The organism is Ancylobacter mangrovi, assembly GCF_024752335.1.
GTDB classification, from domain to species: domain Bacteria; phylum Pseudomonadota; class Alphaproteobacteria; order Rhizobiales; family Xanthobacteraceae; genus Ancylobacter; species Ancylobacter mangrovi.
Genome location: NZ_JANTHY010000001.1, coordinates 885,884 through 1,112,372 on the forward strand (window position 1 = coordinate 885,884; position 226,489 = coordinate 1,112,372).

Consider the following 226,489-nt stretch of genomic DNA (forward strand, 5'->3'; position numbering starts at 1 on the left):
GCGACGCTGGTCGACTGCGTCGCCATCGGCAACGTCCACAACTTCGCCTCCGGCGCTTCCGCGGCCGAGCAGATGCGCTGCATCCGCCCGCTCTCGATCGACCCGGTAAGCACGCATTACCGCCAGCTCGCCGACTCGTCCCTCATGCTGATCGACCCGCGCATCTCGGGTGCCGGAACGCCCGTCTCGGGCACGGCGAGCATCGTCACGACGGCGGCGCTGACCTGAGGAGGTTGACCATGACGCAGCAGCAGAAGCAGCCGACGACCGAGAGCGCCCCTGGCGAGGACGGGTGGAGTGATCACCTGCCGTGCTCAACGGAGGAAGCTGAGGGGCACTGCTGCAACCTCAGCCTACCGAATGGTGTCACGGACGGATGGTCGGAGCATTCGCCCCCGGGGCAAGCGCCTATCGTCTTTTCATGTGTCTGGAGATAAGTTTTGCAAACTCTTCCGACTCCTCTCGTGAAATCTTAAATCCGATGACGCCCCCGAGCGTCTCGAACTTGAACAGCAGGTCGTATCCACTATGAGACGTGCTTGGCCTGACCGCACATTCAGTTATTGAGAATGTCAATGAACTGTTTCTATTCGTGAGTTTCATGTCTGCGGTATTTGGCCCTTCTTCTGCTGCTATGAAGGCCATATGCTGAAACATATTTACTAGCATACGGTTTTTAAGTTTGAAGGTTTTTGAACCTTCGCTGGTCCCGAACGTCATGGAAAATGTTTCATCGTCGTTCGGTGTCATTTCGACGATATCTAGAACTTCGGTGATCTGTTCGGCCATCTGAACGCCCCTCCATAGCATACTTCGTCGCCCTCAATTGTAGGGCTGAATTGCAGCGCAGCGCGACTCTCTATCCGCCTAGCCTGACCACCCGCCGCCCTCGCTGTACAGGCCGCCTCCGGGCGGCCTTTTGCTTTCCCACTCCCCGACAATCTGGAGACGATCATGACCGCGTCGAGCTTCGACGAGGCGCTCAAGCGCGTGCTCGTTCACGAAGGCGGCTACGCCAACAATCCCGCCGATCCCGGCGGGGCGACCATGAAGGGCATCACCCAGCGCGTCTATGACGGCTGGCGCCGCCGCAAGGGCGCGCCGGTGCGCAGCGTGCGCCGGATCGGCGACGACGAGGTCACCGCGATCTACCGCGCGCAGTACTGGGACGTGATCCGCGGCGACGAGCTGCCGCCCGGCGTCGATTATGTGGTCTTCGACGGCGCCGTGAACTCCGGTCCCGCGCAGTCGGTCAAGTGGCTGCAGCGCGCGCTCGGCGTCGGCGCCGACGGCATCGTCGGCACGGTCACGCTGGCGGCGCTGACCCGCTACCCCGACCATGACGCTCTGGTCGCCGACATCATCGCCCGCCGCCTCGCCATGCTGCGCGGCCTCAAGACGTGGCGCACCTTCGGCACGGGATGGACGCGCCGCCTCGACGACGTGCTGGCGCACGGGCAGGCGGCGGCCCGCGGCAGCGTCGCCCCGGCGCCGGTCGCCGGCGATGCCGGGGCGGCCCGGGCCAGTCTCGCCGATCTCGCCACGCCCGCGGCGCCGATCGGCGGCTCGGCCGGTGCCATCGTCGGCGGGGGCGGCGCGGCGGTCGCGATCGACCAGGCGAAGGACGCGCTGCATCCCCTCGTCGGCGCCGGCGGCTGGATCGACACCGTGTTCGCCGGCCTCGTGGTCGCCGGCGTCGCGGTAGCGGTCGGCGGCGTCGTCTATGGCATCTGGGCCTCGCGCCGCAACCGGAAGGTTGCCGCGCTGGTGAGCGGCGAGGCCCGCGCCGATCTCGGCGCGCTGGGCACGGTGCCGGCATGACGCTGCTCGGCGCCATCCTCGACTGGACGCCCTGGTGGGCATGGCTGGCGGCGGGGCTCGCCATCCTTGCCTCCACCTATCAGGTCTGGCGCCCCGTGTGGGCGCTGCTGCCGGCGCCGGTGAAGGGCGCGGTCGTTCTCATCCTCACTGGCGGGCTGGCCTATCAGGCCGGCCGCAACCGGGGCGCGGCCGGCGCCCTTGAACGCGCACAGCAGAAGGAGCAGGCCCGTGCCGACGACATCCGTGACAAAGGCGATGCGGCTCGCGCTGCTTCTGAGCGCCGCTCTGACGGCGGCGGCCTGCGCGACGACGACGGGTGGCGGCGCGACGGGTAGGGCCGTGTGCGACGCTCTCAGGCCCGTCACGTGGTCGCCTGACGACACCGACGCCACGATCCGGCAGGTGAAGGCGAATAACGCGGTTGGCCGCGACGTCTGCGGGTGGCGGTCATGACGGGCTCGGTGACCTGGGATGCCGTGTTCGGGCTGGGAACGATCCTCGGCGCGATCGTCGGCGTGTGGCTGCGGATCGAGCATCGCATCAAGGCCGAGGTCAAGCCGATGGCGACGCAGCAGGCGGCCCTGCATGCCGAGGTGCGCCTGCTCGACAAGCAGCTCGCCGAGCACAAGCTGTTCGCCGCCGAGCACTATGTGCGGCACGACAGCCTTGTGCAGATGCGCGAGGAGATCCTCAACCGCCTCGACAACATCAGCGGGCGTATCGACAAGGCATTCACGCCGCCGGCGCGCTCGAGGGGCGGGTGATGGATGCTTCGCCGATCGAGACGGGCGAGCGGATCGCCCGACACCAGCCGACCGGCATCGTCCTGGTCCGCCGTCGGCACAACCGCGTTCACGGCTCGGCCGACGAGTTGCTGGCGCTCGCCGCGCTGCTGATCCGGGCGGCGTATGAGGCGCCGAAGGGGTTGCACGACTAAGCGGGGAACGGAGAAAACCGTCATCTGGACGGATAACCGGCTGCCTCCTGGCGGGGCGCACATGCCTGACTTCGCCCCGCCCCTCCTTCGGGAGGGACGGGGCGAAGTCTTTTTTGCTCAGTCGTGGCCCAGACGAGTAAGCGGGGATCTATTGCGGCCCATCGGGTGAGGTGCCGTTTGATGTGGCTGGTCGAAGATCCTCCGAAGTAGCGCTTCTCTGGCGCCGTCCGGCGCGTCTAACGCTCCCGGACGGAGCACCGGCCGGCTCTCCTGCTCTTGGAGAATCTTCTCCATCTTCCTGCTGCGGTCGCTCGTCGCCACCTTCAGGTTCGGTTTCATCTCCGTCCTCCTCCTGGTCTGCCGATAGGCAGATCATTCTGCTGTCTTTAGTTGGCCATCTTGATGAAGGCCCCAACGCCTCTATGAGTTCCAACTCACGGCTGCTGGCGGTGCGAACATTCACGAACAGCGCCTCCGCCTCGGCCATATCGATAACGAACCCATGCGACGGGTATGTTTCGGCAAGCCGTCCTACCGCCCCATCCTTCATGTTCTCGGATACGGCGTCCAGACGCTTTCCGTAATCAGCCGCGATCCTCATTGATCGGCTTCGCGAACCCAAATCCTCCGGATCGATCCGAGCAAATATTGGGCCATAGAGCGAACTAAGCACATCGGAAGCCGATTTCGAGGCGGTCTGGAATGACACTACGCCACTACTCGACCTCATGATATCGCCAATGAGGCGGAGATAGGCCTTGATGGCGCGGCTTTCCATGGCCTGAAGCGCCGCAGAAATATTGAGGCCGGATTGGTATCCATTTAGCTTATCTTCTTTGGCAACCTGGACATCTAGAGGCCCAAGTTCTCCATAAGGACTAAAAATAAGCTCGTGGGCGCCGATCGCTATGAGGGTACCTGCGCTCTTGCAGAGTCCACCCAATATCAACTCGAAGCGATCGTATCGATCTTGAAGATACCTCGCCATTTTATAGGCGGCGTCAGGGTCGCCGCCGCTAGTAACTAAAATAAGGCGGCATATACTATTTCGTTTGTTCGCGTGGACGGCTTCTATAAATTCTAAATCGCCGCCGCGTTCGATGTCGCCATTATACAGAAAAATGTCGCAATTGTCACTTTTCGATATTTCAAGCGATATCGAAATTACTCGGTCTATATCAAAATTACTCATCGTTGCTTCGCCCCCAGCGGGTTGACGCGGCTTTCATCGCAATCTCTCGCCGACGTTCGGGGGATAGGGCCGCCGCTCGCGCTTTGCCCCCCTTTAGTCCTCCTCTGCGGCCAAGCGCCACGGCAGCAGCATCCCGTCCATCAGGAGTGAGGATGCGGTCGTCAGCGTTGTCCTCCGCCAGGCGATTGAGCGCGTCTGCCAAGTCAAACGCATTTTCGGTCACGGACTTTGATTTTCTCATCCTCGGCTCCTGCTTGGCGGCATTGCTAGCCCGGTCAAGCATGAATTGTCAATGAGGCGATGACGCGCTCAGCCTGGCCGAGTCGCCGCGACGATCCGCTCCATGCCGCTAAAGCCCGCGGTCACCCAAGTGCCTCCCTCCGCTGGCATCACCTCGACCGCGAATGAAATCCGCACCGCCTCCACCTGCTTGCGGATCGCCGCAACGTCGCCGGGGATGAAGGCGCTGAAGCCGGTCCAATGACGCGCGGTCGCCGGAAGATCGTCGGGCGAGGGGCGCCACGCTGAGCCATCCTTCACGATCTTCTGACGCTCAATCACAGCGGGCTCTCAGCATCTAGGGCTGCATGCCGTCCTGCTGCCCGATTCGGACGCGGGGATGAAGCCGGCCCGCGCATTGACTCCCAGCCGAAATGTTCCCTTCATGTTCTCATGACAGAAGGGTGTGAGCTTGTCGGCTTCCTATGCAACTGCGGGCGTCGGGCGACCTATGTGCGTGCGACCATGATGGCCATGTGGGCGAAGCCCGGCGAGACGATTCATGAGCTGCGATTGCGCCTGCGATGCCGCTGCTGCGGGGTCGCGGGGCCGCAAGGGCCGTATGTGTTCCGCGACCGCGACGGGCACAAGACTTGGGCAACGATCGACGGGTCGATCTGCGCGGCTTGGGAGAAGGAGAGGCCGGGCGACTGATGGCGACCTTCGCCGATGCAGGCTCTTAAGCGCCGATTTACGGTCGTTTCATTGGCGGTTTCATTGGCGCAAGACACGTCGGGAAGACATAGCAAAAGCTAAGCCATTGAAAATATTGGTGGGCCCGCCCGGACTCGAACCGGGAACCAGACCGTTATGAGCGGTCGGCTCTAACCATTGAGCTACAGGCCCGGCCATGCGCCGCCAGGCGCGGCGGAAACTAGCAAAAGCGCGATGCGACGCCAACCGGGGTTCCGCCGCCACGCTCCCTGCGGCAGGGTTGTCCACCCTTCCGCCGCTCGGGAAGACGTCGCCGCATTGCCGCCGCGATCACGCAGTGCTCTGCCGCTTCGTCACCCGACCCTCCGTTCGAGGAAAGTGGACCATGAAGTTTCTGCCCGCCTGCCTGATCGCCGCGACGCTGCTGGGGAGCCTTGCTCCCGTGGCCGCACAGGACCTGTCCCCCGCCGCCCGCCGGCCGACCCTCACCGTCACCGGCGAGGGCAAGGCGGCCGGAGCGCCGGACATGGCGACCTTCTCCAGCGCGGTGGTGAGCGAGGCCAAGACCGCGCGCGAGGCGCTCGACGCCAACAGCGCGTCGGTGTCGCAGATGATCGCCGCCATCAAGGCGGCGGGCGTCGAGAGCCGCGACATCGCGACCTCCGGCTTCTCGATCCAGCCGCAATACCGGGCGGTGAAGAAGGACGGCGACGAGGCGGCCCGCATCACCGGCTACGAGGTGCGCAACATGGTGACGGTGCGCCTGCGCGACCTGTCGAAGCTCGGCGACCTGCTCGACCAGGTGGTGACCTCCGGCGCGAACCAGATCACCGGCATCGCCTTCAGCATCGCCGACCCGACCGCGCTGGAGGACGCTGCCCGCGTCGGCGCGGTGAACGATGCTCGCCACCGCGCCGAGACGGTGGCCGCCGCCGCGGGCCTGCGGCTGGTGCGCATCGTCTCGCTCAACAGCGAGGGCGGGATGCCCCCCATGCCGCGTATGGCCGCGGCGCCGATGATGATGAAGGCGGATTCGGTGCCGGTCGAGGCCGGCGAGACCGAGATCCGCTCCAGCGTCACCATCGTTTATGAGATCGAGCCTCTGTGAGCGGCGCCTGCTCCTGCCGCGCCGGCATCAGCAGGGAGAGCGCGGCCGGCACGACCCGGTAGGTGAGGGGCATCGTCTCGCGCTCCAGCTCGCCGTCGGTCGACACCCAGGACCGGCTGCGATTGGGCCGTGCGAGCACGATCTCCCGCCCGACCAGGCTGGTGATGCCCGGATTGTCGCGCCACGTATCGGTGACCATGTCGGCACCGGCCTTGAGCCGCGCCAGCGCGCCGCGCTCCTCGGTGATGTGGACCTCGAGAACGCCCTCGTCGAGCCGGCCGCGATGCCAGCCGGGCCCGGAGAACCGGTTCACCGAGACGAGTACGGCGAGCGCGTCGAAGCGGCGGGTCTTCCCGTCCACCGTCACGTCGAGCTCGAACCGGCCCGAGCGCCGCAGCGCGTGGATGGCGGCGAGCGCCACCGCCAGGAAGCGCCAGAGCTTCAGCTTGCGCGCCATCTCCCGCGCGCGGGCCATCTGGCTGAAGAAGCCCATGCCGGAGATGGTGTGGAACAGCCGGTCGTTCAGCGTGGCGATGTCCACCGTGCCCGGCTCCGCCGCGCCGAGGACGGCCACCGCCTGTTCGAGATCGGTCGGCATGCCGATGTCGCGCGCCAGCAGGTTGAGCGTGCCGAGCGGGAGGATGCCGAGCGCCTTGCCCGTGCCGTGCAGGTGCCGCACCGCGAGGCTGACGCTGCCGTCGCCGCCGCCGACGATTACCGCGTCATGAGGGCCGCTGCCCGATTCCGTGATGGCGCGCAGGAAGTTCTTGCCGCGCAGAAGCTGCACCTCGACCTTGCGCCCGTCGCGGCCGAGCCCGCGCTCGACGAGCGCCCGGACCTCCTCGCCGTTGCGGTCGAGCAGGGTGCCGGCCTCGGCATTCAGAATGGCGATGACGTGGCGCATGCTGGGAGCGTCTGAGGAGGGTGGTTGAAGCGGGCGGTCGAGGAAAGCGGAGCGACGGGCATATCGGCGGTCCCGCCGTACCGGTGGCAGGCTCCGGCAAGGTCAGGGCATCGCTAGGGCTAGCATATTGCGCCGCCAAAGGCATTGGGGCACGTTCACCGCGGGGTTCCATCGCGGGCTCGCGGCGAGGGCGTGCTTATGGCGGATATGGGCGGAAAAGAGGGGATGGTGCGCCTGAGGGCCGGGATCCTGGTGCTGGCGGCGCTGGTCTTCATTTCATTGAGCGCGGGGCGCTGGACGGCGGCGCTGTTTTCCCTCGGCTGGATATGGGCGGCGCTCATCGGCGTGGTCGTCGCCGTGCTCATCGCCTTCATCGTGACGCGGCTGGATAGGGTCGCCTATTTCGGCATCGCGGCGCTCGTCACCCTGTTCGGCGCCTACACGGCGTATGATTTCGCGCGCGGGCCGGTGGACTGGTCGCAGGGGTGGGCGTTGCTTCTGGCGCTGGTGCCGGCGGTGATCCTGGCCGCGGCGTTCTGGGATTTCCGCCACCTCGTGGCCGAGATGCGTGCCTGGGCCAACAGCCGGAACTGATCTCGGGGATCGATGGTCGGAACGAAGAGGCGGCCGCCCGGAACCGGTCCGGGCGGCCGTGCTGTCGGTCAGCCGCCGACGAGCTCGCGGCAGAGGGCCACGATGCCCGAATCATAGGCGCGCGGCTCGGAGAGCACGCCCTGGCAGCGGGTCTTCTTCACGGCCATGCTCGAACTGCTGGTGCTCGAACGGTCGCGCGAGCGCGCCACGGCGCCGCCGCCGCTGGACGAACCGCCATTGCCGGCCGAGCTGCCGCCATTGCTGGCCGAGCCGCCGCTGCCGGAGCTGCCGGAGCCGCTGCCGCCCGGGTTCATGCCGACGTCGCCGCCGCCGGGGGTGCCGGTGCCGCCGTCGTCATCGCCCGGCGTGCCGCCGGACAGGGCACGGCCGATGCTCAGCCCGATGGAGGCGAGACCGGAGCTGCCGCCGACATCGACGTCGGCATCGGTCACGAGGCCGTTGCTGCCGCCGACCGTGGCGGTCGCGTTCACGTCGGCCACCTGACCGCGGCCGAGGACGGTCGCGTCACCCGTCGCGTTCACCCCGTTCGAGCCGAGCAGGCTGGCGCCGAACAGCGCGTCGGCGAGCGCCTTGGACGGCGATCGGCGATCGCCGACGGTCGCGCTGGCCTGCGCGTCGGCGCCTCTCGGGCCGAGTGCGCTGAGCGTGGCGTCGACGCCGACGCGACGCTGCGCGCTGCTGCCCACGACGGCGTTGGCATCCACGCCGTTCGGGCCGAGCGCCTGTGCATCCACCGAGGCGATGTTGCCCTCGGTGTTCCGCGTGACCAGCGGCTTCAGCCGGAACACGTTGAGGTCCAGGCCGAACAGGCTGGCGGTCGCCCCCCGCGAGGAGGTGCCGCTGCTCGAACTGTCGCCGGAGCTGGCGGTCTGGGCGCCGCTGGAGCGAGCGGAGCGGCCGGTGCTGCCGGTCGCGGAACTCGCGGTGGAGCTGCTACTCGCGGTGGAGCTGCTGCCGGTCGTGCCGGTGCTGTCCGCCGTTCCGCCCGTCACCGAGCTGGTGGTGCCGGAAATGGCGCTGCCGAGGCCCGATGTCAGGCCGGACACGGCATCGCCGACGGTCGATGTCGTGTTGGTCACGGCACCGCCGACGCGGCTCACCGTGTTGCCGACGCCGCCGACCACACCGCCATTGTCCGCGAGCGAGTTGCCCACGCTGGAAACGGTGCCTCCGACCGCATCACCGGCCGCTGAGACGGTCCGGTCCACGGCGCCGCCCACCCGGGACACCGCGCCTCCAAGGCCCCCGCCTCCACCGTCCTTGGACCCGGCTCCTCTGGCGTCCGCAGTAACCGGGTTCATGAGAAGACATGCGACTATTGCGCCGATACTCACACTGGCGGCGCCATATCGGCGCCCTGCTTTTTCAAAGTGCCTCATGTTCACGCTCCCTGTGAAATTCCAGACATCACGTCGCTAGCCGTCTACATGATGTCTTTATCCATAAGTCCGAAACCAACGTATTTGTTTCAATATCCATTGTATTCGTTGGTGAGCTGACAAACTTATTTTGGATTTTGTTATATTAGGTGTCAAATTTCCTCAGGGTCATCGGCTATTTAATGCATTATCCCAGCTTAATGGTCCTATAGAACCGTTTGAGCCACCTTATGGCACCTCCGATGCGTCGTACGCGATAAATCGGCGAGTGGTGCCGGGCGGCGGCATGGCCGGTAGCGGGGTCTGAAATCTCGAGCGCTCGCGCACCTGTGAACGCGATTTTTGCGGCTTCCGGGTCCGGTTGACCGCCGAGCCCCTCGGAAAGCGCGCTCGCATAGCGCCGCAGGTCGCCGGCCGTGCCGGTCGCACAGGCCCGCTCCAGCGCCCGGAGCGCGATTTTCCTCAGCTCGGCATGAGGGGCGTGGCGCAGTCCGTCGCCGACCTCGCGGCAGAATAGCGGCACGCCGGCCTCGACCGACCGCTCGAACCAGGGCCGCGCGAGGTCCAGCCGGCCGGTGCGCTCCAACAGGAGCCGGGCGTAGTCGAACTGGCCGCGATAATCGCCGCCCTCGGCGCCGCGCCGGTACCAGCGCAGCGCGGCCGCCGGCCGGGGCGGGCGGTCCCAGCCATGCTCCAGATAGCGCCCGACCAGGGTCGCCGACTTCACATGGCCGGCGCGCGCGGCGCGCGTGTACCAGTGCAGCGCTTCCCGGCGGTCGGCGGGCACGCCCTTTCCCTCCAGCAGCAGCCGGGCGAGGTTGAACTGCGCCCAGGGCTCGCCCTTGCCGGCGGCCTCGCGATAGTGCCGCGCCGCCTCGCTGGCGTCCGCTTCCACGCCCCAGCCGAGTTCGTGGCAGCGCCCGACCATGTTGCGGCCCTCGGCGCTGCCCGCCTCGGCGGCGATTCGAAACCAGCGCAGCCCCGCCTGCGGGTCGCGCGGCACGCCGTGGCCGTCCACCAGCATCTGCCCCCAGGCAAGCTGGGCGTTGATCAGCCCGTTGAGCGCCGCCGCGCGCACCCAGAGCGCGGCCTGCTCGGGCCCTTCACTGATGCGCGCGCGCAACACATCCGCGCCCATTCGTTCGAGTTCCGAATAGGAAATCCATCGGTCAGCCATGGGGGGATGCGTTCTCCGTGCGGAAAGCGGGCGCAGGTTCCGCGAGCCGGCAATCGAATTTTCGTTGAGTCACATAAGGTCTACGTTCGGAAACAAACAAGAGAGTGCGTACAGTTTTAGTTTTTAATAATTCGAAAGTGAGATTTCACATCGAAACCCAGCGAAACATTCTTGGAATATCTAAAAAACATAATGTTTGAAGCAGGTTGGATTCGAAGATAGGAGACCGAAAAATACAGCAATAAGGGGTTTGGCTAGATGAAGACCTTGAGAACGCTACGATCGCCGATGCCGAATGTTGCCGTGACCGCCGGTCTTGCCGTCACCATGTCGGCGATTCCGATGTTCGGCGCGGCGGCGCAGGAAGCCGCGGGCACCGCGACGGGTGCGGCGGTCGGCGAGGAGCTCTCCACCATCACGGTCGAGGGTGATGGCTCGCCGGTGAACACGCTCGAGGCGTCCACCGGGCTCTCGCGCCTGCCGGGCACGGTGCAGGACACGCCGCAGACGGTTCAGGTCATCACCCAGCAGACCATGCAGCAGCAGGGCGTCACCACGCTCGAGCAGGCGTTGCGCAACGTTCCCGGCGTCACCTCGGGCATCGGCGAAGGTGGCGGCGGCATGAACGGCGACCAGTTCCGCATCCGCGGTTTCCAGGCCAAGGGCGACATCTACGTCAACGGCCTGCGCGACTTCGGCGTCTATGTGCGCGACAGCTTCGCCTATGAGAATGTCGAGGTCTTCAAGGGCTCGACCTCGGAGAGCTTCGGCGTCGGCACCACGGGCGGCGCGATCAACTCCACGCTCAAGGCCGCTCATCTCGGCGACAAGTACGACGTCGAGGGCCAGTTCGGCACCGGCCCGCTCTATCGCGGCGTGTTCGACATCAACAAGCAGTTCGACGGCACGAGCGCCATCCGCATCGTCGGCATGGTGAACGAGCAGGATGTCGCCGACCGCAACAATGTCGAATCGAACCGCTACGGCGTCATGGCCGATGTCGGCTTCGGTCTGGGCACCGACCAGACGCTGCACGTCAACTACCTCTACCAGCACGGTGAGCGCACGCCCGATTACGGCGTGCCCGTCGTCACTCCGATGTTCGGCGACGTCGCGCGCTTCGGTGCCATGGGCCAGCCGGTGACGGAGTTCGGCATCCCGCGCGACACCTTCTACGGCAAAGTGACGGATCAGGATGTCACCGACGTCAACATGCTGACGGTCAACTTCCGGAAGGAGGTCAATGACTGGCTGACGGTCACCAACGACACCCGGTTCGGCTACTACACGCGCGATTTCGCGACGACGGTGCCGGGCTGTTCAACCGGCGGCAGTCGGGGAAGCACCCCGACGCCGGCGCAGTATTATGCGAGCTGCACCGGCCAGTTCTTTGCCGGCGGCAACCCGGACATCAGCTTTGGTGGCGGCAATCCCGGTTATTACCAGGAGAGCTACAGCGCCCAGAACATCACGACGATGATCGCGAACTTCCACACCGGCGCGCTGCGTCATGAAGTGGTTGCGGGCGTGGACGTCAACACGGTCAGCAGCGAGCGCACGCTGGTCTCGGTCGCGGGCGACAAGGGCACGTCGACGATCTGGGACCCGGTCTTCGATAACACGACCGGCTACTATCTCTATTCGAACCCTTACGGAAACAACGGCCAGCGGGATTCGACGGCCAACGATTTCGGCGCCTTCATCAGTGACCGCATCTGGTTCACGGATGCCATCTCGCTCCTCGCCGGCGCGCGGTACGACAGCTACTCTTCCGACTACTCCTACTGGAGCACCTCAAATGGTGGCGGATGGGTTCAGGCCGACACGCACACGACCTTCTGGAGCCCCAAGATCAGCCTGATCTGGGAGCCGACGAGCGAGCAGACCTATTATGTGAGCTGGGCCAAGTCCTTCACCCCGCAAGGCGCGTTCCCGACCAACGACATCACCGTCGTCAATGCGGACCAGCAGGATCTCGAGCCGGAAGACAACGAAACCTGGGAAGCAGGCTTCAAGGTGTCGTTCCTGGAAGGAAAGCTCGGCGTGACGGGCGCGATCTTCCGCACCGACAAGAGCAATGCCTTCTACACCGACCCGGTGACCGGCGACACGGTGGAGACCGGCGAGAACCAGCGCGTGCAGGGTGTCGAGCTCGGGCTGACGGGCAATATCACCGAAGCGTGGTCGATCCAGGCCTCCTACGCCTATTACGACAGCGAGATCATGACCTCGACGACGAACGAGTATGTCGGCAACGAGGTGCCCTTCGTCTCGCCAAACAACTTCACGCTCTGGACGACCTACAATCTCAGCAAGACCTGGCACCAGATTCCGGGCGATCTTCTGGTCGGCGCCGGCATCACCTATGCCGACGATTACTATACGAACACGGCCAACAGCGCGATCATCCCCGAGACCTTCTCGCTGGACGCGCTCATCTCCTACCAGAAGGACAATTACCGGGTCGCGCTCAACGCCTACAACCTGACCGACGAGTTGAACTACGCGGCGGGTTGGGGCAATCGCGCCATTCCCGCGTCGGGCCGCACCTTCACGCTCACGGTGGGTGCGACTTTCTGATCGAGCGGCCTGCCGTTTCCGATCGACCGTCTCAATTTGGGGGAAGGCAGGTGCAACGCCTGCTTTCCCCACTTTTTCGTTTGGGAAGTGCTCGATGCTGATCCAGATCCCCGACATCCTCACGCCCGACGAGGTGGCGCATTGCCGGCGCGTGCTCGAGGCCTCTCCCTGGGTCGATGGACGCGTCACCGCCGGCCAGCAGGCGGCGCGCTCGAAGCTCAACCTGCAGATCCCGGTGGAATCGCGCGAGGCGCAGGAGCTCGGCGACATCGTGCTGCGGGCGCTCGGCCGGAACCCGGTCTTCAATTCTGCGGCGATGCCCCTCAGGGTGCTGCCGCCCATGTTCAACCGCTACGACGTCGGCATGAAGTTCGGTGCCCATGTGGACGGCTCGATCCGCTCCATTCCCGGCACCGCGCAGCGCATGCGGGCGGACGTCTCCACTACCATCTTCCTCACCGACCCGGCGGAGTATGACGGCGGCGAGCTGGTGATCGAGGACGCCTACGGGCTTCAGGAGGTGAAGCTGCCGGCCGGCCACGCCGTCGTCTATCCGGCCACCAGCCTGCATTCGGTCAACGAGATCACCCGCGGCTCGCGCTGGGGCTCGTTCTTCTGGTCGCAGTCGATGATCCGCGACAATGGCCGGCGGGCGATCCTGTACGACCTCGACATGGCGATCATGGCGACGCGCACCAAGCTGCCGGACGATGATCCCGCCGTGCTGTCGCTGGCCAATGTCTACCACAACCTCGTGCGGCACTGGGCCGAGCTGTGAGGCATTGACGCGGGCCTGCCGGCGGTGGAGCTTCGTCCGTCTCCCGCCGGACCGCCATCATGCCCCCTTTGACCTCGCTGCTGCCGCCCGCCCTGCTGCCGATCGTGCTGCTCTTCGCCTCCAACGTCTTCATGACCTTCGCCTGGTACGGGCACCTCAAGCACAAGTCCGCGCCGCTGCTGATCGCCATTCTGGCGAGCTGGAGCATCGCGCTGTTCGAGTACTGCCTCGCCGTGCCGGCCAACCGCTACGGCTCGGCGATCTATTCGACGGCGCAGCTCAAGACGATGCAGGAGGTCATCACCCTCATCGTCTTCGCCGGTTTCTCGGTGCTGTGGCTGAAGGAGCCGCTGCACTGGAACCATCTCGTCGGCTTCGCCTTCATCGCCGCCGGCGCCTATTTCATCTTCCACCGCTGGTGAGGCGTCAGTCGGCGGGAGCGAGGCGCAGCAGGCGGCCCGGGTCCTCGTCGGTGAGCAGCCACAGCGCCCCGTCCGGGCCCTGTCGCACGTCGCGGATGCGGGCGCCGAAATCCGTGAGCAGGTCCTCCTCCTCGACCACGCGCTGGCGGTCCGGGTCGAGCCGCAGCCGCACCAGCTTCATGCCGGCGAGGGCGCCGGTGAACAGGTCGCCCTTCCACGCCGCGATCAGGTCGCCGGTATAGAAGGTGAGGCCGGAAGGGGCGATGGACGGGTCCCAGTACTTGACCGGCTGCTCCATTCCGTCCTTCCGCGTGCCTTCGCCGATGGTCGCCCCGTTGTAGTCGCGCCCATAGGTGATGATCGGCCAGCCATAGTTCTTGCCGGCCTCGGGATGGTTGAGCTCGTCGCCGCCGCGCGCGCCGTGCTCCACCGTCCATAGCCGCCCGGTCTGCGGATCGAGCGCGGCGCCCTGCACGTTGCGATGCCCGAAGCTCCAGATTTCCGGCCGCGCGCCCTGCAGCTTGACGAACGGGTTGTCGTCCGGCGCCTGCCCGTCGGTGCGGATGCGCACGATCTTGCCGAGATGGCTCGAGAGCCGCTGCGCCTGGTCGCGTTCCGAATAGCGCTCGCCCAGCGTGACGAACAGCGTGCCGTCGCGGGCGAAGACGAGGCGCGAGCCGTAATGCGAGCTGCCGCCGACGGAGGGCTGCTGGCGGAAGATCACCTCGACATTGTCGAGCCGCGCCCCGCCCGCGTCCTCCACCAGCTTGCCGCGCGCCACGCTGGTGCCGGAGGCGCCCTCGCGCGGCTCCGCATAGGAGAAATAGACCATCCGGCTCGAGTCGAAATCCGGCGCGAGCACGACGTCGAGCAGCCCGCCCTGGCCGCGCGCATAGACCGGCGGGAGGCCGGCGACGGGTTCGGAGACGGTGCCGCTGCGGCTGACGATCCGCAGCCGGCCGGCGCGCTCGGTCACCAGCATGCGCCCGTCCGGCAGGAAGGCGAGGGACCAGGGATGATCGAGGCCGCCGGCCACGGTCTCGACCGTCATCCGGCCGGCGGAGCTGTCGACGCTCACGCTCTCCTGCGCCGATAGCGGCGCGGCGCTGGCGAACAGGGCGAGGATGCCGGCGAGGAGGGGAAGCCCGGTGATCGTCCTCAAGGCAGCGCTCCGCAGAAGGTCGGGACGCGCATGGTTAGATCACGGTGCGGGCAAACGCCAATGCGCAGGGCCTGACAAGCCCGTGAAGCGGGCGGGGAGGGCGCGCGGGCGCGGGTCCTCAGCCCTCGCGCCGGCCGGAGGAGGAAGAGCGCGCCGGCTGCAGCGTGTTGCGCAGCATGAAGCTGGAAAGGCCGCACAGGCCGATGAAGCCGGTGAGCAGCACCGCGCCCATGGCGATGCGCCCGTCGCTCGCCATGGCGGGGTGGATTTCGAGCGCGACCGCGCGCTGCAGGCTGAACATGCAGAGCACGGCCACGATGGCGAGGGTCAGCGAGAGCACGACGCCGGCTTCCAGCAGCGCGCGGCGAAAGCGGCGGCCGGCGGTGCGGCTCGGCTCGGCAGGTCCGACTTGGTGACGCGGCATGGCGAAATCCCTTCCGTGGGGCGGTTCGTCTGTCTGACGGAAGGCAGGTTCGCAGCCGATCCCGGCCCGGCTTCGGCGCCACTTTGCGCGAGGCGGCGCCATTTCGGGGCGTTTTCGCGGCAATTGGTTAAATGCTGTTTACCTTCTCGGGTACCGTCTCCGGCCGCCACTCCATGGCGACATGGCCGGGGTCGGCGGCCACCCGCTGCAGCCAGCGCCGGACCGCGGGGAAGGGCTCGAGGTCGAACTCGCCTTCGCCCGCGACATGCGTGTGCGCGTAGAGCGCGATGTCGGCTATGGAGAGGGTGTCGTCGGCGAAGAAGGCGCGGCGCCCGAGATGGCGCTCCATCACCCCCAGCGCCGCGTAGCCTTCCTCGAGCCAGCGGTCGATGTCGTGGGTGCGAAGGTCCCGCCCACCGCGCACCAGCTTGAGCCAGAACCGGGCGGCGGCGATAGCCGGTTCGTGGCTGTGCTGCTCGAAGAACATCCAGCGCAGCACCTCGGCCCGCGCCAGCGGCCCGTCGGCGAGGAAGCGGGTGCCGCTGGCGAGATAGAACAGGATCGCGTTGGACTCGGCGAGGAAATGCCCGCCGGGCAGCTCCAGCAGCGGCACGCGCCCTTCCGGGTTGCGCATCAGGAATTCGGGCGTGCGGTTCTCGCCCCGGAGGATGTCGACGTCCACCAGCGTGAAGGGCACGCCGAGCTTCGCCAGCAGCAGCCGCACCTTGTAGCAGTTGCCGGAATTCTGCATGGAATGGAGCTTGAGCACGCGCGACGTCCCGTCATCCCCGAACGAAATCCGGCCAGGGCGTCAGAGTAACGCATCGTCCGGTCCGGGAGCAGGTGGGGAATCGCTTGCGGGCGCGCAAGGGCTCGACTAGTTGTCGCGCGCATCAAACTTAAGGAGACCGGCCATGAGCCTCATTTCCTCCGCCCTCAAGCGCATCAATCCCTCCCAGACCATCGCCATTTCCAACAAGGCGCGGGAGCTGAAAGCGTCGGGCCGGGACGTGATCGCGCTCGCGGCCGGCGAGCCGGACTTCGACACGCCCGAGAACGTCAAGGAAGCCGCGATCAAGGCGATCCGCGACAACCAGACCCGCTACACGGCGGTCGACGGCATTCCCGAGCTGAAGGCGGCGATCGTCGCCAAGTTCAAGCGCGAGAACGGCCTCGACTACAAGCCAAGCCAGGTGACGGTCGGCACCGGCGGCAAGCAGGTGCTGTTCAACGCGCTGGTGGCGACGCTCGACGTCGGCGACGAGGTGGTCATCCCCGCCCCGTACTGGGTCAGCTATCCCGACATCGTGCAGTTCGCCGGCGGCACCCCCGTGCCGGTCGAGACCAAGCTCGAGGACAACTTCAAGCTCCAGCCCGCCGATCTCGAGGCCGCGATCACGCCCAAGACCAAGTGGCTGATCTTCAACTCGCCCTCGAACCCGACCGGCGCCGCCTACAGCCGCGCCGAGATGAAGGCGCTCACCGACGTGCTGGTGCGCCATCCGCATGTGTGGGTGCTCACCGACGACATGTACGAGCACCTCGTCTATGACGACTTCGAGTTCGTCACCCCCGCGCAGGTGGAGCCCTCGCTCTACGAGCGCACGCTGACCATGAACGGGGTCTCCAAGGCCTATTGCATGACCGGCTGGCGCATCGGCTACGCGGCGGGGCCGGAGGTGCTGATCAAGGCCATCGGCACGCTGCAGTCGCAGTCGACCTCGAACCCGAACTCGATCGCCCAGTGGGCGGCCGTGGAGGCGCTGAACGGCCCGCAGGACTTCATCGCCGCCAACAACAAGGTGTTCAAGGAGCGGCGCGACCTTGCCGTCTCCATGCTCAACCAGGCGGCGGGGCTCACCTGCCCGAAGCCGGAAGGCGCGTTCTACGTCTACCCGTCCTGCGCCGGGCTGATCGGCAAGTCGACTGCCGCGGGCAAGCTGATCGAGAACGACGAGGTCTTCGCGACCGAGCTGCTCGAGGCCGAGGGCGTGGCGGTGGTGCATGGCTCGGCCTTCGGCCTCGGCCCCGCCTTCCGCATCTCCTACGCCACCGCGACCAAGGACGTGGAAGAGGCCTGCCTGCGAATCCAGCGCTTCTGCGGTTCGCTGCGCTGAGGTAATATCCTGGAGTCCGGCCGGAAACCCACCCCGGCCGGACATCGTTGCGCGCCTCCATCGCCGGTTCGTCCGAACCGGCCGCGCGTTCCCCAGGGAGTGTTATCCATGATCCGTTACGTTGCCTCGCGCGGGCTTCTGGCCGCCGCGCTTGTCGTTGGTGCCGGCGTGCTCGCCGCAGCTCCGGCCTCGGCCCAGACCAAGCGCGTCGAGGTCGGCACGCTGGCCTGCCAGGGCAGCAAGTCCGTGAGCTTCATCATCGGCTCCAAGCGTACCCTCGACTGCACCTTCAAGAGCCGCCGCGGCACCTCCTATCGCTATGAGGGCACGATCCGCCGCTGGGGCCTCGATGTCGGCGTGACCGGCCGCAACACGCTGCTGTGGACGGTGCTGGCGCCCTCGCGCGGCGTGCATTCGGGCGATCTCGATGGCGACTATGCCGGCGTGTCCGGCAGCGTGGCGCTCGGCGTCGGCGTCGGCGGCAACGTGCTGGTCGGCGGCTCGCGCGACACGATCGCCCTGCAGCCCTTCAGCGTCGAGGCCCAGACCGGCGTCAACGTCGCGGTCGGCGTCGGCAACCTGCGCCTGTCCTCGAAGTGAGCCTGACCTGATCGAAAAGGCGGCCGGTGGCGACGGGTTCGCGCGCCACCGGCCGCTTTTTTTGCGAATTGCACGCTTAGTTGAAGTCCGGACTGAAATAGTCGGCCCCGTCGCGGCGTATTCTCTTCGTCATCCTCGAGGAGAACGTCATGCATATCCGCCATCGGCCATCCTGGGAGCTGCCCGAAAGCGCGGCGACGCCGGAATCCGTCTATCTCTCCCGCCGCGCGCTGCTGGGCGCGGGCGCCGGCCTCATCGGGACGCTTGGCCTGCCGGGCGGGGCGCAGGCGGGGTTTCTGGACAGCCTCGGCCTGTCGGGCGGCGACAAGGCGCCGAAGGGCCCCGCGCCCGGCGATCCCGCCAACGACCCGACCAAGGATCTCTATCCGGCCCGGCACAACGACGCCTTCACCCTCGACCGGCCGGTCACGCCCGAGGACATCTCGGCCAACTACAACAATTTCTACGAGTTCGGCTCCGACCGCTCCTACTACCAGGTGGCCGACGTCTGCGCGCAGATGCCGCGCCGGCCCTGGACGGTGAAGATCGACGGGCTGGTCGAGAAGGAGCGCGAGGTCGGCATCGACGACCTCATTCGCGCCATGGCGCTGGAGGAGCGGCTCTACCGCCACCGCTGCGTCGAGGCGTGGTCGATGGCGGTGCCGTGGACCGGCTTCCCGGTGAAGGACTTCGTTTCCTGGGCGCGCCCGCTCTCCAGCGCGAAATACATGCGCATGGAAACCTTCCTCAATCCGGATGTGGCGGCCGGCCAGCGGCGCTTCACCTATCCGTGGCCCTATGTCGACGGCCTGACCATGGCCGAGGCGACCAACGACCTCGCCTTCTTCGTCACCGGCATCTATGGCAAGCCGGCGCCGAACCAGTTCGGCGCGCCGCTGCGCCTTGCCGTGCCGTGGAAGTACGGCTTCAAGTCGGTGAAGTCGATCGTGCGCATCTCCTTCGTGGAGGAGCGCCCTGTGGGGCTCTGGGAGCAGATCCAGGGCCGCGAATACGGCTTCTGGGCCAATGTGAACCCCGCCGTCCCGCATCCGCGCTGGAGCCAGGCGAGCGAGCGCGACATCGGCACCGGCGAGCGGCGCCCGACCGAGATCTACAACGGCTATGGCGAGCAGGTCGCCGGCCTCTATGCCGGGATCAAGGGCGAGAACCTGTTCATGTGACCGGCGCGCCGGGCGGGCGTCCGACGCCCGCCGTACCAGCCCTCTGGGCCTGCTCTATCGGCCGCCTGCGGCCCTTGCGCTGGCGGGCCTCCCGCGACATCCCACCGGACAAGAAAAAAGCCGGGCTCTTGCGAGCCCGGCTAAGTCTCGCCGCCGAGGCGGCGAACCTTCCAGAGGGGAACAGCCGAAGCATCGCCTCGGCGTCACGACCCATATGATCAACGAGAGGGCATCTTTCAATGAAAAATGCCCGCATGGCAGGCATGCGTTATTGCATTGACCGCTCGATAGTTTGATTTTGCCCCTTGTTTGAGCGTTTTGACGGTAGGTGAGTCTTGCCCCCTCCTGCGCTAGAATAGCGCCCAAGGGCCGTGAGAATGCCCGTTTCAGGAGGATCGCCATGCTGCTTCGCCCGCTCGCCGTGCCGCTGCTCGCCGCCGCCGCGCTGTCTCTCGCCATCCCCGCCCTGGAAGCCGCGCCGTCCGTGGAGGCCGCGCGATCCGTCATCGCCATTCCCGAGATCGGCTTCAGCGATTCGTCCGGCGAGGCGCGCAACCAGCAGGCCGAGCACGATGCCCGGCGCCAGGCGCTGACGAAGGGGCTGGTCACCGAACTCGGCGCCGAGGCGGATCTGGCGAGCCTGCCGCTCGCCTGCACCGAGCCGTGCCCGCTCGACGCCGAGGGCGTGGAGAAGCTGCGCGAGCGCGCCCGGGCCGAAGGCGCCGCGTTCCTGCTGGTGGGCAAGGTGCACAAGATGAGCACGCTGGTGATGTCGATGCGCTTCGCCGTGCTCGACACGACGAGCGGCAAGCTCGTGCTGGAGCGCCTGCTCAGCTTCCGCAGCGACAATGACGAGGGCTGGCGCCATGCCGGCGCCTATGTCGCGCGCGAGGTCGCCGACAGCTTCGCCGGCGAGGCGAAATAGCTCAGAAGTTCCAGCGCTGCGCCTTGGCGACGAGGAAGTCGCGGAACACCTGGATGCGCGCCACCGACCGCATTTCCTGCGGGTAGACGAAATAGGCTTCCAGGGTCGGCGTCGGCCGCTCCTGGAAGAGCTGCACCAGCGTGGCGGAATCCTCGAGCAGGTAGTCCGGCACGATGCCGATGCCCACGCCCCGCTCCACCGCCCGCTTGAGGCCGAGCACGTTGTTGACCGAGAGCGAGGGGACCCGTCCCGGCTCCTCCTCGTCGAGCCCGGCCCGCTCCAGCCAGTTCAGGCCCTGGAAATAGCTCGGGATCGGGCCGCCGAGCAGGATGATGCGGTGCTTCTCCAGCTCGTCGAGCGTGCGCGGGTGGCCGTTGCGCTTGAGGTACTCGGCCGAGGCGAAGGCGTGGAAGTGCACCGTGAACAGCTTGCGCTGGATCAGGTCCGGCTGCACCGGCTGGCGCAGGCGGATGGCGACGTCCGCCTCGCGCATGGCGAGGTCGAGCTCGTCGTCGGTCAGGATCAGCGTGATGCGGATGTCGGGATAGAGCTCGAGGAACTCGCCGATGCGCGCCGTCAGCCAGTGGGTGCCGAGGCCCATGGTGGTGGTCACGCGCAGCTCGCCGTTCGGCTTCTCGCGCGAGTCGGTCAGCTTGGCGCGGGCCGCCTCCAGCTTCATGAACACTTCGTGCGCGGTGCGGTAGAGCAGGTCGCCCTGTTCGGTCAGGATCAGGCCGCGCGCATGGCGGTGGAACAGCGGGATGTTGAGTTCCTGCTCCAGCGCCGAGACCTGCCGGCTAACCGCCGACTGGGAGAGGCCAAGCGCCTCGCCGGCATGGGTGAAGGAGCCGGCCTCCGCGGCGACGTGGAAGACCTTCAGCTTGTCCCAGTCCATGTCGCGGGCACGGTTGGCCTTGTTTTCCATGGCTCAGCTGCTCACTCGGCGGCTTCGGCGAGGGGCTCGTTGGCGGCGAGGAAGCGCTCGGCCTCCAGCGCCGCCATGCAGCCCATGCCGGCCGCGGTCACGGCCTGGCGGAAGACGTCGTCGGCGACGTCGCCGGCGGCGAACACGCCTTCCACCGAGGTCTGGGTGGAATGGGAGTCGGTCCAGACATAGCCCGAGGGCTTGAGCTTGAGCTGCCCCGCGACCAGATCGGTCGCCGGCGCGTGGCCGATGGCGACGAACACGCCGTCGGTCCTGTATTCGGTGAGGGCGCCGGTATCGACGTTCTTCAGCACGATGCCGGTGACCTTGGTCGGGCCTTCCTCGCCCTTCACCTCGTCCACCACCGCGTTCCAGATCACCTCGACCTTGGGATGGGCGAACAGGCGCTCCTGCAGGATACGCTCGGCGCGGAAGCCGTTGCGCCGGTGCACCACCGTGACCTTGGAGGCGAAGTTGGTGAGGAACAGCGCCTCTTCCACGGCGGTGTTGCCGCCGCCGATCACGAACACTTCCTTGCCGCGGTAGAAGAAGCCGTCGCAGGTCGCGCAGGCGGAGACGCCGAAGCCGCGATAGGCCTGCTCGGAGGGCAGATCGAGCCAGCGCGCCTGCGCGCCGGTGGCGAGGATCACCGTCTCGGCAATCCAGACCTGCCCGGAATCGGTCTCCAGCCGGAACGGGCGGGAGGAGAAGTCGGCCTTGGTGACGATGTCGTTGACGATGCGGGTGCCCATCTTCTCGGCCTGGACCTGCATCTGCTCCATCAGCCACGGACCCTGGATCGGGTCGGCGAAGCCCGGATAGTTCTCGACGTCGGTGGTGATGGTGAGCTGCCCGCCGGGCTGGATGCCCTGGATCAGCACCGGCTCGAGCATGGCGCGCGCCGCATAGACGGCGGCGGTGTAGCCCGCCGGGCCGGAGCCGATGATCACCACCTTGACGTGGTTGGGCGACGCACTCGAAATCAGGGCCGGCGACATTCGATTCACCTGTTGCGGACCAGAGGGATCACACCCGGCGGGCGGCAGGCCCACGGGACAAGACCCCGGCCAATTGGGCGACTCATGCGCGGTCCGCAAGTGCCGCAGAGGTCAGCCATGCGAAAATGTAAGAGCTGGCCCGCCGCTCTGCAAGTCGCGCAATGATTGGCCTTTAGTTTTCCAGAGGGAAGATTGCGCGCGGGCGCCGCGAAAGATAATTGCTCTGGCGGGCCGCTGCTCTATGGTCGCGGCCGGAATTGCGATTTCCGCCGACCCGACAGGAGCTGCCGGCTTGCCACGCCGTATCGACGCGATCGACCTGAGCATCCTGCGCGAGCTCCAGGGCGACGGCCGCATCACCAATGTGGAGCTGTCGCAGCGCGTCGGCATCTCCGCTCCGCCCTGCCTCAGGCGCGTGCGCGCGCTGGAGGAGGAAGGCATCATCAAGGGCTACCGTGCCCTGCTCGACGAGAAACAGCTCGGCTTCGAGCTCATGGCCTTCGCCATGGTGCATCTCGTCAGCCAGGCCGAGGCTGACCTCAACGCCTTCGCCGGGCAGGTCGAGCGCTGGCCGCTGGTACGCGCCTGCTGGATGCTCTCGGGCGAGACCGACTTCATCCTGCTCTGCGTCGCCCCGGACCTGCGGACGTTCCAGAGCTTCGTGCTGGAGCTGACCGGCGCGCCCAACGTGCGCAACGTCAAGACCGCCCTCACGCTCAAGCAGACCAAGGATGCCGCGGTGGTGCCGATGGAGGGGGAGCTTCCTTGATCGTCGCTACCGCGACCGATACCGCCTATGTGGAACTGACCGCCGTGCTGCTTGCCTCCCTGGCCGAACAGGCCGGGCCGGGCATCGATGCGGTCTATGTGTTCTGCGACGGTGTCAGCCCCGCCAACAAGGAGCGGCTGCGGCTCAGCTATGGCCGCGAGGGCCTCGCATTCATCGACCTCACCGACGCGATGGGCGCCTTCTCCGCCCGGCCGGTCAACCACCACCTCTCGCGCACCGCCTATGCGCGCATCCTGATGCCGCTGACGCTGGCCGACGCGACCGGCCGGCTGCTCTATATCGACTGCGACACGCTGGTGAACGGCTCGCTCGCCCCGCTGGACGAGATCGACATGCAGGGCCACGCGCTGGCGGCGGTCGACGACATCGCGATCCAGGTTCCCGAGCGCCACGCCAAGCGCAACCTCGACATCGGCATGCCGGCGGACATGCGCTATTTCAACAGCGGCGTGCTGCTGATCGACCTCGAGGAATGGCGCCGCCAGCGCGTGTCCGAGCGCGTCATCGAGTTCGTCGATGCCCATCCCGAACTGCCGATGATGGACCAGGACGCGCTGAACGGCACGCTGCGCGGCGACTGGCTGGCGCTCGACGAGCGCTGGAACATGCACCGCCGCCTCAAGAAGGGCCGCTATGTCGACGACCCGTCGATCTGGCAGGACGCGCGGATCATCCACTTCATCGGCCAGATCAAGCCGAATTATTCCGATTGCGGCCACCCGGCCCGCACGCTCTATTTCGAGCACCGTGCCCGCACGCCCTTCGCCAACGCCCCGGTGAAGACCAAGCTGGGCCGGAAGGTTGAGAAGCGGGTGCGCCGGCTGAAGCGTCTCTTCGGCCGGGTCAGACGGGCGTTCGGGAGCTAGCGCCGTGGAGTACAGCCTCGTCGACGAGTATGCGAAGCTCCATTCGCGCCATCGCTACGGGGCCACGGCCCGGCACGCGCTGGCCGACATGCTGCCCCACATCCTCGCGCTGAAGCCCGCCTCGCTGATCGATTTCGGCTGCGGGCAGAGCAATCTCGCCATGCTGATCGCCGCCAAGGCGGGCATCGGCACGTTCCACCGCTACGATCCCGCGATCCCCGAGCTTTCCGCCCTGCCGTCCGGGCGGGTCGAGCTCGCCGTGAATGTCGACGTGATGGAGCACATTCCCGACGAGGAGATCGACGCCGTGCTCGCCAGCATCGCGGCGGTGGCGACCCACGCGCTGTTCGTCATTGACACCGGCCCGGCCAAGATCCTGCTCTCGGACGGGCGCAACGCCCACGTCTCCCAGCACGACGCGACGTGGTGGCTGGCGCGGCTGAAGCCGCACTTTCCCGCCATCCGGGAAATGCCGATCCACCGCCGCAACCGCGTCGCCTTCAAGACCTGGGACGGGGAGGTCGGCGGCCTCGTCGGGCTCGGCGTGAGGGCGCGGGAAAGGGCGATATACCGCACGCAGAAGCTCGCCCGCTCGGCGCATCGCAAGCTGTTCGGCGCCGGCAATCGCGGGGCCTCGCGGTGAAGCTGCTGGTCCTGCGCGACAAGAAGCCTGGCCATTTCAACCAGGCGGAAGGCGTCGCGCTGGCGGTGGGCCGGCTCGGCGAGACCGAGGTCGCGCGGATCGACGTGCGCCCCTCCTGGTTCGCCCATGACGACGTGCGCAAGCTCATCATGCGCCGCTACGGACGCGACGCGCGCGCCTGGCTGCGCCGCATGTACCATATCGAGGCGGACGCGCTGGAGCGGCCGGACGTCATCATCGGTTCGGGGCGGCCGACCATCGCCGCCGGCATCCTGCTCAGCCGCGTCTTCGGCGGGCTGCCCTTCCTCTATTCGGGCGGCATCGGCGGCTACGACACGCGCGAGGTGAGCCTCATGGTCGTCGCCTCGCCGCGCGCGGCCGGCAATCCGCGCTGCGCCTGGGCGCTGATCCCCTCAACCATCGATCCCGACGCCTATGCGCCCCCGCGCCGTCTCGCCGCGCCGGCCGATCTGCGGGGCGCCGAGCTCGCTTTGCTGGTCGGCGGCACCGCCTACCGTAAGGAGTGGCCGCAGAACGAGTGGGAGGCGCTGATCCGGCTGGTGCGCGAGACGGCGCGCGACTTCGGCGTACGCTGGCGCGTCTCGACCTCGCGCCGCACGCCGGACGAGGTCGGGGTCATGTTCGCCGCGCTCGCCGCCGAGGGTGCGCTGGCCGAGTTCGTCGACTATCGCAGCGCCGGGCCGGGCTCGGTGCGGGCGCTGTTCGGCGCCGACGCGGTGGTCGTCACCGAGGATTCCATGAGCATGCTGGCCGAGGGGATCACCGCCAAGCGCCCGGTCATCGGCCTGCGCTCGGCCAAGGTCCATGACGGCTATGCGAGCGAGGCCATCGCCTCCTGGTGCACCGCGCGCTGGGGCGTCGCCGGACAGAGCCTCGCCATATTGCCGCTGGGAACCGTCACCGGCGAGCAGTTCGCGGCGACGCTCACGCGGCTGGAGCCGCCGCAGCAGGACCAGAGGGCGGAGCTGTCGAAGCTGATCGCGCCGGTGCTCGGCCTCGACGGCCGGTAGAGGGCGCGCGAAGCCGGGTCAGCCCTTTGCGGCCCAGACCGCCTCGTAGACCGCGTTGATCTTCTGCGCCTCGATCTCGATCGAATGCGTCATCTCGATATGGCGCCGCGCGGCCTCGGCTCTGGTCGCGCGCTCCGCCTCGTCGAGCGCCATGAAGGCGCGGACGGCCTGGGCCATGGCGTCGACGTCGCCGGGCGGCACGAGATTGCCGGTCTCGCCCTCGACCACCAGCTCGTCGAAGGCGCCGACCGTGGTCGCCACCACCGGCACGCCGCAGGCCATCGCCTCCAGCGGCGTCACGCCGAACCCCTCCCAGCGCTGGGGCGCGACATAGAGGTCGAGCGCGCCGTACCAGGCTGGCGTCTGCGAGGTCGCGACCTCGCCGGGAAACAGGATGCGGTCGGCGAGGCCGGCCTTCTCGACCTTGGCCTTCTGCTCGGCGAAGAAGTCCTTGTGCGCGGCCGTCGCCCGGCCGAGCACGACGCCGCCCCAGCCGGGATGGTCGGGCAGGGTGCGGATCAGCGCGTCGACGAACACGTCGGTGCCCTTCTGCGCGCGGATACGCCCGAAGCACCCGACCAGCTTCAGCGCCGGCAGGCCGAGCCCCGCCCGCACCGCCGCCTTGTCGGGGGGCGGGGCGAACTGGGCGATGTCTATGCCGTGATGGATCACGCTCGAGGGGCGCTCGAGATAGGACGCCGTCTTCTCCGAGGTGGAGATGACGCCGTCCATGCGCCCGATCAGGAACCGCGTCCAGCGCGTGTGCCAGCGCTGCGAGGCCGAGGTGAACACCAGCAGCAGCCGCATCCGCAGTACGTCGCGCAGCAGCACGCCCGCCAGCATCTCGACATTGCGCCGGGCGTGCCAGATGCGTGCGCGTCGCCGCGCCGGCGCGCGCCAGAAGCGCAGCAGGTCGGCATAGCCGATATGCGGCACCTCCCGCGCGAGGCCGGGGCCGAGCGCGGCGATGTGGACCTCGCGTGCCTGGAACGGCAGCACCCGCTCCAGTGTCGCCGTGACGCCGGAGAGGCGGCGCTTGAAGTTCGGCGCCACCACCTCCAGCCGCGCGACGTCGACGGCCGCGGGGCTCGTCGCCGCGGGCGTCTCCTCACGGGGCATGGAGAGGGCCGGCATGTCGCGGGAAAGGCGTCAGGCGAAGCGGACGTCGGCTATCTCGTAGGAGCGCGCGCCCTTCGGGGTGACGACCTCCACCGAGGTGCCGAGCTTCTTGCCGATCAGCGCGCGGGCCATGGGCGAGGAGATGGAGATGCGGCCGGCCTTGGCGTCGGCTTCCATGTCGCCGACGATCTGCCAGCTCTTCTCCTCTTCGGTGTCCTCGTCGATCAGCGTGACCGTGGCGCCGAACTTCACTGTGTCGCCGGACAACTTGGCGACGTCGATGATCTCGGCGCGCGACAGCTTGTCCTCGAGATCGGCGATGCGGCCCTCGTTCAGCGCCTGCTGTTCCTTGGCCGCGTGGTACTCGGCGTTCTCGGACAGGTCACCATGGGCGCGGGCTTCGGAGATCGCCGCGATGATACGCTGGCGATCGACCTGCTGGCGCTGCTTGAGCTCGCTCTCGAGGGCGGCGTGGCCGCCGGCGGTCATCGGAATCTTTTCCATAGGTCTTTTCTTGACCTCCCAAAATGCAAATGCAGCCCTGCGCGGCGACCTTCGACCCCCTTGGGCTGAAGGCGCATCCGCGACGGCCGGTCATGTAAGTCTGTCGCGGCCATCCAGCATCGCCGCGAGCGATGTCATTGAGGGCCGGAGCCGAAGTAATCCTGCAGGGCGCGCACTTCCAGATCGCCGCCAATATAGGCCTTGACCCCTCGCGCCGCTGCGATGGCACCTGATAGCGTGGTGTAATATGGCACTTTGTGCAAGAGGGCCGCACGGCGCAGTGATCGCGAATCCGCCAGCGCCTGCGCGCCCTCGGTCGTGTTGAACACGAGCTGCACGCCCCCGTTCTTGATCACGTCCACGATGTGCGGGCGGCCTTCCAGTACCTTGTTGATCTTGTCTGCGTGGATGCCGTTCTCGGCCAGGAAGCGCTGCGTGCCGGAGGTGGCGATGATCTTGAAGCCGAGCGCGACCAGCAGCCGCGCCGTCTCCAGGATGCGCGGCTTGTCGTCGTCGCGCAGCGAGATGAACACCGTTCCCGAGGTCGGCACCTTGGTGCCGCCGCCGAGCTGGCTCTTGGCGAAGGCCACCGGGAAGGACCCGTCGAGCCCCATCACCTCGCCGGTGGAGCGCATCTCCGGCCCCAGCACCGTGTCGACGCCGGGGAAGCGGGCGAAGGGGAACACCGCCTCCTTCACCGCGACGTGGCCGCCGGTGAAGGGCGTCAGCCCGAAGGAGGCGAGCGTCTCGCCGGCCATGATGCGCGAGGCGATCTTGGCGATCGGCTGGCCGATCACCTTGGCGACGAAGGGCACGGTGCGCGAGGCGCGCGGATTGACCTCCAGCACGTAGATCGTGCCGTCCTTGATGGCGTACTGCACGTTCATCAGGCCGCCGACCTGAAGCGCCAGCGCCAGCTTGCGGGTCTCGGCCTCGAGTTCGGCGATCATCTGCGGCGACAGCGAGTAGGGCGGCAGCGAGCAGGCCGAATCACCCGAATGGATGCCGGCCTCCTCGATGTGCTCCATGATGCCGCACACGAAGGTGTCCTTGCCGTCGGCGAGGCAGTCGACGTCGACCTCGATCGCGTCCGACAGGTAGCGGTCGAACAGCAGCGGGTTCTTGCCCAGCAGCGTGTTGATCTGGCCGGTCTTGTCGTTCGGGTAGCGCGCCTTGATGTCGTTCGGCACCAGCCCGGGCAGCGTGCCGAGCAGGTAGTCGCCGAGCTGGCTGTCCTCGCGGATGATCTGCATCGCCCGCCCGCCCAGCACGTAGGAGGGGCGCACCACCATCGGATAGCCGAGGTCAGCCGCCACCAGCCGGGCCTGCTCCACCGAATAGGCGATGCCGTTGGAAGGCTGGCGCAGCTTCAGCTTGTCGAGCAGCGTCTTGAAGCGGTCGCGGTCCTCGGCGAGATCGATCGCTTCCGGAGAGGTGCCGAGGATCGGGATGTCGGCTTCCTCGAGCGCGCGGGCGAGCTTGAGCGGCGTCTGGCCGCCGAACTGCACGATGGCGCCGTGCAGCACGCCGTTGGAGCGCTCGCGGTCGAGGATCTCGATCACGTCCTCCGCCGTCAGCGGCTCGAAATAGAGCCGGTCCGACGTGTCGTAGTCGGTCGAGACGGTCTCCGGGTTGCAGTTGACCATGATGGTCTCGTACCCGGCGTCCTTCAGCGCGAAGGCGGCGTGGCAGCAGCAATAGTCGAACTCGATGCCCTGGCCGATGCGGTTCGGGCCGCCGCCGAGAATGGCGACCTTCTTGGCGTTCGAGGGGCGCGCCTCGTCCACCATGTCGCCGGCGAACGGGGTCTCGTAGGTCGAGTACATGTAGGCGGTGGGCGAGGCGAACTCGGCGGCGCAGGTGTCGATGCGCTTGTAGACCGGGCGCACGTCGAGCCCGCGGCGGCGCGCGGAGACCTCGGCCTCGGTCAGCCGGGCGAGGCCGGCGAGGCGCGAATCCGAGAAGCCCATCGCCTTGAGGCGACGGAAGGCGCCCGCGGTGCGCGGCAGGCCGTGCGTGCGCACCTTGGCTTCCATGTCGACGATCTCGCGGATCTGCGCGAGGAACCACGGGTCGATCTTGCAGCCGGCGTGGATCGCCTCGTCGTCGAGGCCGAGCCGCATCGCCTGCGCGACCTTGAGCAGCCGGTCGGGCGTGGGCGTGCCGATGGCGGCGCGGATGGCGTTCTTGTCGTCGCCGAGGCCGAGGCCCTCGATCTCGATCTCGTCGAGCCCGGTAAGGCCGGTTTCCAGCGAGCGCAGCGCCTTCTGCAGGCTCTCCTGGAAGGTGCGCCCGATCGCCATCGCCTCGCCCACCGACTTCATCGAGGTGGTGAGCACCGGGTCGGCGCCGGGGAACTTCTCGAAAGCGAAGCGCGGGATCTTGGTGACGACGTAGTCGATGGTCGGCTCGAACGAGGCCGGGGTGGCGCCGCCGGTGATGTCGTTGGCGATCTCATCCAGCGTGTAGCCGACCGCGAGGCGCGCGGCGACCTTGGCGATCGGGAAGCCGGTCGCCTTCGAGGCCAGCGCGGAGGAGCGCGACACGCGCGGATTCATCTCGATCACGATCATGCGGCCCGTCTCCGGGTCGATCGCGAACTGCACGTTGGAGCCGCCGGTCTCCACGCCGATCTCGCGCAGCACGGCGAGCGAGGCGTCGCGCATGCGCTGATATTCCTTGTCGGTCAGCGTCAGCGCCGGGGCGACGGTGATCGAATCGCCGGTGTGGACGCCCATCGGGTCGATATTCTCGATCGAGCAGACGATGATGCAGTTGTCCGCCTTGTCGCGGACGACCTCCATCTCGTACTCCTTCCAGCCGAGCACGCTTTCCTCGACCAGCACCTCATTGGTGGGGGAGGCGTCGATGCCGCGCTCGATGATCTCGATATATTCGCTCTTGTTGTAGGCGATGCCGCCGCCCTGGCCGCCCATGGTGAAGGACGGGCGGATGATGGCCGGCAGGCCGATCTCATCCAGAGCTTCAAGAGCCTGCGGCAAGGTCTTGATCTGGCGCGAGCGCGGCGTGTCGAGGCCGATCTTGGTCATCGCGTCGCGGAACAGCTCGCGGTCCTCGGCCTTGTCGATCGCCTCCGCCGTGGCGCCGATCATCTCGACGTCGTACTCGTCGAGCACGCCCATCTTGCGCAGCGAGAGCGCGCAGTTGAGCGCGGTCTGCCCGCCCATGGTCGGCAGCAGGGCGAAGCCGCCGGGGATGGCATGGCGCTCCCGGGCGATGATCTTGGCGACGATCTCCGGCGTGATCGGCTCGATATAGGTGGCGTCCGCGAGGTCCGGGTCCGTCATGATGGTCGCCGGATTGGAGTTCACCAGCACCACGCGGTAGCCCTCGGCCTTGAGGGTCTTGCACGCCTGGGTGCCGGAATAGTCAAACTCGCAGGCCTGACCAATGACGATAGGTCCGGCGCCGACGATGAGGATGGTGGAGATATCTGTGCGTTTCGGCATCGGATCCCGTGCGGCTCGCGCATTTGTCCGGGCACACGAAAAAGGACGCGTCGGGCAACGCGTCCTTGGCCGAACCCGGATCGGACTTTCTTGGCGAGGCATTCCCCCGCGGATTGGGCGCTTCCCTTAAACCAGATTCTGGCGGGGGGGAAGGGCAGGCGGCGCGGGCGCGTCATGCGCCCCCGACGCGGAAGGCGGCTTCACGCCGCCTTCTTGTTTTTCGCGATCATCTCGACGAAGCGGTCGAACAGGTAGTGGCTGTCCTGCGGCCCCGGGCTGGCCTCGGGGTGGTACTGGACCGAGAACACCGGCCTGTCGGTGAGCTGGATGCCCGCATTCGAGCCGTCGAACAGCGAGACGTGGGTCTCCTCGGCGCTCGCCGGCAGGCTGTCGCGATCGACCGCGAAGCCGTGATTCATCGAGGTGATCTCGACCTTGCCGGTGGTCCTGTCCTTCACCGGATGGTTCGCGCCGTGGTGGCCCTGATGCATCTTCATCGTGCGCCCGCCGACCGCGAGGCCGATCATCTGGTGGCCGAGGCAGATGCCGAAGGTCGGCACGCCGGCCGCGATGATGTCGCGGATCACCGGCACGGCATATTCCCCGGTCGCGGCCGGGTCACCCGGACCGTTGGAGAGGAACACCCCGTCCGGCTTCAGCGCCATGATCTCGTCGGTCGTGGTGGTGGCGGGCACCACCGTCACCTTGCAGCCGGCGCGGGCCAGCAGGCGCAGGATGTTGCGCTTGATGCCGTAGTCCACGGCCACGACATGGTGCGCGGGCGCGCTCTGGTGGCCGTAGCCCTCGGGCCAGGTCCAGGGCGTCTCGTCCCAGGTGAAGCGCTGGGCGGAGGTGACCATTGGCACGAGGTCCATGCCGACGAGGCCGGGCCATTCGGCCGCCTCCTTCTTCAGCGCCTCGACGTCGAACACCCCGTCCGGCGCGTGGGCGATCACCGCATTGGGCATGCCGCCGTCGCGGATCAGCGCGGTCAGCGCGCGGGTGTCGACCCCGGAGATGGCGATGATGTTGCGCGCCTTCAGCCACTGGTCGAAATGGCGCGTCGCCCGGTAGTTCGAGGGGTCGGTGATCGCCGAGTGCAGCACCACGCCGCGCACGCCGGAGGCGCCGGCCATCGAGATGGTCTCGATGTCCTCCTCGTTGGTGCCGACATTCCCGATATGCGGGAAGGTGAAGGTAATGATCTGCCCGGCATAGGAGGGGTCGGTGAGCACCTCCTGGTAGCCGGTCATGGCGGTATTGAAACATACCTCGCCGACCGCGTGGCCCGTGGCGCCGAGGCCGAAGCCTTCGAGCACCGTGCCGTCCGCCAGCACCAGCAGTGCCGTCGGCACCGGCTCGGCCCAGGCGTCCTCGACCCACACTTCGTCGTCGGAGGGCTGTCCAGCGCTTCCGTTCATCGTGTCTTGTTCCCTGTCGTCGTGTGTCCTAATTAGTCGGTCGCCGCGCCGGACGCCAGCCTTGTGGTTGCGCATCTGTCCTTCGGCGGGCGGATGGCTGCGGGAACGCCATCCGCTGCGGACGGTGGCAGCGGTCGACGGTGCATGGGGCGTCGGGGCGGATCAACAATACGAACGCGGATGACGGTAGGGCGCGGAACAGCACCGCACGACCGGCCCGCGCATTTGAAGAGGCTGAGAAGTGCTGCGGGATGAAATCAACAGTTCCCTGAAAGAGGCCATGAAGGCCGGGGACAAGACGCGCCTTGGGACGCTCCGGCTGGTGAACGCGGCGATCAAGGACCGCGACATCGAGGCGCGCGGCCATGGCCGCGATCCGCTCGCCGACGACGAGGTGATGGCGCTGCTGACCAAGATGATCAAGCAGCGCGAGGAATCGGCGAAGGTCTATGAAGAGGCCGGCCGCGTCGACCTCGCCACCCAGGAGCGGGACGAGACGGCGGTCATCCAGACCTTCCTGCCCAAGCAGATGACCGAGGCCGAATCGCAGGCCGCCATCGCGGCGGTGATCCAGGAGATCGGCGCCCACGGGCTGAAGGACATGGGCCGCACCATGGCGGCGCTGAAGGAGCGCTACACCGGCGTGATGGACTTCGGCAAGGCGAGCGGCACGGTGAAGGCGCTGCTGACGGCCTGAACGGGCAGGTGATCCCCGCTAGCCGGTGCCGGCCCGCTCGCGGACGGCGTGCCGAGAGGGCGTTTTTGCCGAGAAGGCATGGAGGGAACATGAATCCGTCAGCGTCGTCCTCGCGCCTCGGTCTCGCCCCTCCATCGCCCGACATCCGCGACCTGCTGGCGCCGGGCGGCGTGCTGCGCGCCGGGATCAACCTCTCGAACTTCCTGCTGGTCACCGACCGCACGCCCGAAGGCGATCCGGTGGGCGTGTCGCCCGACATGGCACGGGCCTTCGCCGACTATCTCGGCGTCGGGCTCGCCCTGGTGCCCTATTCCTCGCCCGGCCTCATCGCCGACGCGGCCGGGAGCGACGAGTGGGATATCGCGCTGATCGGCGCCGAGCCGCAGCGCGCCGAGTTCATCAGCTTCGCGCCCGCCTATTGCGAGATCGAGGCGACCTATCTCGTCCCCGACGGCTCGCCCTTTTCCTCCGTCGACGAGGTGGACGCGGCGGGCGTGCGGATCGCCGTCACCCGGCGCACCGCCTACGGCCTCTGGCTGGAGCGCAACATCTCGCGCGCCATGCTGGTGCAGTTCGAATCCGGCAAGGAGACGCTGGCCGCCTTCGTCGGCGAGAAGCTCGACGCGCTGGCCGGGCTGCGGCCGGGCCTGCTGGGCGATGCCGCCGGCATCCCCGGCTCGCGGGTGCTGCCGGGCGGCTACACGGCGGTGCGCCAGGCCATCGGCACGCCGCGCGCGAAGCACGCCGCGCTTGAGACGATCAGCCATTTCGTCGAGGCGGCGAAGCGCAGCGGGCTGGTCGAGGAACTGATCGACCGGCGCGGCGTCCAGGGACGGCTGACGGTAGCGCCCGCCGCCTGAGGGCGCCTCGTGCGCAGGCCGGCCCGGTGGATACTGGGGATAGCGGATGATAGTGGACAGATGGTGCTCGGCGCGGGCGCCACTTAAGCGCCACCATGGATGCCTAATGGGCCGATGCGGCCCGGCTTTTGCCTGCTGATTCGGGCTGCCCGACGAAAGACCCGCTGCCGCCATGCGCTTCCCGCCCTCGTTCCTCGACGAGATCCGTGCCCGCCTCCCGGTGTCGGAGGTGGTGGGAAAGCGCGTCCAGCTGAAGAAGCAGGGCCGCGAATGGCGCGGCCTCTCGCCATTCAATCCCGAGAAGACGCCGTCCTTCTACGTCAACGACCAGAAGGGCTTCTATCACTGCTTCTCCTCCGGCAAGCATGGCGACCAGTTCGACTTCCTGATGGAAGTGGAGGGCCTGCCCTTCCCGGAAGCGGTGGAGCGCCTCGCCTCCATGGCCGGCCTGCCCATGCCGGTGCAGTCGCGTGAGGAAGAGGTCCGCGAGAGCCGCCGCAAGACGCTGCACGAGGTGATGGACCTCGCCGCCCGCTATTTCGAGGCGACGCTTCAGGGCCGCGCCGGCGCCAAGGGACGCGGCTATCTCGCCGATCGCGGCCTCGGCCCGGCGACGCAGGCGCGCTTCCGCCTCGGCTACGCGCTGCCCGAGCGCTTTGCGCTGAAGGAGGCGCTCGGCGCGCGCGGCGTGCCGGTGGAGGACATGGTCGAGGCCGGCCTGCTGATCGCCGCCGAGGACGTGCCCGTTCCCTATGACCGCTTCCGCGACCGGGTGATGTTCCCCATCACCGACCTCCGCGGGCGCGTGGTCGCCTTCGGCGGGCGGGCGCTGGAGAAGGACGTCCCGGCCAAGTACCTGAACTCGCCCGAGACCTCGCTCTTCCACAAGGGCTCGCTGCTCTACAACGGCTTCAACGCCCGCGCCGCCGCCCACAAGGGCGCGCCGGTGATCGCGGTGGAAGGCTATGTCGACGTGATCGCCCTCGTCGAGGCAGGCTTCGCCGGCGCGGTCGCCCCGCTCGGCACCGCGCTCACCGAGGAACAGCTCGCCCTGCTGTGGAAGATGGCGCCCGAGCCGGTGCTGCTGTTCGACGGCGACAAGGCGGGACGGCGCGCGGCCTATCGCGCGCTCGACCTCGCCCTGCCGCATCTCAAGCCCGGCATGAGCCTCACCTTCGGCACGCTGCCCGACGGGCAGGACCCGGACGATCTGGTGCGTGCCGGCGGGCGCGAGGCGGTCGATGCCGTGCTCGGCTCGGCCCGGCCGCTCGCCGAGGTGCTGTGGACGCGCGAGATGGAGAGCGCCAGCGTCGACACGCCCGAGCGGCGCGCCGCGCTCGAGGCGCGCATCGGCGAGATCGTGCGGGTGATCGCCGACGAGACCGTGCGCAAGCACTACCGCAGCGACCTGATGGAGCGCTTCCGCCGCCTGTTCCAGCCCGTGGTGGTGCAGGGCGGGAGCGGCCGGCGCGACGCCGCCCCGGCCGGGCGAGGCGCGGGGCGCGGGGCGGGACGGGGCAATTTCCCCGGCCGGCGGCCGCCCGCCGCGGTGGCGGGCGAGGCGATGCGCCGCTCCGCCCTGCTGCGCGGCGCGGCGGTGCAGATCCCGCGCAACGAGGCGCTGCTGCTGTTCGCGGCGATGAACCATCCCTGGCTGCTGGACCAGTTCGCCGAGGAACTCGCCGCCATGGCGTTCCTCAACAAGGAGATGGCGGAGCTGCGCCACGCCCTGCTCGACGCCCATATGGAGGGCGAGGCGGAGGACGCCGCGCACGTCGCCGCCCGGCTGGAGGCGGCGGGTCTCGCCCCGCTCGTCGCGCGCCTCGCCCAGCTCGCGGTGCCGCGGCACGACTGGCCCGCCTATGCGGACGCCGCGCGCAGCGACGTCGAGTTGTGGTGGCATCAGCGGCTGGGCTTGCACCGCCGAAGCCACGCCCTATCTAGAGACCTGAAGGAAGCCGAGAAACGCCTCGCGGAGGAGCCCACCGAAATGAACTGGGCACGGTTTCTCGATGTACAAAGACAGCTGGCGGCACTTGACGGCACCGAAGCTTTGGTAGAGGGGTTCGGCGCCGCGTCGGGACGACCGATGCGGTCGATGTAGGAATCCGGGTCGCCCGTCCGCACGCCTAGGGCGTCGCGGAGCGGAAGGCCCTATTTGCGTCGCGGTTCGCGTGTTGCGGGCGGGGCGGAGAATATGTCGAGGGGCGGGCGCCGGGGAGCGGCGTCCGTGGTCGCCGGAGCGGGACGCCGCTCGGCGCTTGAGGAGCACACGCATGGCGAAGCAGGCAGCGGAAGCGACGGAAGCCCCTGAGAAGGACGGTGACACCCCGGACAGCCCGTTGCTCGACCTTTCGGACGCTGCCGTCCGGAAGATGATCAAGCTCGCCAAGAAGCGGGGCTATGTCACCTATGACGAGCTGAACGAGGTCCTCCCCTCCAACGAGGTATCCTCGGACCAGATCGAGGATATTTACGCCATGCTCAACGAGATGGGCATCAACGTCGTCGAGGCCGAGGACGCCGACGCCGAGGGCGAGACCGAGGAAGGCGCGGCCGAGGCCGGCGAGGAGGAAGAAGAGTCGGGTGGCGAGCTTGCCGAGGCGGCCCCTCGCGCGGTCGTCCGCTCCGAGACCAAGTCCGAGCCGGGCGAGCGCACCGACGATCCGGTCCGCATGTATCTGCGCGAGATGGGCTCGGTCGAGCTGCTCTCGCGCGAGGGCGAGATCGCGATCGCCAAGCGCATCGAGGCCGGCCGCGAGGCGATGATCGCGGGCCTCTGCGAGAGCCCGCTGACCTTCCAGGCCATCATCATCTGGCGCGACGAGCTGGTGGAGGGTAAGGTCCTCCTGCGCGACATCATCGACCTCGAAGCGACCTATGCGGGTCCCGAGGCGAAGAATGGCCCGATCGTCGAGGGCGGCTCGATCGCGCCCGAGAACACCGAGGAGCGCGAGCCGACCATCGGCGAGACCATCGCCAATGACGATGACGACGACATGGAGAACTCCCTGTCGCTCGCCGCGATGGAGGCCGAGATCAAGCCGAAGGTTCTCGAGACCTTCGACCGCATCGCCGACTTCTACAAGAAGCTGCGCCGCCTGCAGGACCAGAACGTCGAGTCGAAGCTCAAGAACGAGAGCCTCTCGCCGGCGCAGGACCGCAAGTACAAGAAGCTCAAGGAAGACCTGATCCTCGACGTGAAGTCGCTGTCGCTCAACCAGGCGCGCATCGACAACCTCGTGGAGCAGCTCTACGACATCAACAAGCGCCTCGTTTCGCTCGAGGGTCGGCTGATGCGCCTCGCCGAGAGCTTCGGCGTCGCCCGCGAGGACTTCCTCAAGCAGTATCAGGGCTCCGAGCTCGATCCCAAGTGGATCAACCGGGTGAAGAACCTGACCTCGCGCGGCTGGAAGGGCTTCGTCGGCCAGGAGCTCGACGGCATCCGCGACCTGCGCTCGGAAATCCATGCCCTCGCCACCGAGACGGGGCTGGAGATCTCCGAGTTCCGCAAGATCGTGCAGATGGTGCAGAAGGGCGAGAAGGAAGCCCGCCAGGCGAAGAAGGAAATGGTGGAGGCGAATTTGCGCCTCGTCATCTCCATCGCCAAGAAGTACACGAACCGCGGCCTGCAGTTCCTGGACCTGATCCAGGAGGGCAACATCGGCCTGATGAAGGCGGTCGACAAGTTCGAGTACCGGCGCGGCTACAAGTTCTCGACCTATGCGACGTGGTGGATCCGCCAGGCGATCACCCGCTCGATCGCCGACCAGGCGCGCACCATCCGCATCCCGGTGCACATGATCGAGACGATCAACAAGATCGTGCGGACCTCGCGCCAGATGCTGCACGAGATCGGCCGCGAGCCGACCCCGGAGGAGCTGGCCGAGAAGCTCGGCATGCCGCTGGAGAAGGTGCGCAAGGTCCTGAAGATCGCCAAGGAGCCGATCAGCCTCGAGACGCCGATCGGCGACGAGGAAGACAGCCACCTCGGCGACTTCATCGAGGACAAGAACGCGATCCTGCCGATCGACGCGGCGATCCAGAGCAATCTGCGCGAGACCACGACGCGGGTCCTCGCCTCGCTCACGCCGCGCGAGGAGCGCGTGCTGCGCATGCGCTTCGGCATCGGCATGAACACCGACCACACGCTGGAGGAAGTGGGCCAGCAGTTCTCGGTGACGCGCGAGCGCATCCGGCAGATCGAAGCCAAGGCGCTGCGCAAGCTCAAGCACCCGAGCCGCTCGCGCAAGCTCCGGAGCTTCCTCGACAACTGAGGGAGCCGGCCGCAAAGGTCGGGCGCCATGGTGCGCGGAACGGCGAACAAGACGACCAAGAGGGCGGCGTCCCCCCGGAAAGCACGGGTGGCGCCGCCCTTGTCGTTCTGGAGCCGGGTGGAGCGGCCCTACACCACCCGCCGCGTCTTCTTCGGCCGCCTCGGCACGGCGGTCGCCATCTGGTTCGCCATCATGCTGTTCGGGCTCGGCATCGGCATCGCCGGCTATGCCGGGTTCGAGGGCATGGACCTCACCGATGCCTATCTCAACGCGGCGATGATCCTCTCCGGCATAGGTCCGATGGGCGAGCTGCACAGCGAAGCCGGCAAGATCTTTGCCGGCTCCTACGCCATCTTTTCCGGCCTCGTCATCGTGCTCGCCACCGGCGTCGTCCTGTCGCCGATCGTCCACCATGTGCTGCACGTCTTCCATGCGGATATGGACGACGACGGCCGGCCGGACGCCTCGAACTAAGCTCGATCACGCGGCTCAGAGGCCGCGCACCATCGCCACGAGCTGGTCGAACGCGGTGCTCCAGCCCTGATGGAAGCCCATGGCCTCGTGCCTCGCCTTGTCCTCGGCATCCTTGTGGACGGCGCGGGCCACGTAGAGTGTCCCGCCGTCCGTGGGCGTGATCTCGACCGAGGCGGTCATGAAGCCCGAGCCGAGCGGCCGGAAGCCGGGGCCGAGCGCGTCGGTGAAAAGCAGGTAGCTTCCCGGCACCAGCGCGAGCACGCAGCCGGTGCTGTCGTGCACCTCGCCTTCCGGTCCTTCCATGCGGGTGCGGAACCTGCCGCCCGGCCGCAGGTCGAGCTCGCAGGCCGTGGTGCGCCAGGGAGCGGGCGTGAACCACTTCATCAGCAGCTCGGGCTCCGTCCACGCGCGCCAGACGAGCTGCGGGGAGACGTCGACCTCCCGCCTCAATTCGAGATCGAGCGCGGGATCGAACAGGACATGCGGCTTGGCGGTCATCGGCGTTCCTCGTCGTTCTTAAGGGAGAGAAGCAGGCGGTCGAGCTGGTCGAGCCGCTGCGTCCAGAGCGCGCGCTGTGCGTCGAGCCACCCGCCGACCGCGGCGAGCGGTTCCGGGCGCAGCGCGCAGGTGCGCACGCGCCCCTTCTTGCTGGTCGCCACCAGCCCCCCTTCCTCCAGCACCTTGAGGTGCTGAAGGAAGCTCGGCATGGCCATGTCGAAAGGTCGGGCGAGCTCGCTCACCGTCGCCGGCCCGCGCGCCAGCGCTTCCACCACGGCCCGCCGGGTGGGATCGGCCAGGGCGCGGAACGCGTCGTCGAGAGGGGCGGGATTCAGGCTCATGACGTGACGCTACGGCACGCTAATAGTTAGGTCAATACCTAACTATTTGGCCGTGCCTCTACGACAGGGTTGGCGAGGGGGCGGCAACTGCCCATTGCCCTCCCTCCCGCGGTGCGGCATAAGTCTATATATTAGAATTGTTCTAATAAGGTGACCCATGTTCGCCAGCTTCGCCAATCGCCGGCGCTTCTCCGACCTGTCGGAGGCGGAGGTGCTCGCGCTCGCCATCTCCTCGGAAGAGGATGACGGGCGCATCTACGCCACCTATGCCGAGAAGCTGCGCCATGATTTCCCCGATACCGCCGCCACCTTCGACGAAATGGCGAAGGAGGAGGACGGCCATCGCGCCCGCCTCATCGACCAGTTCCAGCGGCGCTTCGGGCGGGTGATCCCGCTCATCCGCCGCGAGCACGTCGCCGGCTATTATTCGCGCCGGCCGGTGTGGCTGGTGGAGAATCTCGGCATCGATCGCATCCGCGAGGAGGCCGCGCGTATGGAGGACGATGCCGCCGCCTTCTATACGCGCGCCGCACAGGCGAGCACCGATCCCGCGACCCGCAAGCTGCTCGGCGACCTCGCCATGGAGGAGCGCAAGCACTACGACCTCGCCGAGCACATGGAGGCGGCGCATCGGACGAGCGATGCGCGGCAGGAGGAGGACGACCGCGCGCGGCGCCAGTTCGTGCTCACCTGGGTGCAGCCGGGCCTCGCCGGGCTGATGGACGGGTCGGTCTCCACGCTGGCGCCGATCTTCGCCACCGCCTTCGCCACGCAGAATTCATGGACGACCCTTCAGGTCGGCCTCGCGGCGGCGCTCGGCGCGGGCATCTCGATGGGCTTCACCGAAGCCGCGCATGATGATGGGGTGATCTCGGGCCGCGGCTCGCCGGTCAAGCGCGGCCTCGCCTCGGGGATCATGACGGCGGTCGGCGGCCTCGGCCACGCTCTGCCCTATCTGATCCCGGACTTCTGGACGGCGACGGGCATCGCCATCGTCGTCGTCTTCGCCGAATTGTGGGCGATCACCTGGATCCAGAACCGCTACATGGAAACGCCGTTCCTACGCGCGGCGGTGCAGGTGGTGATCGGCGGCCTGCTGGTGCTGGCCACCGGCATTCTGATCGGCGGCACCTAGCCTCGTCCGGCGTCCGCTCAGGCCGGGATCATTCGCCCGGAAGCGGGTGATTGTGCCGGCGCGTCCGCTTCGTGGAGGCGTCCACATAGGCGAGCGTCACCGCGAAGCCGCCAAAGGCGATCAGCGTAAAGATCAGGAAATAAAGGGTTTCGGTGGGCATGGCTTCCTCCATTGATGGACGAAGCCTAGGCCTGCCGGCACCTTCTTACCTTGCGATAGGTCAAGCCCCGCGCGGCGCGCTCAGGGTGTCGTCATCGCCTGGTCCACCAGCATGGCGAGGCCGACCAGCAGCAGGAAACCGAGGAAGAACAGCCCGAACAGGATCATCGAGATGCGCCGCGCCGCAGCGGAGATGTCGGTGAAGCCGATGGCCCCGGCGACGAGCGAGATGACGAGGAAGATGACGGCGTATTTGAACATGGCCTACCCCGCTGTGTTGCGCCGTCAACGGCACAGGCGCGTTCCGGTTCCCGGCCCTTGCGCCGCCCGGGGCGGGAAGGCTCAGGCGCCGTCCGAGCGGCCGTCCTGGGACTGGGGGAAGGGCTCCTCGCCGGGAGCGCCGGCAGCGGAAGCCGCGCCCGGCTGCGGGTCGGCGCCCGGCGCGGGGGCGGCCGGTTCCGGGTCGTCCATGCCGGCGGTCGGGTCCGGCTCGGCATCCGGCATCGGAACGGTGCCTGTCGGCGCCGAGGCGATGGTGTCGCTGACGAAGCGCTCCGCAGCCGGCCGGTGGCTCAGCCGCCACACCACGAACAGCAGCAGCAGCGTGTGCGCCGCGGCGGTGAAGTAGAACAGCGCGCCGGGCCCGTAATGCGCCATGCCGAAGGAGGCGACGGACGGGCCGAGCACCGAGCCGATGCCGTAGATGAGCAGGAGCCCGGCCGCCGTCTCAACGGATTCCGAGGGCGAGGTGCGGTCATAGGCGTGCGCGGCCGCCAGCGAATAGGCCGGCAGCGCCAGCGCGCCGAAGATGAGGCCGAGCACGCTGAGGCCGGAGAGGGTGAAGTGCAGGGCGCCGAGCGCGAGCCCGGCCAGCATCGCGCCGACCATGAGCGCGGCGAGGATGCGCCGGCGGTCCATGCGGTCGGACAGGTAGCCGACCGGCCACTGCGCGATGGCGCCGGCGACGACGACCGCGCTCATGAAGGTCGCTGCCCCGTCCGCGGTCAGACCGCGTCCGATGGCGAAGATCGGCCCGAGGCTCCACAGCGAGCCGTTGGTGAGGCCGATGATGAAGCAGCCCACCAGCGCCACCGGCGCGGCGCGGAACAGGTGGGGGATGCGGATCCGCGCGGTCTCGATCGGCGCGGGCTGCTTGCTGGTGGTCATCACCACCGGCAGCGTCGCCAGCGCGAACAGGATGGTGGCAATGGCGAAGAGCTGGAAGCCGCTGACCGGGAACAGCGTGATCATCATCTGGCCGGCGGTCAGCGCCGCATAGTCGACCATGACGTAGGAGCCCATGACGAAGCCGCGCGTCTGGTTGGTGGCGCGGTCGTTGAGCCAGCTCTCGATCACGAGGTAGAGCCCGGCGAAGCAGAAGCCGGTGACCGCGCGCAGGCCGAACCAGACATAGGGGTCGACCAGCAGCGGGTGCGCCAGCATCGTCGCCACCACCCCGGAGGTGAGCGCGGCGAAGGCGCGGATATGGCCCGAGCGCCGCACCAGATGCGGCACCAGCAGGCAGCCCAGCACGAAGCCCAGATAGTAGCTCGACCCCAATATGCCGAGATCGATGGCGCTGAAGCCCTCGAACGCGCCGCGCAGCGGAAGCAGTGTGTTCTGCAGGCCGCTGCCGGTGACAAGGAAGAACACGCCGAGCAGGAGCGCGGCGACAGGGCCGAGAGTCTGGGCCATGATGGAACCGGACGGGGCGCGAGGATGCGCGACGGGTGAGGTGGATGCGGCTCAGCGGATGCACGCACCCGCGCTGTGTCGGTAGCCCTGAAAACCGGCGATGTCGAGACGGGGAAGCTAATGAGTGACGGGCCAGTCAAACTGAAATCGAGCATGTTCAGTGCGGAGATCGCGCCGCTCGGCGCCGAGCTGGTGAGGCTCACCGACGCGGAGGGGCTCGATCTGCTCTGGAACGGCGATCCCGCCTTCTGGACCGGGCATGCGCCGCTGCTGTTTCCGATCGTCGGCCGGCTGCCCGGCGACCAGCTCGTGCACAAGGGCGTCGCCTATCCGATGTCGCAGCATGGCTTCGCCCGCCGCCGCCCGTTCGTGGTGGCGAGCCGGACCGACGATTCGGCGCGCTTCGTGCTGGAGCCGGACGAGGAGACCCGCAGGCAGTACCCGTTCGAGTTCCTGCTCACGGTCACCTACACGCTGGAGGAGGCGACCCTCACCATCGAGGCCGATGTCGCCAATCCCGGTGCCGAGCCGCTGCCGGCGAGCTTCGGCTTTCATCCCGCGTTCCGCTGGCCGCTGCCCTATATGGGCACCCGCGCCGAGCACCACCTCGTGTTCGAGAAGGCCGAGGTCGAGCCGATCCACCGTCCCGTGGGCGGGCTGCTCTCGACTGCCACCGAGCCGAACCCGGCGGTGGAAGCGGCCATGGAGCTGAACGACGCCATGTTCGAGCGCGACGCGCTCATCTTCCTGCATGTGCGCTCGCACCATGTCCGCTACGGCGTGCCGGGCGAGCCCGGGCTGGAGATCGCCTTTCCCGGCATGCCGCAGCTCGGCGTCTGGTCGAAGCCCGGCGCGCCGTTCCTGTGCATCGAGCCGTGGTCGGGCTATGCGAGCCCGCAGGAGGGGCCGACCGAGTTCACGCAGAAGCCCGGAATCTCGCTCATCCCGCCGGGCGGCTCGAAGAGCTTCGCCATGTCGGTCCGCTGGCTGTCGGATTCCGGCCGGTAGGCGCCCGCGGACGGCACGGCGGCTGGCGGGAGGGTTCTACTCTGTCGGCCCGCCGTGGCTGACGACGGTGTTGCGCCCGCCGCGCTTGGCGGCGTAGAGCGCGGTGTCGGCCTCGTTGACCAGCATGCGCAGGGCAAGTTCGTCGAGGCCGGCGCCGGACGGGTGCAGCCCGTCGGCGGAGCGGGTGGCGATGCCGATGCTCAGCGTCAGGACGCCGGTCAGCGGGTGGAGGATGGAGGCTTCGCTCACCGCCGCGCGGACGCGGTCGGCGACGAGGCGGGCGCCGGTCGTGCCGCTGCCGACGAGGATGGCGGCGAACTCCTCGCCGCCATAGCGCGCCATCGTGTCCTCCTGCCGCAGGGCGGCGGTGCCGAGCGCGGCCCCGATCCGTCGCAGCGCGTCGTCTCCGGCGCTGTGGCCGCTGCTGTCGTTGAGCGACTTGAAGTGGTCGATGTCCATCAGCATCACCGACAGCGTCTCGCCGGTGCGCTGGCAGCGCAGGCCCGCGCGTACCAGCTCCTCGTCGAAGGCGCGCCGGTTGGCAAGGCCGGTCAGCGCGTCGACGCGGTTCAGCCGCGTCAGCTCGCGGTTGAGGCGGCGCAGCTCCAGCTCGTCGACGGCGATCGCCGCGAGCGCCTCCAGCGGGGCGACGTCGAAGTCCGGCTCCAGCCCCTCGCGCCGGCGCATGATGCATAGCGAGCCGATGACGAGGTCGGGCGGCACGCGCAGCGGCACGCCGGCATAGAAGCGCAGCGGAAGCTGGGGCGCCACCGGATGGCCGGCGAAGCGCGGGTCGGTGCGCAGGTCGCCGACGACGAGCGGCTCCCCGGTCGCGACCATGACCTGGCACACCGAGCGGTTGCGTGTGATCGCGTTGCCGATGGCGCTCGACGTGACCGACTTCATCCACTGGTAGGAATCGTCGATGAAGCCCATGAAGGCGACGTCGGCATCATAGAAGCTCTGCGCCAGCCAGGTGAGCCGGTCGAACTCCTCCTCGCGCGGCGTGTCCATGATGTCGCACGCCGTAAGTGCCTGGAGCCGGGAGGCCTCGTTGGCCGGATGTATCGGGATCTGCCACATGGTGCTTCCGGTCGCGAGGATGCGGGGCTTCAGCGATGCGCCTGGTGCTCGGCAGTGAGCGGATCGGGCAGCGCCTCCTGGGACGAGGATAGCTCGGCAATGAAGCGCTCGCACCAGTGGTGGATGGTGTTGGTCTCGACGTTCTTCATGTTGGTGCGCCAGCGTTCGCGGCGCTCCTCCAGCGGCATGACGAGCGCGGTGTGCAGCGCCTCGCCCATGCCCTCGACGTCGTAGGGATTGACGATCAGCGCGCCGGTCATCTCGTCGACGGCGCCTGCGAAGCGCGAGAGCATCAGGACGCCCGGGTCCCGCGGATTCTGCGCGGCGACATATTCCTTGGCGACGAGGTTCATCCCGTCGCGCAGCGGCGTCACCACGCCGATCCGCGCCGTGCGGTAGATGGCGGCGAGGGTGGCGCGCTGGAACGGGCGGTTGAGATAGCGCAGCGGGACCCAGTCGAATTCGGCATATTCGCCGTTGATCGAACCCGCCAGCTCCTCCAGCTCCCGGCGCAGCGCGCGATATTCGGCCACCTCGCCCCGGCTCAGCGGGGCGATCTGCATCATGGTGACCTTGGAGCGGTGCTCGGGCCAGTTCTTCAACAGCTCGCCGAAGGCGGCGAACTTGTTCGGCAGGCCCTTGGAATAGTCGAGCCGGTCGACGCCGACCGCCAGCGCCTTGCCGGCGAGGCTGGCGCGCAGGCGCTTCATCTCGTCGCTGCCGACCGCGTCCTTGGCGTCCTGCACGAACGCCTCGGCGTCGATGCCGATCGGGTAGGCGGCGACCCGGAAGGTGCGCTCGCGCAGATTGACCACGCCGCCCGGCGCCAGCCAGCCGCGCGATTCCGACGAGATGTAGGTGAGCAGCGCGCGCACGTCGTTCTCGGTCTGCAGCCCGACGAGGTCGTAATGCGACAGGTCGCGCACCAGCGCGGCGTGCGAGGGCAGGGAGAGGAACACCGCCGTCGCCGGCCACGGTATATGGTGGAAATAGCCCACGCGCCCCTCGAAGCCGAGCTTGCGCAGCTCCGCCGCCAGCGGAATGAAGTGGTAGTCGTGGACCCAGATGATGTCGTCCGGCTTCAGCAGCGGCAGCAGCGCGCGCGCGAAATGCTCGTTGACCCGCCGGTAGCCTTCCCAGTCGGCGCGGCGGAAGGCCAGCAGGCCCAGCCGGTAGTGGCAGAGCGGCCAGAGCGTGCCGTTGGCATAGCCGGCATAGTGCGCGCGCTGGTCCTCCGGATCGAGGGTGAGCAGGCCGTAGGTGATGCGCCCGGAGCGGAAGATCTTCGGCTCGGGCGGGGCGCCGACCTCGGTCTCCCCGCTCCAGCCGAACCAGAGGCCGCCGCGCTTGCTGAGCGCTTCGCGCAGCGCGACCGCCAGCCCGCCGGCCTTGGCGGCCCGCTCCTTGGGTGATGCGACCCGGTTTGAAACGACTACGAGCCTCGCCAGAACGCTTCCTCCCACGTCTTCGACAGCCGCATCGCCGTGTCGATCAGGCCGACCATGGAGTAGGTCTGGGGGATGTTGCCCCACAGCTCCAGCGACTGGTTGTCGATGTCTTCCGACAGCAGACCAGCCTCGTTGCGCCGGGCAAGCAAGCTGGTGAACATCTCGCGCGCCTCGTCGCGATGGCCGATCAGGTCGAGCGCGCAGGCGTACCAGAACGAGCAGATGGTGAAGGAGCTCTCCGGCAGGCCGAAATCGTCCTCGTTGGCATAGCGCATCAGATAGCCGTTGCGCTTCAGGTCGCGGCCGATGGCCTCGACCGTGGCGACGTAGCGCGGGTCGTCCGGCCGCACGAAGCCGAGCTCGGCGAGCAGCAGCAGCGAGGCGTCGAGCTGGCCGTCGACATCGGCGTCGACGAAGCTGCCCTTCTCCTCGTTCCAGGCGAAGGCGAGCGTGCGCTTGCGGATCTCGTTGGCGTGGTCGGACCAGTAGGTGACCCGGTCGGGCAGGTCGAGCACGCGGGCGATGCGCGCCAGGCGGTCGCAGGCGGCCCAGCCCATCACCGCCGAGAAGGTGTGGACGCGCCGCCGCCCGCGCAGCTCCCACAGGCCGGCATCGGGCTCGAAGGCGAATTCCGCCGCGCGCGCGCCGACCCCTTCCAGCAGGTTGAACAGCGCCTTGTCGCCGCGCTTGGGCAGCCGGTCGTCGAAGAACATCTGCGCCGCCGCCAGCACGACATGGCCGTAGCCGTCGTTCTGCACCTGCTCGGCCGCCTGGTTGCCGACCCGCACCGGCCCCATGCCGCGGAAGCCGGGCAGGGCAGGGGCGAAGCGCTCCTCCAGATGCGTGCCGGGCACGATGGAATAGACCGGCGCGAGCCGCCCCGAGGGCTCGGAGGCGATCACCGTGGTGAGGTAGCGAATGTAGTCTTCCATGGTGCGCGTGGCGCCGAGCTGGTTGAGCGCGCGCACGGTGAAGTAGGAATCGCGCAGCCAGCAGTGGCGGTAGTCCCAGTTGCGTACCGTGTTCGGCGCTTCGGGGATCGAGGTGGTGAGGGCGGCGACGATGCCGCCGGTCTCCTCGAAGGCGCACAGCTTGAGCGAGATGGCGGCGCGCACCACCGCGTCCTGCCATTCGAACGGGATCGAGAGGTAGCGCACCCATTCCCACCAGTAGTCGCAGGTGCGCTCCTCGAAATTGTGCGCGGTGTCGGTCAGGCTGGAGGCGAACGGCTCGTCCGGCCCCAGCACGATGGTCGCCGTCTGGCTGAGGACGAAGGGGCGCTCCTCCATCACATAGACGATGGGCAGGTCGGTGGTGGCGCGCAGGGTGAAGTCGTCGCCGGCGAAGCGCATGTGGTTGGAGCCGCGCACCGCCTTCGGCCGCTGCTCGCCCCAGTGGAAGTGCGGCCGCAGGCGGATGGTGATGCGGCAGGTGCCGGAGATCGGTTGGATCCGACGCACCAGCGTGGCCGGCCGGTAGATGCGGTCATAGAGCTTGAAGCGCGGCGCGAAGTCGATGATGCGAAGCTTCGCCCCGTCCGCGTTCTCGAGAATGGTCTCGATGATCGCGGTGTTGCGCCGGTAGCTGCGCGAGCTCGCGACCTGCCCGTCGAGCAGCACGTCGAAGAAGCCGGCCTCCGGCTCCTCCCCGCCGAGCAGGGCGGAGAAGATCGGGTCGCCGTCGATCCGGGGCCAGCAGCACCAGCTCAGGCGCCCCTTTGTGTCGATCAGCGCTGCGATGGTCCCGTTGCCGATGGCGGCGAGATTGAGGTTCTGGCTCACGAGGGCACACGCTCCAGGGCTTGAGGGATGTCGCCGAGCCATTTGCGCACGTCCTCTGGCGTGGCGAGGCGGAAATCGGCTTGCGTGGTCGGGCGCGGTCCCACCGCGATGGCGAGGCCACCCACCGCACGAGCGGCGCGGAACCCGTCTTCGTCGGTGACGTCGTCGCCCAGGAAAACCGGCTTGCGGCCGGTGAAGATCGCGCTGCCCATCAGCGTGTCGACGGCGGTGCCCTTGTCGTGGCCGCTCTGGCGCAGCTCGACCACGAAGCGGCCCTTGAGGAACTCCACCTCGCCGCCGATGCGCGCGCTCGCTTCCACCACCTTGGCCATGATCTCGTCGCCGGATTCCGGCACGGCGCGGTAGTGCACGGCCAGCGACAGCGGCTTGTGCTCGATATAGACGCCCGGCCAGGCCGCCATCTCGCGCTCGAGCGTCTGCTCGAGCGGCTTGCGCCATTTCGGCGTCGGGATCGGCACCGAGGGCGCGTCCGGCGCGAGCCGTATCTCCGCGCCGTGCTGGCCGGCGGCGGGGAGGCGGGCCGGCGCGAGCCGGTGGTCCATCCAGTCGATGCTGCGGCCGGATACCAGCGCCACAGCGCCGCCGAGCGACGTCTGCAGCACGGTGAGCAGGTCCGGGAGATATTCGGGGATTTCGACCCCTTCGGGATGATCGGCGTGTTCGATCAGGGTGCCGTCAATGTCGAGAAATAGTGCCCAATCAGCTCTGGGGAGAGGTTGCATGCCTGTTCCTGGTGCTGTCCTTGCTCTCGCCATTGAAAGACTTAAAGGCGTTCTCTCGAACCGCTGAGGTAATATAGTAGCTTGTACCGTCTTGCTGATGATAATGCGGCTAGGCGGCGGGCGTTCCGCTACCGCTGTCGCTTTCCTTGAGGCCCGGCGTCCCGCGGGGAGGGCGTTCAGATCGCCGCCGACTGTGGCCCGGCACCGGGCTGCGCGGAAAGGTTGATGCCGCCGAAGCCCTGCGTCTTGGCGGCGTAGAGCGCCCGGTCCGCGCGCTCGATGAGATCGGTGCGGACCTCGGCGGTCGACAGCCCGGCGGGGACGCTCGACCGGCTCGCCCCGCCGATGCTGGCCGTCAGCCGGCCAGCCGGCGAGTTGGCGTGCTCGATCTCCAGCGACGAGATCGCCTGCTGCATCCGCATGGCGACGGTGATCGCCTCGGACGGGCCGGTGGCGGGAAGGATGGCGACGAACTCCTCGCCGCCGAAGCGTGCGACGCAGTCGCTCGGCCGGTGGAGCGCCCGCGCCATGGCCCGGGCCACCGCGCCCAGCACCTCGTCGCCGGCGAGATGGCCGTAGCGGTCGTTGTATCGCTTGAAATAGTCGACATCGATCATCAGCACAGAGAGCGGCGTGCCGTCGCGCCGGCTGCGGGCGATCTCGCGCGGCAGCAATTCCTCCAGCGCGTGCCGGTTCAGCAGGCCGGTGAGCGCGTCGGTGCTTGCCGTCTCCCGCAGCTTCGCGTTGACGTTGCTGAGCTGGTGGTTGGCGAGCTCCAGCCGCGCCTCGAGCGTCTTCTGGTCGGTGATGTCGGCGAAGGCGGCGCAGAGCGCCGAGGCGCGCCGGGGGATCCCGCGGGAGGGGCGGATCGGCTGCACCGCGACGAGAAAGGTCCGGCCCCTCATCCGCGTCTCGTGATCGCGCACCGGCTCGCCGGCGTCGAAGGCGCGGAAGTCCTGCATGATCTTCGCGTGGACGGCCGGCCCGAGCAGATCCGCCACACGCCGCCCCGCCATGTTCTCATGCGGCACGTCGACCAGCTCGGCGTAGCGATAGTTGGCCGCGAGGAGGCGGCCGTCCCTGCCGATGAGGCAGGCGGCGATGGGGAAGTTCAGGCAGATGTGCAGCAGGTCCTCGGGCGTGATCGACGGCATCGGAGCGGGCAGTCATGTCCTCTGGTGGATCCGATCGTGCGGACCCCGTGCGCGCTCCGCATTCGGCGGAGGTATAAAGACGCACCCCGCCCGCCACGTTGACATAGGGCAAGCCGACATGAGGAAAGTCGCGTGCGGCTCAATCGCGATCGCTCCAATTCCGAGCCGGCCGGCGCGACGGGCGTAGCGCGGGTGTCCATGGGGAGGCTTCGCGCGCTCCGGCCTTGCCGCTGCCGGGAGGGCGGTCTACATAGCGCCCGACCTCTCATCGGCAATCAAGGCCGGACTTGACGGCCCCAAGCGGAGCAGCCCCGGTCGGTTTTTTCCCGATCGCGGCCTCGGATGGCGGCCCGTTCTCGGCATCGCCCGAACGCGCAGGAACTGGATATGGCTTCCTATCAGTACGTCTATCACATGCACGGCATGACCAAGGCCTATCCCGGCGGCAAGAAGGTGCTGGAGAACATCCACCTCTCCTTCTACCCGGACGCCAAGATCGGCGTGCTCGGCCCCAACGGCTCGGGCAAGTCGACGCTGCTGAAGATCATGGCCGGCATGGACAAGGACTTCAGCGGCGAGGCCTGGGTCGCGGAAGGCGCGCGCGTCGGCTACCTGCCGCAGGAGCCGCAGCTCGACGCCTCCAAGTCGGTGCGCGAGAACGTCATGGAAGGCGTCGCCAAGCAGAAGGCGATCCTCGACCGCTACAACGAACTCGCCATGAACTACTCGGACGAGACGGCGGACGAGATGACCAGCCTCCAGGACGAGATCGAGGCGCAGGGCCTTTGGGACCTCGACAGCAAGGTCGACCAGGCGATGGACGCGCTGAACTGTCCGTCCGACGACGCCGACGTATCGAAGCTCTCGGGCGGCGAGCGCCGCCGCGTCGCGCTGTGCCGCCTGCTGCTGGAGCAGCCCGAGCTGCTGCTGCTCGACGAGCCCACCAACCATCTCGACGCCGAGACGGTGAACTGGCTGGAAGGGCACCTGCGGACCTATCCGGGCGCGATCCTGATCGTCACCCATGACCGCTACTTCCTCGACAACGTGACCGGCTGGATCCTCGAGCTCGACCGCGGCCGCGGCATTCCCTACGAGGGCAACTACTCGTCCTGGCTGTCGCAGAAGCAGAAGCGCATGCAGCAGGAGGGCCGCGAGGAGGAAGCGCGCCAGCGGGCGCTGGCCTCCGAGCAGGAATGGATCTCCGCCTCGCCCAAGGCGCGCCAGGCCAAGAACAAGGCCCGCATCCAGCGCTACGAGGATCTCGTGCGCAAGGCGTCCGAGAAGGCGCCCACCACCGCGCAGATCGTCATCCCGGTGGCCGAGCGGCTCGGCAACAACGTCATCGACTTCCAGGACCTGTCCAAGGCCTTCGGCGACCGGCTGCTGATCGACGACCTCACCTTCAAGCTGCCGCCCGGCGGTATCGTCGGCGTGATCGGGCCCAACGGCGCGGGCAAGACCACGCTGTTCCGCATGATCACCGGCACCGAGAAGCCCGATGCCGGTTCCATCACGGTCGGCGACAGCGTGCAGCTCGGCTATGTCGACCAGAGCCGCGACGCGCTCGACGACAAGAAGACCGTCTGGGAGGAAGTCTCGGGCGGCAACGACATCCTGTATCTGGGCAAGCGCGAGATCAATTCGCGCGCCTACTGCTCGGCCTTCAACTTCAAGGGCGGCGACCAGCAGAAGAAGGTCGGCATGCTCTCGGGCGGCGAGCGCAACCGCGTGCACCTTGCCCGTATCCTGCAGCAGGGCGCGAATGTCCTGCTTCTGGACGAGCCGACCAACGACCTCGACGTCGAGACGCTGCGCGCGCTGGAAGAGGCGCTGGAGGACTTCGCCGGCTGCGCGGTCATCATCTCGCATGACCGCTTCTTCCTCGACCGCATCGCCACCCACATCCTCGCCTTCGAGGGCGAGAGCCATGTGGAGTGGTTCGAGGGCAACTTCGCCGATTACGAGGAGGACAAGAAGCGCCGCCTCGGCACCGATTCCATCATCCCGCACCGCCTGAAGTACAAGAAGTTCACGCGCTGAGGGCAGGGGACATCCCGCTCCGGCGGGGTATGCCAAGGCAAGGCCGGCCGGAGCGATCCGCGCCGGCCTTTTTCGTGCCGGGGAGCCACCCCCCGGGGCGCCCGCCGCGCCCGCCGCGTCGCGCTCCCCTTTGGCAGGTCGCTTGGCAGAGGGGCCGTCTTGGCCCATGGTCGCGCCCGACCCGGGGAGGGACCTAATGCGCCGCACCACCGAAGACTGGAACCCGAACCTCTATCTCAAATTCGCCGACGAGCGCACCCGCCCCTCGCGCGATCTCCTCGCCCAGGTCCCCCTCGAGACCCTGCGCAACGTCGTCGATATCGGCTGCGGTCCGGGCAATTCCACCGAGTTGCTCGCCGGGCGCTGGCCGGATGCGGACGTGCTCGGCATCGACACCTCGCCCGCCATGGTGGAGCAGGCCGCCGAGCGCCTGCCGGTCGCCCGCTTCGAGGTCGCGGACGTCGCGAGCTGGACGCCGGAGCCGGGCACGGACCTCATTTTCGGCAACGCCGTGTTCCAGTGGGTGCCGGACCACCCCGCCGTGCTACGCCGCCTTCTGGACGCGCTGCCCGAGGGCGGCGTGCTCGCCGTGCAGATGCCGGACAATGTGAACGAGCCCTCGCACCGCCTGATGGCCGAGACCGCGGCGCACGGCCCGTGGGCCGAAAAGCTCGCCGGCGCGGCGCGCGACGTGCTGCCCTCGGTCGGCGAGTATTATGACCTGCTCAAGCCCGCCGCGCGGCAGGTCGAGATCTGGCACACCGACTACAACCACGCGATGGACGGCGCGCCCGCCATCGCCGAATGGTTCCGCTCGACGGCGCTGCGCCCCTTCCTCTCCCCGCTCGACGAGGAGGAGCGGGCCGCCTTCCTCGCCGCCTATGTCGAGCGTCTCGCCGAGGCCTATCCGGCGCGGGTGGACGGCAAGGTGCTGCTGCGCTTCCCCCGCCTGTTCATCCTCGCCGTGCGGTGAGGGGGCTCACCCCTCCATCGCCTGCCGCAGCGCGGCGAGGTCGATCTTCACCATGTCCATCATGGCCTTCATCACCCGGGCGTCAGCGGCGGGGTCCGAATGCGCCTTCTCGACCAGTTCGCTGCTGTTGACCTGCCAGGACAGGCCGAAGCGGTCCTTCAGCCAGCCGCAGGCCTGGTACTGGCCGCCGGCGCCGAGCCTGTCCCAGTAGAAGTCGATCTCCTCCTGCGAGGAACAGTCGATCAGGTAGGACGACGCCTCGCTCAGCTTGAACATCGGCCCGCCATTGATGGCGCCGAACTGCACCCCGTCGAGCTCGAACAGCACCACCAGCACGCTGCCGGTCTGCCCAGGCGTGTCCTCGGTGTGGTGACCGACGGTGATGATGCGCGAATTGGGGAAGATCGAGACGTAGAAATCCGCCGCCTCCTTGGCCGTGCCGTCGAACCACAGATAGGGGGTGATCTTCTGCTTCAATCCCATGTCGGGCCTCCTGCTGTCGGCCGGCCCCGATGCCGGCGCCTCCCGAGGACGTTCGCGGCGGCACCGATCCGACAGGACCGTGAAGGAATTTTGCCGGGACCCGCGTATCCGGGCCCCGCCTTTCGGGGCAGCGTTTCGGAGCCGGAGGCGTCTCGCTAAGGATCAGGCCGTACCCCAGAAATCCTTCAGCTCTGCAGCATCGGCGAGACCGCGCTCATGGCCGTTGGCGATGCAGGGCGAGATCCATTTCGGGTCCATGATGCTGTCGACATGGGTGACACCGGGCAGCAGCCCCGCCACCTTCAGCACCACCTGCGTGCCGCCGGCCTTGAGGTCGGCGATCTCCTGCTGCAGCGTGTTGGGCAGGCTGGAGGTGCGCAGTCCCACCCTCGAGGCCGAGGCGTCACCGTCGGTCAGCGAGATCACCAGCGCCTTCTTTACGCCGGCCACCACGTCGCAATGGGTGCTTGTCTGGCAGATGCCGCCATCCATGCACAGCCGGTTCTTGAGCCAGGTCGGCCCCATGGAGCCGGGCAGCGAGGAACTCGCGGCGCAGGCGTGGTTCACCTCGATCCCGGAATCCTGGGAGACGATGAGCCGCTCGCCGGTGTAACAGTCGTTCGCGGTGGTATGGAGTTTGGGCGAGGGCCAGTCTTCCTCGCCGATCAGGTGCTTCACCGAGTCGAAATAGCTGTCCGGCCCCGCCGCATTGCGCGCCGCCATCGCTCCGCGGCCGATGGCCTGGATGGTCGCCGGGTCGGCCTCGACCGCCGTGTTGGCGATATGACGGGCGCGAGGCTGGCTTTCATTGGGCGCCATGGTCGGGATCAGCTCGGCGAACGCCTTCGGGAACTTGCCGAAGAATTCCAGCTCCTCGCCGAACCGCCACAGATGCCCGCCCGTCAGCACCGCGCCGAGGAACGAGCCTGCGGAGGTGCCGACCACGATGTCGGCCAGCGCGAGGTCCACGCCCTTGTCGTGCAGCGCGCGGAAATAGCCGACCATCCACGAGGCGAGATAGACGCCGCCTCCGCCCAGCACGAGGCCGCGCTCCTTTCCCGTCCCGAGCGGCGGCGTATAGGGAATGGGATGAGCGAGGCCGTCGTCCCATGCCTCGCCGCTGGTCGCGACCGCAGGCGCAGGAGCGGGCATCGTGCCGTCTCCCACCGTCTGCGCCCGCGCAGCGAGCGGATGAAGCAAAGCACCGGCGGCGCCGGTAATGAGCAGATCACGGCGTTTGAGCATGACGGCGAGGCCCCCCACCTCGTTGACAGGTATCGGAATAGAGCCATCCCCGGCGCCCCGAGGCAACCCGTCGGCGGCTTTCCCGGCTCCGATGTCTTCCTTTGCGTCATCACGTAACAGCTATCGCGGAGGCTGGCGGCCGGGCTTCCGGTTCACAGGGCGGACCGATTCCGCTATCCCGGAGGCATGAAGATGCGGCGCACCCTTTTCGGTCTCGGCCTGCTCCTGGCGGCCGGTTCTCCCGCCTTCGCCGATGCCGGCTTCGACCGCTGGCTTGCAGCGCAATGGCCGGCCGCGCAGGCCATGGGCATCTCGCGCGCCACCTATGAGCGCGAGACGAAGGGGCTGGAGCCCGATTATTCGCTGCCCGACCTCGCCATCCCCGGCAAGCCGCAGCCGCCGGGCAAGCAGGCGGAGTTCGTGCAGACGCCGGCGGACTATCTCTCCGACAAGGCGATCGCCAGCTATGCCGCGCGCGGGCGCAAGCTCGCGGCGCGGTATCGCGGGCAGCTCGCGACGATCGAGAAGCGTTTCGGCGTGCCCCCCGAGATCCTGCTCGCCATCTGGGCGCGCGAGACCTCCTACGGCGCGGCCAAGCTGAACTATGACGCGCTGCGGGTGGTGGCGACGCAGGCCTATGTCGGCCGGCGCAAGGACGAGTTCTTCGCCGAGTTCCTCGCCGCGCTGAAGATCCTCGACGAGGGCCATGTCGGCCGGGCGCAGATGAAGAGCTCCTGGGCCGGCGCCATGGGCCTCACCCAGTTCATGCCCACCGGCTACCTGACCTATGGCGTCGACCTCGACGGCGACGGCACCGCCAATATCTGGACCTCGGTGCCCGAGGGGCTGGCCGCCACCGCCAACCTGCTGCGTCATGAGGGCTGGCAGGCCGGCAAGCGCTGGGCCTACGAGGTCAGCGTCCCGTCGGGCTTCGACTGCACGCTGGCCGAGCCCGACGCGGCGCGGCCGATCGGCGACTGGCTGAAGAGCGGCGTGAAGGTGATCGACGGGCGCCGCGTCCCGTCCTCGGCAATGCGCGACAAGGCCTCGATCATCATGCCGGCCGGGCCCTATGGCCCGGTGTTCCTCACGCCCGCCAACTATTTCGTGCTGAAGAGCTACAACTTCGCCGACCTCTACGTGCTCTATGTCGGCCACCTCGCCGACCGCATCGAGGACGACAAGCCGTTCGTGCGCGACTGGCAGGACATCAGCCTCGTGAAGACGCGCGACCTCGAATACATGCAGAAGGTGCTGGCCCGGAACGGGCTCTACACCGACAAGATCGACGGCAAGGCGGGCATGAAGACCCGCTCGGCGCTGGGCGCCTACCAGAAGGCCAACCGGCTCAAGCTGGACTGCTGGCCGGATGCCGATGTGCTGGAGCACATGCGCAAGGGGTAGGGACGCCGCGGTGCGTCACCGCGGCATGCGGCTGATCACCCTCAGGTCCTTGCCGACGCCGAGGTCGCGGGCGGAAAGCCAGAACACCTCGCCTTCGCTGTCCTCGGTGTCGAGCCAGAGGAAGGGCAGCGTCGGGTATTCCGCCTCGAGGATTTCCTTGCCCGTCCCGATCTCGCAGATCAGCCCGCCGCGCGGGGAGAGATAGGCCGGCGCTTCCTTCAGGATGCGGCGCACGATGTCGAGCCCGTCCGGCCCGCCGGCGAATGCGAGGCTCGGCTCGTGGCGGTATTCGGCCGGCAGCTCGGCCATCGCCTGCGCGTCCACATAGGGCGGGTTGGTGATGACGAGGTCGTAGAGCCGCCCGGTCAGCGGGGCGAACAGGTCGCCCTCGATCAGGCTGACGCGCTCGCCCATCTCGTGCATGGCGACGTTCTCCGCCGCGAGCGAGAGCGCTTCGGGCGAGATATCGACGGCCTCGACCTGCGCGTCGGGGAAGGTCATGGCCGCGAGGATGGCAAGGCAGCCCGAGCCGGTGCACAGATCCAGCACCCGGCCGATCGCGTCCGGGTCCTCGATCAGCGAGAAGCCCGCGCCGCCGAACAGCTCGCTCGCCATCAGCTCGCCGATGAAGGAGCGCGGCACGATGGCCCGTCGGTCGCTCCTGAACGGCACGCCGCGTATATAGGTCTTGCCGAGCAGATAGGCCGCCGGCTCGCGGCTCTCGCAGCGGCGCTCGATGAGGCCGGCGATGCGCGCGCGCTCCTCGCCCGTCAGCCGCGCGTCGAGCCACGGCGTGAGGTCGTCCACCGGCAGGTGCAGCGCCTCCAGCACCATGAAGGCGGCCTCGTCGAGCGCGTTGGTGGTACCGTGGCCGAAGGCAAGGTCCGCTGCGCTGAAGCGGCTGACCGCATAGCGCACGAAGTCCCGCACGGTTTTCAGTTCGTCCGCTGCCGCCATGTCGCATCTCCCCCTGAACGCCCGAGCGACAGCATGCCTCCGGCGCGATTGCAACCCCGTATCCTTCCCCCCTGTTCACGGCGCACCCACGGGGCGCTTGTGTTCAGGGCGACATGGATCGATAGGATGGAAAAGCGGCGCATAAAGGGGACGCGGATATGACCGGGCCGGCAAACGACGAAGTCACTCTCGTGATCGACCGTTCGGTGGCGGTCGTCCTTTTTGAGTTTCTCTCGCGCAACGTCGACGATGCGGATGGCGAGACGCTCGCCGACTTCGTCGAGGACGAGGCGGAGATTCCCGCGCTGTGGGCGCTGCTCGCCGGGCTCGAGAGCGTGCTCACCGAGCCGATGGCGGATGACTATGAGCGCCGGGTGATCGCCGCCCGCGAGGCGGTGATCCGCCGCTTCGGCGGCGCCTTCTCCGGCAAGGGCGACGCGTGAACCGGCTCGCGTGAGCGCCGGCCGATGAGGGTCGGCGACCCGCACGACACGCCGAAGAAAGGGGCTTCGCGCCATGGCGACATCCTCGGATCCGGCCCTGTGGCGGGCGGTCGACGCCTATATCGACAGCCATCTCGTGCCAGCCGACCGCGCGCTCGACGGTGCGCTGGCGGCGAGCGAGATCTCCGGCCTGCCGCCGATCAACGTCGCGCCCAACCAGGGCAAGCTGCTCATGCTGCTCGCGCGCATGATGGGCGCCCGGCGCATCCTCGAGATCGGCACGCTGGGCGGCTACTCGACCATCTGGCTGGCGCGCGCGCTGCCGAAGGACGGGCGTCTCGTCACGCTCGAATATGACCGCGCCCATGCCGAGGTGGCGCGCAGGAACCTCGACGATGCGGGTTTCGGCCGGCAGGTCGAGCTGCGCGTCGGGGCCGCGCTCGACAGCCTCGCCGAGCTGCAGGCCGAGCGCGTGGCGCCGTTCGACTTCGTCTTCATCGACGCCGACAAGCCGAACAACGTGAACTACCTCAACGCGGCGCTGCGCCTCGCGCGGGTGGGCACGGTGATCGTCGCCGACAATGTGGTGCGCGACGGCGCGGTCATCGACGCGGGCAATGACGATCCGCGGGTGAAGGGCGTGCGCGCGACCTTCGAATGGCTCGCCCGCGAGCCGCGCGTCGACGCGACCGCCCTGCAGACGGTCGGGGTCAAGGGTTATGACGGCTTCGCCCTGGCGCTGGTGACGTCCTGACGCATCAGGGCCTGACGTGTCAGGGCCGCGGGTCGGCCCCGAGCAGCGCGTTCGTCGCGGCGGGGTGCGACAGGGTGACGGGCACGGTCACGCCCGGCGAGACGTCGGCCGAGCGCTGCTGGGCGTCGATATTGGCGACCATCGCCTCGCCGAGGTCCTGGGCGAAGCAGTTGTAGCCCCAGTCGTTCATGTGGAACTTGTCCTTCCACAGGAAGGCGTCGAACGCCATGCCGGCGGTCTCGTGCCAGCCGCGCATCAGCGCGAAGCGGTGATAGACGTCCACCCCTTCCTCGCGGGCGATGTCATCGATCAGCTTCACCATCGGCCCGCTATCGGCGTCGCCGAGCACGCGCGGGGCATATTGCGGGTCGATCAGCACGAGGTCGGCGTCGATGGCCCGCACCCGGGCGATCGCCTCGTGCCACTGGGCGTCCGCATTGGCGAGGCCGTTGGCGCGGAACAGCGCGTTGACCCCGGCCTGCCACAGCACCAGCGTCGGCTTGAGCGGCGCGACGTCGCGGTCGAAGCGCTTCAGCATTTCCGGCAGGTCCTGCCCGTTGACGCCGCGGTTGAGCACCGCGATGTGCGCCTGCGGGAAGCGCTCGCGCAGCGTCGCCTGTAGCCGGCTCGGATAGCTCGCTTCAGGCGAGGTGGCCCCGGCACCGGCGGTGGACGAGGAGCCGAAGGCGACGATCACCACCGGCTCGCCGGCCCGCAGCCGGGCGGCGGTGCGGGCGAGCGGGGAGGCGAGCTTCATATGGGTGCCGACCGCCGGGCAGGCAATCGGCAGCGGGCCGGCGGCGCGCGCCGGCGTGCCCAGCAGCCCCAGGCCGAGCGCGAGGCCGGCGGCGAGGCGGATGACGGGAGCGGGATGTCGGGCGGGGGCGGGGAGGCGGGAGCGGCGCATGTGGTCGGTCCGTGCCTCCTTCCGTCGGGCTCAGCGGGCGCCGAGCGTTCGCATGCCGACGCCGTCGACGATCATGCCCACCATAAGCCGTCCGATGCAGCGATGCACGTCCTCGAACATCGAGGGCGAGGGGCGCGACAGGTCGAAGTCGAAAATGCCTTCCTCGTCCCAGAACTGCATGACGTCGTAGCGGTCGAAGAACGGCACGCGGGCGGTGCGCGTCGCCCAGCGCAGGGCGTTGTTGTAGGGCGCGACGTCGAAGGCGAAGGCGGTGCGCGGCGAATATTGCGGGCTGACGATCAGCACGTCCGCTCCCGCGGCGTGGGCGAGGGCGATGCCGGTCTCCACCGCCGTCGAGAATTCGGCGGTGTCGGCGCCGAGGATGGCGTCATAGGTGCCGGTCTGCCAGATCATCAGCGCGGGGCGCGTCTGCTCGAGCAGCTTGGGCAGGCCGGCGAGGATCGCCTGCGCGGTGGCGCGCGGCCGGTTCTGCGTGGTGAGCACGATGTTGCGGTCGGGATAGCGCTCGCGCAGCCGCTCCTCGATGAAGCTCGGGAAGCTGCGCGGCGTCACGTCCTTCTCGGCGCCCGGCTTGGACGCCTTCTTCTTCGGGGTCGCGCTGTTGAGGACCAGGATCGAGGTCGGCGGGCCGTCGGCAAGCGCTTTTTCCGCCAGCGCCTTTTCGGCGAGCGGCTTTTCGGAGAGAGATTTGCCGTCGAGGGAGGCACCGGCGGACGCCTTGTCGGCGACGAGCGACTTGTCCGCGCTCACGGCCTTGTCGGCGCCGGCGGGCAGCTTGCCGCTGAGAGCCTTGGCGAGACGCGGCAGGGCAAACCCGGCCTGGGTCAGCGCAGAGGGCGCCGCGCAAACCTTCTCCTTGGCCGCATACGCGACCGAGCCGCCCGTCAGGGTCAGGCTCAGCGCGAGAACTCCACCCAGCTTCCAGCGTTTCACAGTGAACCGCGCGTTCAGCGATGTCTCCGCGCGGCAATCTCGCGCTCGATGCGACCATACCACGACAGCATCGCGGAAAGAGAAATCATTAGAACGATGCCGATTCCGCTGAGCGCGAACTGCATGGCGAGCGTCCCGGTGACCTCGTTGAGCACGAAATGCGCCGCGAAGGACAGGAACACGCCGAAGCAGAAGATCTCCAGCGAGTGCTGGCCGCACAGGATCATCGGCCGCAGCCAGATCGAGCGCAGCGCCGGCAGGTCGACCGGCACCAGCTTCACCACCACCACGGCGAGGGCGAGGAAATGCAGCAGGCGCAGCGGCGCGAGGTCGGTCTTGCTGATCGGATAGATGATCTCGCCGACCGATTCCGGCACCAACCCTTCGAGCGGCGACCACCACCAGCTCACCACCACGAGCAGCGAGACCAGCAGATAGACCGTCGCCAGCGCCAGCACGACGCGCGAATGCACCAGCCCCGCGAGTCGGTCGCTGCCGCCGAGCCCGCACCAGCCACCGAAGGTGAACAGGAGCTGCCAGGCGAAGGGATTGAAGAACCACATCCGGTCGTCCGGATAGGCCGGCAGGTTGATGCCCCAGTGGCCCGCCGCCAGCCAGAGCAGGAACGAGGCGCCGAGCGTCAGGTCGGGCCGGCGCTTCAGCGCCCACAGCACGGCGGGGAAGGTGGCCAGCAGCACGATGTAGAGCGGCAGCACGTCCATATTGGCCGGGCGGAACTTCAGCATCAGCGCCTCGACCAGCGCCACGTTCGGCTCGGCGAGGAACTGCAGCGCGCCCATCTCCTCCGCATAGAGCGGGTTGGAGAAGCTGCCGACGACGTAGGAAATCTCGGCGAGGTAAATGACGAACAGCAGCAGGAAGGCGACGTAGAGCTGCCAGGCCCGCCGCAGGATGCGCGCCGAAGTGACGATCATGCCCGAGCGCTCCAGCTCGCGGCCATACACCATGGCGGCGGTGTAGCCGGAGATGAAGACGAAGATCTCGGTGGCGTCGGAGAAGCCGAAATTCCGGTTGGTGATCCAGTTTACCACGTTGTTCGGGATGTGGTTCAGGAAGATGAACCACAGCGCCAGCCCCCGGAACAGGTCGAGGCGCAGGTCCCGACCGCTCGCCCCGGAGGGCGAACGGCCAAAAGTCGACGGTGCCGCCGGCCGCAACCCTCCCGGAGAGGGTTCGGCCGGCTTTTCAAAAGGGATCGATCGGGGAACGACGCCCTGCCTCACGATGTCTCGCTCATCTCTTCAGGCCCAGCCCCAGCATCAGCACCGTAAATCCGTTGAAAAGAAGATCGACGCCGAGGAACAGGCCCAGAATCCACATGGAATTGATCGGCCACTGCACGGTGATCTCGATGCCGAGCAGGATGGCGATCACCGCCGAGAACAGGATCCAGCCCCAGCCGGGCGCCGGGCGCATCTGGAACGCGGCGATCAGGCGGAAGATGCCGCCCACGATCAGCGCCACGCCCAGCAGCAGCGTGAGCACGGTGGCGGCGAGGTCCGGCTGGGCGAAGGCGAGGGCGCCGGCGGCGAGATAGAGGATGCCGTCGAGCAGCCAGAACAGGAAGCCGCCCCAGCCCTTCACCGAGAAGGCGTGGAAGATCTGCGCGACGCCGCCGACCACCATCATCGCGCCGATATAGTAGACGGAGATGAGGGTGCCGAGCAGGAGCCCGTAGGAGCTGCCGAGCGCGATGACACCGGCGATGATCATGATGATGCCGAGGGCGACGAACCACCCCCATTTGGCGTGGAGTTCCTTCAGATGACTCGCGAAGGAGCCGGCCGGCGTCTGGGGGACGGAATCGCTGGGAGTGGACATCGGTGTCGACCTCAATCTGACTGGCGCCACGCCGGCCGAGCACAACGCTCTTTGCCTTGTCCAGGTTCCGGTGGAGCCGATGGAGACGAGGTACTTTAACGCCACCGCCGCCGCCGCACAGTCGCAATTGCCCCATGGGCAAAACTTCACCCGGGATAACGCCGCCATGTCCTATTCCACAGACCTGTTCGCCGAGCCGGACACCCTTCCCGCCCAACGGTTCCGGGCCCGTCTCGCGCGCACGCTGATCGCCGACGGCGAGGGCTTCGCGACGCGCGACGTGCCTCGCCTCCCGCTCACGCTCGAGGGCGTGCCGGGCGATCGCCATGCCGGCCATGCGCGGCCCGCTGATTCGCGCGTTCCCTGGTACCCGCGCGGGGCCCCGATCCGCAATGCACGCCAGCTCACACTGGTGGCGCCGGACGAGCTCGAGGCCATCGCGCACCGCCTCGGGGTTCCCGAGGTCCGGCCGGAATGGGTCGGCGCCAATCTGGTGGTGGAGGGAGTGGAGCGCCTGACATGGCTGCCGCCGGGCACGCGGCTTCATTTCCCCGGCGGGGCGGCGCTGGCTGTCGAGGGGGAGAATGCGCCGTGCCGCCATGCGGGGGCGGCGGTGGCGAGGGCCTGTCCCGGCGTGGCCGGGCTCGATCTGGCCTTCGTCAAGGCGGCCGCCGGGCTGCGCGGGCTGGTCGCCTGGGTGGAGCGGGCCGGCGAGATCGCCGCCGGCACCGATGTCGAGCTGCGCGTCCCCGCGCAGCGGCTCTGGAGACGCTGAGGCGCGCGGCCTCAGCGAAGCTCTACAGGGGTCAGCGAACCGCGACGCCCTGAGCGCTGGCCGTGGTGGCCTCGGCCGGGGCCTCGGCGGTCTTGGCCGGGGCGTTGCCCGGCAGGACCACGACCTTGGTGCCGACCTTCACCCGCTCATACAGGTCCTGAACGTCCTCGTTGAGCATGCGGATGCAGCCGGAGGACATGAACTTGCCGATGGTCGAGGGCTGGTTGGTGCCGTGGATGCGGTATTCCGTGGCGCCGAGATACATGGTGCGCGAGCCGAGCGGGTTGCCCGGGCCACCGGCCATGAAGCGCGGTAGGTAGGGCTGGCGCTCGATCATCTCCGGCGGCGGACGCCAGTCGGCCCATTCCTTCTTCGCCGAGATCTTCTGCGTGCCCGACCAGGTGAAGCCCTCGCGGCCGACACCGATGCCGTAGCGCTCGGCCTTGCCGCCGGGCAGCACGTAATAGAGGTAGGTGTTCGGCGTATCGATGACGATGGTGCCGGGCGCCTGCGTGGTCGCGTAATCCACCACCTGGCGCTTCAGATAGTCCGGCAGCGCCTTCGGCGGCCCTTCTTCGGGCTGGTCCTCGGGCGGCAGCATGGCGACGCTGGAACCGTTGGCGCCATAATTGTTGCTCACGTCCGCGGGCGGCACCGAGCCGGTGGTGGCGGGCTGGCCGTAGGCGGCCTGCTGCTGCGCCGTCGAATCCGTGCGCACGCTGAGCGACCCGCCATAGGGCGAGGCCATGCCCGCCGGCGGCTGGCCGGAATAGGCGCCCGGCGGATAGCCGGCCGGCTGCGTCGACGGATTGGCATAGGGCGCATTGGCGACCGTGCTGGGCGCGGCCGAGGGGGCGGCGACGGCAGCCGGCGGCTGTGAATAGGCGGCCTGTCCCTGCTGGAGCGGCTGCGGCGACTGGGCGCTGCCGGACGAGCCGTAGGGATCGAAAGCGGCCGGCACCTGCGCGTCCTCGACGGGCGCGGGATTGCCGGACGCGTCGTATCCTGGCTGCTCCTGCTGCACCGGGTAGTACTGGGCGCTGGCGGCTCCGACCGAACCGAGGACGGTGAGCGCGACGGCGGGAACGAGACTTAGGCGAACGACCATCATCTTGCCTTAGCTTCAAGCAGGAACGGTTGGCGCGAGTGCGTTTCCGCGAGGAGATGACGCAGGATCAAGGCAGGTTCAAGACCAGACTTGGACCTGATCGGGCATATGCCCCCGCGAATCTGCGTTCCGAGCGGTCGAGATGCATCAGTGCCACACTTCACTTAACGAAAGATTCACGCCGTTCGCAATGCCAGCCCACCACGGCCTCCGGATGGCAATCCGTCGAGGCGAAGTAGGGCTTGATATCGAGAAGCGGCGTCCCATCGAGGCAATCAAGTCCGATGACGCTCAGTCGGTTCCCTTCCATGCCGACAAGGCGCACCGCGCTCATGGCGATCGGGTTCGGACGGGCGGGGCTGCGCAGCGCGAAAGTGCCACGGCCACGGCCATATTGGCGGGGCACCTGGACCAGCAGGTCGCGCGGGGCGCGGTCCATCCAGTAGAGCAGCCACAGATGCGTCGTGCCCTCGAGCCCATCGAGTGCCGGAACGAGGTCGGGGTCGAGCTCGACCGTGCACAGCTCCTCACTCTCGCGCCCGTTCTTGGGGCAGCTCGCGCGGTCGGTCCAGGGCGTGCGCAGCCGGCCGATGAAGTAAAGCCCGGCGTCGGGCCGCTCGGGCAGGGCGCGGGTGATCTCGCCGGGGCGGACGCCGAACTCGGATGCGCCTTTGCCAGCCGCGGGCGTGTCCGTCGCACCCTCCGGGCGGTCGCCGCCGGCCGCGTCGCTGCCATGCTCCATGTTCGTCCTCGTCTTCCCCGCCACGATCTTCGCCGCCCGGCTTGCGCTGCGTCCGGAATAGACATAAAGATATCTTTATATCTCTCCTGGAGGCGGAATGTCGGTTTCCTCGCTCAGTTTCGCGCGTCTGCTCGACGGCCTCAAGGCGGCCGGCGAGGACACGCGGCTGCGCCTGCTCGCCCTGCTCGGCGAGGGGGAACTGACCGTGTCCGAGCTTACCGAGATCCTGGGCCAGTCGCAGCCCCGCATTTCCCGCCATCTCAAGCTCCTCGCGGAGGCCGGGCTGGTGGAGCGTTTCCGCGAGGCGAGCTGGGTGTTCTACCGCCGCGCCGTCGAGGCGCCGGGCGCGCCGCTGGCCGAGGCGCTGCTGGCGCTGATGGCGCCAGACGACGACATATTGCTGCGCGACCACGAGCGGCTGGAGGCGGTACGCGCCGCCCGCGCCGCCCATGCGCAGGACTATTTCCGCGCCCACGCCCATGAATGGGATGCCATCAGGCGCCTGCACGCGCCCGAGGTCGAGGTCGAGCAAGCTATCAAGGATTCGCTGCAAGGAGCTGACATTTCGTCGCTTCTTGACCTTGGGACAGGCACGGGGCGTATCCTCGAACTGTTCGCGCCGCGCATCGGGCGCGGGGTGGGCATAGACCTGTCCGCCGACATGCTCGCCGTCGCCCGCGCCAATCTGGAACGGGCGGGCGTGCGCAACGCTACCGTCCGGCAGGGCGACATCTACAATCTCGCTCTGCCGCGCGATGCCTTCGACGTGGTCATCATCCATCAGGTGCTGCACTTCCTCGAGGACGCGCCGCGCGCGCTCAAGGAGGCAGCCCGGGTGCTGAGGCCCGGCGGCCGGCTGCTGGTGGTCGATTTTGACCCGCACGAGCTGGAATTCCTGCGCGAGCAGCACGCCCATCGCCGGCTCGGCTTCGCGCCCGAGATCATGGACAGCTGGCTGGCCCAGGCCGGCCTCGTGCCGCAGTCGCACCGCTCGCTGGCCCCTCGGGCCGACGGAAAGCTCACCGTTTCCCTCTGGCTTGCCCGCGACCCGCGCGTCGCCACGGCGCAGGCCCAACAGAACAAGGAGGTCGCCTGATGTCGTCGGATATCGAGCGCCGCAGCCGCCGCGCCGGCGGACGGCCGATTTCGGTCTCGTTCGAGTTCTTCCCGCCCAAGACGCCGGAGATGGAGGCCACGCTGTGGAACTCCATCACCCGGCTCGAGCCGCTGGCGCCGAAATTCGTGTCCGTCACCTATGGCGCGGGCGGCTCCACCCGCGAGCGCACCCACGCGACGGTCGAGCGCATCGTCAAGGAGACCCGTCTCGCCCCGGCGGCGCATCTGACCTGCGTCTCCGCCTCGCGGGACGAGGTCGATGAGGTCGTGCGCGGCTACTGGGCGGCCGGCGTGCGGCACATCGTGGCGCTGCGCGGCGACCCGCCGGGCGGCGTCGGCCAGGCCTACGAGCCGCATCCGCAGGGCTATGCGAGCTCGGCCGAGCTCGTCGCCGGCGTGCGCCGCGTCGCCAATTTCGAGGTCTCGGTGTCGGCCTATCCGGAAAAGCACCCCGAGAGCGCGTCGTTCGAGACCGATCTCGACATCCTCGCCGCCAAGGTGGATGCCGGCGCCACCCGCGCCATCACCCAGTGCTTCTTCGATAACGACCTCTACTTCAGCTACCTCGACAAGGTGCGCGCGCGCGGCATCGACGTGCCGGTCGTGCCGGGCATCCTGCCGGTGACCAACTTCAAGCAGGCGGTGAACTTCGCCACCAAGACCGGCACCTACATGCCGTCCTGGCTGGCGGGGCGGTTCGAGGGGCTCGACAACGACCCCGAGACCCGCAAGCTCATCGCCGCGGCGGTGGCGGCCGAGCAGGTGTTCGACCTGCTTGATCGCGGCGTCACCGAATTCCATTTCTATACGCTCAACCGCGCCGACCTCGTCTACGCGATCTGCCACCTGCTGGGCCTGCGCCCGCCGCGGGAGGCGGGAGCCGGGCAGGCGGCGGCGTAAAACCTGCTGATGAAACCGGATGGTGGTCTGCTAAGCATCGCCGACGTGATGCGCGCAGGCGCCCCTCACCCCAACCCTTCCCCCGCTCGGGGGAGGGAGCAGAAAGTGCTCCGTCATGGCTGACGCACCGAACCCGACCGTCGATACCCTCGCTGCCCTGCGGGAGGCCGCCGGGCAGCGCATCCTCGTGCTCGACGGGGCGATGGGGACGATGATCCAACAGCTCAAGCTGGACGAGGCCGGCTATCGCGGCGAGCGCTTCGCGGGCTGGAACCGCGACCTCAAGGGCAATAACGACCTGCTGAACCTGACGCGGCCCGAGGCGGTGCGCGACATCCATCTCGCCTACTTCATGGCCGGCGCCGACATCGTCGAGACCAACACCTTCTCCGGCACCACAATCGCCATGGCCGATTACGGCATGGAGAGCCTCGTCTACGAGCTCAATTTCGAGGGCGCGCGCCTCGCCAAGGAGGCGGCGAAGCTGGCGGAGGCGAAGGACGGCCGCCGCCGCTTCGTCGCCGGCGCCATCGGCCCGACCAATCGCACCGCCTCGATCTCGCCGGACGTGAACGATCCCGGCTTCCGCGCGACCTCGTTCGACGAGCTGGCGATCGCCTATGGCGAGCAGGCCGCCGCGCTGGTCGACGGCGGCGCCGACCTGCTGCTGATCGAGACGATCTTCGACACGCTGAACGCCAAGGCGGCGATCTTCGCCGTCGAGCGGCTGTTCGCCGAGCGCGGCATCCGCGTGCCGGTGATGATCTCCGGCACCATCACAGACCTGTCGGGCCGCACGCTTTCGGGCCAGACGCCGGAGGCGTTCTGGAACTCGCTGAGCCATGCCAGGCCCTTCTCCATCGGCCTCAACTGCGCGCTCGGCGCCAAGGAGATGCGCGCCCATATCGACGAGCTGTCGCGCATCGCCGACACCTTCGTCTGCGCCTATCCCAATGCGGGCCTGCCCAACGAATTCGGCCTCTATGACGAGAGCCCGGAGGCGATGGCCAAGCTCGTCGGCGAGTTCGCCGCTTCGGGCCTCGTCAACATCGTCGGCGGCTGCTGCGGCACCACGCCGGACCATATCCGCGCGCTGGCGCAGGCCGTCGCGCCGCACGCGCCGCGGACTGTCCCTGAGATCGAGCCGCGCCTGCGCCTGTCCGGCCTCGAGCCGTTCGAGCTGACGCCGCAGATCCCGTTCGTGAATGTCGGCGAGCGCACCAACGTCACCGGCTCGGCGCGCTTCCGCAAGCTCATCACCAATGGCGACTATGCCGCCGCGCTGGCGGTCGCCCGCGACCAGGTGGAGAACGGCGCGCAGGTCATCGACATCAACATGGACGAGGGCCTGCTCGATTCCGAGAAGGCGATGGTGACCTTCCTCAACCTGCTCGCCGCCGAGCCGGACATCGCCCGCGTGCCGGTGATGGTCGACTCGTCGAAGTGGAGTGTGATCGAGGCCGGGCTGAAGTGCATTCAGGGCAAGGGCATCGTCAACTCGATCTCCATGAAGGAGGGCGAGGAGGCGTTCCGCCATCATGCCCGCCTCGTGCGTGCCTATGGCGCGGCGGTGGTGGTCATGGCCTTCGACGAGAAGGGCCAGGCCGACACCTATGAGCGCAAGGTCGAGATCTGCTCGCGCGCCTACCGAATCCTCGTCGATGAGGTCGGCTTCCCGCCCGAGGACATCATCTTTGACCCGAACATCTTCGCGGTCGCGACCGGCATCGAGGAGCACTCGGGCTACGGCGTCGCCTTCATCGACGCGACCCGCGCCATCCGCCAGCTTCTTCCCCACGCCCACATCTCTGGCGGCGTGTCGAACCTGTCCTTCTCGTTCCGCGGCAACGAGCCGGTGCGCGAGGCGATGCACGCCGTGTTCCTCTACCACGCCATCGCGGCGGGGATGGACATGGGCATCGTCAATGCCGGCCAGCTCGCGCCCTATAGCGAGATCGAGCCGGAGCTGCGCGAGGCCTGCGAGGACGTGGTGCTCAATCGCCGCGAGGACGCGACCGAGCGCCTGCTGGCGATCGCCGAGCGCTTCCGCGGCGGCGGGCGCGAGAAGAAGGAGGCCGACCTCACCTGGCGCACTCTGCCGGTCGAGAAGCGGCTGGAGCACGCGTTGATCAACGGCATCACCGAATTCGTCGAGGCCGACACCGAGGAGGCGCGCCAGAACGTCGAGCGCCCGCTCCACGTCATCGAGGGCCCCCTGATGGCCGGCATGAACGTGGTCGGCGACCTGTTCGGCGCCGGCAAGATGTTCCTACCGCAGGTGGTGAAGTCCGCCCGCGTGATGAAGCAGGCGGTGGCCTATCTCATGCCCTTCATGGAGCAGGAGAAGAAGGAGATGGGGCTGGAGGACGTTCCCGCCGCCGGCAAGATCCTGATGGCGACGGTGAAGGGCGACGTCCACGACATCGGCAAGAACATCGTCGGCGTCGTGCTCCAGTGCAACAATTACGAGGTGATCGACCTCGGCGTCATGGTGCCCACCGCCAAGATCCTCGAGACCGCGAGGGAGCGGAAGGTAGACGTGATCGGGCTCTCCGGCCTCATCACCCCCTCGCTCGACGAGATGGTGCATGTCGCCGCCGAGATGGAGCGCGAGGGCTTCGACCTGCCGCTGCTGATCGGCGGGGCGACGACCTCGCGCGTCCACACGGCGGTGAAGATTGCCCCGCAATATCTGAGCGGGCAGGCGGTCTACGTCACCGACGCCAGCCGCGCGGTGGGTGTGGTCTCGAGCCTTCTGAACGAGAACACCCGCGCCGGCTACGCGGCGAATGTGCGCGCCGAATACGCCAAGCTCGCCGAGGCCCATGCCCGCAGCGACCGCAACAAGGTTCGCGTGCGGCTGGAGGATGCGCGCGCCAACCGCCTCGCGCTCGACTTCGACGGCTACGAGGCGCCGGCGCCGGCCTTCCTCGGCACCCGCGTGTTCGAGACCTACGACCTCGGCGAGCTGGTGCCCTATATCGACTGGACGCCCTTCTTCCAGTCCTGGGAGCTGACGGGCCATTTCCCCGCCATCCTCGACGACGCGAAGGTGGGTCCCGCTGCCCGTGCGCTCTATGACGACGCGCGCCGTATGCTGGAGCGCATCGTCGCCGAGAAGTGGCTCACCGCGCGCGCCGTGGTCGGCTTCTGGCCGGCCAACACGGTCGGCGACGACATCGTGCTGTTCGAGGACGAGGCGCGCGACCGCGAGCTTGCCACGCTGCACACGCTGCGCCAGCAGATGGCCAAGCGCGAGGGCCGCACCAACCTGGCGCTGGCCGACTTCGTCGCGCCGAAGAGCACCGGCGTGCCGGACTATGTGGGCGGCTTCTGCGTCTCGACCGGCTTCGGCGAGCATGAGCGCTCGGAAGCTTTCAAGGCCGCGCATGACGACTATTCCGCCATCCTCCTGAAGGCGCTGGCGGACCGGCTGGCGGAGGCCTTCGCCGAACGGATGCACGAGCGCGTGCGCCGCGAGTTCTGGGCCTATGCGAAGGACGAGGCGCTCGACAACGAGGCGCTGATCAAGGAGGCCTATCAGGGCATCCGCCCGGCGCCCGGCTATCCGGCCCAGCCCGACCACACCGAGAAGGCGACGCTGTTCCGCCTGCTCGACGTGACGGCGACGATCGGGGTCGAATTGACCGAGAGCTTCGCCATGTGGCCGGGCGCGGCGGTGTCGGGGCTCTATTTCGCCCATCCCGACGCCTCCTATTTCGGCGTCGGCCGGATCGAGCGCGACCAGGTGGAGGACTACGCGGCCCGCAAGGGGATGAGCGTGGAAGAGGCCGAGCGCTGGCTGGCACCTGTGCTCAACTACGATCCGGTGGGCTATAAGTCTGTCGCGGCGGAGTGACGCCGCGCGGGGAGCAGGGCGGTGACGAGCCGGCACGGCACGAGGCGGCGGATCTGGCACTGGGTCCTGGCCGCGTTCCTGGTCTGGGCGGCGGCGGCCTATGTGATGCTGCCGCGGCTGTGGACGCATTACGAGGACCAGCCAGGCATCCGTCACCTGCCGATGGTGACCGAGACCAAGCAGGGCATTCCGGGCGACCCGATCGACGTCGGCCTGGTCGGCCGGCAGCAGGACGTGATCCAGGCCATGATCGCGGCCGGATGGCGCCCCGCCGATCCGGTGACGCTCAAGTCGAGCATCGACATCGTCGGCTCGGTGCTGCTCGACCGCCCGGATCCGCAGGCGCCGGTGAGCCCGCTCTTCTATGACGGGCGCAAGCAGGACCTCGCCTTCGAGAAGGAGGTCGGCCGCAGTGCCGACCGGCGCGACCATGTGCGGTTCTGGAAGGTGCTGGAGCGCGGCGAGGAGGGCGATCCGGTCTGGCTCGGCTCGGCGACCTATGATCGCGGCGTCGGGCTCAGCCACGACACCGGCGCGGTCACGCACCATATCGGCCCGGATGTCGACGCCGTGCGCGACCTGCTGATCGACGACCTGAAGGCCGCCGGCGTGGTGCGCGTCATCTATCAGGTGACCGGGCTCGGCCCGACCCTGTTCGGCCGCAACGGTGGCGGCGATCCCTATTACACCGATGGCGAGATCTGGTTCGCCCGCCTCATGCCCGATGGCGAGAAGAACCCGAAGCCCGCGACCATCATCGCGCCGCCGCCCTCCGTGGGCGCCAAGGACGCCATATGGAGCGCGGTCGCCGATCTTGTCGGCGTCCAGTGAGACGCCGAAAGGACGAGCGGGCCGGCGAAGCCGCCGTCACCCGCTCTCCCGTTCGCGTGACGCCGCAGCGTCGGCTCAGAACTTGTAGTTCACGCCGACCTTGATGGTCTGCAGCTTGGCGTCGATGTCCGTGCTGGACGAGCCGTCCCAGGTGATGTCGCCCAGGTCGGCGTAGAGATATTCGATCTTCGCCGTCCAGTTGTCGGTGAAGGCGTATTCGAGGCCGGCACCCACCGTCCAGCCCCACAGCGTGTCGCTGCTGGACGCGGAACCCGACAGACCCGGCTGGTAGACGCCGTTGATGTAGTTGCTCACATCCCCGGAGGCTTTGACGTTGCCCCAGGCGAGACCGCCGGTGACGTAGGGCAGGAAGCGGTCCATCGCGTAGCCGAGGCGGGCACGGATGGTGCCGAAGGCCTCGATCTTGGTCCGGACCGACCCGTAGCTCTCGGCGAGAACGCCGGGTGCGGTGGCGTAGGCGTAGTAGTTCAGCTTGTCGTCGAGCGAGCCGAAATCGAAATCGGCCTCGACGCCCAGCACGACGTTGTTGATGAACTGGTAGTTGTAGCCGAGCTGGAAGCCGCCGAACCAACCTTCCGGATCGACGCCACCCGTGTAGCTGTAACCGTCCCAGCCCCCGTAGTAATAATTGAAGTAACGGTCCCAGGGCGCGGAACCGTCACCCCACCCGTAACCGACGTTCGCGCCGAGATAGAAGCCGGTCCAGGTGAACACCGGAACGGCCACGATCGGCGGCGGAGCCTTGACGGGGTAGGACATATCGGCCGCGAAGGCCGGAACGGCAAGCGCAGCACCGGCCACGCTGCCTAGCAGAAGCGACTTGAGGCTCATCTGGCTCTCTCCCCCAAAGGAAAACGCCCAACTATTCGACGACAATCCTTAGTAAATTGTCGCTAGTCAAGGGAGGAGATGAAATTGGTATTACCTTACGTCTTTATCTGTATTCGTTGGGAACGTTACTGCGTCACGCAGCGGCAATCGCCCGCTCCAGAAACCGCGCGGCGCCAAGCGTCGCCTTGTCGCGACCGAAGCGGCCTACAACCTGGACGCCCATCGGCAGCCCGCTCGCCCCGGTGAGGCCGGCGACGTTCACGCAAGGAGCGCCGCTCAGCGTCCACAGCCTGTTGAACATCGGCGAGCCGGTGCTGGCGTGGCCCTCCGGCGCTTCGCCCGGAGCGGAGAAGGTGAGGAGCGCGTCATACCCGGCGAACAGGTCCGCCAGCGCGTGGCGCCCGCGCCGGGCGGTGCGGCGGGCGGCGTCGTAGGTCTCCGGCGCGATGGTCATCCCGTCGGCGAGATACGCGGCGAGCATGTCCGAGAGCTGCTCGCGATGCCGGTCCCATTCGTCCGCGAAGGCCAGCGCCGCCTCGTAGGACTGGATCACGCCCTGCGCCTCGTCGCTCGCCTCGATCTCCGGCGGCAGCTCGATCTCGGTGACGCGCGCGCCCGCCTTGCGCGCCGCCTCTGCGGCGGCCTTCAGCGCGGCGTGGGCGTCGGGCGAGGCCTGGTCGGCGCGCGCGGTCTTCGCCAGCGCGAAATGGGGCGCCTCGCTCTCCTCGTCCGGCTGAAGGTCGCGCCCCGTCATCGCCGCGGCCGCGAAGGCGACGTCGCCGACATGGGCGCCGAACAGGCCGATCGTGTCGAGCGACCAGGCGAACACCTTGAGGCCCAGCACCGGGATCAGCTTGAAGGACGGCTTGTAGCCGGTAACGCCGCAGAAGGATGCCGGGCGGATCACCGAGCCGGCGGTCTGGGTGCCGAGCGCGAGAGGCAGCATGCCCGCCGCGACCGCCGCCGCCGATCCCGCCGAGGAGCCGCCCGGCGTGTGGGCGTGCCGGCGCGGGTTGCGCGTGGCGGCCGGCTTCATGAAGGCGAATTCGGTGGTTGCCATCTTGCCCGCCATCACCGCGCCGGCCCGCAGCGCCATGCGCACGACCGCGGCGTCGGCGGCCGGCCGGTAGCCGGCATAGAGCGGCGAGCCGCGTTCGGTCGGCAGCGCGGCCGTGTCGAGCACGTCCTTGATGCCGATCGGCAGGCCAGCGAGCGGGCGCTCGGCGAGCCCCGCCTCGCGCGAGCGGGCGAGCATGCCGTCAAGGTCGAGCGTGGCGAAGGCGCGCACCTGCGGCTCCTGCGCGCGGATCGTTTCGGCGCAGCGTTCGGCGATGTCGGCGGGGGTGAGGCGCCCGGCGCGCACGGCGTGGGCGAGGGCGACGGCAGAGAGCATCTCGGTCATGGGCCTGCCTGTGGCACGGGCCGGGACGCCGGGCAAGGGGTGCCGGGCAGGGGCGTCCGGGCATGCGCGTCGGCGTCGAACCGGCCGGATGCGGCGCGGGCAGCCGGGACACATGCGTCAACATTATGCGTTTGCTCACCGATTTTCGTTTGAGCCCTTGCGTCGCGCACGATAAGCGCGGATCGTTCCAACCGGTCGGGGCGCGCGCATATGAACATCCTGTCGATACAGAGCTGGGTTGCCTATGGTCATGTCGGCAACGCTTCCGCCATGTTTCCGATGCAGCGGCTCGGCCATGAGGTGTGGGGCATCCACACCGTGCAGTTCTCGAACCACACCGGCTACGGCGCCTGGCGCGGCGAGGTGTTCGGCGGCGAGCTGATCCGCGAACTGGTCGGCGGCATGGAGGACCGGAACGTGCTGCCGCGCTGCGACGGCGTGCTCTCGGGCTACATGGGCGCGGCCGATATCGGCGACGCCATCCTCGACACGGTCGGGCGGGTGAAGGCGGCCAATGCCGCCGCGCATTACTGCTGCGACCCGGTGATCGGCGACGTCGGGCGCGGCATCTTCGTGCGGCCCGGAATCCCCGAATTCATGCGCGAGCGGGCGGTGCCGGCGGCGGACCTGATCACGCCGAACCAGTTCGAGCTCGACTATCTCGCCGGCCAGACCACGACCACGCTGGCCGATGCGCGGGCCGCCTGCGCGGCGGTGCACGCCACGGGGCCGCGCGTCATCATGGTGACCAGCCTGCACACGGAGGATACCCCGGCCGACGCGATCGACCTGATGGCGTCCGGGCCGGACGGGGCCTTCCGCGTGCGCACGCCCAAGCTCGACATCTCGGTCAACGGTGCGGGCGACGCCATCGCCGCGCTGTTCTTCGTGCACTGGAAGAGCACCCATTCCACCGCCGAGGCGCTCTCCAAGGCTGCCTCCTCGGCCTATGGCTTGCTTGCCCGCACCGCGGCCGCCGGCTCGCGGGAGATCCTGACCGTGGCGGCGCAGGACGAATTCGTGACGCCCTCGCGCGTCTTCACACCGGAGAAGCTTTGAGCGCCATGGCACGCCGTTTCGTCATTCTCGACGTCTTTACGGACCGGATCCTTTCGGGCAACCCGCTCGCCGTCGTGCTCGACGCGGACGGGCTGGACGGCAACCAAATGCAGGCCATCGCCCGCGAGTTCAACCTCTCCGAGACGGTGTTCGTGCTGAAGCCCGAGGAGGAGACGAGCCGCGCGCGGCTGCGCATCTTCACCGTCAATCACGAGCTCCCCTTCGCCGGCCATCCCACGGTCGGCACCTCGGTGCTGCTGGCGCTGCGCGACGAGGTGGAGACCAGCACCGATTTCGCGCTGGAGGAGAATGTCGGCGTCATTCCCTGCCATGTGAACGTGCGCGGCGAGCGCGCGGGCTCGGCCACCTTCACCGTGCCGCGGGTGCCGGAGATCGTGGATGTCGAGCCGATGAGCCGGGAGGCCTGCGCCCAGGCGCTCGGCCTCGACCTCGACGACATCGGCTTCGACGATTATCAACCGGTCGTCGCCTCGGCCGGCGTGCCCTTCGTGTGCATCCCGCTCGCCTCGCGCTCGGCGCTGGCCCGCATCAGCCCCAGCGCCGGCCGGCTGATCGGCACCTTCGGCGGCGAGGCGGACTCGGTCTACGTGTTCTGCCGCGACGAGGACGGGGAGGGCGACCTGCGCGCGCGCATGTTCGCCGCCAATATGGGCATCGACGAGGACCCGGCCACGGGCTCGGCGGCCGCCTCGCTGGCGGCGGTGCTGATGGCCGGCGAGAAGCCGGAGGACGGCTTCCACGCCTTCGACATCCTGCAGGGGGTGGAGATGGGCCGCCCCAGCCTGGTGCGGCTGGGGCTGGAGGTCGAGCAGGGCGAGCTGGTCGCGGTGACCATCGGCGGCGGCGCGGTCATCGTCTCCGAGGGCGTCATCCATGTCTGAGGGCCGCAGCGGGACCGCGGGCGGCGCGTGACGGACGCCTCCGCCATCGACATGATCGAGCTCGACCGTCTCGATCTCCACCTCGATTCCGGGCCCTGCGCCTATTCGCAGCGCCACCGGACGGCGATCGACGCCCATTTCGCGCGGCTGCTGCGCGAGCGCCCGGAACTGTGGAACGGGCGCGTGCTGCTCATGGGCGAGGGCGCCATCGCCGGCCGCACGCTGCGCGGGCACTGCGTCGAGACCGACTACGCGACGCTGCTCTGGCTGCTGCGCGAGGACGCCGTGCCCGATCTGCGCAACTGCTTCGCCGCCGCCGCGCTGCGCGGCTCGGATGGCGGCTTCGTGCTGGCGCGCCAGGCGCCATGGACCTTCAATGCCGGGCGCGTCTACTTCGCCACCGGCACGCCCGATCCCTCCGACGTCACGTCCGACGGGCGGGTAGACCTCGAAGCCGGCATGTGGCGCGAGCTCGCCGAGGAGACCGGCCTCAGGTCGGCCGATTTCGCGTCGGCAAGCGGCTGGGTCGCGCTGCGCGACGCGCGGCGCATCGTGCTGATGCGCGAGCTCGTCGCTCCGGTGAGCGCGGAGGTGCTGGCCGCCCGCATCCGCGGCTTCATCGCCCGCGAGGACCGGCCCGAAGTGGACGAGGTGGTCATCGCCCGCAGCGAGGCCGATCTCGGGCCGGCCATGCCCGATTTCATCATCCGCTACCTGCGCGCCGTCTGGGCCTAGCGCACCCCGCCGACACCCTTCCGGCATCCCGTCCGACACGCCGCCCGGCCTCCGGCGCGGCGCAACCGGCTTGACGTTGGGGACGATCCGAAAAAGGCTCGTGACTTTTCGGACTGAACAGTTCGAAATTGGCATGGCAATCGCATGGAATTCGGTCCAAGCGGTCCGCAATTCAGCGCGCCGCCGCCCCTTTGCTCGGGAGAAGTTAAGATGGTCGACACGTCCGAAAGCCTGCCGCTCTTCTCGTCAGGCCAGATTGACCGGCGGCGGCTGCTCGCGCTCGGCGCGGGGGCGCTCGCCTTCAGCACGTTCAGCGGTGCGGCTCTGGCCGCCAAGGAAAAGCCGATCAAGGTCGCCGCGATCTTCACGGTGCCGGTCGAGCAGCAGTGGGTCTCGCGCATCCACAAGGCGCTCAAGGCCGCCGAGGCGCGCGGCGACATCACCTACAAGTTCTCCGAGAACGTCGCCAACACCGACTACGAGCGCGTCATGCGCCAGTATTCGCAGGAAGGCGCCGACCTCGTCGTCGGCGAAGTCTTCGCGGTGGAGCGCCCGGCGCGCAAGGTTGCGGCGGACTATCCCGATACTGCCTATTTGATGGGCTCGTCCTTCGGTCCGACCAAGCCCAATTTCTCGGTGTTCGACAATTTCATCCACGAGCCGTCCTTTCTCACCGGCATGGTGGCCGGCAAGCTGACCAAGTCGAACATCATCGGCCTGGTTGGCGGCTACGCCATCCCGGAGGTCAACCGGCTGATGCAGGCCTTCATGGAAGGCGCGGTCTCGGTGAACCCGGACGTGAAGTTCCTCGTGACCTTCATCAACAGCTGGTACGACCCGCCCAAGGCCAAGGAGGCGGCCTTCGCCCAGATCGACAAGGGCGCGGACATTCTCTACGCCGAGCGCTTCGGCGTGTCGGACGCCGCCAAGGAGCGCGGCATCAAGGCGATCGGCAACGTCATCGACACCGCCGGCGACTATCCCGGCACGGTGGTCGCCTCCGCCCTGTGGCACATGGAGCCGACCGTCGACCGCGCCATCAAGGCGGTGATGGACGGCACCTTCACCGCCGAGGATTACGGCCCGTTCAGCTACATGGCCCAGGGCGGCGCCAGCCTCGCCACGCTCGACCCCAAGCTGGTGCCGCCGGAGGTGATCGACCTCGTCCTGCTCAAGGAAAAGGAGATCAAGGACGGCCTGTTCCGGGTCAACGTGAACGACGCCGAGCCCAAATCCACCATGTGAGGGCCGCGCCTCTCCCTTCGCGGGAGAGCGCGAGGACGGGGGGAGCGCGCTTCCCTCGTCCGGCCGCGGCGCGGCCGACCTCTCCCGGCCGGGACGAGGGTCCAGACAAGGCAACCGGTTGCGGCTCCAGCTCATGCATCCCGATCCCCGTCCCCTCGTGCTCTCGCTGACCGGCATCACCAAGCGCTTCGGTCCGCTGACGGCCAATGACCGCATCGACCTCGACGTGCGCGCGGGCGAGATCGTCGCGCTGCTCGGCGAGAACGGCGCCGGCAAGACCACGCTGATGAGCATCCTGTTCGGCCACTACGTCGCCGACGAGGGGACGGTGAACGTCGCCGGCGCGGACGGGCAGCTCGCGCCCCTGCCGGGCGGCTCGGCCGAGGCGGCGCTGGAGGCGGGCATCGGCATGGTGCACCAGCATTTCGCGCTGGCTGAGAACCTCACCGGCTTCGAGAACATCGTGCTCGGCACCCAGTCGCTGTGGAGCACACGGCTGAAGCGCCGCGAGGCGCGGGCGCGGGTGGAGCGCCTGATCGAGGAAAGCGGGCTCGCCGCCGACCTCGACGTGCCGGTGGCGCGGCTCTCGGTCGGCGAGCAGCAGCGCATCGAGATTCTGAAGGCGCTCTATCGCGAGGTGCGCGTGCTCATCCTCGACGAGCCGACCGCCGTGCTGACGCCGCAGGAGGCGGACGGGCTCGCCGCCACCGTGCGCCGGCTGGCGGGGAGGGGCCTCGCCGTCATCTTCATCAGCCACAAGCTGCACGAGGTGCTGGCCCTGTGCGAGCGCGTCGTGGTGCTGCGCGGCGGCGCCAAGGTGGCGGACCGGCCGACCGCCGGGGCCGACCGGGCGACGCTGGCCGAGCTGATGGTCGGCCGCGCCATCCCCGCGCGCGAGCGCCCGCCCACCACGCCTGGCGCGCCGGTGCTGGAGCTGCGTGCGGCGAGCGTCGGCAAACCCGGCCAGCGCGACCGGCTGGAGGCGGCCGATCTCGTGCTGCGCGCCGGCGAGATCGTCGGCATCGCCGGCGTGTCGGGCAACGGGCAGGGCGCGCTGGCCGCTCTCGTCGCCGGGCTCGCGGCCGCCCGCTCGGGCGAGGTGACGATCGCCGGCGCGCCGGCGGGCGAAGCCGATACCGCCGGCCGGATCGCCGCCGGGGTGGGGCGCATTCCAGAGGACCGCCATCGCGACGGCACCATCGGCGCGCTCAGCGTCGCCGAGAACTACGTGCTGGAGACCGTTTCCGAGGCCGGCAACCAGGCCTTCGGCTTCCTTCGCCGCGCCGGCATCCGGGCGCGCACGGGGGAGGCGATCAGGGCCTATGACATTCGCTGTCCCGGACCCGACGCGGCGATCCGCGCGCTGTCCGGCGGCAACATGCAGAAGGTGGTGCTGGCCCGGGTGCTGGAGCGCGCGCCGCGCCTCATCCTCGCCCATCAGCCCACGCGCGGCCTCGACATCGGCGCCACCACCGAGGTGCATCGGCGCCTGATCGCGGCGCGCGGGCGCGGGGCGGGGGTGCTTTTGATCTCCGAGGATCTCGACGAGCTGTTCGCCCTGTCCGACCGCATCGCCGTGGTCCATGCCGGGCACCTGTCTCCGGCCATGGTGGCGGAAGGGCTCGACGTGCGCACGGTCGGGCTGATGATGGCCGGCCACATGCCCGGGGAGGCCGCGTGATGGATCGCCCGACGCACAGCAGCAACCGCTCGGCCGGGCCGGGGAGGGGCGCGCGATGATCCGCTTCGTGCCGCGCGAGCGCACGCCGCTCTGGCTCACCATCGCCGTGCCGGTCGGCTCGGGCCTCGCTGCGCTGCTGCTCACCGCCCTCCCGCTGGCGCTCTCCGGTGCACCGATCCTCGACGCCTTCCGGCTGATGGCGCTCGGCGCGGCCGGCAGCGGCTTCGCGCTCGCCGAGACGCTGACCCGCGCCACGCCGCTGATCTTCACCGGGCTGGCCGCGGCGGTCGCGTTCCGCGCCAAACTTTGGAACATCGGAGCCGAGGGCCAGCTCTATGCCGGGGCGCTGGCGACGGTCGCGCTCGGCGCCGGGCTGATCGAGGCGCCGGCCTATGTGCTGCTGCCGCTGGTGCTGCTCGCCGGGGCGCTGGCGGGCGCCGCGCTGCTGCTCGTGCCGGTGCTGTTCAAGTCGCGCTTCGGCGCCGACGAGGTGGTGGTCACGCTGCTGATGAACTTCATCGTGCTGCTGTTCGTGCAGATGATGATCGAGGGCCCGATGAAGGACGAGATGGCTCTCGGCTGGCCGCAATCCGCCCCCGTGCTCGACGAGGCGACGCTGCCCAAGCTCTTCACCGGGCTCAGGCTCCATTGGGGCCTCGTCATCGCCGTCGCCGCCGCCGTGCTGCTGCACGTGCTGATCTCGCGCACGGTGTGGGGCTTCCGCATCCGCGCGGTGGGCGAGAACGCCCGCGCCGCCCGCTATGCGGGCCTGCCCGTGGGCCGCTCGCTGGCGCTGGTCAGCCTGCTGTCGGGCGGGCTCGCCGGCCTCGCCGGGGCGAGCGAGGTGGCGGGGCTGAAAGGCTACCTCACCTCCGACCTCTCGCCCGGCTTCGGCTATGCCGGCATCGTGGTGGCGACGCTGGCCAATCTCTCGCCGCTCGGCGTCGTCCCCTCGGCGATCTTCATCGCCGCCGTGTTCGTGGGCGCGGACAGCATGAGCCGGGCGATCGGCGTCTCCAACTACCTCGCCGACCTCGTCGTCGCCTTCGCGCTGCTGAGCGTGCTGATCGGCGGCCTGCTGACGCGTTTCCGCCTCGTCCTCGTCCGCCGGGAGGCCGCCTGATGCTCGACGCGCTGGACATCCTGCTGCAGGCCAATTTCTGGGCTGCGACCATCCGCATCGCCACCCCGCTGATCTTCGGCGTGCTCGGCGCGCTGCTGTGCGAGCGGGCGGGCGTGCTCAATCTCGGCATCGAGGGCATCTTCGTCGCCGGCGCCATGTCGGGCTGGCTGGCGGTCTATCTCGGCCTGCCGCTCTGGGGCGGCGTGCTGGTCGCCGCGCTGGTGGGCGCCGGCTTCGGCCTCGTCCATGGCGTGCTCACCGTGCCGCTCGGCCTGTCGCAGCACGTCACCGGCATCGGGGTGACGCTGCTCGCGACCTCGGCCGCCTATTTCGGCTATCGCGTCGCCTTCCCCAATGTCGGCACGCCGCCGCGCATCGAGCCCTTCCCCCCGCTCGACGTGCCGGTCATCGGCGATCTGCCCTTCATCGGCCCGATCGTGGGGCAGCAGACCGCCTTCACCGTGCTCGCCTTCGCCTGCGTCATCCTCGTCGCCTTCGTGCTGGCGCGCACGCCGCTCGGCCTCGCGCTGCGGGCGGTGGGCGACAATCCCGAGGCGGTGGAGGCGCAGGGACTTTCGGTGATCGGCCTGCGCATGGGCGCGGTGATGGCCGGCTCGGCGCTGATGGCGCTGGGCGGCGCCTTCCTCACCCTGTCCGCCTTCAATGCCTTCTATTTCGGCATGATCAACGGGCGCGGCTGGGTGTGCATCGCGCTGACCGTGTTCGCCTCCTGGCGGCCGGGCAAGGCGCTCGTCGGGGCGCTGCTGTTCGGCGCGCTCGACGCCTACCAGCTCCGCCTGCAGACCATCACCGGCGGGGCGGTGCCGAGCCAGATCTTCCTCATGCTGCCCTATATTTTCTCCATCGCCGCGCTAGTGCTGGTGGCCCGCCGCGCCGACTATCCGCGCGCTCTCATGAAGCCCTATTTCAAAGGTCAGCGATGAGCCTCGATCTCCTGATACGCAATGCCCGCCTGCCCGACGGCCGGATGGGCGTCGACATCGCCTGCGCGGACGGGCGCATCGTCGCGGTGGAAGCGGGCATCGAGACCGAGGCGGCCCGCGTGATCGACGCCGCCGGCCAGCTCGTCGCGCCGCCTTTCGTCGACGTGCATTTCCACATGGACGCGACGCTCTCGCTCGGCCTGCCGCGGATGAACCGCTCCGGCACGCTGCTGGAGGGCATCGCGCTGTGGGGCGAGCTGAAGCCGCTCCTCACCCATGAGGCGGTGATCGAGCGCGCGCTCGCCTATTGCGACCTCGCGGTGAGCCAGGGCCTGCTGGCCATCCGCTCCCATGTCGACATCTGCGACGACCGGCTGCTGGCGGTCGAGGCGCTGCTCGATGTCAGGGAGCGGGTGAAGGACTATATCGACCTCCAGCTCGTCGCCTTCCCGCAGGACGGCTACTACCGCTCGCCGGACGCCGCCCGCAATCTCGAGCGCGCGCTCGACATGGGCGTCGACGTCGTCGGCGGCATTCCCCATTTCGAGCGCACCATGGCGGACGGCGCCGCCTCGCTCAAAGCCCTGTGCGAGATCGCCGCCGCGCGCGGGCTGCGCGTCGACATCCATTGCGACGAGACCGACGACCCGATGTCGCGCCATATCGAGGCACTGAGCTACGAGACGCAGCGGCTCGGCCTTCAGGGCAGGGTGGCGGGCTCGCATCTCACCTCCATGCACTCCATGGACAATTACTACGTCTCCAAGCTGATCCCGCTGATGGCCGAGGCGGGCGTGCATGCCATCGCCAATCCGCTCATCAACATCACCCTGCAGGGGCGCCACGACACCTACCCGAAGCGGCGCGGCATGACCCGCGTGCCAGAGCTGCGGGCGGCGGGGATCAACGTCGCCTTCGGCCATGACTGCGTGATGGACCCCTGGTACTCGCTCGGCTCGGGCGACTTGCTGGAAGTGGCGCACATGGCGCTGCATGTCGGTCAGATGACCTCGCGTGAGGCGATGACCTGGTGCTTCGAGGCGGTGACGACCAACCCCGCCCGCATCATGGGGCTGGAAGGCTATGGCATCGCACCGGGCTGCAACGCCGACCTCGTCGTGCTGCAGGCTGCCGACCCGATCGAGGCGATCCGGCTCAAGGCGACGCGGCTGTTCGTCGTGCGCCGCGGGCGGGTGATCGCCGAAGGCACGCCGCGCGCCTCGGTGCTCGACCTGCCGGGCCGCCCGCAGGTGGTGGACCCCGCCACCTACGCGCCGCACGAGGCGGAATGAGGCGAGGCGGCGGTTGAATCGGTTTGTGAACGGGGCGCGGAATCCGGTTGCGCGCCCCCCGCGCCCAACCGATTGAAAAGACGGCGAATATTCGGCGCCGTTGAATCGGATCAGCAAGAAGGGCCGCGCTTAACGGCCGGCGCCGCGAAGCCGGCGGGGTGAATGAATCACCTTGTGCGGAACAGGCCGCAAGCGCCTGTTCCGACTCGTTTTTCCTACGTCAGCGCAGCAGGTCGACGTCGAGCTGCACGCAGTCGCCGCGATAGATGATGTCGGCGACATAGACCACGACGTCGTTCTCGTCCTCGACCACGAGATGCGCCTCCACGGTCGGGAAGCCGATGCCGGTGGCGAGCAGGTTGGCGACGCGCGGTTCCACCGTGCCGACGATGAAGCTCTGCTGCGCCCGCTTCACCTTGAGGCCGTCCAGCGTGGCGATGACGCTGATGGTCGGCTCTCGGTCGAAGCGCTCGGGCGCGAGCGCGTAGATGCGCTCGTCGAAATAGACCTTGGCGAAGGAATAGGGCTGGCCGCGCCGCGACTGCACGCTTTCGAGATAGCGGTAGTGCGGGGCCGGCGTGCCGTCCTCGGGGCGGATCGGCGGCGGGGGCGGGTTGGTCGTCACCGGCAGGAAGCGCGGCACGTTGGCGCCGATCGTGCCGGCCAGCGAGTGCCATTTCAGGTCTAGCTTGAGCCAGCGCTTCTCCTCGACCGAGCCGGAGACGAAGGTGCCCTTGCCCTGGATCCGGCGTACCAGCCCCTCGCTCTGCAGCACCTCGACCGCCTGCCGGACAGTGACGCGGGCGACCCGGAACTCCGCCTCGAGCTCCTGCAGCGTGGAGATCTTCTCGTTCGGCTTCCACACGCCGTCCTCGATCCGGCGGCGGATGACGCCGGCGATCTGCAGATAGCGCGGCACCGGGCTGCGGCGGTAGTCGGGATTGGCCAGAGCGGCCGCGGAATCCTTGAGCATCGGCAGTGTCGTTTCCCAGGGCGGCCTTGCATTGGCGCCGGAATCAGTCAGGTCGTCCTATCTTCAGTATCATGCAATCCTATCCGGCGCTCGGCGCCGTTACTCGCTTTCGAAGGCGGATACAACGCCGGAGATGAGATTCTCGCCGAACAGGGCCGCTTCATCGACGCGCGCACCCTCCCGTACCGGCGTGAGCGAGGCGAGCAGGCGGCCAATCTCGGTTTCGAGCCGGCGCCGCGCCTCCTCCGCTTCGGCGACCGACACCGCCGCGAAGCGCAGCTCGGCGCCCGGCAGCAGGCGCCCGGCGGCCGGCAGGTCGGCGGAGATGAGCGTGGCGATCTTGGCGTAGCCGCCGATGGTCTGGTGGTCCGCGAGCAGCACGATCGGCAGGCCCGAGCCCGGCACCTGGATCGAGCCGCCGGCAATGCCGTCCGAGACGATGTCGGCGCTCTCCCGGAAGGCGAGCGGCGCGCCCTCGAGCCGCATGCCCATGCGATCCGCCTCGCGCGAGACGCGGTAGGGCGTGCCGAGGAAGGTGGCTACGCCGTCCTCGGTGAAGGCGTCGGCCTGCGGGCCCAGCACCACCCGCAGCGGCCCTTCGGGGGGGAGCGCGGGCGGGCGCGGCAGTTCGAGCGGCGGCCCCGCCGCCGGCGCCGGGCCGAGCGGCAGCACGTCGCCCGGCGCGACGGGACGCCCCTCCAGCCCGCCGAAGCCGCCCTTCAGGTCGGTTGCGCGCGAGCCGAGCACCTGCGGCACGTCGATCCCGCCCGCGACCGCGAGCACCGCGCAGCCGCTGCCGCCCAGCGCGCCGATGCGCACCCGCGCGCCGGCCGGCACGTCGACCGCCCGCCAGGCGGAAAAGCGCTGCGTGTCGCCCTCGGCCGTGACCTCGATGGTCGCGCTCGCGCCGGCCAGCGCGAGGCGCGCCGGCCCGCCTTCCACGGTGAAGGCCGGCCCCGCCAGCCGGCACTCCAGCGCGGCCGCGTCCGCCGCGTTGCCGACCAGCGCATTGGCAAGCCGCAGCGCCACCATGTCGAGCGCGCCGCACACCGGCACGCCGAACGCCTGGAAGCCGATGCGGCCGCGGTCCTGCACCGTCATCTGCGGGCCGGGCTGGGTGACATGCAGGCGCGCGCTCATGCCGGCACCTCGCAGTCGGGCATATAGGCGCCGTCGGCAACCTGCCGGCGGACCTCCGCGTGGGTGTCCGCGTCCACCGGGACGAAGCGCACCCCGTCCCCGGGCGCTAAGAGCGTCGGCGGGCTGTGCGAGGGATCGAACAGGCGCACCGGCGTGTTGCCGAGCAGCCGCCAGCCGCCCGGCGAGGCGACGGGGTAGATGCCGGTCATGCGCTGGGCGATGGCGACCGAGCCCGGCGGCACCCGCACGCGCGGGGTTGAGAGGCGCGGCAGGTCGAGCTCGGGCAACAGGTCGCCCATATAGGCGAAGCCGGGCAGGAACCCCTGCACATAGACGCGGTAGACCTCGCCGGCATGGCGGGCCACCACCTCCTCTGGCGAGAGGCCGGTGACGCGGGCGACGTCGTCGAGATCGGGGCCGGCCTCCTCGCCATAGAGCACCGGGATCCGCCAGATGCGCGCCAGCGCGCCGTGCGTCGTCTCGCCGAGGTCGAGCGCGCCGACGATGTCCTGCAGCGCGGCGGCGCTGGTCAGGGTCGGGTCGTAATGCACCAGCAGCGAGCGGAAGGTCGGCACGGTCTCGACCAGCCCGGCCGGCGCCGCCTCGGCCAGCACGGCGGCGGCGCGGTGGACGCGGGCGTTGATCTCCGGCGCTATGCGCGCGCCGAACTCGACCGCGAAGGCGGTGTCGCCTACCGGCAGGAAGCGCGCCAGCGCGCCGATGCGCCCGTCCGCCCGCTCGTGCGGTTCGCCCATGCTTCCTCCCCGTGGCAACGCCCGTCGGCCGCCCCGGAACCGGCCGTTGCGGCAATCGTACTAATGTTAGTATGTTTGAGCTTGAATTCCATTATTATTTAATGTGTTAATATCGCACCCATTCAGCCAGAAGGAGAAGGCCCGTGGCAGTGCGCATGAACATCAACGCCGATATGGGCGAGGGCTACGGGCACTACAACATCGGCAATGACGACGCGATCCTGCACCTGGTGCAGAGCGTCAACGTCGCCTGCGGCCAGCATGGCGGCGATCCGGGCGTGATGCGCGAGGTCTGCCTGAAGTCGAAGGAGCGCGGCGTCTCGGTCGGCGCCCATCCCGGCTTCAACGACGTGTGGGGCTTCGGCCGCCGCCAGATCCGCATGAACCCGAACGACCTCGAATACCTCGTCGCCTACCAGCTCGGCGCGCTCGCCGGCATGGCGGCCTATGCGGGGATGAAGGTCACCCATGTGAAGCCGCACGGCGCGCTGAACAACATGTGCGCCATCGACAAGGACTACGCGCTCGCCATCGGCCGCGCGATCAAGACGGTCGACCCCTCGCTCTACTATCTCGCCCTGGCGGGCACGGAGATGGAGAAGGCGGCGCTGGACCTCGACCTGCCGCTGGCGCGCGAGGCCTTCATCGACCGTCTCTACGAGGATGACGGCAATCTGCGCCTGCGCACCAATGCCGACGCCATGATCCGCGACCCGAAGGTCGCCGCCGAGCGCACCGTGCGTATGGTGCTCGACGGCGAGATCATCTCGGTCAACGGCAAGAAGATGCCGACCAAGTTCGACTCGCTGTGCATCCATGGCGACGAGCCGACCGCCATCGCGGTGGCCGAGGCGTGCTGCAAGGCGCTGCGCGATGCCGGCGTCGAGCTGGTGACGCTTCCCGAGATGATGAAGGGCTGAGGCCGATGCGGCGGGATGAGGTGCCGGCCGGCAGGCGGCTCGAGGCCGCCGAGGCCATGGCGCTAGCCGATACGGCGCTGGCGGAGATGACGGCGGCGGGTCGGGACGACTTGCCCGCCCTCATGCGCGCGGCGGCGGCGCGGCGCGACGCGGCCTTCGGCGCCGCCGTCACCGTGTCGCGCAAGGTGTTCATCCCGCTCACCCAGCTCTGCCGCGACGTCTGCCACTACTGCACCTTCGCCCATCCGCCCCGCAAGGGACAGCGCGCCTTCCTGACGCCGGACGAGGTGCTCGACATCGCCCGCGCCGGCGCGCGGGTCGGCTGCGACGAGGCGCTGTTCACGCTCGGCGACAAGCCGGAGCTGCGCTACCGGGTGGTGCGCGAGGAGCTGGAGGCGCTGGGCTACGCTTCGACGCTCGACTACCTCGCCGCCATGGCCGGGCTGGTCATGAAGGAGACCGGCCTGCTGCCCCATCTCAATGCCGGGGTGATGAGCGAGGACGACCTGCGCCGGCTGCGCGCCGTCTCCGCCTCGCAGGGCATGATGATCGAGACCACCTCCGCGCGCCTTTCCGCGCGCGGCGGCCCGCATTTCGGCTCGCCCGACAAGGCGCCCGCGGCGCGGCTCGAGACGCTGGAGGCGGCGGGGCGTGCCGGCGTGCCCTTCACCACCGGCCTGCTGATCGGCATCGGCGAGACCCGCGCCGAGCGGATCGAGGCGCTGCTCGCCATCCGCGACAGCCATGAGCGCCACGGCCATGTGCAGGAAGTCATCATCCAGAACTTCCGCGCCAAGGCCGGGACCCGGATGGCGAACGCGCCGGAGCCGACGCTGGACGACCATCTGTGGACCGTCGCCGTCGCGCGGCTGATCCTCGGCACCGACATCTCGCTGCAGGCGCCGCCCAACCTCCAGCCGGACGGGCTGAAGGCGCTGATCGACGCCGGCATCAACGACTGGGGCGGCGTCTCGCCAGTGACGCCCGACCATGTGAATCCGGAGGCGCCCTGGCCCGCGCTCGCCGCGCTCGCCAACGCGACCGCCCGGGCCGGCAAGGTGCTGGCGCCCCGCCTCGCGGTCTACCCGGCCTATCTCGACGATGCGCCGCGCTGGCTCGACAAGGCGGTGGCGCCCCATGTTCTGCGGCGGGCGGATGCGGGCGGGCTCGCCCATGAGAGCGGCTGGCGGGTCGGCGCGGGCGAGGATTTCGACGACACGGTGGTCGAATGGCCGGTGAGCCCGGCGATCGCGGGCGAGGGCGGCCGGCTCGACCGGCTGTTCGACAAGGCGTTCGACGGGCACGAGCTGTCCGAGGCCGAGATCGTCCGCCTGTTCGAGGCGCGTGGCGACGAGGCCAGCCGCGTCTGTGCGGCGGCGGACGCGCTGCGGCGGGAGACGGTGGGCGAGACGGTGTCCTACGTCGTCACCCGCAACATCAACTACACCAATGTCTGCGCCTATCGCTGCGGCTTCTGCGCCTTCTCCAAGGGCCGGCAGAACGAGCACCTGCGCGGCAAGCCCTATGAGCTCGATCTCGGCGAGATCCAGCGCCGCGCGCTGGAGGCTTGGGAGCGCGGGGCGACCGAGGTGTGCATGCAGGGCGGCATCCATCCGGACTTCTCCGGCGAGACCTACCTCGCGATCATCCGCGCGGTGAAGGCGGCGGTGCCCGACATGCACGTCCATGCCTTCTCCGCGCTCGAGGTGCGGCACGGGGCGGCGACGCTGGGCCTTCCGGTGCCCGAGTTCCTGCTGCGGCTGAAGGAGGCGGGCCTCGGCACGCTGCCCGGTACGGCGGCGGAGATCCTCGACGACGAGGTGCGCGCCATCATTTGCCCGGACAAGCTGAACACGGCTGAATGGCTGGAGACGGTCGGCGCCGCGCACCGGGTCGGGCTGAAGACCACCTCGACGATCATGTTCGGCCATGTCGACCATTACCGGCACTGGGCGCGGCACCTGCTGCGCCTGCGCCACCTGCAGGCCGAGACCGGCGGCATCACCGAGCTGGTGCCGCTGCCCTTCCTGCACATGGAGGCGCCGCTCTACCTGAAGGGCGGCACGCGGCAGGGGCCGAGCCGGCGCGAGGCGCTGCTGATGCACGCCGTCGGGCGGCTGGCGCTCCATCCGCTGATCCCGAACGTGCAGGCGAGCTGGGTGAAGCTGGGGGAGGGCGGCATCGTCGCGGCGCTGCGCGCGGGCGCGAACGACATCGGCGGCACGCTGATGGACGAGTCGATCAGCCGCGCCGCGGGTGGTGCCCACGGGCAGGAATTCCCGCCCGACCGCATGGAGGCGGCGATCCGTGCCGCCGGCCGGCTCGCCCGCCAGCGGACCACGCTCTACGCCGAGGCGCCCTCGCGGCAGAAGCAGCGCTCTTACGCGGCGGCGGCGCTGAACCCGCGCGTGGAGCCGGCGGCCGGCAAGTTCGCCAGGGTCGGCAGCCTCGCCGCGCGGCGAGGCTGAAGCCGGGCACCGGCCGCCACCCGAGCGGCCGGCGGCCGGGCGGAGCAGCTCAGGCCAATGTCAGTAGACGTCCACCGGCACGACCATCGGGCCCCAGGCGCCGAAGTCGAAGGCGGCCTGCTGGTTGATCATCGCCGTCATCTGTTCCTGGCTGACGATCTGCTGCTGGAACACCATCTGCTGGTAGGACTGGAAGTTCGACTGGTTGCCGTAATAGATGCAGCCGCACACGGTCGGGTCGGCGTAGATGTACACCGGCTGCCCGTCCTTGTTCTGCACGATGAACTGGTGCGGGGGCAGCGACTTGAGCGAGGCCACCTTGGTCGGCGTGTCGGCCATGCGTACCTGGAAGCCCGCGGCGGACAGCATGTTTTCCTTGTTCTCGGTCTCGGTGACGCAACCCGCGACGGCGAAGCTGACGAGCGCCAGAGCGGCGATGGAAGGCAGTTTCACGGCTGTTCTCCTGAAGGGGCTTAGCTTCCCGGCGGTTCTACGGTAACGGCAGAGGCGCGGGAGTCGAGCCGTAAAGGCCCTCCGGGGCGCAACATCCGTCCGCACGGTAAACGGCAGCGGGATGCCGCAGGGTTTCCGCCCGCGCGCCCGGCGCGTCGCGGGAGCCGTTCCAGGAACGGAAAACGCCGGCCTTCCGGCCGGCGTCCTGATGTTTCGCGGTGGTCGCGCCGCTCACTTGCGCAGCAGCGGCAGCACCTCGTGGGCGAGCAGGTCGACCTGCTCCTTCTCGTAGCGCCACGGCACGAAGACGATCTTCTTCACGCCGGTCTCGATGTGCCTGGCGATCTGCTCGGCGCACTCGGCCGGGGTGCCGACGATGGCGCTGTCGAAGGTCGAGAGCGAGCCCTTGGACAGGTCCCACTCCGCGTTCAGCCACTCGTTCATCTTCGGCACGCCGACATCGCGCGGGCCGACATAGATCGGGAGCTGGTTGAGGCTGTAGAGCGAGGCCGGGTCGCGGCCCTCCTCCTCGGCATAGGCGGAGATCTTGGCCCAGGCCTCGTTGTAGCCTTCCGGCGTGTAGAAATAGGTGAGCCAGCCGTCGCCGCGCTTGGCGACGCGCTTCAGCACCACGTCGACATAGCCGCCGATCAGGATCGGCGGGTGCGGCTTCTGCACCGGCTTGGGGAACATCACCGCATTGCGCAGGTTCAGCTCGTCCCACTCGCCGGTGACGCTGTCCTCGGTCCAGAGCTTCTTCAGGATGTCGAGGTTGCGGTCCATGATCTTGCCGCGGCGCTCATAGGGAATGCCGACCGCGTCGAACTCGCGCTTGTACCAGCCGACCGCCGCGCCGAGCATGAGGCGCCCGTTCGAGATCAGGTCGATCGAGGAGAGCTGCTTGGCGAGCGTCACCGGGTTGCGAAGCGGCAGCACCAGTACGCCGGTGCCGATCTTGATGGTCTTGGTGCGGGCGGCGACCGCGGTGAGCAGCGACAGCGAGTCGATGATGGGGAAGTTCGGGTCGGTGCCGAGCAGGATGTGGTCCCAGACCCAGAGCGACTCGAAGCCGAGATCTTCCATCCGCACGCCGTAGTCGATCAGCGCTCCCGCGTCCGGCATTTCGGGAAAACGGGTGAAGTTGCGCATCGCCACGCCGTAGGCCGGGGCACTCATGATCGTCTCCGCTGCACGTTAAGGATGGCCGTTCAGGCCGTGTAGAGCTGCTCGGGGTCGAGCTCGCGCAGGATGGCGAGCTCCTCCGGGGTCGGGGGTTCGGTGGTCGTCACGTCCGCCGGCACCGGCAGCTCGAAGCCGGTATTCGCCTTGATGTCCGCCGCCGTGACGCCGGGGTGGAGCGCGACCACCATCATCTGCCGGGTCTCGGCATCGAAGCCGAGGATGCCGAGATCGGTCACCACGCGGAACATGCCGCCCGCCGGCAGGCCGGCCGCGGCGCGGGTCTGCCCGCCATTGATGAAGCCCGGGCTGGTGATGAAGTCGACCTTCTCCACGAAGCGGCGCTTCTCGTGCTTCATGGCGACGATCATGTCGGCGAGGCTGGCGATGTCGTTGCCCCCGCCGGTGCCCGGCAGGCGGATCTTCGGGTTGCGCGCGTCGCCGATGAAGGAGGAGTTGAGGTTGCCGTAGCGGTCGATCTGCGCCCCGCCCATGAAGCCGACATCGACATAGCCGCGCTGCAGCATCAGCAGCACCTCGGTGATCGACACCAGCATGTTGGCGCGCCGGGTGCAGCGCTGCTCATTGGTGGAGGGCGGCAGCTTGCCGGGCTCCACGAACGGGCCGATCACCCCGCCCTCGAACAGGATGGTCAGGCCCGGCGCGTGGGTCTTCTGCGCCAGGATGGCGGCGAGCAGGGGAATGCCGACGCCGGCGAACACGGTCTGGCCGTCCTTCAGCAGGCGCGCGCTCATCACGCCCAGCAGCTCCGACGCCGTGTAGTCCTGCGGGGCGAGGGTGCCGGCGAGGCTCATGCGTGTCGCTTCAATCGTCATAGATGCCACTCCCGCGGCGCTGGGCGTCCAGCAGCTCGGCCATGCCGATGCGGCTGAGGTAGTCGGCCCAGTCCTTCGGCTCGTGATAGAAACGCTCGAGATAGGCGCGCGCGCCCGCCTCCGGGTCGCGGGCGGTCATCTCGGCATACATGTCCATGTGGCTGTAGAACGGCTCGTAGAGCCCGTAGCACTCGTGCGGCGCGCAGCCGAACGGCACCTCGACCACCGCGTCGACGGTGAAGAAGCCGATCTTGGTCTGGTCCGGGTGCCGGCGGATCTGCTCGTTGGAGACCACGCGCTCGGTGGTGAGGATCACCCGGTTGGCGGCCATCGCGATGTCGATGTCCATGAAGGTCAGCCCGTCGAGCTGGGCGTTGCCATAGGCGTCGCAGCGCTGGACGTGGATGATGGCGACGTCCGGGTTGAGCGCGGGCACCGCCAGCAGCGTCTCGCCGGTGAAGGGGCATTCCATGGTCTTCGCCGCGGCGAAGGAGGCGTCGGCCGGCCCTTCGCCGTCGCCGCTCACCATGCCGAGCACGTCCGAGCCGAGCATGGAGCGCATCGGCAGGAAAGGCACGCCCATCGCGCCCGCGCGGTAACGCAGGCCCATCGCCATGTGGCTCCATTCCTCGAAGCGCGCGCGTTTGCTCTCGGTGTAGGCGCGCATCACCTTCGACACGCCCCACACGATGCCCTGGCTGAACCAGCTCGTGATGAGGTGGGTGGAGAGCCCAGACGCGTAGAAGATGTCGCCCTCGGTCGACATGATGGAGCGCGACACGGTGAGGTCGCGCTTGCTCGCCCGCACCAGCGCCCAGATCATCGCGAACGGGGTGCGCGAGGCGGTGCAGCCGCCGACGGCGAGATGGTCGCCGTCGCTCACCAGCTTCGCCGCCTCCTCGAGCGACATCACCTTCTCGCGCAGGCTGCGGTCGCGTTCGCGGGTACGCTGGCGGAGGTCCGAATAGGCCAAGGGGGTCACGCGCGTCTCCTCACGCCGCCTGCGCGATGCCGACATCGCGGTTCATGCGGACGATCAGTTCGTCGAAGATCGGCAGGCTGTCGCGCAGCCCGCGCCAGAACTCCTGGCGGCGGCGGCGGTCGAAGTCCTCGACCGAGACGCCCTGCTGCTCGACCCAGGTGTAGTAGCCGAGGTTGAACACGCGCTGGCGGTCGCGGTGGTCGAGCTCCAGCACGTGGTCCGCGCCCGCGCCGAGCAGGTGCTGGCCGAACGCCTCGCCGGCATCGACCTGGTCGTAGACATTGCCCTTGCGGCCGAGATGCTCGGCCCGCTCGCTCTCGTAGAGCGCCGCGCCGTCGGTGGCGACGGTCATGATGACGTCGTTCTCGTCGAGGTCGAGCCGGCGCGCGGTCTTGATCGCGGCCAGCACGTTGCCGATGCCGGACAGGCCGAGCTGGGCGAGGCCCTCGATGGTGGCGGCGTCGATGCCGCGCCGGCCGGCGAGGTAGCTGCGCCCGGCCTCGGAGCCGAACAGCAGCGCGAGGTCGTCCGTCGCCGCGTCCGACACGCCGGCGACGATGTCGGTGTTGGTGACGTTGTGGATCAGCGGGACGTGCTTGTCGCCGATGCCCTGGATGTTGTGCTCGCCGAAGCCGTTATAGAGCAGCGTGGGGCATTCCACCGGCTCCATGGCGACGATGCGCGTGCCATAGGCCTCCTTCAGCCGGTCGCCCGCGCCGAGCGTGCCGGCCGAGCCTGTGCCGGCGACGAAGGCGGCGAGCCGCAGCCCCGGGGCGGTCTCAGCGAGCGCCTCGAACAGCGTGCCGGCCGCCGCGCCGGTCATGGCGTAGTGGGCGAGGTAGTTCGGGAACTCGGAGAACTGGTTGAGGATGAAGTTGGCCTCGTCCTTCGCCATCTCGGCGCAGGCGTCGTAGATCTCCTTCACGTTGGACTCGGTGCCGGGCGTGCGCACGATGTCCGCCGGGTCGGTGACCCACTTCTCCAGCCAGTTGAAGCGCTCGGCGCTCATGCCGCCCGGCAGCACCGCCACGCCCCGGCAGCCGAGGATGCGCGAGATGGCGACGCCGCCGCGGCAGTAATTGCCGGTGGAGGGCCACACCGCGCGGTGGCGGGTCGGGTCGAACATGCCGGTCACGAGGCGCGGGGCGAGGCAGGCATAGGCCGCCAGCACCTTGTGGGCATGGATCATCGGGAAGTGGCGGCCCTGCATCACCACGATGCGCGCGGGAACGCCCGTGACCGAGCTCGGCAGCTCGATGAAGGAAGGAACCGTCTGCCCGCTCACCGTCATCGCGTTGTTGAACCAGTGCACGCCGAACAGGTTGCGCGGGTCCGGGGCGTCCTTGTCGGCCGCATCGGCCATCGCCCGCGTGCCGGCCGGAATGGTCTGCGGCGCGGCGAGCTGGGCGAAGGTCGGCAGCACGATGCCGCGCTCGCGCAGATGCGCGACGGTGCGCGCGTGGACGCCTTCGTCGGCGATGTGGGTGGGCAGGTCGAACGGATTCATGCAGGCAGCTTTCCGGGCAGCGGGCGGTGCGGGACGTGTCAGCGATTTTCTATGATACTAATGATAGAACCACTTGTGCAAATTCTTATTCATAAAAGAGGTCTTAAATCGACAGGTAGGCTTCGCTGACCGTGGGGTCCCGGGCGAGCTCGGCCGAGGCGCCGCCGCGCGCGACCCGCCCGTTCTCGATGATATAGGCCCGGTGCGAGAGGTCGAAGGCGGTCATCACGTCCTGCTCCACCAGCAGTATGGTCTGCCCGGCCTTGTTCAGCGCCGCCAGCGCCTCGCCCAGATGCTCCACCATGCGCGGCGACAGGCCGAGCGAGAGCTCATCGATCATCAGCAGGCGCGGGCGCGACATGATCCCGCGGCCGACCGCGCACATCTGCTGCTCGCCGCCGGAGAGCGTGGTCGCGTCCTGCCGCTGGCGCTCGCGCAGGATGGGAAACAGGTCGAACACCGTTTCGAGGTCGCGGGCGATCGCCTCCCGGTCCGCGCGCAGATAGGCGCCGAGCATGAGATTGTCGCGCACGGTGAGGCCGCGGAACAGGCGCCGGCCTTCCGGCACATGGGCGATGCCGGCCTTCAGCACCGCGTCCGGCTTGGCGCCGCCGATCTCGGCGCCCTCGAAGCGGATGGTGCCCGCATTCGGGCGCAGCAGGCCGGAGATGGTGCGCAGCAGCGTGCTCTTGCCCGCGCCGTTGGAGCCGACGAGCGCGACCACCTCGCCCGGATGCACCACCAGGTCCATGCCCCACAGCACCTGGATCTGGCCATAGCCGGCGGTGACGCCCTCGAGCGACAGCATCGGGTCAGCCATGGTGCATCTCCTTGAGCCGTGCCGCGAATTTCTGCCCGAGATAGGCCTCGATGACGCGCTCGTCGGCGACGATCTCGGCGCTCGGCCCGTCGGCGATGAGCTGGCCGTGATGGAGCACGAGCAGGCGCTTCGAGAGCGAGAGCACCACCTTCATCAGGTGCTCGATGATGAGCACCGTGACGCCGCGATCGGCGATCTGGCGGATCAGGTTCAGCGCGCCGTCGATCTCCGAGGAGTTGAGCCCGGCATTCACCTCGTCGAGCATCAGCACCTTGGGGTTCATGGCGAGGCTCTTGGCGAGCTCCAGCCGCTTGCGGGCGGCGAGGGCGAGATTGGCCGCCGGCCGGTCGGCGAAGCCGGCGAGGCCGACGAATTCCAGGCTCTCGCGCGCCTTGTCACGCGCGTCGGCCAGCGACTCCGCACCGCCGCCGAACAGCGCGCCGGCGGTGACGTTCTCCAGCACCGTCATGGCCGGGAAGGGCTGGACGATCTGGAAGGTGCGCGCCAGCCCGCGCCGCGCCGCCTCATAGGGCTTCTGGGTGCCGACGTCCTCGCTCTCGAACAGGACGCGCCCCGAGGAGCGGCGCAGATTGCCGGTGACGACATTCACCAGCGTGGTCTTGCCGGCCCCGTTCGGCCCGATGAGACCGACCACCTCGCCCTCGTCGAGCGCGAAGGAGACGTCGGTCAGCGCCTTGAGGCCGCCGAAGGTCTTGGAGACGCCTTCGAGGCGCAGGATCGGCTCGCGGCTCATGTGGCGCCTCCCGACGCGCGGCGCAGGCGCGCGCGCAGGCTCAGCAGGCCGCCGGGCAGGAAGAAGATCAGCAGCACGATGACGACGCCGAGGATGGCGCGGTTCCAGTCGATGAAGTTGGCCCAGAACACCTCCTCGAGCAGCACGAAGGCGGCTGCGCCGAGCGCCGGGCCGACCACCGTGCCGGCCCCGCCCAGGATCGCCATCACCGCGACCTTCACCGTCATCACGATCTGGAACGAGTCGGTCGGGTCGATATAGCCGGTCCAGGAGGCATAGGCGGCTCCGACCGTGGCGCAGAACACGGCGGAGAGCGTGTAGGCGGCGATCTTGTAGGCGGTGGTGTTGATGCCGACCATGGCGGCGGCATCCTCGTTTTGGTGGATGCAGCGCAGGCCGAAGCCGAGCCGCGAGCGGTCGACGATGATGGTCACGACGAGGCTCGCGGCGAGGATGCCCAGCATTACGAACAGGAACAGGCGCGTCACAGCGTCCGGGCTCGCATGGATCAGCGGCACGTTGAGCCCGTCGCCGCCGCCGGTGAGGTCGGACCAGGAGGAGACGATGAGCCGGCACAATTCGACGATGGCGATCGAACCGATGGCGAAGTAATGCCCGCGCAGGCGCAGGATGATACCGCCCAGCAGCACGGCGAAGGCGGCGACGCTGACGGTGGCGATCGCCCAGGCGACGCCCATCGGGATGCCGTTGCGCTGGCAGATCGTGCCGACATAGGCCCCGAGGCCGAAGAAGGCGGCGGTGGAGAAGGACGGATAGCCGGTGAAGCCGCCGATGAAGTTCCAGGAGGTGGCGAGCGCCCCGTACATCGCCACCGTCGCCGCGGTGCGCAGGATGTAGTTGTCGGCATAGAGCGGTGTGGTGCCGAGCAGGACGAGGCCGACCAGGATGGCGGCGTATTGCGCGAGCGGTTTCATTCGTAGCCCTTCACGCCCATGAGCCCGGTGGGGCGGGTCAGCAGCAGCACCAGCATCAGCACGAAGCCGGCGGTGATGGCGTTCTGCGGCCCGAACCAGAACCCCGCGAAGCTCTCCACAAGGCCGAGCACCAGCCCGCCCACCAGCGCGCCGGGCACCGAGCCCAGCCCGCCGACGACGCAGACCACGAAAGCCTTGCCGAGCCAGGTGCCGGAGACGTTGGTGGTGATCGGGAACACCAGCGCGAACACCACGCCGGCGGCGCCCGCCATCAGCGTGCCGATGCCGAAGGTGATGGCGTAGATGCGGTCGGTGCGGATGCCCATCAGCTCGGCGGCGGTGCGGTCCATGCGCACCGCGACGATGGCGCGCCCGATGTTGGAGCCGCGCATCACCGCGTAGAGCAGGAAGGTCAGCAGCAGCGCGAGCCCGGTGCCGAGCAGCCGGTCCACCGGCAGCACCACCGGGCCGAGGTTCACCGCGCCGAGGTCGAGCGTGATGCGCCGCGGCGTGGCGGTGAACCAGTAGGTCATGAGGTTGTAGAGGATCATGTCCAGCCCGAAGGTCAGCGTCAGCGTGGTCAGCACCGGCGCGCTGACGACGCGGTTGATCGCGCCGCGCTGCAGGACGAAGCCGAGGGCGAACATGAGCAGGGCGACCACGGGCAGCATCACGATGGGATGGATGCCGTAATAGTGCCAGGCGAAATAGGTGAGGTAGCCGCCGAGGATGATGAACGAGCCGTGCAGCATGTTGATCACGTTCAACACGCCCCAGACCAGCGAGAAGCCGACCGCCAGGCACGCATAGAGCGCGCCCAGCATCAGGCCGTTGGCGATGGTTTGCAGGTAGATGGCCATCGGGTCACTTGCGTTTCGGCTTCAGGGCTCGCCGGGTCCGGGCGTCGCCGGTCCCGGCGCATGACGGCCGGCTGCGGGGGGAGGGCGGACGGGCCTCTCCCTGAACAAGGCGGGCCGGATGCCGCATGCGGCACCCGGCGCCGTTTCACGAAGCGGAGTAGATGCTCACTTGGGCATCGCGATCATGTCGGCGTTCTTGATGTCCGCCGGGGCGAGCACCTTGATGGCCTCGTCCTGGACCTGGATGATCGGCAGCTCGCGCACGAGGTTCATGCCGTTCGGGCCGAACTTGATCGGGCCGTAGAAGGTCTGGATGTCGGTGGCGGCGATCGCGTCGCGCACCTTCGCCTTGTCGAGCGTGCCGGCCCGCTTCAGCGCGTCGGCGATCACCTCGCCGGCGGCGGCGCAGGAGCCGTGCACATAGTCCGGGTCGCCGCCGGTCTTGGCCTTGAAGTCGCTGTAGAAGTCGGCGGTGGTCGGCCACACGCCCTGGCCCTTGTAGCTCGTGGCGTAGTGCCACCAGCTCGACGAGGTCACGCCGTTGGCGAGCGGGCCGAGGCCCTCGGTGAACTCCTTGTAGGACGGGCCCGTGACCATGGTGACGATCGGCGCGGACACGCCGAGATCCTGCATCTGCTTGCGCGCGAGGATGAGGTCCTGCGTGTAGCCGGTGACGTAGATCCAGTCCGGCTTGGCGGCCTTGATCGAGGAGAGCGCGGCGGCGTGGTCCATGGTGCCGACCGGGTATAGCTCCTTGTAGACGACCTTCAGCCCGCCATCCTCGGCCGCCTTGGCGATGCCCTCGGCCATCGACTTGGGGAACACGTCGTCGCGCCCGAGCACGGCGATGGTCTTGGTGTCCGGGAACTTCTGCTTGAAGAACTTCACCATGGCGGTGGTCATGCCGCCATTGGGCGAGAGCGTGCCGAACAGGTGCGAGAAGCTCTGGTCGAAGACGGATTCGGAGGAGGCGACACAGGCGATGGTCGGGACCTGGTAGCGCTCGCCAACGCCCGCCACGATCTTGGTGTGGCCCGAGCCGAACGGAGCGAACAGGAACTGCACCTTGTCGTCGGTGATCAGCTTCTCGGCGAGCTGGGCGGCGCGCTGACCTTCCGACTGGTAGTCGTACTCGATCAGTTCAACCTTCATCTTCTTGTCGCCGACCTCAAGGCCGCCGGCGTCGTTGACCTTCTCGACCCACATCTTCCACACGATGTCCTGCTTCTTACCCTCGTCGGCCAGGCCGCCCGTGAGCGCGAGCGGTGCGCCGATCTTGATGGTGTCGGCGTCCTGGGCCCCGGCGGGGACCGAGGCAAAAATTCCCGTCGCGAGGCCGCCCGCCATCAAGGCGAGCCGCGCCGAGCGGAAGAAACCCTGTCTGGACATGTCAGTTTCCCCTGTTCTGGAACAGTTGTGACCGTTACCCCCGTAGGTTGAGGGGCTTCTTGGAAGGTGCGCCCGCCGTAACCTCGCCGAACGTCGTTTACTTGCGGCAGGTATGGTGTGCTATGTGACCATACCAATGCCCCCTTTTTGCTCAATACTGATTGAGACTTAGGGCTGAGTGAATTTTATGCACGAGACGCCTGACATACAAGCATTCATTCGGCTTTCCCTACGTCCGCGGGGGTCGAAGACGCCGCAAAGTCAGGTGGTGTCATGCTTGGCACGCGCGTTGCTGCATCCCGCGCCGCCCCGGCTCGGGCGGTATGTGGGGAAGGGCCCACAATTTCCGCTGCGTAAGAGCAGGTGGGCGGGAGCAGGGCTCGGCATCGGCTGCGCCGGCGGAAGATGCCGGCGAATGATCAGAAAGGATCGGGTGGAATCATGGATCTGACCGGCTCACAGCGCATCGAGGCGCCGCGCGACGAGGTCTGGCGCGCGCTGAACGATCCCGAGGTGCTGCGCCAGTGCATTCCCGGCTGCCAGGAACTCACCCAGGCCTCGCCGACCGAGTTCACCGCCAAGGTGGTGCTCAAGATCGGCCCGATGAAGGCGACCTTCGCCGGCGCGGTGACGCTGTCGGAGCTGGAGCCGCCCAGCGGCTGCGTCATCACCGGCGAGGGGCAGGGCGGCGTGGCCGGCTTCGCCAGGGGCGGGGCGAAGGTCTGGCTGGTCGAGGAGGAGGCGGCGACGATCCTCAACTACGAGGCGCAGGTCAAGGTGGGCGGCAAGATCGCCCAGCTCGGCGCGCGGCTGATCGACAGCACCGCCAAGAAGCTGGCCGGCGAGTTCTTCGGCGCCTTCGGCCGGGTGGTGGCCCCGCAGGCCGCGCCCGAGGCGGACGAAGCCGCCGCGCAATAGTAGAACGAGGCATTGGGCGACCGGGAGCAAGCCGATGCAGACCATCACACTCAACGTAAACGGCGCGCCGGTCACGGCGACCATCGACGTGCGCACGCTGCTGGTGCAGCTGCTGCGCGACGATCTGCGCCTCACCGGCACCCATGTGGGCTGCGACACCAGCCAGTGCGGCGCCTGCACCGTCCATCTTGACGGGCTGGCGGTGAAGGCGTGCTCGGTGCTCGCCGTGCAGGCCGACGGGGCCGAGGTCACGACGGTCGAGGGCGTCGGCGGCAGCGAGCATCTGCACCCGATGCAGGAGGCCTTCCGCGAGCATCACGGCCTGCAGTGCGGCTTCTGTACGCCGGGCATGATCATGGCCGGGATCGATATCGTGCGCCGCCACGGCGCCGATCTCGACGAGGCGACCGTGCGGGCCGAGCTCGAGGGCAATATCTGCCGCTGCACCGGCTACCACAACATCGTGCTCGCCATCATGGCGGGCGCGCAGGCGATGGCGGCCCTGCCCGCCGCGGCCGAGTGAGCACGAGGCGGAGCACCGATGTTTCCCTTCACCTATCACCGTCCCGCCGACCTCGACGCCGCGCGCGGCCTCGTCGCCGCCAATGAGGAGGCCAAGCTCCTCGCCGGCGGCCAGACCCTCATCGCCACGCTGAAGCAGCGCCTCGCCGGGCCGAGCGACCTCGTCGACCTCGCCGGCGTGCCGGGCCTTGCCGGCGTGTCGCGCGGGGGCGACGCGCTCGTGATCGGCGCGATGACGCGCCATGCGGACGTCGCCGCTTCGCCTCTGGTGCGCGAGGCGCTGCCGGCGCTGGCGGAGCTCGCCGAGCTGATCGGCGACCCGGCGGTGCGCAATCGCGGCACCATCGGCGGCTCGGTCGCCAATAACGACCCCTCGGCCGACTATCCGGCCGCCTGCCTCGGCCTCGCCGCCACCATCGTGACCGACCGGCGCCGGATCGCGGCGGGTGACTTCTTCCTCGGCCTGTTCGAGACCGCGCTCGAGCCGGACGAGATCATCCTGTCCGTCGCCTTCCCGGTCGGCGGTGCGGCGGCCTATGAGAAGTTCCCCAACCCGGCTTCGCGCTACGCCATGGCCGGCGCCTTCGTCTGGCGCGGGGAGGGTGCGGTCCGTGTCGCCATCACCGGCGCCGGGCAGGAGGGTGTGTTCCGATGGAGCGAGGCCGAGGCGGCGCTCGCCGGCGATTTCACCCCGCGCGCACTGGAGGGCCTCGCGCTCGACGGCGATGCGATGATCGCCGACATCCACGGCTCCGGTGCCTATCGCGCCCATCTCGCGGGCGTTATGACGAAGCGCGCCGTGGCGCGGATCGTCGGGCAGGGCTGAGGGAAACGGGCGTGGCAGTCACCATCTACGGCATCAGGAACTGCGACACGATGAAGAAGGCGCGGGCCTGGCTCGACGCGCACGGCGTCGTCTACGGCTTCCACGACTACAAGGCCGAAGGCATCGACCCCGCCCATCTGAACGCATGGGCCGGCAAGGTCGGCTGGGAGGTGCTGCTCAACCGGGCCGGCACCACCTTCCGCAAGCTCTCCGATGCGGAGAAGGCGGATATCGATCGGGCGAAGGCGTTCGCGCTGATGCAGGCGCAGCCCTCGCTGATCAAGCGGCCGGTGCTGGAGGCGAATGGCGCCGTGCTGGTCGGCTTCAAGCCGGAGATCTACGAGAAGCAGTTCGGCTGAGCCGGCCCTAGAGGCCGACGCCGCCCAGCGGCTCGGTCTCATGCCGGTTATCGAAGCCGGCGATCAGCGGGCGCGCCTTCGCGATGGTCGCCTGCACGGCGGGGAGCGCGAGCGAGGCCTTGTGACTTTCCGCGCTGTCCCAGACCTCGCTGATCCAGATGCCGTCCCCATGCGCGGGATCGCGGGCGATGACGTAGCTCCGGCAGCCCGGCATGTCGGAGATCTGGCCGAGCAGGATGTCGAGCAGTTCCTCGCGCCGGCCGGCGACGGCGACCATGCGGCCGATCAGACCATACATACGCTTTTCCTCCGCATTGACCGTTCCGCCCGGCGACCGATCGTGCTGCCGGGCACGCCATCCTACGCGATTGCATGGCCACGCCGACCGCGCCACCCCTTGATCCGGCGCGCCTTCCCTGCCACATCCCGCGCCATGAACGCCATCTCGACTTCCGCCGCCTCCAATTCGGCCGCTTCGCCCATCGCGCTCGAAGTCGCGCGCCGGCGCACCTTCGCGATCATCTCGCACCCGGACGCGGGCAAGACGACGCTGACCGAGAAGCTGCTGCTGTTCGGCGGCGCGATCCAGCTCGCCGGCCATGTGCGCGCCAAGCGCGACCGCCGCTCCACCCGCTCGGACTGGATGGCGATCGAGCGCGAGCGCGGCATCTCGGTCGCCACCTCGGTGATGACCTTCGAGTTCGAGGGGCACGTCTTCAACCTGCTGGATACGCCGGGCCATGAGGACTTCTCGGAGGACACCTACCGCACGCTGACCGCGGTCGACGCGGCGGTAATGGTGATCGACGCCGCCAAGGGCATCGAGTCCCGCACCCGCAAGCTGCTGGAAGTGTGCCGGCTGCGCGACATCCCGATCATCACCTTCATCAACAAGATGGACCGCGAGAGCCGCGACCCGTTCGAGATCCTCGACGAGATCGAGAAGACGCTGGCGCTCGACACCACGCCGATGACCTGGCCGGTGGGGCGCGGGCGCGACTTCGTCGGCACGGTGGACGTCGCGACCGGCGGCGTGCGCCTGCTCGACGGCGACGAGGGCAAGACCGGTCCGCTGCGCAAGATGTCGGCGGCCGAGATCGCCGCGCTGAACGTCACGCTCGACGCCGGCGCGCTCGATGACGAGCTCACGCTGGTGCGCGAGGGCTGCAACCCGTTCGACCTCGATTCCTTCCTCGAGGGCCATCTCACGCCGGTCTATTTCGGTTCGGCGCTGCGCAATTTCGGCGTCGGCGACCTGCTGGAAGGCCTCGGCCGCTTCGCCCCGCCGCCGCGCGCGCAGGACGCCGACAAGCGCCGGGTGGAGGCGGAGGAGGGCCGGATGACCGCCTTCGTCTTCAAGATCCAGGCGAACATGGACCCGAACCACCGCGACCGCATGGCGTTCGCGCGCCTGTGCTCGGGCAAGCTGACCCGCGGCATGAAGGCGAAGCTGGTGCGCACCGGCAAGCCGATGAGCCTCGCGACGCCGCAGTTCTTCTTCGCGCAGGACCGCCAGCTCGCCGAGGAGGCCTATGCCGGCGACGTGGTGGGCATCCCCAACCACGGAAACCTGCGCATCGGCGACACGCTCACAGAGGGCGAGGAGATCAACTTCGTCGGCGTGCCGAGCTTCGCGCCGGAAATCCTGCGCCGCGTGAAGCTCTCCGACGCCATGAAGGCGAAGAAGCTGAAGCAGGCGCTGCAGGAGATGGCGGAGGAGGGCGTGGTCCAGGTGTTCCGCCCGACCGACGGCTCGCCGGCGCTGGTCGGCGTGGTCGGCCCGCTGCAGCTCGACGTGCTGAAGAACCGCCTCGATGCCGAATACGGGCTCGATGTCGGCTTCGACACCTCCGAGTTCCAGCTCGCGCGCTGGGTCTCCTGCGAGGACGGGAAGAAGCTCGAGGAGTTCGCCGCCGCCAACCGTCTGTCGACCGCCGACGATCTCGACGGCGACCTGGTCTTCCTCAGCCCGTCGGCGTTCATGATCGGCTACACCGGCGACCGCTGGCCGGGCATCGTGTTCACCGACGTGAAGGACGTGAAGAAGGCGGCCTAGCCGCCGCCCTCGGTTCCCGCCGCCTCGGGTCAGCCGAGCTTGGAGCGGGTCTGGCTGGCGATCTGTGGCTCGGCGGACATCACGCAGTCGCGGCCGGCGTTCTTCGCCGCGTAGAGCGCCTTGTCGGCCGCGCTGAGCACGGTCTCGAACGCGGCGCCATGGGTCATGCCGAAGGCGATGCCCGCGCTCGCCGTGCCGCCCATCCCGTCGAGGCCGAGCTGGTTCACCAGAAGCTGAAAGCTCTCGCGCACGGCTTCGGCGGTGTGCAGCGAGCCCTCGGCCGTGGTCGCGGGCACCACGAGGGCGAACTCCTCGCCGCCGAGGCGCGCCGCCGCTCCGCCATCGGTGAGATGCATCTCCAGCGCCGCCGCGAACAGGGTGATGACGCGGTCGCCCACGGCATGACCGTGCCGGTCGTTGATGGCCTTGAAGCGGTCGATATCGAACACGATGACGGCGGTTTCGCGCGGCAGCGGACGCAGGCCGAACATGTCGAACAGGGCGCGGCGGTTGAGCAGCCCGGTGAGTGAATCGGTCATCGCGTCCTGGCGGTGGCGGCGCACCTGCCGCGCCTGGGTGAGCGCCAGCGTCAGCGCGCCGATGCCCGGCACGACCGCGATCAGCACGAGCAGCGACAGGTCCTCCGCCCAGTTGCCCGGTGCGCCGGGCAGCACGGTGCGCCCGTCCCGCAGGATGGCCAGCGCGCAGAGCAGGAAGCTCGCCGCGATCAGCCCGTAGAGTATGCACAGGCTGGTGATGATCACCGGTGCTTGCCGCCGGGCCTTCCAGTACTGCACGATCACCGCGAGCAGCAGGAAGGTGACCATCAGGTTGACTGGGACGAAGCCGAGCCCGGTATAGCCGGCCGCGAGCATCGGCAGGCCAATGACGTTGGCGGCGATCGCGTGCCTGGCCACCATCCAGCGCGGCAGCCGGTCGGTGCGGAACTGGTGGCCGGCGCCAACCAGCATGGCGAGTCCGCAGTAGATGATCGAAAAGGCGGACGTCGCGACGATCGGCTGGAGATTGGCGACGTAGAACCCGTAGAGCAGCAGGCCGAGCCCGCACATCGCCCCGCCCAGCGAGACGGTGAGCAGGAACGCGTCGCGCGGCGCCATCAGCCAGGCGAGGAACACCATGATAGAAAGGCAGGCGGCGGAGATGCCGACGGCGGCCAGAAGCGTGACGTAGTCGAGCAGCATCTCGAGGGCTCCGCGCATCTACGCTGCGAGGTCGCGGGTTGGAGTACGATAGGAACGCAGACGCAGGCGACAGCCCGAACTACCGGGTGATTACAATAGACGTGTTGTTGCGGCCATAGCTGTTGACGAGTGCGTACAGGGTCGCGGCATTTCCAGGACGCAGCCGGATGCACCCGTGCGAGGCCGGCCGGCCGAGGCGCCGCAGATCGTTCGTTCCGTGGATGGCGTAGCCGCCATGGAAGAAGATCGAGTATGGCATCGGCGAATTGTAGTATTTGCGCGAGAAGTAGCGCCGGTACATGCGCTGGGGACGGAAGGTGCCGACCGGCGTGCGATAGCCCCGGCGCGCGGTGGAGACGGACCACACATATTCGCGCCAGCCGTCGACCCACACCTCCATGCGTTGCGACGACAGGTCGATACGGGCGACCACGGCCTGCGCGAGCGCGGAAACCGGAAGCGCGGTCAAGACGAACAGAGCCAGCGCGGCGAACAGGCGCCTCATACCCCTTTACCCTCCGTTTCGCGAAATGTCGCACACGTGGAGGCGAAGAGGGAGCCCCTATGCAGCCTATGGTTTATGTCGCCGCGCTGTTTCCCTTCCTTCCGGGCCTACCTCCGGCCTGGAGAGGCCCAAAGGCGCCCGGCGCGTGGCCGAGAGGCGCATGGCGTGCTGATTGGAAACGATCTAGCGTCGCGCCGAATCCATCTGGGAGCGATGTCATGATCCTGATGCTGGCCGGCCTCGTGCTGTTCGTTGCCATCCACCTGTTCTCCGCCCGGCGGTCGCTGCGCGCGGCGGCGATCGGCCAGCTCGGCAAGGTGCCGTATCAGGCGATCCACGGCATCCTTGCCCTGGTCGGCGTCCTGATGATCGCCTACGGCTATGGCGAGTGGCGCGCGGCCGGGCCGGCGCAGCTCTACACGCCGCCGGTCGGGCTGCGGCACGTCGCGCTGCTGCTGATGCTGCTGGCCTCGATCGCCGCGGTGGCGCAGTTCGTGCCGAGCCGCCTCAAGGCGATGCTGAAATTCCCCTTCCTCGTCGCGGTGAAGACCTGGGCGCTGGCGCATCTTCTGGCCAATGGCGACGCGGCGACGGTGACGCTCGCGGTGGTGATCCTCGCCTGGGCGGTGATGATGCGGATCAGCGCCAAGCGGCGCGGCGACCCGCTGCCGGTCGCCCCCGCCGGCTGGACCGGGGACATCATTGCGGTCGTCGGCGGTGTCGTGCTTTATGCGGCCCTCGCATTCTGGTTCCACCCCCACATCGTCGGGGTGCCTGTCATGGGCTGAGCAAGCCCAAGAAGAATAAGAGGAAAACGTCCGCCATGTCCGTCCAGTCCGCTGTCCGCCGGCTCACCGCTCCGGATATCCGCGCGAGGAAGGGCGGCGAGCCGATCGTCTCGCTCACCGCCTACCACGCTCATACGGCGCGCCTCATTGACCCGCATGTGGACTTCATGCTGGTCGGCGATTCGCTGGGCAACGTCATGCACGGGCTGGAGACCACGATCCCCGTCACGGTCGAGATGATGATCCTTCAGGGGCAGGCGGTGATGCGCGGCTCGAAGCGCGCGCTGGTGGTGGTCGACCTGCCGTTCGGCTCCTATGAGGGCTCGCCGCAGCAGGCCTTCGCCACCGCCACGCGGGTGCTGAAGGAGACCGGCGCCGGCGCGATCAAGCTCGAGGGCGGCCGGCGCATGGCCGAGACGGTGCGCTTCCTGGCCGATCGCGGCGTGCCGGTGATGGGCCATGTCGGCCTGACGCCGCAGTCGATCAACACGCTCGGCTCGTTCCGCGCGCTCGGGCGCGACGACGAGAGCGCCGCGATCATCCTCGATGACGCCTGCGCGATCTCCGAGGCCGGGGCCTTCGCCATCGTGCTGGAGGCGATCTCCGAGCCGCTGGCCCGGCAGATCACGCAGGAAGTGGCGGCGCCGACCATCGGCATCGGCGGCTCGTCCGCCTGCGACGGGCAGATCCTGGTGCTCGAGGACATGCTCGGCCTGTCCGACCGGGTGCCGCGCTTCGTCAAGAAGTTCGCCAATATCGGCCCCGCGATCGGCGAGGCGGTGGAGGCCTATGCCAGCGAGGTGCGCGCCCGCAGCTTCCCGGCCGAGGAGCACACCTACGCGCCGAAGAAAGCATGACCACCGGGCATCGGAAGCCCTTCGCAGAGCGCCGGAAGGCGCGACGCGCAGGGTGGTAACCCGATTTGCCTTGTTGAAGCCGCATCGCTAGTTTACGCGGCCTTTTCCCAAGCTGGTCTGCCGTCCACGGCGCGGCCGCGCCGGCTTTCTCGATGCATTGCCCACGGACACGACATGGCTGACATCTTCCACGAGATCGACGAGGACATTCGTCGCGAACGGTTCAGCCGACTCTGGAACCGGTTCGGCATCTACATCATCGCCCTGGCGGTGCTGATCGTTCTCGGCGTCGCCGGCTGGCGCACCTATGAATGGTGGAAGCTCCAGCAGGAGGAGGCCGTGGGTGCCCGCTTCGAGGCTGCGCTCAAGCTCGGCACCGAGGGCAAGCATCAGGAGGCCGAGGCCGCCTTCACCGAGATCGAGAAGGACGGCACGGCTGGCTACCGCACGCTGGCGCGCTTCCGCGCCGCGACCGAGCTCGCCGCCACCGACCAGACTAAGGCGGTAGCGGATTTCGACGCCCTCGCATCCGATGAGGGCATCCCCTTCCTGATGCGCGACATGGCGCGCGTGCGGGCGGCGGCGCTGCTCGTCGACACCGCGCCGCTGTCGGAGATCCAGAGCCGGATGGGCACGCTCGACACGCCCGACGATTCCTTCCGCCATTCGGCGCGCGAGCTGATCGGCCTCGCCCAGTACAAGGCCGGCGACTACAAGGGCGCCGAGGCCACCTTCACCAAGATCCTCAACGATGCGCAGACCCCGCCGGGGCTGCACCAGCGGGCGGACCTGATGCGCACGCTCGCGGCCGCTTCGGCCGGTACCGCCGAGGCGCCGGCGGCCACCTCGACGCCGGCTGCCGCGCCGGCTCCGAGCGCCGCGGCGAGCGAAACGCCGGGCGCGCACGCGCCGGCCGTGCAGTAGGAGGCGGGTATGGTTTCGACTTCTTCCCGGCAGCTTCTGCGCCGGCTGCTGCTGGTCGCCCTCGTCGGCTGTACGGCGCTCACCGTCGCCGGCTGCGAATCGCTCGACAAGCTGAACCCCTTCGCCGAGAAGGAGAAGAAGCTGCCGGGCACGCGCGTCCCGGTGTTCCCGGAGGGCGTTCCCGGCGTCGATTACAACGCCGCCCCGCCGCAGCCGGCCAATTCCGCCTACGGACTTGCGCCCGATCCCAGCACGGCTCCGCCGGCAGGAGCGCAGGGCACGGCCCCCGCCGCTTCGCCGCCGCCCGAATAGCGCCACAGCGTTCCCGCCATGACGATGACCATCGCCATCGTCGGCCGGCCGAATGTCGGCAAGTCGACGCTCTTCAACCGGCTGGTCGGCAAGCGCCTCGCGCTGGTCGACGACCGGCCCGGTGTGACGCGCGACCGCCGCGAAGGCGACGGGCGACTCGGGCACCTGTCGTTCCGCGTCATCGACACCGCCGGGCTGGAGGAGGCCAAGGCGGAATCGCTCGAAGGGCGCATGCGGGCGCAGACCGAGACCGCGATCGCCGACGCCGACGTCATCCTGTTCATGATCGACGCCAAGTCCGGGGTCACGCCCACCGACCGCTCCTTCGCCGAGCTCACCCGCCGCTCGGGCAAGCCCACCATCCTGGTCGCGAACAAGAGCGAGGCGCGCGGCGCCGATGCGCTCGACGCCTTCGCGCTCGGCCTCGGTGACCCGGTGGAGCTTTCCGCGGAGCATGGCGACGGCATGGCCGACCTCGTGCGCGCGCTCGCCGAATTCGTGCCGGACGAGGACGAGGAGGAGGACGGCGAGGGTGAGGGCGGCCGGCGCATCCGCGTCGCCGTGCTCGGGCGCCCCAATGCCGGCAAGTCGACGCTGATCAACGCCCTGCTTGGCGAGGAGCGGCTGCTCACCGGCCCGGAGGCCGGCATCACCCGCGATTCGATCTCGGTCGACGTCGAGCGTCACGGCGTTGCGCTGCGTGTGTTCGACACCGCCGGCATGCGCAAGCGCGCCCGCATCGACGACAAGCTGGAGAAGCTCTCCGTCGCCGACGGCCTGCGCGCTGCGCGCTTCGCCGAGGTGGTGGTGGTGCTGATGGACGCCACCCACCCGTTCGAGGAGCAGGACCTGCGCATCGTCGACCTCGCCGAGCGCGAGGGCCGGGCGGTGGTGATCGCGCTGTCGAAGTCCGATCTCGTCCCGGACCGCGCCGGCTTCGCCAAGAAGATGCGCGAGGAGGCCGACCACTGGCTGCCGCAGGTGAAGGGCGCGCCGGTGGTTCTGGTCTCGGGCCTCACCGGCGACGGCCTCGACCGGCTGGTACGCGCGGTCGAGGCGGCGCACAAGGTGTGGAACCGGCGCGTGGCGACCAACCCGCTCAATCGCTGGCTCGGCGAGATGACGAGCGAGCATCCGCCACCGGCGGTGTCCGGGCGGCGCATCAAGCTGCGCTACATGACCCAGCCCAAGGCGCGCCCGCCGAGCTTCGTGCTGTTCTGCTCGCGCTCGGACGCGCTGCCGGAGAGCTATCTGCGCTATCTCGTCAACAATCTGCGCACCAGCTTCGACCTGCCCGGCGTGCCGATCCGGCTGACGCTGCGCGAGAAGGACAATCCCTACGCCGAGAAGGACTGAGGCGGCCCGCCCGGCGGGGCAGGGGATAAAGGGCGGGGCGAAGGCGCCCGCCGGGGCTCGAAACGGCGCCGCGCGGCTGGCATGCTGGCAGCCTCCCGATTCCTGGATTTTCCGGCATGTTGATCGGCATTCTCGGCGGCCTGCTGACGGGCGCGACCTGGGGGCTTTCCTTCGTCGCGCCGCGGGCGATTGCGCCGGTGTCGGCGTTCGATTTCTCCGTCGTCCGCTACCTGCTGTTCGGCCTCGTCAGCCTGCTGCTGATGGCCGCTCCGCGCTTTCGCCCCTCGGGCATGACCACCCGGCAGCTCGTCCTGGGCGGCGCGCTCGGGGCGTTCGGCTATTTCGGCTATTTCCTCGCCATCTCCTACGCCGTCCTGTTCGCCGGCGCGGTGCTGCCGCCGCTCATCACCGGCACCGCGCCGGTGCTGCTCGCGGTGGTCGCCAATCTGCGCGAGCGCACGGTGGCCTGGCGCTCGATCGCACTGCCGCTGGCGCTGATCGTCGCCGGGCTGGTGCTCGTCAACGCCCACGACCTTCGCGCGGCGGCGCCGGATGAGGCCGATGCGGTGCTCGCCGGCGCGGCGCTGTCGCTGCTGGCGCTGGGAATCTGGATCCTCTACGGACTCGCCAATGCCGCCGCGCTGCGTGCGGCAGCCGCGCCGGACGCGCTGCGCTGGACCGGCCTGCAGGGCCTCGGGGCCGGCGCGGCGGCGGTGGCGCTGATGCCCTTCGGGCTCGACGCCGGGCTGCTCGGCCACGACCGCGAGGTGACGACGCGCTTCCTCGCCTGGGCGCTCGGCATGGGCGTGGTCGCCTCCTGGCTCGGCACCTATGGCTGGGTCGTCGCCTCGCAACGCCTGCCGCTGGCCCTGTCGGCGCAGCTCATCGTCGCCGAGACGGTGTTCGGCCTCGGCTACGGGCTCGCCTTCGAGCAGCGCTGGCCGAGCGCGGCGGAGACGGCCGGCGCGGCGCTGCAGCTCGTCGGCGTGGTGGCGGCGGTGGCGATATTCAGCCGGCGCCGGCTCACGCCGGAACCGGGAATTCCTTGAGCGAGCGGGTGGGGAAGTCGTAGAGCCTGCCGGTCTCGTTGAAGCTCGGCAGGCAGAGCGGCAGGATCGCGCTCGCGAGCTCCTCCGGCGTGGGAAGCGTCTGCGGGTCCTCGCTCGGGAACGCCTTGGCCCGCATGCGGGTGCGGATCGGTCCCGGATTGACCAGATTGACCGCGAGCGGCGAAATGTTGGCGACCTCGGCTGCCCAGGTGCGGGCGAGGACCTCGACGCCGGCCTTGGTGACGGCATAGGTGCCCCAGAAGGCGCGCGCCTTGTGGGCGGCGCCCGAGGAGACCAGCACCGCGCGGCCGGCGGTCGAGAGCCGCAGCAGCGGATCGAGCGAGCGCACCAGGCGCCAGTTGGCGGTGAGGTTGACGGCGATGGCGTCGTCCCACTCCTTCGGCTCGACCTGCGCCAGCGGCGTCATCGGGCCGAGCACGCCGGCATTGCCGACGAACACGTCGAGCCGGCCGAAGCGCTCGAAGAGCGCGCCGCCGAGCCGGTCGATGCCCGGGCCGTCCTTCAGGTCGAGGGGGACCAGCGTCGCGGTGGAGCCGGCGGCGACGATAGCGTCGTCGAGCTCCTCCAGCGCTCCGGCGGTGCGCCCCACGGCGACCACATGGGCGCCCGCGCCGGCGAGTGCGAGGGCGATCGCCCGGCCGATGCCCCGGGTCGCGCCGGTGACGAGCGCGTAGCTTCCCTCGAGCGGGCGCGCGGCGCCCTCTGCTGCGGTATCGGTCATCGACGTTTCCCCGAGATTCAAGACGCGTCCGTCAGCACCACCGAAGGCGCGGAACGCGTGGCCGGGCCGTGGCAGACGGCCTCGATGTTGTTGCCTTCGGGATCGAGCACGAAGGCGGCGTAGTAACCCGGATGATAGCTGCGCAGGCCCGGCGCGCCATTGTCGCGCCCGCCCGCCGCCAGCGCCGCGGCGTAGAAGTGCTGGACGGTCTCGTGGTCCGGCGCCTGGAAGGCGATGTGGGCGCGCCCGGTCAGCGGCTCGCCCGGCGAGACAAAGAGTTCGTCGGCGTAGAAATAGCCTTCGCCGGCGACGAGAGGCACGCCGAGCACCTCGAGCACCGCGCCATAGAAGCGCCGGCTCGCCTCGAGGTCACGCACCACGAGCTGAATGTGGTCGATGAGGCGGCCGCGATGCCACTGGTTGAGCTCGACCATGCCGCCTCGTTCGTCCCTCTCCCGCGCCGCCTCAGCTCGCCTCGGCCAGCAGCGAGAGCTGGCGCGGCGCCACCTCGCCCACGCGGTCGGTGAGCGGGGTCGGATATTCGCCGGTGAAGCAATGGTCGGTGAACTGCGGGCGCATCGGGTCGCGGCCCTCGAAGCCCATCGCCTTGTAGATGCCGTCGATGGAGAGGAAGGCGAGGCTGTCGGCGCCAATATAGTGGCGCATGCCCTCGAGGTCGTGGGTGGCGGCGAGCAGCTTGTCGCGGTCCGGCGTGTCGATGCCGTAATAGTCCGGGTGGGTGATCGGCGGCGAGGAGATGCGGAAATGCACCTCGCGCGCCCCGGCCTCGCGCATCATGCGCACGATCTTCACCGAGGTGGTGCCGCGGACCAGGCTGTCGTCGATGAGCACGATGCTCTTGCCCTCGACGACCGAACGGTTGGCCGAGTGCTTCATGCGCACGCCCTGGTCGCGGATCGACTGGGTCGGCTGGATGAAGGTGCGCCCGACATAGTGGTTGCGGATGATGCCGAGCTCGTAGGGGATGCCGGCGGCCTGCGCGTAGCCGATGGCGGCGGGCACGCCGGAATCGGGCACCGGCACCACGACGTCGGCATTCGCGGGCGCCTCGCTCGCGAGCTGCACGCCCATGTTCTTGCGCACCTGGTAGACCGAGCGCCCGCCGACGACCGAATCCGGCCGGGCGAAATAGATGTACTCGAAGATGCAGGGGCGCGGCGTGACGGCGCCGAAGGGGCGCAGCGTCTCGACCTTGTCGGAGGAGAAGACGATCACCTCGCCGGGCTCGATGTCCCGCACGTGGCGCGCACCAATTATGTCGAGCGCGCAGGTCTCCGAGGTCAGGATCGGGTGCCCGTCGAGCTCGCCCAGCACCAGCGGACGGATGCCGAGCGGGTCGCGCGCGCCCACCAGCTTCTTGTTGGTGAGCCCGACGAAGGCGTAGGCGCCCTCGATCGCGCGCAGCGCGTCGATGAAGCGCTCGGTGAAGCGCGGGCGCTTGGAGCGCGCGACGAGGTGCAGCATCACCTCGGTGTCGGAGGTCGACTGGCAGATGGCGCCGTCGCGGATGAGCTGGCGGCGCAGCGACAGGCCGTTGGTGAGATTGCCGTTATGGGCGATGGCGAAGCCGCCGCCGTCGAGCTCGGCGAAGAGTGGCTGCACGTTGCGCAGGATGGTCTCGCCAGTGGTCGAATAGCGTACATGGCCGACCGCGATCTGGCCCGGCAGGCGCTTGATGGTCTCGGCGTCGGAGAAGGCGTCGCTGACCAGTCCGAGGCGGCGCTCGGAGTGAAAACGCTGGCCATCGTAAGTGGTTATGCCCGCCGCTTCCTGGCCGCGATGCTGGAGCGCATGCAGGCCCAGCGCGGTGATGGCGGCAGCATCGGGATGCCCGTAAATGCCGAATACGCCGCACTCCTCGCGCAGCGTATCCCCGTAATCATCGTAGAAATCGTCGGCTTCGCCCGATTTCGACACCGCGTGCCCGGCTATATGCGCCATCTCACCATCGCTCCGCTCTGCGCAGTTCAAGGCTGCGCCCGCTCTCTACGCTGGAATGCCATCCACGCGCCGCCGCGACGGCTTGTCCCGAAGGCGCGGAGAAATTATGGCGCCGGAGGTGTCGTCGAAGGCGCCGGCCCCGGATTGAAGGGCTCGGGCGGCGGCTCGCTCGGCTCCACGTCCCGTGAGTTCTTGATGTCGCGTATCAGCTTCTCGGGATCTTCCGGCAGAATGGAGATGAGCCAGTCACCCGCGTTTTGCAAGACCACACGCGACCGCGCGTCGCGAATCCAGCCCGGCTGGCCCTGTTCGTTCTGGACCAGCCAGTTGAAGAACAGGAAGGCCACAACCATTATGAGGAATCCGCGCGCCAGCCCGAAGATGAAGCCCAGCGTGCGATCCAGCGCGCCGATCCGGCTGTCGAGCACGAGATCGGAGATGCGCACGGTGATGAGCGACACGATCAGCAGCGTGATGAGGAACACCGCCGCCACCGTCGCCGCCATGGCGAAGGTGTCGTTGGCGATGTACTGCTTGGCGTAGGGCAGGGCCAGCGGATAGGCGTACAGCGTCACGCCTGCGGCGATGACCCACGACGCGATGGCGAAGACCTCGCGCACGAGACCACGCACCATCGCCAGCAGGCCGGAGATCACCATCACGGCGACAAGGATGATGTCGAGCAGCGTCAAGAGTTTCGCACCGTGATCGCGGCGTTCAAGAAAGGCGGCGAATCTTCGTTCCGTCGCACGCCGACGGGACCGCGCGACGTATAGCGCGGCGCGCGGATGGCGTCATCCCTCTTGCGCCACGCGCGGAGCCCGACGTGGCCCCCGTGCCGCAATCGTCGCCACGATATCCCCAAGTGAAGAGGCGGTTTCCACGTTCAGGCCGGTCTCGCCCGCCTCCGTGCCGGCGGACTTTCCCTGCGGCACCACCGCGCTGGCGAATCCGAGCTTGGCCGCTTCCTTCAGTCGCGCGCCGGTGTGGGACACCGGGCGCACGGCCCCGGTCAGGCTGACCTCGCCGAAATAGACCGCGTCCGAGGGCAGGGCGGAACCGCTGAGCGAGGACACCAGTGCGGCCGCGACCGCAAGATCGGCAGCTGGCTCGGAGATGCGGAAGCCGCCGGCGACGTTGAGATGCACGTCATGCGCGCCGAGCTTGATGCCGCAGCGCGCCTCCAGCACCGCCAGCACCATGGAAAGCCGGCTCGGGTCCCAGCCCACCACCGCGCGGCGCGGCGTGCCCAGGCTCGTGGGCACCACCAGCGCCTGGATCTCCACCAGCACCGGGCGCGTGCCCTCCATGCCGGCATAGACCGCGGTGCCGGGCGCGCCATGGTCGCGATTCGACAGGAACAGCTCGGAGGGATTCGCGACCTCGCGCAGGCCAAGGCCGGTCATCTCGAACACGCCGATCTCGTCGGTGGGGCCGAAGCGGTTCTTCTGCGCGCGCAGGATGCGGAAATGGTGGGCACCGTCGCCCTCGAAGGAGAGAACCGCGTCCACCATGTGCTCGACGACGCGCGGCCCGGCGATCTGCCCGTCCTTGGTGACGTGGCCGACGAGGACGACGCAGGCGCCCGAGCGCTTGGCGAAGCGGATCAGGATCTGGGCCGAGGAGCGCACCTGCGTGACGGTTCCCGGCGCGGATTCGACCGTGTCGGTCCACATGGTCTGGATCGAATCGATCACCACCAGCGCGGGGCGCCCGCCCTCGGACAGGGTGGCGACGATATCCTCGACATTAGTCTCGGCGGCGAGCTCCACCGGCGCGCCGGCAAGGCCGAGGCGTTCGGCGCGCAGACGCACCTGCGCCGACGCCTCCTCGCCCGAGACGTAGACGACGCGGTGCCCCTCGCGCGCCAGCGCGGCAGAGGCCTGGATCAGCAGGGTCGACTTGCCGATGCCCGGATCGCCGCCGATCAGCAGCACCGAGCCGGGCACGAGCCCGCCGCCCGCGACGCGGTCGGCCTCGTTGATGCCGATGCGGATGCGCGGCGCGTCCTCGCTCACGCCCGCAAGACTCTCCAGCGCGATCAGCCGGCCGCGCCGGCCGCCGCGCTGCGCGGAGGGGACGGAGGCGCCGCCGCTCTGCTCCTCGGCGATGCTGTTCCAGGCGCCGCAGGAATCGCAGCGGCCCTGCCAGCGCATGTGCACGGCGCCGCAGGATTGGCAGACGAAGGACGTTGTGCGTTTGGCCATCGGTTCATCCAGGACTCGGAACGCAGTCCTAGCGCCATTCCGGCCCCATGCGGAGGGGGTGACGATCGGCCCTTGCCGAAATTACGTGCGCGGATGCGACCGCATGGTTGGTAATAGATCGTGATTTACTTCCAAATTGGCGGTAAGTTTGTGTGGTCTTCGGCCGCCGAACGTTCGATCGCGTGTGGGTGGTGGAGTTGTCGATAGGCCAACTGGAAATCTATGCAACCTGTAGTCGCTCGAACAAATAACAGATTTTCTCTGTTGATGATCGCCCTGGTGCCGACGACTCTGGGCGCGGGGTGCATATTGCTTTGGTTCTGGCGTCGTTCATTTGTGTACAAGGTCGACGGCGACGGCATTTACTTATGGTCAGGCCGCTTCGTTCCGTGGACCGAGGTGCGCAGCGTCGTCACTCGCAAGGGCTATGCCAATATCGAACAGCCAGTGTTGCGTCTTGATGTCGTCCTCGAGCGCGGCCGCGGGCTGGTGCTGCCGAACTGGCTGGAGAACGGGACGCAGGTGATCGAGGCCGTGCGCGCGGGCATGCGCGATGCCATGCCGCCGGAGCGGAAAGTCCGGGTTCAGTACGTCCAGCGGCGGCAGTAGCGCCGGCCGAGCGAGGTGAGGATCTCGTAGTCGACCGTCTGCGAGTGGCGGGCCAGATCGCCGAGGGTGAGGCCGTCGCCCAGCAGCGTCGCCCAGTCTCCGGCCGCGACGTCGTCCTCGGGCACGTCGGTCACGTCCACCGCGAGCAGGTCCATCGAGATGCGTCCGACCAGCGGGCAGCGCCGGCCGGCGACCATGGCTTCCGCGCCGGATCGCAGGTCCGAGGCGCCGGCGAGGCGCGGAATGCCGTCGGCATAGCCGGCTGAGAGAATCGCGATGCGGCTCGGCCGACGCGCCGTGTGCGCCGCGCCATAGCCGATCGTCTGGCCTTCATGCACATGGCGGACCTGGACGATGCGCAGGTCGAGCCGGACCGTCGGGCGCAGGGGCGCGACGTCGGTGCGCGCCCGCCCGCCATAGACGGCGATTCCCGGCCGCACCAGGTCGAACCGGAAGGCCGGGCTGCTCATCGCCCCGGCCGAGTTCGCGAGCGAGGCCCGCACGTCCGGGAACAGCGCGGCGATGGCCTGGAAGTCCTCGAGCTGCTGGGCGGTGAGCGGATGGTCGGGCTCGTCGGCGCAGGCGAGGTGGCTCATGACGAGCGCCAGCGGGAAGCCGATTTCCTCGCGCCCCTCGGCGAGGTTGATCGCCTCGGCCGGGGAGACGCCGAGCCGGTTCATCCCGGTGTCGACATGCAGCGCTGCCGGCAGCAGTTCGTCCACCTCGGCGCAGAAGGCGCGCCAGCCCTCGATTTCCGGCAGGCTGCCGAGCACCGGCGTGAGCCGTGCTTCGCGGTAGATCTCCTGCGTGCCCGGGAACAGCCCGTTGAGCACGAAGATCTCGGCCTCCGGCAGAGCCGCGCGCAGCGTGCGCGCCTCGCCCAGCAGGGCGACGAAGAAGGTGCGCGCGCCCGCGTCCCAAAGGGCAGAAGCGGTTGGGACGAGGCCGGTGCCGTAGGCGTCGCCCTTCACCACCGCGGCGCACGCCGCCGGGGCGACGCGCTGGGCGATCTCGGCGAAATTGGCCCGCAGCGCCGCGAGGTCGATGGTCAGGAGGCCGCCCGCCTCGGCCTGCGATATGTCGTCGTCGCTCACGTCGGGACGCTCACTGATGCGGCATGCGATCGCCGAGGGCGAGCGAGGAGAAGCGGGTGAACTGGGCCTCGAAGGCCACCTTCACCGTGCCGGTCGGTCCGTGACGCTGCTTGCCGATGATGACCTCGGCGGTGCCCTGCGCCGCCTTCATCTCCGAATCCCACGTGAACCACTCCTCCGTGCCTTCCTTCGGCTCCTTGTTCTTGAGGTAATATTCCTCGCGGAAGACGAACATCACCACGTCCGCATCCTGCTCGATCGAACCGGATTCGCGCAGATCGGACAATTGCGGACGCTTGTCGTCGCGCGTCTCCACCTGACGCGAGAGCTGGGACAGCGCCATGATCGGCACGGCGAGCTCCTTCGCCAGCGCCTTGAGGCCGGTGGTGATCTCGGTGATCTCCTGCACGCGCCCTTCCGACGCCTTCTTGGACGAGCCGGACAGAAGCTGAAGGTAGTCGACGACCATGAAGTCCAGCCCGCGCTGGCGCTTCAGCCGGCGCGCGCGGGCGCGAAGCTGGGCGATCGAGATGCCGCCCGTGTCGTCGATATAGAGCGGGATGGTCTGCATCATCTGCGCGCCGGCGGCGAGCTTGTCGAACTCGCTCTCCGAGATGTCGCCGCGCCGGATCTTGTAGGAGGGGATCTCGGTCTGCTCGGCGAGGATACGGGTGGCGAGCTGCTCGGCCGACATTTCCAGCGAGAAGAAGCCGACCACGCCGCCGTCGAGGGCGCGGATATTGCCGTCGGGCAGCGTCTCCGAGCGGTAGGCGGCGGCGACGTTGTAGGCGATGTTGGTGGCGAGCGCGGTCTTGCCCATGCCGGGGCGGCCGGCGAGGATGATGAGGTCGGAGGGCTGGAGCCCGCCCATCATGTGGTCGAGGTCGTCGAGGCCGGAGGCGAGGCCGGACAGGTGCCCGTCGCGCTGGAAGGCACGGCTCGCCATGTCGACCGCTTCCTTCAGCGCGTCGTTGAAGCGCAGGAAGCCGCCGTCGTAGCGGCCGGTCTCGGCGAGCTCGTAGAGGCGCTTTTCCGCCTCCTCGATCTGGTCCTGAGGCGTGGCGTCGATCGCCGCGTCATAGGCCTCGTTGACGATCTCCTCGCCGATGGCGATCAGGTCGCGGCGCACCGACAGGTCGTAGATGGTGCGCCCGTAATCCTCGGCGTTGATGATCGTCGTCGCCTCGGCGGCGAGTCGGGCCAGATATTGCGGGCCGGTCAGCCCGGCGACGTCGAGCTCCGGCGGCAGGAAGGTCTTGAGCGTGACCGGCGTCGCCACCTTGCCGGCGCGGATCAGCGCCGAGGCGGTCTCGTAGATCGCGACATGGATCGGCTCGAACAGGTGGCGCGGCTCCAGGAAGTCGGAGACCCGGTAGAACGCCTCGTTGTTGACGAGGATGGCGCCCAGCAGCGCCTGCTCCGCCTCGATGTTGTGGGGCGGCGTGCGGTAGGCAACATCGGAGTCCGCCGGGGGGCGGGCGGGAGAATCGAGCATGACCAATCCGGGTGCGCTGGTGTCGGCGAACAGCTAACGCCACCACGGCGACCGAGTCCGCGGCGAATCACGAGCGCCCCATTTTGTCCTGTGGAGGGCCTGTGGAAAGCGGAATCGCGCTTGACGCGATTCCGCCGCGTCGGGCGCGTCCGGCGCGCCCGCTACTCGCCCGCCAGCCGCAGCCCGATGCGGTTGCGATTCTCCATCTTGCGCAGCGCCGCCTCGGCCTCGGGAATGTAGGTGCGCGTCAGCGGCACCAGGCCCTCGCGCTTGGCGAGCTGCACCTGGAAGATCATCATCCCCTGATGGCGGAACGCCATTTCCGAGGAGGCGAGATAGAACTCGAACATCCGCACGAAGCGCGCGTCGTACAGGCGCTCGATCTCCTCCTCATGGGCGAGGAAGCGCTCGCGCCACGCCTTCAGCGTCTCGGCATAGTGGAGGCGCAGAACCTCGATGTCGGTGACGAACAGGCCGGCGCGCTCGATCGCCGGCAGCACCTCCGACAGGGCGGGGATGTAGCCGCCCGGGAAGATGTACTTGGCGATCCACGGATTGGTGATGCCCGGCCCCTCGGAGCGGCCGATCGAATGGATCAGCGCCACGCCGTCGTCCTTCAGAAGCCCGGCGACCTTGGTGAAATACTCGTCGTAATGGCCGATCCCGACATGCTCGAACATGCCGACCGAGACGATGCGGTCGAACGGGCCCGGCGTGTCGCGGTAGTCCTGCAGCAGGAAACGGGCGCGCTCTGACAGGCCGCGCTCCTGCGCGCGGGCATTGGCGATGCCATGCTGCTCCTGAGAGAGCGTGACGCCGGTGACGTTCGCGCCGGCATTGTCGGCGAGGTAGAGGCCCATGCCGCCCCAGCCGCAGCCGATGTCGAGCACGTCGAGCTCCGGCCGGTCGAACAGCAGCTTGGCCGCGATGTGCCGCTTCTTGGCGAGCTGGGCGTCGTCGAGCGACTGGCCCTCATGCTCGAAATAGGCGCAGGAATATTGCCGGTCGGCGTCGAGGAAGAGGGAATAGAGCCGGCCGTCGAGGTCGTAATGGTGGGCGACGTTGCGCTGGGCCCGCTCACGCGGGTTGAACTGCGCCAGGCGCCGGCCCATGAAGCGCAGCTTCATCAGCGACTTGGCCGCGATGCTCGGCACTTGATAGCCGACTTGCGACATCAGCAGGGCGAGCAGTTCGGCGATGTCGCCCTGCTCGACGACCAGCCCGCCTTCCATATAGGCCTCGCCCAGCTCCATCTCGGGATCGAGCGCAAGGCGTCGTTGCCATTCCTTCGTTGTGAATCGCACCGCGAGCGGGGTGCCTGTCCCGTCGCCGAAGGTCAGTGCCTGACCGGATGCAAATGTGATGATGAGGGATCCACGACGCACAATGCGCGAGAGAACGCGCTGCAGCAAGCGCTCCATCGGCCGCCTCCAAGGTACCGGCGGTTCTGGTTCGGGAGAACCGCCTGCCCAAAGCCAGGGCATGTCTCAAGTGATGCAAAGGATTGCATCACAACATGAACTGCCTCGCAACATGGTGGACGTTGTAATCGCACGACAAAAAGCCCGGCTGCGGACAGCCGGGCTACGCAGTTTGGCCTATTACCTAAGGTAATACGCTCAGGCCTGTTCGGAATCGGCCTCGGCTTCGACTTCCGCCTCGCCCTCGGATTCGGCGGCGGGAGCTTCCTCGAAGGCTTCCTCCTCGTCGTCGTAGTCGTCGCGGTTAAGGGTCAAGTCTTCACCGCGCGACTGACGCTCGGCCTCCTCGGCGCTACGCGCGACATTGGCGCGAACGGCGACCTCGACTTCCGGATGCAGCGTCACCGGGATCTCGTGCAGGCCGATCGTCTTGATCGGGTGGTTGAGCATCACCTGATTACGGGCGACGGTGAAGCCGGCGGCGGTCAGCGCCTCGGCGATGTCGCGGGTCGACACCGAGCCGTAGAGCTGGCCGGTCTCGCCGGCCTGGCGCACCAGCACCACCTCGAGCCCGCCCAGCTTCTCGCCGACCTTCGACGCCTCGTTCTTGAGCTCGAGGTTGCGGGCCTCGAGCTGCGACTTCATCGATTCGAAGCGGGTCTTGTTTTCCTTGGTGGCGCGCAGCGCCTTGCCGGCCGGCAGCAGGAAATTGCGGGCATAGCCGTCGCGCACGCGGACCACTTCACCCATCTGGCCAAGCTTGGCCACGCGCTCAAGCAGAATCACTTCCATTGCAGTTCTCCGTTCAGTCGTTCGATCTTCGATTGTGTTAGCTGTCGTTCGCGGCCGGCGGCCCGCCCGTGCCGGTCCGGCGACGGAAGCGGCCGCGCAGGCCGAAGAGGGTCTCGGCGATGCCGAGCAGCGCCAGCACGCCGAACGGCCAGCCGAGCGCGAGCGCCGCGATCCAGACCGTGGCGATGACCAGCGAGCGCCCCGCCGCCCCGCGCGTGATCCAGTGGATGACGGCGAGGCCGATCAGGGCGAAGGCCATGATGAGCGTGGCGCCCAGCAGTTCGGCGAGCAGGCCGACGAAGCCGGACGACACCGCCGCGGCGACGAAGGCGCCGAGCAGCAGCACCACGGTGGCGAGCGGCACCTGGATGGCCGCGAGGTCCGGCCACGGGCGCATCAGCCGCCCCGAGACCCGCGCCGCATGGGCCGCCAGCCACAGATTGGCGAGTTGCGTCATCATGGTGACCACCGCTGCCGCCGGCGGCATCACCGTGACCAAGAGGTCGATCAGCCGCTCCGCGTCGGGGCTGGGGCCGTCCGCCGGCTGCTGCAGCATCGCCTCGAACAGCGTGCGCAGCGCCGCCTGGTAGCCCTCGACGTCGCCGGCCACCAGCGGGATCAGCGCGGCGACGGCGATGCAGCCGAGCACGGCCGACGCCAGCACGACACGCCCGATGGGAAACCATTCGAGCGGCCCGTCCGGCGTCTCCTGCTTCGCCATCAGCGCGAGATAGGCCAGCACATAGGCCGGCAGGCCGACGCCGGCGACATAGGCGAGCAGCAGCTCGAGGCCGAAGAACAGGCCGATCGCGACCGCCGCCGCCGAGGCGGCCACCAGCGCGGCGAGCTGCGACCAGCCGAGCCCGACGATGAGGACGGGCAGGGGAGCGAGGTAGAAGAGCGGCACAGCCAGGGCGCTGCCGGTCGCCACCGTCGCGACCAGGAGGGCGGACGCCGCACCGGCGCCGAGGGCTATGAGCCAGGTCATCATCATCGACGAGCTGTCCCGCTCCGAGCGGTTAGGGATGGATCGGGTCCATCCCAGCAGAGGCCGGCGGGACCATTCCCGCGGGCCTGTCGGCCGTCACGTCAAGGCAGAGGCGTCCCCGGCGCGGGCCGGGGACGAAGGCGTCACGCGATCAGCGGATCACGAAGGGCAGCAGGCCGAGGAAGCGCGCGCGCTTGATCGCCTGGGCCAGCTCGCGCTGCTTCTTGGCCGAGACGGCCGTGATGCGCGAGGGAACGATCTTGCCGCGCTCGGAAATGTAGCGCTGCAGCAGCCGCACGTCCTTGTAGTCGATCTTCGGCGCATTGGCGCCGGAGAACGGGCAGGTCTTGCGACGGCGGAAGAAGGGGCGACGCGCGCCCGAGGAAGCGGCCGAGCCGCCGGTGCCACCGAAAGCCATCACTCAGTCTCCACGTTGGCAGAGGTCTCTTCACGGTCGCGGCGCGGGCCACGATCCCCGCGATCGCCACGATCCCCACGGTCGCCGCGATCACCACGGTCGCCGCCGAAGCCGCGCCCGCCGCCGAAGCCGCGATCGCCACGGTCGTCGCGGTCACGCTTCTGCAGCATGACGGAGGGGCCGTCCTCGAGCGACTCGACGCGGATGGTGAGGAAGCGCAGCACGTCCTCGTCGATCCGCATCTGGCGCTCCATCTCGGCGACGGCGGCGGCCGGCGCGTCGATGTTGAGCAGCGAGAAGTGAGCCTTGCGGTTCTTGCGAATGCGGTAGGTAAGCGTCTTCACGCCCCAGTATTCGTTCTTCTGGACCGAACCGCCATTCGCCTCGATGACACCCTTGAACCGGGTGGTGAGTTCCTCGACCTGCTGCGCCGTCACGTCCTGGCGCGCGAGGAACACATGCTCGTAGAGAGCCATGTCTCGTGCCTTTCCTAAGATTGTCCGCACTATTGCGGCCGTCGTCCCGACGCCGAGCCCTTCGAGCCCCGGAAAGGCTCGAAACTTCTCGAAGGCGGGGACACGGGACGTCGGAAGCGCCTGCTTCCTGCCGCGCACAAGGCACGACCGTCCGTTCAGCCCCCGGCCGGGACCAACAGTGCGCGCGCTTATACGCGCAATCGCTGCAAAATCAAGCCGTGAGTGTCGTCGTCGCCTCGCACGGGGCGATGCAGACGCGGTTGCGTCCGGCCCGCTTGGCTTCATAAAGCGCGACGTCCGCGCGGTCGAGCAGGCTCGGCACGTCGTCGTCGGGGCGCAGTATCGTCACGCCGACGCTGATGGTGATGGCGATCGCGTATCCGTTGGATTCGACCACCGAGGTCTCCACCGCCAGCCGCAGCCGCTCGGCGAGGGCGTGCGCCTCCTCCATCGTCGTGCGCGGCGCGAGCACGGCAAACTCCTCGCCGCCGACGCGGAACGCGGTGTCGGAGGCGCGCTTGCGGGTGAGCAGCAGCTCGCCGATACGCTCCAGCACCTCGTCGCCGCGCAGGTGGCCGTAGGAATCGTTCACCCGCTTGAAGTGATCGATGTCGAGCGACATCAGGGCGAGCGGCTGGTGGCGCCGGCGCGAAATGCCGATCTGCTCCGCCAGCACCGTGTCGAACTGGCGCCGGTTGGGAAGCTGGGTGAGGGCGTCGGTCAGCGCCGCGGTCTCGAGCGCCGCCGAGCGGAGAATGTCGTGCGCCATGTCGAGCGACAGCCGCGCCATGGCGTAGATAAAGGCCGCGCCCAGCAGATGGACGGCGGCGTCGAGCGCCTCGACCTCGGTCACGGTCTGCGCGTTGAACTGGGCCACGAGCGCGTAGAACGCGACTGCGACGGCGCAGACGAGCACGCCCATGAGCAGCGTCCAGGCCTGTTTCAGCCAGCTGTGCCGGGCCAGCCGCGTCAGCGCGTAGAGATGGCGTATGGCGGCGATCGCGAGCATCGCAGCGAGCAGGCCGGCAAGGAGAACGAGACTGCGCATGCCTTAAGGGAACCTGCTGGCAATCGGGTGGAGAACCCTGACGGCAGGGCACCGCCTCGCCCGGTGCTGCTTGACATGGGGCGCCCGGCGGTGTTCCTGCGGCCGCCAATTCTTAACGAATGGATTTCGTTACGTCATGAGCAATGCTTTCGTTTTCCCGGGGCAGGGGAGTCAGGTGGTCGGCATGGGCCAGGCGCTCGCCGATGCCTTCCCCGTCGCGCGCGCGGTTTTCGCCGAAGTCGACGACGCCCTTGGAGAGAAGCTGTCCGCCATCATGTGGGACGGCCCGATCGAGACGCTGACGCTGACCGCGAACACGCAGCCGGCGCTGATGGCCGCGTCGCTCGCCGCGATCCGCGTGCTGGAGAGCGAGGCGGGCCTCGATCTCGCCCGCGACGCGGCGTTCGTCGCCGGCCATTCGCTCGGCGAGTATTCGGCCCTCGCGGCCGCCGGCAGCCTGTCGATCGCCGACACCGCCCGCCTGCTGCGCCTGCGCGGCACGGCGATGCAGACGGCGACCCCGGTGGGGGCGGGCGCGATGGCGGCCATTCTCGGCCTCGACTTCGACCAGGTTCGGGCGGTCGCCGCCGAGGCGGCCGAGGGCCAGGTCTGCGACATCGCCAATGACAACGCACCGGGCCAGGTGGTGGTGTCGGGCGATGCGGCGGCGGTGGAGCGCGCCTGCGTGATCGCCAAGCGCGAGGGCGCGGCACGGGCGATTCCGCTCACTGTTTCCGCCCCGTTCCATTCGAGCCTGATCGGCGCCGCCGCCGAGGCGATGCGCGAGGCGCTGGCGGGCGTCGAGATGCGCGCGCCGAAGGTGCCGCTGGTCGCCAACGTCACGGCGCGCCCGGTGAGCGACCCGGCCGAGATCAAGTCGCTGCTGGTGAAGCAGGTCACCGGCACGGTGCGTTGGCGCGAATCCGTGGCCTTCATGGCCGAGGCGGGCGTGACCCGGCTGGTCGAGGTCGGCACCGGCAAGGTGCTTTCGGGCCTGACCAAGCGCATCGCCCGCCAGGTGGCCTCGGTCAATGTCGGCACGCCGGCCGATGTCGCGTCCTTCGCGGTCGTCGAGGCCGTGGGTTGAGAGAATTCAGGAGAGAGCCGTGTTCGATCTGACAGGCAAGACCGCCCTCGTCACCGGAGCCACCGGCGGCATCGGCAAGGCGATCGCGGTGGCGCTGCACGCGCAGGGCGCCACGGTCGCCATCTCCGGCACCCGCCGCGAGGTGCTGGAGACGCTGGCGGGCGAGCTGGGCGAGCGGGTGCACGTGCTGCCCTGCAATCTCGCCGACAGCGGGCAGGTCGAGCAACTCGTGCCCCAGGTCGAGGAGGCCATGGGCGAGCTCGACATTCTGGTCAATAATGCCGGCATCACCCGCGACGCGCTGTTCGTGCGCATCAGCGACGAGGCGTGGGACGAGGTGATCGCCGTCAACCTGACGGCCGGGTTCCGGCTGATGCGGGCGGCGGCGCGCAACATGATGCGCCGGCGCGCCGGCCGCATCATCGGCATCACGTCGGTGGTGGGGGTGATGGGCAATGCCGGGCAGGGCAACTATGCCGCCGCCAAGGCCGGCATGATCGGCATGTCGAAGTCGCTCGCCCGCGAGGTCGCACCGCGCGGCGTGACCGTGAACTGCATCGCGCCGGGCTTCATCGCCACGCCGATGACCGACGTGCTGAACGACAAGCAGCGCGAGGCGATTCTCACTTCCGTGCCGGCTGCCCGGCTCGGCAGCCCCGAGGACATCGCCTCCGCCGCCGTGTATCTCGCGTCAAACGAAGCCGCCTATGTCACGGGGCAGACACTGCACGTGAATGGCGGTATGGCGATGATCTGATAAAAAGCCATGGAATCCGGTGTTTCCGGGCGTTCGCGAGGGGCGCTGGTTTTGCCGGATGAAGTGTGCTAACGACCGCCACGGCTCACAGGGGCGGGCGCCGCGGAACCACTGCGGAAGGCCCGGGCGCTTCCTGTAATCGGGGCAGAAAACAGGCCGCCAGACCGCGCCTAGGCGCGGGGGCCCATATGGAACAACGTAGCAACCTCCGGATACGGACGAGGGTGAACCGATGAGCGATATTGCCGAGCGCGTGAAGAAGATTGTGGCCGAACACCTCGGCGTCGAGCCGGAGAAGGTCACGGAGAACGCCAGCTTCATCGACGATCTCGGCGCGGACAGCCTCGACACCGTCGAGCTGGTCATGGCCTTCGAAGAGGCCTTCAACTGCGAGATTCCCGACGACGCCGCCGAGACCATTCTCACGGTCGGCGACGCGATCAAGTTCCTCGAAAAGAACGCCGCCTGAGGGCGCGTCGGTGCGCCGCGACAACCCGTTTGCCGCGGCGCCTTTCGATATGTGCTTTCCCGGAGACATCGTATGAGGCGTGTGGTCGTTACCGGCCTCGGCATGGTGACGCCGCTCGGTTGCGGCGTCGACGTCACCTGGCAGCGGCTTCTCGCCGGCCAGAGCGGCGCACGGCGTGTCGAGAACTTTGACGTTTCCGATCTGCCGGCCAAGATCGCCTGCCAGATCCCGCGCGGTGACGGCACCGACGGCACCTTCGATCCCGACCAGTGGATGGAGCCGAAGGAGCAGCGCAAGGTCGACGAATTCATCATCTACGCCATGGCCGCCTCGCGGCAGGCGCTGGACGACGCCGACTGGCATCCGGCCTCCTATGAGGACCAGTGCGCCACCGGCGTTCTCATCGGCTCGGGCATCGGCGGCCTGCAGGGCATCGCCGAGACCGCGCTGCTGCTGAGGGATCGTGGCCCGCGGCGCGTCTCCCCGTTCTTCATTCCCGGCCGGCTGATCAACCTCGCCGGCGGCTATGTCTCGATCGAGCATGGCCTGAAGGGACCGAATCACGCCGTCGTCACCGCCTGTTCGACCGGGGCTCACGCCATCGGCGACGCGGCACGCCTGATCGCCTTCGGCGATGCGGACGTGATGGTCGCCGGCGGCACCGAATCGCCGATCAACCGGGTGGCGCTGGCCGGCTTCGCCGCCTGTCGCGCACTGTCGACAGGCTTCAACGACACGCCCGAGAAGGCCTCGCGCCCCTATGACAGGGACCGCGACGGCTTCGTCATGGGCGAGGGCGCCGGCATCGTCGTGGTCGAGGCGCTCGACCATGCGCTGGCGCGCGGCGCCAAGATCTATGGCGAGATCATCGGCTACGGCATGTCGGGCGACGCCTACCACATCACCGCGCCATCCGAGGACGGCGACGGGGCGTTCCGCAGCATGACCGCGGCGCTGAAGCGGGCCGGCATCTCGGCTTCCGAGGTCGACTACATCAACGCCCACGGCACCTCGACCATGGCCGACGAGATCGAGCTCGGCGCCGTCCAGCGCCTGCTCGGCAACGCCGTCGGCCACGCCTCGATGTCCTCGACCAAGTCGGCGATCGGCCATCTGCTCGGCGCGGCCGGCTCGGTGGAGGCGATCTTCTCGCTGCTCGCGATTCGCGACCAGGTGGCGCCGCCGACCATCAATCTCGACAATCCTTCGGTCGAGACCCCGCTCGATCTGGTGCCGCACGCGCCGCGCGAGCGGAAGATCGACTACGCGCTGTCGAATTCGTTCGGCTTCGGCGGCACCAACGCGTCGCTGGTCTTCAAGCGCTACATGCACTGACAGCGGACGGAGGGCCGGGGCCGACCCGGCTCCGCCCGCCCTCCGGTTCCCGCTTTCGCCATATTTGACGCTAGGCTGCCACAGCGTTTGAGCGGCCCGCAAAGCCAGGCGAGGAAACCGATGAACGAGCAGACGCCCCCGGAGCCGACGCCCGCTCCTCCCCCGCCCCCTTCCGGCGCGACGCCCCCTCCCGCGTCGAGGCCCCCGGCGGCGAAACCCACACGTGCGCGCAAGACCAAGACGCCGAGCAAGGCCTCCAAGCGGGCCGGGCATCCGCTCGTCGTCGCCGGCAGCATGATCTTCACCCTGCTCATGGTGGCGATCATCATCGGCGGCAGCGCGCTGTGGATCGGCAAGGCCCGCTATGATGCACCCGGCCCGCTCGCCGAGGACAAGGCGGTGGTCGTTCCGGGCGAGTACGGCCTGATGGACATCGCCGAGCTGCTCGTGAAGCAGGGCGTCATTGCCGACAAATGGGTATTCGTCGGCGCGGCGCTCGGCACCCGCTCCTCGAGCCGGCTGAAGGCGGGCGAGTACGAGTTCGCCAAGGGCGCGACCACGCGGCAGGTCCTCAACGACATCGTTTCGGGCAAGGTGGTCGAATACAAGGTCACCGTTCCCGAGGGGCTGACCAGCGAGCAGATCGTCGAGCGCATCATGGAGGTGCCCGAACTGTCGGGCACGGTGCGCCAGATCCCGCGCGAGGGCAGCCTGCTGCCCGAGACCTACAAGATCACGCGCGGCATGACGCGCGAGGACTTCCTGCGTCGCATGGCGCGCGCCCAGCAGGCCGCGCTGAAGGAAATCTGGGCCAATCGCGACCCGGAAGTGCCGCTGCGCTCGCCGGACGAGCTGGTGATCCTCGCCTCCATCGTGGAGAAGGAGACCGGCGTCGCCAATGAGCGTCCCATGGTCGCTGCCGTGTTCGTGAACCGCCTCAACAAGAAGATGCGGCTGCAGTCCGACCCGACTATCATCTACGGGCTGGTGCGCGGCAAGGGGCGGCTCGACCGGCCGCTGACCAAGGACGACATCACCACGCCGACGCCGTTCAACACCTACACCATCGGCGGCCTGCCGCCGGGCCCGATCGGCAATCCGGGCCGGGCCTCGATGGAGGCGGTGGCCAACCCGGCGAAGACGAATCATCTCTATTTCGTCGCCGACGGGTCGGGCGGGCACGTGTTCTCCGAGACGCTCAAGGAGCACAACCGCAACGTCGCCAAGTGGCGCGAGATCGAACGCGACAAGAAGGTCGACCCTTCCAGCGCGCCCGCCGGCGCCTCCGGCCACACGGGCGCGACGCCGGACATCGATTGATCGTCCGCCCGGCTTGAGGGCGGGCGGCCCCGCCGGTATGTTCCGCGCGCCGACAGCCGGTCGGCGGTGAACGGCGCAGGGGCGGGGTAGAGTATGGCTTTGGCCAGCATGACGGGTTTCGCGCGCACGCAGGGCACCGCCGGTGCGTGGGGCTGGGCCTGGGAGCTGAAATCCGTCAACGGCAAGGGGCTCGACGTCCGGCTGCGCCTGCCCGGCGGCTGGGAGGCGCTCGAGCCCGTGCTGAAGCCGATCGCCGCGCGCGCCCTCAGCCGCGGCAACGTCTCGGCCAACCTCTCCATGACCCGCGCCGAAGCCGCCGTGAGCGTGCGCGTGAACGAGGACGTGCTGCGCACCATCGCCACCTCGCTGCGCCGTGTCGCCGCCGATCTCGACGCCCCGCCGATCCGGGTCGAGGGGCTGCTCGGAATCAAGGGGGTGATGGAGGTCGCCGAGGCCGAGGAGAGCCCGCAGGAGCGGCGGGTGGCGGAGGCGGCGGTGATCGCCGGCTTCGAGCAGGCGCTGGGCGAGCTTGCCGCCATGCGGGCGCAGGAAGGTGCCGCGCTCGGTCTCGTGCTCAATGAGCGCCTCGACGGCATCGCCGCGCTGACCGCGCAGGCTGAGGCCAACCCGGCCCGCCAGCCCGAAGCGATCCGCGCCCGGCTCGCCGAGCAGATCCGCGCGCTGATGGACACGGGGGCGAATTTCGACCCCGACCGCCTCCATCAGGAGGCGCTGATGCTCGCCACCAAGGTCGATGTGCGCGAGGAGCTCGACCGCCTGGTCGCCCATGTTGCCGCCGCCCGCGCGATGCTGGCCGAGGGCGGGGCGGTGGGGCGCAAGCTCGACTTCCTGGCGCAGGAATTCAACCGCGAGACCAACACGCTGTGCTCCAAGGCCAACGACGTCTCGCTGACGGCGATCGGCCTGGAGCTGAAGGGGCTGGTCGAGCAGTTCCGCGAGCAAGTGCAGAACATCGAGTGAGGATATGAACGCGACCACCGCCGAGATCGCCATCGCCCGGCGCGGGCTGATGCTGGTTCTGTCCTCGCCTTCGGGGGCGGGCAAATCGACGCTCGCCCAGCTTCTGCTGAAGGAGCATCCCGAGATCCACCTCTCGGTCTCGGTGACGACGCGCGAGCGCCGGCCGAGCGAGGTGGACGGCATCCACTACCGCTTCCTGACCCGCGAGCGCTTCGAGCGCATGCGCGATTCCGGCGATCTGCTGGAATGGGCCGAGGTGCACGGCAATTTCTACGGCACGCCGCGCGAGCCGGTGGAGGAGGCGCTGCAGGCCGGCAAGGACGTGCTGTTCGACATCGACTACCAGGGCACGCTTCAGCTCTACGAGAAGATGCGCAGCGACATCGTCGGCGTGTTCATCCTGCCGCCCTCCGCCTTCGAGCTGAAGACGCGGCTGGAGCGGCGCGCCGAGGACGCCTCGGGCGTGATCGAGAAGCGGCTGAAGAACGCCCGCACCGAGATCGCGCACTGGCAGGAATACGACTACGTGCTGGTGAACCAGGACCTCGACGTCACCTTCCACGCGCTGATGAACATCCTCGCCGCCGAACGCCTGCGGCGCGAGCGCCAGCTCGGCCTCTCGCCGATCATCGAGCGGCTGGATCAGGAGTTGGTGGCGCTGACCGCCTGAGCGGCTTCCGCGCGCATCGCTACCCAACCGTTGGCGAGGGCGACGAAGCCCTCGACCGGCACCTGCTCGGCGCGCTCCGTGGGCGCGATGCCGGCCCGCTCCAGCAACGCCGCCGTGTCGACGCCAAGGCTCTTCAGGCTCTGGCGCAGCATCTTGCGGCGCTGGCCGAACGCGGCCTCGGTGACGCGCTCCAGCGCCGGGCGCGGGCAGGGCAGGGGCGACGGACGGGGCACGAGGTGGACCACCGAGGAGGTGACCTTGGGCGGCGGCACGAAGGCCGAGGCCGGCACGTCGAAGGCGATGCGCGCCTCGCCCCGCCAGCCGGCCAGCACGGCGAGGCGCCCGTAATGGGCGGTGCCGGGCGCGGCGACGATACGCTCGGCCACCTCGCGCTGGAACATCAGTGTCAGGCTCTCGTACCAGGGCGGCCAGGGCTCGGCCGACAGCCAGCCGACGAGAAGCGGCGTGGCGATGTTGTAAGGCAGGTTGGCGATGATGCAGGCCCGCTCGCCGGGCGCCACAAGGCGGGCATGGTCGATCGCCAGCGCGTCGCCCTCCACCACCTCCAATCGTCCCGGATAGCGCGCAGCCACTTCGCCGAGCGCGGCGATGCAGCGCGCGTCGCGCTCGATGGCGACGACCTTGCGCGCCCCCAGCGCGAGAATGGCGCGGGTGAGCCCGCCCGGGCCGGGGCCGACCTCGATCACCGTCATCTCCTCCAGCCGCCCGGCGGTGCGGGCGATGCGGGAGGTGAGGTTGAGATCGAGGAGGAAGTTCTGGCCCAGCGATTTCAGGGCCGAGAGGCCATGGTCCCGGATGACCTCGCGCAGCGGCGGCAGGTCGTCTATGGCGCTCATGCCGGCCGGCCGTCGGCGAGCAACGGTGCGTCCTCGCCCGCCGGGGCGGCGTCGCTCAGCTCGCGATCGCGGTCGGCGAGCCGGCGCGCGAGGCGCAGCGCCTCGACGAGGCTCGCCGGGTTGGCGCGGCCGGTGCCGGCGATGTCGAAGGCGGTGCCGTGGTCGGGCGAGGTGCGCACGAAGGGAAGCCCCAGCGTCACGTTCACCGCACGGTCGAAGGCGAGCATCTTCACCGGCGCCAGCACCTGGTCGTGATAGGCGCCGACGACGACGTCGTAGCCCTTGCGCGCGGCCGGGTGGAACAGCGTGTCGGCCGGGAAGGGGCCGCGGGCGTCGATGCCCTCGCGGCGCAGCTCCTCGACGGCGGGGCGCGTGATCTCCTCGTCCTCGCGCCCGATCGTGCCCTGCTCGCCGGCATGCGGGTTGAGGCCGCAGAAGGCGATGCGCGGCCGGGCGATGCCGAAGCGGCGCTCGAGGTCGCGGGCGGCGATGCGCCCGGTCTCCACCAGCAATTCGCGGGTGAGGGTGCGCGCGATGTCGGCCACCGGCACGTGGATGGTGGCGGGGATCACGGCGAGCTCTGGCGACCAGATCATCATCACCGGGGGCGGCGGCGGATCGCCGGCGAGATGGGCGAGATATTCGGTGTGGCCGGGAAAGCGGAAGCCGGTGTCGTAGAGCACCGCCTTGGAGATCGGGTTGGTGACGATCGCGCTGGCCCGGCCGCTCTTCACGAACTGCACGGCGGCGTCGATGGCGGCCTTCGCGGCCGGCCCGCTGCTGGTGTCGGGCACGCCCGGCGTGGCGGTGGCCGCCGGCCCGGCCGGCACCACGGGGAGCACGTCCGCGAACAGCTCCGCGGCGTCCTCGGGGGCGCATTCACGCACCAGGGCGGGCACGCCGAGCCGCGCGGCGCGCGCGCGCAGGCAGGCCGGATCACCGGTGATGAAGAAGGGCGGCAGCCGCAGGTCGGCACGGCTCTCCCAGGCGAGCAGCGCTATGTCGGGGCCGATTCCCGCAGGCTCGCCCAGCGAGAGGGCGAGGGCAGGCGTGGACGAACGTGGCATGGGCGGTCAGCGATACTGGATCATGGCCTGCTTGCGGGCTTCTTCCAGCAGGCTCTTCGACAGGGAATCGAGCTGCTTGGCCTGCAGCTCGTTGCGCACTTCCTTCTTGCGCACGCTCTCGCCGACGATCTCGCGGCGGCCGCACACGGCGATGAGCTCGACCCCGGCCTGGGTCACCTCCGGCGCCGTGGTGTGACCGACCGGCACGTCGCTCATGACCTTGCGCGCCTGCTCGGACATGTCGGCGGAGGTGCGGATGACCGGCTCGCGCACCACGGTCTCGCGCATGGCCCGCGCGGCGGCGACGCCGCTCTCGCAGTCGGTGAAGTTCTTGCGCAGGGCATTGGCCTCGCCGATGCGCCGGGAGCGTTCCGAGGCGGGCGCGGTGCGCGACACCACGAGCACGATCTGGCGCACGGTGTATTCGGTGGTGCGCTGGGCCTTGGTCAGGTCCTCGCCCTTGTCCTCCATGGCCGCGAAGATGTCGGAATCGCGGATGGTGGCGACGGAGGAGAAGCGCCCGCGCACATAGGAATTCCAGACGTAGTCCGCCTGCATCTTGGTCTTGAGCGAGGCGGCACTGAGGCCCTGCTGCGCGAGGCCGGCGGCGAGCTGGTCGGGCGTGCGTCCGTTGCGGCTGGCCATGGAGGCGAACATCTTGTCGACCTCCTCCTTGTCCGCGCTCACGCCGTAGCGCTTGGCGGTGAAGATCTTGAGCTGCTGGTCGATCAACTCGTCCAGCGCCTGCTTGCTGTTGATGTTGCGGCGCTCGGTCAGGCGCACCAGCTTGATCCACTGGCTGACGTCGAAGCTGGTGATGGGCTGGCCCTGCACCATCACCAGGATCTGCTGCGCTTGGGCGGGCGAGGGCAGGGCGGCGGTCCCGGCGACGGCGAGGAGGCCGGCGAGCAGGGCCGGGGCGCAGAGTGCGGCGCGGAACCAGCCGCTCACGCGCCGTCCGCCCCCTATGCGAGCCAATTTCTCCATGTCGCGCCTCATTTTCCTCCCGCTGCCCGGCGGTTATCCGATCCGGGCTGTTCTGATCAGCGGTTGTGGCGTCAATACGACGCCGGCGCAGAAAGCGCGCCGGGTCCTGCCGATCAGTTCGAACTCGACGAGTCGCCGACGTTGCTGGAGAACCCGGCAGCGCCCAGCGTCCGCAGGCTCACGGTCAGCAGTACCGTGTCGACCCGCTCGCGGTTTCCGCTCTCCGTGTAGTCCGACTTGTAGCTCAGCGTCAGGCCGAAGCACTCGTCGGCGTAGGAGATGCCGAACAGCGTGTAGTCGATCTCGTCCTGGCGCAGATTGTAGCGCGCCGCGCCCATCACGCTCCAGTTCTGATTGATCTTGTACTGGCCGGTGCCCAGCAGGCCCTCGCGCTGCTCGTAATAGCCAAGCTCGGGCTGCGCGGCGTAGAGGCCGTAGGTCGCCGAGAGCATGAGCTTGTTCACGACCGCCCGGCCTTCCAGCTCGTAGCGCTGCACCGACCAGTCGTCCTCGGAGAAGCGGAAGCGGTTGACCAGCGACAGGTCGTTGGTCGGCGCGTAGTAGACGCGCGCCACATAGTCCGACACATCCTGGTCGAGGCCGGACTCGGCGCCGGTGTTCGCCATGTCCTCGTATTCGTAGGAGTTCTTGCCGAACAGCTGGTAGGACTGGCCGAACAGGGCGTTGACCTGGCCCGCGCCGTTGATGTTGGCGATGTATTGCAGGCCGACGTTGGCGCGGCCGCCGCCTTCCACCCGGTCATAGCCCGAGTACTTGTTGATCTCGAACAGGTTGGTGTCGTCGAAGATCAGGCTCTGGGCGTCTTCGTTCGGGAACTTGCCGATGTCGGACTCGTCCGGGCGCGCGATGATCTGCGCGATCGGCTCCAGCGTCTGGGTGCCCCAGCTCTCGACCGACATGAACGGATAGCGATATTCGAGGCCGACCGCCGGCATGGCGCGCACGAGCGATTCATCCCCGCTCGACAGCCAGGGCTCGTCGGCGGCCTCGGCCTCGACAGCGGCGACGTCGACCCGCACGTTCAGGAACGGCGTCCACACCTGCCCGGCATCGTCGATGAAGGTCCGGCGCCAGTCCGCCTGGCCCGACAGGCGGGTATAGGTGCCGGCCATGCCGCGCATCAGGCAGTCCGACCGCTGGGCGGCGGGATCGGCACCGACCTTGGTGAGGTCGCACTCGTTGGCCGGACCCTCATAGCTCACCGCCGAAGCGTAGGCCGCGGAGGTGGCGCGCAGGTCCACTTCGTCGCGGGTGAGGCTGGTCAGGTTGAAGTCGTAGCTGAACTCGCCGCCGAACACCGACTTGTCGAGTGTCTTCGAGTAGTCGATCACCGGCGCGATCACCGGGAGCTGGTCCTGGTTGTCGTAGGCGGTCAGGCCGGTGAAGTACTGCGTGCGCGCATCGAAGTAGCTGCGGTCGCCCTGGCCGATCAGGTAGAGTTGGGAGACCACCTCGCGCGTCGAATCGTCGATGAGGTTGTAGTCCTCCATGAAGGTTTCATCGGAGGTCAGCCAGCCGTCCCAGCCCCAGTACCATTGCTCGTTGATGTTGAACCGGCCGTGCGTCTCCAGCATGCCGCGCTGGTCGCGGTAGCCGGGCTGGTCGAGGAATTCGTCCTTGTCCTGCTGCTCGATGCCGGCGGCGCGGATCGAGTAGACGCCGGTGTCCAGCCGGTGCCGGAACTCGCCGTCCAGCAGCACGCCCTGCTTGGAGACGAACAGGGGCGAGAAGGTCACGTCCATGTTCGGCGCGATGTTCCAGAAATAGGGAATCGTCGCGCCGTAGCCGATCTCGCTGGTGTTGATGAATTTCGGCATCAGGAAGCCCGACTTGCGCTTCACCGTCGGGTCGGGAGCGGACAGGTAGGGGACCCATGCGATCGGGACGCCGAAGAACTCGAGCCGGGCGTCCTCGAAATAGATCATCTGCTCCTTTTCCTTGTGGATGATCCGCGCCGCCTTCACCTGCCACAGGGGGGGCTTTTCCGGATGCTCCTTACAAGGTTCGCAGGGCGTGTAGGCTCCGCTGGTGAGCACGGTCGTGTCGCCGCCGGAGCGGTCGGCCCGCGCGGCGGTGAAATGCATGTTGTCGGGCGTGTCGATGCGCAGCGAGTTCACGAAGCCGTCGGTGAACTGCTGGGAGAGGTCGAGGTTCTCGGCGGAGATGATCTGGCCGGTGGAATCCTTCAGCCGGACGCCGCCTTCGGCACGCAGGCGGTTGTTGGCGCGGTCATAGACCACGCGCTTCGCCTCCAGCACGTTCCCGTCATAGTAGATCTGGACGTTGCCGTTCGCGATCACCTCGTTACGGGTGTAGTCGTAGACCAGCTCATCCGCGGTTACGAGCATCTTGGCGTTGGGGTCCGACTGGCGCTTGCTCAGCATGTCGCGCGCCATCGCCGCCCCGCCCGGCTCCTGCGCGAGCGCCTGATGCGCCGGGACAAGCGTACCCAACGTGCTGGTAACTACCGTAAAGAACAGCCAACAGGCCGAGGCGTGCAGGCGGTCCTTGAACCGCTTCTTCACCACCCCGGACTGGCCGGCGTCGACGTTGCCGACCTTCATCCGTCCTCCCGGTGAAGCAGGATGAGAATACCCATCAATGCTCCAACGACCGCTGGAAACCACGCTGCAATCACGGGATGCACAATCCCGACCTCACCGAGATCCTCGGCAAGCTTGGTCGAAACATAAAGCAGAAAGCCGGCGGCCACGCCACCGAGAATCGTCTGCCCGATGCCCCCAAATCGAAAGACGCGGAGGCTGAGCGAGGCAGCGATAAGCACCATCGCCAGCAACAGCATGGGACGGGCGAGAAGGCTCTGATATTGCAGCCGATAACGTTCCGCGCCGAAGCCGACCCGCGTGGCGGCATCGACCGCAGCGGGCAGGTCCCAGAAGGACACGGTTTCGCTCTGCAGCGATTCCTGGACCTGATTCGGGGTGAGATTCGTCGCGACCATGTAGGTATCGTAATTCTGCAAACCTATTCCAGGCGTTAAGACGCGCGCGTCATGGAGTCGCCATGCACTGTCTTCCAGCGTCGCATTGCGCGCCTCGATGCGCTCTTCCAGCTTTCCGTCGCGCCCGAACAGGAACACGTTCACCCCGGAAAGCTGCCGCCCGCCATCCGTCTTGGCCGCGGCCTGGATGATGGCCTGCCCGTCGACGCTCTGCTGGCGGATCCAGAAGCCGGCGCTGGTCGAGGAGAACAGGCCGGTCTGGCGGTTGAATATCTCCGCCTCGATCCGGTTCGCGCGTTCCTTGAACTCCGCCGAAACGGGATTGTAGACCGTCGTCGAGACCACCCCGAGCAGCATCGCGATAATGCAGGCGGGGGTGATGAACTGCCACGCCGAGACCCCGGCCGCGCGCGCCACCACCAGCTCCAGCCGGCGCGACAGGGTGAGGAAGGTGCCGATGGCGCCGAACAGCACCGCGAAGGGCAGGAGCTGCTCGGTGAAGAAGGGCGCGCGGTAGATGATCAGCAGCAGCAGGGTGAGGCTGTCGACGTCGCGCTCGCCCACGCGCCGCGACATTTCGAGAAAGTCGATCAGCATGATCAGCACGGCGCAGCCGACGAAGATGCCGAGCACCGAGCCGAGGAAGCGGCGGCCGAAATAGAGCCCGAGCGTGCGTCCGATCACGGGCGGTCCCCGCAGGCGATTGCTGCAGCCATGGCGCGCCTCAATCGACCGTCGCGCGCACGACGCGCTGCGCCATCTGGTCGATATGGCGCCGCATCGCTTCCGGCATGCGCGGCTTGAACCGGCCGCTCAGCGACAGCGCCGAGCCGATGAGGAAGACGATCGGGACCACATAGACGATCGGCACCAGGTCGGGGTCGTGGCGCACCTGGTTGATGAGGCCGAAGCTCACCACTTGCAGCACGATCACGTAGGGCGCCGTCGCCGCGAGCGCGAGCCCTCGCCCCTCGCGCGTCGTGCGCGGCTCGGCGAGCGCGGCCACCGCGATGCCGAAGAAGGCGAGCACGTAGAGCGGCAGCGACAGGCGGCGATGGATCTCCTCGGTGTAGCGTCCCGGGTCCTGCTGGTAGCCGGGATCGTTCGGGTCGGGGTGGAGCAACTCGCTGAACGAGCGTTCGGGCGCGCGATAGACCGCGTTGTCGCCCGCCGAGGTGAAGGGCGACAGGTCGAAGGCGTAGCGCTGGAACTCGACCACGTTGCTGTCCGACTTGCCGGGCGTGCGCCGGTGGATGGCGCCGTCCTCGAGGATGAGGAACGTGCCCTCCTGGGTGTCCACCACCTGGCCGCGGTCGGCGAGATAGGTGTTCACCTCGTTGGGGTTGCGCGCGTCATTGATGAAGATGCCGCCGAGGACGCCGCTGGAATTGCGCTCGCGCACATTGAACACGATGCCGTCGGCGAGCGTGGTGAATCGCCCGGGCTGGGCGATGAAGGCGACCACGTCCGCGCGCACGCGCGAGATTTCATAGCGGAACTGGCGCATCGCCGCCGGCACCAGCTCCATCGACAGGGCGGTGCAGCCCGCCGCCACCAGCAGGGCGAGGATGATCAGCGGTCGCAGGAAGCGCCAGGTCGAGATGCCCGCCGCGCTGGCGACCACGATTTCCGAATCGCTGTTCATGCGGAACAGGGTATGGGACACGGCGATGAACAGCGCCGCCGGCGCGAGGCCTAGGATCAGCGCGGGCAGGGCGAGGCTGGTGATGACGATGAAGGCCACGATGGTCTGGCCCTGGGTCGTCATGATGTCGAGCTGGCGCAGGGCCTGCGTCACCCAGATCATGCCGGTGAGGACCGCGAGCGTGCCCACGAAGGCGAACGCTGCCGAGCGGAAGACATAGCGGTCAAGTCGGGTCATCAAGCGGCGTTCCCTGTCGTGCCTTCCGAAACGTCCGCCGCCCCGAGCGTCGGCAAGGTGGAATGCGATCAATAAGCGGGCACGGCGCGCGGTGCAATTCACTCGTGCCGGCGAGTGGATAAGGACCGCGAATCTGGCCGTATCGGGGCCCTCGTCGTGGCAGCGTCATTCGGCTAAACATGACCCACAATCCGGATGCGAAAGTGGAAACGACGATGGGCGATACGGTAAAAATCAGTTTCGCGGGGCTTCCCACCACCCTCGATGGCCTTGTGGTGCTTCTCGCGGCCGAGGGTGGAAGCGAGGGAGGCCCGGCCTTTGCGCCCGCCGTCGAGGCGCTGATGGCGCCGGCCGGCGACCTCCTCGCCCGCGCGGCGCGCGCTGATCACTTTGAAGGGAAGTCGGGCAAGACCCTCGACCTGGTGGCGCCCGCCGGGCTCGACGCCAGCCGCGTCATCGTCGTCGGCGTCGGCAAGCCGTCCGCGCTCAAGCCGTTCGACTGGCTGAAGCTCGGCGGCTCCATCATGGGCAAGGTTCCCACCGCGGCGAAAGAGGTCTCGGTGGTGCTGGCGCTGCCCGAAGGCGAGGTGACGCCCCAGTCCGCCGCCGAGCTCGCGCTCGGCATGCGCCTGCGCGCCTATTCCTTCGACCGCTACAAGACCCGGCCCAAGCCCGACGAGGCGACCGCGAAGCCGAAGGTGACTCTATATATAGAGAACGACAGCGCGGCGAAGCGCGCCTTCCGCAAGCGCGAGGGCATCGGCGACGGCGTGATGATCGCCCGCAGCCTCGTCAACGAGCCGGCCAACGTTCTCACCCCGACCGAATTCGCCAAGCGCACCGGCGACCTCTCCAGGCTCGGCGTCGATGTCGAGGTGCTCGGCGAGAAGGAGATGAAGAAGCTCGGCATGGGCGCCCTGCTCGGCGTCGGCCAGGGCTCGAAGCAGGACAGCCAGGTCGTCGTCATGCGCTGGAATGGCGGCAAGTCCGGCACCGCGCCGGTCGCGTTCATCGGCAAGGGCGTGGTGTTCGACACCGGCGGCATCTCGATCAAGCAGGCCGCCGGCATGGAGGACATGAAGGGCGACATGGCCGGCGCCGCCTGCGTGGTGGGGCTGATGCACGCGCTGGCGAGCCGCAAGGCGAAGGTGAACGCGATCGGCGCCATCGGCCTGGTCGAGAACATGCCGGACGGCAACGCCCAGCGCCCGGGCGACATCGTGACCTCGATGTCGGGCCAGACGATCGAGATCATCAACACCGACGCCGAGGGCCGGCTCGTGCTGGGCGACGTGCTCTGGTACGTAAAGGAGCGCTTCAAGCCGCAGTTCATGGTCGACCTCGCCACCCTGACCGGCGCCATCCTGGTGGCGCTGGGCACCGAGAATGCCGGCCTGTTCTGCAATGACGACGCGCTGGCGGGCCGCCTGCACCAGGCCGGGCTCGATACCGGCGAGAAGGTGTGGCGCATGCCGCTCGCGCCCGAATACGACAAGCTCATCGATTCCAAGTTCGCCGACATGAAGAACACCGGCGGGCGGTTCGGCGGCTCCATCACCGCCGCGCAGTTCCTGAAGCGCTTCGTGGGCGAGGTGCCGTGGGCGCATCTCGACATCGCCGGCACCGGCCTGAACTCGCCCACGAGCGAGTTCAACCGGAGCTGGGGGTCGGGGTGGGGCGTGCGCCTGCTCGACCATCTGGTGGCGCAGCACTACGAATCGTGAGCGCCGGCGACGGCCGGCGGCCGCCTTTCCACGAATCGAAGGCAGCGACCGGCCGATGACCGAGGTGTTCTTCTATCACCTGACGAATCGCCCGCTCGAATCGGCGCTTCCCCAGCTTCTGGAGAAGTGCTTCGAGCGGGGCTGGCGCTGCACGGTGCAGGCGACCACGGACGAGCGCGTGGCAGCGCTCGACCAGCTCCTGTGGACCTATGACGACGCGTCTTTCCTGCCGCACGGCACCGATCGCCAGCCCGATGCCGCGCGCCAGCCGATTCTCCTGACCACGAATCCGGCCAATCCGAACGGCGCCACGGTGCGTTTCCTGGTCGAGCAGGCGGTCATCGACGATCCCGATACCTATGCGCGGGTGATTCACCTGTTCGACGGCGCGGATCCCGACGCGGTGGACCAGGCCCGCGAGAGCTGGCGCGCCGCGAAGGCCGCCGGGCATGACATCGCCTACTGGCAGCAGGGCCCGGACGGCCGCTGGCAACGGCGCTGAGCCCGCGGCGCCTGTCCCGGCATCACGGCGTTAACCGTTGATTCACCACGTCTTTTCTAGTTTGATCGGCAAGGGCCGCGCGTAACGCCATACCCCTTGCCCAAATTGTGTCTGGACGGCAACACTCCGTCGCGGAATGGCCGCCAGAGCCCGTTTGAGGCCACTTTGGCTTTGCACCGTCCGGGCGTTTCCAACAATATCCTCCACGGATGCCGCGCCTCGCGGGGAGTCCTGACAATCGAAAACCCAACATTGGTCCAATTTGGGGGAGAATGAAGTTGAAGACGGTCATCAAGAACGCGCTGCTCGGCTCCGTTGCCGGGCTTGCCATGGTCGGGACTGCTGCGGCGGCCGATCTGCCTGTGAAGGCGAAGGCTGCGGAATACGTGAAGATCTGCTCCACCTACGGTGCGGGCTTCTATTACATTCCCGGCTCTGACACGTGCCTGAAGATCGGTGGCTTCGTGCAGACCGATTACTACTACCAGGACTTCTCGTACCTGCCGAAGGACGAGTACCAGGACTCCTACTTCCTGGCTCGTGGCGCTCTGCGCGTCGACGCCCGCACCCAGACCGAGTACGGCACGCTGCGTTCGTACTTCGAGTATCGCCTGACCTACGGCGGCGGCGGTTCGAACTTCTCGGAGTCGACCAACTCGAACCTCGACAAGGGTTACATCCAGTTCGCTGGGTTCACCTTCGGTAAGGTTCAGTCGTTCTTCGACTACTACGCCGACAACAACGTTTGGGGTGTCGACTCGATCGAAATCACCTCGGACGAGAACTCGATCGTCGCCGCTTACACCGCGGACTTCGGCAACGGCTTCACGGCCACGATCTCGATCGAGGACGACTCCTCGCGCGCTGACGGCGTCGACTACGACATCTACGGCGACACCGAGACCGACATCCCGGCCCTCATCGGCAACATCAACTACGAAGGCGAGTGGGGCGGCTTCCAGATTTCGGGCATGGTCCGTCAGCTGGACTCCGACTACTACGGCTGGAGCAGCGGCGACGACGTGGGTTGGGCCGTCCTGGGCGGCGTGAAGTTCAACCTGCCGACCTTCGGCGAGGGTGACACGCTGTACATCGAAGGCACCTACGCTGATGGCGCTTCCGAGTACACCGGCATCAACGGTTCGTACGCGCCGATCAGCGCGGTCTACGACCTGTACTACAACCCGGTGACCGACAGCTACGAGTCGTCGAAGAGCTGGACCATCGCTGGCGAGCTGACCCACTTCTTCTCGCCGAACGTCTACGGCGTCGTGTTCGGCAACTACGGTGAGGCGGACATCCCGACCAACACCACCACGTCGAGCTTCGACCTCTTCAACGTTGGCGCCAGCCTGAACTGGAGCCCGGTCAAGGGCCTGCTGTTCGTCGCCCAGTACACCTACGGCGAAGCGAACTACAACCAGCCGGTCTACGACTACAAGGGCAACCTGACCAGCAACTCGGACTTCAACCAGGTCCTGCTGTCGGTTCGCCGCACCTTCTGATCTGATCAGAACGGTCCTAATGGAAACCCCGGCCTTGTGCCGGGGTTTCTTTTTGTCTGGACGACGGTGAGCTCGGTCATCGCGTTCGCCGGCGAAGATGTACGGAGCGAGCTAGCTCCAGGTGGCTGTTTTGCCGGCTCAGTTGATTGGGCGGCGATCCGCGCCGATCAACAGGACGAATGCGGGCGCACGTTCGGTTGGCCGCGTCGGCGTGTGAGTGTCGACCTTGGATGTCGACCCACGGGTGCCTTGCCATGGGTGCCGGCATGAACGTCCTCGGCGAGACCTGCCTCGGGGCACCCGTCCTTGTACGTGCCGCGAACGGCTTGACGCGAGGTCGAGGCTGGTCAGCAGGCGGAGCGAGGCATGCGCGCATCGACATGCCGCCGGCATCAGTTGCGAGACAGACCTGTCGTTGGCCGAGCCGGACAATCTTCTGAAGTGAAATTCCGGCAGGCCGGCAAGCGCACCGCTTTAGCCAGCCGCCCCGCCATTATGTCCGGCCGTCAGCGGTTGAATCAGTCGTCTGCGGCTTGAGAGACGTACGCGGCAATCGACCCCGGCGTGGCGCGCTCGACGGCACAAATGTTCATCCCGGCGGCGGTCATGTCCGCCCGGATGCGCTGCGCGAATAAAGCCTTCCCGAATCTCCCGTTCCCACCGAATGGGAACGAACGACACTCACGCCTCGCCCGTTTCGGCGGTTTCGAGCGCGGTCGAGAGTTCCAGCCATGCCTCCTCGGCCTCGGCGAGGGCGGTCGCGGCGTCGGCGCGTTCGCGCGCGGTGCGCTGAGCGCGGGCGGGGTCGCGGCTGTAGAGGGTCTCGTCCGCGAGCAGGCCATCCAGCCCTGACAGACTGCGTTCAAGCTTGGCGATAAGCGATTCGGTTTCCTTGATCTTTTTGCGCAATGGCGCGGTCTCGGCCCGCTTTTCGGCGGCTTGCCGTCGCTCCTGCGCGCGCGAGCCAGCCGCCTCCTTGCGCTGCGAGGACGCGCCGCGGCCGACCACGAGACGCTGATACTCCTCGAGGTCGCCCTCGAACGCGCGCACCGTGCCGTCGGCCACCAGCCACAGCCGCTCGGCGCTGGCATCGAGCAGGGAGCGGTCGTGGCTGATCAGGATCACCGCGCCCGGATAGTCGTTCAGCGCCTCGATCAGCGCCTGCCGTGCGGCGATGTCGAGATGGTTGGTCGGCTCGTCGAGAATCAGCAGATGCGGCCCGTGAAAGGCGGCGAGCCCGAGCAGCAGGCGCGCCTTCTCGCCGCCCGAGAGCGCGGCGATCGTGGTGTCCGCTGTGCCGCCGGAAAAGCCGAGCTCGGCGGCGCGCGAGCGCACCTTGGCCTCGGGCGCGTCGGGCATCAGCCGGCGCACGTGATCGTAGACGCTCTGCTCGGCCACCAGTTCGTCGAGCTGGTGCTGGGCGAGATAGGCGATCTCCAGCCCGGCCGCGCGCACCATCGAGCCGCCCTGCGGCTCCAGCCGCCCGGCGATCAGCTTGGCGAAGGTGGACTTGCCGTTGCCGTTCGGGCCCAGCAGCGCGATCCGGTCGTCATGGTCGATGCGCAATGTCAGGTTGCGCAGCACCGGCCGGCCCGGCTGGTAGCCGACGCTCACATTGTCGAGCGCGAGGATGGGCGGGGAGGGAATGCGCGCGGGATGGCGGATCGAGATCGCCGCCGCGGCCTCGCCGACGGCTTCGGCGATCGGCGCCATGCGCGCCAGCGCCTTCAGCCGCGACTGCGCCTGGCGCGCCTTCGATGCCTTGGCGCGGAAGCGTTCCACGAACGATTCCATATGCTTGCGCCGCGCGTCCTGCTTGGTGCGCGCCTTCTGGTCGAGCACGAGCTTCTCCGCCCGCTGGCGCTCGAAGGAATCGTAGCCGCCGCGCCAGAGGGTGAGCTTGGCGCTCTCCAGATGGAGGATGGAGGAGACCGAGGCGTTCAGAAGCTCTCGGTCATGGCTGACGATCAGCACCGTGTGGGGATAGCGCGCGAGATAGTCCTGCAGCCAGAGCGTGCCCTCGAGGTCGAGATAGTTGGTCGGTTCGTCGAGCAGCAGCAGGTCCGGCTCGGCGAACAGGATAGCGGCGAGGGCAACGCGCATGCGCCAGCCGCCGGAAAAGTCGGAGCAGGGGCGCTGCTGCGCCGCCTCGTCGAAGCCGAGCCCGGCGAGGATCCGCGCCGCCCGCGCCGGGGCGGCATGCGCGCCGATATCGGCGAGCCGCAGCTCGATCTCCGCGATCCGCGCCGGATCGCTCGCCGTCGCCTGCTCGTCGATGAGCCGGGCGCGCTCGACATCGGCGGCGAGCACGATGTCGATCAGCCGCTCTGGCCCGGCCGGGGCCTCCTGCGCCACCTGGCCGATGCGGATGCCCTGGGGAATGCGGATGTTTCCGGTCTCCAGCGCCATCTCGCCGGTGATGGCGCGGAACAGCGTCGTCTTGCCGGCGCCGTTGCGGCCGACGAGGCCGACCCGCGCCCCGTCCGGTATGAAGGCCGAGGCGTGGTCGATCAGCAGGCGGCCGGCGATGCGCAGGGAGATGTCGTCGAAGGAGATCATGCCCGTCTTGTGCCGCGCGTGCGGCGGGCGGGCAAGGGCCTTCGGGCCGAACATTTCGTCCCACTCGGCGCGCATCAGATCGGCGCCACGCCGCCCTCCCGCCGGCGGGAGGGCTCAGTTCGCTTCAGCGTGGGCGAGGCCGGCCTCGCGCTGGAACATCAGCAAATCGAGCGAGGGCGTCGCGGCATTGCCGAGAAAGCCGCTGATGAGGCAGTGCGCCTGCCCGCGATGATGGGTCTGGTGGTTGAAGAGGTGGTCGAGCACGCCGGCGACCGGCTGGGCGAAGGGCTTCCCGCTCATATTGGCATAGTGCAGATCCGCCCTGAGCACGCAGTCGCTGAGCGTGTCGACGAAGGCGCCGATGCGCTCGTCCTCCACATGGCGCGCGGTGGCGAGTTCCGGCAGCGCGTCGAACAGAATGGCGTCGAGCCGGTCGGGCGCCTCGCCGCTGCCGGTGATGCGGCGCATCCATATGCGATCGGTCACCAGCAGGTGATTTAGCGTGCCGTGCACGGAGCCGAAAAAAGCGCCCCGCTCGGCGCGGTACTGCTCGTCGCTGAGGGCCGCCGCAGCGGCGTAGAGGCGCTTGTTGGCCCAGGCGTTGTAGCCGGCGAGCTGGCGATAGCGGCCGACGGCAAGATCGTTCATGGCGTTCACTCGCGGCAGGGGTGAGCGGCCATGATCGGCCGTTCCGCACCGATTCACCAATTCCCTGCGGTGATGGATGCCATCGCGTCGGCGTGATCGGTGCAGAGCCGTGCCGGATAATCGATGCGCGGGAAAGGGAAGGCCCCGGCCGGACACCAGCCGACCGGGGCCGCATGCGCGGGGTCAGGTCGGCGGCAGCGACCCCGCGTCAGGCGTCCGGGCTCGGCCCGGATGTCGTGAGCTTGCCGCCATGCGCCGGAACCCGTGCTGAACGCCGCGTTGCTATCTGTTCATGTGTCGGGAGCGGCCGGGGAGGGTCTGAAAAGAAAGAGCCCCGGCTCCTTGGGGGGAGGAGCCGGGGCGTATGGGCTCGCGTGGGGCTTGGGGGAGTGGGGATGCCGCGAGCCTATCCCTGAAAATCTCTTGTCAGTAGCAGACGGGGCGCTCGACCTGGACCATCCGGCCCGCATCGCTCATCCAGCGCGTCTGGATAACGCAGTCACCAGCAACCGGCTGGGCGGGAATTTCCACCGTGGCAACCTTCGGCTTCGGCGTGAAATAGCCTGTGGCCGAGGCGGCGCCGACGAACAGGGCCGTGAAACCCATGACGGCAGCGACGGCACTGATGGCAATCGTCTTCAGCATGTCGGTCCCTCCACCAGCCGGTGGAAGCCACCGGCCCTGCTATGACGTCACTGCGCCTTCCTCGTCAGCGGATACGCACGCAAGCCTGCCGCCGCCCCTTCCGGGTGGCCCAAGGGAAGTTTCCAATACGCTTCCACTCATCCGTGGCTGACCTGTGTGATCCGTTAACGTGGTCTTAACGTGTGTAGTGGGGATAAGGTTCCAAGACCCGTTCATGAAGTCGTGATAACGCTTATCGCGCGAATACGCAGTGGGGGACTTTCTCCATGCGCGGCGTGCCGGTGAATACGGCCCGCTCCTGCATGAAGCACGTCCGGTAGCCCTGCGGGACCTTGGCCTGCCCGTTGTCGGTGGCGTCGGCCACGGAGATGTAGGGAAGGGCGAGAAGGCCCGTGAGGGCCAGCGTCGCCGCGACCATGATCGGTGAGAGCTTCTTCACGTCGTGCCCCCCATTCTGCTGCACTGCGGACAAGAACGGCCGGCTCGCCGTTGCGTTCCACCATAGAGGGCGCGCGGGCGGCGTTTTCCGCATGCGCACGCCATGTCGGGCGCGGATGGCGCGCCGGTCGTTCCGGCAAGGAAGGGGCTGAGGCGGGGTCGAAGGGCGCCTGGAGGAGCGCTTCGGGAGGCACTTCTTCTTCGCAAGTGCGGCTCGAGTGCGGCTCGTCTTGTCGTCGCCCGGGGGCGCCGCTATAAGCCGCAGCGAAACCAGCAACCCAAATGGCTTCAAGGAACGAACGTCATGGCGCTCGAGCGCACCTTTTCGATCATCAAGCCGGACGCGACCCGGCGCAACCTGACTGGCGCCATCAACAGCTACATCGAGAAGGCTGGCCTGCGCATCGTCGCGCAGAAGCGCATACTTCTCACCCGCGCCCAGGCCGAGACCTTCTACGCGGTGCACAAGGAGCGCCCCTTCTTCGGCGAGCTCGTCGAATTCATGATCTCCGAGCCGATCGTGGTGCAGGTTCTCGAAGGCGAGAACGCCGTCGCCAAGTATCGTGAGGTGATGGGCGCGACCAACCCGGCCAACGCGGCGGAAGGCACCATCCGCAAGGACTTCGCCCTCTCGGTCGGCGAGAATTCGGCGCACGGCTCGGACAGCCTCGAGAACGCGGCGATCGAGATCGCCCAGTTCTTCGCGGGCAACGAGATCGTCGGCTGACGATCATAGTCTTTGCGGCAGGTTCCGCTGAGTTCGCGCCCCGCCGAGATACCGGCGGGGCGTTTTCATTTTGCGCGGCAGCGTAGATTTGTGCGTCTGCAGCATCATTGATTCAAGAAATTTTGCCCGGAAGGCTTGGCCGCCGCATAGATTATTATGTATGTTGGCCCCATGGGCGCTGCGGGGGTCCGGCCATTGGAGAAGTGGCCCGCAGCGGGGATGCCGATTATGGCGCGCCGAAGAGCGCCCGGGAGTGGACCCGCCGGAGTCACCTCCTCTTGCCTCACCTTGAAATGGCGCGCCAACGCCAAAGGACCACGTTCGATCTCCCTTTTCGGGAGCGGACGGCAAGGTGAGGGAACACCATCATGAGCTACCTTGAGCCGCTCTTCTGGCTTGCACTCCTGAAGATCATCTGGATCAACGTCCTGCTTTCCGGCGACAACGCGGTCGTCATCGCCATGGCCTGCCGCTCGCTGCCCGACAAGATGCGGCGCACCGGCATGATCCTCGGCGCCGGCGTCGCGGTCGGCATGCGTATCGTCTTCACGGCCATCATCGCGGTGCTGCTGGGGCTGCCGTGGCTGCGCATCGTCGGCTCGCTGGCGCTGCTCTACATCGCCGTGGACCTGGTGCTGCCGGAATCCGAGGGCGAGGAGGGCGGCGTTACCGCTCATGACAGCCTGTGGCGTGCCGTCGGCACCATTGCCATCGCCGACCTGGTGATGAGCCTCGACAACGTCGTCGCCATCGCGGCCGTGGCGGACGGCAACTGGACGCTGATCATCATCGGCCTCGTGATCTCCATCCCGATGATCATTGCCGGCGCGGCGCTCATCATGGGTCTGCTCAGCCGCTTCCCGGTGCTGGTTTGGGCCGGCGCGGCGCTGCTCGGCTGGGTGGCCGGCGAGATGTTCGTTTCGGACATCAAGATCCTCGAATATTTCGGCGAGGCTACGGTCCATCATTTCGAGTATGTCGCCGCCGGCCTCGGCGCGGTGCTTGTCGTCGCCGCCGGCTGGATCATCTCGCGGTTCCGCCAGTCCGCCCACGCGGCGGACCCGCACGCCTGACGAGCCGGCCCGCGATTTCCCTCGCCGGGGCGCCCGCGACCTGAAAAGGCCGCGGGCGCCGTCCGTTTCAGGGGTCGAAACTGGCACGAATAATAAAGTATGCCAGTTCGGCGCCGGAAGGGGCGGCAGGGTTTCGCGGGGGAGGTTACGCTCGATCTACCGACCAGAGAGGAACCGATGGATTTCACCAGCCCTGTGTTCTGGGTCTCGCTTCTGCAGATCATCTGGATCGATCTGCTGCTCTCCGGCGACAATGCGGTCGTCATCGCGCTCGCCTGCCGGTCGCTTCCGGACCGGCAGCGCAAATGGGGCATCCTGCTCGGTGCCGGGGCCGCGGTGGGCCTGCGCATCGTCTTCGCCCTCGCCGTGTCGTTCCTGCTCGGCGTGCCGTTCCTCAAGGTGGTCGGCGCGGCGCTACTGTTCTGGATCGCCATCAAGCTGGTGCTGGACGAGGATGGCGGCGAGCATCACGTCGAGAGTTCGGACAGCCTGTGGAAGGCCGTGCGCACCATCGCCATCGCCGATGCGGTGATGAGCCTCGATAACGTCGTCGCCATCGCGGCGGCGGCGCGCGGCCATGCCGAGCTGTTCATCTTCGGCCTGCTGCTGACCATCCCGCTCATCGTCTTCGGCTCGCAGCTCATCCTGAAGCTGATCTCGCGCTTCCCGATCCTGATCTGGTTCGGCGCCGCGCTGCTCGGCTGGATCGCGGGCGAGATGCTGGTCGGCGACAAGGTGGTGCTGGAGTTCATGCAGGGCTATTCGGCGGGTCTCGTCGACGTCGTCATGGACCCGGAGGACCCGGTGGGCCTGAGGGCGGCGGCCGTGCCGCACTATCTGGCCGGCGCCGTGGGCATCGCCTTCGTGCTCGGCCTCGGTTGGCTGCTGAAGAACCGCCGCTCGGCGGCCGCCGCCGGCTCGCACTGAGCGCGCACCATCACCGGCGGTCCCCGCCGGTGATGTTCAATCGGAAGGCGCTCCGCTATCCTGCGCGGCGGAGCGCCTTTCATGAACCAGCACATCGACCCGAAGCATCCGGCGGTCGCCGCCCGCACCGGCTATTCCGCGTGCCCGCACGACTGCCCCTCGACCTGCGCGCTGGAGATCGACATCTCCGGCGGGCGCATCGGCCGGGTGCGCGGCTCGCGCGCCAACAGCTACACGGCGGGCGTCATCTGCGCCAAGGTCGCGCGATATGCCGAGCGGGCCAACCACCCCGACCGCCTGACCCAGCCGCTGCGCCGCACCGGCCCCAAGGGCTCGGGCAGCTTCGCGCCGATATCGTGGGACGAGGCGCTGGACGAGATCGCCGGGCGCTTCCGCGACGCCGAGGAGCGCTACGGGCCGGAGACGGTCTGGCCCTATTTCTACGCCGGCACCATGGGGCTGGTGATGCGCGACGGCATCAACCGGCTGACCCATGCGAAGGGCTATTCGCGCTTCTTCTCCAGCATCTGCGTCAATCCGGCCTGGAGCGGCTTCCTCGCCGGCCCCGGGCGCCTTGCCGGCCCCGACCCGCGCGAAATGGCGAAGTCGGACCTCGTGGTGATCTGGGGCACCAACCCGGTGTCGACGCAGGTCAATGTGATGACCCACGCCGTGCGCGCCCGCAAGGAGCGCGGGGCGAAGATCGTCGTGGTCGACGTCTACCGCTCGCCGACCATGGAGCAGGCCGACGTGCCGGTTCTTATCCGCCCCGGCACGGACGGCGCCCTGGCCTGCGCGATCATGCACGTCCTGTTCCGGGACGGCTTTGCCGATCGCGCCTATCTCGCTGAATTCGCTGACGATTCGGCCGGTCTTGAATCGCATCTTCAAGACCGCGGCCCGCAATGGGCACAAGCCATCACCGGCATGCCGGCGGACGAGATCGAGAAACTCGCGCAACTCATTGGCCGGACTCCGAAAACCTTCATCCGCGCCGGCTACGGCTTCACCCGTTCGCGCAATGGGGCGGTGAACATGCACGCGGTCACCTGCATCGCCACGGTGGCGGGTAGCTGGCGACACGAGGGCGGCGGCGCCTTCCACACCAACGGCGCCATCTTCGGCTGGAACAAGCGGATGATCGAGGGGCTCGACCTTCTCACCGGCCCGGCCGGGGCGGCGCGCCAGCTCGACCAGTCGCGCATCGGCGAGATCCTCGACGGCGAGGAGGAGGCGCTGGCCGGCGGGCCGCCCGTCACCGCCATGCTGATCCAGAACACCAACCCGGTCTCGATCGCGCCGGACCAGGAGCGCGTGCGGCGCGGCTTCGCGCGCGAGGACCTGTTCGTCGCGGTCCATGAGCAGTTCATGACCGAGACCGCGCAGATGGCCGACATCGTGCTGCCGGCGACCATGTTCACCGAGCATGACGACCTCTATCAGGGCGGGGGCAACCAGTATGTGCTGCTCGGGCCGAAGCTTGTCGACCCGCCGGGCGAGTGCCGCTCCAACCACGAGGTGATCACCGCGCTGGCGGACCGGCTCGGGGCGGAGCACCCCGGCTTTGCCATGAGCCCGCGCGAGCTGGTCGACTGGACCCTGCGCAATTCCGGACGCGGCACGCTCGAGGAGCTGGAGGAGCGGCGCTTCATCGACGTGCAGCCCGACTTCGAGACCGCGCATTACCTGAAGGGCTTCGCCTGGCCGGACGGCCGCTTCCGGCTGCGCCCGCGATGGAACAAGGTGCCGTTCAAGACGCCGGCGAAGTTCGGCCCGCATCAGGCGATGCCGGAATGGCCGGACCATTGGGACGTGATCGAGGAGGCGAACGAGGAGTACCCGTTCCGTCTCGTCACCGCGCCGGCGCGCTCCTTCCTCAATTCCAGCTTCACCGAGACGCCGGGCTCGCAGGCGCGCGAGAAGCGGCCCGAGCTGATGATCCATCCCGAGGACGCGGCCGCGCTCGGCCTCGCCGAGGGCGATCTCGTCGAGCTGGCGAGCGCGCGCGGTGCGACGCTGCTGCATGCGCGCCTGTTCGACGGCCTGCGGCGCGGCGTGGTGGTGGCGGAATCGATCTGGCCGAACCGCGCCCATGAGGGCGGCAAGGGCATCAACAGCCTCACCGGCTCGGACCCGGTGGCGCCCTTCGGCGGCGCGGCGCTGCACGACAACCGGGTGCGGATCGCCCGCGCCTGAAGCCGCCCGCCTCAGCCCAGCGGGGGCACCACCAGCGGCGGCGGGGCGATCTCGAACCCGTCGATCACCACCCGTCCGTTCTCCAGTCGGGCACGGCCCTCGCACACCATGCGCAGCGCCTGCGGATAGACGAGGTGTTCCTGCTCCAGCACCCGCGCGCCGAGCGAGCCGGGCGTGTCGTGCTCCAGCACCGGCACCGCGGCCTGGATGAGAATCGGGCCGACATCCATCTCCGGGGTGACGAAATGCACGGTGCAGCCGTGGATCTTCACGCCCTCGGCCAGCGCCCGTTCATGGGTGTTCAGCCCCTTGAAGCTCGGCAGCAGGGCGGGGTGGATGTTGATCATCCGCCCGGTCCACTTCATCACGAAGGCCCGGGTCAGCAGCCGCATGAAGCCGGCGAGGCAGACCACGTCGATCTGCTCCTCGGTCAGCGCCTCGTCGAGCGCGGCGTCGAAGCTCGAGCGGTCCTCATAGGCCTTGTGGTCGACGATGCGGGTCGGGATGTTCGCGGCCTGCGCCCGGACCACGCCGTGGGCGTCCGGCCGGTTGGAGATGACGCAACCGATCTCGGCCGGAAAGTCCGGCGCGGCGGCGGCCTCGATCAGCGACATCATGTTGGAGCCGCGCCCGGAGATGAGGACGCCGACGCGGGGCTTGCTCACGGTCGGCTCTCCGTCACAGCGGCGAATTGAGGTCGAGCATGCCGTCATAGACGGTGTGGGCGGCGCCCTCGCCGGGCTCGATGCAGCCCAGATGCACCACCTCTTCGCCGCCGTCGGCAAACGCGTCGGCGACGGTCTCGGTGTCTTCCGGGGCGCAGACCACCACCATGCCGATCCCGCAATTGAAGGCCCGCAGCATCTCCTCGCCCGCGACGTCGCCCATCTGGGCGAGCCAGCGGAACACCGGCGGCACCGGCAGCACGGCGAGATCGATGCGCCCGATCGTGTGCTTGGGCAGCACGCGGGGCAGGTTCTCGGTGAGCCCGCCGCCGGTGATGTGGGCGAGCGCCTTCACCTTGCCGGTCGCGCGGATGGCCGAGAGCGCGGATTTCACATAGAGCCGGGTCGGGGTAAGCAGCGCCTCGCCCAGCGTCTTGCCGTGCGCGAAGGGTGCGGGCTCGTCCCAGCCGAGGCCGGAGCGCTCGACGATGCGGCGCACCAGCGAATAGCCGTTCGAGTGGACGCCGGAGGAGGCGAGGCCAAGCAGCACGTCGCCGGGGCGTACATTGGGCGAGGGCAGCAGCGCCCCACGCTCGACCGCGCCGACGGAGAAGCCGGCGAGGTCGTAGTCGCCCTCGGCATACATGCCGGGCATCTCCGCCGTCTCGCCGCCGATCAGCGCGCAGCCCGCTTCCGCGCAGGCACGGGCGATGCCGGCGACGATCGCCGCACCGACCTCCGGCGCCAGCTTGCCGGTGGCGAAATAGTCGAGGAAGAACAGTGGCTCGGCGCCCTGCACGATCAGGTCGTTGACGCACATGGCGACGAGGTCGACGCCGATCGTGTCGTGGCGGCCGGTTTCGATGGCGATCTTCAGCTTGGTGCCCACGCCGTCCGTGGTGGCGACGATGAGCGGATCCTTGAAGCCCGCGGCCTTCGGATCGAACACCCCGCCGAAACCGCCGATCTCGGCGTCGGCGCCGGGGCGGCGGGTGGCGCGCACCAGCGGCTTGATGAGGTCGACAAGCCGGTTGCCGGCGTCGATGTCGACGCCCGCGTCGCGATAGCTCAGGCCCTTTTCCGTGTCGCTCATCTCTTCCCCCGGGAACGGTGGCGGATTAGCCGCTTATCGCCGCTCCGGCAAGCGCGGGCTGTGCGCGGGGCGGGCGAGCGTCACGCCGCGCGCCGGCCCGCCCGCTCGATGCCGAGCGCGGCGAGACCCGCCATCAGTCCCCAGAATGCCGAGCCGACGCCGAGCAGCGACACGCCCGAGGCGGTGACCGCTAGCGTCAGCACGGCGGGAAAGCGCATCGCCATGTCGCCCATCGCGGTGCCGAGCGCCCCGACCAGCGGGGCGAGCAGGGCGAGGCCGGCGAAGGTGGCGACCAGCCCCGGCGGCAGCGCGGCGATCAGCGCCACCAGCGAGGCACCGCCCGCCGCCAGCACGAGATAGCTCAGCGCGTAGAACAGGCTCGCCGGCCAGCGCTTCGCCGGATCGGGATGGGTGTCCGGTCCGGTACAGATCGAGGCGGTGATGGCGGCGAGATTCGAGGTGAGCGAGCCAAACGGCGCGGTGACGAGCGAGGCGAGGCCGGTGACGGCGAGGATCGACTGCGTTGGCGGCGTGTAGCCGGCCGCCTGCAGAACCGCGAAGCCGGGCAGGTTCTGCGAGGCCATGGTGACGATGAAGAGCGGCACCGCCACGCCGACCAGCGCCTCGATGTCGAAGCGGGGGACGATCAGCTCGACCACCGGCGCCTGAAGCGGGCCGGGCAGGGGCCCGACGCGCCCCAGCATGAAGGCGAGCGCGATACCGATGACGAGCACGGAAAGCACTGCGCCGAACGGGTTGATGCGCCGCGCCACCAGGAAGATCGCGATCAGCGGCAGCACCAGCAGCGGGTCCGCCTGCGCGGCGGGAAACACCGAGGTGCAGAAGCGGAACAGCACGCCCGCCAGCATGGCGGCGGCGATGGCGACCGGCAGGCGCTGCACCAGCGCGCCGAGCGGTTTCACCGCCGCCGTGACGAGGATCAGCGCGCCGGCGACGAGGAAGGCCCCGACCGCCGTGCCGGCGGTGAGCCCGTGCGAGCCGGCCACCAGCGCGGCGCCGGGCGTCGACCAGGCGGCGAGGATCGGCATGCGGTGGCGCCAGCCGAGCCAGGCGCTGGTCGCGGCCATGGACAGGCACAGCCCGATCACGCCGGAAGCGGTCTGCGCCGGCGTGGCGCCGACCGCCTGCGCCGCCGCGACGATGAGGGCGAGCGTGCCGCCGAACCCGACCAGGGCAGCGACGACGGCGGAGGTGATGACGGAGGTGCGCATGATCGGGCCGGCGGGGCGGACGTAGGGGAGGTGGGCGGCGGGGCAAGGGGAAGGGGCGGGGTGTCGGCGGTCAAGCCGACCTCGCCTTGTGCCATGCCGCCGCGGTGGCGTCCAACGGCGGCGCCCGGCGCATGGTTGCGGGGAAAATCCGTGGGGATAGCGAAGATAGGATGCAATGTTGCATACGCGAACATCGCCGCGACGCGTTTTTTCTGTATCTATTGGTCAGGACGTTACGTTTCGACCGCAACGCGAGAGGAAAAGGCGGCGCATGGCCTGGCACAAGCAGGTGACCTTCTGGCTGACCGTGCTGGCGGTGGTGATCGCCACCGCATGGCTGCTCAGCAGCGTGCTGCTGCCGTTCGTCGCCGGTCTCGCCCTGGCCTATTTCCTCAATCCGGTGACGACCCGGCTGGAGGGGTGGGGCGTGAACCGGCTGGTCGCCTCGCTGGCCGCGATCGGGCTGACGCTGCTGGTCGCAATCATGCTGATGCTGCTGGTGCTGCCGATCTTCGGCTCCCAGCTCGCCGCCTTCATCGAGCGGCTGCCCGACTACATCGTGCGGCTGCAGAACATGCTCGCGGGCGAGGGTGGCACGTGGCTGCGCGACTTCGTCGGCGATCGCCTGCCGAGCATCCAGCAGGGGCTGAACGAGCTGGTGTCGCAGGGCGCCACCTACATGCTGACGCTGATCCAGGGGCTGTGGACCGGCGGGCAGGCGCTGATCTCGGTGTTCTCGCTGCTGGTCATCACGCCGGTGGTCGCCTTCTACATCCTCAACGACTGGAACCACATGGTGGACAAGGTCGATTCCTGGCTGCCGCTGCACAATCGCGACGTGATCCGCAGCCTCGCCCGGCAGATGGACAAGGCCATCGCCGGCTTCGTGCGCGGCCAGTCCATGGTGTGCCTGATCCTCGGCAGCTTCTACGCCATCAGCCTCACCATGACCGGGCTCAACTTCGGCTTCGTCATCGGCTTCGTGTCGGGGATCATCACCTTCATCCCCTACGTCGGCTCGCTGACCGGGCTGGTGCTGGCCGGCGGCGTCGCCATCGTCCAGTTCTTCCCGGACTACACGATGATCGCCATCGTCATCGGCATCTTCATCTTCGGCCAGTTCATCGAGGGCTACATCCTGTCGCCGAAGCTCGTGGGCAACAGCGTCGGCCTGCACCCGGTGTGGCTGATGTTCGCGCTGCTCGCCTTCGGCTACCTGCTCGGCTTCCTCGGCCTGCTGCTCGCGGTGCCGCTGGCGGCGGCGGCCGGGGTGATCGTGCGCTTCGCCATCTCGCGCTATCTGGAGAGCCCGCTCTACACCGGCGAAGAGGAGCGTCCGCCCGAGGCGGGCACCCGTACGCTCGCCGCGCCGCAGCCGCGGCGGATCCAGGCGCCCTGATCATGCCGCAACAGCAGATTCCCTTCGACCTGCCCCATGTCGAAAGCCGGGCGCGGGACGATTTCCTGCCCGGTCCCGCCAATGAGGCGGCGCTGGCGCTCGTCGATGCCTGGCCGGACTGGCCGGCGCTCTCGGTGGCGCTGGTGGGCCCGCCCGGTTCGGGCAAGTCGCACCTCGCCGCCCTGTTCGCCGAGCGCAGCGGCGCGGCGACCGTGCGCACCGCCGATCTCGGCGCCGCCGACCTGCCGAGGCTGGTTTCGTCGGGCGCGGTGGTGCTGGAGAATCTTGGCGACGGGCCGGTGCCCGAGGCGGCGCTGTTCCACCTCTTCAACCTCGTCACCGAGCACCGTGCCAGCATGCTGGTGACCGCGCCGCGTGTGCCGGCGATGCTGGCGGACACGGTTGCGACGCGCGATCTCGCCTCGCGCCTTCGCGCCATGCCGGCGGTGACGCTCGGCGTGCCGGACGACGCGCTGCTGGCGGCGGTGGCCCTCAAGCTGTTCGCCGACCGCCAGATCACGCCGGACGAGGGGCTGCTCGCCTACCTGCTGACCCGCGTCGATCGCTCCATTGGCGCGCTGCGCGACGTGGTCGCCCAGCTCGACCGCGAAGCCCTGGCGCGCAAGCGCCCCCTCACGCGCGCGCTCGCTTCAGAGTTGCTCCGCGCACGTTCCCAGGCGCAGGATAGTGATGACGACACGCTATCCGATCGCGCCGAAACGACTTGACGATAGGTTAGTCTGTCCATGTCATCCCGCCGTCACGAAGCCCGGCGACCTTCCGGCCGGAAAAGGCGTGTGAGCCGCAAGAAGGATGGAGTGGAGACCGTGGCGAATACCGAATCGCAGCCGGTGACCGAGGTCCTGATCGACCGGGTCGAGGAAGTCCCGGCATCGACCGGGCTGACCGACGACCTCATGGCGTCCCCGGAGCGCTTCATCAACCGCGAGCTCTCCTGGCTGCAGTTCAATCGCCGCGTGCTGGAGGAGGCGGCCAACAGCGCCCATCCGCTGCTGGAGCAGCTCCGCTTCCTCTCCATCTCCGCCAACAATCTCGACGAGTTCTTCATGGTCCGCGTCGCCGGCCTGAAGGAGCAGGTGCGCGGCGGCTATGGCGGGCGCAGCCCGGACGGGCTCACCCCGGCCGAGCAGCTTCCCCTCATCGGCGCGGCGGTGGCCGAGCTCGCCGAGGACCAGCAGGCGCGCTGGCGCGAGCTGCGCGGCCAGCTGATCGCCAACGCCATCGTGCTGGTCGACGGACCCGACGTGACCAAGGCCGACCGGGCCGTGCTCGATGAGTTCTTCCTGTCCTACGTCTTCCCGGTGCTGACGCCGCTCGCCATCGACCCGGCGCACCCGTTCCCGTTCATCCCCAATCTCGGCTTCTCGCTGGCGCTTCAGCTCTCGCGCATCCATGACGGACGGGCGATGAACGCGCTGATCCGCGTGCCGGCCAAGGTCGATCGCTTCATCCGCCTGCCCGACAGCGAGGACGGCGCGCAGCGCTTCATCACGCTGGAGCAGATGATCGGCCTGTTCATCGGCCGCCTGTTCCCCGGCTACCAGGTGAAGGGGCAGGGCGGCTTCCGCGTCATCCGCGACAGCGACCTCGAAGTCGAGGAAGAGGCCGAGGACCTGATGCGCCAGTTCGAGACGGCGCTGAAGCGCCGGCGCCTCGGGCAGGTGATCCGCCTCGAGATCGACGGCTCGATGCCGGAGGAACTGCGCAACTTCGTGGCGCGTGAGCTCGGGGTCAGCGACGACGAGATCTTCCTTGTCGACGGCGTGCTGGCGCTGAACGAGTTCAGCCAGCTGGTCGGCGTCGACCGGCCGGACCTCAAGTTCAAGCCCTACAATCCGCGCTTTCCCGAGCGCATCCGCGACCACGCGGGCGACTGCTTCGCCGCGATCCGCGAGAAGGACCTCGTGGTCCATCACCCCTATGAATCGTTCGACGTGGTGGTGCAGTTCCTGCGCCAGGCGGCGCGCGACCCCAACGTCGTGGCCATCAAGCAGACGCTCTACCGCACCTCCTCCGACAGCCCGATCGTCAAGGCGCTGGCCGAGGCGGCCGAGGCCGGCAAGTCGGTCACCGCGCTGGTGGAGCTGAAGGCCCGCTTCGACGAGGAGGCGAACATCCGCTGGGCGCGCGACCTCGAGCGCGCGGGCGTGCAGGTGGTGTTCGGCTTCCTGGAGCTGAAGACCCACGCCAAGCTCTCGCTGGTGGTGCGCCGCGAGGGCGGCCAGCTCGCCAGCTACTGCCATGTCGGCACCGGCAACTATCACCCGATCACGGCCCGCATCTACACGGACCTGTCGTTCTTCACCGCCGACCCGGTGATCTGCCACGACGTCGCGCGCATCTTCAACTACATCACCGGCTATGCCGAGCCGGCCGAGCTCGAGGCGATGGCGATCGCCCCGCTGACGCTAAAGAAGCGCATCCTCGACCACATCGACCGCGAGATCGAGTTCGCCCAGGCCGGCAAGCCGGCCGCGATCTGGCTCAAGATGAACGCGCTGGTCGACCCGACCGTCATCGACGCGCTCTACCGCGCCAGCCAGAACGGCGTCTCGGTCGACATCGTGGTGCGCGGCATCTGCTGCCTGCGCCCCGGCGTGCCAGGCCTGTCCGACAATATCCGGGCGAAATCGATCGTCGGGCGCTTCCTCGAGCACCCGCGCATCTACGCCTTCGCCAACGGCCACGGCCTGCCGCATCCCGACGCGGCGCTCTACATCTCCTCGGCCGACTTGATGCCGCGCAACCTCGATCGCCGGGTCGAATCGCTGTGCCCGATCCTCAACCCGACGGTCCACATGCAGATCCTCGACCAGATCATGGTAGCCAACCTGCAGGACAACGAACAGAGCTGGCGCGTGTTGCCCGATGGCAGTTCGCAACGCATAGTGCCGGCCGAGGGCGAGGAAAGCTTCAACGCCCAGCAGTACTTCATGACCAATCCGAGTCTGTCCGGACGTGGCAAGTCGCTCAAAGAATCGTCTCCGCGCAAGCTTGTCCGCCGTCGCGATCGCGCGTGACCATATGAGTGACGTTCACGGGGAGGGCGTGCCCTCGACGTGCCTGGTCACGGGCGAGCCGGTGGCGGTCATCGACATCGGCTCCAACTCAGTGCGCCTCGTCGTCTATGAGCGGCTGACGCGTTCGCCGACGCCGATCTTCAACGAGAAGGCCTCCTGCGGCCTCGGCCGCGAAGTGGCGACGACCGGCCGGCTGAACGCCGACGCGGTGGAGAAGGCGCTCACCACGCTGCGGCGCTTCCGCGTGCTGTGCGACCGCATGGGGGTGGGCAAGCTCTACGTGCTCGCCACCGCCGCGGCGCGCGACGCCAGCAACGGGCCGGAATTCGTCAAGGCGTGCGCCGACATCTGCCGCACCGATGTCGAGCTGCTCTCGGGCAAGCGGGAGGCACAGCTTTCCGCGCTGGGCGTGCTGTCGGGCGTGCACCGCGCCAATGGGGTCGTCGGCGACCTCGGCGGCGGCTCGCTTGAGCTCGCCGACGTGCACGGCCACCGCATTGGCTCGGGCGTCACCTTCCCGCTCGGCGGCCTCGCCTTGCAGGACACATCGGGCCGCTCGCTGAAGAAGGCGGAGAAGATCGTCAAGGAGACGCTGGCCAAGGAGCCGCATCTCCAGCACCTGAAGGGGCGGACCTTCTACGCCGTCGGCGGCACCTGGCGCGCGCTGGCGCGGCTGCACATGTTCCAGCGCGGCTACCCGCTGCATGTGATGCACGGCTACGTCATCCCCGCCAAGGAGGCGCTGGAATTCGTGAGGCTGCTGCGCCGCGTGCCGGTCGACACGCTCTCGCGCATCGAGACGGTGTCGGACACGCGCCGCCCGCTGCTCGCCTATGGCGCGGTGGTGCTGGAGACCATCATCCGCATCGGCAAGCCGTCCTCCATCTACCTGTCCGCCCAGGGCGTGCGCGAGGGGCTGCTCTACGAGCTGCTCGACGACGAGCACCGCCAGGCCGACCCGCTGATCACCGCCTCGGCGGAGCTGAACGAGATCCGCTCGCGCTCGCCCGCCCATGGCTGGGAGCTGATCGAGTGGACCGACCGCTTCATGGCCTCCTCCGGCATCGACGAGACGGTCGAGGAGATGCACCTGCGCCATGCCGCCTGCCTGCTCGCGGACATAAGCTGGCGCGCGCATCCCGACTATCGCGGCGAGCAGAGCCTCAACCTCATCGCCCACGCCGCCTTCATCGGCGTCGACCATCCCGGCCGGGCGTTCCTCGCGCTGGCGATCTACTACCGGCACATGGGGCTGGTGGACGAGGATTTGTCGCCGCGCATCCGCGAGCTGGTCTCCGCCCGCCTGCTCGACCGGGCCCGCATCCTCGGCGCGGCGATGCGGGTCGGCTACATCCTCTCGGCGGCGATGCCGGGCACGCTGCCGCTGGCCCCGCTCACCGTCGACAAGGGCCGGTTGCTGCTCCAGCTCAAGGGCGACCTCGCCCCGCTCGGCAGCGAGCGCATCGCCAACCGGCTGAAGACCCTCTCGCGGCTGATCGGCCGCGAGTCGGTGGTGGTGACGGACTAGGGACGGCGGCCCGACCTCGCCGCCGTCAGCGTCGCCGCGGTCGGCCTCGCCGCCGTCAGGGCAGATGCAGCAGCACCGGCAGCGTGCCGTCGAGCTGCAGCGCGCCGATCAGCTCGAACATCGGCATGGCGAGGATGAAGGGTAGGGCGTCGATCAGCGTGCGGGCGACGCGCCCGGGATGGATCTCCAGCGTGCCCTCGTCGTGCCACAGGCGCGGATCGGGCAGGAAGCGCGGCACGCGCTCGCAATAGGCGGCATAGGGCGCGCCGAAGGCGGCGAGCAGCGCGGCCTCCTCCTTCCGTACCACGCCGCGGAAGACGAGGAAGGTAACGGCGAAGAAGGCGGTGGCCAGCACCACGCTGCCGCTGCACGCGCCCATGCCGAACGCGCCGATGAACGAGAAGAAATAGAGCGGGTTGCGCACCATCGAGAACGGGCCGCGCACCACAAGGTTCTTCATCTTGCGCCCGCCGATATAGAGCGAGCACCAGCAGCGGCCGACCACGGCGACCAGCACCAGCGCGAAGCCGACATCCTCCACGACTTCCTGCACCGGGCCCTGCCAGTCCCACACCGAGCGGATGAAGGGGAAGACGGCGAGGGCGGGCAGCGCGATCAGGAACAGCGTCCGCCGCCGCGCGTGCTGCACGCGGCCGAGATCCGGCGCGGGCGCCCCGGCGGGAAGATCGAGCGCATGAATATCGGATGCACGGGAATCGAGCGCGCGGGAATCGAGCGCGCGGGAATCGATCGCGCCGGAATCGATCGCGTAGGACATGGGTACCCCTGACCATCGTGGAAGACGGTCAGCAGGGAGCCGCACGATTCGGGCGTCCGTTGGGGCATTCCGTGGCGGAACCCGGTACCGGGTCCCGGCGCGGCGTTTCAGTCGTCCGTGCGGTCGAGTGCGATCACCCGGCCCCTCTGCATGGCGAGCGCCAGACGGCCGGCCTTGAGGGCGAGGGCGCGGTCGCCGAACAGCTCGCGCCGCCAGCCGCGCAGCGCGGCGACGTCTGGATCCTCGTCGGCGGCGATGCGCTCGAGGTCGTCCACCGTCGCGATGACCTTGGCGGCGACGCCGTGCTGCTCCGAGGTCATGCGCAGCAGTACCTTCAGGAGCTCGACCGTGGCCGAGGCGCCGTTGGACAGCGGGCGGTCGCGCTCGATGCGCGGCAGGGTCTTCGGGTCACGCGCCAACCCCGCCTTGACTGCCTCGACGATCTGCTCGCCCGAGCGCGACCGCTCGAACCCCTTCGGCACCGAGCGGAGCTGGGCGAGGCGCTCGACCGAGGCGGGATGCTGGGTGGCGATCTCGCCGATTACCTCGTCCTTGAGGATGCGCGAGCGCGGAATATCGCGTGACTGCGCCTCGCGCTCGCGCCAGGCGGCGACCTCCATCAGCACGGCGAGGTCCTTGGGCTTGCGCGCGCGGGTGCGCAGCCGCTCCCAGGCGCGCGCCGGCTCCTGCCGGTAGGTGTCGGGCGAGGTGAGCACCGCCATCTCCTCGCCGACCCAGTCGGCCCGCCCGCGCTTGAGCAGGTCCGCGTCGAGCTTGAGGAAGACCTCGCGCAGATGCGTGACGTCCGCCTCCGCATAGGCGATCTGCGCAGCGGAGAGCGGGCGGCGCGACCAGTCGGTGAAGCGCAGCGACTTGTCGAGCACGCGCCCGGTCAGGCGCTGCACGAGCTGGTCGTAGGAGATGGAGTCGCCATGGCCGAGCACCATGGCCGCCACCTGGGTGTCGAACACCGGGTGCGGGATGATGCCGGCGAGGTGCCAGATGATCTCGATGTCCTGCCGTCCGGCGTGGAACACTTTCAGCACCGCCTCGTTGCCCATCAGAGCGAAGAACGGGGCGAGGTCGATGCCGTCCGCCAAGGCGTCGATCACCACCGCCTCATCGGGGCTGGCGAGCTGGATCACGCACAGCTTCGGCCAGAACGTCGATTCACGCAGGAATTCGGTGTCGACGGTGATGAAACGGTGGGCTGCGAGGCGTGCGCAGGCGGCTTCAAGAGAGTCTGTGGTCGTAATCATGTCCATGTCGGCACCTCTCATAGCGGAGTCGCGCGCGCGAGACGACACGTAATCGTGCGATTTGGTGCAGCTGCGTTAACCATGTGACATTAGTGTTCGACTACAGTCGTCAGTGCCGGGTATCGCCGGCCGATCGAGGGAATGACCATGAAGAAGACACTGCTCGCTCTTGCCGCCGTCACGCTGGTGAGCGCGGTTACCCCCGCCGCTGCAGCCGATCGCGTGAAGGTCGGCGTGCTGGTGTGCAATGCCGGCTCCAGCATCGGCATGCTCATCGAATCCAAGCAGGAGCTTAAGTGCACCTTCACGCCTTCCGACAACACGCCGGTGCAGCACTATGCCGGCACCATCAAGAACATCGGCCTTGATCTCGGCGTCACCGGCGGCGGCGTCATGACCTGGGGCGTGGCGGCGGTCGACAAGGGCGTCGAGGTGGGCGCGCTCGCGGGGACCTATCGCGGCGTGTCGGGCGATGTGGCGCTCGGCGTCGGCGTCGGCGCCAACGTGCTGATCGGGGGCAAGAATTCCTTCGCGCTGAACCCGGTTTCGGTCGAGGGCAATGTCGGCGCCTCGCTGGCGCTGGGCGTCGCCGGCCTGACGCTGCGCTATACGCCCTGAGGCCTTCCTACGACAGGCGCGGGGCCGCTGCGTCCCGCGCCGCGCTTGACAAAGCCGAGCCCTGCATGCACCCCTCCGCGCGCCCCGCGAGAGGGGTGTTTTCGTTCGTCCGCGACCGGACGGGCGAGACGACGTGCTACGACCCGTGCCGCCAATAGCTGCGGCGCCAAGACCTGGGATGACAAGATGCACCGCTATCGCACGCACACCTGCGGAGCCCTTCGCGCGAGCGATGTCGGCGAGACCGCCCGGCTTTCGGGATGGTGCCACCGCATCCGCGATCATGGCGGCGTCCTGTTCATCGACCTGCGCGACCATTACGGCCTGACCCAAGTCGTCGTCGACCCCGACAGCCCGGCCTTCAAGCTGGCCGAGACCGCGCGCTCGGAATGGGTGATCCGCGTCGACGGGCGGGTGCGCTCGCGCCCCGCCGGCACTGAGAACCCGGAGCTGCCGACCGGCCAGGTCGAGGTGTACTGCACCGAGATGGAAGTGCTCGGCCCCGCCGCAGAGCTGCCGCTGCCGGTGTTCGGCGATGTCGAGTACCCGGAGGAGACGCGGCTGCGCTACCGCTTCCTCGACCTGCGCCGCGAGAAGCTGCATCGGAACATCATGACGCGCGGCGCCATCATCGACGCCATGCGCGCGAAGATGAAGGCGCAGGGCTTCTTCGAGTTCCAGACCCCGATCCTCACCGCCTCCTCGCCGGAGGGCGCGCGCGACTTCCTGGTGCCGAGCCGCCTGCATCCGGGCAAGTTCTACGCCCTGCCGCAGGCGCCGCAGCAGTACAAGCAGCTCATCATGATGAGCGGCTTCGACCGCTACTTCCAGATCGCCCCCTGCTTCCGCGACGAGGACCCGCGCGCCGACCGCCTGCCGGGCGAGTTCTACCAGCTCGACCTCGAGATGAGCTTCGTCGAGCAGGAGGACGTGTTCGCCGCGGTCGAGCCGGTGATCACCGGCGTGTTCGAGCAGTTCGCCGACGGCAAGCCGGTGACGAAGAACTGGCCGCGCATCCCCTATGCCGAGGCGATGCGCAAATACGGCACCGACAAGCCTGACCTGCGCAACCCCATCGAGATGCAGGACGTGTCCGAGCATTTCCGCGGCTCGGGCTTCAAGGTGTTCGCGCGGCTGCTGGAGGCCGAGCAGAACCAGGTATGGGCGATCCCGGGCCCCACGGGCGGCTCGCGCGCGTTCTGCGACCGCATGAACTCGTGGGCGCAGGGCGAGGGCCAGCCGGGGCTCGGCTACATCATGTGGCGCGAGACCGGGGAGGGCGCCGGTCCGCTTGCCAACAATATCGGCCCCGAGCGCACCGAGGCGATCCGCCAACAGCTCGGCCTCAAGGCCGGGGACGCGGCGTTCTTCGTCGCCGGCGACCCGTCGAAGTTCGTGAAGTTCGCCGGCCTCGCCCGCACCCGCGTGGGCGAGGAGCTGAAGCTGGTCGATTTCGACCGCTACGAACTCGCCTGGATCGTCGACTTCCCGTTCTATGAATGGGACGAGGACGAGAAGAAGGTGGACTTCTCGCACAACCCCTTTTCCATGCCGCAGGGCGGGCTCGAGGCGCTGAAGTCGCAGGACCCGCTCACCATCAAGGCGTTCCAGTACGACATCGCCTGCAACGGCTATGAGATCGCCTCCGGCGGCATCCGCAACCACCGCCCCGAGGCGATGGTGAAGGCGTTCGAACTCGCGGGCTATGAAGAGGCGACCGTGCAGGAGCGCTTCGGCGGCATGTACCGCGCCTTCCAGTACGGCGCGCCGCCCCATGGCGGCATGGCGGCGGGCGTCGACCGCATCGTGATGCTGCTGTGCGGCACCACGAACCTGCGCGAAATCTCGATGTTCCCGATGAACCAGCAGGCCCTAGACCTGCTTATGGGCGCGCCAAACGAGGCGAGCCCCAAGCAGCTGCGCGAGCTGCACATCCGCACCAACCTGCCGGAGAAGTGAGGCGCCCCGCGCCCCGCTTCCAGCCACGATGAACGACGCGCCGCCCCTCGGGGCGGCGTTTTCGCTTCAGGCGTTCGGCTCAGGGCCTGAGCGGGGCCGGCTTGGGCACGGTCGGCTTCAGCGGCGTCGGCTTGAGTGGCATCGGTGCCGAGGGAGACGAAGCCGGAGGCAGGCCGGTCGGCACGCCGGGCGGGCCGAGCGGGTCCATCACCGCGAAATTCAGCTCGTCCACCAGCGCCAGCGGGTCGTCGCCCTGCAGCGCCTTCACCACGTCCTCCACCGGCAGCGGCTCGCGGCGCGGCGTGATGCGCAGCGCCAGCGTGCTCATCGGCTGCTGGATGAAGCCGATGAAGGACTGCACCGCCGGCTCCAGCTCCGGCCGGTTGGACACCGACTGGGAGAGCAGCAGCTCGGCGAAGCCGGCGAAGAGCTGGCGGATCGAAGCCGGATCGAGGTTCTGCTGGCGCGCCGCCTCGTGGAGCTTGCGCTCATAGATGCCGGAATCGCGCACCGTCAGCTCCACCAGCTTGACGTTGGCCTGCAGCGCCCCCGCCATCACCTCGTCCGGCTGGGCCGAGAACACGCTCTCGTCGACATCCGACAGCTCCATCTTGGCCGACAGCGAGAAGGCGTCCGACACCTCGATATAGAGCGGGGCGAGCGTCACCTTGGACGTGTCCTCGTCCCAGTTCCCGGCGAGGTCGACCGCCACGCTGGCGCGCTTCATGCCGTCCGGGACGAGCGCGAAGACCGGCTTGTCGTTCTCGATCGCCGAGGTCGGGCCGGACATGCGCAGGCTGGCGGAGAAGCGCGTGGGCAGCGTGTCCGCCTCGCCCTGGAAGGACAGGGCCAGCCGGTCGATGGTGAGCGGGTCGCTCTTGTCGCCGGAGGGGGCGGCCGCGCCGGTGAGATCGACGGAATCGATCAGCCCGGAAAGCTGCATGAACCAGCTCAGGCTGGCGACGCCGTCCGGGTCGTCCATGCTGTCGGCCGCCATCTCCATCACCGCGCCGGGGCGCAGCCCCGTCAGCGCCATGTGGCCGATGCGCAGCGGCGCGCCCTTGCCGTCCGTGCCCTTGAAGTCGTCGAGCGTGAAGTGATCGAGCCGCCCGTCCGCGAGCGGGCCGGCCTTGAGGCTCGCCAGCGTTCCCGAACCGCCGTCCGGCTCGCGCGAGGTCAGGTCGGAGAAGGTGATCGAGCCGATCCGCAGCCCGTCATAGACGTCCGCCATGGCGCGCAGCAGCTCGACCGTGTCCTCCTCCGGCAGGCGCTCGCCGGCGATCGCGTAGTCGCGGGCCTTCTCGCTGGCGGCGATCAGGTCCTCGGTGGGGATGGCGGAGGGCTTGATCTCGACGTCCTTGATCTCCAGCCGATGCCACCCCTGCTGGATGCCGGAGGGCGAGGCGAGCTCGTAGCCGTCGATGGTGAGCGAGCCGTAGAGGGTGCGGAAGTCCTGCTCGCTCTGGCGCCGGTCCGGATCGAGCAGGATCAGCATGGCCGCAACGTCGATCGAGGCGGCATCGATGCGCCCGACCGTTCCGGTCGCGTCGACCTCCGCGCTCTTGACGCTGAAATGCGAGGGTTCGACGCTCGCCTTGGCGATGCGCCCCTGCGCGAGCTGCTCCAGCGTGGTCGCGCCATGCACGATGTCGGTCTGCGTCTGCGCCGTGTCCTCGCCGGTCCAGGTGGTCGTGGTCGATTCCGGGATCGCGATCCGCTCGGCGGTGGCGCTCTCGATGAAGGCGAGCGCAAGCTGCCAGGGCAGGGCGTCGGGCGAGCTCAGCTCCACCGGCGCCTCGAAGGCGTCGACCTCGATATGCGGCGCCCGGTAGCTGGCGTCGGTCGCGGGGGCGAGCGGCAGCGGCCCGTCGAAGGCGACGCCGTTCAGCTCCACCCGCTTGGCGAAGACGCGCGAGGGCGAGCGCTCCTCCAGCCCGAAGGCGAGGAACGAACCGATCTTGAGCGTGCCCTCGCCGGGCGCGGCGAAGGACACATTGTCCAGCTCGAACCGGCCCTCGAACACGTCATAGCTCACCGAGCCGTAGCTCGCCTCGACCCCGACCGCCTTCAACTCGCCGAACAGATCCGCGATCTGCCTTTCGGCGAAATGGGCGACATAGCCCTTGAGGCCGAGATAGCCGCCAATGACGACGACCGGCAAAGCGATGATGGCAATAAGGAAAGTCTTGCGCATGCCGCGGTGACCTGAGATTGACGGTTCCGGCCCGGTCCTCGGATCGGGACTCGCCTAGGAGAACCTTAAACGAACCGCCCAAAGGCGGGCATCAGAAATTCGGAATCCCGATATACCGCTGAAGCGGATACGCATATTGGGGAAGCCCTCCATCTTCGCCGTCTGTCCCCGGGGGAAGGAAACGCAATGGCCTCGTACATTTCCGACGACCTGCGCTCTGGCGCAATGATCTACCACCGCCTGCCGCGCCCCGGTAAGCTCGAAATCCAGGCGACCAAGCCGTTGGCGAACCAGCGCGATCTGGCGCTGGCCTATACGCCGGGCGTCGCCGCGGTCTGCGAGGCGATCGCCGCGGATACCCAGCTCGTGGCCGAGCTGACGGCGAAGCAGAACCTCGTCGCCGTGGTCTCCAACGGCACGGCGGTGCTGGGCCTCGGCAATATCGGGCCCGAGGCGTCCAAGCCGGTGATGGAGGGCAAGGCGGTCCTGTTCAAGAAATTCGCCGGCATCGACGTGTTCGACATCGAGATCAACGCGCTCGAGGTCGACCATGTTGTCAGCGTGGTCGCGGCGCTCGAGCCGACCTTCGGCGGCATCAACCTCGAGGACATCAAGGCGCCGGAATGCTTCGAGATCGAGACGCAGCTCCGCGCCAAGATGAACATCCCGGTCTTCCATGACGACCAGCACGGCACGGCGATCATCGTCGCGGCGGCGATCGTCAATGCGCTGCACATCGGCGGCAAGAAGATCGAGGACGTGAAGATCGTCACCTCCGGCGCCGGTGCCGCGGCGATCGCGACCCTCAACCTGCTCGTCTCCATGGGTGCACAGCGGGAGAACATCTGGGTCACGGACATCGAAGGCGTGGTCTATGAGGGCCGCGAGAAGCTGATGGACCCCTATAAGGGGGCCTTCGCGCAGAAGACCGACAAGCGCACCCTCGCCGAGGTGATCGCCGGCGCCGACATCTTCGTCGGCCTGTCCGCGGGCGGCGTGCTGAAGGCGGAAATGCTGAAGACCATGGCCGAGCGCCCGCTCATCATGGCGCTCGCCAACCCGACCCCGGAGATCATGCCCGACCTCGCCCGCGAGGCCCGGCCCGACGCGATGATCTGCACTGGCCGCTCGGACTTCCCCAACCAGGTCAACAACGTCCTGTGCTTCCCCTTCATCTTCCGCGGCGCGCTCGATGCCGCCGCGACCACGATCAACGAGGAGATGAAGATCGCCGCCGTCCACGCCATCGCCGAGCTGGCGCGGGACACGCCCTCGGACGTGGTGGCGCGGGCCTATGGCGGCGAGACGCCGGTGTTCGGCCCGACCTCGCTCATTCCCTCGCCCTTCGACCCGCGCCTGATCCTGCGCGTGGCGCCGGCGGTGGCGAAGGCGGCGATGGACTCGGGTGTCGCCAAGCGGCCGATCGCCGATTTCGACAGCTATCGCGAGCAGCTCGACCGCTTCGTGTTCCGCTCCGGCCTCGTCATGAAGCCGCTCTTCACCCTCGCCAAGCAGGCGCCCAAGCGGGTGATCTACGCCGAGGGCGAGGATGAGCGCATCCTGCGCGCCGCGCAGGTGGTGGTGGAGGAGGGGCTCGCCCGGCCGATCCTGATCGGCCGGCCCTCGGTGATCGACACGCGCCTTGAGCGCTTCGGCCTGTCGATCCGTCCCGGCGTCGATTTCGACCTGATCAACCCCGAGGACGACCCGCGCTACCGCGACTACGTGCAGACCTATGTCGAGTGCGCCGGCCGGCGCGGCGTGACGCCCGAGCTCGCCCGCACGCTGGTGCGCACCACGCCGACCGTGATCGCCGCCCTGGCGGTGATCCGCGGCGATGCCGACACCATGCTGTGCGGCGTCGAGGGGCGCTTCATCCGCCATCTGCGCCACATCCGCACCATCATCGGCCTGGCGCCGGGCGTGCGCGACGTGGCCGCGCTGTCCATGCTGCTGACGCCCAAGGGCGCCTTCTTCCTGTGCGACACCCAGGTCACGCCCGACCCGTCTCCCGACGACCTCGCCGAGATGGCGCAACTCGCCGCCGCCCATGTACGCCGCTTCGGCATCGAGCCGCGGGTGGCGCTGCTGTCGCATTCGGACTTCGGCAGCCGCGACGACGAGAGCGCGATCAAGATGCGCCGCACGCTCGACCTCATCATCGAGCGCGCGCCCGGCCTGCTGGTCGACGGCGAGATGGAGGGCGACAGCGCGCTGGTGCCGGAAATGCGCGAGCGGGTGATGCCGGGCGGCCGGCTTCAGGGCGTCGCCAACATCCTCGTCATGCCCAACCTCGATGCGGCGAACATCAGCTACCAGATGGTGAAGGTGTTCGGAAACGCGCTCCCGGTGGGGCCGATCCTGCTGGGCACGGCGCGCCCGGCGCACATCCTCACCCCCTCGGTGACGGCGCGCGGCGTGGTCAACATGACCGCGATCGCGGTGGTCGAGGCGCAGGGCAACTGAGCCGGCTTCCGGCGCCGTCCCCGGACGGCGCCGGCTTCCGATCGCGTTGGACGTCGCGGCCGGCACGCCCCGGCGTCGCGGTAACAGGAGAGGGGATTCGGCCGCCGGCCCTGTCGCGGCGCCATTCCTGCCCGTGCGGAAGACGATTGTTACCGGCGCCGCAGGCGATCCGCCCGCGCGCCTCGCGGGTGGGCGGCAAGGGGCGCAAAACGGCACCGCCATTAGCTTTGCGGGGTTGGTCGCCGGCTCTTATGACACGCCGCGCGGGAAACTATGTCTGAAATACGTCATCTTTTGCCGCGTAAAAGACACAATTCTGACCAATCTGAGCGCGGCCCGAATTTGGCCGAATGAGCTGGGCGCCCGCTGGGCGGTCAGATCGTTTTGCGAAGTTCGGCCGAGATCGGCGGGAGGCCTCGGGCTCTCCGGCTATCACTTCTGCTCCTCAAGGTTTTGTCATGGCTGATACCGGCACCGTCAAGTGGTTCAATGATCAGAAGGGCTACGGGTTCATCCAGCCCGATAGCGGCGGGAAGGACGTGTTCGTCCACATCAGCGCGGTTCAGCGTTCGGGCTTGCAGGGCCTGCGCGACGGCGAGAAGGTGTCGTTCGAGCTCCAGACCGACCAGCGCTCCGGAAAGACCTCGGCGGTGAACCTGCGTCCGCTCTGAGCGGCGTTTCGACTGCCGCTTTTCGGGTCTTTACCGATTAGATTGAATACAATGTAGCCTTTCCCCATGGGGAAGGGCGGATTTCTGCTGCGAGAGTCCACCGATTACCTTTGGTGGCTCTTGCATTGAAAGCCATTCGCGGTAGTCTTCCGCGCAGACTTTGGCTGGACTCTGGGCCGTTTCACCTCGCTTGTTGCTGGGTGCACGTTCAGCTTTTCTTCCAAATTCGACCCAGCGGCGGGGTGAGCGTGCCCCGCTGAATGTGCAACCTCGATACGTGAGACTACCCTTATGTCTACCCTGACCGGCACCGTTAAGTGGTTCAACGATCAGAAGGGCTACGGCTTTATCCAGCCGGATAATCCGGGCAAGGACGTGTTCGTCCATATCAGCGCGGTCCAGCGTTCGGGCCTGCAGGGCCTGCGCGACGGCGAGAAGGTCTCCTTCGAGCTCTACACCGACCAGCGTTCGGGCAAGACTTCCGCGGTCAACCTGCGCGTCGACTGATCGTCCGGGTATCCAGCGCCCGTCGGCTGCAAGAAAAGAACCCGCCGTCTCGGTTCGAGGCGGCGGGTTTTTCTATGTCTCGACCTCGCAGCATGTCCGGTAAAGGCCGGCTTAACGCATCTGCGCGGGACTCGTCTTCCTGCAAATATAAAGCAGGTGCCGCGCGGTCATGCCGGGCGACTGTGCTGCGCAACCGTTTCCGGTGACGCGCCTGGTCGTCCCGGCAGGCGCCTCTCTTCTTCGATTTGCGGTCGGCGACAATAAAGAAGCCCGCTCGCCGGGTGGCGAGCGGGCCTATGTCTTGGCGATGCCTCAGCTGCAGCCGGTGGTCGAGCCGCAGGTCTCGCACTTCAGGCAGGTGCCGTTCCGCACCATGGTGAAGTTCTGGCATTCGGGGCAGGCTTCGCCCTCATAACCCTTGGCGCGGGCGATGGCGCGCGCCTCGGCCTTGGAAGGGCCGGGCGCCGCCGGCGCGGGGGCGGCCCAGGGGAGGGCGGCGGTGTCGCCGGTCTCCACCTCTTCCTCCGCGTCGGGCGCCGCCTTCAGCGCCGTCGCGCCCTGGATGCCGCCGCGCAGCGCGGTGACGTTCGAGGCCGTGGGCGCGGTGATCGAGCTCGCCGGCACCACCATCAGCCCGACCGACTTGCCGCGCAGCAGGCCCTTGGAGACCATGCGCGAGGCCGGGGTGCCGCCGGGCGCCGCCTTGCCCTCGTCCACGCCCTTGCCGAGCGCGTCGAAATTCGACTCGCCGGCATCGACATGGCCGAGATCGTTGCGGCCGAGATAGGAGACCGCGAGCTCGCGGAAGATGTAGTCGAGGATCGAGGTCGCGTACTTGATGGTGTCGTTGCCCTGCACCGGGCCAGCGGGCTCGAAGCGGGTGAAGGTGAAGGCGTCGACATACTCCTCCAGCGGCACGCCGTACTGAAGGCCCAGCGACACCGAGATGGCGAAGTTGTTGATGAAGGAGCGCAGCGCCGCGCCTTCCTTGTGCATGTCGATGAAGATCTCGCCCAGGCGGCCGTCGTCATATTCGCCGGTGCGCAGATAGACCTTGTGGCCGCCCACCACCGCCTTCTGGGTGTAGCCCTTGCGGCGGTCGGGCATCTTCTCGCGATCGTGCACGGCGACGATGCGCTCAACCACCTTCTCGACGATCTTCTCGGTCACCTGCGCCGCGCGGGCGGCGGCGGGCTTCTCCAGCAGAGCCTCGATCGCGTCCTCCTCCTCGTCATCGTCGGCGAGGAGCTGCGAGTTGAGCGGCTGCGAGAGCTTGGAGCCGTCGCGGTAGAGCGCGTTGGCCTTCAGCGCCAGGCGCCAGGAGAGCAGATAGGCCTCCTTGCAGTCCTCGACCGTCGCCTCGTTCGGCATGTTGATGGTCTTGGAGATCGCGCCCGAGAGGAAGGGCTGCGCCGCCGCCATCATCAGGATGTGGCTGGTGACGGAGAGGTAGCGCTTGCCGATGCGCCCGCACGGATTGGCGCAGTCGAACACCGGGTAGTGCTCGGCCTTGAGGAACGGCGCGCCTTCGAGGGTCATGGCGCCGCAGACATGGATGTTCGCTGCCTCGATGTCCTTCTTCGAGAAGCCGAGGAAGGTGAGCAGGTCGAAGGAGGGATCGGCCAGCTTGTCGGCCGGCACGCCGAGCTTGGCGAGCGCCTCGTCGCCGAGCGTCCAGCGGTTGAACACGAACTTGATGTCGAAGGCCGCCTTCACGCTGGCGTCGATCTTCGCCAGCATGGCGTCGTCGAAGCCCTTGCTGCGCAGCGTCGAATGGTTGATCGCCGGGGCCTGGGTGATCGAGCCGTGGCCGACCGCATAGGCCTCGATCTCGGCGATCTCGCTTTCGCTGTAGCCGAGCGTGCGCAACGCCTCCGGCACGGCGCGGTTGATGATCTTGAAGTAGCCGCCGCCGGCCAGCTTCTTGAACTTCACCAGCGCGAAGTCGGGCTCGATGCCGGTGGTGTCGCAGTCCATGACGAGACCGATCGTGCCGGTGGGCGCGAGCAGCGTGGTCTGGGCGTTGCGGTAGCCGTGCTCCTCGCCGAGGCTCAGCGCGCGGTCCCACGCCGCCTTGGCGTGGGCGACCAGCGCCGGCTGCGGCACGCTGGCATGGTCGAGCGGCACCGGGTTGGTGTTCAGCCCCTCATAGCCGCCCTTCTCGCCATAGGCGGCATGGCGGTGATTGCGGATGACGCGCAGCATGTGCGCGGCGTTCGGCTGATAGCCGGGGAAGGGGCCGAGCTCCTTCGCCATCTCCGCCGAGGTGGCGTAGGCGACGCCGGTCATGATCGCGGTCAGCGCGCCGCAATAGGCGCGGCCCTCGTCGGAATCGTAGGGAATGCCCGAGGTCATCAGCAGGCCGCCGATATTGGCGTAGCCGAGGCCGAGCGTACGGTACTCGTAGGAGAGCTTGGCGATCGCCTTCGAGGGGAACTGCGCCATCAGGATCGAGATCTCGAGCACGACGGTCCACAGCCGGCAGGCATGTTCGTAGCTCCCGACGTCGAACGTGCCGTCCTCCTGGCGGAACTGCAGCAGGTTCAGCGAGGCGAGGTTGCACGCCGTGTCGTCGAGGAACATGTATTCCGAGCACGGGTTGGAGGCGCGGATCGGGCCGCCCGCCGGGCTCGTGTGCCAGTCGTTGATGGTGGTGTGGAACTGGATGCCGGGATCGGCGCAGGCCCAGGCCGCATAGCCGATCTTCTCCCACAGCTCGCGCGCCTTCAGCGTCTTGGTCACCTTGCCGGTGATGCGCGACGTCAGGTTCCACGCGCCGTCGGCCTCGACCGCAGTAAGGAAGGCGTCGTCGACCCGCACCGAATTGTTGGAGTTCTGGCCCGAGACGGTCAGATACGCCTCCGAATCCCAGTCGGTGTCGTAGATCGGGAATTCGATGTCGGTGTAGCCCTGGCGCGCGAACTGGATCACGCGGCGGATGTAGTTCTCCGGCACCTGCGCCTTCTTGGCGGCGCGGATCTCGCGCTTCAGCGCCGGGTTGAGCGCCGGATCGTAGCAGTCCTCGCCTTCGCCCTCGCAGTTCACGCAGGCCTTCATCACCGCCTTCATGTGCTTGGCGACGATTTTCGAGCCGGTGACGAGGGCGGCGACCTTCTGCTCCTCCTTCACCTTCCAGTCGACATAGGTCTCGATGTCGGGATGGTCGGCGTCGACCACCACCATCTTGGCGGCGCGGCGCGTGGTGCCGCCCGACTTGATGGCGCCGGCGGCGCGGTCGCCGATCTTGAGGAAGCTCATCAGGCCGGAGGACTTGCCGCCGCCCGAGAGCCGCTCGCCCTCGCCGCGCAGGGCGGAGAAGTTCGAGCCGGTGCCCGAGCCGTACTTGAACAGGCGCGCCTCGCGCACCCACAGGTCCATGATGCCGCCTTCGTTCACCAGGTCGTCGCCGACCGACTGGATGAAGCAGGCATGCGGCTGGGGATGCTCATAGGAGGACTTGGAGCGCGTCAGCTTGCCGGTGGCGTAGTCGACATAGAAGTGCCCCTGGCCGGGGCCGTCGATGCCGTAAGCCCAGTGCAGGCCGGTGTTGAACCACTGCGGCGAGTTGGGCGCGGCCATCTGCATGGCGAGCATGTAGCGGTGCTCGTCGAAGAAGGCCTGCGCGTCCTCCTCGGAATCGAAATAGCCGCCCTTCCAGCCCCAGTAGGTCCAGGTGCCCGCGAGACGGTCGAACACCTGGCGGGAATCGGTCTCGCCGATCAGGCGTTCCTTCTCGGGCAGGGCGCCGAGCGCCTTCTCGTCGGCCGTGCCGCGCCACAGGAAGGAGGGGACGGTCTCTTCCTCGACCTTCTTCAGATGCGCGGGCACGCCGGCCTTGCGGAAGTACTTCTGCGCCAGGATGTCGGTCGCGACCTGGGAGAAGTGCTCGGGCACATCGATGCCTTCCAGGCGGAACACCACCGATCCGTCGGGATTGCGGATTTCGCTCGTCGCCTTGCGGAACGCGATGTCCGCATAGGGTGAACGGCCAGCCTTGGTATAGCGGCGCTCGATGCGCATGATCTTCGTCCCCAATCTCGCTCGAGAAGCGGTCCCGTCCGGCCGCTCCTTGTTCGATAAGGCCTGGTTCTCCGTCCAAGCCACCCCTGCCTGCGAAGGAAACAACCGCTGTCGCGCCTATCGTTTCCGAATTATCGATCCCGCACGCAAAAGCGCCTCCGGCGCTTCTGCCGTGAGCGAGCTTTGACGCGGGTGATTTGCTCCCGGACGGACACAAACGCCAGTCGACCGAGAGCGGAACCAAACTGTGCGAGTCACCCAACGACGTCAAGATATGGTGGGGCGGTTAATAGTCCGTCTATATGTTGTATATGGGGGTGAGCCGCCGCCGCACCATCCCCTAAAGCCTTATCGAGCGCGGATTCGTGAACGGAGTCCAGCGTTGATGCCTGCCCTTCTCGTCGAAGGGCGAATAGCGAGAAAAGTGGGGAAATATTGCTGGCGGTAGATTTTACCATTTCCGGGTGACAGAGCCGTGTCGGTGCGTGCCGGCAGCGCCAGCCGGCCACCGGAATAGGTGAGGGAAAACGCTGCAGGCTTCCCATCTTTGCCGGAATGCATTCCTGCAAGGCGGCTCTGTCCCTTGGGCATCTGGACAGCGGCGTCCCGGCCCCTCAAATGACGGGCAGCATTCCTGCCCTTTCTCATTGCGGTTCCGCTTCATGAGCACCGACACGCCCGCCGGGCCCTCCGCCGGCGCCCTTACCTTTTTTCTGCTCGCGCTGGCGGCGGGGCTCGGTGCGGCCAATCTTTATTACGCGCAGCCGCTGATCGCCCTCATCGCCGACGACATCCAGCTCGACGAGACGCTGGCGAGCCTCGTCGTCACCATCGGCCAGGCGGGCTACATATTGGGCCTCCTGCTGGTGGTGCCGCTCGGCGACATCGTCGAGAACCGGCGGCTGATCGGTGCCGTGCTCATCTGCGCAGCGGCGGGGCTCGGCCTCGCCTTCAGCGCGCAGACGCCCTCGGTCTTCCTCCTCGCGGCGCTCCTGTTCGGCGTGGGTTCGGTGGTGGCGCAGATCGCGGTGCCCTTCGCCGCCCATCTCGCCCGCCCCGAGGAGCGCGGGCGCAAGGTGGGGAGCATCGTCAGCGGCCTGATGACCGGCATCCTGCTGGCGCGGCCCGCCTCCTCGATGGTGGCCCATTTCTTCGGCTGGCGCGCGGTGTTCGCGATCGCGGCGGTGATGATCCTCGCCCTCGCCGTGGGACTGAGGCTCGCCCTGCCGGTGCGCCGGCCGCAGGCGGCCGCCACCGGCGGGGGCGCCGCCTATGGCGCGCTGGTCGGCTCGCTCTGGTCGCTCTTCCGCTCGCAGCCGGTGCTGCGCCGGCGCGCGGCCTACCAGTCGGCCATGTTCGGCGTGTTCACCCTGTTCTGGACCGCGGTGCCGCTCGAGCTCGCGGGGCCGGTGTACGGCTTCGGCCAGGAGGGAATCGCCATCTTCGCCCTCGCGGGCGCGGCCAGCGTCGTCATCTCGCCGCTTGCCGGCTGGCTGGCCGATCGCGGCTATTCGCGCGCGGCGACCTGCGGGGCGCTGGTGTGCGCGATCCTCGGCTTCGGCGTCACCGAGATCGGCGTCGCTTCCGGCTCGGTGGTGGTGCTGGCGGTGGGCGCGATCCTGCTCGACTGCGCGGCGACGGCGAATCTGGTGTTCGGCCAGCGCGCCATCTTCATGCTGGCGCCGGAGATCCGCTCGCGCCTCAACGGGCTGTTCATCGCGCTGTTCTTCTTCGGCGGCGCGGTCGGCTCGGCGGTGGCGAGCCCGCTCTACCAGCAGGGCGGCTGGGGATATGTGACGGTGGCCGGAATCGGCGCGCTGGTGCTGGCGCTGCTCTATTTCTTCACCGAGCCGCGTTCGGCCGCGACATAGGTGCCTCCGGCGCCTTTCCTCGGCTGGACACGGGCCGGCCCGGGTGGCATGTTCCGGCCAAGCTTGAGCTGGCGCAGGACGACTTCCGTGACCTTTTCCGACTTCCTCACCGAAATGTTCACCTGGTGGAACGGGCAGACCATGGGCACCCGTTTCCATACCTGGCGCTACGGCGAGCTCGTCGGCGAGGATGAGTTCGGCAATCGCTACTACCGCGCCAAGGGCGGCAAGATCGACCCCACGCTCGGCTTCCAGCGCCGCTGGGTGATCTTCAACGGCCCGGCCGAGGCGACCGCCATTCCGCCCGGCTGGCACGCCTGGATGCACCAGCGCTCCGACGTGCCGCCGAGCGAGGAAAACTACGTGCCGCGCGAATGGCAGAAGCCGCATCGGCCGAACCCGACCGGCACGCCGGCCGCCTATCGTCCGCCGGGCTCCACGCTCGGCTTCGGCCATCGCCCGGCGGTGACGGGCGACTACAAGGCCTGGACGCCGGAGTGAGCCTTCCGCCGTCGGAAGGGAACCGGCCGGCAGCGGCGAACGTGCCAGGCGGCGCCCCGGCATCCGCCTCCTTCCGCCCGGACGCGCCCCGACATCGCCGCATTGCCCGGCATGCTGCGACGGGCAGCCCGATGCGCGCGCCGCGCGCCCTCTCGAGTGTGGCCGTTCCGATGCGTTCTTTCCTTTGCGCCGCCGTGGCGCTCCTGGTCCTTGGCGGCCCGCTGGCCGCGCAGCAGGGCTGGCAGGGCGGCGTCGAATCGCAGCCCCTGGCGCCCCCGCCGGGCCAGCCCGCACCTCAGGGCCAGCCGGCACCTCCCGACAGTGGACAGGTGCAGAACCCCGATTCTCCGCCCGGCGGACCGGGCGTTCCCTCGATCATGGAGCCGCCGGAAGGTGGGGAGGCCCCGCGCACGCCCGCACCCGAGCAGCCGGACGTGCCGGGCCAGGCGACCTACGGGCCGGGTGGCGACATCGAGGTCGTCCAGCCGCCCGAGGAGAAGATCGAGAACAAGACCGCGGTCTTCGCCGGCCTCGACAAGATCACCGGCCGCATCATCAGCTTCGACGTCGCCGTCAACGAGACGGTGCAGTTCGGTGCGCTGCGCATCACCCCGCGCGCCTGCTACACCCGGCCCTCGACCGAGAAGCAGAACACGACCGGCTTCGTGGAGATTCAGGAGATTGCGCTCGACGGCAAGATCAAGCCGCTGTTCGGCGGCTGGATGTTCGCCTCCAGCCCCGGCCTGCACGGCGTCGAGCACCCGATCTATGACGTCTGGCTCACCGACTGCAAGCAGACCGCGCCGGTGATCGCCTCGCCCGGGCCCCAGCAGTAGAAGTCCGCCTCGCCGTCCAGCGCCTGCGCGAGCAGGCGGTGGTAGTGGCGGCGCGACACCTCGATGGCGCCGAAGCGGCGCAGGTGATCGGTCACGAACTGGGTGTCGAGCAGGGTGAAGCCGCCCTTCTTCAGCCGCGCCACCAGATGCACCAGCGCGACCTTCGAGGCGTCGCGCGAGCGGTGGAACATGCTCTCGCCGAAGAAGGCCCGCCCGAGCCGCACGCCGTAGAGCCCGCCGACCAGCGCGCCGTCTTCCCATGCCTCGACCGAATGGCAGAAGCCGCGCGAATGGAGGTCGGTATAAAGCTTGCGGATGCGCCGGTTGATCCAGGTCGAGCCCCGGCCCTCGGCGGGGGCCGCGCAGCCGTCGATCACGGCCTCGAAATCATGGTCGATGCGGATCTCGAAGCGGTCCGAGCGCACGGTGCGGGCGAGGCGGTCGGTGATCGCGAACTCGCCGAGCGGGATCACGCCGCGCCGCTCCGGCTCGATCCAGTAGAGGCCGGGGTCGTCCGCGCTCTCGGCCATGGGGAAGATGCCGCAGGCATAGGCCTTCAGCAGGACTTCGGGCGTGATCTCGACCTGATGCTCGCGCGGGTGTGACATGGCGGGAGCATGACCGAGATGGGCGGCGCTGTGAAGGCAAATCGCGCGCCGCCGGGGCGGGCGGCAACCGCCCGCGATCACAGCTGTGGAACCGGATGCATCGCCCGGCAGGGAGCCGGCCGGGCGCGCCCTACCGCGCGCTGTCCGACGCCGCCCGGCGGCCGGTCAGCTCGCCGGCTCACCGTCGGCGAGGAACTGCTCCAGCCAGTGGATGTCGTAGGCACCGCGCCGGATGTCGTCATTGGCGACGAGCTCGCGGAACAGCGGCAGCGTGGTCTCGATGCCCTCGACCACGAATTCGTCGAGAGCGCGCTGCAGGCGACGCAGGCATTCCTCGCGCGTGCGTGCATGGACGATCAGCTTGCCTGCGAGGCTGTCGTAGAAGGGCGGGATCGAATAGCCCTGATACACCGCCGAATCGACGCGCACGCCCGGCCCGCCGGGCACGTGCCAGTAGTCGATCTTGCCCGGGGAGGGGCGGAAGGTGCGCGGGTGCTCGGCATTGATGCGGCACTCGATCGAGTGCCCCTCGAGCACCACGTCTTCCTGCGTGATGTCGAGCGGCAGGCCGGCGGCGACGCGGATCTGCTCGTTGATCAGGTCGATGCCGGTGATCGCCTCGGTCACCGGGTGCTCGACCTGGATCCGGGTGTTCATCTCGATGAAGTAGAACTCGCCGTTCTCGTACAGGAACTCGATCGTGCCGGCGCCGAGATATTTCAGGTCGCGCATGGCCTGCGCCACCGTCCCGCCGATGCGCGCGCGCTGCTCGGGGGTGATGATCGGGGAGGGGGCCTCCTCCCACACCTTCTGGTGCCGGCGCTGCAGCGAGCAGTCGCGCTCGCCCAGATGGACCGCATTGCCCTGGCCGTCGCCCAGCACCTGGATCTCGATATGGCGCGGCGTGCCGAGATATTTCTCGATATAGACCGCGTCGTCGCCGAACGCCGCGCGCGCTTCCGAGCGGGCGGTCGACAGCGCGGAGGAGAGCTCCTGCTCGGAGCGGGCGACCTTCATGCCGCGCCCGCCACCGCCGGCGGCAGCCTTGATCAACACCGGAAAGCCGATCTCACTCGCGACCTTGGCCGCTTCCTCGTCGCTCGAGACGCCGCCGTCCGAGCCCGGCACGCAGGGGATGCCGAGCTTCTTGGCGGTCTTCTTCGCCTCGATCTTGTCGCCCATGATGCGGATGTGTTCGGGCTTGGGCCCGATGAACTTCACGCCGTGGTCGATCAGGATCTCGGCGAAGCGCGCGTTCTCGGCGAGGAAGCCGTAGCCCGGATGCACCGCCTCGGCGCCGGTGATCTCACAGGCGGCGAGCAGCGCGGGGATGTTGAGGTAGCTGTCGCGCGCGGCGGGCGGGCCGATGCACACGCTCTCGTCGGCGAGCTTCACATGCATCGCGTCGGCGTCGGCCGTGGAATGCACGGCGACGGTGGCGATGCCGAGCTCCTTGCAGGCCCGCAGGACCCGCAGCGCGATCTCGCCGCGATTGGCAATGAGGATCTTCCCGAACATCAGGCGTGTCTCACTCGATGATCAGGAGCGGCTCGCCATATTCGACCGGCTGCGCATTGTCCACGAGGATACGGGTGACCGTGCCCGCCCGCGGGGAGGGGATGGCGTTCATCGTCTTCATCGCCTCGACGATCAGCAGGGTCTGGCCCTCCTTGACCACGGAACCGACGCCGATGAAGGGCTTGGCGCCGGGCTCGGGGCCGAGATAGGCGGTGCCGACCATCGGCGAGGGCACCATGCCGGGGTGCTTGGCAAGGTCGTCGCCCCCGGCGGCGGCCGGCGCGGCGGCCACGGGCAGGGCGGCCGGCATCGGCGCGGGCGCGGGCATGGCGACCGGCGCGGGCGCGTAGACCGGCGCGGCGCGCGCGACGCGGATCCGCAGGTCCTCGTGCTGCACCTCGATCTCGGTGAGGTCGCTCTCGGAGAGAAGGTTGGCGATCTCGCGCACCAGCGCGGGGTCGATGTTCGGCTTGTTGGTTTTCATCATCATCCCGTGACGGGGGGCTGCCCGCCTCCCTCAGCTGACACGGCGCGCGGCAAGCGCGTCGATGGCGAGCCGGTAGCCATCGATCCCGAGCCCGCAGATCACCCCGAGGGCGACCGGCGAGACATAGGAGTGATGGCGGAAGGCTTCGCGCGCGAAGACGTTGGACAGGTGCACTTCGACGACATTGAGGCCGACCGCCTTGATGGCGTCGGCAACGGCGACCGAGGTGTGCGTGTAGGCGGCGGCATTGAGCGCGACGCCGAGCGAGCCGCGGGCCTCCTGCAGGAAGCCGACCAGCTCGCCTTCGTGATTGGTCTGGCGGAACACGAGCTCCAGCCCGTGTCGCTCGCAGGCCGCGCGGCAGGCGTTCTCGACGTCCCCGAGGGTCGCGCGGCCGTACACCTCCGGCTCGCGCGTGCCGAGCAGGTTCAGGTTCGGGCCGTTGAGAACATGTACCGTGTCGGGCATCGCCCCTCGAAAGATCAGCCGCTGCCCGATTTTTGCCGGGGCCGCGGGTTTATAGGCAATGCCCGGCCCGCCGCCAAGCCCCGAGCCGGCCGGAGCGGGGGTTAATCCCCGGACGCAAGGTCGCGGGGCGCCCCCGCGGCCGGTTCAGCACTGGGTCTTGCCGCAGGAACGCACCGAGTCGATGGCGCTCTTGAGCTGGTCGTGGCCGACCGCGCCGACGATCACCGAGTCGCCCGCGACATAGCTCGGCGTGCCGTCGATGCCGAGCGCGTCGGCGATCTTCATGCTCTCTTGCAGCGTGGCGTTCACTTCCGGGTCGGCCATCGCCTTGGCGAGGGCGGTCATGTCGACGCCGGCCTCCTTGGCCGCGGCCAGCGCCTTGTCCTTGTTGGCCTGCCCGCGCCCGCCCAGCAGCTTCTGGTGGAAGGCGAAGTACTTGTCGGGCGCGACCATGCGCACGCCCACCGCCACCTGCGCGGCCTCGACCGAGCCGGGGCCGAGCACCGGGAATTCCTTCAGGATGACCTTCAGCTTGGGGTCTTCCTGGGTCAGCTTGACGAGGTCGGCGAGCGCGTGGCGGCAATAGCCGCAATTGTAGTCGAAGAACTCGACCAGCGTGACGTCGCCATTGGGGTTGCCGACCACGGCGCCGCGCGGCGATTCGAAGATCAGCGGCTTCAACGAGGCGAGTGCCTGGTCGCGCTGGTTCGCCTCGGCCGCGGCCTGGCGCTTCTGCAGCTCGACGATGGCCTCCTGGATCACCTCCGGGTTCTTCAGGAGGTAGTCGTGGATCACCGCCTCGAACTCCTTGCGCTGGCTGTCGTCGAGCGCGGAGGCCGGCGCGAGGCCGATGCCGAGGAGGAGGCAGGCGGCGATCGCACTGCACCCGGCACGGCGGAAAAAGGTGAGCGGCGGCATGTTCATCTCCGGAAAGGACGTTGTTCGGTCGGTCGTCGGTCAGGGACGGCGCTGCGCGCGCGAACTCGGCGGCGGCGTGAACTTCACGATATCATCCGCCTTGAGCCAGCCGGGCGAGCCGAGTGGAAATTTCGTGCGGGCGCGGGAGGCGAGCTCCTTGGCAAGCGCATAATCGCCGCCGACGAAGGCGGACTGGGCCGAGGCGAGGTCGGCATTTGGAATGTCGCCCTTGTCGCCATAGGCCATGGCGAGATAGCGCCAGCCGGCGGGGGAATCGGGCTCGCGCTGCAGGCTGAAGGTCAGCTCGCGCACCGCCTCGTCCATCACCGCCTTGTTGTCGGTGGCGACCAGCGCCTGGCCGAGCAGCATGCGGATCAGCGGATTGCCGCCCGACAGCTTCACCGCCTGGCGCAGCGGCGGCACCGCCTCGCGCGCCCGGCCGGCTTCCAGCAGCGCCTGGCCCTTCAGCTCGTAGAAATAGGGATTGGACGGCTGGGTGGCGATCAGCGCGTCGATCTGGCTGATCGCGCCGGGAATGCTGCCATAGCGATAGGCCGAGATCGCCCGCGCGTAGCGCGCCGGCAGCGACGTGTCGGAGGGCGAATAGGTGCGGTTCACCGCGTCCGGCGTTTCCGTGTAGCCGACCAGCTTGGCGCGCATCATGTCGTGCCGCGCCTGCAGGGCCGGCGAGTCCTTGGCGTTGAAGTACGGGCTCTTGTGCGCGAGGTTGGAGAGCAGCGCGATGCGGTCCGCCGCCATGGGATGGCTCAGCACGTAGGGATCGACGCGCTGGCTGATGAACATCTGCTCGTTCTCGAACCGCTCGAAGGTCGTCAGCATGCCGGCGGCGGACTGCTTGGTGGCGTTCAGGAAGCTGATGGCGGAGCGGTCGGCCGCCATTTCCTGCTCGCGCCGGTAGGAGAGGATGGTCCGGCGCATCATGTCCTGCGGCATCATCATCGCGCCGGCCGCGGCGCCGCCCATATTGCTGCCGCTCGCCGCGCCGGCGGCGACCCCGCCCGCGGCCAGCAGCATGCCGACGATGGCGGCGGTCTGCGCGGATTCGAGCATCTCGCGCTGGCGCGCCAGATGCCCGCCGGCGATGTGGCCGGTCTCGTGCGCCAGCACGCCGATCACCTCGTTCGGCGTCTTCGCCTGCTTGAGCGCGCCGGTATTGATGAAGATGCGCTTGCCGTCGGCGACGAAGGCGTTGAACGAATCGTCGCCGATTAGCACCACCTTGATGTTCTGCTGGGTCAGGCCCGCGGCCTTGAAGATCGGCCGCGTATAGTCGCGCAGCAGCGTCTCGATCTCGGCATCGCGGATGATGTTCGGTCCGCGCGACTGCGCCCGGGCAGGGCCGGCGGCGAGCATGCCGGTGGCGAGCACGGCGAGGCCATAGGCCGTGCGGCCCGCGACGCGCGCGAGAAGGCGCGCCGGGCGCGGGCGGGTCGGGCGGATTTCGGGGCCCCTTGGCCGAAGCGAGGGGTTGTCAAGCTGGTTGAGACGCATCATCCATCGGGCGGAACTGAATGTGCGGGGACCTGACGCTGTCATCGACGCAGGGTCAAGTCTTGTGCACATCATCTTCGTTTGAAGTATGCCGAGAGCAGCCGCAGATTGCGGCACGGTTACGGCATAGCCGGCAGGGCCGATCGCATGAACCCTCTTTCCGCGTCCCGCGAGGCGGCCGCCGCCACGCTCCTGCTCCAGGCGTCGCGCCGCAGCGAGATCGCCCCCTTCATCGTGATGGACGTGATGGAGCGCGCCGCCCGCATCGAGGCGCAGGGCGGGCAGGTGATCCACATGGAGGTCGGCCAGCCCGCCGCCCCGGCGCCGGCAAGCGCGCGCGAGGCCGCCCGGCGCGCGCTCGACCATGGACGGATAGGCTACACCACCGCGCTCGGCCTGCCGAGCCTGCGCGCGCGGATCGCGTGCCACTATGGCGAGACCTACGACGTCGACCTCGACCCGGCGCGGGTGGTGGTGACGACCGGCTCCTCGGCCGGTTTCCTGCTCGCCTTCCTCGCCATGTTCGAGCCCGGCGACCGGGTGGCGATCGCCAATCCCGGCTATCCGCCCTACCGGCACATCCTCACCGCGCTCGGTTGCGAGCCGGTGCTGATCGAGACCGACGCCGCCTCGCGCTGGGTCATCACGCCGGAGGCGCTGGCCGAGGCGCACCGGCAGGCGCCGCTGAGCGGCGTGCTGGTGGCGAGCCCGGCCAATCCGACCGGCACCATGATGCGCCCCGAGGCGCTGGCCGAGCTTCTGGCCACCGCCGAGGGGCTCGGCATCCGCTTCATCTCCGACGAGATCTATCACGGCCTCGACTACGCCTTCCCGGCGACGACCGCGGCGGCGCTGAGCCCCAACGCCACCATCATCCATTCCTTCTCGAAATATTTCTGCATGACCGGCTGGCGGGTCGGCTGGATGGTGATGCCCGCGCCGCTGGTGCGCGCCGTCGAGCGGCTGCAGCAGAACCTGATGATCTCCGTCCCCACACTTTCGCAGGTCGCCGCCGAGGCGGCCTTCGACGGGGCGGCCGAGATGGAGGCGGTCAAGCACGGCTATGAGGAGAACCGGCTGATCCTCACCCGCGGCCTGCCGGGCGCGGGGCTGCCCGAGTTCCTGCCCGTGGACGGGGCGTTCTATCTCTATGCCGACATTTCCCGCTTCACCGACGATTCCGCTGCCTTCGCGCGGCGGCTGCTCGACGAGGCGCATGTGGCGGCGACGCCGGGTGTCGATTTCGACCCGCATCGCGGCCACCACTTTCTGCGCCTGTCCTATGCCGGGAGCCGGGAGGAGATGCGCGAGGCGGTGGAGCGGATCGGCGCGTTTCTCGCGCGGGGCTGAGCCCGGCGCTGGGCTGAACGAGGGCGGGGCCGATGCGCGCCCGGCCACCCATGGCGCTCTGAAATGAAAAGGCCCCGCGGGCGTGCGCTCGCGTGGCCTTTCGATCTTCGGGCCGGCCGGCCTTATTCGCCGAACAGCTTGCGCTGCCACCAGCCGGTGCGGCGCGGACGATCTTCCTCGACGGGCGCGTTCTCGGCCGGCGCGGGCTCGGCCTCGGCCGCCGTCTCTACGGACGGGGCCTCCGGCGCCGCTTCCGCAGCCGGCTCGGCCGTCACGGTCTCGGCCGGCGCCGTCTCGGCGGGCGCCTCGGCAGCAGCGGTGTCCGCGACCGGCGCACGCTCGCGCACAGTGGAGCGGCGACGGCGCGGCTTGGGCTTGGCTTCCGGCTCGGGTGCCGGTTCCGCAGGCTCGGCAGCAGCGGGCTCGGCAGCGGCTTCCGCCGGCGCCTCGGCGGCCGCGGCGCTTTCGCCCCCGGCCTGCTCGCCCTCGACCTTCTCGCCCTCAGCCATCTCTTCCTCTGCCTTCTCGGCGCGGGTGCGGCGGCCGCCGCGACGGCCGCGGCGCGGGCGGGCCTTCTCGGCCGCCGGCTCCTCGGTCGCTTCCGCGGCATCGGCCGCGCCGGCCTCGGCGAGTTCGACCGCCTGCTCGGCGGCTTCGCCCACGACCGGAGCCTCGGCGACCGGCGCGTCCTCGGCCGGAGCCTCGTGCACCGAATCGGCAGGAGCGGAGTCGGCCGCGGCGGCCGGCGTCTCGTCGGAGTCCTCGCCGTCGTCCTCGAACTCGATTCCGGCGGCATCGAGGTCCGACCCGCCATTATCGTCGCGTCCCTGGCTCTCGCCGTTCTGGCCGCCACGACGGCGCCGGCGCCGGCGGCGACGCCGGCGGCCACCGCCATCGGCGTTCTCGCCACTGGCCGCGCGCTGGGCCGGAGCCTCGGTGACCTCTTCGGTCTCCTCGATCTCCTCTTCCTCGATCTCCACCTCGTCCTCGGGCTCGACGACGAGCTCGGGCGCACGCGGGATCGGGATCGGGTTCAGCACCGCCTCGCCCTTGTCGATGGCGAAGGGGGTGAGGCCGGTCAGCGTGGCGTCGGCGCTGATGGTGATGATGACGCCGAACCGCGCTTCCAGCTCATGCAGATGGGCGCGCTTGTGGTTCAGCACATAAAGCGCGTTCTCGGTGCGGGTGCGCACGATGAGGTTGTGCGTGTTCGAGCGCTGCAGCAGGTCCTCGCAGGCACGCAGAAGCTGGAGCGCGACCGAGGCCGAAGAGCGCACATGCCCGGTGCCGCCGCAATGCGGGCAGACCTCGGTGGAGCTTTCCAGCACGCCGGTGCGGATGCGCTGGCGGCTCATCTCCATCAGGCCGAAATGCGAGATGCGGCCGAGCTGGATGCGCGCGCGGTCGTTCTTCAGGCATTCCTTCAGCTTGCGCTCGACCGCCCGGTTGTTGCGCTTCTCGTCCATGTCGATGAAGTCGATCACGACGAGGCCGGCAAGGTCGCGCAGGCGCAGCTGGCGGGCGACTTCTTCCGCCGCTTCGAGGTTGGTCTTGAGCGCCGTGTCCTCGATGTTGTGCTCGCGCGTGGAGCGACCCGAGTTCACGTCGATCGAGACCAGCGCCTCGGTCGGGTTGATGACGAGATAGCCGCCGGATCTGAGCTGGACCTGCGGCAGGAACATCGCGTCGAGCTGGCTCTCCACCCCGAAGCGGGTGAAGATCGGCTGCAATTCCTTGTAGGGCTTCACGTTCTTGGCATGGCTCGGCATGAGCATGCGCATGAAGTCCTTGGCCTCGCGATAGCCGTCGTCGCCCGAGACGAGGACCTCGTCGATGTCCTTGTTGTAGAGGTCGCGGATCGAGCGCTTGATCAGCGAGCCTTCCTCATAGACCAGCGACGGCGCGGTCGAGGACAGGGTCAGCTCGCGCACATTCTCCCACAGCCGGAGCAGGTACTCGAAGTCGCGCTTGATCTCGGTCTTGGTGCGGTTGGCGCCGGCCGTGCGCAGGATGACGCCCATCCCCTCCGGCACGTCGAGGTCGGAGGCGACCTCCTTCAGCCGCTTGCGGTCGTCGGCGGAGGTGATCTTGCGCGAAATGCCGCCGCCGCGCGCGGTGTTCGGCATCAGCACCGAATAGCGGCCGGCGAGCGACAGATAGGTGGTGAGCGCGGCGCCCTTGTTGCCGCGTTCCTCCTTCACGACCTGCACCAGCATGATCTGCCGGCGCTTGATCACTTCCTGGATCTTGTAGGTGCGGGCGCGGGTGCGCGGCGCCTGGCGCTCGGGCACCTCTTCCATGGCGTCGTCGGAGCCGACCTGCTCGACCACGTCCTCCTCGGCGGTGATCTCCTCGACCTCGCCGCCCGGCTCGTCGTCGCTGGGCGCGGCGCGGCGGCGCGAGCGCCTCGGCTTCTCGGCGACCTCGTCGTCGCCGGCGGACGCGCCGGCCTCGCCGGAGGCGGGGTCCTCGGAGACGGTATCCTCGGCGCTGGACTTCTTCGCCGCGCTGCGGCGGCGCGAGCGCTTCGGCTTCTCCTCGGCCTCGTCCTCGGCCTCCTTGCGCTGCTGGCGCTCTTCCTCGTCGAGCAGCGCCTGCCGGTCGGCGACCGGGATCTGGTAGTAGTCGGGATGGATCTCGCTGAAGGCGAGGAAGCCGTGCCGGTTGCCGCCATATTCGACGAAGGCGGCCTGCAGCGACGGCTCGACCCGGGTTACCTTGGCGAGATAGATATTGCCGCGCAGCGGCTTGCGGTCGGCGGCCTCGAAGTCGAATTCCTCGACTCGATTGCCGCGCACCACGACCACCCGGGTCTCCTCCGGATGGGTGGCGTCGATAAGCATCTTGTTGGCCATTGAACTCTCATATCCGGCAACGGCGGCGTCGACGTCGCATGGGACGTCCGACGGCATGAACCGTGCCTGCAAGCGGTGACCGATAACGGGTCCGAAAACCGGCGAGCGGGGCGCAGCACGGCGAACGTGCAGCGCGGACGGGAGGTCGGCGACGCGGCGCGGCGGCGGTTGTGGGCGCGACGAAGCAAGCTGCTCCGCGCCTCTCCCGCACTTGCCGACTGTCGCGTCATCGCTGAGTGCCGTCCATTTCTCGACCGAACAGGGTGAGCCGCGACCGCGCACGGCCCGACTCGCGACATATGGTGACGAAATGCGCGGGCGCGTCCGGCGCCGGACGTGAAACCCTGCCGCGTCCGGAAGCCCGGTGGCGACATCGGCGGTGCGCTGTCCCTTGGCGTCGCGGGCCTCGGCCCGCGCTCACGGCAGTCACGCGCCCACAAGGGACCCAATCGTGACCGGATGCAGGCTTCCATCGCTGGTGCGCCCGTCGCCGCCGGACCGCGAATGCCGGATGTCAGTCGAGCGACCCGGAAATGCGAACCATATGCATGCCCTTAATAGCGGCATGCGTGCCGATTTGGCAAGGATTGCCGTCAGTCGGTCGCCTGCGACCCTTCGCCGGTTCGTCATCATGTTGCCACCGTCCGGCCGTTGCCATGGCGCCACGCCGTGCCGGACACGCGCCGCGCAACCGCAACGTTCGGTTAACCGAGCCTTTATATTTCGTTAGAGAATAGCGACAGGAACGACGCGGCCGATGCGTGGCCGAAAAGCGCGCGGCGACGCGCGTGCAATTTTTGGAGGCCGGATCCCGGCATGAAGTGGCGCAAGGCGATCTTGGCGGTCATGCTCGCGGCGGTTGCGGCCCTCGCGCCCGCCGGCATGCCTGCTCACGCCGGAGCGGCCTCGAAGCCGGGTGCGAAGGCGTCGGCCCCGATTGCCGCCAGCCAGACCACTACGGCCGAGGCCGCCGGCGCGGCGGACGCGCCCGCTTCGGACAAGGCTGCCCCGGAGGCGTCTGCCCCCGCAACCACCGGCGCGGTCGATCCGACCACCACCGGCACGGTCACGGGCGCGGTCCCGAAGGCGGTGGTGGACAGCGCGCCGGCGATCGCCACCGACGCGCGGCTCGCGGGCGACGGCGAGCGCACCCGCCTGGTGGTCGACCTGTCGCGCGCGGTGCCGCTCGGCGCCTTCACCCTCGCCGATCCTTACCGCGTGGTGGTCGACGTGCCCGACGTCGTCTTCACCCTGCCGGCCAGCGCCGGGCAGGAGGGCAGGGGGCTCGTCACCGCCTACCGCTTCGGCCTGTTCGCGCCCGGCAAGGCGCGCATCGTCATGGACGTGTCGGCGCCGGTGAAGATCGACAAGGCGTTCGTGCTGGAGCCGATGGACGGCCAGCCGGCGCGCCTCGTCGTCGATCTGGTCAAGACCGACCGCAAGAGCTTCCTCAAGATGGTCGCGGCGCCGGTGCGGCGCATGCAGGAGCCGCCCATGCCCGCGCCCGCGGTGGCGGCGGCCGGCGACACCCGCCCGGTCATCGTCATCGATCCGGGCCATGGCGGCATCGACCCCGGCACGGTGAGCGTCTCGTCGGGCGTCGCCGAGAAGGAGCTCGTGCTCGCCGTCGGCCTCGAGCTGCGCGACAAGCTCAACGCCACCGGCCGCTACCGGGTGCTGATGACCCGCGAGGACGACACCTATGTGCCGCTCGGCCAGCGCGTGCGGGTGGCCCGCGAGAGCAGCGCGCGGCTGTTCATCTCGCTGCACGCCGATTCGCTGCCCGGCCATTCGGGCGATGCGCGCGGCGGCACTATCTACACGCTGTCCGATCGCGCCTCGGACGCGGAAGCCCAGCGCCTCGCCGATTCGGAGAACAAGGCCGACATGATCTCCGGCGTCGACCTCTCCGAGGAGCCGAACGACGTCGCCGGCATCCTGTTCGATCTCGCCCAGCGCGAGACCCGCAACTTCTCCGCCCAGTTCGCCCGCACGCTCGCGGGCTACATCGAGGACACCGCCCGCCTGCACAAGTCGCCGCTCAAATCGGCGGGATTCAAGGTGCTCAAGGCGCCCGACGTTCCCTCCGTGCTGTTCGAGCTCGGCTATCTTTCGAGCGCCAAGGACCTCGAACTCATGACATCCAAGGATTGGCAGTCTAAGGTTACGGACGCCATGGTGGTGGCGATCAATGCCTATTTCGCGACCCAGAAGCCGGCTCAGGTGCTTCCGGTCGCCATGCCTGCCAGCCTTGATGCGACGGTTGGTGATTCCGGGGGTGGAAGCCGGCCGGAAGCCGCGATAAGGCCATAGTTGCCCCGCACAGGGGTGCCCCTGGGGCGACATCGGATACGGACCTCTTTTCGCCTGGACGGAGAAGGGGTCGCAGCTGAGAGGGCGAGGCCGCATGCGGCTGCTACTGCGGTTCCTGGGTTTTCTGTTCGCCCTGGGCACCATTCTTTTCATCATCGGCGGCGGGGTCGCCGGCTTTTTCGTCTGGAAGTTCTCGCAGGACCTGCCGGACTACAGCCAGTTGCAGAACTACGAGCCCCCGGTGATGACCCGCATCCACGCCGCGGATGGCTCGCTGCTGGCCGAGTACGCCAAGGAGCGCCGGCTCTATCTGCCGATCCAGAACATTCCCGACCTCGTGAAGGAGGCCTTCATCTCCGCCGAGGACAAGAATTTCTACAGCCATGGCGGCATCGACATCACCGGCATCATCCGCGCCGCCTTCGCCTATCTGCAGAATTACGGCTCCGGCCGCCGCCCGCAGGGCGCCTCCACCATCACCCAGCAGGTCGCGAAGAACTTCCTCCTGACCAACGAGGTCTCGCTCGACCGCAAGATCAAGGAGGCGCTGCTCGCCCTGCGCATGGAGCAGGCCTATTCGAAGGACAAGATCCTCGAGCTGTACCTGAACGAGATCTATCTCGGCATCGGCTCCTACGGCGTCGCCGCCGCCTCGCTGCTCTATTTCGACAAGTCGGTTTCCGAGCTGACCGTCGCCGAGGCGGCCTATCTCGCCGCCCTGCCCAAGGGGCCGAACAACTACCACCCGTTCCGACACCACGAGGCCGCCGTCGAACGCCGCAACTGGGTGATCGATCGCATGGCCGAGAACGGCTACATCACGCAGGAGCAGGCCGACAAGGCGAAGGCGACCGACCTCGCCGTGACCGTGCGCCCGACCGGCGCGCACATCTTCTCGGCCGAATATTTCGCCGAGGAGGTGCGCCGCGAGATCTTCGAGCGCTATGGCGAGGATAAGCTGTATGGCGGCGGCCTGTCCGTCCGCACGACGCTCAATCCCAAGCTCCAGCTCATGGCCAAGAAGGCGCTGATCGACGGCCTCACCGGCTATGACGAGAAGCGCGGCTGGCACGGCGTCGTCTCGCGCATCGAGACTTCGGGCGACTGGGGCGCCCGGCTCGCCGACGTGAGTTCGTTCACCGACATTCCCTGGCGCCTCGCCGTGGTGCTGGAGGCGGACGGCGATTCGGCCCGCATCGGCCTGCAGCCGCAGCGCGACCGCTCCGGCAGCCTGTCCAAGCAGCGCCAGGTCGGGCTGATCACGCAGGACGGCGCCAAATGGGCGATTCGCGGCAAGAAGGCCGGCGTCGATTCGGTGCTGAAGCCGGGCGACGTGATCTATGTCGAGGCCATCGAGGGCAAGCCGGACCAGTGGCGGCTGCGCCAGGAGCCGAAGATCGAGGGCGCGCTCGTCGCCATGGATCCGCAGACCGGGCGCGTGCTCGCCATGGCCGGCGGCTTCTCCTTCGACGAGAGCCAGTTCAACCGCGCCACCCAGGCGATGCGTCAGCCGGGCTCCTCCTTCAAGCCGTTCGTCTACGCCGCGGCGATCGACAATGGCTACACGCCCTCCAGCATCGTGCTCGACGCGCCGTTCGAGCTGACCCAGCCGGGCCAGGACACGTGGCGGCCGAACAACTATTCCGGCAAGTTCTACGGGCCGCAGACGCTGCGCTTCGGCCTCGAAAACTCGCGCAACGTGATGACGGTGCGGCTCGCCAACGACCTCGGCATGCCCACCATCGTGGAATATGCGCGGCGCTTCGGCATCTACGACAATCTGCTGCCGGTGCTCTCCATGTCGCTCGGCGCGGGCGAGACCACGGTGATGCGGATGGCGGCCGGCTATTCGGAATTCGCCAATGGCGGCAAGAAGATCAAGCCGACCCTGATCGACCGCATCCAGGACCGCTACGGCAAGACCATCTACCGGCACGACGAACGCGAATGCCGGGGCTGCGACGCCAAGAAGTGGGAGCACCAGCCCGAGCCGACGCTGATCGACCGGCGCGAGCAGGTGCTCGACCCGATGACCGCCTACCAGATCACCTCGATGCTGGAAGGCGTGGTCCAGCGCGGCACCGGCTCGGCGCTCAAGGCGCTGGGCAAGCCGGTGGCGGGCAAGACCGGCACCACCAACGAAGAGAAGGACGCCTGGTTCGTCGGCTTCACCCCGGACATGGTGGTCGCCGTCTATCTCGGCTTCGACACGCCCAAGCCGATGGGCCATGGCTCGACCGGCGGCGTTCTCGCCGCGCCGGTGGTCCGCGACTTCATGCAGGCGGCGCTGGCCGACCGCCCGGCGGTGCCGTTCCGCGTGCCGCCCGGGATCAAGCTGGTTCGCGTCAACCCGAAGACCGGCCTGCGCGCCGGGCCGGGCGACCCCTCGATCCTCGAGGCGTTCAAGCCCGGCACCGCCCCGCCCGACAGCTACTCCGTCATCGGCGCGACCGATGCCTCCGGCAAGCCGATCGGCGTGTCGCCGGAGGCGGACCGGGCGCTCGGCAACAGCGGAACCGGCGGGCTCTACTGAGCCCGGCCGGCGCCGGCTCAGCCGTCATAGGGCATGGCAAGGAAGGCGGGCAGCGCCTCCGCCCGGGCGGTGAAGCGCGCCAGCGCCGGAAAGGCGTCGGCGGGCACCACCTCGGGGATCATGTTGCGCGTGAAGGTGAAGGCGACCGCGGCGGTGATGTCGGCCTGCATCGGCCGCTCGCCCGTCAGCCAGCCCTCGCCGATCTCAGCTTCCAATGCCCGGTAGGCGGCGAAGAGCTGGCCCTGCACGCGGTCCAGCCAGGGCTGGTGGCGCTTTTCTTCCGGGCGCAGCTGGTGCTCGTAGACGATCTGCACCGTCTTCTCGCAGGCCGCCAGCGCAAGGCCGACGAGCCGCTGGCTGCGGGCATGGGCGGCGATGTCGGCCGGCTCGAGGCTCATGCCGGGGGCGGCGAGGCGTTCGGCATGGGCGATAATGAGCGTCGAATCCATCAGCACCACGCCGTCATCCGTCACCAGCGTTGGCGCCTTCACCACCGGGTTGATCGCCGCGAAGGCGTCAAAGTGACGGAACACCGACACGCTCTCATGGGTGAAGGGCAGGTCGAGCGCGGTCAGCGAGATCGCGACGCGGCGGACATAGGGCGAATCGAGCATGCCGATCAGGCGCATTCGGGCTTTCCTCCTTGGGGCCGCTGGGCGGGGGGCTCCCGATCTTAGGGGCTGTCGCGCCGGGCGCCAGCGGGCTGCCGCCGGTCGAGCGTCAGGGTGGCGTACCGAGCCGGGTGCCGTGCCGCCCGCCGTTCGGCTCGCAACGCCGCCTGTTCCGCCATGCACGGCACCGCCCGTTTACAGCCATGCCCAACGCCTCTATTTTCCGCCGCCTTTCCGCGTCCTTTTGAGAGTGTCCCCATGCGCGCCGAGCTCGCCGCGAGCGTCGACGAAATCCGCGAAGCCGCCGGTCTCCTCCGGCAGCACATCGATTTCGACCGTTCCAAAGCCCGCCTGGCGGAGCTCAACGCGCTCGCCGAGGACCCCAATCTCTGGAACGATCCCGACCGCGCCCAGAAGCTGATGCAGGAGCGCGGCACGCTGGAGGACGGGCTCGGCGCGATCGAGCGCATCAACCGCGAGCTCGCCGACAATGTCGAGCTGATCGAACTCGGCGAGATGGAGGGCGACGAGGGCATCGTCGACGAGGCCGCCGCCGCGCTGGAACGGCTGAAGTCCGAGGTCGCCCGCCGCCAGCTCGAGGCGCTGCTCTCGGGCGAGGCGGACGCCAATGACAGCTATCTCGAGGTTCATGCCGGTGCCGGCGGCACCGACAGCCAGGACTGGGCCGAGATGCTGCTGCGCATGTATACGCGCTGGGCGGAGCGGCGCGGCTACAAGGTGGAGCTGATCGAGGATTCGCCCGGCGAAGCGGCGGGTCTCAAGTCGGCCACCGTGCTGATCAAGGGCCACAACGCCTATGGCTGGCTGAAGACTGAGGCCGGCGTGCACCGGCTGGTGCGCATCTCGCCCTTCGATTCGAACGCGCGGCGCCAGACCTCCTTCGCCTCGATCGACGTCTACCCGGTGATCGACGACCGCATCGTGGTCGACATCAAGGAAGCGGATGTGCGCGTCGACACGATGCGCTCGGGCGGTGCGGGCGGCCAGCACGTCAACAAGACCGAATCGGCCGTGCGCCTCACCCATATCCCGACCAGCATCGCCGTGGTGGCGCAGGGCGACCGCTCCCAGCACAAGAACCGCGCCACCGCATGGGACATGCTGCGCGCCAAGCTCTACGAGCTGGAGCTGAAGAAACGCGAGGCGCAGGCCGCCGCCGAGCAGGCCGCCAAGACCGACATCGGCTGGGGCCACCAGATCCGCTCCTACGTGCTGCAGCCCTACCAGCTGGTGAAGGACCTGCGCACCGGCGTCTCCTCGGGCACGCCGCAGGAAGTGCTGGACGGCGACCTCGACCCGTTCATGGAAGCGGCGCTGGCCCAGCGCGCCTATGGCGGCGGCCCGGCCGACGTCGAGGACGTCGACTGAGGGCGGCCGCCCGCCGGCCGCGCTCCCGGCCGGCGCGATCCGTCACAGCGCCTTCGCCGCCTCCAGCACCTCGTCGGCGTGGCCGGCGACCTTCACCTTGGGCCAGAGGCGGGCGATGCGCCCCTCGCGGTCGATCAGCACCGTGGTGCGCTCGACGCCCATGAACTTGCGCCCGTACATGCTTTTCTCGGTCCACACGCCATAGGCCTCAAGCACCGCGTGCGCCTCGTCGCCGGCCAGCGCCAGCGAGAGCGCCTGCTTGGAGCGGAAGCGCCCGATGGCGCGGTCCGAATCGGGCGAGATCCCGATGACGCGCGTATCCGCCGCCGCGAATTGCGGGCCGAGCCGGTCGAAGTCGTGCGCCTCGATCGTGCACCCCTGGGTACCGGCCTTCGGATAGAAGTAGAGCACCAGCTTGTGCCCCCGGCAGGCCGCGAGCGTCAGGCTCTCGCCGGTGTCGGTGGAAATCGTGAAGTCGGGGGCGGGGCTACCGACGTCGATACGCGTCATCTGCCTTCCTTTCGGCGGGTTTTGGGGTGATCGGCTGAAGAGGTGACGGTCGCTCCGCTGGCGGGAACTTTGAGGCAAAAGGTATCGCGGGGCTGGGGCGGCCCGGGCATTATGGCGCACGTCGCGGAGATTCGAAGCATTCATGAAGCAGCCGACCAGGCCGAAGGCGGGTGCCGGCGCGAAGCGCGTCATTAGGCGCCCGCGTCCACGGCGCGTCGCGAAGGCGGGCGTTGCGCGCTCCCGGCGCGGGCGCCGCTGGCTTCGAGTCTGCGGCTGGTCGTTCGGCACGCTGGTCGGCCTGACTTTCGCCGCCGCGTTCGGTCTGTACCTCATGTTCACCACCGGCATCCTGACCGTCGACATGGCGCGCCCCTATGTCGAAAGCGCGCTCGAATCGCGCCTCGGCGGTGGGCGCAAGGTGGCGATCGGCGAGATCGTCGCGGCGCGCGCGCCCGATGGTGGCATGCAACTCAGGGCGAGCAACATCACCGTGCGCGACGCGGCGGGCGACATCATCGCGGTGGCGCCGCAGGCCGAGGTCACGATGCAGGACGGCCTGCTGCCCTGGATCGCCCGGCCCCGGCGCATCGACCTTGTGGGCGTGAAGCTCATGGTGCGGGTAAACGCGCAGGGCGGCATCGTCATCTCGACCGAGGGCAGCAAGCCGCTGGAGACACCGGCGGAGGACAACGAGCCGGACGTCGACGATCCGGGCGCCGCCGGGCCGGATGCGAACGTGGCCGACACATCGGCGCCGCAGCCCGCGCCGCCCGCCGATGCGGCTGCGCCGGCCTCCACGGGCGCCGCCGTCGTTCCCGCCTCCGGCGCGGCGCCGACGCCGGTGGGACCGCTGCGCCTTTCCAGCCTCGCCGCCTTCGCCGACGGCATCGACCGTGGTGGTCTCGACGGCGCCGACCTCTCGGAAATCGGCCTCAAGGACGGCACGCTGGTAGTGCGCAGCGACATCAGCGGCCGGCAATGGACCTTCGACGACATCGACCTCTCGCTCTCGCGCCCGCCGGAAGGGGGCATGAGCTTCGACCTGACTGCCGGCGGTACGGATGGCCCCTGGTCGGCCAGCGCCACCATCGGCGGGCTCAGGAACGGCGAGCGCCCGCTCACGGTGAAGGTGCGCGACCTCGCCCCGCGCGACCTGATGATCGCCGCGGGCAAGGCCGATGCCGACCTCGTGGCGACCTCGCCCATCTCGGTCGACGTTTCCGCCCGCATCGACCGGAAGGGCGTGCTGATCGGCAGCGAGGGGCGTCTGGTGGCGGGGGCGGGCGAGTTCCAGCTCGGCCCCGACAAGGCCGGGCGGACCCTCGTCGACGAGGCCTCGCTGACCTTCCGCTACGATCCCGCGCGCCGCGTGCTGGCACTGGCGCCGCTGTCGATCCATGCCGGCCCGTTCGCTCTCCAGCTCACCGGCGAGGTGCAGGGGCCGGCTGACAGCAGCGGCAAGTGGCAGCTGCGCACGACGGCGGCGCGCGCGGTGTTCGGCGGCGGCGGCAAATATTCTGAGAACGAGCCGCCGCTGGTGCTCGACGACATCGCGCTCGCCCTCTCGATGGACCCGGCGCAGTCGCGCATCGTCATCGACCAGGGCGACCTGAAGGGGCCGCAGGGCGGGGTGAAGCTGACGGGTGCGCTCGACCTCGGCGGCGTCGAGCCCTCGCTCGCGCTTTCGGTCAGCGCGACGCCGATGTCGGCCACGTCGCTCAAGCGGCTGTGGCCGATCGTGGCCGCGCCGCCGGTGCGCAAATGGGTCTATGACCACGTCGTCTCCGGCGACGTGACCAGCGCCGAGATCTCCTTCACGGCGCCGCTCGGCTCGATCGGCAACAAGGAGCGCCCGCTGCCGGCCGACGCCGTTTCCATTATCGTCACCGGCAGCAACGGCGTGTTCCGCCCGATCCCCGACCTGCCGCCCTTCGAGGGCGCCGACATCAGCGTCCACGCCACCGGCCGCAGCGCCCATGTCGAAGCCACGAAGGCCAGCATCAACACGCCGGACGGGCGCAAGCTGGACTTCCCGCAGGGCGTGCTCGACGTGCCCGACGTGGTGGTCGACAACCCGCCGGCCAAGATCCAGGTGAGCGTGAGCGGCTCGGCGGCGGCAGCGGTCGAGCTCGGCAGCACGCCACCCCTGCGCGGCGCGGCGGCCGAGCAGATGGACCCGGCCGATGTCGACGGCACCATCAAGGGCACGGCGCAGATCAATGTCCGCCTGTCCGACCACATGACGCCGGCCGATGTCGATTACGCCTTCGATGCCAATCTGTCCGACTTCAGCGCCGACAACATCCTGCTCGGCCAGAAGCTGGACGACGCCACCGTGCGCGCCTTCGTGACCCCCGCCGCCACCGTGCTGCGCGGCGAGGGCAAGGTCGGCGGCGCGCTGGCGAGCTTCGAGTACACCAAGCCCGCCAAGGGCGACGCGACCTTCGCCGTCGCCGCCACGCTCGACGACGCGGCGAGGAGCAATCTCAATCTCGACCTCGCCAGCCTGTCGGGAACGGTGGGGGTGAAGCTCTCCGGCAAGATCGGGCCCAAGAGCAAGACCGCCGACGTCGACATCGACCTCACCCGCGCGCGCCTCGCCGAACTGGTGCCCGGCTGGTCGAAGCCCGCCGGCCGCCCGGCGCGGCTCACTGCCAAGGCGGTGGTGACCAACTCCGAGACCGAGCTCGACGACCTCGTCATCACCGGGCAGGGCGTCAACATACGCGGCTCGGTCGACCTCGATGCCAAGGCCTCGCTGGTGAGCGCCAACCTGCCGACCTTCCAGCTCTCGGACGGCGACAAGGCGAGCGTGAAGGCGGAGAACGTCGACGGGGTGATGAAGCTGACCGTGCGCGGCGAGGTGATCGAGGCGCGCGCCTTCCTCAAGAACCTGCTCGAGGCCCCGGTCGCCGGGCGCCAGAACGACAAGCCGGCCGACATCGACCTCGACGTCAATCTCGGCGTGGTGGCGGGCAACAATGGCGAGACCATGCGCCAGGCGGTGCTGCGCATGTCGCGGCGCAACGGGACGCTCACCGCCTTCGACCTCGCCGCGCTGGTCGGGCGCGACGGCGGGGTGAAGGGCGAACTGACCAAGCAGGGCGGCCAGCGCGTGCTGCGCGTGGCGACCAGCGACGCCGGCGCGCTGCTGCGCTTCGTCGATCTCTACACCCGCATCTATGGCGGCGACCTGTGGATTGACGTCGACCCGCCGAGCGGTGACGGCAGGCCGCAGAGCGGCGTGGTCAACATGCGCGACTTCGTGATCCGTGGCGAGCCCGGGCTCGACCGGCTGATCGCCGCCGCCCCGACCCAGACGAAGGACGGCCGGCCGGCGCCGGGCGCGGCGATAGCCTTCCGCAAGCTGCAGGCCGACTTCCAGCGCTCGGCCGAGCAGCTCACCATCCGCGAGGGCGCGATCTGGGGCCCGACCATGGGCTCGACCTTCGACGGCACGCTCGACTTCGCCGCCGACCGGGTCGCGGTGCGCGGCACCTATGTGCCGGCCTTCGGGCTTAACAACCTGTTCAGCCGGGTGCCGGTGCTGGGCTTCTTCCTCGGCGGCGGGCCGAATGAGGGGCTGGTGGGCGTGACCTACGAGGTCGTCGGCCCGCTCAGTGGCCCGACGCTGCGGGTGAACCCGATCTCGGCGGTGGCGCCGGGCTTCCTGCGCAAGATCTTCGAGTTCCGGCAGGCGCCGGACCCGACCCCGCCGGCGCTGGTGCCCACGCGCTAGCGGACGGCCGGGCGTGCGGCCGGGTGTTTTCCGCCATGAGGCGCGGAGGCGCGCGGCGCGCGCCGGCTCACACCGGCTTCAGCAGCACGTGCTTCTTCTTGCCGAAGGAGAGCTTGATCACGCCTTCCGGCGTCAGGTCGGCTGGGGTGAGGACGCGCTTGTCGTCGGTCACGACGACGTCGTTGACCCGCAGCCCCCCGCTCTTGATCTGCCGCCGCGCCTCGCCATTGGAGGCGACGAGGCCCGCCACCTCGGAGAAGGCGGAGAGCACGCCGATCCCGTCCGCACCGAGCGTGCCGCCCGCCAGCTCGACGGTCGGCAGGTCGGCGGCGAGCGCGCCTTCCTCGAAGGTCTTGCGCGCCGTCTCCGCCGCCGCTTCGGCCGCCGCGCGGCCGTGCAGCATGGCTGTGACCTCGGTGGCGAGGATCTTCTTCACCTCGTTGATCTCCGCCCCGCCAAGCGCGGAGAGGCGGGCGATCTCGGACATCGGCAGCGTGGTGTAGAGCTTGAGGAAGCGTGTAACGTCCGCGTCCTCGGTGTTGCGCCAGTACTGCCAGAACTCGTAGGCGCCGAGCATGTCGGCGTTCAGCCACACCGCGCCGTTGGCGGACTTGCCCATCTTGGCGCCGGAGGCTGTGGTGAGCAGCGGCGAGGTGAGCGCATAGAGCTGCGGCGTGCCCATGCGGTGGCCGAGATCGATGCCGTTGACGATGTTGCCCCACTGGTCCGAGCCGCCCATCTGCAGCCGGCAGTCGTAGCGCTTGGCCAGCTCGACGAAGTCGTAGGCCTGCAGGATCATGTAGTTGAACTCGAGGAACGACAGCGACTGCTCGCGCTCGAGCCGCATCTTCACGCTGTCGAAGGACAGCATGCGGTTGACCGAGAAGTGCCGGCCGACGTCGCGCAGGAATTCGAGGTAGTTGAGGCCCCGCAGCCATTCGGCGTTGTTGATCATCAGCGCGCTGGTGGCGCCGGCGTCGTAGTCGAGATAGTTCGAGAACACCCGCTTGATCGAGGCGATGTTGGCCTCGATCGTGTCCAGCGTCATGAGCTGGCGCGCCTCGTCCTTGAAGGAGGGGTCGCCGACCATGCCGGTGCCGCCGCCCATCAGCGAGACCGCGCGATGCCCGGTCGCCTGCAGCCAGTGCAGCATCATGATCTGGATCAGCGAGCCGGCGTGGAGGCTCGGCGCGGTCGGATCGAAGCCGATATAGGCGGTGACGGTTTCCGTAGCGAAAAGCTTGTCGAGACCTTCATCATCGGAGATCTGATGGATGAAGCCGCGCTCGTCGAGCGTGCGGAGGAAATCGGATCGGAAGCTCATCATCTCGGCCTGCCGGCATCAACGCCATATTAGGAACGGGCCGGTGATGTAACAGCTTCACGCGGGGAAAGCATCCCGGAGACTTGTGCATGGACCGGCCTGTCAAGGCGATCGGGCTGATGAGCGGGACCTCGCTCGACGGCGTCGACGTGGCGCTAATCGAGACCGACGGCGAAGACGTCGACGGGTTAGGTCCCGGACGGACCTTCCCCTATGAAGCGGCAGACCGCGCGCTGTTCGAGCAGGCGCTCGAGGCGGCGACCAGCCTTACCGACCGCTCGGCGCGTCCCGGCGTGATCGAGGAGGCGGAGCAACTCCTGACCGAGCGCCACGAGCAGGCGCTGGCCGCGTTCTTCACCGAATTTCCCGAGCATCGCGACGTCTCCGTCATCGGCTTCCACGGCCAGACGGTGCTGCACCGGCCGGAGCGGCGCCTCACCGTGCAGATCGGCGACGGGCCGGCGCTGCTGGACGCGGTGCGGGCCATGGTGCCGGCGCCCGGCCCGGTGCTGGCCTATGACCTGCGCGCCGCCGACGTCGCAGCGGGCGGGCAGGGGGCGCCGCTGGTGCCGGTTTATCATCGCGCGCTGGCGCGCCGGCTCACTTCTCCCGGGCCGATGCTGGTGCTCAATCTCGGGGGCGTCGCCAACATCACCTTCATCGACGGCGAACGCGATCCGGTGGCCGGCGACACCGGCCCCGCCAACGCGCTGATCGACGACTTCATGAAGGCCTGCACCGGCACGCCCTGCGACCGCGACGGCGCGGCGGCCGCGCGCGGTACGGTCGACGAAGGCGCGATCGCACGGCTGCTCGACCACCCCTTCTTCGCCAAGGCGCCGCCCAAGTCGCTCGACCGCAACGACTTCCGCGCCTGGGTGGCGCAGCGCGGCGGCCTCGACTCCATGGGCCTCGAAGACGGCGCGGCGACGCTCACCGCGCTCACCGCCGCCTCGGTGGCCGCCTGCCTGCCGCTTCTGCCGGCGCGCCCGCGCCTCGTCATCGTGGCGGGTGGCGGGGCGCGCAACCCGACCCTGCTCGCCATGCTGCGTGCGCGGCTGGGCATCGAGCTGGTCACGGCCGACGCGGTCGGGTGGTCCAGCGACTTCCTGGAGGCGCAGGCCTTCGGCTTTCTCGCCGTGCGCGCGGTGCGCGGCCTGCCGCTCACTTTTCCCACCACGACCGGCGCGCCGCGCCCCCTTTCCGGCGGCCGGATTCTCTGCGCCTGAGGCGTCGTGGACGCGGTGAAAGCCGAATTGAAGATTATCTTCAGAAAAACTGAATTTATTGATCGATCGTCGCAGTATTCCTGAAATGCAATGGTGCGATGCAAAACTCGATGATGCGGCGCACAAAATCCAGTATATCTTGAGGGCTCCCGGGAAGTCCGGCTCGCCAGGCAGGCAGCTTCCGCAAAACAAGCCTGGACAGAACTTTGGAGCAAAGAAGATGCGCAGCCTTTTCCGCGACATCCTGCCCCTGGCCGTTGCCGGGGGCCTCATCGCCGTCGCCGTCATCGCCCCGCTGCGCGCCGAGGAGGCGCACAAGGTGGCAGAAGCCGGCCTTCAGCCCGGCGCGGCGCAGAAGATCGAACTCGGCTACGTCACCGGCATCGCCTATTACGTCGCCCAGGATGACGGCTACCATGTCGTCGCCACGCTGAGCGCGGCCAATGGCGCGCCGGTACGCGTCGCCGCCACGCTTCAGCCCGAGCAGGTGGTGAGCTTCTCCGTCCCCGGCGCGAGCGACGGCGTGACCCGCACCGTCGAGATCGCCCGCCGCGGCGATGCCGTGCTGGTCACCAATCCGGCCCGCCTCGTCCTGAACTGACGCGGAGCGGCCGGAAAGAAAAAGGCCCGGCACGAGGCGCGCCGGGCCTTTTTCATGTCGTCCTTCGCCGGCCCCGCCGCGACGGGAGCCTGGCGCCCAAGCGGGGCGCTCAGGCGGCGCTGGTCTTCTTGGCGGTGCCGGGCAGGCGCTTGTCGAGATAGGTGCCCACCACTTCCATCAGCTCGTCGGTCTTGCCGTCGAAGAAGTGGTTGGCCTCCGGCACGGTCTGCTGCTCGATGATGATGCCCTTCTGGGTCTTCAGCTTCTCGACCAGGCCGGTGACGGCGGAGAACGGCACCACCGCGTCCTTGTCTCCATGGACGAACAGGCCCGAGGACGGGCAGGGCGCCAGGAACGAGAAGTCGTAGAGATTGGCCGGCGCGGCGATGGAGATGAAGCCCTCCACCTCGGGCCGGCGCATCAGAAGCTGCATGCCGATCCAGGCGCCGAAGGAGAAGCCGGCGATCCAGCAGGCGCGCGCGTCAGGGTTGATCGACTGCGCCCAGTCCAGCGCCGCGGCGGCATCCGCCAGCTCGCCTTGGCCGTGGTCGAACGAGCCCTGCGAGCGGCCGACGCCGCGGAAGTTGAACCGCAGCGTCGAGAATCCGCGATTCACGAACTGGTAATAGAGGTTGTAGACGACCGGATTGTTCATCGTGCCCCCGAACTGCGGGTGCGGGTGCAGGATGATGGCGATCGGCGCATGGCGCGTCTTGGCCGGCTGATAGCGGCCTTCGAGACGCCCCTTCTCGCCGGTAAAGATGACCTCGGGCATGAAGTTCGAAACCTTGGGATACGGTGCGGGCGGATCCGATGATTTCCGGGCCCGGCGCGGGCCGTGGAGCCTACGCCGTCCGGACCTGATCTTGCCGCGAGCGCCTTGACGGCAAGGGGTATGAATCCTAATTTATTAGAATAATTCTAACTTTCAACGTCCGGTTGCAGCGGTTGCGCGCTCAATCGCCTACTGGCCAACCCGACGTAGATGCGGATGCGAAGCTATGCCGGACGGCGACTCAATTTGCAAGCTCGCCGAGTGCAGGGCAGGCGCATCGCGCAGGCAATACCTATATAGGACGTGAGCCCGGCAATTCGAGCCCACGAGCATCATGCACGAACGAACCTATCTTGATCATAACGCCACCGCCCCGATCCGCCCCGAGGCGCGCGCGGCCCTGATCGAAGCGCTGGACGCGACCGGGAACGGCTCGGCGGTCCATGGCGAGGGACGCGGTGCGCGCGCGACCATCGAGGCCGCGCGGGCGCGCGTCGCGGCAATGGTCGGTGCGGACCCGCGCGGGGTGATCTTCACCGCCGGCGGCACCGAGGCCGACACGCTCGCCCTGACGCCCGATTTCAGCCGCGGCGAGGCGCCGCTCGGCTGCGACGTGCTGCTCACCAGCGCCGTCGAGCATGCCGCCGTGCTGCGCGGCCACCGGTTCCCCGCCGAGCGGGTCGAGCTGCTGCCCGTCGATGCGCGCGGGCGCGTGGTGCTGGAGGAGCTGGACGCGGCGCTCGAGCGCACGACGCAGGCCGGCCGGCGCGCCCTGGTCTCGGTCATGCTGGCGAACAACGAGACCGGCGTGATCCAGCCGCTCGCCGAGGTGGCGCGCCGCGCCCATGCCCACGGCGCGCTGGTGCATGCCGATGCGGTGCAGGCTGCCGGCCGCATCCCGGTGTCGATCGGGGCGCTCGGCGTCGACCTGCTGTCGCTCTCGGCGCACAAGATCGGCGGCGCGCCCGGGGCCGGGGCGCTGGTCGCCACCGACCCGGACCTGCGCCCCGCGCCGGTGTTCGCCGGCGGCGGGCAGGAGAGGGGCCGCCGGGCCGGCAGCGAGAACATTCCCGCCATCGCCGCGTTCGGCGCGGCGGCGGAGCGCGCGGGCGCGTCGGTCATAGACGAAATGGCGCGCATCGACGCCTTGCGCGAACGGCTTGAAAGCGCTCTAAGAAGCGAGTTCCCCGAGCTGGTCCTGCTCGTCGGCGACGTCGAGCGCCTGCCCAACACGTCGTGCCTCGCCTTTCCGGGCGTGCCCGCGGAAACCTTGGTGATCGCGCTCGACCTGGCAGGGGTTGCGGCCAGTGCCGGTGCCGCCTGCTCGTCGGGCAAGGTCACCGCGTCGCACGTGCTGGGAGCGATGGGCGTGCCGGAGCGGATCGCCCGTTCCGCCATCCGCCTGTCCTTCGGCTGGTCGAGCGGGGAAGAGGATGTCGACCGGGCACTCGGCGCCTTCCGCCGTGTGTGGCCCGGTCTTTTGCGTCGCGCCCGCGCGGCGTGACGAAGCGAAGAGCGCCCGTGCCCGGCACGGCGCCGAACGTGCCTTTCCCCTTGCGGTTTCGCGCGCACGAAGCAGCTTAAGGGGTCCAGTTGACCTGACCCGCGGGCCTTGACCCCGCGCGGGAGAGGAGATGAGACGATGCCGGCGGTACAGGAGACAGTGGAGCAGGTCCGCTCCATCGACGTCGATCAGTACAAGTACGGGTTCTTCACCGATATCGAGTCGGAGAAGGCCGCAAAGGGTCTCACCGAGGAGACCGTCCGCTTCATTTCGGCCAAGAAGGACGAGCCGGAATGGATGCTGGAATGGCGGCTCGAAGCCTTCCGGCGCTGGCAGACCATGCGCGAGCCGGACTGGGCGCGGGTGAACTATCCGCCGATCGACTACCAGGAGCTCTACTACTACGCCGCTCCGAAGAAGAAGGACGGGCCGAAGTCGATCGACGACATCGACCCGGAGATCCTGGCGACCTATGAGAAGCTCGGCATCCCGCTGCGCGAGCGCGACGCGCTGCTCGGCATCGAGAGCGGCGCCTCACGGGTGGCGGTCGACGCGGTGTTCGATTCGGTCTCGGTGGCGACGACCTTCAAGGAAGAGCTCGCCAAGGCCGGCGTGATCTTCATGCCGATCTCCGAGGCGATCCGCGAATATCCCGAGCTGGTGAAGAAGTATCTCGGCTCGGTGGTCCCGGTTACCGACAACTTCTTCGCCACGCTGAACTCGGCAGTGTTCTCCGACGGCTCCTTCGTCTACGTGCCGAAGGGCGTGCGCTGCCCGATGGAGCTGTCGACCTATTTCCGCATCAACGAGCGCAACACCGGCCAGTTCGAGCGCACGCTCATCATCGCCGACGAGGGCGCCTATGTGAGCTATCTCGAAGGCTGCACCGCACCGATGCGCGACGAGAACCAGCTCCACGCCGCCGTGGTCGAGCTGGTTGCGCTGGCCGATGCCGAGATCAAGTACTCGACGGTCCAGAACTGGTACCCGGGCGACAGCCAGGGCAAGGGCGGCATCTACAACTTCGTCACCAAGCGCGGCGACTGCCGCGGCGACCGCTCCAAGATCTCCTGGACCCAGGTCGAGACCGGCTCGGCGATCACCTGGAAATACCCGAGCTGCATCCTGCGCGGCGACGAGAGCCGCGGCGAGTTCTACTCGATCGCTATCTCGAACGGCTACCAGCAGGTCGACAGCGGCACCAAGATGATCCATCTCGGCAAGAACACGACCAGCCGGATCATCTCCAAGGGCATCGCTGCCGGCCACTCGGACAACACCTATCGCGGGCTCGTCTCGGCGCACCGCAAGGCGACCGGCGCGCGCAACTTCACCAACTGCGACTCGCTGCTCATCGGCGACAAGTGCGGGGCGCACACCGTGCCCTATATCGAGTCGAAGAACTCCAGCGCGCAGTTCGAGCACGAGGCCACCACCTCGAAGATCTCCGAGGACCAGCTGTTCTACTGCCAGCAGCGCGGCCTCGATCCCGAGGAGGCGACCGCGCTGATCGTGAACGGCTTCGTCAAGGACGTGCTCCAGCAACTCCCGATGGAGTTCGCGGTCGAGGCGCAGAAGCTGATCTCGGTCAGCCTGGAAGGCTCGGTGGGCTGACGCCCCTTTCGATCTTCGTCGTTCCGGAGGCGGCCCGGCCGTGCTGCGGAACCTCAATCGGACATCAGCGCCACCCGACCGCGGGGACGATGCGCTCCAGAACGGAATTGATGAAATGGCCATGCTCGAAATCGACAACCTCCACGCCAAGATCGAAGGCGACGAGGGCCGGGAAATCCTCAAGGGGCTGACGCTCAGCGTGAACCCCGGCGAGGTGCACGCCATCATGGGCCCGAACGGCTCGGGCAAGTCGACCCTTTCCTACATCCTCGCCGGCAAGGAGGATTACGAGGTCACCGACGGCTCCGTCACCTTCGAGGGCGAGGACCTTCTGGAGATGGAGATCGACGAGCGCGCCGCGAAGGGCCTGTTCCTCGCCTTCCAGTACCCGATCGAGGTGCCCGGCGTCGCCACCATGACCTTCCTTCGCTCGGCGCTGAACGCGCAGCGCAAGAAGCGCGGCGAGGAGGAAATCTCCACCCCGGACTTCCTGCGCCTCATCCGCGAGCGCGCGGGCGGGCTCGGCATCAGCCAGGACATGCTGAAGCGCGGCGTCAATGTCGGCTTCTCCGGCGGCGAGAAGAAGCGCGCCGAGATCCTGCAGATGGCGGTGCTCCAGCCCAAGCTGTGCATCCTCGACGAGACCGATTCCGGCCTCGATATCGACGCGCTCAAGGTCGTCTCCGAGGGCGTGAACGCGCTGCGCTCGCCGGACCGCGCGATGATCGTCATCACCCACTACCAGCGCCTGCTCAACCACATCGTCCCCGACGTCGTCCATGTGATGAACAAGGGCCGCATCGTGCGCTCGGGCGGCAAGGAGCTGGCGCTCGAGCTCGAGGCCAATGGCTATGCCGAGTACCAGCAGGACGCGGCGTGAGGAGAGGATGATGAACGCTGACATCCGTCCGATCCGGACGCCGGCCGAGCAGGCGCTCATCGCCGAGCTCGACCAGCTCCGCTCGGTGAACGACCGGCTGGGCGATCTGCGCCTCGCCGCGGCCCGTTCCTTCGAGGAGAACGGCCTGCCGCACCGGCGCGTCGAGGAGTGGAAGTACACAGACCTGCGCACGCTGATGCGTGACGCGGTTCCGGTCGCCGGCACCGCTGCCGTCGCGGAGGCCGACGCCCGCGCGAAGCTCCTGCGCGAGGTCGAGGCCCGCCGCATCGTGGTCGCCAACGGCGCGGTGGTGCCGGAGCTGTCCGACTTCTCGGCTCTGGAAGAAGGTCTGGCGCTGCGCAGCCTCGCCGACGTGATCGCCTCCGGCGACGACGTGGCGGCGCGCATCGGCGGCATCGTCCCCGGCCGCTACGACGCGGCGCTGGCGCTCAACACCGCGCTGGCGAAGGACGGCGTCGTGCTCGAGGTCGCGGCCGGCGCGCATATCGAGCGCCCGGTCCACGTGGTCCACGTCTTCGCCGGCAGCGCGCCGGCGGCGAGCTACGCCCGCTCGCTGGTCGTGGTCGGCGAGGGCGCGACGCTCACCTATGTCGAGAGCTTCGAGGGGCCGGCAGGCATCGCCTACCAGGTCAACAGCGCCACCGAATTCTATGTCGGCGACGAGACCCATCTCGACGTGGTGCGCCTTCAGGACGAGAGCGCGAGCGCGATCCATCTCTCGACCCTGCTGTTCGAGGTCGGGCGGCGGACGCAGCTCCACACCTTCACCTTCGCCACGGGCGCCGCCGTCGCGCGTACCTCGCTCTACGCGACGCTGTCGGGCGAGGACAGCCACATCGCCTTCAACGGCGCCACGCTGCTGAAGGACCGCCAGCATTCGGACTCGACCCTGTTCGTCGACCACAAGGTGCCGGGCTGCGAGAGCCGGGAGCTGTTCAAGACCGTGCTCGACGATCAGAGCCGCGGCGTGTTCCAGGGCAAGATCGTGGTCCGCCAGGCGGCGCAGAAGACCGACGGGCGGATGATGAGCCGCGCGCTGGTGCTCGGCGACGACGCCGAGATGGACAACAAGCCGGAGCTGGAGATCTTCGCCGACGACGTGCAGTGCGGCCATGGCGCCACCTGCGGCGCCATCGACGACGAACTGCTGTTCTACCTGCGCGCCCGCGGCATTCCGCTCAAGGAGGCGCAGAGCCTGCTCGTACAGGCCTTCGTCGGCGAGGCGATCGAGACCGTCGAGCATGACGGCCTGCGCGAGGCGCTGATCGCCTGTGCGGAAGGCTGGCTGAAGGCGCGGGCCTGAGGCCCGCCACGCCGCCCGTTGATGTCGTCATCCCGGACGCGGCACAGCCGCGATCCGGGGTCGTCCGCGGAAATAGGGGCCGCTGTCGGCCCGCGATCCCGGCTCGAAGCTTCGCTTCGTCCGGGATGACGCCCTCTGGAGAGGCCGCACCATGACCGAGCCGGTCACCATCCATCCCGCCGTCGCGAACGGCACCTATGACGTCCACCGCGTGCGGCAGGATTTCCCGATCCTGTCGAAGACGGTCTACGGCAAGCCGCTGGTCTATCTCGACAACGCCGCCTCGGCCCAGAAGCCGGTGCAGGTGCTGGACCGCATGCGCTTCGCCTATGAGAACGAATATTCCAACGTTCATCGCGGCCTGCACTTCCTCGCCAACGCGATGACCGAGGCCTATGAGGAGGCGCGCGAGCGCTGCCGCGCCTTCCTCAACGCGTCGACGGTGGAGGAGGTGATCTTCACCCGCTCCGTCACCGGCGCGCTCAACCTCGTTGCCTCCTCGCTCGGCCAGTCGATCGGCGAGGGCGACGAGATCGTGCTCTCGATCATGGAGCACCACTCCAACATCGTGCCGTGGAACTATCTGCGCGAGCGCAAGGGCGCGGTGATCCGCTGGGCGCCGGTGACGGAGGAGGGCGCGTTCGATCTCGACGCGTTCAAGGAACTGCTGAACGAGCGCACCAGGATCGTCGCCGTCACCCACATGTCGAACGTGCTCGGCACGGTGACGCCGATCAGGGAGATCGCGCGCCTCGCCCATGAGGTCGGCGCGGTGGTGGTGGTCGACGGCGCGCAGGCGGCGGTGCACATGCCGGTCGACGTGCAGGAACTCGGCGTCGATTTCTACGGCGTCACCGGCCACAAGCTCTACGGGCCGACCGGCATCGGCGTGCTGTACGGCCGGCGCGAGCTGCTCGAGAAGATGCCGCCCTATGAGGGCGGCGGCGAGATGATCCGCACCGTCACCGAGGACGGCGTGACCTATGGCGAGCCGCCGCACCGCTTCGAGGCCGGCACGCCGCCGATCGTGCAGGCGATCGGGCTCGGCGAGGCGCTGGCCTATATGGAGAGCCTCGGCCGCGAGCGCATCGCCGCGCACGAGGCCTCGCTCGCCGCCTATGCCAAGGAGCGGCTGTCGCAGATCAATTCGATCCAGATCTATGGCGACGCGCCGGGCAAGGGCGCCATCTTCGCCTTCGACGTGAAGGGCGCCCATCCGCACGACATCGCCACCATCATCGACCGCGCCGGCGTTGCCGTGCGCGCGGGCACCCATTGCGCGATGCCGCTTCTGGGGCGATATGGTGTAACGGCGACGTGCCGGGCGTCGTTCGCGCTCTACAACACGCATGAGGAAGTCGACGCGCTTGCCGACGCCCTCATCAAGGCTCAGGATCTTTTCGCATGAGCGAGACCCAGACCAGCGGCGCCGCCGCCGCGGACAGCCCGAACGCGCCGGAGATCGATTCCGCGATCCCGCAGGAGGAGCTTGAGCGCCTGACCGACGAGATCGTCTCGGCGCTGAAGACCGTCTACGACCCGGAAATCCCGGTCGACATCTACGAGCTCGGGCTCATCTACAAGGTCGACATCACCGACGACCGGCAGGTCGCGGTCGAGATGACGCTGACCACGCCCAACTGCCCCTCCGCCGCCGAGTTGCCCGGCATGGTGGAAGGCGCGGTGGCGAGCGTGGGCGGGGTGTCCGGCGTCACCGTCAACCTCACCTTCGACCCGCCCTGGGACCAGGGGCGGATGTCGGAAGAGGCGCGGCTGGCGCTCAATCTCTGGTGAGTTCGATGCCGGGCCGGGCGGGCATGCCGCCGATCACCGGCGTTCTCGAAACCGGGCTCTATGTCGACGACCTCGCCCGCGCCCGCGACTTCTACGAGCGCGTGCTGGGGCTCGAGCCCATGGTCGCCGACACCCGCTTCTGCGCCTACAATGCCGGACCGGCGAGCGTGCTGCTGCTGTTCACGCGCGGCGGTACGCTGGAGCCGGTCGAGCTCGACGGCGGCACCATCCCGCCCCATGACGGTCACGGGCCGCTGCATTACGCGCTGGCGATCCCCGCCGGCTCGGTCGAGGCGTGGCAGGCCCATCTGACCGGGCAGGGTGTGACGATCGAGAGCCGGGTCGACTGGGGAGGCGGCGGCATCAGCCTCTATTTCCGCGACCCGGACGCCAATCTCGTCGAACTCGCGACGCCCGGCCTGTGGCTGAACTACTGACGCCGGAAGCCGCGCAGGCTGGCGAGCCTTGCGTCCCGCGCCCCGCCGCTGCGCAGACGCCCTGACTTGTACCGGGCGGCGGAGTGCCCCATCTTAGGCGTACCGATCCGCCGGCCTTGAACCGGCGCCGATGTGGAGACGAGCTTAAATGACCGAGACCCGTTCCCGTCCGCCCGTGATGCGTCTCACCGACGCCGCGGCGGCGCGCGTGCGCAGCATCATCGAGCGTTCCGACAGGCCCGTGATCGGCCTGCGCGTGGGCGTGAAGAACGGCGGCTGCGCTGGCATGGAATACACGATGGAATTCGCCGAGCAGGCCGGGCGCTTCGACGAGGTCGTCGAGGACAAGGGCGTGAAGGTGCTCATCGATCCGAAGGCGGTGCTGTATCTGCTCGGCACCGAGATGGATTTCCGCACCGACAAGCTCGCGGCCCAGTTCGTGTTCAACAATCCGAACCAGACCTCTGCCTGCGGCTGCGGCGAATCGGTCGCCATCACGCCGGCCCAGCCGGAGGCCTCGGTCGGCGCCTGATCCCGGCCGGAGCGCCGCGCGGGAGCGCATCTCATGGACGAGGCAGCGGTCGCGGACATCTTCGCAGCCTTCGGTCCGGTGCGCTGCCGGCGCCTGTTCGGCGGGCTTGGCGTCTATGCCGACGGGGTGATGTTCGCGCTCGTCATCAAGGGGCGCATCTATCTCAAGACCGACGAGGACTTCGCCCGGGCGCTGGCCGCGCGCGGGGCGGAGCCGTTCGTCTATGAGGCGAAGGGCCGCGCGGTGACGGTCGCCTACTGGTCGCTGCCCGAGGCGGCGCTGGACGATGCCGACGACGCGGCCGAGCTCGCCCGCGCGGCGCTCGGCATCGCGCGCATGGCCGCGGGGGCGAAGCGGCCGCGCGCAAAAGGGCGGGGCGCCGCCCGGCGGGGCAGCCTGCCCGCCTGAAGGGAGGCCGACCGCAAGCCCCGCGCCTAACCCTCGCGCGCTTGCTCCCGTCGCCGCGCGATGCCTACCTTGGCGCCTGCGGTGCGGATTCGAGCCAGGACGGGCGGCATGAACTTCAGCGATTTCAGCGAACTCGACGGCCTCGGCGAGGTCCTGATCCTGCACGGGCTCAACGTATTCTACGCGGTCGTGCTGCTGATCGTCGGCTGGTGGGTGTCGAGCCTCATCGAGCGGCTGGTGACGCGCGCCCTGAGCGCGACGCACCGCGTCGATCCGACCATCGTCGGCTTCGCCGCCAGTCTGGCGCGCTATTCGGTGCTGGTGTTCGTCGGCATCGCGGTGCTGCAGCGCTTCGGCATCCAGACCACCAGCATCATCGCCGTGCTGGGCGCGACCTCCCTCGCCATCGGCCTAGCCCTGCAGGGCACGTTGCAGAACGTCTCTGCCGGGGTGATGCTTCTGCTGTTCCGCCCGTTCAAGGTCGGCGACGCGGTCGAGGTCGGCGGGCAGGCGGGGACGGTGAAGGGGCTGTCGCTCTTCACCACCGAGATCGCCTCGGGCGACAATGTGCAGGTGCTGATGCCCAACAGCCGCGTCTGGGGCGGGCCGATCGTCAACAAGTCGGTCTATGGCGCGCGCAGCTTCAGCTTCTCGCTCGAGCTGAAGCCGGACGACGATATCGAAGGGGTGATGGCGGACGGGCTCGCCTTCCTGAAGGCGGATGCGCGCGTCGCCGCCGCGCCCGGTCCCTCGGCGGCGATTTCGAAGATCTCACTGGACCGGGTGGAGATCGGCTTTTCCGGCTGGGCCTCGGCGGCGGATGCCGGCGGGGCGCGGGGCGATCTCGTCGCCTATCTGCGCAGCCGCATCAGGGACGGCGCGCCGAAGTCCTCGTGAGGAAGGCGGGCCTCAGCCCGCCTTGATCCGCACCGGCCGCAGCAGGAACGCCGGCAGGTGCGAGGTATCGGCCGGCTCGTCCATCGGCGCCGACCGTTCGTTACGGCGATGCGACAGCGGTGTGACCGGCGCGCGCGCCGGAGCGGCGCTGGCCGCCGGCTTGTTCGCGGGCCTCGCGGCAGAGGCCGGAGCCTTGGCCGCCGGGGCCCTGGCCGCCGGAGCGCTGGCGGCAGTCGCCTCGCCCGACGCAGCACCCGATTTGGCGGAGCGGCGGCGCGAGGGCTTGGCGGCGGCGATCTCCTGCACCTCGTCCATGGCGGGCTCGGCCTTGGGAGCCGGACGCTCGGCACCGTCGCGCCGTCGAGCCGGGCGGGCGCCGCGACGTTCGCCGTCGCCATCGCGCCCACGGCCGCGTTCACCGCCACGCTCGCTTCCACGCGCGCGCGGCTCGGAGGGCTTCACCGTGTCGAGGCCGGCACCGTCCTTCCAGTCGATCGAGCGGCCGATCAGCTTCTCGATCGCCGCCACCGACTTCACCTCGGCCGGGGTGACGATGGTGAACGCCGCGCCGGCGCGGCCGGCACGCCCGGTGCGGCCGATGCGGTGGACATAGTCCTCGGCGTGGTGCGGCGTGTCGTAGTTGAAGACATGGCTCACCGCCGGAATGTCGAGCCCGCGGGCGGCGACGTCGGAAGCGACCAGCAGGTTCGCCTCGCCGGTGCGGAACTGGTCGAGCGCCTGCATGCGCGAGCGCTGGTCCATGTCGCCATGCAGCGCGACCACCTTGAAGCCGTGGCGCTGCAGCGACTTGTGCACCACCGCGACATCGCGCTTGCGGTTGCAGAAGATGATGCCGTTCTGCAGGTTCTCGGCGTTCTGGATCAGGCTGCGCAGCGTCTCGCGCTTCTCGTAGTCCTCCTTGCCGGAGGCGACCAGAAGCTGCGTGATGGTCGACGCGGTGGAGGAGGGGCGCGAGGCCTCGATCTGCACCGGATTGGAGAGGAACTGCGAGACGAGGCGCTGGATCTCCGGCGGCATGGTGGCCGAGAAGAACAGCGTCTGGCGCGTGAACGGCACCAGCTTGCAGACGCGCTCGATGTCCGGGATGAAGCCCATGTCGAGCATGCGGTCGGCCTCGTCGATGACGAGGATCTCGATGCCCGACAGCAGCAGGCGCCCGCGCTCGACATGGTCGAGCAGGCGGCCCGGCGTGGCGATCAGCACGTCGACGCCGCGCAGCAGCTTGGCGTCCTGGTCGCCGAAGGAGACGCCGCCGATTAGCAGCGCCACGTTTACTTTGTGATTCTTGCCGTAGCGGGTGAAGTTCTCTTCCACCTGCGCGGCGAGTTCGCGCGTCGGCTCGAGAATCAGCGTGCGCGGCATGCGCGCCCGGGCGCGACCCTGTTCAAGCAGGGTCAGCATGGGCAGCGTGAAGGCGGCCGTCTTTCCGGTGCCGGTCTGGGCGAGGCCCAGAACGTCGCGGCGCGCGAGCACGTGCGGGATCGCCTGCGCCTGGATTGGCGTGGGCTCGGTATAGCCGGTGTCGGCAACGGCCGAGAGCACCTTGTCGCTCAGGCCCAGTTCGGTAAAAGGCATCTAGGATCAATTCTGCGGCAGCGCACCGCTTGCCAGCGCCCTCGAGCCGTAACCGGGAACGGGCTGCAATGTCGTCGCGCGGAACGCATCGGTCGGATTTATTAGACGACGCGCCGCAACATAGGCACAATGCTCGGAAAGTCAATGGAAATCGGTCCTGTCAAGAGTTTTCGCAGGTCTGCCGCGCGCCTCTTCTCCGGGAGGCTCGCGCGATGAGCCGCGCTTTCGTGAAGGAAGACGGCGGCGGCGAGGCGCTGCCCGAGCGTCCGGTCAGTGCCGAGCGCAATCTCGTCACCCGCCGCGGCCTTGCGCTGATCGAGCTCGAGGCGGCGCGCCAGCGTGCGGCGCTCGCTGCCGCCACCGCCCGCGGTGAGCGTGACGCCGTGGCCGCCGCCTCGCGCGAGCTGCGCTACTGGAGCGCGCGCCGCGCCAGCGCCGAGCCGGTCGATCCCCCGCAGGAGGGCGAGGCCATTACCTTCGGCATGGCCGTGACGCTTGAGGACGCAGCCGGGCGGCGGCGCACTTTCCGGATCGTCGGCGAGGACGAGGCGGACCCCAAGCTCGGGCGCATCGCCTGGATCTCGCCGGTCGCCCGCGCGCTGACCGGCAAGTGGATCGGCGACGAGATCGAGCTGCCCGCCGGCACGATGGAGATCGTCGCCGTGGACCGCACGGCCGAGCCCGCACCCGAGGCGACGCCGGAATAGCCGCTCCCGAGCCGCGGGACGAGCACCGCACGCGGCGCCGCGAGGCTCTTCTTTTCAATTGTTCCAATCTGTATCCTCGCCGGGCCCGGCATGGCGCCGGGCGCCTCGGGCGGGCCGCGTCCGCTGAAACCGTCCGCCGCCATGGTTCGCCTGCGCCGCGTGTGGATGAGCACGATCCGCCCGCTGCTCGTCCTCATTCCCGCCCTTGGTCTGATAGCCGGCTTCTCGCTGCTGGCGGCGGGGCGCGGCCCGGCGGCCGGCGCGGTCTGGGCGCTGGCGACGCTGCCCGTGGTCGGGGCGCTGCTGGCGCAGATCGTCACCAGCCTGCGGCGCGGCGACACCGGGCTCGACATCGTCGCCGCGCTGTCCATGGGCGGTGCGCTGCTGCTCGGCGAGTATCTCGCCGGCGTGGTCGTCGCGCTCATGTATGCGGGCGGCCAGTATCTCGAGGCGTTTGCCGAGCGGCGTGCCCAGCGCGAGATGGAGGCGTTGCTTGAGCGCGCCCCGCGCGCGGCGATGAAATACGGCGAGGGCGGCCTGCAGGAAGTCGCGATCGAGGCGGTCGTGCCGGGCGACCGCGTCCTGGTGCGCAAGGGCGAGGTGGTGCCGGTCGACGGCCGGGTCGCGGAGGGGCTGGCCCTGCTCGATCTCTCCGCGCTGACCGGCGAGGCGCTGCCGGTGACGCATGGCGTTGGCGGCGAGGTGCCGAGCGGAGCGCTCAATGCCGGCGCGCCGTTCGATCTCGTGGCCGAGCGCCCGGCGGCGGAGAGCACCTATGCCGGCATCGTGCGGCTGGTCGAGGCGGCGCGCGATGCCAAGGCGCCGATCGGCCGCCTCGCGGACCGCTATGCGCTGGTCTTCCTCGCCGTGGTGCTGGTGATCGCGGGCGGCGCCTATCTCGTCACCGGCGAGCCGGTGCGCGCGCTCGCCGTACTGGTCACCGCGACCCCTTGCCCGCTCATCCTCGCCGTGCCGGTGGCGCTGATCGCCGGCGTCTCGCGGGCGGCGAAGCGCGGCGTGCTGGTGAAGGGCGGCGGCGCGCTGGAGGCGCTGGTTGGCATCCGCACCGCGGTCGTCGACAAGACCGGCACCCTGACCTATGGCCGCGCCGGGCTGGTGAGGATCGAGACCTTCGGCCAAGCATCCGCCGACGAGGTGCTGCGCCTCGCCGCCTCGGTCGACCAGGCCTCGAAGCACGTGGTCGCCTCCGCGCTGGTGAACGCGGCGCAGGCGCGCGGCCTCGCGCTCACCCCGCCGAGCCATGTGGAAGAGGCGCCCGGCGAGGGCGTGGAAGGCGAGGTGGACGGGCACCGGGTACGCGTCGGCGGCATCTCCTATGTGCGCCGGGCGAGCGCAGGCTTCGAGGAAGGCGGCTCCCGCCTGCCGGGCACGCTGCGGGTGGCGGTCGCCGTCGACGGCCGGCCGGCGGGCCTCATGCTGCTGGAGGACGGGCTGCGCGCCGAGGCGATGGACGCGCTCGGCGCCTGGCGCCGGCAGGGGGTGAGCCGCATCGTCCTCGCCTCGGGCGACCGGCGGGACGTCGCCGAGCGCATCGGCGCGGCGCTCGGCGTGGACGCGGTGAAGGCCGAGCTCCGCCCGCAGGACAAGGTTGCCATCATCGAGGAGGAGCGCCAGCGCGGGCCGGTGATGATGCTCGGCGACGGAGTCAACGACGCCCCCGCGCTCGCCGCCGCGACGCTCGGCGTCTCCATGGGCGCTCGCGGCGCCGCCGCTTCCTCGGAAGCGGCCGACGCGGTGCTGATGACCGACCGGCTGGACCGGCTGGGCGAGGCGATGGGCATCGCCCGCCGTTCGCTCGCCATCGCGCGGCAGAGCGTGCTGGCCGGCATCGGCCTGTCCTTCCTCGCCATGGGGTTCGCCGCCGCCGGCCTGCTGAGCCCGGTGCAGGGGGCGTTGGCGCAGGAGGCGATCGACGTCGCGGTGATCCTCAACGCGCTCCGCGCGCTGGGCGGACGGCCGGCGGCGGGCTAGGTGCGGCGGGTCGTCGGCCTTGCCCGATATCGACCTTGCCCATCATCGTCGGCCTTGCCGGCGGGCGGAAAGGCGGGCAGAAGCGACGCATTCATTGCGGGCCTTCCCATGCTGCTTTCCGCCGAAACCCTGCTGATCTTCGCCCCCGCCGCGCTGGCGCTCAACCTCACGCCGGGCAACGACATGCTGTTCTGCCTCGGGCAGGGCATGAAGTCCGGGCCGAAGGCCGGCATCGCCGCCAGCTTCGGCATCACCTGCGGCGGGGTCATCCACACGCTCGCCGCCGCGCTCGGCCTCGCGGCGCTGCTCGCGGCCCATCCCGGCGCCTTCGAGGCGATCCGCTGGGCGGGCGTCGCCTATCTCGTCTGGCTGGCGGTGAAGGCGCTCCGCGCGCCGGGCATCGATCTCCGTGCGGAGGATGCGCTGAGGGAGAGCCCGGGGGCGGCGTTCCGGCAGGCGGTGGTGGTCAGCCTCACCAACCCGAAGATCGTGGTGTTCGTGCTGGCCTTCCTGCCGCAGTTCGTCGACCCTTCGCGCGGCTCGCCCTTCCTGCAGTTCCTGCTGCTGGGGGCGATCCTCAATGGCGGCGGCACGCTGGTCAACGCGCTGGTCGGCGGCTTCGCCGGCGTGATCGGTCGGCGGATGGCGGGCCGCGCCAGCCTCGCGCGCGCGTTTCAGCGCCTGACCGGCGTGATCTTCCTCGGCCTCGCCGCGCGCATCGCGCTGGAGCAGCGCTAGCCGCCCGCGTCCGGGCGTGTCGTCAGATGTCGAGCAGTTCCTCGCTCGCGAAAGCGGCGCGCTCGGAGATGAAGGCGAAGCGGCTTTCGGGCTTGTTGCCCATCAGCCGCTCGATCGCGTCGGCCGTCGCGGCGCGCTCGGCCTCCTCGATGGTGACGCGCAGCAGCGTGCGGGTGGCGCGGCTCATCGTGGTTTCCTTGAGCTGCGCCGGCATCATCTCGCCCAGACCCTTGAAGCGGCCGATCTCGACCTTGCCGCGCCCGGCGAATCCGCTCGCCAACAATTCGTCGCGGTGCGCCTCGTCGCGCGCATAGAGCGTCTTGGCGCCCTGGGTAATGCGGTAGAGCGGGGGGACGGCGAGGAAGAGGTGCTCGTTCTCGATCAGCTTCGGCATCTGCCGGAAGAAGAAGGTGACCAGCAGCGAGGCAATGTGCGCGCCGTCGACATCGGCGTCGGTCATGATGATCACGCGCTCGTAGCGCAGGTCTTCCTCGCGGTAGTTCGCGCCGGTGCCGCAGCCCAGCGCCTGGACGAGGTCGCCGATCTGCTGGTTCTGGGCGAGTTTGTCGCGCCCGGCGCTGGCGACGTTGAGGATCTTGCCGCGCAGCGGCAGCACTGCCTGGGTCTGGCGCTCGCGCGCCTGCTTGGCCGAGCCGCCGGCCGAGTCTCCCTCGACGATGAAGAGCTCCGAGCCGGCCGCGGAATTGTTCGAGCAGTCGGCGAGCTTGCCGGGCAGGCGCAGCTTGCGCACGGCGGTCTTGCGCGAGACCTCCTTCTCCTGCCGGCGGCGCAGGCGCTCCTCGGCGCGCTCCACCACCCAGTCGAGCAGCCGGCTCGCCTGGTTCGGGTTGCCGCCGAGCCAGTGGTCGAACGCGTCGCGCATCGCCGCCTCGACGATGCGGGTCGCCTCGGCGGTGGCGAGCTTCTCCTTGGTCTGGCCCTGGAACTCCGGCTCGCGAACGAACACGGAGAGCATGGCGGCGCAGCCGGACATGATGTCGTCGGAGGTCACGATCGAGGCGCGCTTGGCGCTGCCGGTGCGCTCGGCATGGTCGCGCAGGCCCTTCAGCAGCACGGAGCGCAGCCCCGCCTCATGGGTGCCGCCCTCGGCGGTGGGGATCGTGTTGCAATAGGAGGCGACCGAGCCGTCCGCGTCGGCAAGCCACGCCACCGCCCATTCCGCCGAGCCGTGCCCGCCGGGGCGCGACGTCTTGCCGGCGAAGATGTCGGGATGCACCAGCGTGTGGCCGGCGATGTCGGCAGCGAGATAGTCCTTCAGGCCGCCGGGAAAGCGGAAGGTCGCCTTCTCCGGGATCTCGGTCCCCGCGACCAGTTCGGCGTCGCAGCTCCAGCGGATCTCGACCCCGCCGAACAGATAGGCCTTGGAGCGCGCCATCTTGAACACGCGCGCCGGCTTGAAGCGGGCACCTTCGCCGAAGATCTGTGCGTCGGGGTGGAAGCGCACGCGGGTGCCGCGCCGGTTCAGCACCCGGCCGATCTCCTGGATCGGCCCCTGCGGCAGGCCGCGCGAATAGATCTGGCGGAACAGCGTCTGCCCGCGCGCGACCTCCACCTCCAGCATGTCGGAGAGGGCGTTGACCACCGAGACGCCGACGCCGTGCAGGCCGCCCGAGGTCTCGTACACCTTCGAATCGAACTTGCCGCCGGCATGCAGCGTGGTGAGGATCACCTCCAGCGCCGACTTGCCGGGATATTTCGGGTGCTCCTCGATCGGGATGCCGCGGCCGTTGTCGGTCACGGTGAGGAAGCCGTCGGCGCCGAGCTCCACCTCGATGAAGCTGGCATGGCCGGCCACCGCCTCGTCCATCGAATTGTCGATCACCTCGGCGAACAGGTGATGCAGCGCCTTCTCGTCCGTGCCGCCGATATACATGCCCGGCCGGCGCCGCACCGGCTCCAGCCCCTCCAGCACCTCGATGTCCGCGGCGGTGTAGCCGTTCTCGCCGGGCAGGCCGGCCGCCGGGGCGGTGCGCGGCGCCGGTTTGGCGGGCCGGCGCGGCTCGGGAGAAGGGGAGGCGAACAGGTCGTCGGCGTTCGACATCGAGCGTGGGGGCCTTCAGCTGGCGGTGGAGGGTCGATTCGATTAGAGCACAGATTGGGTGCCGTCAGCATTAGCAGGAACAAGCCATGAACGCAGCCCTGCTATTTCGCGCGCCCCCGCGCCAGCCGCCGCCGGTTGGCGCGCACCTTGCGGCCATAGAGGGCGACGATCTCCGGCCCGACCTTGTCGAGCCGCCCGGTGGCGGCGGCGGAGACGATGCGGGCATTGGCCTCGCCGAGCGCCACCGTCTTCTCGGCCACCATGCGCACGGCCTCGACCGCGGCGCCGGGATCGCCGCGCGACAGGCGGCTCAGGCGCTCGGCGATGACGAGCTGGGAATCGAGGGCGAGGCGGGTGACGCCGACGCCGAGCGAGAACAGGGTGAAGGGGAGCATGTGGGGTTTCCAGGGGGAGGGGCCGGGACGGCATCAATCAAAGTGCGGCGGGTGGCTTCGGGTTCCGCGCGTGCGCGGCGCAGGGGCCATGCGCGCATCGCGTCTTCCGCCGGACATGCATCCGGTGTAATGGCGCGCCTTCACCCACGCGGCGCATGCCGATGCGCGCGCGGCCAGCGACGGAGATCGCGACGATGAGCGAAGGCAAGGCACGGATCGCCATTCTTGGAGCCTCGGGCTACACCGGCTCGGAGCTGGTGCGTCTGCTGGCGCGCCACCCGCGCGTCGTGATCGTCGCGCTCACCGCGGACCGCAAGGCCGGCCAGGCCATGGCCGAGGTGTTTCCCCAGTTCGCCACGCTGGTGCTGCCGAAGCTCGTCACCATCGACGAGGTGGACTGGTCGGGGGTGGACCTCGCCTTCTGCGCGCTGCCGCACGGCACCACGCAGCAGGTGATCAAGCGCGTCTTCGAGACCGCGCCGCATATCAGGATGGTCGACCTCTCGGCCGATTTCCGGCTGCGCGATCCCGGCGTCTACGAGCAGTGGTACGGCCATCCGCACCAGGCGCTGGAGCTGCAGCAGGAGGCGGTCTACGGCGTGGTCGAGCTGTACCGGAGCGATATCCGCAAGGCGCGGCTGGTCGCCAATCCCGGCTGCTACACCACCACCGCCATCCTGCCCGTGGTGCCGCTGATCGAGGCCGGCGCGATCGAGCCCGACCAGATCGTCGTCGACGCCAAGAGCGGCGTGACCGGGGCGGGGCGCTCGGCCAAGGAATCGCTGCTCTATGCCGAGGTGACGGACGGCATGCACGCCTATGGCGTCGGCAGCCACCGCCACATGGCCGAGCTCGACCAGGAATATTCCAAGGCCGCCGGCCGCACCGTGGTGCCGAGCTTTACGCCCCATCTCATTCCCATGAGCCGTGGGATCTACGCCACCATCTATGTGAAGACCGCCGCCGGCGTCGGCGCGGACGGCGTGCACCGGGTGCTGGCGGACTTCTACCGCGGCGAGCCATTCGTCCACGTGCTCCCGCTCGGCCAGGTGCCGCAGTCGCGCTTCGTGAAGGGCTCGAACATGTGCTTCATCGGCGTGATCAAGGACCGCGCGGCCGACCGCGTCATCGTCATCTCAACGACCGACAACCTGGTCAAGGGCGCTTCCGGCCAGGCGGTCCAGAGCATGAATCTCGTCCTCGGCTTCCCCGAGACGACGGGGCTGGAGCAGATCGCGCTCTTCCCCTGAGCGGGGCGGCGTGCCGGCGGGGATTCGTGCCTTGTCGGCGGCCGGCGGTGCGTGCGTCGGGCTTCGGCCGGTGTGCCGTTCTGTCGTCCGAGTCGATTGACGGTAGCCCCGTCGCTTAGCCGGCTCATCGCCGCGCGCCGCCTGACGTTCAGCCTGGGCGCGCGGCGTAGCTCGCCTTGAGCGCCGAGCCGTCCCATTTCCACGTGCCCCAGCAGGCCGCGCCGGTCGGCAGGTCAGCGCACTGGCTCTTGTCGACCCAGATGTCGAGCGTCGTCAGCTCCACGCCCTGCACCAGCGTCGGGTGGCTGCCGCGCAGCTTCATCGGCGCGAAGCCGGCGCTCGACAGGTCGACCCAGATGTCGCAGCCGTTGTTGGCGCAATAGGCGGTGGCTGCGCCGTCGCATTGCAGGTTCTGCGCGTTCAGCACGTAGTCCGGCTGGCCGTCATGGTCGATGTCGGCGCTCATCAGCTCCGGCCAGGCGTTGCCCTTGAGCTCGCCGCCGAGATTGCGGCACTGCGCGAACAGCGTGCTGACCTGGTCCATCACCGGCCTCGGCGCTGGGGCGGTGGGAGCGGGATCGGCGTTCGCCTCTTTCGTCAGGGTCTCGATGGCGCCGCCGAGCTGCTGCTTCAGCGTGGCGTTGCGCTTGTGGTAGAGCGCGGTGAGGCACGGGGTGTTGGCGCCGCAGGCGGCGCGGTCCGACAGGAAGGTGCGCGCATCGTCGCGCCGCGCGCCGCTCGCGCCCATCAGCAGCGGCATGCGGCTATAGGCGAACCACAGCGCGCCCATCTCGCTGTCGAGCGCGGACAGTGCCGGGTCGGTGCAGACCGCGCGTTCGTCCGGCGTGCGCGCCTTGCCGCAGTCGAAGCTGGCAGCGGAGGCGGGAGACGCGGCCGCACCGGCGGCGACGAGCACGGCGGCGACGACCAGTGCGGCGGCCGTGTGGGCGCGGGCGGACATCACGCCTTCACCTTCACATAGCTTCCCGGCGCATCCTCGATCGCCGGGTAGGGGCCGGTGCCGGGCACGCGGGCGGCGACGTGGCGGTGCTCCTGCGCCGCGATCCACTCGAACCAGTCCGGCCACCAGGAGCCGGGGTGCATCTCGGCGCCCTTCAGCCAGTCCTCGATCTTCCCCTTCGGCGCCGGGCCGGTCCAGTACTGGTACTTGCCGCGCGACGGCGGGTTGATCACCCCGGCAATGTGGCCCGAGCCGGCCAGCACGAAGCGGCCGGGCGTGCCGTAATACTGCGCGCCGTAGAACACGGAGGGGGCGGGCGCGATGTGGTCCTCGCGCGTCGCCACATTGTAGATCGGCAGGCTGATCTTCTTCAGGTCGAGCTGCTTGCCGGCGAGCAGCAGCGTGCCCTGCGCCAGCCGGTTGTCGAGGTAGCAGTTGCGCAGATAGAAGGAGTGGTTGGCCGCCGGCAGCCGGGTCGAATCCGAGTTCCAGTAAAGGATGTCGAACGGGAACGGCGCCTGCCCCTTCAGGTAGTTGTTGACCACATAGGGCCAGATCAGGTCGTTGGCGCGCAGCATGTTGAAGGCGTTGGCCATGGTGCGGCCTTCCATCACCCCGGCCTCGAGCATCTTGCGCTCGAGCTGGGCGATCTGCTGCTCGTCGATGAACACCTTCAGGTCGCCGGCATAGGTGAAGTCGACCTGCGTGGTCAGGAAGCTGGCCGACTTGATGCCGACGTCGCGGCCGGTGGCGGCGAGCCAGGCGAGCGTGATCGCCAGCATGGTGCCGCCCACGCAATAGCCCACCGCATGGACGTGTCGTGTGCCGCAGGCCTTCTTGGCGACGTCGATGGCGGTCAGCACGCCCTCGCTCATGTAGTCGTCGAAGCCGCGCCCGGCGAGCTCCGGCCCGGGATTAACCCAGGACACCACGAACACGGTCAGCCCCTGCGACACCGCCCAGCGGATGAACGACTTCTCCGGGCTGAGATCGAGCACGTAGAACTTGTTGATCCAGGGCGGCACGATGACCACCGGCGTCGCCAGCACCTTCTCGGTCTGCGGCGTGTACTGGATGAGCTGCATCAGCTCGTTCTGGAAGATCACCTTGCCCGGCGTCGAGGCGAGGTTCTCACCGACCCGGAACTTGGTGGCGTCGGTCTGGCGGATCTTCAGGTCGCCACCGCCCGCCTCGATGTCCTCGGCCAGCATCTTCATGCCGCGCACGAGGTTCTCGCCGTTGGAGGCGAGCGTGGTGCGCAGCAGCTCGGGATTGGTCAGCACGAAGTTGGAGGGCGAGATCGCGCTGGCGATCTGGCGCACGTAGAACTCCGCCTTGTGCTTGGTGTGGGCGTCGATCTCCGCCTTCTCGACCATGTCCTCGGCCCAGTTGGTCGTGAGCAGGTAGGTCTGCTTCAGGGCATCGAAGAACGGGTTGTTGGTCCATTCCGGGTCGATGAAGCGCGCGTCGCGCGCCGCCGGCTCGGCCACGGGGCGGGACTTCTCGCCGCTGAGGCGCTTGAGCGTCGACGCCCACAGCGACAGGTAACCGCCGACGAGCTGCGACTGCGCCTCCAGCGTACGCTGGGGATCGGCGAGCCAGTATTCGGCGACGTTGCCGATCGTCTTCATCACGTCCGCGATGTCGTCGGCGACGTCGTCCTTGACCAGCCCTTCCTCGCGCGGGCGCAGATAGGCGGCCATGGCCTTGCCGCCTTCCTCCACCAGTCGGGCGAGATTGCCGGCGAAGGCCTCGAAGTCGATCGGCGAGCCCTGTGCCTCCTCCCCGCCGCGCCGGGAATCGTCAGCCGGCTTGGCAGAGGGGACGGCCGACGGGGGCGGCGAGGCCGTCACCGCCTCGGGGCGGGGCGAGGCGGGGCGGGAAGGGCGCGTGCCCGAGGTCGGCTTGGCGGCGGCGAGCGGAGCGGCGCCCGCGCGTGGCGGGGTGGCGCGGGCGGCCACGACCGCTTCCCGGGCGCTGCGCCGCTGCGAGGGGCGGACCGCGTAGCGGGGCAGGGCGAGCGTCTCGTCGGGCGTGAGCGCGGCCGGATTCGGCGCCTCGCTGCCCTTTCCGGCGGCAACGGCCTGCCGCGCGACCCGCTTGGCGGCCGCCGGGCGGGCGAGCCCCGGCCGCCGCGTCGACGGCGGGGTGGCGATGGCGGCGGGCGATGTGCGGGTGGCGGACTTGGAGGAGGGCGATTTGGGGCCAGAGGACTTGGACGCGGAGGACTTCGCGGTGGTTGCCCTTGCCGACGCTCCGCCTGCGGTGGCCTTCGGCGCCGTCGCCTTGGTGCCCTTCGCCCTCGTCTTCGCTGACGTCGTGCCCGATGCCGCCTTGCCGGCAGACGGCCTTGAGGTCGCGGCCTTCGGAGCTACCCTCTTCTTGCCGGCCGCCTCGGTCTTCGCGGGCGCGCGCTCGGTACGCTTGGCCGTGGCCGCCGCCCGGGCCTTGCCGGCCGGGGCGGGGCCAGCCGCCGCCGTCTTCGCATCACGCGGCTTTGACGGTACCGCGTTCGTCTTGGTCGACCGCGCGGGTGCCGTCTTTGCCGCCGCGGCCGTCCCCGCCGCGGCCTTGCCGGCGCGCGGGGCGGCCGGGGGCGATTTCGAACCCACCGCCTTGCTGGGAGGCACCTTGGCCGGCGCGGATTTGGTGGATGCCGACTTGCCCGCCCCGGAGGCCGCTCTTTTCGCCGAAGCCTTTGGCGTGGCGGGCGGAATCCGTTCCGGGGTGGAGGGCGTCGTGGAGCCGTCGGCTGGCGTCCGGGTGGTACGTCGATTGCTCACCGCTTGTCCCCGCGGGTACGTGCGTTCATAGGTGGGACATCATAGACGCGCCGCCCGGGCGTAGCGAGTGCGTAACTGACCGGAAGGCGCCGGGGCGAGAGTGAGCATGGCGGATGAACCAGATATGAAGCCGGACCAGCGCAACGCGGCTGCCGGGCGCCTCGCGGGGTGCCTTTCCCTCCTGGGCGTCGCCCTGATTCTGGGCGGCTGCGCGGCCATCGGCGATAAATCGTCCGACGCGCCGGCCGAGACGCTGGCGCAGGCGATCGGCGCGGCGCCCAAGCAGGACCCGAACAATCCGAATCCGGCCATGACCGGCGCGCCGCAGGACTTGCCCTATCCCAACTTCGGGGCGCCGAAGCAGATCGGCGACCGGCCGGTCATGACCCCGGAAGAGACCCAGAAGGTGCAGTCGGATCTCGAAAACCTGGCCAAGGATCGCGAGCAGAAGATGCTGCAGGATATCGAGCAGTCGCAATAGCGGCTGAAATGGCGCCGGAAGGGTTGATTTAACCACGCTTATGCCACCTTGGCCTGACATCCCTCGCTGTGCGCTCGCGTGAACAGTGATATGAAGCGCCCGTTGCGCCGCCCCTGACGAGACGGGCGGCTTGGAGCCTGAGAGCCATGACCGATTTCCACCGTATCCGCCGGCTTCCGCCCTATGTGTTCGAGCAGGTCAACCGTGTGAAGGCCACCGCCCGCAACGCCGGTGCCGACATCGTGGATCTCGGCATGGGAAATCCGGACCTCGACGCCCCCACGCATGTGGCCGAGAAGCTCAAGGAGACCATCGGCAAGCCGCGCACCGACCGCTATTCCGCCTCCAAGGGCATTCCGGGCCTGCGCCGCGCCCAGGCGGCCTATTACGAGCGCCGCTTCGGCGTGAAGCTCAACCCCGACACGCAGGTCGTCGCCACGCTCGGATCGAAGGAAGGCTTCGCCAACATGGCGCAGGCGATCACCGCGCCCGGCGACGTGATCCTGGTGCCGAATCCCTCCTATCCGATCCACGCCTTCGGCTTCCTGATGGCGGGCGCGGCGATCCGCGCCGTGCCGTGCGAGCCGGGGCCGGAGTTCTTCCACGCGCTCGAGCGGGCGGTGGCGCACTCGATTCCCTCGCCGCTGGCGCTGGTGCTCTGCTATCCCTCGAACCCGACCGCCTGCGTTGCCGACCTCGATTTCTACCGGGACGTGGTCGCCTTTGCGAAAAAGCACGACCTCATCATCCTGTCGGACCTCGCCTATGCGGAGGTCTATTTCGATAACAACCCGCCGCCCTCGGTGCTGCAGGTTCCCGGCGCGATGGACGTGACGGTCGAGTTCACCTCCATGTCCAAGACCTTCTCCATGGCCGGCTGGCGCATGGGCTTCGCGGTCGGCAACGAGCGGCTGATTTCGGCGCTGGGGCGGGTGAAGTCCTATCTCGACTACGGCGCCTACACGCCGATCCAGGTCGCCGCCACCGCTGCGCTCAACGGCCCGCAGGACTGCATCGCGCAGATGCGCTCGATCTACCGCAAGCGCCGCGACGTGCTGGTCGACAGCTTCGGCAAGGCGGGCTGGGAGATCCCGGTCCCGCAGGCCTCGATGTTCGCCTGGGCGCCGATTCCGGAGAAGTTCCGCCACCTCGGCAGCCTCGAATTCTCCAAGCTGCTGATCGAGAAGGCGGACGTCGCCGTCGCCCCCGGCGTCGGCTTCGGCGAGCATGGCGACGAGTATGTGCGCATCGCCCTTGTGGAGAATGAGCAACGCATCCGCCAGGCCGCCCGCAATGTCCGCCGCTTCCTTGAAACCGGCGCGGAAACATTGCACAACGTCGTCCCTCTCGCTGCGGCGCGCTGACGTCCGGTCCTCCCGGGTGGCGCTGCTTCCAGTTCTGTCGAGTTCGGATACGTGATGGCGCCGTCGCTCAAGATTGGCATCGCCGGCCTGGGTACGGTCGGCGCGGGTGTGGTTCGCATGCTGGCGCGCCGCAAGGACGAGATCGCGGCGCGGATCGGCCGGCCGATCGAGGTGGTGGCCGTCAGCGCACGTGACCGCAACCGCAATCGCGACTGCGACCTCTCGGGCGTCGCCTGGTTCGACAGCGCCGAAGAACTCGCCGCCTCGCCGGACATCGACGTCTTCGTCGAGCTGATCGGCGGCCATGAGGGCGCCGCCAAGGCGGCGGTCGAGGCCGCCATCGCCGCCGGGCATGATGTCGTCACCGCCAACAAGGCGCTGCTCGCCCATCACGGCATGACGCTGGCGAAGATGGCCGAGGCCAAGGGCGTCGGCATCGATTTCGAGGCCGGCGTCGCGGGCGGCATCCCGGTCATCAAGGCGCTGCGCGAGGCCCTGCTCGGCAACGAGATCGCGCGCGTCTCGGGCATCCTCAACGGCACCTGCAACTACATCCTGACCCGGATGCAGGAGGAGGGGCTGTCCTTCGACGTCTGCCTCGACCAGGCCCAGCAGCTCGGCTATGCCGAGGCCGACCCGACCTTCGACGTCGACGGCTTCGACACCGCCCACAAGCTGGCGCTGCTGGCCGCGCTCGCCTTCGGGGTCCAGCCCGATCCCGACGCGATCCACGTCGAGGGCATCCGCACCATCACGCTGGCCGACCTCGAGGCCGCCGACGAACTCGGCTACCGCGTCAAGCTGCTCGGCGTCGCCGCGCGCTCGGGCGAGGCGGTGGAGCTTCGCGTCCATCCCACCATGGTGCCCAAGCACTGGCCGATCGCGCAGGTCTCGAGCGTCACCAATGCGGTGGCGATCGACGGCGACGCGGTGGCCCTGACCCTGGTCGGCCCGGGAGCGGGCGGCGACGCCACCGCCTCGGCGGTGGTGGGCGATCTGTGCGACCGCGCGGCCGGCCGCGCCGGTACACCGTTCGGCTGGCCGGTGGATACGCTGCGCCCGGCCGGCAAACCGACGATCCAGCGTCATGAAGGTGGGTATTATATCCGCCTCGCGGCGGTCGACCGGCCTGGAACGGCGGCAGCGATTGCCCGTCATATGGCCGAGCAGAACATCTCGCTCGAGTCCATAATGCAGCATCGGCGCGGCC

General features: G+C 68.7%; 206 protein-coding genes and 1 tRNA gene (2 of these 207 cut by a window edge). 108 read left to right on the forward strand and 99 right to left on the reverse strand.

The annotated features are described in order from the left end of the window. Positions 1–228, forward strand: partial view of a hypothetical protein gene (locus tag NVS83_RS04365; protein ID WP_258738229.1) — the 3' portion only. 2,526 nt of this gene lie to the left of the window's left edge; the window shows 228 of its 2,754 coding nt (coding positions 2,527–2,754); its start codon lies off the left edge, out of view; the stop codon is at positions 226–228. Between the two features lie 180 nt (positions 229–408). Here NVS83_RS04365 and NVS83_RS04370 read toward each other — a convergent pair whose 3' ends face one another. Further along, on the reverse strand, positions 409–789 hold the full coding sequence (locus tag NVS83_RS04370) for a hypothetical protein (protein ID WP_258738230.1): 381 nt from the start codon (positions 787–789) through the stop codon (positions 409–411). A 165-nt stretch (positions 790–954) separates the two neighbouring features. On the opposite strand from NVS83_RS04370, the gene NVS83_RS04375 reads away from it, so the two are divergent. From NVS83_RS04375 to NVS83_RS04390, 4 genes are all read left to right on the forward strand, one after another. Further along, positions 955–1,821: a glycoside hydrolase family 108 protein gene (locus NVS83_RS04375; protein ID WP_258738231.1), complete on the forward strand. Its 867-nt coding sequence runs from the start codon at positions 955–957 to the stop codon at positions 1,819–1,821. Further along, positions 1,818–2,156, forward strand: a complete 339-nt coding sequence (locus NVS83_RS04380; RefSeq protein ID WP_258738232.1) for a hypothetical protein — start codon at positions 1,818–1,820, stop codon at positions 2,154–2,156. Before NVS83_RS04375 ends, NVS83_RS04380 begins: the two co-directional genes overlap by 4 nt. Positions 2,157–2,270: 114 nt before the next feature. Beyond that, entirely contained in the window at positions 2,271–2,585 is a 315-nt protein-coding gene (locus NVS83_RS04385; RefSeq protein ID WP_258738233.1) for a hypothetical protein, read from the forward strand. Next, a complete protein-coding gene (locus tag NVS83_RS04390; RefSeq protein WP_258738234.1) occupies positions 2,585–2,758 on the forward strand; it encodes a hypothetical protein in 174 nt (57 codons plus the stop codon). The genes NVS83_RS04385 and NVS83_RS04390 overlap by 1 nt, the downstream gene beginning before the upstream one ends. Positions 2,759–2,906: 148 nt before the next feature. Here the strand turns inward: NVS83_RS04390 and NVS83_RS04395 are convergent, their stop codons facing one another. The 3 genes from NVS83_RS04395 to NVS83_RS04405 all read right to left on the reverse strand — a co-directional run bounded on the left by NVS83_RS04395 (position 2,907) and on the right by NVS83_RS04405 (position 5,075). After that, positions 2,907–3,950 carry an SDH family Clp fold serine proteinase gene (locus NVS83_RS04395; protein WP_258738235.1) on the reverse strand — a complete coding sequence of 348 codons (1,044 nt, stop codon included), beginning with the start codon at positions 3,948–3,950 and terminating at the stop codon, positions 2,907–2,909. A 309-nt stretch (positions 3,951–4,259) separates the two neighbouring features. Further along, positions 4,260–4,511 carry a hypothetical protein gene (locus NVS83_RS04400; RefSeq protein ID WP_258738236.1) on the reverse strand — a complete coding sequence of 84 codons (252 nt, stop codon included), beginning with the start codon at positions 4,509–4,511 and terminating at the stop codon, positions 4,260–4,262. Positions 4,512–4,999: 488 nt separating this feature from the next. Continuing rightward, a tRNA-Ile gene (locus NVS83_RS04405) sits at positions 5,000–5,075 on the reverse strand. Positions 5,076–5,268: 193 nt separating this feature from the next. Here NVS83_RS04405 and NVS83_RS04410 point away from each other — a divergent pair. Then, complete coding sequence (locus NVS83_RS04410; RefSeq protein WP_258738237.1) at positions 5,269–5,991, forward strand: SIMPL domain-containing protein; 723 nt, start codon at positions 5,269–5,271, stop codon at positions 5,989–5,991. Here NVS83_RS04410 and NVS83_RS04415 read toward each other — a convergent pair. After that, positions 5,960–6,895 carry a diacylglycerol/lipid kinase family protein gene (locus tag NVS83_RS04415; protein ID WP_258738238.1) on the reverse strand — a complete coding sequence of 312 codons (936 nt, stop codon included), beginning with the start codon at positions 6,893–6,895 and terminating at the stop codon, positions 5,960–5,962. The genes NVS83_RS04410 and NVS83_RS04415 overlap by 32 nt on opposite strands. A 225-nt stretch (positions 6,896–7,120) precedes the next feature. On the opposite strand from NVS83_RS04415, the gene NVS83_RS04420 reads away from it, so the two are divergent. Next, entirely contained in the window at positions 7,121–7,489 is a 369-nt protein-coding gene (locus tag NVS83_RS04420; RefSeq protein ID WP_258738239.1) for a hypothetical protein, read from the forward strand. 68 nt (positions 7,490–7,557) lie between these two features. Here the strand turns inward: NVS83_RS04420 and NVS83_RS04425 are convergent, their stop codons facing one another. Further along, positions 7,558–8,718 (reverse strand): hypothetical protein, encoded by a 1,161-nt coding sequence (locus tag NVS83_RS04425; protein ID WP_258738240.1) that lies wholly within the window; start codon positions 8,716–8,718, stop codon positions 7,558–7,560. A 358-nt stretch (positions 8,719–9,076) separates the two neighbouring features. Further along, entirely contained in the window at positions 9,077–10,027 is a 951-nt protein-coding gene (locus tag NVS83_RS04430) for a tetratricopeptide repeat protein (RefSeq protein WP_258738241.1), read from the reverse strand. Between the two features lie 327 nt (positions 10,028–10,354). On the opposite strand from NVS83_RS04430, the gene NVS83_RS04435 reads away from it, so the two are divergent. The 3 genes from NVS83_RS04435 to NVS83_RS04445 all read left to right on the forward strand — a co-directional run bounded on the left by NVS83_RS04435 (position 10,355) and on the right by NVS83_RS04445 (position 13,846). Next, positions 10,355–12,646: a TonB-dependent receptor gene (locus NVS83_RS04435; protein WP_258738242.1), complete on the forward strand. Its 2,292-nt coding sequence runs from the start codon at positions 10,355–10,357 to the stop codon at positions 12,644–12,646. 94 nt (positions 12,647–12,740) lie between these two features. Next, a complete protein-coding gene (locus NVS83_RS04440; protein WP_258738243.1) occupies positions 12,741–13,424 on the forward strand; it encodes a Fe2+-dependent dioxygenase in 684 nt (227 codons plus the stop codon). 59 nt (positions 13,425–13,483) lie between these two features. Continuing rightward, on the forward strand, positions 13,484–13,846 hold the full coding sequence (locus NVS83_RS04445) for a DMT family protein (protein WP_258738244.1): 363 nt from the start codon (positions 13,484–13,486) through the stop codon (positions 13,844–13,846). 4 nt (positions 13,847–13,850) lie between these two features. Here NVS83_RS04445 and NVS83_RS04450 read toward each other — a convergent pair whose 3' ends face one another. From NVS83_RS04450 to NVS83_RS04460, 3 genes are all read right to left on the reverse strand, one after another. Next, complete coding sequence (locus tag NVS83_RS04450) at positions 13,851–15,008, reverse strand: PQQ-dependent sugar dehydrogenase (RefSeq protein ID WP_374115010.1); 1,158 nt, start codon at positions 15,006–15,008, stop codon at positions 13,851–13,853. 118 nt (positions 15,009–15,126) lie between these two features. Then, complete coding sequence (locus NVS83_RS04455) at positions 15,127–15,432, reverse strand: hypothetical protein (RefSeq protein ID WP_258738245.1); 306 nt, start codon at positions 15,430–15,432, stop codon at positions 15,127–15,129. A 127-nt stretch (positions 15,433–15,559) separates the two neighbouring features. Next, entirely contained in the window at positions 15,560–16,201 is a 642-nt protein-coding gene (locus NVS83_RS04460; protein WP_258738246.1) for a glutathione S-transferase family protein, read from the reverse strand. A 145-nt stretch (positions 16,202–16,346) separates the two neighbouring features. Between NVS83_RS04460 and NVS83_RS04465 the strand changes: the two genes are divergently transcribed. The 4 genes from NVS83_RS04465 to NVS83_RS04480 all read left to right on the forward strand — a co-directional run bounded on the left by NVS83_RS04465 (position 16,347) and on the right by NVS83_RS04480 (position 20,255). Next, a complete protein-coding gene (locus NVS83_RS04465; RefSeq protein ID WP_258738247.1) occupies positions 16,347–17,549 on the forward strand; it encodes a pyridoxal phosphate-dependent aminotransferase in 1,203 nt (400 codons plus the stop codon). Between the two features lie 108 nt (positions 17,550–17,657). After that, entirely contained in the window at positions 17,658–18,149 is a 492-nt protein-coding gene (locus tag NVS83_RS04470; RefSeq protein ID WP_258738248.1) for a DUF992 domain-containing protein, read from the forward strand. Between the two features lie 149 nt (positions 18,150–18,298). Further along, a complete protein-coding gene (gene msrP / locus NVS83_RS04475; RefSeq protein ID WP_258738249.1) occupies positions 18,299–19,330 on the forward strand; it encodes a protein-methionine-sulfoxide reductase catalytic subunit MsrP in 1,032 nt (343 codons plus the stop codon). A gap of 400 nt (positions 19,331–19,730) precedes the next feature. Beyond that, a complete protein-coding gene (locus NVS83_RS04480; protein WP_258738250.1) occupies positions 19,731–20,255 on the forward strand; it encodes a DUF2380 domain-containing protein in 525 nt (174 codons plus the stop codon). 1 nt (position 20,256) lies between these two features. Here NVS83_RS04480 and NVS83_RS04485 read toward each other — a convergent pair whose 3' ends face one another. After that, a complete protein-coding gene (locus tag NVS83_RS04485; RefSeq protein ID WP_258731493.1) occupies positions 20,257–21,150 on the reverse strand; it encodes a LysR family transcriptional regulator in 894 nt (297 codons plus the stop codon). Between the two features lie 41 nt (positions 21,151–21,191). Further along, positions 21,192–22,178, reverse strand: a complete 987-nt coding sequence (gene trxB, locus NVS83_RS04490) for a thioredoxin-disulfide reductase (protein WP_258738251.1) — start codon at positions 22,176–22,178, stop codon at positions 21,192–21,194. 292 nt (positions 22,179–22,470) lie between these two features. On the opposite strand from trxB, the gene NVS83_RS04495 reads away from it, so the two are divergent. Genes NVS83_RS04495 through NVS83_RS04510 form a run of 4 tightly spaced genes read left to right on the forward strand, consistent with a single transcriptional unit; the run spans position 22,471 to position 25,508 of the window. After that, on the forward strand, positions 22,471–22,947 hold the full coding sequence (locus NVS83_RS04495; RefSeq protein WP_258730677.1) for an Lrp/AsnC family transcriptional regulator: 477 nt from the start codon (positions 22,471–22,473) through the stop codon (positions 22,945–22,947). Next, entirely contained in the window at positions 22,944–23,834 is an 891-nt protein-coding gene (locus NVS83_RS04500; protein WP_258738252.1) for a glycosyltransferase family 8 protein, read from the forward strand. The genes NVS83_RS04495 and NVS83_RS04500 overlap by 4 nt, the downstream gene beginning before the upstream one ends. Before the next feature lie 4 nt (positions 23,835–23,838). Beyond that, positions 23,839–24,477, forward strand: a complete 639-nt coding sequence (locus tag NVS83_RS04505) for a methyltransferase domain-containing protein (RefSeq protein WP_258738253.1) — start codon at positions 23,839–23,841, stop codon at positions 24,475–24,477. Next, entirely contained in the window at positions 24,474–25,508 is a 1,035-nt protein-coding gene (locus NVS83_RS04510) for an ELM1/GtrOC1 family putative glycosyltransferase (protein ID WP_258738254.1), read from the forward strand. Before NVS83_RS04505 ends, NVS83_RS04510 begins: the two co-directional genes overlap by 4 nt. 18 nt (positions 25,509–25,526) lie before the next feature. On the opposite strand, the gene NVS83_RS04515 is transcribed toward NVS83_RS04510, so the two are convergent. From NVS83_RS04515 to carA, 4 genes are all read right to left on the reverse strand, one after another. Next, positions 25,527–26,627, reverse strand: a complete 1,101-nt coding sequence (locus NVS83_RS04515) for a glycosyltransferase family 4 protein (RefSeq protein ID WP_258738255.1) — start codon at positions 26,625–26,627, stop codon at positions 25,527–25,529. A gap of 30 nt (positions 26,628–26,657) precedes the next feature. Continuing rightward, positions 26,658–27,131, reverse strand: a complete 474-nt coding sequence (gene greA, locus NVS83_RS04520; protein WP_258730672.1) for a transcription elongation factor GreA — start codon at positions 27,129–27,131, stop codon at positions 26,658–26,660. Positions 27,132–27,265: 134 nt separating this feature from the next. Beyond that, positions 27,266–30,601, reverse strand: a complete 3,336-nt coding sequence (gene carB, locus NVS83_RS04525; protein WP_258738256.1) for a carbamoyl-phosphate synthase large subunit — start codon at positions 30,599–30,601, stop codon at positions 27,266–27,268. Between the two features lie 200 nt (positions 30,602–30,801). Next, entirely contained in the window at positions 30,802–32,022 is a 1,221-nt protein-coding gene (carA, locus tag NVS83_RS04530; RefSeq protein ID WP_258730670.1) for a glutamine-hydrolyzing carbamoyl-phosphate synthase small subunit, read from the reverse strand. 241 nt (positions 32,023–32,263) lie between these two features. Between carA and NVS83_RS04535 the strand changes: the two genes are divergently transcribed. The 5 genes from NVS83_RS04535 (at position 32,264) to NVS83_RS04555 (ending at position 38,330) form a co-directional block, all read left to right on the forward strand. Further along, on the forward strand, positions 32,264–32,719 hold the full coding sequence (locus tag NVS83_RS04535) for a GatB/YqeY domain-containing protein (protein WP_374114505.1): 456 nt from the start codon (positions 32,264–32,266) through the stop codon (positions 32,717–32,719). Positions 32,720–32,808: 89 nt separating this feature from the next. Next, positions 32,809–33,579, forward strand: coding sequence for a transporter substrate-binding domain-containing protein (locus NVS83_RS04540; protein WP_258738257.1), 771 nt, complete (start codon positions 32,809–32,811; stop codon positions 33,577–33,579). A gap of 172 nt (positions 33,580–33,751) precedes the next feature. Further along, positions 33,752–35,683: a DNA primase gene (dnaG, locus tag NVS83_RS04545; RefSeq protein ID WP_258738258.1), complete on the forward strand. Its 1,932-nt coding sequence runs from the start codon at positions 33,752–33,754 to the stop codon at positions 35,681–35,683. Between the two features lie 172 nt (positions 35,684–35,855). Continuing rightward, on the forward strand, positions 35,856–37,856 hold the full coding sequence (rpoD, locus tag NVS83_RS04550) for an RNA polymerase sigma factor RpoD (protein ID WP_258730667.1): 2,001 nt from the start codon (positions 35,856–35,858) through the stop codon (positions 37,854–37,856). Between the two features lie 87 nt (positions 37,857–37,943). Further along, a complete protein-coding gene (locus NVS83_RS04555) occupies positions 37,944–38,330 on the forward strand; it encodes a hypothetical protein (RefSeq protein WP_258738259.1) in 387 nt (128 codons plus the stop codon). Positions 38,331–38,345: 15 nt separating this feature from the next. Here NVS83_RS04555 and NVS83_RS04560 read toward each other — a convergent pair whose 3' ends face one another. Continuing rightward, positions 38,346–38,828: an SRPBCC family protein gene (locus NVS83_RS04560; RefSeq protein ID WP_258738260.1), complete on the reverse strand. Its 483-nt coding sequence runs from the start codon at positions 38,826–38,828 to the stop codon at positions 38,346–38,348. Continuing rightward, entirely contained in the window at positions 38,825–39,169 is a 345-nt protein-coding gene (locus NVS83_RS04565; RefSeq protein WP_258730664.1) for an ArsR/SmtB family transcription factor, read from the reverse strand. The genes NVS83_RS04560 and NVS83_RS04565 overlap by 4 nt, the downstream gene beginning before the upstream one ends. Before the next feature lie 157 nt (positions 39,170–39,326). Here NVS83_RS04565 and mbfA point away from each other — a divergent pair, with 157 nt between their 5' ends. Next, a complete protein-coding gene (mbfA, locus tag NVS83_RS04570) occupies positions 39,327–40,304 on the forward strand; it encodes an iron exporter MbfA (RefSeq protein ID WP_258738261.1) in 978 nt (325 codons plus the stop codon). Between the two features lie 28 nt (positions 40,305–40,332). On the opposite strand, the gene NVS83_RS04575 is transcribed toward mbfA, so the two are convergent. The 3 genes from NVS83_RS04575 to NVS83_RS04585 all read right to left on the reverse strand — a co-directional run bounded on the left by NVS83_RS04575 (position 40,333) and on the right by NVS83_RS04585 (position 42,158). Then, positions 40,333–40,464, reverse strand: coding sequence for a hypothetical protein (locus tag NVS83_RS04575; RefSeq protein WP_258730662.1), 132 nt, complete (start codon positions 40,462–40,464; stop codon positions 40,333–40,335). A gap of 80 nt (positions 40,465–40,544) precedes the next feature. Beyond that, complete coding sequence (locus NVS83_RS04580) at positions 40,545–40,724, reverse strand: DUF1328 domain-containing protein (protein ID WP_258738262.1); 180 nt, start codon at positions 40,722–40,724, stop codon at positions 40,545–40,547. Between the two features lie 81 nt (positions 40,725–40,805). After that, positions 40,806–42,158 carry an MFS transporter gene (locus NVS83_RS04585; RefSeq protein ID WP_258738263.1) on the reverse strand — a complete coding sequence of 451 codons (1,353 nt, stop codon included), beginning with the start codon at positions 42,156–42,158 and terminating at the stop codon, positions 40,806–40,808. Positions 42,159–42,311: 153 nt separating this feature from the next. Between NVS83_RS04585 and NVS83_RS04590 the strand changes: the two genes are divergently transcribed. After that, a complete protein-coding gene (locus tag NVS83_RS04590) occupies positions 42,312–43,166 on the forward strand; it encodes an aldose 1-epimerase family protein (RefSeq protein ID WP_309486169.1) in 855 nt (284 codons plus the stop codon). A gap of 36 nt (positions 43,167–43,202) precedes the next feature. On the opposite strand, the gene NVS83_RS04595 is transcribed toward NVS83_RS04590, so the two are convergent. The 5 genes from NVS83_RS04595 to NVS83_RS04615 all read right to left on the reverse strand — a co-directional run bounded on the left by NVS83_RS04595 (position 43,203) and on the right by NVS83_RS04615 (position 49,375). Then, positions 43,203–44,249 carry a sensor domain-containing diguanylate cyclase gene (locus NVS83_RS04595; RefSeq protein ID WP_258738265.1) on the reverse strand — a complete coding sequence of 349 codons (1,047 nt, stop codon included), beginning with the start codon at positions 44,247–44,249 and terminating at the stop codon, positions 43,203–43,205. 29 nt (positions 44,250–44,278) lie between these two features. After that, complete coding sequence (locus tag NVS83_RS04600) at positions 44,279–45,697, reverse strand: alpha,alpha-trehalose-phosphate synthase (UDP-forming) (protein WP_258731491.1); 1,419 nt, start codon at positions 45,695–45,697, stop codon at positions 44,279–44,281. Further along, on the reverse strand, positions 45,682–47,478 hold the full coding sequence (locus NVS83_RS04605; RefSeq protein WP_258738266.1) for a glycoside hydrolase family 15 protein: 1,797 nt from the start codon (positions 47,476–47,478) through the stop codon (positions 45,682–45,684). Before NVS83_RS04605 ends, NVS83_RS04600 begins: the two co-directional genes overlap by 16 nt. Beyond that, positions 47,475–48,221, reverse strand: coding sequence for a trehalose-phosphatase (gene otsB, locus NVS83_RS04610; protein WP_258730656.1), 747 nt, complete (start codon positions 48,219–48,221; stop codon positions 47,475–47,477). Before otsB ends, NVS83_RS04605 begins: the two co-directional genes overlap by 4 nt. 176 nt (positions 48,222–48,397) lie before the next feature. Then, entirely contained in the window at positions 48,398–49,375 is a 978-nt protein-coding gene (locus tag NVS83_RS04615; RefSeq protein WP_258738267.1) for a sensor domain-containing diguanylate cyclase, read from the reverse strand. Positions 49,376–49,762: 387 nt separating this feature from the next. On the opposite strand from NVS83_RS04615, the gene ettA reads away from it, so the two are divergent. Together ettA and tam are read left to right on the forward strand one after the other, a co-directional pair. After that, entirely contained in the window at positions 49,763–51,418 is a 1,656-nt protein-coding gene (gene ettA / locus NVS83_RS04620; RefSeq protein ID WP_258738268.1) for an energy-dependent translational throttle protein EttA, read from the forward strand. 196 nt (positions 51,419–51,614) lie between these two features. Further along, the gene (tam, locus tag NVS83_RS04625; RefSeq protein ID WP_258738269.1) at positions 51,615–52,391 is read left to right on the forward strand and encodes a trans-aconitate 2-methyltransferase; all 777 of its coding nucleotides are present in this window, start codon (positions 51,615–51,617) and stop codon (positions 52,389–52,391) included. A gap of 6 nt (positions 52,392–52,397) precedes the next feature. Here tam and NVS83_RS04630 read toward each other — a convergent pair whose 3' ends face one another. Further along, positions 52,398–52,874, reverse strand: a complete 477-nt coding sequence (locus NVS83_RS04630; protein WP_258738270.1) for a VOC family protein — start codon at positions 52,872–52,874, stop codon at positions 52,398–52,400. A gap of 162 nt (positions 52,875–53,036) precedes the next feature. Beyond that, complete coding sequence (locus tag NVS83_RS04635) at positions 53,037–54,026, reverse strand: patatin-like phospholipase family protein (RefSeq protein ID WP_258738271.1); 990 nt, start codon at positions 54,024–54,026, stop codon at positions 53,037–53,039. 279 nt (positions 54,027–54,305) lie between these two features. On the opposite strand from NVS83_RS04635, the gene NVS83_RS04640 reads away from it, so the two are divergent. After that, complete coding sequence (locus NVS83_RS04640; protein WP_374115011.1) at positions 54,306–55,523, forward strand: lytic murein transglycosylase; 1,218 nt, start codon at positions 54,306–54,308, stop codon at positions 55,521–55,523. A gap of 15 nt (positions 55,524–55,538) precedes the next feature. On the opposite strand, the gene prmB is transcribed toward NVS83_RS04640, so the two are convergent. Then, positions 55,539–56,480 (reverse strand): 50S ribosomal protein L3 N(5)-glutamine methyltransferase, encoded by a 942-nt coding sequence (gene prmB, locus NVS83_RS04645; protein ID WP_258738273.1) that lies wholly within the window; start codon positions 56,478–56,480, stop codon positions 55,539–55,541. 158 nt (positions 56,481–56,638) lie between these two features. Between prmB and NVS83_RS04650 the strand changes: the two genes are divergently transcribed. Together NVS83_RS04650 and NVS83_RS04655 are read left to right on the forward strand one after the other, a co-directional pair. After that, on the forward strand, positions 56,639–56,923 hold the full coding sequence (locus NVS83_RS04650) for a hypothetical protein (RefSeq protein ID WP_258738274.1): 285 nt from the start codon (positions 56,639–56,641) through the stop codon (positions 56,921–56,923). Positions 56,924–56,996: 73 nt separating this feature from the next. Then, the gene (locus tag NVS83_RS04655) at positions 56,997–57,677 is read left to right on the forward strand and encodes an O-methyltransferase (RefSeq protein WP_258738275.1); all 681 of its coding nucleotides are present in this window, start codon (positions 56,997–56,999) and stop codon (positions 57,675–57,677) included. A 19-nt stretch (positions 57,678–57,696) separates the two neighbouring features. Here NVS83_RS04655 and NVS83_RS04660 read toward each other — a convergent pair whose 3' ends face one another. The 4 genes from NVS83_RS04660 to NVS83_RS04675 all read right to left on the reverse strand — a co-directional run bounded on the left by NVS83_RS04660 (position 57,697) and on the right by NVS83_RS04675 (position 61,380). Further along, positions 57,697–58,584, reverse strand: a complete 888-nt coding sequence (locus NVS83_RS04660) for an SGNH/GDSL hydrolase family protein (protein WP_258738276.1) — start codon at positions 58,582–58,584, stop codon at positions 57,697–57,699. 30 nt (positions 58,585–58,614) lie between these two features. Further along, on the reverse strand, positions 58,615–59,538 hold the full coding sequence (locus NVS83_RS04665; protein WP_258738277.1) for an SGNH/GDSL hydrolase family protein: 924 nt from the start codon (positions 59,536–59,538) through the stop codon (positions 58,615–58,617). Positions 59,539–59,552: 14 nt separating this feature from the next. After that, on the reverse strand, positions 59,553–60,716 hold the full coding sequence (locus NVS83_RS04670; RefSeq protein WP_258738278.1) for an OpgC family protein: 1,164 nt from the start codon (positions 60,714–60,716) through the stop codon (positions 59,553–59,555). Positions 60,717–60,792: 76 nt separating this feature from the next. Then, on the reverse strand, positions 60,793–61,380 hold the full coding sequence (locus tag NVS83_RS04675; protein ID WP_258730642.1) for an HdeD family acid-resistance protein: 588 nt from the start codon (positions 61,378–61,380) through the stop codon (positions 60,793–60,795). Between the two features lie 166 nt (positions 61,381–61,546). On the opposite strand from NVS83_RS04675, the gene NVS83_RS04680 reads away from it, so the two are divergent. Continuing rightward, a complete protein-coding gene (locus NVS83_RS04680; protein WP_258738279.1) occupies positions 61,547–62,155 on the forward strand; it encodes an MOSC domain-containing protein in 609 nt (202 codons plus the stop codon). Between the two features lie 31 nt (positions 62,156–62,186). On the opposite strand, the gene NVS83_RS04685 is transcribed toward NVS83_RS04680, so the two are convergent. Together NVS83_RS04685 and tsaA are read right to left on the reverse strand one after the other, a co-directional pair. Beyond that, the gene (locus tag NVS83_RS04685; RefSeq protein ID WP_258738280.1) at positions 62,187–63,266 is read right to left on the reverse strand and encodes a L,D-transpeptidase family protein; all 1,080 of its coding nucleotides are present in this window, start codon (positions 63,264–63,266) and stop codon (positions 62,187–62,189) included. A gap of 157 nt (positions 63,267–63,423) precedes the next feature. Continuing rightward, positions 63,424–64,005, reverse strand: a complete 582-nt coding sequence (gene tsaA / locus NVS83_RS04690) for a tRNA (N6-threonylcarbamoyladenosine(37)-N6)-methyltransferase TrmO (RefSeq protein ID WP_258738281.1) — start codon at positions 64,003–64,005, stop codon at positions 63,424–63,426. A 97-nt stretch (positions 64,006–64,102) separates the two neighbouring features. Here tsaA and NVS83_RS04695 point away from each other — a divergent pair, with 97 nt between their 5' ends. From NVS83_RS04695 to NVS83_RS04710, 4 genes are all read left to right on the forward strand, one after another. Beyond that, positions 64,103–65,101, forward strand: coding sequence for an ArsR/SmtB family transcription factor (locus NVS83_RS04695; protein ID WP_258738282.1), 999 nt, complete (start codon positions 64,103–64,105; stop codon positions 65,099–65,101). Further along, positions 65,101–66,021, forward strand: a complete 921-nt coding sequence (gene metF, locus NVS83_RS04700; protein WP_258738283.1) for a methylenetetrahydrofolate reductase [NAD(P)H] — start codon at positions 65,101–65,103, stop codon at positions 66,019–66,021. Before NVS83_RS04695 ends, metF begins: the two co-directional genes overlap by 1 nt. A 115-nt stretch (positions 66,022–66,136) precedes the next feature. Beyond that, positions 66,137–69,880 carry a methionine synthase gene (metH, locus tag NVS83_RS04705; RefSeq protein ID WP_258738284.1) on the forward strand — a complete coding sequence of 1,248 codons (3,744 nt, stop codon included), beginning with the start codon at positions 66,137–66,139 and terminating at the stop codon, positions 69,878–69,880. Positions 69,881–69,985: 105 nt separating this feature from the next. Beyond that, positions 69,986–70,711 carry an LssY C-terminal domain-containing protein gene (locus NVS83_RS04710; protein ID WP_258738483.1) on the forward strand — a complete coding sequence of 242 codons (726 nt, stop codon included), beginning with the start codon at positions 69,986–69,988 and terminating at the stop codon, positions 70,709–70,711. A 75-nt stretch (positions 70,712–70,786) separates the two neighbouring features. Here NVS83_RS04710 and NVS83_RS04715 read toward each other — a convergent pair whose 3' ends face one another. After that, complete coding sequence (locus tag NVS83_RS04715; RefSeq protein WP_258730635.1) at positions 70,787–71,563, reverse strand: outer membrane protein; 777 nt, start codon at positions 71,561–71,563, stop codon at positions 70,787–70,789. Between the two features lie 133 nt (positions 71,564–71,696). Then, positions 71,697–72,965: an amidase gene (locus tag NVS83_RS04720; RefSeq protein WP_258738285.1), complete on the reverse strand. Its 1,269-nt coding sequence runs from the start codon at positions 72,963–72,965 to the stop codon at positions 71,697–71,699. A gap of 210 nt (positions 72,966–73,175) precedes the next feature. On the opposite strand from NVS83_RS04720, the gene pdxY reads away from it, so the two are divergent. The 8 genes from pdxY to NVS83_RS04760 all read left to right on the forward strand — a co-directional run bounded on the left by pdxY (position 73,176) and on the right by NVS83_RS04760 (position 81,946). Next, on the forward strand, positions 73,176–74,024 hold the full coding sequence (gene pdxY / locus NVS83_RS04725; RefSeq protein ID WP_258738286.1) for a pyridoxal kinase PdxY: 849 nt from the start codon (positions 73,176–73,178) through the stop codon (positions 74,022–74,024). 5 nt (positions 74,025–74,029) lie between these two features. Next, a complete protein-coding gene (locus NVS83_RS04730) occupies positions 74,030–74,926 on the forward strand; it encodes a PhzF family phenazine biosynthesis protein (RefSeq protein WP_258738287.1) in 897 nt (298 codons plus the stop codon). 27 nt (positions 74,927–74,953) lie between these two features. Further along, on the forward strand, positions 74,954–75,661 hold the full coding sequence (locus NVS83_RS04735; RefSeq protein ID WP_258738288.1) for an NUDIX domain-containing protein: 708 nt from the start codon (positions 74,954–74,956) through the stop codon (positions 75,659–75,661). 210 nt (positions 75,662–75,871) lie between these two features. Continuing rightward, on the forward strand, positions 75,872–76,906 hold the full coding sequence (locus NVS83_RS04740; protein WP_258730630.1) for a BMP family protein: 1,035 nt from the start codon (positions 75,872–75,874) through the stop codon (positions 76,904–76,906). 133 nt (positions 76,907–77,039) lie between these two features. After that, positions 77,040–78,587 (forward strand): ABC transporter ATP-binding protein, encoded by a 1,548-nt coding sequence (locus tag NVS83_RS04745; RefSeq protein ID WP_258738289.1) that lies wholly within the window; start codon positions 77,040–77,042, stop codon positions 78,585–78,587. Positions 78,588–78,642: 55 nt separating this feature from the next. Further along, positions 78,643–79,710 (forward strand): ABC transporter permease, encoded by a 1,068-nt coding sequence (locus tag NVS83_RS04750; RefSeq protein WP_258738290.1) that lies wholly within the window; start codon positions 78,643–78,645, stop codon positions 79,708–79,710. Continuing rightward, the gene (locus NVS83_RS04755) at positions 79,710–80,654 is read left to right on the forward strand and encodes an ABC transporter permease (RefSeq protein ID WP_258738291.1); all 945 of its coding nucleotides are present in this window, start codon (positions 79,710–79,712) and stop codon (positions 80,652–80,654) included. The genes NVS83_RS04750 and NVS83_RS04755 overlap by 1 nt, the downstream gene beginning before the upstream one ends. Next, positions 80,651–81,946 (forward strand): amidohydrolase family protein, encoded by a 1,296-nt coding sequence (locus tag NVS83_RS04760; RefSeq protein ID WP_258738292.1) that lies wholly within the window; start codon positions 80,651–80,653, stop codon positions 81,944–81,946. The genes NVS83_RS04755 and NVS83_RS04760 overlap by 4 nt, the downstream gene beginning before the upstream one ends. Positions 81,947–82,166: 220 nt before the next feature. On the opposite strand, the gene NVS83_RS04765 is transcribed toward NVS83_RS04760, so the two are convergent. The 3 genes from NVS83_RS04765 to pxpB all read right to left on the reverse strand — a co-directional run bounded on the left by NVS83_RS04765 (position 82,167) and on the right by pxpB (position 84,814). Continuing rightward, the gene (locus tag NVS83_RS04765; RefSeq protein WP_258730625.1) at positions 82,167–82,919 is read right to left on the reverse strand and encodes a GntR family transcriptional regulator; all 753 of its coding nucleotides are present in this window, start codon (positions 82,917–82,919) and stop codon (positions 82,167–82,169) included. Positions 82,920–83,018: 99 nt separating this feature from the next. Beyond that, positions 83,019–84,059 (reverse strand): 5-oxoprolinase subunit C family protein, encoded by a 1,041-nt coding sequence (locus tag NVS83_RS04770; protein ID WP_258738293.1) that lies wholly within the window; start codon positions 84,057–84,059, stop codon positions 83,019–83,021. After that, positions 84,056–84,814, reverse strand: a complete 759-nt coding sequence (gene pxpB / locus NVS83_RS04775; protein WP_258738294.1) for a 5-oxoprolinase subunit PxpB — start codon at positions 84,812–84,814, stop codon at positions 84,056–84,058. Before pxpB ends, NVS83_RS04770 begins: the two co-directional genes overlap by 4 nt. A 155-nt stretch (positions 84,815–84,969) precedes the next feature. Between pxpB and NVS83_RS04780 the strand changes: the two genes are divergently transcribed. Both NVS83_RS04780 and cofH read left to right on the forward strand, forming a co-directional pair. Continuing rightward, positions 84,970–85,734: a LamB/YcsF family protein gene (locus tag NVS83_RS04780; protein WP_258738484.1), complete on the forward strand. Its 765-nt coding sequence runs from the start codon at positions 84,970–84,972 to the stop codon at positions 85,732–85,734. A 5-nt stretch (positions 85,735–85,739) separates the two neighbouring features. Then, complete coding sequence (gene cofH / locus NVS83_RS04785; protein WP_374115012.1) at positions 85,740–88,202, forward strand: 5-amino-6-(D-ribitylamino)uracil--L-tyrosine 4-hydroxyphenyl transferase CofH; 2,463 nt, start codon at positions 85,740–85,742, stop codon at positions 88,200–88,202. A 60-nt stretch (positions 88,203–88,262) separates the two neighbouring features. On the opposite strand, the gene NVS83_RS04790 is transcribed toward cofH, so the two are convergent. From NVS83_RS04790 to NVS83_RS04835, 10 genes are all read right to left on the reverse strand, one after another. Continuing rightward, positions 88,263–88,655: a hypothetical protein gene (locus tag NVS83_RS04790; RefSeq protein ID WP_258738295.1), complete on the reverse strand. Its 393-nt coding sequence runs from the start codon at positions 88,653–88,655 to the stop codon at positions 88,263–88,265. 231 nt (positions 88,656–88,886) lie between these two features. Further along, on the reverse strand, positions 88,887–89,831 hold the full coding sequence (locus NVS83_RS04795) for an LLM class flavin-dependent oxidoreductase (RefSeq protein ID WP_258730619.1): 945 nt from the start codon (positions 89,829–89,831) through the stop codon (positions 88,887–88,889). A gap of 32 nt (positions 89,832–89,863) precedes the next feature. Continuing rightward, a complete protein-coding gene (locus NVS83_RS04800) occupies positions 89,864–90,670 on the reverse strand; it encodes a CoA-transferase subunit beta (protein WP_258738296.1) in 807 nt (268 codons plus the stop codon). Continuing rightward, positions 90,660–91,580 carry a CoA transferase subunit A gene (locus NVS83_RS04805; protein ID WP_374114518.1) on the reverse strand — a complete coding sequence of 307 codons (921 nt, stop codon included), beginning with the start codon at positions 91,578–91,580 and terminating at the stop codon, positions 90,660–90,662. The genes NVS83_RS04800 and NVS83_RS04805 overlap by 11 nt, the downstream gene beginning before the upstream one ends. Positions 91,581–91,662: 82 nt before the next feature. Next, complete coding sequence (locus tag NVS83_RS04810) at positions 91,663–93,159, reverse strand: pyridoxal-phosphate dependent enzyme (RefSeq protein WP_258738297.1); 1,497 nt, start codon at positions 93,157–93,159, stop codon at positions 91,663–91,665. Positions 93,160–93,262: 103 nt separating this feature from the next. Next, positions 93,263–93,979 carry an ABC transporter ATP-binding protein gene (locus tag NVS83_RS04815; protein ID WP_258738298.1) on the reverse strand — a complete coding sequence of 239 codons (717 nt, stop codon included), beginning with the start codon at positions 93,977–93,979 and terminating at the stop codon, positions 93,263–93,265. Further along, positions 93,972–94,733 carry an ABC transporter ATP-binding protein gene (locus NVS83_RS04820; protein WP_258738299.1) on the reverse strand — a complete coding sequence of 254 codons (762 nt, stop codon included), beginning with the start codon at positions 94,731–94,733 and terminating at the stop codon, positions 93,972–93,974. The genes NVS83_RS04815 and NVS83_RS04820 overlap by 8 nt, the downstream gene beginning before the upstream one ends. Beyond that, on the reverse strand, positions 94,730–95,668 hold the full coding sequence (locus NVS83_RS04825) for a branched-chain amino acid ABC transporter permease (RefSeq protein WP_258738300.1): 939 nt from the start codon (positions 95,666–95,668) through the stop codon (positions 94,730–94,732). Before NVS83_RS04825 ends, NVS83_RS04820 begins: the two co-directional genes overlap by 4 nt. Then, complete coding sequence (locus NVS83_RS04830; protein ID WP_258738301.1) at positions 95,665–96,528, reverse strand: branched-chain amino acid ABC transporter permease; 864 nt, start codon at positions 96,526–96,528, stop codon at positions 95,665–95,667. The genes NVS83_RS04825 and NVS83_RS04830 overlap by 4 nt, the downstream gene beginning before the upstream one ends. Before the next feature lie 165 nt (positions 96,529–96,693). Then, on the reverse strand, positions 96,694–97,917 hold the full coding sequence (locus NVS83_RS04835) for an amino acid ABC transporter substrate-binding protein (RefSeq protein ID WP_258738302.1): 1,224 nt from the start codon (positions 97,915–97,917) through the stop codon (positions 96,694–96,696). A 441-nt stretch (positions 97,918–98,358) separates the two neighbouring features. On the opposite strand from NVS83_RS04835, the gene NVS83_RS04840 reads away from it, so the two are divergent. From NVS83_RS04840 to NVS83_RS04855, 4 genes are read left to right on the forward strand one after another with little or no spacing between them, the layout of a single operon-like run. Further along, complete coding sequence (locus NVS83_RS04840) at positions 98,359–98,835, forward strand: SRPBCC family protein (RefSeq protein WP_258738303.1); 477 nt, start codon at positions 98,359–98,361, stop codon at positions 98,833–98,835. A gap of 34 nt (positions 98,836–98,869) precedes the next feature. After that, a complete protein-coding gene (locus NVS83_RS04845) occupies positions 98,870–99,358 on the forward strand; it encodes a (2Fe-2S)-binding protein (protein ID WP_258738304.1) in 489 nt (162 codons plus the stop codon). An 18-nt stretch (positions 99,359–99,376) separates the two neighbouring features. Then, positions 99,377–100,183 carry an FAD binding domain-containing protein gene (locus NVS83_RS04850; RefSeq protein WP_258738305.1) on the forward strand — a complete coding sequence of 269 codons (807 nt, stop codon included), beginning with the start codon at positions 99,377–99,379 and terminating at the stop codon, positions 100,181–100,183. Between the two features lie 11 nt (positions 100,184–100,194). Further along, positions 100,195–100,542 (forward strand): ArsC family reductase, encoded by a 348-nt coding sequence (locus NVS83_RS04855; RefSeq protein ID WP_258738306.1) that lies wholly within the window; start codon positions 100,195–100,197, stop codon positions 100,540–100,542. 7 nt (positions 100,543–100,549) lie between these two features. On the opposite strand, the gene NVS83_RS04860 is transcribed toward NVS83_RS04855, so the two are convergent. Beyond that, a complete protein-coding gene (locus tag NVS83_RS04860) occupies positions 100,550–100,840 on the reverse strand; it encodes a putative quinol monooxygenase (RefSeq protein WP_258738307.1) in 291 nt (96 codons plus the stop codon). Positions 100,841–100,975: 135 nt separating this feature from the next. Here NVS83_RS04860 and NVS83_RS04865 point away from each other — a divergent pair, with 135 nt between their 5' ends. Further along, the gene (locus NVS83_RS04865) at positions 100,976–102,598 is read left to right on the forward strand and encodes a peptide chain release factor 3 (RefSeq protein WP_258738308.1); all 1,623 of its coding nucleotides are present in this window, start codon (positions 100,976–100,978) and stop codon (positions 102,596–102,598) included. Between the two features lie 29 nt (positions 102,599–102,627). Here NVS83_RS04865 and NVS83_RS04870 read toward each other — a convergent pair whose 3' ends face one another. Next, positions 102,628–103,818: a GGDEF domain-containing protein gene (locus NVS83_RS04870; RefSeq protein WP_258738309.1), complete on the reverse strand. Its 1,191-nt coding sequence runs from the start codon at positions 103,816–103,818 to the stop codon at positions 102,628–102,630. 61 nt (positions 103,819–103,879) lie between these two features. Then, positions 103,880–104,305 (reverse strand): L,D-transpeptidase, encoded by a 426-nt coding sequence (locus tag NVS83_RS04875; RefSeq protein WP_258738310.1) that lies wholly within the window; start codon positions 104,303–104,305, stop codon positions 103,880–103,882. A gap of 218 nt (positions 104,306–104,523) precedes the next feature. Here NVS83_RS04875 and NVS83_RS04880 point away from each other — a divergent pair, with 218 nt between their 5' ends. From NVS83_RS04880 to NVS83_RS04905, 6 genes are all read left to right on the forward strand, one after another. After that, entirely contained in the window at positions 104,524–105,093 is a 570-nt protein-coding gene (locus NVS83_RS04880) for an NnrU family protein (protein ID WP_258738311.1), read from the forward strand. 35 nt (positions 105,094–105,128) lie between these two features. Next, positions 105,129–105,950 carry a 3-methyl-2-oxobutanoate hydroxymethyltransferase gene (panB, locus tag NVS83_RS04885; protein WP_258738312.1) on the forward strand — a complete coding sequence of 274 codons (822 nt, stop codon included), beginning with the start codon at positions 105,129–105,131 and terminating at the stop codon, positions 105,948–105,950. Positions 105,951–106,124: 174 nt separating this feature from the next. Continuing rightward, positions 106,125–106,874 (forward strand): tetratricopeptide repeat protein, encoded by a 750-nt coding sequence (locus NVS83_RS04890; protein WP_258738313.1) that lies wholly within the window; start codon positions 106,125–106,127, stop codon positions 106,872–106,874. Between the two features lie 9 nt (positions 106,875–106,883). Continuing rightward, a complete protein-coding gene (locus NVS83_RS04895) occupies positions 106,884–107,186 on the forward strand; it encodes a hypothetical protein (protein ID WP_258738314.1) in 303 nt (100 codons plus the stop codon). A gap of 18 nt (positions 107,187–107,204) precedes the next feature. Next, on the forward strand, positions 107,205–108,542 hold the full coding sequence (gene der / locus NVS83_RS04900) for a ribosome biogenesis GTPase Der (RefSeq protein WP_258738315.1): 1,338 nt from the start codon (positions 107,205–107,207) through the stop codon (positions 108,540–108,542). Between the two features lie 116 nt (positions 108,543–108,658). Continuing rightward, entirely contained in the window at positions 108,659–109,591 is a 933-nt protein-coding gene (locus NVS83_RS04905) for an EamA family transporter (protein ID WP_258738316.1), read from the forward strand. Here the strand turns inward: NVS83_RS04905 and NVS83_RS04910 are convergent. The 5 genes from NVS83_RS04910 to radA all read right to left on the reverse strand — a co-directional run bounded on the left by NVS83_RS04910 (position 109,566) and on the right by radA (position 114,502). Beyond that, on the reverse strand, positions 109,566–110,333 hold the full coding sequence (locus NVS83_RS04910; RefSeq protein WP_258738317.1) for an SDR family NAD(P)-dependent oxidoreductase: 768 nt from the start codon (positions 110,331–110,333) through the stop codon (positions 109,566–109,568). The two genes, NVS83_RS04905 and NVS83_RS04910, sit on opposite strands and share 26 nt — an antisense overlap. A 17-nt stretch (positions 110,334–110,350) precedes the next feature. Then, positions 110,351–110,767, reverse strand: coding sequence for a VOC family protein (locus NVS83_RS04915; RefSeq protein ID WP_258738318.1), 417 nt, complete (start codon positions 110,765–110,767; stop codon positions 110,351–110,353). A gap of 31 nt (positions 110,768–110,798) precedes the next feature. Beyond that, positions 110,799–112,295, reverse strand: a complete 1,497-nt coding sequence (purF, locus tag NVS83_RS04920; RefSeq protein WP_258738319.1) for an amidophosphoribosyltransferase — start codon at positions 112,293–112,295, stop codon at positions 110,799–110,801. 104 nt (positions 112,296–112,399) lie between these two features. Next, the gene (locus NVS83_RS04925) at positions 112,400–112,987 is read right to left on the reverse strand and encodes a CvpA family protein (RefSeq protein ID WP_258730593.1); all 588 of its coding nucleotides are present in this window, start codon (positions 112,985–112,987) and stop codon (positions 112,400–112,402) included. Positions 112,988–113,089: 102 nt separating this feature from the next. After that, entirely contained in the window at positions 113,090–114,502 is a 1,413-nt protein-coding gene (gene radA / locus NVS83_RS04930; protein WP_258730591.1) for a DNA repair protein RadA, read from the reverse strand. Positions 114,503–114,766: 264 nt separating this feature from the next. On the opposite strand from radA, the gene NVS83_RS04935 reads away from it, so the two are divergent. Next, on the forward strand, positions 114,767–115,111 hold the full coding sequence (locus NVS83_RS04935) for a hypothetical protein (protein ID WP_258738320.1): 345 nt from the start codon (positions 114,767–114,769) through the stop codon (positions 115,109–115,111). On the opposite strand, the gene alr is transcribed toward NVS83_RS04935, so the two are convergent. The 8 genes from alr to NVS83_RS04975 form a co-directional block, all read right to left on the reverse strand. Then, positions 115,087–116,205, reverse strand: a complete 1,119-nt coding sequence (gene alr, locus NVS83_RS04940; RefSeq protein ID WP_258738321.1) for an alanine racemase — start codon at positions 116,203–116,205, stop codon at positions 115,087–115,089. The two genes, NVS83_RS04935 and alr, sit on opposite strands and share 25 nt — an antisense overlap. A 10-nt stretch (positions 116,206–116,215) precedes the next feature. Beyond that, a complete protein-coding gene (locus NVS83_RS04945) occupies positions 116,216–117,700 on the reverse strand; it encodes a replicative DNA helicase (protein ID WP_258730588.1) in 1,485 nt (494 codons plus the stop codon). A 161-nt stretch (positions 117,701–117,861) separates the two neighbouring features. Further along, positions 117,862–119,121, reverse strand: a complete 1,260-nt coding sequence (locus NVS83_RS04950; protein WP_258738322.1) for a cyclopropane fatty acid synthase — start codon at positions 119,119–119,121, stop codon at positions 117,862–117,864. Positions 119,122–119,319: 198 nt separating this feature from the next. Next, positions 119,320–119,913, reverse strand: coding sequence for a 50S ribosomal protein L9 (rplI, locus tag NVS83_RS04955; RefSeq protein ID WP_258730586.1), 594 nt, complete (start codon positions 119,911–119,913; stop codon positions 119,320–119,322). Positions 119,914–119,950: 37 nt separating this feature from the next. Beyond that, on the reverse strand, positions 119,951–120,907 hold the full coding sequence (locus tag NVS83_RS04960; protein WP_258738323.1) for a DUF2232 domain-containing protein: 957 nt from the start codon (positions 120,905–120,907) through the stop codon (positions 119,951–119,953). A gap of 145 nt (positions 120,908–121,052) precedes the next feature. Continuing rightward, positions 121,053–121,319, reverse strand: coding sequence for a 30S ribosomal protein S18 (gene rpsR / locus NVS83_RS04965; RefSeq protein ID WP_258730584.1), 267 nt, complete (start codon positions 121,317–121,319; stop codon positions 121,053–121,055). Beyond that, a complete protein-coding gene (rpsF, locus tag NVS83_RS04970; RefSeq protein ID WP_258730583.1) occupies positions 121,319–121,795 on the reverse strand; it encodes a 30S ribosomal protein S6 in 477 nt (158 codons plus the stop codon). Before rpsF ends, rpsR begins: the two co-directional genes overlap by 1 nt. 211 nt (positions 121,796–122,006) lie before the next feature. Then, positions 122,007–122,843, reverse strand: coding sequence for a GGDEF domain-containing protein (locus NVS83_RS04975; protein WP_258738324.1), 837 nt, complete (start codon positions 122,841–122,843; stop codon positions 122,007–122,009). A gap of 136 nt (positions 122,844–122,979) precedes the next feature. Between NVS83_RS04975 and fabD the strand changes: the two genes are divergently transcribed. The 7 genes from fabD to gmk all read left to right on the forward strand — a co-directional run bounded on the left by fabD (position 122,980) and on the right by gmk (position 129,462). After that, entirely contained in the window at positions 122,980–123,930 is a 951-nt protein-coding gene (gene fabD, locus NVS83_RS04980) for an ACP S-malonyltransferase (RefSeq protein ID WP_258738325.1), read from the forward strand. Positions 123,931–123,949: 19 nt separating this feature from the next. Next, positions 123,950–124,687 (forward strand): 3-oxoacyl-[acyl-carrier-protein] reductase, encoded by a 738-nt coding sequence (fabG, locus tag NVS83_RS04985; protein WP_258730579.1) that lies wholly within the window; start codon positions 123,950–123,952, stop codon positions 124,685–124,687. Positions 124,688–124,919: 232 nt separating this feature from the next. Then, entirely contained in the window at positions 124,920–125,156 is a 237-nt protein-coding gene (locus NVS83_RS04990; RefSeq protein WP_013165911.1) for an acyl carrier protein, read from the forward strand. 72 nt (positions 125,157–125,228) lie between these two features. Beyond that, the gene (gene fabF, locus NVS83_RS04995; RefSeq protein WP_258730577.1) at positions 125,229–126,491 is read left to right on the forward strand and encodes a beta-ketoacyl-ACP synthase II; all 1,263 of its coding nucleotides are present in this window, start codon (positions 125,229–125,231) and stop codon (positions 126,489–126,491) included. Positions 126,492–126,611: 120 nt separating this feature from the next. Next, positions 126,612–127,811, forward strand: coding sequence for an endolytic transglycosylase MltG (mltG, locus tag NVS83_RS05005; RefSeq protein WP_309486170.1), 1,200 nt, complete (start codon positions 126,612–126,614; stop codon positions 127,809–127,811). 93 nt (positions 127,812–127,904) lie between these two features. Next, a complete protein-coding gene (locus NVS83_RS05010; RefSeq protein ID WP_258730576.1) occupies positions 127,905–128,792 on the forward strand; it encodes a YicC/YloC family endoribonuclease in 888 nt (295 codons plus the stop codon). A 4-nt stretch (positions 128,793–128,796) separates the two neighbouring features. Then, positions 128,797–129,462 (forward strand): guanylate kinase, encoded by a 666-nt coding sequence (gmk, locus tag NVS83_RS05015; protein ID WP_258738326.1) that lies wholly within the window; start codon positions 128,797–128,799, stop codon positions 129,460–129,462. Here gmk and rsmA read toward each other — a convergent pair. From rsmA to lptF, 6 genes are all read right to left on the reverse strand, one after another. Beyond that, complete coding sequence (gene rsmA, locus NVS83_RS05020; protein ID WP_258738327.1) at positions 129,435–130,319, reverse strand: 16S rRNA (adenine(1518)-N(6)/adenine(1519)-N(6))-dimethyltransferase RsmA; 885 nt, start codon at positions 130,317–130,319, stop codon at positions 129,435–129,437. The genes gmk and rsmA overlap by 28 nt on opposite strands. After that, positions 130,316–131,386 (reverse strand): 4-hydroxythreonine-4-phosphate dehydrogenase PdxA, encoded by a 1,071-nt coding sequence (gene pdxA / locus NVS83_RS05025; protein ID WP_258738328.1) that lies wholly within the window; start codon positions 131,384–131,386, stop codon positions 130,316–130,318. The genes rsmA and pdxA overlap by 4 nt, the downstream gene beginning before the upstream one ends. A 6-nt stretch (positions 131,387–131,392) precedes the next feature. After that, positions 131,393–132,337, reverse strand: a complete 945-nt coding sequence (locus tag NVS83_RS05030) for a SurA N-terminal domain-containing protein (RefSeq protein ID WP_258730572.1) — start codon at positions 132,335–132,337, stop codon at positions 131,393–131,395. 149 nt (positions 132,338–132,486) lie between these two features. Then, positions 132,487–134,958: an LPS-assembly protein LptD gene (locus NVS83_RS05035; protein ID WP_258730571.1), complete on the reverse strand. Its 2,472-nt coding sequence runs from the start codon at positions 134,956–134,958 to the stop codon at positions 132,487–132,489. After that, positions 134,955–136,040 (reverse strand): LPS export ABC transporter permease LptG, encoded by a 1,086-nt coding sequence (gene lptG / locus NVS83_RS05040; RefSeq protein ID WP_258730570.1) that lies wholly within the window; start codon positions 136,038–136,040, stop codon positions 134,955–134,957. The genes NVS83_RS05035 and lptG overlap by 4 nt, the downstream gene beginning before the upstream one ends. A gap of 40 nt (positions 136,041–136,080) precedes the next feature. Further along, positions 136,081–137,238 carry an LPS export ABC transporter permease LptF gene (gene lptF, locus NVS83_RS05045; RefSeq protein WP_258730569.1) on the reverse strand — a complete coding sequence of 386 codons (1,158 nt, stop codon included), beginning with the start codon at positions 137,236–137,238 and terminating at the stop codon, positions 136,081–136,083. Positions 137,239–137,453: 215 nt separating this feature from the next. Between lptF and NVS83_RS05050 the strand changes: the two genes are divergently transcribed. The 3 genes from NVS83_RS05050 to NVS83_RS05060 all read left to right on the forward strand — a co-directional run bounded on the left by NVS83_RS05050 (position 137,454) and on the right by NVS83_RS05060 (position 140,969). Further along, complete coding sequence (locus NVS83_RS05050) at positions 137,454–138,962, forward strand: leucyl aminopeptidase (RefSeq protein ID WP_258738329.1); 1,509 nt, start codon at positions 137,454–137,456, stop codon at positions 138,960–138,962. 55 nt (positions 138,963–139,017) lie between these two features. Continuing rightward, positions 139,018–139,464: a DNA polymerase III subunit chi gene (locus NVS83_RS05055; RefSeq protein WP_258730567.1), complete on the forward strand. Its 447-nt coding sequence runs from the start codon at positions 139,018–139,020 to the stop codon at positions 139,462–139,464. Between the two features lie 272 nt (positions 139,465–139,736). Beyond that, positions 139,737–140,969: a porin gene (locus NVS83_RS05060; RefSeq protein ID WP_374114504.1), complete on the forward strand. Its 1,233-nt coding sequence runs from the start codon at positions 139,737–139,739 to the stop codon at positions 140,967–140,969. Between the two features lie 681 nt (positions 140,970–141,650). Here NVS83_RS05060 and NVS83_RS05065 read toward each other — a convergent pair. The 4 genes from NVS83_RS05065 to NVS83_RS05080 form a co-directional block, all read right to left on the reverse strand. Beyond that, a complete protein-coding gene (locus NVS83_RS05065) occupies positions 141,651–143,528 on the reverse strand; it encodes an ABC-F family ATP-binding cassette domain-containing protein (RefSeq protein WP_258738331.1) in 1,878 nt (625 codons plus the stop codon). 114 nt (positions 143,529–143,642) lie between these two features. Beyond that, on the reverse strand, positions 143,643–144,176 hold the full coding sequence (locus tag NVS83_RS05070) for a DinB family protein (protein WP_258738332.1): 534 nt from the start codon (positions 144,174–144,176) through the stop codon (positions 143,643–143,645). A gap of 426 nt (positions 144,177–144,602) precedes the next feature. Next, entirely contained in the window at positions 144,603–144,821 is a 219-nt protein-coding gene (locus NVS83_RS05075) for a hypothetical protein (RefSeq protein ID WP_258730562.1), read from the reverse strand. 232 nt (positions 144,822–145,053) lie between these two features. Then, complete coding sequence (locus NVS83_RS05080) at positions 145,054–145,260, reverse strand: hypothetical protein (protein ID WP_258738333.1); 207 nt, start codon at positions 145,258–145,260, stop codon at positions 145,054–145,056. Between the two features lie 303 nt (positions 145,261–145,563). On the opposite strand from NVS83_RS05080, the gene ndk reads away from it, so the two are divergent. The 4 genes from ndk (at position 145,564) to NVS83_RS05100 (ending at position 150,182) form a co-directional block, all read left to right on the forward strand. Next, positions 145,564–145,986: a nucleoside-diphosphate kinase gene (gene ndk, locus NVS83_RS05085; protein ID WP_258738334.1), complete on the forward strand. Its 423-nt coding sequence runs from the start codon at positions 145,564–145,566 to the stop codon at positions 145,984–145,986. A 368-nt stretch (positions 145,987–146,354) separates the two neighbouring features. After that, a complete protein-coding gene (locus NVS83_RS05090) occupies positions 146,355–147,059 on the forward strand; it encodes a TerC family protein (RefSeq protein WP_258730559.1) in 705 nt (234 codons plus the stop codon). A gap of 177 nt (positions 147,060–147,236) precedes the next feature. After that, entirely contained in the window at positions 147,237–147,986 is a 750-nt protein-coding gene (locus NVS83_RS05095; protein WP_258730558.1) for a TerC family protein, read from the forward strand. 81 nt (positions 147,987–148,067) lie between these two features. Then, positions 148,068–150,182, forward strand: coding sequence for a molybdopterin-containing oxidoreductase family protein (locus tag NVS83_RS05100; RefSeq protein ID WP_258738335.1), 2,115 nt, complete (start codon positions 148,068–148,070; stop codon positions 150,180–150,182). Between the two features lie 11 nt (positions 150,183–150,193). Here NVS83_RS05100 and purN read toward each other — a convergent pair whose 3' ends face one another. From purN to NVS83_RS05115, 3 genes are all read right to left on the reverse strand, one after another. Then, on the reverse strand, positions 150,194–150,847 hold the full coding sequence (gene purN, locus NVS83_RS05105) for a phosphoribosylglycinamide formyltransferase (protein WP_258738336.1): 654 nt from the start codon (positions 150,845–150,847) through the stop codon (positions 150,194–150,196). 13 nt (positions 150,848–150,860) lie between these two features. Beyond that, positions 150,861–151,940, reverse strand: coding sequence for a phosphoribosylformylglycinamidine cyclo-ligase (purM, locus tag NVS83_RS05110; RefSeq protein ID WP_258738337.1), 1,080 nt, complete (start codon positions 151,938–151,940; stop codon positions 150,861–150,863). Between the two features lie 80 nt (positions 151,941–152,020). Then, complete coding sequence (locus NVS83_RS05115; protein WP_258738338.1) at positions 152,021–153,172, reverse strand: benzoate/H(+) symporter BenE family transporter; 1,152 nt, start codon at positions 153,170–153,172, stop codon at positions 152,021–152,023. Between the two features lie 271 nt (positions 153,173–153,443). Here NVS83_RS05115 and NVS83_RS05120 point away from each other — a divergent pair, with 271 nt between their 5' ends. From NVS83_RS05120 to ppx, 4 genes are read left to right on the forward strand one after another with little or no spacing between them, the layout of a single operon-like run. Further along, positions 153,444–154,571 (forward strand): AI-2E family transporter, encoded by a 1,128-nt coding sequence (locus NVS83_RS05120; protein WP_258738339.1) that lies wholly within the window; start codon positions 153,444–153,446, stop codon positions 154,569–154,571. Between the two features lie 2 nt (positions 154,572–154,573). Then, positions 154,574–155,299, forward strand: coding sequence for a P-loop NTPase family protein (locus NVS83_RS05125; RefSeq protein ID WP_258738340.1), 726 nt, complete (start codon positions 154,574–154,576; stop codon positions 155,297–155,299). A gap of 18 nt (positions 155,300–155,317) precedes the next feature. Continuing rightward, entirely contained in the window at positions 155,318–157,612 is a 2,295-nt protein-coding gene (locus NVS83_RS05130) for an RNA degradosome polyphosphate kinase (protein WP_258738341.1), read from the forward strand. A gap of 4 nt (positions 157,613–157,616) precedes the next feature. Next, positions 157,617–159,140, forward strand: a complete 1,524-nt coding sequence (ppx, locus tag NVS83_RS05135) for an exopolyphosphatase (RefSeq protein ID WP_258730550.1) — start codon at positions 157,617–157,619, stop codon at positions 159,138–159,140. 55 nt (positions 159,141–159,195) lie between these two features. Here the strand turns inward: ppx and NVS83_RS05140 are convergent, their stop codons facing one another. Beyond that, positions 159,196–159,918 carry a methyltransferase family protein gene (locus tag NVS83_RS05140; RefSeq protein ID WP_258738342.1) on the reverse strand — a complete coding sequence of 241 codons (723 nt, stop codon included), beginning with the start codon at positions 159,916–159,918 and terminating at the stop codon, positions 159,196–159,198. Between the two features lie 107 nt (positions 159,919–160,025). Next, the gene (gene rnd / locus NVS83_RS05145; protein ID WP_258738343.1) at positions 160,026–161,183 is read right to left on the reverse strand and encodes a ribonuclease D; all 1,158 of its coding nucleotides are present in this window, start codon (positions 161,181–161,183) and stop codon (positions 160,026–160,028) included. A gap of 141 nt (positions 161,184–161,324) precedes the next feature. Here rnd and NVS83_RS05150 point away from each other — a divergent pair, with 141 nt between their 5' ends. Both NVS83_RS05150 and aspS read left to right on the forward strand, forming a co-directional pair. Continuing rightward, positions 161,325–161,795 (forward strand): DUF992 domain-containing protein, encoded by a 471-nt coding sequence (locus NVS83_RS05150; RefSeq protein ID WP_258738344.1) that lies wholly within the window; start codon positions 161,325–161,327, stop codon positions 161,793–161,795. A 186-nt stretch (positions 161,796–161,981) separates the two neighbouring features. After that, on the forward strand, positions 161,982–163,754 hold the full coding sequence (aspS, locus tag NVS83_RS05155) for an aspartate--tRNA ligase (RefSeq protein ID WP_258738345.1): 1,773 nt from the start codon (positions 161,982–161,984) through the stop codon (positions 163,752–163,754). A 79-nt stretch (positions 163,755–163,833) separates the two neighbouring features. Here the strand turns inward: aspS and NVS83_RS05160 are convergent, their stop codons facing one another. Next, on the reverse strand, positions 163,834–165,948 hold the full coding sequence (locus NVS83_RS05160) for an aq_1923 C-terminal domain (RefSeq protein WP_258738346.1): 2,115 nt from the start codon (positions 165,946–165,948) through the stop codon (positions 163,834–163,836). A 186-nt stretch (positions 165,949–166,134) separates the two neighbouring features. On the opposite strand from NVS83_RS05160, the gene NVS83_RS05165 reads away from it, so the two are divergent. The 3 genes from NVS83_RS05165 to NVS83_RS05175 all read left to right on the forward strand — a co-directional run bounded on the left by NVS83_RS05165 (position 166,135) and on the right by NVS83_RS05175 (position 169,592). Next, positions 166,135–168,414, forward strand: coding sequence for an NADP-dependent malic enzyme (locus tag NVS83_RS05165; RefSeq protein ID WP_258738347.1), 2,280 nt, complete (start codon positions 166,135–166,137; stop codon positions 168,412–168,414). A gap of 458 nt (positions 168,415–168,872) precedes the next feature. After that, positions 168,873–169,085, forward strand: coding sequence for a cold-shock protein (locus tag NVS83_RS05170; protein ID WP_258730542.1), 213 nt, complete (start codon positions 168,873–168,875; stop codon positions 169,083–169,085). 291 nt (positions 169,086–169,376) lie between these two features. Further along, positions 169,377–169,592, forward strand: a complete 216-nt coding sequence (locus NVS83_RS05175) for a cold-shock protein (RefSeq protein ID WP_258730539.1) — start codon at positions 169,377–169,379, stop codon at positions 169,590–169,592. 312 nt (positions 169,593–169,904) lie between these two features. Here NVS83_RS05175 and NVS83_RS05180 read toward each other — a convergent pair whose 3' ends face one another. Next, the gene (locus NVS83_RS05180; RefSeq protein WP_258738348.1) at positions 169,905–173,612 is read right to left on the reverse strand and encodes a vitamin B12-dependent ribonucleotide reductase; all 3,708 of its coding nucleotides are present in this window, start codon (positions 173,610–173,612) and stop codon (positions 169,905–169,907) included. A 662-nt stretch (positions 173,613–174,274) separates the two neighbouring features. Here NVS83_RS05180 and NVS83_RS05185 point away from each other — a divergent pair. The 3 genes from NVS83_RS05185 to NVS83_RS23520 all read left to right on the forward strand — a co-directional run bounded on the left by NVS83_RS05185 (position 174,275) and on the right by NVS83_RS23520 (position 176,820). Continuing rightward, on the forward strand, positions 174,275–175,483 hold the full coding sequence (locus NVS83_RS05185; RefSeq protein ID WP_258738349.1) for an MFS transporter: 1,209 nt from the start codon (positions 174,275–174,277) through the stop codon (positions 175,481–175,483). 48 nt (positions 175,484–175,531) lie between these two features. Continuing rightward, positions 175,532–175,984, forward strand: coding sequence for an NADH:ubiquinone oxidoreductase subunit NDUFA12 (locus NVS83_RS05190; protein ID WP_258738350.1), 453 nt, complete (start codon positions 175,532–175,534; stop codon positions 175,982–175,984). A gap of 170 nt (positions 175,985–176,154) precedes the next feature. Then, the gene (locus tag NVS83_RS23520; RefSeq protein WP_374115013.1) at positions 176,155–176,820 is read left to right on the forward strand and encodes a DUF2155 domain-containing protein; all 666 of its coding nucleotides are present in this window, start codon (positions 176,155–176,157) and stop codon (positions 176,818–176,820) included. On the opposite strand, the gene aat is transcribed toward NVS83_RS23520, so the two are convergent. From aat to NVS83_RS05225, 6 genes are all read right to left on the reverse strand, one after another. Then, positions 176,751–177,428, reverse strand: coding sequence for a leucyl/phenylalanyl-tRNA--protein transferase (gene aat / locus NVS83_RS05200; protein WP_258730534.1), 678 nt, complete (start codon positions 177,426–177,428; stop codon positions 176,751–176,753). The genes NVS83_RS23520 and aat overlap by 70 nt on opposite strands. 165 nt (positions 177,429–177,593) lie before the next feature. After that, on the reverse strand, positions 177,594–178,946 hold the full coding sequence (accC, locus tag NVS83_RS05205; protein ID WP_258738351.1) for an acetyl-CoA carboxylase biotin carboxylase subunit: 1,353 nt from the start codon (positions 178,944–178,946) through the stop codon (positions 177,594–177,596). Between the two features lie 10 nt (positions 178,947–178,956). Next, a complete protein-coding gene (gene accB / locus NVS83_RS05210; RefSeq protein ID WP_258738488.1) occupies positions 178,957–179,433 on the reverse strand; it encodes an acetyl-CoA carboxylase biotin carboxyl carrier protein in 477 nt (158 codons plus the stop codon). A 30-nt stretch (positions 179,434–179,463) separates the two neighbouring features. Then, positions 179,464–179,901, reverse strand: a complete 438-nt coding sequence (gene aroQ / locus NVS83_RS05215) for a type II 3-dehydroquinate dehydratase (protein ID WP_258738352.1) — start codon at positions 179,899–179,901, stop codon at positions 179,464–179,466. Between the two features lie 144 nt (positions 179,902–180,045). Then, entirely contained in the window at positions 180,046–180,819 is a 774-nt protein-coding gene (locus NVS83_RS05220; protein ID WP_258738353.1) for a DsbA family protein, read from the reverse strand. Between the two features lie 39 nt (positions 180,820–180,858). Next, positions 180,859–182,334 (reverse strand): M48 family metalloprotease, encoded by a 1,476-nt coding sequence (locus NVS83_RS05225; RefSeq protein ID WP_258738354.1) that lies wholly within the window; start codon positions 182,332–182,334, stop codon positions 180,859–180,861. A 144-nt stretch (positions 182,335–182,478) separates the two neighbouring features. On the opposite strand from NVS83_RS05225, the gene NVS83_RS05230 reads away from it, so the two are divergent. Continuing rightward, on the forward strand, positions 182,479–183,681 hold the full coding sequence (locus tag NVS83_RS05230) for a pyridoxal phosphate-dependent aminotransferase (RefSeq protein ID WP_258738355.1): 1,203 nt from the start codon (positions 182,479–182,481) through the stop codon (positions 183,679–183,681). Between the two features lie 122 nt (positions 183,682–183,803). On the opposite strand, the gene NVS83_RS05235 is transcribed toward NVS83_RS05230, so the two are convergent. Further along, entirely contained in the window at positions 183,804–186,536 is a 2,733-nt protein-coding gene (locus NVS83_RS05235) for an Rne/Rng family ribonuclease (RefSeq protein WP_258738356.1), read from the reverse strand. An 816-nt stretch (positions 186,537–187,352) separates the two neighbouring features. On the opposite strand from NVS83_RS05235, the gene NVS83_RS05240 reads away from it, so the two are divergent. Together NVS83_RS05240 and NVS83_RS05245 are read left to right on the forward strand one after the other, a co-directional pair. Then, positions 187,353–188,849: an N-acetylmuramoyl-L-alanine amidase gene (locus tag NVS83_RS05240; protein ID WP_258738357.1), complete on the forward strand. Its 1,497-nt coding sequence runs from the start codon at positions 187,353–187,355 to the stop codon at positions 188,847–188,849. 94 nt (positions 188,850–188,943) lie between these two features. Then, positions 188,944–191,382, forward strand: a complete 2,439-nt coding sequence (locus NVS83_RS05245; RefSeq protein WP_258730522.1) for a penicillin-binding protein 1A — start codon at positions 188,944–188,946, stop codon at positions 191,380–191,382. Positions 191,383–191,399: 17 nt separating this feature from the next. Here NVS83_RS05245 and NVS83_RS05250 read toward each other — a convergent pair whose 3' ends face one another. Next, positions 191,400–192,011 carry a glutathione S-transferase gene (locus NVS83_RS05250; RefSeq protein ID WP_258738358.1) on the reverse strand — a complete coding sequence of 204 codons (612 nt, stop codon included), beginning with the start codon at positions 192,009–192,011 and terminating at the stop codon, positions 191,400–191,402. Positions 192,012–192,251: 240 nt separating this feature from the next. On the opposite strand from NVS83_RS05250, the gene prfB reads away from it, so the two are divergent. Then, positions 192,252–193,382 (forward strand): peptide chain release factor 2, encoded by a 1,131-nt coding sequence (gene prfB, locus NVS83_RS05255; RefSeq protein ID WP_258738359.1) that lies wholly within the window; start codon positions 192,252–192,254, stop codon positions 193,380–193,382. A 42-nt stretch (positions 193,383–193,424) separates the two neighbouring features. On the opposite strand, the gene NVS83_RS05260 is transcribed toward prfB, so the two are convergent. Then, positions 193,425–193,892 carry a peroxiredoxin gene (locus tag NVS83_RS05260; protein WP_258738360.1) on the reverse strand — a complete coding sequence of 156 codons (468 nt, stop codon included), beginning with the start codon at positions 193,890–193,892 and terminating at the stop codon, positions 193,425–193,427. Between the two features lie 142 nt (positions 193,893–194,034). On the opposite strand from NVS83_RS05260, the gene NVS83_RS05265 reads away from it, so the two are divergent. Then, positions 194,035–197,631 (forward strand): DUF3971 domain-containing protein, encoded by a 3,597-nt coding sequence (locus NVS83_RS05265; protein ID WP_258738362.1) that lies wholly within the window; start codon positions 194,035–194,037, stop codon positions 197,629–197,631. Positions 197,632–197,698: 67 nt separating this feature from the next. Here the strand turns inward: NVS83_RS05265 and tyrS are convergent, their stop codons facing one another. Then, entirely contained in the window at positions 197,699–198,958 is a 1,260-nt protein-coding gene (gene tyrS / locus NVS83_RS05270; protein WP_258730517.1) for a tyrosine--tRNA ligase, read from the reverse strand. A gap of 86 nt (positions 198,959–199,044) precedes the next feature. Between tyrS and NVS83_RS05275 the strand changes: the two genes are divergently transcribed. Both NVS83_RS05275 and NVS83_RS05280 read left to right on the forward strand, forming a co-directional pair. Further along, on the forward strand, positions 199,045–200,184 hold the full coding sequence (locus NVS83_RS05275) for an anhydro-N-acetylmuramic acid kinase (RefSeq protein ID WP_258738363.1): 1,140 nt from the start codon (positions 199,045–199,047) through the stop codon (positions 200,182–200,184). Positions 200,185–200,404: 220 nt separating this feature from the next. Beyond that, on the forward strand, positions 200,405–200,785 hold the full coding sequence (locus NVS83_RS05280) for a hypothetical protein (protein WP_258738364.1): 381 nt from the start codon (positions 200,405–200,407) through the stop codon (positions 200,783–200,785). A gap of 109 nt (positions 200,786–200,894) precedes the next feature. On the opposite strand, the gene NVS83_RS05285 is transcribed toward NVS83_RS05280, so the two are convergent. Continuing rightward, positions 200,895–201,560: an alpha/beta hydrolase gene (locus NVS83_RS05285; RefSeq protein WP_258730514.1), complete on the reverse strand. Its 666-nt coding sequence runs from the start codon at positions 201,558–201,560 to the stop codon at positions 200,895–200,897. A 334-nt stretch (positions 201,561–201,894) separates the two neighbouring features. On the opposite strand from NVS83_RS05285, the gene NVS83_RS05290 reads away from it, so the two are divergent. The 10 genes from NVS83_RS05290 to NVS83_RS05335 all read left to right on the forward strand — a co-directional run bounded on the left by NVS83_RS05290 (position 201,895) and on the right by NVS83_RS05335 (position 210,950). Next, the gene (locus NVS83_RS05290) at positions 201,895–203,064 is read left to right on the forward strand and encodes a cysteine desulfurase family protein (protein WP_258738365.1); all 1,170 of its coding nucleotides are present in this window, start codon (positions 201,895–201,897) and stop codon (positions 203,062–203,064) included. 138 nt (positions 203,065–203,202) lie between these two features. Beyond that, positions 203,203–204,678 (forward strand): Fe-S cluster assembly protein SufB, encoded by a 1,476-nt coding sequence (sufB, locus tag NVS83_RS05295; protein WP_258730512.1) that lies wholly within the window; start codon positions 203,203–203,205, stop codon positions 204,676–204,678. A gap of 121 nt (positions 204,679–204,799) precedes the next feature. Further along, positions 204,800–205,558, forward strand: coding sequence for a Fe-S cluster assembly ATPase SufC (gene sufC / locus NVS83_RS05300; RefSeq protein ID WP_258738489.1), 759 nt, complete (start codon positions 204,800–204,802; stop codon positions 205,556–205,558). Positions 205,559–205,568: 10 nt separating this feature from the next. Next, positions 205,569–206,882 carry a Fe-S cluster assembly protein SufD gene (sufD, locus tag NVS83_RS05305; protein ID WP_258738366.1) on the forward strand — a complete coding sequence of 438 codons (1,314 nt, stop codon included), beginning with the start codon at positions 205,569–205,571 and terminating at the stop codon, positions 206,880–206,882. 151 nt (positions 206,883–207,033) lie between these two features. Beyond that, positions 207,034–208,290: a cysteine desulfurase gene (locus NVS83_RS05310; protein WP_258738367.1), complete on the forward strand. Its 1,257-nt coding sequence runs from the start codon at positions 207,034–207,036 to the stop codon at positions 208,288–208,290. Further along, on the forward strand, positions 208,287–208,676 hold the full coding sequence (locus tag NVS83_RS05315) for an SUF system Fe-S cluster assembly protein (RefSeq protein WP_258738368.1): 390 nt from the start codon (positions 208,287–208,289) through the stop codon (positions 208,674–208,676). Before NVS83_RS05310 ends, NVS83_RS05315 begins: the two co-directional genes overlap by 4 nt. A gap of 5 nt (positions 208,677–208,681) precedes the next feature. Then, complete coding sequence (locus NVS83_RS05320; RefSeq protein WP_258738369.1) at positions 208,682–209,113, forward strand: VOC family protein; 432 nt, start codon at positions 208,682–208,684, stop codon at positions 209,111–209,113. Positions 209,114–209,261: 148 nt separating this feature from the next. Next, complete coding sequence (sufA, locus tag NVS83_RS05325; protein WP_258738370.1) at positions 209,262–209,645, forward strand: Fe-S cluster assembly scaffold SufA; 384 nt, start codon at positions 209,262–209,264, stop codon at positions 209,643–209,645. A gap of 33 nt (positions 209,646–209,678) precedes the next feature. Continuing rightward, entirely contained in the window at positions 209,679–210,053 is a 375-nt protein-coding gene (locus NVS83_RS05330; protein ID WP_258738371.1) for a TfoX/Sxy family protein, read from the forward strand. Between the two features lie 108 nt (positions 210,054–210,161). After that, on the forward strand, positions 210,162–210,950 hold the full coding sequence (locus NVS83_RS05335) for a mechanosensitive ion channel family protein (RefSeq protein WP_258738372.1): 789 nt from the start codon (positions 210,162–210,164) through the stop codon (positions 210,948–210,950). A 12-nt stretch (positions 210,951–210,962) separates the two neighbouring features. Here NVS83_RS05335 and NVS83_RS05340 read toward each other — a convergent pair whose 3' ends face one another. After that, the gene (locus tag NVS83_RS05340; protein WP_258738373.1) at positions 210,963–212,546 is read right to left on the reverse strand and encodes a DEAD/DEAH box helicase; all 1,584 of its coding nucleotides are present in this window, start codon (positions 212,544–212,546) and stop codon (positions 210,963–210,965) included. A gap of 212 nt (positions 212,547–212,758) precedes the next feature. Between NVS83_RS05340 and NVS83_RS05345 the strand changes: the two genes are divergently transcribed. The 3 genes from NVS83_RS05345 to NVS83_RS05355 all read left to right on the forward strand — a co-directional run bounded on the left by NVS83_RS05345 (position 212,759) and on the right by NVS83_RS05355 (position 215,983). After that, positions 212,759–213,253: a GreA/GreB family elongation factor gene (locus NVS83_RS05345; protein ID WP_258738374.1), complete on the forward strand. Its 495-nt coding sequence runs from the start codon at positions 212,759–212,761 to the stop codon at positions 213,251–213,253. Between the two features lie 141 nt (positions 213,254–213,394). Continuing rightward, a complete protein-coding gene (locus NVS83_RS05350; protein WP_258738375.1) occupies positions 213,395–215,245 on the forward strand; it encodes a heavy metal translocating P-type ATPase in 1,851 nt (616 codons plus the stop codon). A 108-nt stretch (positions 215,246–215,353) separates the two neighbouring features. Further along, entirely contained in the window at positions 215,354–215,983 is a 630-nt protein-coding gene (locus NVS83_RS05355; protein ID WP_258738377.1) for a LysE family translocator, read from the forward strand. Positions 215,984–216,005: 22 nt separating this feature from the next. Here the strand turns inward: NVS83_RS05355 and parE are convergent, their stop codons facing one another. Then, positions 216,006–218,045, reverse strand: a complete 2,040-nt coding sequence (parE, locus tag NVS83_RS05360) for a DNA topoisomerase IV subunit B (RefSeq protein WP_258738378.1) — start codon at positions 218,043–218,045, stop codon at positions 216,006–216,008. A gap of 101 nt (positions 218,046–218,146) precedes the next feature. After that, positions 218,147–218,440, reverse strand: a complete 294-nt coding sequence (locus NVS83_RS05365; protein WP_258738379.1) for a hypothetical protein — start codon at positions 218,438–218,440, stop codon at positions 218,147–218,149. A 194-nt stretch (positions 218,441–218,634) separates the two neighbouring features. On the opposite strand from NVS83_RS05365, the gene argC reads away from it, so the two are divergent. Beyond that, complete coding sequence (gene argC, locus NVS83_RS05370) at positions 218,635–219,690, forward strand: N-acetyl-gamma-glutamyl-phosphate reductase (protein WP_258738380.1); 1,056 nt, start codon at positions 218,635–218,637, stop codon at positions 219,688–219,690. Between the two features lie 148 nt (positions 219,691–219,838). On the opposite strand, the gene NVS83_RS05375 is transcribed toward argC, so the two are convergent. Next, positions 219,839–220,651, reverse strand: coding sequence for a lysozyme inhibitor LprI family protein (locus NVS83_RS05375; RefSeq protein ID WP_258738381.1), 813 nt, complete (start codon positions 220,649–220,651; stop codon positions 219,839–219,841). Beyond that, positions 220,651–222,612, reverse strand: coding sequence for a class I poly(R)-hydroxyalkanoic acid synthase (gene phaC, locus NVS83_RS05380; protein ID WP_258738382.1), 1,962 nt, complete (start codon positions 222,610–222,612; stop codon positions 220,651–220,653). The genes NVS83_RS05375 and phaC overlap by 1 nt, the downstream gene beginning before the upstream one ends. Positions 222,613–222,685: 73 nt before the next feature. Between phaC and NVS83_RS05385 the strand changes: the two genes are divergently transcribed. The 4 genes from NVS83_RS05385 to NVS83_RS05400 form a co-directional block, all read left to right on the forward strand. Further along, positions 222,686–223,465: a hypothetical protein gene (locus tag NVS83_RS05385; protein WP_258738383.1), complete on the forward strand. Its 780-nt coding sequence runs from the start codon at positions 222,686–222,688 to the stop codon at positions 223,463–223,465. Positions 223,466–223,558: 93 nt separating this feature from the next. Next, positions 223,559–223,915, forward strand: a complete 357-nt coding sequence (locus NVS83_RS05390) for a hypothetical protein (protein ID WP_258738384.1) — start codon at positions 223,559–223,561, stop codon at positions 223,913–223,915. Between the two features lie 146 nt (positions 223,916–224,061). Next, a complete protein-coding gene (locus tag NVS83_RS05395) occupies positions 224,062–225,279 on the forward strand; it encodes an LL-diaminopimelate aminotransferase (protein ID WP_258730486.1) in 1,218 nt (405 codons plus the stop codon). 54 nt (positions 225,280–225,333) lie between these two features. Next, on the forward strand, positions 225,334–226,489 hold the 5' portion of the coding sequence (locus NVS83_RS05400; RefSeq protein ID WP_258738385.1) for a homoserine dehydrogenase. Its footprint extends 164 nt past the window's final position; only the first 1,156 of its 1,320 coding nucleotides appear in the window; the start codon lies at positions 225,334–225,336; its stop codon lies off the right edge, out of view.

Coding starts and splice junctions, on each gene's coding strand:
- NVS83_RS04370 (WP_258738230.1), bottom strand. CDS start 789: ATGGCCGAACAGATCACCGAAGTTCTAGATATCGTCGAAATGACACCG.
- NVS83_RS04375 (WP_258738231.1), top strand. CDS start 955: ATGACCGCGTCGAGCTTCGACGAGGCGCTCAAGCGCGTGCTCGTTCAC.
- NVS83_RS04380 (WP_258738232.1), top strand. CDS start 1,818: ATGACGCTGCTCGGCGCCATCCTCGACTGGACGCCCTGGTGGGCATGG.
- NVS83_RS04385 (WP_258738233.1), top strand. CDS start 2,271: ATGACGGGCTCGGTGACCTGGGATGCCGTGTTCGGGCTGGGAACGATC.
- NVS83_RS04390 (WP_258738234.1), top strand. CDS start 2,585: ATGGATGCTTCGCCGATCGAGACGGGCGAGCGGATCGCCCGACACCAG.
- NVS83_RS04395 (WP_258738235.1), bottom strand. CDS start 3,950: ATGAGTAATTTTGATATAGACCGAGTAATTTCGATATCGCTTGAAATA.
- NVS83_RS04410 (WP_258738237.1), top strand. CDS start 5,269: ATGAAGTTTCTGCCCGCCTGCCTGATCGCCGCGACGCTGCTGGGGAGC.
- NVS83_RS04415 (WP_258738238.1), bottom strand. CDS start 6,895: ATGCGCCACGTCATCGCCATTCTGAATGCCGAGGCCGGCACCCTGCTC.
- NVS83_RS04420 (WP_258738239.1), top strand. CDS start 7,121: ATGGTGCGCCTGAGGGCCGGGATCCTGGTGCTGGCGGCGCTGGTCTTC.
- NVS83_RS04430 (WP_258738241.1), bottom strand. CDS start 10,027: ATGGGCGCGGATGTGTTGCGCGCGCGCATCAGTGAAGGGCCCGAGCAG.
- NVS83_RS04435 (WP_258738242.1), top strand. CDS start 10,355: ATGCCGAATGTTGCCGTGACCGCCGGTCTTGCCGTCACCATGTCGGCG.
- NVS83_RS04440 (WP_258738243.1), top strand. CDS start 12,741: ATGCTGATCCAGATCCCCGACATCCTCACGCCCGACGAGGTGGCGCAT.
- NVS83_RS04445 (WP_258738244.1), top strand. CDS start 13,484: ATGCCCCCTTTGACCTCGCTGCTGCCGCCCGCCCTGCTGCCGATCGTG.
- NVS83_RS04455 (WP_258738245.1), bottom strand. CDS start 15,432: ATGCCGCGTCACCAAGTCGGACCTGCCGAGCCGAGCCGCACCGCCGGC.
- NVS83_RS04465 (WP_258738247.1), top strand. CDS start 16,347: ATGAGCCTCATTTCCTCCGCCCTCAAGCGCATCAATCCCTCCCAGACC.
- NVS83_RS04470 (WP_258738248.1), top strand. CDS start 17,658: ATGATCCGTTACGTTGCCTCGCGCGGGCTTCTGGCCGCCGCGCTTGTC.
- msrP (WP_258738249.1), top strand. CDS start 18,299: ATGCATATCCGCCATCGGCCATCCTGGGAGCTGCCCGAAAGCGCGGCG.
- NVS83_RS04480 (WP_258738250.1), top strand. CDS start 19,731: ATGCTGCTTCGCCCGCTCGCCGTGCCGCTGCTCGCCGCCGCCGCGCTG.
- NVS83_RS04485 (WP_258731493.1), bottom strand. CDS start 21,150: ATGGACTGGGACAAGCTGAAGGTCTTCCACGTCGCCGCGGAGGCCGGC.
- trxB (WP_258738251.1), bottom strand. CDS start 22,178: ATGTCGCCGGCCCTGATTTCGAGTGCGTCGCCCAACCACGTCAAGGTG.
- NVS83_RS04515 (WP_258738255.1), bottom strand. CDS start 26,627: ATGCCCCGTGAGGAGACGCCCGCGGCGACGAGCCCCGCGGCCGTCGAC.
- greA (WP_258730672.1), bottom strand. CDS start 27,131: ATGGAAAAGATTCCGATGACCGCCGGCGGCCACGCCGCCCTCGAGAGC.
- carB (WP_258738256.1), bottom strand. CDS start 30,601: ATGCCGAAACGCACAGATATCTCCACCATCCTCATCGTCGGCGCCGGA.
- carA (WP_258730670.1), bottom strand. CDS start 32,022: ATGAACGGAAGCGCTGGACAGCCCTCCGACGACGAAGTGTGGGTCGAG.
- NVS83_RS04540 (WP_258738257.1), top strand. CDS start 32,809: ATGAATCCGTCAGCGTCGTCCTCGCGCCTCGGTCTCGCCCCTCCATCG.
- dnaG (WP_258738258.1), top strand. CDS start 33,752: ATGCGCTTCCCGCCCTCGTTCCTCGACGAGATCCGTGCCCGCCTCCCG.
- rpoD (WP_258730667.1), top strand. CDS start 35,856: ATGGCGAAGCAGGCAGCGGAAGCGACGGAAGCCCCTGAGAAGGACGGT.
- NVS83_RS04560 (WP_258738260.1), bottom strand. CDS start 38,828: ATGACCGCCAAGCCGCATGTCCTGTTCGATCCCGCGCTCGATCTCGAA.
- NVS83_RS04565 (WP_258730664.1), bottom strand. CDS start 39,169: ATGAGCCTGAATCCCGCCCCTCTCGACGACGCGTTCCGCGCCCTGGCC.
- mbfA (WP_258738261.1), top strand. CDS start 39,327: ATGTTCGCCAGCTTCGCCAATCGCCGGCGCTTCTCCGACCTGTCGGAG.
- NVS83_RS04575 (WP_258730662.1), bottom strand. CDS start 40,464: ATGCCCACCGAAACCCTTTATTTCCTGATCTTTACGCTGATCGCCTTT.
- NVS83_RS04580 (WP_258738262.1), bottom strand. CDS start 40,724: ATGTTCAAATACGCCGTCATCTTCCTCGTCATCTCGCTCGTCGCCGGG.
- NVS83_RS04585 (WP_258738263.1), bottom strand. CDS start 42,158: ATGGCCCAGACTCTCGGCCCTGTCGCCGCGCTCCTGCTCGGCGTGTTC.
- NVS83_RS04590 (WP_309486169.1), top strand. CDS start 42,312: ATGTTCAGTGCGGAGATCGCGCCGCTCGGCGCCGAGCTGGTGAGGCTC.
- NVS83_RS04595 (WP_258738265.1), bottom strand. CDS start 44,249: ATGTGGCAGATCCCGATACATCCGGCCAACGAGGCCTCCCGGCTCCAG.
- otsB (WP_258730656.1), bottom strand. CDS start 48,221: ATGCAACCTCTCCCCAGAGCTGATTGGGCACTATTTCTCGACATTGAC.
- NVS83_RS04615 (WP_258738267.1), bottom strand. CDS start 49,375: ATGCCGTCGATCACGCCCGAGGACCTGCTGCACATCTGCCTGAACTTC.
- ettA (WP_258738268.1), top strand. CDS start 49,763: ATGGCTTCCTATCAGTACGTCTATCACATGCACGGCATGACCAAGGCC.
- tam (WP_258738269.1), top strand. CDS start 51,615: ATGCGCCGCACCACCGAAGACTGGAACCCGAACCTCTATCTCAAATTC.
- NVS83_RS04630 (WP_258738270.1), bottom strand. CDS start 52,874: ATGGGATTGAAGCAGAAGATCACCCCCTATCTGTGGTTCGACGGCACG.
- NVS83_RS04635 (WP_258738271.1), bottom strand. CDS start 54,026: ATGCCCGCTCCTGCGCCTGCGGTCGCGACCAGCGGCGAGGCATGGGAC.
- NVS83_RS04640 (WP_374115011.1), top strand. CDS start 54,306: ATGAAGATGCGGCGCACCCTTTTCGGTCTCGGCCTGCTCCTGGCGGCC.
- prmB (WP_258738273.1), bottom strand. CDS start 56,480: ATGGCGGCAGCGGACGAACTGAAAACCGTGCGGGACTTCGTGCGCTAT.
- NVS83_RS04650 (WP_258738274.1), top strand. CDS start 56,639: ATGACCGGGCCGGCAAACGACGAAGTCACTCTCGTGATCGACCGTTCG.
- NVS83_RS04655 (WP_258738275.1), top strand. CDS start 56,997: ATGGCGACATCCTCGGATCCGGCCCTGTGGCGGGCGGTCGACGCCTAT.
- NVS83_RS04660 (WP_258738276.1), bottom strand. CDS start 58,584: ATGCGCCGCTCCCGCCTCCCCGCCCCCGCCCGACATCCCGCTCCCGTC.
- NVS83_RS04675 (WP_258730642.1), bottom strand. CDS start 61,380: ATGTCCACTCCCAGCGATTCCGTCCCCCAGACGCCGGCCGGCTCCTTC.
- NVS83_RS04680 (WP_258738279.1), top strand. CDS start 61,547: ATGTCCTATTCCACAGACCTGTTCGCCGAGCCGGACACCCTTCCCGCC.
- NVS83_RS04685 (WP_258738280.1), bottom strand. CDS start 63,266: ATGATGGTCGTTCGCCTAAGTCTCGTTCCCGCCGTCGCGCTCACCGTC.
- tsaA (WP_258738281.1), bottom strand. CDS start 64,005: ATGGAGCATGGCAGCGACGCGGCCGGCGGCGACCGCCCGGAGGGTGCG.
- NVS83_RS04695 (WP_258738282.1), top strand. CDS start 64,103: ATGTCGGTTTCCTCGCTCAGTTTCGCGCGTCTGCTCGACGGCCTCAAG.
- metF (WP_258738283.1), top strand. CDS start 65,101: ATGTCGTCGGATATCGAGCGCCGCAGCCGCCGCGCCGGCGGACGGCCG.
- metH (WP_258738284.1), top strand. CDS start 66,137: ATGGCTGACGCACCGAACCCGACCGTCGATACCCTCGCTGCCCTGCGG.
- NVS83_RS04710 (WP_258738483.1), top strand. CDS start 69,986: ATGCTGCCGCGGCTGTGGACGCATTACGAGGACCAGCCAGGCATCCGT.
- NVS83_RS04715 (WP_258730635.1), bottom strand. CDS start 71,563: ATGAGCCTCAAGTCGCTTCTGCTAGGCAGCGTGGCCGGTGCTGCGCTT.
- NVS83_RS04720 (WP_258738285.1), bottom strand. CDS start 72,965: ATGACCGAGATGCTCTCTGCCGTCGCCCTCGCCCACGCCGTGCGCGCC.
- pdxY (WP_258738286.1), top strand. CDS start 73,176: ATGAACATCCTGTCGATACAGAGCTGGGTTGCCTATGGTCATGTCGGC.
- NVS83_RS04730 (WP_258738287.1), top strand. CDS start 74,030: ATGGCACGCCGTTTCGTCATTCTCGACGTCTTTACGGACCGGATCCTT.
- NVS83_RS04740 (WP_258730630.1), top strand. CDS start 75,872: ATGGTCGACACGTCCGAAAGCCTGCCGCTCTTCTCGTCAGGCCAGATT.
- NVS83_RS04745 (WP_258738289.1), top strand. CDS start 77,040: ATGCATCCCGATCCCCGTCCCCTCGTGCTCTCGCTGACCGGCATCACC.
- NVS83_RS04750 (WP_258738290.1), top strand. CDS start 78,643: ATGATCCGCTTCGTGCCGCGCGAGCGCACGCCGCTCTGGCTCACCATC.
- NVS83_RS04755 (WP_258738291.1), top strand. CDS start 79,710: ATGCTCGACGCGCTGGACATCCTGCTGCAGGCCAATTTCTGGGCTGCG.
- NVS83_RS04760 (WP_258738292.1), top strand. CDS start 80,651: ATGAGCCTCGATCTCCTGATACGCAATGCCCGCCTGCCCGACGGCCGG.
- NVS83_RS04765 (WP_258730625.1), bottom strand. CDS start 82,919: ATGCTCAAGGATTCCGCGGCCGCTCTGGCCAATCCCGACTACCGCCGC.
- NVS83_RS04770 (WP_258738293.1), bottom strand. CDS start 84,059: ATGAGCGCGCGCCTGCATGTCACCCAGCCCGGCCCGCAGATGACGGTG.
- pxpB (WP_258738294.1), bottom strand. CDS start 84,814: ATGGGCGAACCGCACGAGCGGGCGGACGGGCGCATCGGCGCGCTGGCG.
- NVS83_RS04780 (WP_258738484.1), top strand. CDS start 84,970: ATGAACATCAACGCCGATATGGGCGAGGGCTACGGGCACTACAACATC.
- cofH (WP_374115012.1), top strand. CDS start 85,740: ATGCGGCGGGATGAGGTGCCGGCCGGCAGGCGGCTCGAGGCCGCCGAG.
- NVS83_RS04795 (WP_258730619.1), bottom strand. CDS start 89,831: ATGAGTGCCCCGGCCTACGGCGTGGCGATGCGCAACTTCACCCGTTTT.
- NVS83_RS04800 (WP_258738296.1), bottom strand. CDS start 90,670: ATGACGATTGAAGCGACACGCATGAGCCTCGCCGGCACCCTCGCCCCG.
- NVS83_RS04805 (WP_374114518.1), bottom strand. CDS start 91,580: ATGTCGCTCGAGGAGGCGGCGAAGCTGGTGAGCGACGGCGACCATCTC.
- NVS83_RS04810 (WP_258738297.1), bottom strand. CDS start 93,159: ATGAATCCGTTCGACCTGCCCACCCACATCGCCGACGAAGGCGTCCAC.
- NVS83_RS04815 (WP_258738298.1), bottom strand. CDS start 93,979: ATGGCTGACCCGATGCTGTCGCTCGAGGGCGTCACCGCCGGCTATGGC.
- NVS83_RS04820 (WP_258738299.1), bottom strand. CDS start 94,733: ATGAGCCGCGAGCCGATCCTGCGCCTCGAAGGCGTCTCCAAGACCTTC.
- NVS83_RS04825 (WP_258738300.1), bottom strand. CDS start 95,668: ATGAAACCGCTCGCGCAATACGCCGCCATCCTGGTCGGCCTCGTCCTG.
- NVS83_RS04830 (WP_258738301.1), bottom strand. CDS start 96,528: ATGGCCATCTACCTGCAAACCATCGCCAACGGCCTGATGCTGGGCGCG.
- NVS83_RS04835 (WP_258738302.1), bottom strand. CDS start 97,917: ATGTCCAGACAGGGTTTCTTCCGCTCGGCGCGGCTCGCCTTGATGGCG.
- NVS83_RS04840 (WP_258738303.1), top strand. CDS start 98,359: ATGGATCTGACCGGCTCACAGCGCATCGAGGCGCCGCGCGACGAGGTC.
- NVS83_RS04845 (WP_258738304.1), top strand. CDS start 98,870: ATGCAGACCATCACACTCAACGTAAACGGCGCGCCGGTCACGGCGACC.
- NVS83_RS04850 (WP_258738305.1), top strand. CDS start 99,377: ATGTTTCCCTTCACCTATCACCGTCCCGCCGACCTCGACGCCGCGCGC.
- NVS83_RS04860 (WP_258738307.1), bottom strand. CDS start 100,840: ATGTATGGTCTGATCGGCCGCATGGTCGCCGTCGCCGGCCGGCGCGAG.
- NVS83_RS04865 (WP_258738308.1), top strand. CDS start 100,976: ATGAACGCCATCTCGACTTCCGCCGCCTCCAATTCGGCCGCTTCGCCC.
- NVS83_RS04870 (WP_258738309.1), bottom strand. CDS start 103,818: ATGCGCGGAGCCCTCGAGATGCTGCTCGACTACGTCACGCTTCTGGCC.
- NVS83_RS04875 (WP_258738310.1), bottom strand. CDS start 104,305: ATGAGGCGCCTGTTCGCCGCGCTGGCTCTGTTCGTCTTGACCGCGCTT.
- NVS83_RS04880 (WP_258738311.1), top strand. CDS start 104,524: ATGATCCTGATGCTGGCCGGCCTCGTGCTGTTCGTTGCCATCCACCTG.
- panB (WP_258738312.1), top strand. CDS start 105,129: ATGTCCGTCCAGTCCGCTGTCCGCCGGCTCACCGCTCCGGATATCCGC.
- NVS83_RS04890 (WP_258738313.1), top strand. CDS start 106,125: ATGGCTGACATCTTCCACGAGATCGACGAGGACATTCGTCGCGAACGG.
- NVS83_RS04895 (WP_258738314.1), top strand. CDS start 106,884: ATGGTTTCGACTTCTTCCCGGCAGCTTCTGCGCCGGCTGCTGCTGGTC.
- der (WP_258738315.1), top strand. CDS start 107,205: ATGACGATGACCATCGCCATCGTCGGCCGGCCGAATGTCGGCAAGTCG.
- NVS83_RS04905 (WP_258738316.1), top strand. CDS start 108,659: ATGTTGATCGGCATTCTCGGCGGCCTGCTGACGGGCGCGACCTGGGGG.
- NVS83_RS04910 (WP_258738317.1), bottom strand. CDS start 110,333: ATGACCGATACCGCAGCAGAGGGCGCCGCGCGCCCGCTCGAGGGAAGC.
- NVS83_RS04915 (WP_258738318.1), bottom strand. CDS start 110,767: ATGGTCGAGCTCAACCAGTGGCATCGCGGCCGCCTCATCGACCACATT.
- purF (WP_258738319.1), bottom strand. CDS start 112,295: ATGGCGCATATAGCCGGGCACGCGGTGTCGAAATCGGGCGAAGCCGAC.
- radA (WP_258730591.1), bottom strand. CDS start 114,502: ATGGCCAAACGCACAACGTCCTTCGTCTGCCAATCCTGCGGCGCCGTG.
- NVS83_RS04945 (WP_258730588.1), bottom strand. CDS start 117,700: ATGCTCGATTCTCCCGCCCGCCCCCCGGCGGACTCCGATGTTGCCTAC.
- NVS83_RS04950 (WP_258738322.1), bottom strand. CDS start 119,121: ATGGAGCGCTTGCTGCAGCGCGTTCTCTCGCGCATTGTGCGTCGTGGA.
- rplI (WP_258730586.1), bottom strand. CDS start 119,913: ATGGAAGTGATTCTGCTTGAGCGCGTGGCCAAGCTTGGCCAGATGGGT.
- NVS83_RS04960 (WP_258738323.1), bottom strand. CDS start 120,907: ATGATGATGACCTGGCTCATAGCCCTCGGCGCCGGTGCGGCGTCCGCC.
- rpsR (WP_258730584.1), bottom strand. CDS start 121,319: ATGGCTTTCGGTGGCACCGGCGGCTCGGCCGCTTCCTCGGGCGCGCGT.
- rpsF (WP_258730583.1), bottom strand. CDS start 121,795: ATGGCTCTCTACGAGCATGTGTTCCTCGCGCGCCAGGACGTGACGGCG.
- NVS83_RS04975 (WP_258738324.1), bottom strand. CDS start 122,843: ATGCGCAGTCTCGTTCTCCTTGCCGGCCTGCTCGCTGCGATGCTCGCG.
- fabD (WP_258738325.1), top strand. CDS start 122,980: ATGAGCAATGCTTTCGTTTTCCCGGGGCAGGGGAGTCAGGTGGTCGGC.
- NVS83_RS04990 (WP_013165911.1), top strand. CDS start 124,920: ATGAGCGATATTGCCGAGCGCGTGAAGAAGATTGTGGCCGAACACCTC.
- fabF (WP_258730577.1), top strand. CDS start 125,229: ATGAGGCGTGTGGTCGTTACCGGCCTCGGCATGGTGACGCCGCTCGGT.
- mltG (WP_309486170.1), top strand. CDS start 126,612: ATGAACGAGCAGACGCCCCCGGAGCCGACGCCCGCTCCTCCCCCGCCC.
- NVS83_RS05010 (WP_258730576.1), top strand. CDS start 127,905: ATGGCTTTGGCCAGCATGACGGGTTTCGCGCGCACGCAGGGCACCGCC.
- gmk (WP_258738326.1), top strand. CDS start 128,797: ATGAACGCGACCACCGCCGAGATCGCCATCGCCCGGCGCGGGCTGATG.
- rsmA (WP_258738327.1), bottom strand. CDS start 130,319: ATGAGCGCCATAGACGACCTGCCGCCGCTGCGCGAGGTCATCCGGGAC.
- pdxA (WP_258738328.1), bottom strand. CDS start 131,386: ATGCCACGTTCGTCCACGCCTGCCCTCGCCCTCTCGCTGGGCGAGCCT.
- NVS83_RS05035 (WP_258730571.1), bottom strand. CDS start 134,958: ATGAAGGTCGGCAACGTCGACGCCGGCCAGTCCGGGGTGGTGAAGAAG.
- lptF (WP_258730569.1), bottom strand. CDS start 137,238: ATGACCCGACTTGACCGCTATGTCTTCCGCTCGGCAGCGTTCGCCTTC.
- NVS83_RS05050 (WP_258738329.1), top strand. CDS start 137,454: ATGGGCGATACGGTAAAAATCAGTTTCGCGGGGCTTCCCACCACCCTC.
- NVS83_RS05055 (WP_258730567.1), top strand. CDS start 139,018: ATGACCGAGGTGTTCTTCTATCACCTGACGAATCGCCCGCTCGAATCG.
- NVS83_RS05060 (WP_374114504.1), top strand. CDS start 139,737: ATGAAGTTGAAGACGGTCATCAAGAACGCGCTGCTCGGCTCCGTTGCC.
- NVS83_RS05065 (WP_258738331.1), bottom strand. CDS start 143,528: ATGATCTCCTTCGACGACATCTCCCTGCGCATCGCCGGCCGCCTGCTG.
- NVS83_RS05070 (WP_258738332.1), bottom strand. CDS start 144,176: ATGAACGATCTTGCCGTCGGCCGCTATCGCCAGCTCGCCGGCTACAAC.
- NVS83_RS05075 (WP_258730562.1), bottom strand. CDS start 144,821: ATGCTGAAGACGATTGCCATCAGTGCCGTCGCTGCCGTCATGGGTTTC.
- ndk (WP_258738334.1), top strand. CDS start 145,564: ATGGCGCTCGAGCGCACCTTTTCGATCATCAAGCCGGACGCGACCCGG.
- NVS83_RS05090 (WP_258730559.1), top strand. CDS start 146,355: ATGAGCTACCTTGAGCCGCTCTTCTGGCTTGCACTCCTGAAGATCATC.
- NVS83_RS05095 (WP_258730558.1), top strand. CDS start 147,237: ATGGATTTCACCAGCCCTGTGTTCTGGGTCTCGCTTCTGCAGATCATC.
- NVS83_RS05100 (WP_258738335.1), top strand. CDS start 148,068: ATGAACCAGCACATCGACCCGAAGCATCCGGCGGTCGCCGCCCGCACC.
- purM (WP_258738337.1), bottom strand. CDS start 151,940: ATGAGCGACACGGAAAAGGGCCTGAGCTATCGCGACGCGGGCGTCGAC.
- NVS83_RS05115 (WP_258738338.1), bottom strand. CDS start 153,172: ATGCGCACCTCCGTCATCACCTCCGCCGTCGTCGCTGCCCTGGTCGGG.
- NVS83_RS05120 (WP_258738339.1), top strand. CDS start 153,444: ATGGCCTGGCACAAGCAGGTGACCTTCTGGCTGACCGTGCTGGCGGTG.
- NVS83_RS05125 (WP_258738340.1), top strand. CDS start 154,574: ATGCCGCAACAGCAGATTCCCTTCGACCTGCCCCATGTCGAAAGCCGG.
- NVS83_RS05130 (WP_258738341.1), top strand. CDS start 155,318: ATGTCATCCCGCCGTCACGAAGCCCGGCGACCTTCCGGCCGGAAAAGG.
- ppx (WP_258730550.1), top strand. CDS start 157,617: ATGAGTGACGTTCACGGGGAGGGCGTGCCCTCGACGTGCCTGGTCACG.
- NVS83_RS05140 (WP_258738342.1), bottom strand. CDS start 159,918: ATGTCCTACGCGATCGATTCCGGCGCGATCGATTCCCGCGCGCTCGAT.
- rnd (WP_258738343.1), bottom strand. CDS start 161,183: ATGGACATGATTACGACCACAGACTCTCTTGAAGCCGCCTGCGCACGC.
- NVS83_RS05150 (WP_258738344.1), top strand. CDS start 161,325: ATGAAGAAGACACTGCTCGCTCTTGCCGCCGTCACGCTGGTGAGCGCG.
- aspS (WP_258738345.1), top strand. CDS start 161,982: ATGCACCGCTATCGCACGCACACCTGCGGAGCCCTTCGCGCGAGCGAT.
- NVS83_RS05160 (WP_258738346.1), bottom strand. CDS start 165,948: ATGCGCAAGACTTTCCTTATTGCCATCATCGCTTTGCCGGTCGTCGTC.
- NVS83_RS05165 (WP_258738347.1), top strand. CDS start 166,135: ATGGCCTCGTACATTTCCGACGACCTGCGCTCTGGCGCAATGATCTAC.
- NVS83_RS05170 (WP_258730542.1), top strand. CDS start 168,873: ATGGCTGATACCGGCACCGTCAAGTGGTTCAATGATCAGAAGGGCTAC.
- NVS83_RS05175 (WP_258730539.1), top strand. CDS start 169,377: ATGTCTACCCTGACCGGCACCGTTAAGTGGTTCAACGATCAGAAGGGC.
- NVS83_RS05180 (WP_258738348.1), bottom strand. CDS start 173,612: ATGCGCATCGAGCGCCGCTATACCAAGGCTGGCCGTTCACCCTATGCG.
- NVS83_RS05185 (WP_258738349.1), top strand. CDS start 174,275: ATGAGCACCGACACGCCCGCCGGGCCCTCCGCCGGCGCCCTTACCTTT.
- NVS83_RS05190 (WP_258738350.1), top strand. CDS start 175,532: ATGTTCCGGCCAAGCTTGAGCTGGCGCAGGACGACTTCCGTGACCTTT.
- NVS83_RS23520 (WP_374115013.1), top strand. CDS start 176,155: ATGCGTTCTTTCCTTTGCGCCGCCGTGGCGCTCCTGGTCCTTGGCGGC.
- aat (WP_258730534.1), bottom strand. CDS start 177,428: ATGTCACACCCGCGCGAGCATCAGGTCGAGATCACGCCCGAAGTCCTG.
- accC (WP_258738351.1), bottom strand. CDS start 178,946: ATGTTCGGGAAGATCCTCATTGCCAATCGCGGCGAGATCGCGCTGCGG.
- accB (WP_258738488.1), bottom strand. CDS start 179,433: ATGATGAAAACCAACAAGCCGAACATCGACCCCGCGCTGGTGCGCGAG.
- aroQ (WP_258738352.1), bottom strand. CDS start 179,901: ATGCCCGACACGGTACATGTTCTCAACGGCCCGAACCTGAACCTGCTC.
- NVS83_RS05220 (WP_258738353.1), bottom strand. CDS start 180,819: ATGCCGCCGCTCACCTTTTTCCGCCGTGCCGGGTGCAGTGCGATCGCC.
- NVS83_RS05225 (WP_258738354.1), bottom strand. CDS start 182,334: ATGATGCGTCTCAACCAGCTTGACAACCCCTCGCTTCGGCCAAGGGGC.
- NVS83_RS05230 (WP_258738355.1), top strand. CDS start 182,479: ATGAACCCTCTTTCCGCGTCCCGCGAGGCGGCCGCCGCCACGCTCCTG.
- NVS83_RS05235 (WP_258738356.1), bottom strand. CDS start 186,536: ATGGCCAACAAGATGCTTATCGACGCCACCCATCCGGAGGAGACCCGG.
- NVS83_RS05240 (WP_258738357.1), top strand. CDS start 187,353: ATGAAGTGGCGCAAGGCGATCTTGGCGGTCATGCTCGCGGCGGTTGCG.
- NVS83_RS05245 (WP_258730522.1), top strand. CDS start 188,944: ATGCGGCTGCTACTGCGGTTCCTGGGTTTTCTGTTCGCCCTGGGCACC.
- NVS83_RS05250 (WP_258738358.1), bottom strand. CDS start 192,011: ATGCGCCTGATCGGCATGCTCGATTCGCCCTATGTCCGCCGCGTCGCG.
- prfB (WP_258738359.1), top strand. CDS start 192,252: ATGCGCGCCGAGCTCGCCGCGAGCGTCGACGAAATCCGCGAAGCCGCC.
- NVS83_RS05260 (WP_258738360.1), bottom strand. CDS start 193,892: ATGACGCGTATCGACGTCGGTAGCCCCGCCCCCGACTTCACGATTTCC.
- NVS83_RS05265 (WP_258738362.1), top strand. CDS start 194,035: ATGAAGCAGCCGACCAGGCCGAAGGCGGGTGCCGGCGCGAAGCGCGTC.
- tyrS (WP_258730517.1), bottom strand. CDS start 198,958: ATGATGAGCTTCCGATCCGATTTCCTCCGCACGCTCGACGAGCGCGGC.
- NVS83_RS05275 (WP_258738363.1), top strand. CDS start 199,045: ATGGACCGGCCTGTCAAGGCGATCGGGCTGATGAGCGGGACCTCGCTC.
- NVS83_RS05280 (WP_258738364.1), top strand. CDS start 200,405: ATGCGCAGCCTTTTCCGCGACATCCTGCCCCTGGCCGTTGCCGGGGGC.
- NVS83_RS05285 (WP_258730514.1), bottom strand. CDS start 201,560: ATGCCCGAGGTCATCTTTACCGGCGAGAAGGGGCGTCTCGAAGGCCGC.
- NVS83_RS05290 (WP_258738365.1), top strand. CDS start 201,895: ATGCACGAACGAACCTATCTTGATCATAACGCCACCGCCCCGATCCGC.
- sufB (WP_258730512.1), top strand. CDS start 203,203: ATGCCGGCGGTACAGGAGACAGTGGAGCAGGTCCGCTCCATCGACGTC.
- sufC (WP_258738489.1), top strand. CDS start 204,800: ATGCTCGAAATCGACAACCTCCACGCCAAGATCGAAGGCGACGAGGGC.
- sufD (WP_258738366.1), top strand. CDS start 205,569: ATGAACGCTGACATCCGTCCGATCCGGACGCCGGCCGAGCAGGCGCTC.
- NVS83_RS05310 (WP_258738367.1), top strand. CDS start 207,034: ATGACCGAGCCGGTCACCATCCATCCCGCCGTCGCGAACGGCACCTAT.
- NVS83_RS05315 (WP_258738368.1), top strand. CDS start 208,287: ATGAGCGAGACCCAGACCAGCGGCGCCGCCGCCGCGGACAGCCCGAAC.
- NVS83_RS05320 (WP_258738369.1), top strand. CDS start 208,682: ATGCCGGGCCGGGCGGGCATGCCGCCGATCACCGGCGTTCTCGAAACC.
- sufA (WP_258738370.1), top strand. CDS start 209,262: ATGACCGAGACCCGTTCCCGTCCGCCCGTGATGCGTCTCACCGACGCC.
- NVS83_RS05330 (WP_258738371.1), top strand. CDS start 209,679: ATGGACGAGGCAGCGGTCGCGGACATCTTCGCAGCCTTCGGTCCGGTG.
- NVS83_RS05335 (WP_258738372.1), top strand. CDS start 210,162: ATGAACTTCAGCGATTTCAGCGAACTCGACGGCCTCGGCGAGGTCCTG.
- NVS83_RS05340 (WP_258738373.1), bottom strand. CDS start 212,546: ATGCCTTTTACCGAACTGGGCCTGAGCGACAAGGTGCTCTCGGCCGTT.
- NVS83_RS05345 (WP_258738374.1), top strand. CDS start 212,759: ATGAGCCGCGCTTTCGTGAAGGAAGACGGCGGCGGCGAGGCGCTGCCC.
- NVS83_RS05350 (WP_258738375.1), top strand. CDS start 213,395: ATGGTTCGCCTGCGCCGCGTGTGGATGAGCACGATCCGCCCGCTGCTC.
- NVS83_RS05355 (WP_258738377.1), top strand. CDS start 215,354: ATGCTGCTTTCCGCCGAAACCCTGCTGATCTTCGCCCCCGCCGCGCTG.
- parE (WP_258738378.1), bottom strand. CDS start 218,045: ATGTCGAACGCCGACGACCTGTTCGCCTCCCCTTCTCCCGAGCCGCGC.
- NVS83_RS05365 (WP_258738379.1), bottom strand. CDS start 218,440: ATGCTCCCCTTCACCCTGTTCTCGCTCGGCGTCGGCGTCACCCGCCTC.
- argC (WP_258738380.1), top strand. CDS start 218,635: ATGAGCGAAGGCAAGGCACGGATCGCCATTCTTGGAGCCTCGGGCTAC.
- NVS83_RS05375 (WP_258738381.1), bottom strand. CDS start 220,651: ATGTCCGCCCGCGCCCACACGGCCGCCGCACTGGTCGTCGCCGCCGTG.
- NVS83_RS05390 (WP_258738384.1), top strand. CDS start 223,559: ATGAAGCCGGACCAGCGCAACGCGGCTGCCGGGCGCCTCGCGGGGTGC.
- NVS83_RS05395 (WP_258730486.1), top strand. CDS start 224,062: ATGACCGATTTCCACCGTATCCGCCGGCTTCCGCCCTATGTGTTCGAG.